At 39.9% G+C, this 222389-nt stretch carries 199 protein-coding genes, 1 tRNA gene and 4 pseudogenes; 130 read left to right on the plus strand and 74 right to left on the minus strand.

Annotation, left to right across the window (positions count from 1 at the left end):
• Window positions 1–204 precede the first annotated feature (204 nt).
• Window positions 205–1800, plus strand: coding sequence for a Na/Pi cotransporter family protein (locus F4W09_RS10210; RefSeq protein ID WP_151504735.1), 1596 nt, complete (start codon window positions 205–207; stop codon window positions 1798–1800).
• On the opposite strand, the gene F4W09_RS10215 is transcribed toward F4W09_RS10210, so the two are convergent.
• The gene (locus tag F4W09_RS10215; RefSeq protein WP_151504736.1) at window positions 1790–3172 is read right to left on the minus strand and encodes a dihydrolipoyl dehydrogenase; all 1383 of its coding nucleotides are present in this window, start codon (window positions 3170–3172) and stop codon (window positions 1790–1792) included. The two genes, F4W09_RS10210 and F4W09_RS10215, sit on opposite strands and share 11 nt — an antisense overlap.
• Before the next feature lie 150 nt (window positions 3173–3322).
• Between F4W09_RS10215 and F4W09_RS10220 the strand changes: the two genes are divergently transcribed.
• Complete coding sequence (locus F4W09_RS10220; RefSeq protein WP_151504737.1) at window positions 3323–5353, plus strand: Ig-like domain-containing protein; 2031 nt, start codon at window positions 3323–3325, stop codon at window positions 5351–5353.
• A gap of 151 nt (window positions 5354–5504) precedes the next feature.
• Here the strand turns inward: F4W09_RS10220 and F4W09_RS10225 are convergent, their stop codons facing one another.
• Together F4W09_RS10225 and F4W09_RS10230 are read right to left on the minus strand one after the other, a co-directional pair.
• Window positions 5505–5930, minus strand: a complete 426-nt coding sequence (locus tag F4W09_RS10225) for a protein tyrosine phosphatase family protein (RefSeq protein ID WP_044739062.1) — start codon at window positions 5928–5930, stop codon at window positions 5505–5507.
• On the minus strand, window positions 5923–6258 hold the full coding sequence (locus tag F4W09_RS10230) for a protein tyrosine phosphatase family protein (protein ID WP_044739061.1): 336 nt from the start codon (window positions 6256–6258) through the stop codon (window positions 5923–5925). Before F4W09_RS10230 ends, F4W09_RS10225 begins: the two co-directional genes overlap by 8 nt.
• A 124-nt stretch (window positions 6259–6382) precedes the next feature.
• Between F4W09_RS10230 and F4W09_RS10235 the strand changes: the two genes are divergently transcribed.
• The 3 genes from F4W09_RS10235 to F4W09_RS10245 all read left to right on the plus strand — a co-directional run bounded on the left by F4W09_RS10235 (window position 6383) and on the right by F4W09_RS10245 (window position 8161).
• Window positions 6383–7282 (plus strand): alpha/beta hydrolase, encoded by a 900-nt coding sequence (locus F4W09_RS10235; RefSeq protein WP_104441440.1) that lies wholly within the window; start codon window positions 6383–6385, stop codon window positions 7280–7282.
• Entirely contained in the window at window positions 7279–7704 is a 426-nt protein-coding gene (gene trxC / locus F4W09_RS10240) for a thioredoxin TrxC (protein ID WP_044739059.1), read from the plus strand. Before F4W09_RS10235 ends, trxC begins: the two co-directional genes overlap by 4 nt.
• A gap of 88 nt (window positions 7705–7792) precedes the next feature.
• The gene (locus F4W09_RS10245; protein WP_416333169.1) at window positions 7793–8161 is read left to right on the plus strand and encodes an acyl-CoA thioesterase; all 369 of its coding nucleotides are present in this window, start codon (window positions 7793–7795) and stop codon (window positions 8159–8161) included.
• Window positions 8162–8211: 50 nt separating this feature from the next.
• Here F4W09_RS10245 and F4W09_RS10250 read toward each other — a convergent pair whose 3' ends face one another.
• Both F4W09_RS10250 and F4W09_RS10255 read right to left on the minus strand, forming a co-directional pair.
• Window positions 8212–8709: a DUF4442 domain-containing protein gene (locus F4W09_RS10250; RefSeq protein ID WP_044739057.1), complete on the minus strand. Its 498-nt coding sequence runs from the start codon at window positions 8707–8709 to the stop codon at window positions 8212–8214.
• Between the two features lie 34 nt (window positions 8710–8743).
• Entirely contained in the window at window positions 8744–9232 is a 489-nt protein-coding gene (locus F4W09_RS10255) for a YajQ family cyclic di-GMP-binding protein (protein WP_044739056.1), read from the minus strand.
• Between the two features lie 91 nt (window positions 9233–9323).
• Between F4W09_RS10255 and F4W09_RS10260 the strand changes: the two genes are divergently transcribed.
• Window positions 9324–9638: a rhodanese-like domain-containing protein gene (locus F4W09_RS10260; protein WP_016166248.1), complete on the plus strand. Its 315-nt coding sequence runs from the start codon at window positions 9324–9326 to the stop codon at window positions 9636–9638.
• Between the two features lie 77 nt (window positions 9639–9715).
• Here the strand turns inward: F4W09_RS10260 and mnmC are convergent, their stop codons facing one another.
• Genes mnmC through F4W09_RS10280 form a run of 4 tightly spaced genes read right to left on the minus strand, consistent with a single transcriptional unit; the run spans window position 9716 to window position 13124 of the window.
• Window positions 9716–11626, minus strand: coding sequence for a bifunctional tRNA (5-methylaminomethyl-2-thiouridine)(34)-methyltransferase MnmC2/FAD-dependent 5-carboxymethylaminomethyl-2-thiouridine(34) oxidoreductase MnmC1 (mnmC, locus tag F4W09_RS10265; protein ID WP_151504738.1), 1911 nt, complete (start codon window positions 11624–11626; stop codon window positions 9716–9718).
• A gap of 32 nt (window positions 11627–11658) precedes the next feature.
• Complete coding sequence (locus tag F4W09_RS10270; protein WP_151504739.1) at window positions 11659–12174, minus strand: SH3 domain-containing protein; 516 nt, start codon at window positions 12172–12174, stop codon at window positions 11659–11661.
• A 5-nt stretch (window positions 12175–12179) separates the two neighbouring features.
• A complete protein-coding gene (locus F4W09_RS10275; protein WP_016166245.1) occupies window positions 12180–12482 on the minus strand; it encodes a YciI family protein in 303 nt (100 codons plus the stop codon).
• A 27-nt stretch (window positions 12483–12509) separates the two neighbouring features.
• Window positions 12510–13124, minus strand: coding sequence for a septation protein IspZ (locus F4W09_RS10280; protein ID WP_151504740.1), 615 nt, complete (start codon window positions 13122–13124; stop codon window positions 12510–12512).
• A gap of 45 nt (window positions 13125–13169) precedes the next feature.
• On the opposite strand from F4W09_RS10280, the gene F4W09_RS10285 reads away from it, so the two are divergent.
• The gene (locus tag F4W09_RS10285) at window positions 13170–14021 is read left to right on the plus strand and encodes a PHP domain-containing protein (protein WP_151504741.1); all 852 of its coding nucleotides are present in this window, start codon (window positions 13170–13172) and stop codon (window positions 14019–14021) included.
• 36 nt (window positions 14022–14057) lie between these two features.
• On the opposite strand, the gene F4W09_RS10290 is transcribed toward F4W09_RS10285, so the two are convergent.
• The 3 genes from F4W09_RS10290 to radC all read right to left on the minus strand — a co-directional run bounded on the left by F4W09_RS10290 (window position 14058) and on the right by radC (window position 16451).
• The gene (locus F4W09_RS10290) at window positions 14058–14681 is read right to left on the minus strand and encodes a glutathione S-transferase (protein WP_151504742.1); all 624 of its coding nucleotides are present in this window, start codon (window positions 14679–14681) and stop codon (window positions 14058–14060) included.
• Between the two features lie 90 nt (window positions 14682–14771).
• Window positions 14772–15683, minus strand: coding sequence for a bestrophin family protein (locus F4W09_RS10295; RefSeq protein ID WP_016166241.1), 912 nt, complete (start codon window positions 15681–15683; stop codon window positions 14772–14774).
• 75 nt (window positions 15684–15758) lie between these two features.
• Window positions 15759–16451: a RadC family protein gene (gene radC, locus F4W09_RS10300; RefSeq protein ID WP_044739051.1), complete on the minus strand. Its 693-nt coding sequence runs from the start codon at window positions 16449–16451 to the stop codon at window positions 15759–15761.
• A gap of 112 nt (window positions 16452–16563) precedes the next feature.
• Between radC and coaBC the strand changes: the two genes are divergently transcribed.
• From coaBC to F4W09_RS10320, 4 genes are all read left to right on the plus strand, one after another.
• Window positions 16564–17826 (plus strand): bifunctional phosphopantothenoylcysteine decarboxylase/phosphopantothenate--cysteine ligase CoaBC, encoded by a 1263-nt coding sequence (gene coaBC / locus F4W09_RS10305; RefSeq protein ID WP_151504743.1) that lies wholly within the window; start codon window positions 16564–16566, stop codon window positions 17824–17826.
• 150 nt (window positions 17827–17976) lie between these two features.
• Complete coding sequence (locus tag F4W09_RS10310) at window positions 17977–18357, plus strand: cytochrome b562 (RefSeq protein WP_016166238.1); 381 nt, start codon at window positions 17977–17979, stop codon at window positions 18355–18357.
• A 168-nt stretch (window positions 18358–18525) separates the two neighbouring features.
• Window positions 18526–19380 (plus strand): bifunctional transcriptional activator/DNA repair enzyme AdaA, encoded by an 855-nt coding sequence (locus F4W09_RS10315; protein WP_151504744.1) that lies wholly within the window; start codon window positions 18526–18528, stop codon window positions 19378–19380.
• On the plus strand, window positions 19381–19995 hold the full coding sequence (locus F4W09_RS10320; RefSeq protein WP_151504745.1) for an alpha-ketoglutarate-dependent dioxygenase AlkB family protein: 615 nt from the start codon (window positions 19381–19383) through the stop codon (window positions 19993–19995). It begins immediately after the preceding gene.
• 63 nt (window positions 19996–20058) lie between these two features.
• Here F4W09_RS10320 and secB read toward each other — a convergent pair whose 3' ends face one another.
• The 4 genes from secB to rsgA all read right to left on the minus strand — a co-directional run bounded on the left by secB (window position 20059) and on the right by rsgA (window position 22389).
• Window positions 20059–20517 (minus strand): protein-export chaperone SecB, encoded by a 459-nt coding sequence (gene secB, locus F4W09_RS10325; protein ID WP_016166235.1) that lies wholly within the window; start codon window positions 20515–20517, stop codon window positions 20059–20061.
• A 39-nt stretch (window positions 20518–20556) separates the two neighbouring features.
• On the minus strand, window positions 20557–20811 hold the full coding sequence (grxC, locus tag F4W09_RS10330) for a glutaredoxin 3 (protein WP_016166234.1): 255 nt from the start codon (window positions 20809–20811) through the stop codon (window positions 20557–20559).
• An 18-nt stretch (window positions 20812–20829) separates the two neighbouring features.
• Window positions 20830–21237: a rhodanese-like domain-containing protein gene (locus F4W09_RS10335; protein WP_016166233.1), complete on the minus strand. Its 408-nt coding sequence runs from the start codon at window positions 21235–21237 to the stop codon at window positions 20830–20832.
• A gap of 93 nt (window positions 21238–21330) precedes the next feature.
• Complete coding sequence (gene rsgA, locus F4W09_RS10340) at window positions 21331–22389, minus strand: ribosome small subunit-dependent GTPase A (protein ID WP_044739047.1); 1059 nt, start codon at window positions 22387–22389, stop codon at window positions 21331–21333.
• Window positions 22390–22513: 124 nt separating this feature from the next.
• Between rsgA and orn the strand changes: the two genes are divergently transcribed.
• The 3 genes from orn to F4W09_RS10355 all read left to right on the plus strand — a co-directional run bounded on the left by orn (window position 22514) and on the right by F4W09_RS10355 (window position 24943).
• Window positions 22514–23071, plus strand: a complete 558-nt coding sequence (gene orn, locus F4W09_RS10345) for an oligoribonuclease (protein ID WP_016166231.1) — start codon at window positions 22514–22516, stop codon at window positions 23069–23071.
• A gap of 170 nt (window positions 23072–23241) precedes the next feature.
• On the plus strand, window positions 23242–23976 hold the full coding sequence (locus tag F4W09_RS10350) for a Bax inhibitor-1/YccA family protein (RefSeq protein ID WP_151504746.1): 735 nt from the start codon (window positions 23242–23244) through the stop codon (window positions 23974–23976).
• Between the two features lie 163 nt (window positions 23977–24139).
• On the plus strand, window positions 24140–24943 hold the full coding sequence (locus tag F4W09_RS10355) for an enoyl-ACP reductase FabI (protein ID WP_151504747.1): 804 nt from the start codon (window positions 24140–24142) through the stop codon (window positions 24941–24943).
• A gap of 59 nt (window positions 24944–25002) precedes the next feature.
• On the opposite strand, the gene F4W09_RS10360 is transcribed toward F4W09_RS10355, so the two are convergent.
• From F4W09_RS10360 to F4W09_RS10390, 7 genes are all read right to left on the minus strand, one after another.
• Window positions 25003–26409, minus strand: a complete 1407-nt coding sequence (locus F4W09_RS10360; RefSeq protein WP_151504748.1) for an efflux transporter outer membrane subunit — start codon at window positions 26407–26409, stop codon at window positions 25003–25005.
• Between the two features lie 9 nt (window positions 26410–26418).
• Entirely contained in the window at window positions 26419–28410 is a 1992-nt protein-coding gene (locus tag F4W09_RS10365; protein ID WP_151504749.1) for a MacB family efflux pump subunit, read from the minus strand.
• A 2-nt stretch (window positions 28411–28412) separates the two neighbouring features.
• Entirely contained in the window at window positions 28413–29753 is a 1341-nt protein-coding gene (locus F4W09_RS10370; RefSeq protein ID WP_151504750.1) for a MacA family efflux pump subunit, read from the minus strand.
• A 203-nt stretch (window positions 29754–29956) separates the two neighbouring features.
• Entirely contained in the window at window positions 29957–30943 is a 987-nt protein-coding gene (holA, locus tag F4W09_RS10375; RefSeq protein ID WP_044739042.1) for a DNA polymerase III subunit delta, read from the minus strand.
• A 5-nt stretch (window positions 30944–30948) separates the two neighbouring features.
• Window positions 30949–31473, minus strand: coding sequence for an LPS-assembly lipoprotein LptE (locus F4W09_RS10380; RefSeq protein WP_016166224.1), 525 nt, complete (start codon window positions 31471–31473; stop codon window positions 30949–30951).
• 193 nt (window positions 31474–31666) lie between these two features.
• Window positions 31667–34288 carry a leucine--tRNA ligase gene (gene leuS / locus F4W09_RS10385; protein ID WP_151504751.1) on the minus strand — a complete coding sequence of 874 codons (2622 nt, stop codon included), beginning with the start codon at window positions 34286–34288 and terminating at the stop codon, window positions 31667–31669.
• Window positions 34289–34409: 121 nt separating this feature from the next.
• Window positions 34410–34811 (minus strand): DUF4124 domain-containing protein, encoded by a 402-nt coding sequence (locus F4W09_RS10390; RefSeq protein WP_151504752.1) that lies wholly within the window; start codon window positions 34809–34811, stop codon window positions 34410–34412.
• A 627-nt stretch (window positions 34812–35438) separates the two neighbouring features.
• On the opposite strand from F4W09_RS10390, the gene F4W09_RS10395 reads away from it, so the two are divergent.
• From F4W09_RS10395 to F4W09_RS10490, 20 genes are all read left to right on the plus strand, one after another.
• Window positions 35439–37166, plus strand: a complete 1728-nt coding sequence (locus F4W09_RS10395) for an acetolactate synthase 3 large subunit (RefSeq protein ID WP_044739040.1) — start codon at window positions 35439–35441, stop codon at window positions 37164–37166.
• The gene (gene ilvN, locus F4W09_RS10400; protein WP_004697653.1) at window positions 37163–37654 is read left to right on the plus strand and encodes an acetolactate synthase small subunit; all 492 of its coding nucleotides are present in this window, start codon (window positions 37163–37165) and stop codon (window positions 37652–37654) included. Before F4W09_RS10395 ends, ilvN begins: the two co-directional genes overlap by 4 nt.
• A gap of 105 nt (window positions 37655–37759) precedes the next feature.
• Entirely contained in the window at window positions 37760–38776 is a 1017-nt protein-coding gene (gene ilvC / locus F4W09_RS10405; protein WP_151504753.1) for a ketol-acid reductoisomerase, read from the plus strand.
• 910 nt (window positions 38777–39686) lie between these two features.
• A complete protein-coding gene (locus F4W09_RS10410; protein ID WP_016166219.1) occupies window positions 39687–40205 on the plus strand; it encodes a hypothetical protein in 519 nt (172 codons plus the stop codon).
• Window positions 40206–40274: 69 nt separating this feature from the next.
• The gene (locus F4W09_RS10415) at window positions 40275–40976 is read left to right on the plus strand and encodes a fimbrial biogenesis chaperone (RefSeq protein ID WP_171492424.1); all 702 of its coding nucleotides are present in this window, start codon (window positions 40275–40277) and stop codon (window positions 40974–40976) included.
• A gap of 18 nt (window positions 40977–40994) precedes the next feature.
• The gene (locus F4W09_RS10420; protein WP_151504755.1) at window positions 40995–43307 is read left to right on the plus strand and encodes a fimbria/pilus outer membrane usher protein; all 2313 of its coding nucleotides are present in this window, start codon (window positions 40995–40997) and stop codon (window positions 43305–43307) included.
• A gap of 12 nt (window positions 43308–43319) precedes the next feature.
• Window positions 43320–43730: a hypothetical protein gene (locus F4W09_RS10425; protein WP_016166216.1), complete on the plus strand. Its 411-nt coding sequence runs from the start codon at window positions 43320–43322 to the stop codon at window positions 43728–43730.
• Between the two features lie 152 nt (window positions 43731–43882).
• Complete coding sequence (locus F4W09_RS10430; protein WP_151504756.1) at window positions 43883–45166, plus strand: glycosyltransferase family 4 protein; 1284 nt, start codon at window positions 43883–43885, stop codon at window positions 45164–45166.
• 28 nt (window positions 45167–45194) lie between these two features.
• Window positions 45195–45746, plus strand: coding sequence for a phosphatase PAP2 family protein (locus tag F4W09_RS10435; protein WP_044739035.1), 552 nt, complete (start codon window positions 45195–45197; stop codon window positions 45744–45746).
• Window positions 45747–45825: 79 nt separating this feature from the next.
• Window positions 45826–46026, plus strand: a complete 201-nt coding sequence (gene iscX / locus F4W09_RS10440; RefSeq protein ID WP_016166213.1) for a Fe-S cluster assembly protein IscX — start codon at window positions 45826–45828, stop codon at window positions 46024–46026.
• A gap of 126 nt (window positions 46027–46152) precedes the next feature.
• On the plus strand, window positions 46153–46584 hold the full coding sequence (gene ndk, locus F4W09_RS10445; RefSeq protein ID WP_016166212.1) for a nucleoside-diphosphate kinase: 432 nt from the start codon (window positions 46153–46155) through the stop codon (window positions 46582–46584).
• Window positions 46585–46707: 123 nt separating this feature from the next.
• On the plus strand, window positions 46708–47943 hold the full coding sequence (rlmN, locus tag F4W09_RS10450) for a dual-specificity RNA methyltransferase RlmN (protein WP_044739034.1): 1236 nt from the start codon (window positions 46708–46710) through the stop codon (window positions 47941–47943).
• Window positions 47944–48009: 66 nt separating this feature from the next.
• Complete coding sequence (gene pilW, locus F4W09_RS10455) at window positions 48010–48774, plus strand: type IV pilus biogenesis/stability protein PilW (RefSeq protein ID WP_016166210.1); 765 nt, start codon at window positions 48010–48012, stop codon at window positions 48772–48774.
• Window positions 48765–49559 (plus strand): helix-turn-helix domain-containing protein, encoded by a 795-nt coding sequence (locus F4W09_RS10460; RefSeq protein WP_016166209.1) that lies wholly within the window; start codon window positions 48765–48767, stop codon window positions 49557–49559. Before pilW ends, F4W09_RS10460 begins: the two co-directional genes overlap by 10 nt.
• Before the next feature lie 20 nt (window positions 49560–49579).
• Window positions 49580–50695: a flavodoxin-dependent (E)-4-hydroxy-3-methylbut-2-enyl-diphosphate synthase gene (gene ispG / locus F4W09_RS10465; protein WP_044739032.1), complete on the plus strand. Its 1116-nt coding sequence runs from the start codon at window positions 49580–49582 to the stop codon at window positions 50693–50695.
• Window positions 50692–51987, plus strand: a complete 1296-nt coding sequence (gene hisS / locus F4W09_RS10470; RefSeq protein WP_151504757.1) for a histidine--tRNA ligase — start codon at window positions 50692–50694, stop codon at window positions 51985–51987. The genes ispG and hisS overlap by 4 nt, the downstream gene beginning before the upstream one ends.
• A 33-nt stretch (window positions 51988–52020) precedes the next feature.
• Window positions 52021–52725 carry a YfgM family protein gene (locus tag F4W09_RS10475; RefSeq protein WP_151504758.1) on the plus strand — a complete coding sequence of 235 codons (705 nt, stop codon included), beginning with the start codon at window positions 52021–52023 and terminating at the stop codon, window positions 52723–52725.
• Entirely contained in the window at window positions 52725–53873 is a 1149-nt protein-coding gene (bamB, locus tag F4W09_RS10480; RefSeq protein ID WP_151504759.1) for an outer membrane protein assembly factor BamB, read from the plus strand. The genes F4W09_RS10475 and bamB overlap by 1 nt, the downstream gene beginning before the upstream one ends.
• A 165-nt stretch (window positions 53874–54038) precedes the next feature.
• The gene (gene der, locus F4W09_RS10485) at window positions 54039–55448 is read left to right on the plus strand and encodes a ribosome biogenesis GTPase Der (protein WP_016166204.1); all 1410 of its coding nucleotides are present in this window, start codon (window positions 54039–54041) and stop codon (window positions 55446–55448) included.
• 105 nt (window positions 55449–55553) lie between these two features.
• A complete protein-coding gene (locus F4W09_RS10490; RefSeq protein WP_151504760.1) occupies window positions 55554–56198 on the plus strand; it encodes a 4'-phosphopantetheinyl transferase family protein in 645 nt (214 codons plus the stop codon).
• A 48-nt stretch (window positions 56199–56246) separates the two neighbouring features.
• Here F4W09_RS10490 and secF read toward each other — a convergent pair whose 3' ends face one another.
• From secF to tgt, 4 genes are all read right to left on the minus strand, one after another.
• Window positions 56247–57212 (minus strand): protein translocase subunit SecF, encoded by a 966-nt coding sequence (gene secF, locus F4W09_RS10495; protein ID WP_151504761.1) that lies wholly within the window; start codon window positions 57210–57212, stop codon window positions 56247–56249.
• 11 nt (window positions 57213–57223) lie between these two features.
• Window positions 57224–59125, minus strand: a complete 1902-nt coding sequence (secD, locus tag F4W09_RS10500; RefSeq protein ID WP_044739026.1) for a protein translocase subunit SecD — start codon at window positions 59123–59125, stop codon at window positions 57224–57226.
• Between the two features lie 51 nt (window positions 59126–59176).
• Window positions 59177–59506, minus strand: a complete 330-nt coding sequence (gene yajC / locus F4W09_RS10505; RefSeq protein ID WP_016166200.1) for a preprotein translocase subunit YajC — start codon at window positions 59504–59506, stop codon at window positions 59177–59179.
• Window positions 59507–59604: 98 nt separating this feature from the next.
• Window positions 59605–60735, minus strand: a complete 1131-nt coding sequence (gene tgt, locus F4W09_RS10510; RefSeq protein WP_151504762.1) for a tRNA guanosine(34) transglycosylase Tgt — start codon at window positions 60733–60735, stop codon at window positions 59605–59607.
• A 287-nt stretch (window positions 60736–61022) separates the two neighbouring features.
• Here tgt and F4W09_RS10515 point away from each other — a divergent pair, with 287 nt between their 5' ends.
• Complete coding sequence (locus tag F4W09_RS10515) at window positions 61023–61949, plus strand: sensor domain-containing diguanylate cyclase (protein WP_151504763.1); 927 nt, start codon at window positions 61023–61025, stop codon at window positions 61947–61949.
• A gap of 56 nt (window positions 61950–62005) precedes the next feature.
• On the opposite strand, the gene F4W09_RS10520 is transcribed toward F4W09_RS10515, so the two are convergent.
• From F4W09_RS10520 to queA, 3 genes are read right to left on the minus strand one after another with little or no spacing between them, the layout of a single operon-like run.
• Window positions 62006–62572 carry a LemA family protein gene (locus F4W09_RS10520; RefSeq protein WP_044739023.1) on the minus strand — a complete coding sequence of 189 codons (567 nt, stop codon included), beginning with the start codon at window positions 62570–62572 and terminating at the stop codon, window positions 62006–62008.
• 38 nt (window positions 62573–62610) lie between these two features.
• A complete protein-coding gene (locus tag F4W09_RS10525) occupies window positions 62611–63639 on the minus strand; it encodes a hypothetical protein (protein ID WP_151504764.1) in 1029 nt (342 codons plus the stop codon).
• A 40-nt stretch (window positions 63640–63679) separates the two neighbouring features.
• Window positions 63680–64717 carry a tRNA preQ1(34) S-adenosylmethionine ribosyltransferase-isomerase QueA gene (gene queA / locus F4W09_RS10530; RefSeq protein ID WP_151504765.1) on the minus strand — a complete coding sequence of 346 codons (1038 nt, stop codon included), beginning with the start codon at window positions 64715–64717 and terminating at the stop codon, window positions 63680–63682.
• A 168-nt stretch (window positions 64718–64885) separates the two neighbouring features.
• On the opposite strand from queA, the gene F4W09_RS10535 reads away from it, so the two are divergent.
• From F4W09_RS10535 to F4W09_RS10575, 9 genes are all read left to right on the plus strand, one after another.
• A tRNA-Leu gene (locus F4W09_RS10535) sits at window positions 64886–64972 on the plus strand.
• A 749-nt stretch (window positions 64973–65721) separates the two neighbouring features.
• Window positions 65722–66126, plus strand: a complete 405-nt coding sequence (locus F4W09_RS10540) for a WYL domain-containing protein (RefSeq protein ID WP_044739020.1) — start codon at window positions 65722–65724, stop codon at window positions 66124–66126.
• A gap of 344 nt (window positions 66127–66470) precedes the next feature.
• On the plus strand, window positions 66471–69182 hold the full coding sequence (locus F4W09_RS10545) for an isopeptide-forming domain-containing fimbrial protein (protein ID WP_151504766.1): 2712 nt from the start codon (window positions 66471–66473) through the stop codon (window positions 69180–69182).
• A 15-nt stretch (window positions 69183–69197) separates the two neighbouring features.
• The gene (locus tag F4W09_RS10550; RefSeq protein ID WP_151504767.1) at window positions 69198–71855 is read left to right on the plus strand and encodes a DUF11 domain-containing protein; all 2658 of its coding nucleotides are present in this window, start codon (window positions 69198–69200) and stop codon (window positions 71853–71855) included.
• A gap of 4 nt (window positions 71856–71859) precedes the next feature.
• Window positions 71860–75699 carry a prealbumin-like fold domain-containing protein gene (locus tag F4W09_RS10555; RefSeq protein WP_171492425.1) on the plus strand — a complete coding sequence of 1280 codons (3840 nt, stop codon included), beginning with the start codon at window positions 71860–71862 and terminating at the stop codon, window positions 75697–75699.
• Between the two features lie 455 nt (window positions 75700–76154).
• Window positions 76155–76646, plus strand: coding sequence for a hypothetical protein (locus F4W09_RS10560; RefSeq protein WP_104442325.1), 492 nt, complete (start codon window positions 76155–76157; stop codon window positions 76644–76646).
• A gap of 47 nt (window positions 76647–76693) precedes the next feature.
• On the plus strand, window positions 76694–79417 hold the full coding sequence (locus F4W09_RS10565; protein WP_104441457.1) for a CLIPPER-2 domain-containing protein: 2724 nt from the start codon (window positions 76694–76696) through the stop codon (window positions 79415–79417).
• 94 nt (window positions 79418–79511) lie between these two features.
• On the plus strand, window positions 79512–85529 hold the full coding sequence (locus F4W09_RS10570; protein WP_244948562.1) for an SdrD B-like domain-containing protein: 6018 nt from the start codon (window positions 79512–79514) through the stop codon (window positions 85527–85529).
• Window positions 85526–86188 (plus strand): hypothetical protein, encoded by a 663-nt coding sequence (locus tag F4W09_RS10575; RefSeq protein WP_151504769.1) that lies wholly within the window; start codon window positions 85526–85528, stop codon window positions 86186–86188. Before F4W09_RS10570 ends, F4W09_RS10575 begins: the two co-directional genes overlap by 4 nt.
• An 85-nt stretch (window positions 86189–86273) precedes the next feature.
• On the opposite strand, the pseudogene F4W09_RS10580 reads toward F4W09_RS10575, so the two are convergent.
• A pseudogene (locus F4W09_RS10580) lies at window positions 86274–86369 on the minus strand (L(+)-tartrate dehydratase subunit beta); the annotation flags it as partial.
• Here F4W09_RS10580 and F4W09_RS17130 point away from each other — a divergent pair.
• Window positions 86339–86518 carry a hypothetical protein gene (locus F4W09_RS17130; RefSeq protein WP_171492423.1) on the plus strand — a complete coding sequence of 60 codons (180 nt, stop codon included), beginning with the start codon at window positions 86339–86341 and terminating at the stop codon, window positions 86516–86518. The pseudogene F4W09_RS10580 and the gene F4W09_RS17130 sit on opposite strands and share 31 nt — an antisense overlap.
• 119 nt (window positions 86519–86637) lie before the next feature.
• On the opposite strand, the gene F4W09_RS10585 is transcribed toward F4W09_RS17130, so the two are convergent.
• Together F4W09_RS10585 and F4W09_RS10590 are read right to left on the minus strand one after the other, a co-directional pair.
• Window positions 86638–87852 (minus strand): amino acid aminotransferase, encoded by a 1215-nt coding sequence (locus tag F4W09_RS10585; RefSeq protein ID WP_151504770.1) that lies wholly within the window; start codon window positions 87850–87852, stop codon window positions 86638–86640.
• 166 nt (window positions 87853–88018) lie between these two features.
• Window positions 88019–89416, minus strand: coding sequence for an amino acid permease (locus F4W09_RS10590; protein ID WP_151504771.1), 1398 nt, complete (start codon window positions 89414–89416; stop codon window positions 88019–88021).
• Between the two features lie 493 nt (window positions 89417–89909).
• On the opposite strand from F4W09_RS10590, the gene fahA reads away from it, so the two are divergent.
• The 4 genes from fahA to F4W09_RS10610 all read left to right on the plus strand — a co-directional run bounded on the left by fahA (window position 89910) and on the right by F4W09_RS10610 (window position 93422).
• Complete coding sequence (fahA, locus tag F4W09_RS10595) at window positions 89910–91217, plus strand: fumarylacetoacetase (protein ID WP_151504772.1); 1308 nt, start codon at window positions 89910–89912, stop codon at window positions 91215–91217.
• Window positions 91204–91842 (plus strand): maleylacetoacetate isomerase, encoded by a 639-nt coding sequence (gene maiA, locus F4W09_RS10600; RefSeq protein ID WP_044739013.1) that lies wholly within the window; start codon window positions 91204–91206, stop codon window positions 91840–91842. The genes fahA and maiA overlap by 14 nt, the downstream gene beginning before the upstream one ends.
• Before the next feature lie 23 nt (window positions 91843–91865).
• Complete coding sequence (locus F4W09_RS10605; RefSeq protein WP_151504773.1) at window positions 91866–92414, plus strand: VOC family protein; 549 nt, start codon at window positions 91866–91868, stop codon at window positions 92412–92414.
• Window positions 92415–92642: 228 nt separating this feature from the next.
• Window positions 92643–93422 (plus strand): IclR family transcriptional regulator, encoded by a 780-nt coding sequence (locus tag F4W09_RS10610; RefSeq protein ID WP_151504774.1) that lies wholly within the window; start codon window positions 92643–92645, stop codon window positions 93420–93422.
• 118 nt (window positions 93423–93540) lie between these two features.
• On the opposite strand, the gene hppD is transcribed toward F4W09_RS10610, so the two are convergent.
• A complete protein-coding gene (hppD, locus tag F4W09_RS10615) occupies window positions 93541–94593 on the minus strand; it encodes a 4-hydroxyphenylpyruvate dioxygenase (RefSeq protein WP_016166176.1) in 1053 nt (350 codons plus the stop codon).
• Window positions 94594–95482: 889 nt separating this feature from the next.
• Between hppD and F4W09_RS10620 the strand changes: the two genes are divergently transcribed.
• The 10 genes from F4W09_RS10620 to F4W09_RS10665 all read left to right on the plus strand — a co-directional run bounded on the left by F4W09_RS10620 (window position 95483) and on the right by F4W09_RS10665 (window position 107162).
• Window positions 95483–96124 (plus strand): YitT family protein, encoded by a 642-nt coding sequence (locus F4W09_RS10620; protein ID WP_244948563.1) that lies wholly within the window; start codon window positions 95483–95485, stop codon window positions 96122–96124.
• A gap of 124 nt (window positions 96125–96248) precedes the next feature.
• On the plus strand, window positions 96249–96740 hold the full coding sequence (locus F4W09_RS10625; RefSeq protein ID WP_016166174.1) for an Lrp/AsnC family transcriptional regulator: 492 nt from the start codon (window positions 96249–96251) through the stop codon (window positions 96738–96740).
• A gap of 168 nt (window positions 96741–96908) precedes the next feature.
• Window positions 96909–98498, plus strand: a complete 1590-nt coding sequence (locus F4W09_RS10630) for a peptide chain release factor 3 (RefSeq protein WP_151504775.1) — start codon at window positions 96909–96911, stop codon at window positions 98496–98498.
• 96 nt (window positions 98499–98594) lie between these two features.
• On the plus strand, window positions 98595–99419 hold the full coding sequence (locus tag F4W09_RS10635) for a hypothetical protein (protein ID WP_151504776.1): 825 nt from the start codon (window positions 98595–98597) through the stop codon (window positions 99417–99419).
• A gap of 67 nt (window positions 99420–99486) precedes the next feature.
• Window positions 99487–100443: an RsiV family protein gene (locus F4W09_RS10640; RefSeq protein ID WP_104442328.1), complete on the plus strand. Its 957-nt coding sequence runs from the start codon at window positions 99487–99489 to the stop codon at window positions 100441–100443.
• Between the two features lie 11 nt (window positions 100444–100454).
• Window positions 100455–101276: a TatD family hydrolase gene (locus F4W09_RS10645; protein ID WP_151504777.1), complete on the plus strand. Its 822-nt coding sequence runs from the start codon at window positions 100455–100457 to the stop codon at window positions 101274–101276.
• A gap of 111 nt (window positions 101277–101387) precedes the next feature.
• Window positions 101388–104144: an aconitate hydratase AcnA gene (gene acnA / locus F4W09_RS10650; protein ID WP_151504778.1), complete on the plus strand. Its 2757-nt coding sequence runs from the start codon at window positions 101388–101390 to the stop codon at window positions 104142–104144.
• Window positions 104145–104236: 92 nt separating this feature from the next.
• A complete protein-coding gene (locus F4W09_RS10655; protein WP_151504779.1) occupies window positions 104237–105040 on the plus strand; it encodes a hypothetical protein in 804 nt (267 codons plus the stop codon).
• Between the two features lie 63 nt (window positions 105041–105103).
• Window positions 105104–105871 carry a tRNA threonylcarbamoyladenosine dehydratase gene (locus tag F4W09_RS10660; RefSeq protein ID WP_016166167.1) on the plus strand — a complete coding sequence of 256 codons (768 nt, stop codon included), beginning with the start codon at window positions 105104–105106 and terminating at the stop codon, window positions 105869–105871.
• Between the two features lie 400 nt (window positions 105872–106271).
• A complete protein-coding gene (locus tag F4W09_RS10665; RefSeq protein ID WP_151504780.1) occupies window positions 106272–107162 on the plus strand; it encodes a LysR family transcriptional regulator in 891 nt (296 codons plus the stop codon).
• Window positions 107163–107229: 67 nt separating this feature from the next.
• Here the strand turns inward: F4W09_RS10665 and dusA are convergent, their stop codons facing one another.
• Entirely contained in the window at window positions 107230–108246 is a 1017-nt protein-coding gene (gene dusA / locus F4W09_RS10670; RefSeq protein WP_151504781.1) for a tRNA dihydrouridine(20/20a) synthase DusA, read from the minus strand.
• Between the two features lie 133 nt (window positions 108247–108379).
• On the opposite strand from dusA, the gene F4W09_RS10675 reads away from it, so the two are divergent.
• The 6 genes from F4W09_RS10675 (at window position 108380) to F4W09_RS10700 (ending at window position 114947) form a co-directional block, all read left to right on the plus strand.
• Window positions 108380–109528, plus strand: coding sequence for a site-specific integrase (locus F4W09_RS10675; RefSeq protein ID WP_151504782.1), 1149 nt, complete (start codon window positions 108380–108382; stop codon window positions 109526–109528).
• 188 nt (window positions 109529–109716) lie between these two features.
• Window positions 109717–110028, plus strand: coding sequence for a hypothetical protein (locus F4W09_RS10680; RefSeq protein ID WP_151504783.1), 312 nt, complete (start codon window positions 109717–109719; stop codon window positions 110026–110028).
• Between the two features lie 10 nt (window positions 110029–110038).
• Complete coding sequence (locus F4W09_RS10685; protein WP_151504784.1) at window positions 110039–110323, plus strand: hypothetical protein; 285 nt, start codon at window positions 110039–110041, stop codon at window positions 110321–110323.
• 71 nt (window positions 110324–110394) lie between these two features.
• A complete protein-coding gene (locus F4W09_RS10690) occupies window positions 110395–111543 on the plus strand; it encodes a JmjC domain-containing protein (RefSeq protein WP_151504785.1) in 1149 nt (382 codons plus the stop codon).
• Between the two features lie 8 nt (window positions 111544–111551).
• A complete protein-coding gene (locus F4W09_RS10695) occupies window positions 111552–112817 on the plus strand; it encodes an HlyD family secretion protein (protein ID WP_151504786.1) in 1266 nt (421 codons plus the stop codon).
• A gap of 3 nt (window positions 112818–112820) precedes the next feature.
• Window positions 112821–114947 (plus strand): peptidase domain-containing ABC transporter, encoded by a 2127-nt coding sequence (locus tag F4W09_RS10700; protein ID WP_151504787.1) that lies wholly within the window; start codon window positions 112821–112823, stop codon window positions 114945–114947.
• A 70-nt stretch (window positions 114948–115017) separates the two neighbouring features.
• Here F4W09_RS10700 and F4W09_RS10705 read toward each other — a convergent pair whose 3' ends face one another.
• On the minus strand, window positions 115018–115290 hold the full coding sequence (locus F4W09_RS10705) for a pyocin activator PrtN family protein (protein ID WP_151504788.1): 273 nt from the start codon (window positions 115288–115290) through the stop codon (window positions 115018–115020).
• Between the two features lie 143 nt (window positions 115291–115433).
• Between F4W09_RS10705 and F4W09_RS10710 the strand changes: the two genes are divergently transcribed.
• The 4 genes from F4W09_RS10710 to F4W09_RS10725 all read left to right on the plus strand — a co-directional run bounded on the left by F4W09_RS10710 (window position 115434) and on the right by F4W09_RS10725 (window position 119802).
• A complete protein-coding gene (locus F4W09_RS10710; RefSeq protein WP_151504789.1) occupies window positions 115434–116258 on the plus strand; it encodes a hypothetical protein in 825 nt (274 codons plus the stop codon).
• Between the two features lie 146 nt (window positions 116259–116404).
• Window positions 116405–117682, plus strand: coding sequence for a hypothetical protein (locus F4W09_RS10715; protein WP_151504790.1), 1278 nt, complete (start codon window positions 116405–116407; stop codon window positions 117680–117682).
• A gap of 241 nt (window positions 117683–117923) precedes the next feature.
• Window positions 117924–118865, plus strand: a complete 942-nt coding sequence (locus F4W09_RS10720) for a YagK/YfjJ domain-containing protein (protein ID WP_151504791.1) — start codon at window positions 117924–117926, stop codon at window positions 118863–118865.
• A 70-nt stretch (window positions 118866–118935) separates the two neighbouring features.
• Window positions 118936–119802, plus strand: coding sequence for a hypothetical protein (locus F4W09_RS10725; protein WP_151504792.1), 867 nt, complete (start codon window positions 118936–118938; stop codon window positions 119800–119802).
• Window positions 119803–119937: 135 nt separating this feature from the next.
• Here F4W09_RS10725 and F4W09_RS10730 read toward each other — a convergent pair whose 3' ends face one another.
• From F4W09_RS10730 to F4W09_RS10750, 5 genes are read right to left on the minus strand one after another with little or no spacing between them, the layout of a single operon-like run.
• A complete protein-coding gene (locus tag F4W09_RS10730; protein WP_151504793.1) occupies window positions 119938–121128 on the minus strand; it encodes an MFS transporter in 1191 nt (396 codons plus the stop codon).
• A 41-nt stretch (window positions 121129–121169) separates the two neighbouring features.
• A complete protein-coding gene (locus F4W09_RS10735; protein ID WP_151504794.1) occupies window positions 121170–122195 on the minus strand; it encodes an alcohol dehydrogenase catalytic domain-containing protein in 1026 nt (341 codons plus the stop codon).
• Window positions 122192–123304, minus strand: coding sequence for a flavin monoamine oxidase family protein (locus F4W09_RS10740; protein WP_151504795.1), 1113 nt, complete (start codon window positions 123302–123304; stop codon window positions 122192–122194). The genes F4W09_RS10735 and F4W09_RS10740 overlap by 4 nt, the downstream gene beginning before the upstream one ends.
• Window positions 123297–123983: a cupin domain-containing protein gene (locus F4W09_RS10745; protein ID WP_151504796.1), complete on the minus strand. Its 687-nt coding sequence runs from the start codon at window positions 123981–123983 to the stop codon at window positions 123297–123299. The genes F4W09_RS10740 and F4W09_RS10745 overlap by 8 nt, the downstream gene beginning before the upstream one ends.
• 9 nt (window positions 123984–123992) lie before the next feature.
• A complete protein-coding gene (locus tag F4W09_RS10750; protein WP_151504797.1) occupies window positions 123993–124493 on the minus strand; it encodes a DUF2938 domain-containing protein in 501 nt (166 codons plus the stop codon).
• A 143-nt stretch (window positions 124494–124636) separates the two neighbouring features.
• On the opposite strand from F4W09_RS10750, the gene gcvA reads away from it, so the two are divergent.
• Entirely contained in the window at window positions 124637–125554 is a 918-nt protein-coding gene (gene gcvA / locus F4W09_RS10755; RefSeq protein WP_151504852.1) for a transcriptional regulator GcvA, read from the plus strand.
• Between the two features lie 68 nt (window positions 125555–125622).
• Here the strand turns inward: gcvA and rarD are convergent, their stop codons facing one another.
• Window positions 125623–126522: an EamA family transporter RarD gene (gene rarD / locus F4W09_RS10760; RefSeq protein WP_151504798.1), complete on the minus strand. Its 900-nt coding sequence runs from the start codon at window positions 126520–126522 to the stop codon at window positions 125623–125625.
• 271 nt (window positions 126523–126793) lie between these two features.
• A pseudogene (locus tag F4W09_RS10765) lies at window positions 126794–127123 on the minus strand (IS982 family transposase); the annotation flags it as partial.
• 96 nt (window positions 127124–127219) lie between these two features.
• Between F4W09_RS10765 and F4W09_RS10770 the strand changes: the two are divergent.
• Window positions 127220–127690, plus strand: coding sequence for an Lrp/AsnC family transcriptional regulator (locus F4W09_RS10770; RefSeq protein ID WP_151504799.1), 471 nt, complete (start codon window positions 127220–127222; stop codon window positions 127688–127690).
• A 24-nt stretch (window positions 127691–127714) separates the two neighbouring features.
• Here F4W09_RS10770 and F4W09_RS10775 read toward each other — a convergent pair whose 3' ends face one another.
• Both F4W09_RS10775 and F4W09_RS10780 read right to left on the minus strand, forming a co-directional pair.
• Window positions 127715–128188, minus strand: a complete 474-nt coding sequence (locus F4W09_RS10775; RefSeq protein ID WP_151504800.1) for a hotdog domain-containing protein — start codon at window positions 128186–128188, stop codon at window positions 127715–127717.
• A 24-nt stretch (window positions 128189–128212) separates the two neighbouring features.
• Window positions 128213–129397 carry a YbfB/YjiJ family MFS transporter gene (locus tag F4W09_RS10780; protein WP_151504801.1) on the minus strand — a complete coding sequence of 395 codons (1185 nt, stop codon included), beginning with the start codon at window positions 129395–129397 and terminating at the stop codon, window positions 128213–128215.
• Between the two features lie 99 nt (window positions 129398–129496).
• On the opposite strand from F4W09_RS10780, the gene F4W09_RS10785 reads away from it, so the two are divergent.
• From F4W09_RS10785 to F4W09_RS10815, 7 genes are all read left to right on the plus strand, one after another.
• The gene (locus F4W09_RS10785) at window positions 129497–130411 is read left to right on the plus strand and encodes a LysR substrate-binding domain-containing protein (RefSeq protein ID WP_151504802.1); all 915 of its coding nucleotides are present in this window, start codon (window positions 129497–129499) and stop codon (window positions 130409–130411) included.
• Between the two features lie 344 nt (window positions 130412–130755).
• A complete protein-coding gene (locus F4W09_RS10790) occupies window positions 130756–131457 on the plus strand; it encodes a helix-turn-helix transcriptional regulator (protein WP_151504803.1) in 702 nt (233 codons plus the stop codon).
• On the plus strand, window positions 131454–131837 hold the full coding sequence (locus F4W09_RS10795) for a RidA family protein (protein ID WP_151504804.1): 384 nt from the start codon (window positions 131454–131456) through the stop codon (window positions 131835–131837). Before F4W09_RS10790 ends, F4W09_RS10795 begins: the two co-directional genes overlap by 4 nt.
• Window positions 131838–131892: 55 nt before the next feature.
• Window positions 131893–133071, plus strand: a complete 1179-nt coding sequence (dpaL, locus tag F4W09_RS10800) for a diaminopropionate ammonia-lyase (protein WP_151504805.1) — start codon at window positions 131893–131895, stop codon at window positions 133069–133071.
• A gap of 48 nt (window positions 133072–133119) precedes the next feature.
• Window positions 133120–134283 carry a M20 aminoacylase family protein gene (locus F4W09_RS10805; RefSeq protein WP_151504806.1) on the plus strand — a complete coding sequence of 388 codons (1164 nt, stop codon included), beginning with the start codon at window positions 133120–133122 and terminating at the stop codon, window positions 134281–134283.
• Window positions 134284–134583: 300 nt separating this feature from the next.
• On the plus strand, window positions 134584–135864 hold the full coding sequence (locus F4W09_RS10810; RefSeq protein WP_151504807.1) for an SLC5/6 family protein: 1281 nt from the start codon (window positions 134584–134586) through the stop codon (window positions 135862–135864).
• Between the two features lie 22 nt (window positions 135865–135886).
• A complete protein-coding gene (locus tag F4W09_RS10815; RefSeq protein WP_151504808.1) occupies window positions 135887–137149 on the plus strand; it encodes a Zn-dependent hydrolase in 1263 nt (420 codons plus the stop codon).
• Window positions 137150–137405: 256 nt separating this feature from the next.
• Here the strand turns inward: F4W09_RS10815 and F4W09_RS10820 are convergent.
• From F4W09_RS10820 to F4W09_RS10835, 5 genes and pseudogenes are all read right to left on the minus strand, one after another.
• Window positions 137406–137953, minus strand: a pseudogene (locus tag F4W09_RS10820) (Fic family protein); the annotation flags it as partial.
• Between the two features lie 173 nt (window positions 137954–138126).
• Complete coding sequence (locus F4W09_RS10825) at window positions 138127–138660, minus strand: hypothetical protein (protein ID WP_151504809.1); 534 nt, start codon at window positions 138658–138660, stop codon at window positions 138127–138129.
• Window positions 138661–138723: 63 nt separating this feature from the next.
• Window positions 138724–139029 carry a hypothetical protein gene (locus F4W09_RS10830; RefSeq protein ID WP_151504810.1) on the minus strand — a complete coding sequence of 102 codons (306 nt, stop codon included), beginning with the start codon at window positions 139027–139029 and terminating at the stop codon, window positions 138724–138726.
• Between the two features lie 17 nt (window positions 139030–139046).
• Window positions 139047–139193, minus strand: a complete 147-nt coding sequence (locus tag F4W09_RS17135) for a hypothetical protein (protein WP_171253429.1) — start codon at window positions 139191–139193, stop codon at window positions 139047–139049.
• 22 nt (window positions 139194–139215) lie between these two features.
• Window positions 139216–139491: a hypothetical protein gene (locus tag F4W09_RS10835; RefSeq protein WP_151504811.1), complete on the minus strand. Its 276-nt coding sequence runs from the start codon at window positions 139489–139491 to the stop codon at window positions 139216–139218.
• 826 nt (window positions 139492–140317) lie between these two features.
• On the opposite strand from F4W09_RS10835, the gene F4W09_RS10840 reads away from it, so the two are divergent.
• The 11 genes and pseudogenes from F4W09_RS10840 (at window position 140318) to F4W09_RS10890 (ending at window position 153421) form a co-directional block, all read left to right on the plus strand.
• Window positions 140318–140635, plus strand: a complete 318-nt coding sequence (locus F4W09_RS10840; protein WP_151504812.1) for a hypothetical protein — start codon at window positions 140318–140320, stop codon at window positions 140633–140635.
• A 48-nt stretch (window positions 140636–140683) separates the two neighbouring features.
• Window positions 140684–141730, plus strand: a complete 1047-nt coding sequence (locus F4W09_RS10845; protein WP_151504813.1) for a DUF932 domain-containing protein — start codon at window positions 140684–140686, stop codon at window positions 141728–141730.
• Between the two features lie 156 nt (window positions 141731–141886).
• Window positions 141887–142930 (plus strand): YqaJ viral recombinase family nuclease, encoded by a 1044-nt coding sequence (locus tag F4W09_RS10850; protein WP_151504814.1) that lies wholly within the window; start codon window positions 141887–141889, stop codon window positions 142928–142930.
• A 120-nt stretch (window positions 142931–143050) separates the two neighbouring features.
• Window positions 143051–143980 carry a recombination directionality factor gene (locus tag F4W09_RS10855; RefSeq protein ID WP_151504815.1) on the plus strand — a complete coding sequence of 310 codons (930 nt, stop codon included), beginning with the start codon at window positions 143051–143053 and terminating at the stop codon, window positions 143978–143980.
• 134 nt (window positions 143981–144114) lie between these two features.
• Complete coding sequence (locus F4W09_RS10860; RefSeq protein ID WP_151504816.1) at window positions 144115–144477, plus strand: DUF2513 domain-containing protein; 363 nt, start codon at window positions 144115–144117, stop codon at window positions 144475–144477.
• Window positions 144478–144696: 219 nt separating this feature from the next.
• A complete protein-coding gene (locus F4W09_RS10865; RefSeq protein ID WP_151504817.1) occupies window positions 144697–145677 on the plus strand; it encodes an AAA family ATPase in 981 nt (326 codons plus the stop codon).
• A gap of 3 nt (window positions 145678–145680) precedes the next feature.
• Window positions 145681–148149, plus strand: a complete 2469-nt coding sequence (locus F4W09_RS10870; protein WP_151504818.1) for a S8 family peptidase — start codon at window positions 145681–145683, stop codon at window positions 148147–148149.
• 375 nt (window positions 148150–148524) lie between these two features.
• A pseudogene (locus tag F4W09_RS10875) lies at window positions 148525–148934 on the plus strand (integrase); the annotation flags it as partial.
• Between the two features lie 732 nt (window positions 148935–149666).
• Window positions 149667–150932 (plus strand): anaerobic sulfatase maturase, encoded by a 1266-nt coding sequence (locus F4W09_RS10880; protein WP_151504819.1) that lies wholly within the window; start codon window positions 149667–149669, stop codon window positions 150930–150932.
• A 121-nt stretch (window positions 150933–151053) separates the two neighbouring features.
• Complete coding sequence (locus tag F4W09_RS10885) at window positions 151054–152604, plus strand: arylsulfatase (protein WP_171492426.1); 1551 nt, start codon at window positions 151054–151056, stop codon at window positions 152602–152604.
• 172 nt (window positions 152605–152776) lie between these two features.
• Window positions 152777–153421 carry a HEPN domain-containing protein gene (locus tag F4W09_RS10890; RefSeq protein WP_151504820.1) on the plus strand — a complete coding sequence of 215 codons (645 nt, stop codon included), beginning with the start codon at window positions 152777–152779 and terminating at the stop codon, window positions 153419–153421.
• Window positions 153422–153482: 61 nt separating this feature from the next.
• On the opposite strand, the gene F4W09_RS10895 is transcribed toward F4W09_RS10890, so the two are convergent.
• Together F4W09_RS10895 and F4W09_RS10900 are read right to left on the minus strand one after the other, a co-directional pair.
• Window positions 153483–154691 carry an MFS transporter gene (locus tag F4W09_RS10895; protein ID WP_151504821.1) on the minus strand — a complete coding sequence of 403 codons (1209 nt, stop codon included), beginning with the start codon at window positions 154689–154691 and terminating at the stop codon, window positions 153483–153485.
• A gap of 21 nt (window positions 154692–154712) precedes the next feature.
• Window positions 154713–155135 carry a RidA family protein gene (locus tag F4W09_RS10900; protein ID WP_016166162.1) on the minus strand — a complete coding sequence of 141 codons (423 nt, stop codon included), beginning with the start codon at window positions 155133–155135 and terminating at the stop codon, window positions 154713–154715.
• A 67-nt stretch (window positions 155136–155202) separates the two neighbouring features.
• On the opposite strand from F4W09_RS10900, the gene soxR reads away from it, so the two are divergent.
• On the plus strand, window positions 155203–155730 hold the full coding sequence (soxR, locus tag F4W09_RS10905; RefSeq protein WP_244948564.1) for a redox-sensitive transcriptional activator SoxR: 528 nt from the start codon (window positions 155203–155205) through the stop codon (window positions 155728–155730).
• A 32-nt stretch (window positions 155731–155762) separates the two neighbouring features.
• On the opposite strand, the gene F4W09_RS10910 is transcribed toward soxR, so the two are convergent.
• On the minus strand, window positions 155763–156689 hold the full coding sequence (locus F4W09_RS10910) for a DMT family transporter (RefSeq protein ID WP_151504822.1): 927 nt from the start codon (window positions 156687–156689) through the stop codon (window positions 155763–155765).
• Window positions 156690–156983: 294 nt separating this feature from the next.
• Here F4W09_RS10910 and F4W09_RS17140 point away from each other — a divergent pair, with 294 nt between their 5' ends.
• From F4W09_RS17140 to F4W09_RS10950, 8 genes are all read left to right on the plus strand, one after another.
• On the plus strand, window positions 156984–157493 hold the full coding sequence (locus F4W09_RS17140) for a hypothetical protein (RefSeq protein WP_171492427.1): 510 nt from the start codon (window positions 156984–156986) through the stop codon (window positions 157491–157493).
• Window positions 157494–157614: 121 nt separating this feature from the next.
• The gene (locus tag F4W09_RS10920; protein ID WP_016166158.1) at window positions 157615–158742 is read left to right on the plus strand and encodes a Re/Si-specific NAD(P)(+) transhydrogenase subunit alpha; all 1128 of its coding nucleotides are present in this window, start codon (window positions 157615–157617) and stop codon (window positions 158740–158742) included.
• Window positions 158743–158753: 11 nt separating this feature from the next.
• Window positions 158754–159077: a proton-translocating transhydrogenase family protein gene (locus F4W09_RS10925; RefSeq protein ID WP_004692331.1), complete on the plus strand. Its 324-nt coding sequence runs from the start codon at window positions 158754–158756 to the stop codon at window positions 159075–159077.
• A 3-nt stretch (window positions 159078–159080) separates the two neighbouring features.
• Complete coding sequence (locus F4W09_RS10930) at window positions 159081–160535, plus strand: NAD(P)(+) transhydrogenase (Re/Si-specific) subunit beta (protein ID WP_151504823.1); 1455 nt, start codon at window positions 159081–159083, stop codon at window positions 160533–160535.
• 434 nt (window positions 160536–160969) lie between these two features.
• Entirely contained in the window at window positions 160970–161248 is a 279-nt protein-coding gene (locus F4W09_RS10935; protein WP_044738980.1) for a DUF3303 domain-containing protein, read from the plus strand.
• Between the two features lie 501 nt (window positions 161249–161749).
• Window positions 161750–163849 carry a TonB-dependent siderophore receptor gene (locus F4W09_RS10940; RefSeq protein ID WP_151504824.1) on the plus strand — a complete coding sequence of 700 codons (2100 nt, stop codon included), beginning with the start codon at window positions 161750–161752 and terminating at the stop codon, window positions 163847–163849.
• 227 nt (window positions 163850–164076) lie between these two features.
• Window positions 164077–165417: an ammonium transporter gene (locus F4W09_RS10945; protein ID WP_151504825.1), complete on the plus strand. Its 1341-nt coding sequence runs from the start codon at window positions 164077–164079 to the stop codon at window positions 165415–165417.
• A 12-nt stretch (window positions 165418–165429) separates the two neighbouring features.
• Complete coding sequence (locus F4W09_RS10950; protein ID WP_151504826.1) at window positions 165430–166038, plus strand: hypothetical protein; 609 nt, start codon at window positions 165430–165432, stop codon at window positions 166036–166038.
• 83 nt (window positions 166039–166121) lie between these two features.
• Here the strand turns inward: F4W09_RS10950 and rsfS are convergent, their stop codons facing one another.
• The 5 genes from rsfS to F4W09_RS10975 all read right to left on the minus strand — a co-directional run bounded on the left by rsfS (window position 166122) and on the right by F4W09_RS10975 (window position 172008).
• On the minus strand, window positions 166122–166523 hold the full coding sequence (gene rsfS / locus F4W09_RS10955; protein ID WP_016166152.1) for a ribosome silencing factor: 402 nt from the start codon (window positions 166521–166523) through the stop codon (window positions 166122–166124).
• Between the two features lie 75 nt (window positions 166524–166598).
• Entirely contained in the window at window positions 166599–167393 is a 795-nt protein-coding gene (locus F4W09_RS10960) for a hydroxypyruvate isomerase family protein (protein WP_044738977.1), read from the minus strand.
• A gap of 18 nt (window positions 167394–167411) precedes the next feature.
• The gene (locus F4W09_RS10965; RefSeq protein WP_151504827.1) at window positions 167412–168281 is read right to left on the minus strand and encodes an NAD(P)-dependent oxidoreductase; all 870 of its coding nucleotides are present in this window, start codon (window positions 168279–168281) and stop codon (window positions 167412–167414) included.
• 37 nt (window positions 168282–168318) lie between these two features.
• Window positions 168319–169107 carry a crotonase/enoyl-CoA hydratase family protein gene (locus F4W09_RS10970; protein WP_016166149.1) on the minus strand — a complete coding sequence of 263 codons (789 nt, stop codon included), beginning with the start codon at window positions 169105–169107 and terminating at the stop codon, window positions 168319–168321.
• Between the two features lie 90 nt (window positions 169108–169197).
• Complete coding sequence (locus tag F4W09_RS10975; protein ID WP_104441473.1) at window positions 169198–172008, minus strand: GacS-like sensor histidine kinase; 2811 nt, start codon at window positions 172006–172008, stop codon at window positions 169198–169200.
• 153 nt (window positions 172009–172161) lie between these two features.
• On the opposite strand from F4W09_RS10975, the gene cysM reads away from it, so the two are divergent.
• The 13 genes from cysM (at window position 172162) to yjgA (ending at window position 184375) form a co-directional block, all read left to right on the plus strand.
• Window positions 172162–173091, plus strand: coding sequence for a cysteine synthase CysM (gene cysM / locus F4W09_RS10980; RefSeq protein WP_151504828.1), 930 nt, complete (start codon window positions 172162–172164; stop codon window positions 173089–173091).
• Between the two features lie 26 nt (window positions 173092–173117).
• Window positions 173118–173936, plus strand: a complete 819-nt coding sequence (locus F4W09_RS10985) for a 3'-5' exonuclease (RefSeq protein ID WP_104441474.1) — start codon at window positions 173118–173120, stop codon at window positions 173934–173936.
• Between the two features lie 6 nt (window positions 173937–173942).
• Window positions 173943–175334 (plus strand): 23S rRNA (uracil(1939)-C(5))-methyltransferase RlmD, encoded by a 1392-nt coding sequence (gene rlmD, locus F4W09_RS10990; protein ID WP_151504829.1) that lies wholly within the window; start codon window positions 173943–173945, stop codon window positions 175332–175334.
• A 29-nt stretch (window positions 175335–175363) separates the two neighbouring features.
• On the plus strand, window positions 175364–177670 hold the full coding sequence (locus F4W09_RS10995; RefSeq protein ID WP_044738971.1) for a RelA/SpoT family protein: 2307 nt from the start codon (window positions 175364–175366) through the stop codon (window positions 177668–177670).
• A 76-nt stretch (window positions 177671–177746) separates the two neighbouring features.
• The gene (gene mazG, locus F4W09_RS11000; RefSeq protein WP_151504830.1) at window positions 177747–178502 is read left to right on the plus strand and encodes a nucleoside triphosphate pyrophosphohydrolase; all 756 of its coding nucleotides are present in this window, start codon (window positions 177747–177749) and stop codon (window positions 178500–178502) included.
• Window positions 178503–178532: 30 nt separating this feature from the next.
• Complete coding sequence (locus F4W09_RS11005; RefSeq protein WP_151504831.1) at window positions 178533–178931, plus strand: ComEA family DNA-binding protein; 399 nt, start codon at window positions 178533–178535, stop codon at window positions 178929–178931.
• Between the two features lie 133 nt (window positions 178932–179064).
• Window positions 179065–180513, plus strand: coding sequence for a polynucleotide adenylyltransferase PcnB (gene pcnB, locus F4W09_RS11010; RefSeq protein ID WP_151504832.1), 1449 nt, complete (start codon window positions 179065–179067; stop codon window positions 180511–180513).
• Window positions 180510–180998: a 2-amino-4-hydroxy-6-hydroxymethyldihydropteridine diphosphokinase gene (folK, locus tag F4W09_RS11015; RefSeq protein ID WP_151504833.1), complete on the plus strand. Its 489-nt coding sequence runs from the start codon at window positions 180510–180512 to the stop codon at window positions 180996–180998. The genes pcnB and folK overlap by 4 nt, the downstream gene beginning before the upstream one ends.
• Window positions 180999–181040: 42 nt before the next feature.
• Window positions 181041–181850, plus strand: a complete 810-nt coding sequence (gene panB, locus F4W09_RS11020; protein WP_016166139.1) for a 3-methyl-2-oxobutanoate hydroxymethyltransferase — start codon at window positions 181041–181043, stop codon at window positions 181848–181850.
• Between the two features lies 1 nt (window position 181851).
• On the plus strand, window positions 181852–182700 hold the full coding sequence (panC, locus tag F4W09_RS11025) for a pantoate--beta-alanine ligase (protein WP_104441475.1): 849 nt from the start codon (window positions 181852–181854) through the stop codon (window positions 182698–182700).
• A 21-nt stretch (window positions 182701–182721) separates the two neighbouring features.
• On the plus strand, window positions 182722–183573 hold the full coding sequence (gene rapZ, locus F4W09_RS11030; RefSeq protein WP_016166137.1) for an RNase adapter RapZ: 852 nt from the start codon (window positions 182722–182724) through the stop codon (window positions 183571–183573).
• Complete coding sequence (locus F4W09_RS11035; protein WP_016166136.1) at window positions 183570–183839, plus strand: HPr family phosphocarrier protein; 270 nt, start codon at window positions 183570–183572, stop codon at window positions 183837–183839. The genes rapZ and F4W09_RS11035 overlap by 4 nt, the downstream gene beginning before the upstream one ends.
• A gap of 2 nt (window positions 183840–183841) precedes the next feature.
• Entirely contained in the window at window positions 183842–184375 is a 534-nt protein-coding gene (gene yjgA, locus F4W09_RS11040) for a ribosome biogenesis factor YjgA (protein ID WP_044738963.1), read from the plus strand.
• A gap of 73 nt (window positions 184376–184448) precedes the next feature.
• Here yjgA and F4W09_RS11045 read toward each other — a convergent pair whose 3' ends face one another.
• Window positions 184449–186092, minus strand: coding sequence for an acyl-CoA synthetase (locus F4W09_RS11045; protein WP_016166134.1), 1644 nt, complete (start codon window positions 186090–186092; stop codon window positions 184449–184451).
• A 489-nt stretch (window positions 186093–186581) separates the two neighbouring features.
• Here F4W09_RS11045 and thrS point away from each other — a divergent pair, with 489 nt between their 5' ends.
• From thrS to F4W09_RS11060, 3 genes are all read left to right on the plus strand, one after another.
• Window positions 186582–188504 carry a threonine--tRNA ligase gene (gene thrS, locus F4W09_RS11050; RefSeq protein WP_151504834.1) on the plus strand — a complete coding sequence of 641 codons (1923 nt, stop codon included), beginning with the start codon at window positions 186582–186584 and terminating at the stop codon, window positions 188502–188504.
• Window positions 188505–188509: 5 nt separating this feature from the next.
• Complete coding sequence (gene infC / locus F4W09_RS11055; protein ID WP_081401218.1) at window positions 188510–189061, plus strand: translation initiation factor IF-3; 552 nt, start codon at window positions 188510–188512, stop codon at window positions 189059–189061.
• A 363-nt stretch (window positions 189062–189424) separates the two neighbouring features.
• Window positions 189425–190042 carry a glutathione S-transferase N-terminal domain-containing protein gene (locus tag F4W09_RS11060; RefSeq protein ID WP_151504835.1) on the plus strand — a complete coding sequence of 206 codons (618 nt, stop codon included), beginning with the start codon at window positions 189425–189427 and terminating at the stop codon, window positions 190040–190042.
• 377 nt (window positions 190043–190419) lie between these two features.
• On the opposite strand, the gene F4W09_RS11065 is transcribed toward F4W09_RS11060, so the two are convergent.
• Window positions 190420–190647, minus strand: a complete 228-nt coding sequence (locus F4W09_RS11065; RefSeq protein ID WP_151504836.1) for a hypothetical protein — start codon at window positions 190645–190647, stop codon at window positions 190420–190422.
• Window positions 190648–190749: 102 nt separating this feature from the next.
• Here F4W09_RS11065 and F4W09_RS11070 point away from each other — a divergent pair, with 102 nt between their 5' ends.
• Entirely contained in the window at window positions 190750–191043 is a 294-nt protein-coding gene (locus tag F4W09_RS11070) for a hypothetical protein (protein WP_026441025.1), read from the plus strand.
• A 4-nt stretch (window positions 191044–191047) separates the two neighbouring features.
• Window positions 191048–191476 (plus strand): YqaA family protein, encoded by a 429-nt coding sequence (locus tag F4W09_RS11075; protein WP_151504837.1) that lies wholly within the window; start codon window positions 191048–191050, stop codon window positions 191474–191476.
• Between the two features lie 63 nt (window positions 191477–191539).
• Here F4W09_RS11075 and F4W09_RS11080 read toward each other — a convergent pair whose 3' ends face one another.
• Both F4W09_RS11080 and F4W09_RS11085 read right to left on the minus strand, forming a co-directional pair.
• Window positions 191540–192277, minus strand: a complete 738-nt coding sequence (locus tag F4W09_RS11080; protein ID WP_151504838.1) for a TonB family protein — start codon at window positions 192275–192277, stop codon at window positions 191540–191542.
• 105 nt (window positions 192278–192382) lie between these two features.
• The gene (locus F4W09_RS11085) at window positions 192383–193636 is read right to left on the minus strand and encodes an MFS transporter (RefSeq protein ID WP_151504839.1); all 1254 of its coding nucleotides are present in this window, start codon (window positions 193634–193636) and stop codon (window positions 192383–192385) included.
• Window positions 193637–193872: 236 nt separating this feature from the next.
• Between F4W09_RS11085 and rpmI the strand changes: the two genes are divergently transcribed.
• The 3 genes from rpmI (at window position 193873) to F4W09_RS11100 (ending at window position 194802) form a co-directional block, all read left to right on the plus strand.
• Window positions 193873–194067: a 50S ribosomal protein L35 gene (rpmI, locus tag F4W09_RS11090; protein ID WP_001096359.1), complete on the plus strand. Its 195-nt coding sequence runs from the start codon at window positions 193873–193875 to the stop codon at window positions 194065–194067.
• Window positions 194068–194079: 12 nt separating this feature from the next.
• The gene (rplT, locus tag F4W09_RS11095) at window positions 194080–194439 is read left to right on the plus strand and encodes a 50S ribosomal protein L20 (protein ID WP_004675688.1); all 360 of its coding nucleotides are present in this window, start codon (window positions 194080–194082) and stop codon (window positions 194437–194439) included.
• A 150-nt stretch (window positions 194440–194589) separates the two neighbouring features.
• The gene (locus tag F4W09_RS11100; RefSeq protein ID WP_016166123.1) at window positions 194590–194802 is read left to right on the plus strand and encodes a hypothetical protein; all 213 of its coding nucleotides are present in this window, start codon (window positions 194590–194592) and stop codon (window positions 194800–194802) included.
• A 121-nt stretch (window positions 194803–194923) separates the two neighbouring features.
• Here F4W09_RS11100 and F4W09_RS11105 read toward each other — a convergent pair whose 3' ends face one another.
• Window positions 194924–195952 carry a hypothetical protein gene (locus F4W09_RS11105; protein ID WP_151504840.1) on the minus strand — a complete coding sequence of 343 codons (1029 nt, stop codon included), beginning with the start codon at window positions 195950–195952 and terminating at the stop codon, window positions 194924–194926.
• A gap of 155 nt (window positions 195953–196107) precedes the next feature.
• On the opposite strand from F4W09_RS11105, the gene pheS reads away from it, so the two are divergent.
• From pheS to F4W09_RS11120, 3 genes are all read left to right on the plus strand, one after another.
• Window positions 196108–197088 (plus strand): phenylalanine--tRNA ligase subunit alpha, encoded by a 981-nt coding sequence (gene pheS, locus F4W09_RS11110; RefSeq protein WP_151504841.1) that lies wholly within the window; start codon window positions 196108–196110, stop codon window positions 197086–197088.
• 138 nt (window positions 197089–197226) lie between these two features.
• Window positions 197227–199608 carry a phenylalanine--tRNA ligase subunit beta gene (pheT, locus tag F4W09_RS11115; protein ID WP_151504842.1) on the plus strand — a complete coding sequence of 794 codons (2382 nt, stop codon included), beginning with the start codon at window positions 197227–197229 and terminating at the stop codon, window positions 199606–199608.
• Window positions 199605–199901: an integration host factor subunit alpha gene (locus tag F4W09_RS11120; RefSeq protein ID WP_016166119.1), complete on the plus strand. Its 297-nt coding sequence runs from the start codon at window positions 199605–199607 to the stop codon at window positions 199899–199901. Before pheT ends, F4W09_RS11120 begins: the two co-directional genes overlap by 4 nt.
• A 133-nt stretch (window positions 199902–200034) precedes the next feature.
• Here F4W09_RS11120 and F4W09_RS11125 read toward each other — a convergent pair whose 3' ends face one another.
• The 3 genes from F4W09_RS11125 to trxA all read right to left on the minus strand — a co-directional run bounded on the left by F4W09_RS11125 (window position 200035) and on the right by trxA (window position 202618).
• Window positions 200035–200289 carry a hypothetical protein gene (locus F4W09_RS11125; RefSeq protein WP_044738951.1) on the minus strand — a complete coding sequence of 85 codons (255 nt, stop codon included), beginning with the start codon at window positions 200287–200289 and terminating at the stop codon, window positions 200035–200037.
• Window positions 200290–200699: 410 nt separating this feature from the next.
• A complete protein-coding gene (gene rho, locus F4W09_RS11130) occupies window positions 200700–201968 on the minus strand; it encodes a transcription termination factor Rho (protein ID WP_016166117.1) in 1269 nt (422 codons plus the stop codon).
• Between the two features lie 323 nt (window positions 201969–202291).
• Window positions 202292–202618 (minus strand): thioredoxin, encoded by a 327-nt coding sequence (gene trxA / locus F4W09_RS11135; protein ID WP_016166116.1) that lies wholly within the window; start codon window positions 202616–202618, stop codon window positions 202292–202294.
• Window positions 202619–202883: 265 nt separating this feature from the next.
• On the opposite strand from trxA, the gene ppx reads away from it, so the two are divergent.
• Genes ppx through F4W09_RS11160 form a run of 5 tightly spaced genes read left to right on the plus strand, consistent with a single transcriptional unit; the run spans window position 202884 to window position 208007 of the window.
• The gene (gene ppx / locus F4W09_RS11140) at window positions 202884–204404 is read left to right on the plus strand and encodes an exopolyphosphatase (protein WP_044738950.1); all 1521 of its coding nucleotides are present in this window, start codon (window positions 202884–202886) and stop codon (window positions 204402–204404) included.
• A 35-nt stretch (window positions 204405–204439) separates the two neighbouring features.
• A complete protein-coding gene (locus F4W09_RS11145) occupies window positions 204440–205264 on the plus strand; it encodes an acetyl-CoA carboxylase carboxyltransferase subunit alpha (protein ID WP_044738949.1) in 825 nt (274 codons plus the stop codon).
• Window positions 205201–206556, plus strand: a complete 1356-nt coding sequence (gene tilS, locus F4W09_RS11150) for a tRNA lysidine(34) synthetase TilS (RefSeq protein WP_151504843.1) — start codon at window positions 205201–205203, stop codon at window positions 206554–206556. The genes F4W09_RS11145 and tilS overlap by 64 nt, the downstream gene beginning before the upstream one ends.
• A gap of 24 nt (window positions 206557–206580) precedes the next feature.
• A complete protein-coding gene (gene proC / locus F4W09_RS11155) occupies window positions 206581–207411 on the plus strand; it encodes a pyrroline-5-carboxylate reductase (protein WP_151504844.1) in 831 nt (276 codons plus the stop codon).
• A gap of 26 nt (window positions 207412–207437) precedes the next feature.
• Window positions 207438–208007, plus strand: a complete 570-nt coding sequence (locus F4W09_RS11160) for a YggT family protein (RefSeq protein ID WP_044738946.1) — start codon at window positions 207438–207440, stop codon at window positions 208005–208007.
• A gap of 69 nt (window positions 208008–208076) precedes the next feature.
• Here the strand turns inward: F4W09_RS11160 and polA are convergent, their stop codons facing one another.
• Window positions 208077–210839: a DNA polymerase I gene (polA, locus tag F4W09_RS11165; RefSeq protein ID WP_151504845.1), complete on the minus strand. Its 2763-nt coding sequence runs from the start codon at window positions 210837–210839 to the stop codon at window positions 208077–208079.
• A 201-nt stretch (window positions 210840–211040) separates the two neighbouring features.
• Here polA and F4W09_RS11170 point away from each other — a divergent pair, with 201 nt between their 5' ends.
• On the plus strand, window positions 211041–213875 hold the full coding sequence (locus F4W09_RS11170) for a DUF2339 domain-containing protein (RefSeq protein WP_151504846.1): 2835 nt from the start codon (window positions 211041–211043) through the stop codon (window positions 213873–213875).
• A 2-nt stretch (window positions 213876–213877) separates the two neighbouring features.
• Here F4W09_RS11170 and F4W09_RS11175 read toward each other — a convergent pair whose 3' ends face one another.
• Both F4W09_RS11175 and F4W09_RS11180 read right to left on the minus strand, forming a co-directional pair.
• The gene (locus tag F4W09_RS11175) at window positions 213878–214795 is read right to left on the minus strand and encodes a mechanosensitive ion channel family protein (RefSeq protein WP_044738943.1); all 918 of its coding nucleotides are present in this window, start codon (window positions 214793–214795) and stop codon (window positions 213878–213880) included.
• A gap of 9 nt (window positions 214796–214804) precedes the next feature.
• Window positions 214805–215629, minus strand: coding sequence for a DUF432 domain-containing protein (locus F4W09_RS11180; protein ID WP_044738942.1), 825 nt, complete (start codon window positions 215627–215629; stop codon window positions 214805–214807).
• 101 nt (window positions 215630–215730) lie between these two features.
• Here F4W09_RS11180 and gspE point away from each other — a divergent pair, with 101 nt between their 5' ends.
• Window positions 215731–217221: a type II secretion system ATPase GspE gene (gene gspE, locus F4W09_RS11185; RefSeq protein WP_151504847.1), complete on the plus strand. Its 1491-nt coding sequence runs from the start codon at window positions 215731–215733 to the stop codon at window positions 217219–217221.
• 397 nt (window positions 217222–217618) lie between these two features.
• Window positions 217619–217948 carry a hypothetical protein gene (locus F4W09_RS17320; RefSeq protein WP_244948565.1) on the plus strand — a complete coding sequence of 110 codons (330 nt, stop codon included), beginning with the start codon at window positions 217619–217621 and terminating at the stop codon, window positions 217946–217948.
• 114 nt (window positions 217949–218062) lie between these two features.
• Here F4W09_RS17320 and F4W09_RS11195 read toward each other — a convergent pair whose 3' ends face one another.
• The 5 genes from F4W09_RS11195 to F4W09_RS11215 all read right to left on the minus strand — a co-directional run bounded on the left by F4W09_RS11195 (window position 218063) and on the right by F4W09_RS11215 (window position 222222).
• Complete coding sequence (locus F4W09_RS11195) at window positions 218063–218488, minus strand: organic hydroperoxide resistance protein (RefSeq protein WP_016166103.1); 426 nt, start codon at window positions 218486–218488, stop codon at window positions 218063–218065.
• A 248-nt stretch (window positions 218489–218736) separates the two neighbouring features.
• Window positions 218737–219564, minus strand: a complete 828-nt coding sequence (locus F4W09_RS11200) for a carbon-nitrogen hydrolase family protein (protein WP_151504848.1) — start codon at window positions 219562–219564, stop codon at window positions 218737–218739.
• A gap of 24 nt (window positions 219565–219588) precedes the next feature.
• Entirely contained in the window at window positions 219589–220110 is a 522-nt protein-coding gene (gigB, locus tag F4W09_RS11205) for an anti-anti-sigma factor GigB (protein ID WP_026441029.1), read from the minus strand.
• Window positions 220111–220223: 113 nt separating this feature from the next.
• Window positions 220224–221192 carry an RsbU family protein phosphatase GigA gene (gene gigA / locus F4W09_RS11210; protein ID WP_044738937.1) on the minus strand — a complete coding sequence of 323 codons (969 nt, stop codon included), beginning with the start codon at window positions 221190–221192 and terminating at the stop codon, window positions 220224–220226.
• 103 nt (window positions 221193–221295) lie between these two features.
• Window positions 221296–222222: an MlaA family lipoprotein gene (locus F4W09_RS11215; RefSeq protein ID WP_151504849.1), complete on the minus strand. Its 927-nt coding sequence runs from the start codon at window positions 222220–222222 to the stop codon at window positions 221296–221298.
• Window positions 222223–222389 lie beyond the last annotated feature (167 nt).

Below are 222389 nucleotides of genomic sequence, written 5' to 3' on the forward strand. Positions count from 1 at the left end.
ATAACTAGTTTAAAAAATACGTTCAAAATAGCTCAAGATTAGTATAGATAACCTTAAAGTCGCTGCTTCTAACTTTAAGGCTATTTCTTAATTAAGGATTAAAAGTCTGAAATACACAGAGTTATATTATAAGATCAAATTTTATTTCTCTCATATTCTATGATAAACCTGTGAAATGATAAGAACTATAAATCGAGAATGGTTGTGCTGAATAGTTTATTACAGTTGTGTGGAGGTATTGGCTTATTTCTATTAGGAATGAGTTTAATGACCGATAGCCTTAAAGCTATTGCGGGGGAAGCATTGAGACAATGGCTAGTGCGCTTCACGGACTCTCCCTTAAAAGCAATGTTTTCGGGTATTACCATCACGATTGCTGTGCAATCATCTACAGCAACGACTTTAGCAACTATTGGATTTGTTAGTGCTGGTATTCTGACGTTTAGTAATGCAATTGGTGTAATTATTGGTGCCAATATCGGTACCACCAGTACAGGTTGGATGGTTGCATTACTTGGTTTAAAATTTTCAATCTCAAAAATAGCCTTACCTTTGGTTGCTATTGGAGCAATCTTAAAACTACTTGCTAAAGATCGTCTGGCCTTAATGGGAATGACCATTGCTGGGTTCGGTTTATTATTTTTAGGAATAGATGTTTTACAGCAAGCCATGGCAGGGGGTGCTGCTTCAGTTGATTTAAGTCGTTGGCCAACAGAAAGTCTTTTAAGTAAATTACTTTTAGTACTGATTGGTTTTGTGATGACGATTTTGTTGCAATCATCGAGTGCAGCAATTACAGCAACTTTAGCGGCTTTGGCGAGCCAAGCGATTAACTTGGAGCAAACCTTAGCTTTGGTAATAGGTCAAAATGTTGGGACTGTTGTTACCGCAGTTTTGGCCGCAGTAGGGGCGACTACCAGTGCAAAACGTACTGCTGCTGTACATGTCATTTTTAATATTGTGACTGCAATTTTTGCTTTTTTATTGTTATTACCTGAATTCTTATGGGCTTATCAGTATATGGCCTTTATCCATCATTTGGACCCTATTCTTATCGTTGCTGCGTTTCATACATGCTTTAGCTTGCTCGGTGCCTTAATTTTTATGCCGTTTATTGGCCGATTTGAGCACCTACTATTAAGGTTATTACCTGAGCAAGAAAATTCATTAACACGCTACTTGGATGATAGTTTATACAGTGTACCTGCACTGGCTATAGCTGCAACAGAACGTGTTTTGCTGCAAACATTAACTGATATCTATTCTTTACTGATTAAATTTATTCGTGGTGAAATTATTTCTACAATGATTAATATCAATGAGATGGATGCAACCATAAAAACTGTAGAATCCTACTTAGAGCGCATGTCCGTTCCACAGTCTCACAGTGATCAGCAGCATCTAATTCTCTTGCTCAGATTAGTGGTATATATCAGAGTTTTGAGAAATGATTTACAAGATGTTGCGCAAGTTGAATTGCTTAAGAAGCAGCAAATATTACAAGAACTTCCCTTAGCATTGGTTACGCATTTGGAAGGACAAATTGAATATTTACAAACAACACCATTTCCAAAATTTCCGATAGATTTTGTGAATGATTTAATTCAGTTAGAGCAAGCGAGCAATGAGCAGCAAGAATTTCTTCGTCAGAAGATTATGCATGCTTCCGTAAATCATCAACTTACAGCTTCTCAGACCTTGGATTTATTGGCTGCACAACGTTGGATTGTTCATCTTATCGCCCATACACAAAGAGTTGCAGTATTGTTGCAACAACAAGATCAAGATGCTATTGAATAGCATTTAATTGACGTCGAGCATGCTTTAATGCAGTTCTAAGGCCTTCTTCTAAAGTTGGATGATAAAATGGTTTTTCCAGTAGCTGATCAAGTGTGCAGTCTTCAGAAATCATCCAGTTAAGTAAGTGCGCTAAATGTTCAGCGGAAGTCATTAGTAATTCTGCACCTAAAATTTTACGGCTCTTTGTATGGACATAGACTTCTAAGGCACCATAATTTTTCCTTAAGACTTGTGCTCGTCCTTGTCGGGCATAAGAAACATACCCTGTTACAAAAGGAACTTTACTGCTTTCAAGTTGCTTAAAACTTTGACCCACAATAGCCATTTCTGGTTCACAGAATACAATTCCTAGTGGAGTTAAATTTCGAATGCTTTTGATCTTATTTAAATTTAAGCAATTTAAAACAGCATTGCGACCTTCATGTGCAGCTTCATGCTGAATAGGTGTGTTGGTATGAGCGTCACCAATAACAAAAATAGGATAGTGTGCAAGCTGTTTGGTTACTGTATGAATAGGTAAGTTTTTCAAATCTGTAAATTCAACATTTATATTTTCTAATTTTAAATTATCTAATAATGTACGACGTCCTGTGGCAACCAATAAATAATCTGCGACTAGACAGTGTTCTTGGCCAAATTCCTGATAGGTGATTTGTATACCATCTTTGAAATTTTGAATGTGCGTAGGTAACACTTCGAATTTAATTTCAATTTCTTGACTTAACAGCTCTTGCGCCATTTTTTGTAGTAAAGGGCTGGTTAATGTTCCGACTTTTCGACTACGTGCAAATATCGTAGTTTTAACACCTAAACGCTGTAATGCTTGCGCAAGTTCAAGAGCAATAACACCACTTCCAATCACAGCGATAGATTCTGGCAGTTGCTCCAGTTCAAAGATTTCATCAGAAGTAATGAGTTTAGATCCTAATTCTTTTTTCCATTCAAGATCAAAACTTGGCGTTGATCCTACAGCTAGAATAAAACTCCGAGCTTGATAGTGCTTTTGATTAATTTCAATTGTCGAGGCATTAATAAAGTGAGCTTGACCAGTTATTTTATGGCTTGTTTCCCAGCGTTCGACATCTTTTAAAGCTGCTTGTGTAAATTGATTTCTTAAGTTCTGTACATGATGCATGATTTTTTGGGAATCAGGATGTAGATGTGTTGTTACACCAATTTGATCTAATGATTGAGCATCATGCAGTTGATTTGCTACAGAAATGAGTACTTTGCTTGGCATACAACCTACCCGTGCACAGGTAGTATCCCAAGGACCATGATTCACAATTAAAATATTTGATGTGTGTTTGATTGCTTCTTTATATGCAGCCTGCCCAGCTGTTCCAGCACCAATAATAATGATGTCGTACATAATAGATATTATTTGAATTAATGCTCTTGAGATTAACATAGTAAAACATTTGGTCTGACTTTATTTACATAAAGCTACTTATATGGTTACATACGACAAATTAAAAATTTAATTACCACTTAATGAAGAAAGGTTATTCGGGGAATTTTGATGAATAATAAACAGATTGGTCTAAAACTGTCGACTGTTGCATTGGCAGTATTATTGGCAAGTTGTGGTGGAGGGGGGAGTGATGGATATTTTCCAGATAAGAATTCTGGAGGAAATTCGAGTGGTGGAACAGTAACTTCACCAACAGCAGAGTTATTATCAATTGGACAAAGTAAAAGTAGTCTAAATGCAGGTGGTGAGGATAAATTAACTTTAACTATTCGTACTTTAGATAAAAGCGGTGGTGTCATTGCAAATGCGAATGTTAAAGTTGAAATTAAAGATGCACAAACTTCTGGTGCAAGCCTAAGCAAGTCTAGTAATCTCGTTAGTAATGAAAGTGGTATAACAACAATAGATGTAAGCTTAATTAATTCTACATTAAGTCAACGAATTAATAGAACAATTACGGTTATTGTTACTTCTGGGTCTGCAAAACAAGAAATTGAAATTCCAGTGACAGGTACGACTGTTTCGATTACTTCTGATGTTAATTTACTTGAAGTAGGAAATAGTGCCAATGTAACTCTCACAGCAGTAGATGCAGTAGGTAATCCTTTAGTTGGTGCAACAGCTAGTCTAATTGATAGTGTAGGTAATACGGTTGGATCGACCTTAGTTACTAATTCAGCTGGTAAAGCTGTATTCCAAGTACCATATAACACGGTATTAGCATTAGCCAATCATAAGTTAGAATTGACGGGTAAGATTACTGTTTCAGGCAGTAATCAGTCAATTAGTAATCTTTTAACTACAGATTCAGTCACTTTAATTGCGAATGTTTCTAATAATGTAATTCAACCTATTTCTAATACAGATCCTGTAGGTGTCGGTGAAAGTAAAACAATAACAGTACAAGTAAATGCTTCATCACAAGCGGAATTACTTGGTAAAACGGTGAATTTTGATACCACAAATGGAACAGTTACTCCAACTAAAGCTTCTATTACAAATGTGCATCAAGAAAATGGCAAATGGGTGGGTAATGCGAGTACAAACTTAATTGGTACGATTTCATCTGTTGCAACAGTTTCAGCGCAATTCGGGTCTAATGTCGTTTATATTGCTCAGAAAATTAGTGCGGGTGCTCCAGCAATTATCACACTTCAATCTGAAGCGAGTGTTCTAGCCCCAAGAGCTAATACCAAGGTGATTGCACTAGTCAAAGATAAAAATGGTTCACCTGTGCCAGGAGTCGTTGTTAAATTTACTACAATTAAAGATACATCTTCTGATGGTAGTCTGTCACAACCAACTGCAGTAACGGATAGTACAGGTCGAGCAACTGTAATTTATACAGCGGGTTCAGCACAAACATTAGGCGGTGGAGTTGAAATTCAAGCCTCAAGTGCAAGTGCAACATCTCCTCAGCCTGTATATTCACCAAATTTATTATTAACTGTTTCAACTCAGTCTGCTTTCATTACAGTGGCGCAAAATCATAATGTCATTAAAGAGGCGAATGACAATACCAATTATTATAAAGAATTTACAGCGTCTGTAGTAGATACAGCAGGGAATCCTATTGCCAATCAAGAAATTAGTATTTCTCTAGATTTAGTAAGTTTTTATAAGGGGCGTTTTAACTGGGTGCGTGATTATTCTTATTCACAAGGCAGTGATGGAATGTGGTCATGGTTGGCTTATTGGCGTTGGTCGCGTGATTACACTGTTTATGAAAATAGTGTAGCGAAAAGAGTAACCACATATATTGAATGTCCTTCAAATGAATTTCCAAATCCAATTGCGATTTTAGGTTTGGATAATAAAATTCTTGGGACTAATGCAACATTTAGAACGAATTCGGAAGGGAAATTTGATTTTAAAGTACGTTATGGACGTAATTATTCAAATTGGCTACGAGTTAATATTAATGCTTCCACAACGGTTTCTACTAAGGATAATTTAACAGCATTATCCTTCATGCCGCCTGTTGCTGATATTGATGTGGATGATGTTGATGGTAAATGGCGTCCAGATGATGTGAGTCCTTATGGTACAGATTATTCGACATGTACCAACTACAAATAAAAGAGTTTTAAATAAAAAAACAGCGCTTCGGCGCTGTTTTTTTTGAGCGAAAATTTAAATTGATGTTCCAACACTCACACCAACCGTAGGACGTACATCCATAGATGTACAAGCAGGTAGGATGGAAGTACAGAGTACAACGATCAATAATTTATTCATGTAATAAACCTTGCTTACGTGCTTCATTAAATAATTCGCTTGAGCGTTGACCACTTTTGCAAATCATTAAAATGGGTTTAGGAAGTTCGTTATAGTACTTTGAAAATTCAATGATATCTGTTTGCGTAATTTTACCGTTTTCAATAGGTTGGTAAATGACACTTACGTGAGATTGCTCAGCAATATTGCGTAACTGACTGACAGAAACATTATTTCCCATTTCCTGATCGGGCCGATTCACAATTACAGACTTAAATCCCTGTTTTAACAGTAGTTGAAACGTTTTGTTATCAAGCTGACCAGACACGGTAAGGTTTTCGCTCAGTGCTTGAAGCATTTGAGTTTTCTGAGCGAAAAGGGGTGTACTATTCAGCAAAACACTACACAAAATGCATGTAGTCAAGAGTTGCTTAATCATCCAGCAAATCCATTTGTTTTGCCAGTTGATATAAATTGTTTGAACGATTGCCTGTACGGCAAAACATTAAAACGGGTTTTGGAAGTTCATTAAAATGATTGGCAAAAGTACGTACATCAAGCTCGGTAATTTGACCTGCTACGACTGGTTGATAGACATAGTCGAGTCCTACAACACGTGCTGCTTCTTCAATTTGAGCACTTGTGGGTTGCTCTGGTCCACCTTCCATATCTGGGCGGTTGTTGATAATAGACTTGAATCCTTTTTCGACAACTTGTTCTACATGCTCAGGGCCGATTTGACCTGCGAAGCCTACATTTTCGCTCATTATGTCACTCCATCATCCAATTAAACAATATATGCTTTATGATAGCATTAAGCAGATTCTACTGTTGAATCTGTTGAAATTTTTATAAATGATTACAACCATAAAATAACGTACTGGAGCGCGTATGCACGCTTACACGGTCGAGCCTTTATATGTCAAAAGTGGTCAGGAAGTACTTGCGGCAGATTTTTATCGGCCCAAAACGGAACATAAACCAGCAGTTATATTGATGGCACATGGCTTGGCAGGCTTACGTCAGTTTAAACTGGTGCAATACGCGAAACAATTTGCACAAGCGGGTTACGCTGTGGTGTTGTTTGATTATCGCTACTGGGGGGGGAGTACAGGGCGACCACGTGAGTTGGTCTCTATTAGCTCTCAGTTAGACGACTGGCGAACGATGATTGCACATCTTCAGGAACGAAAGTCGATTGATTCACGACGGATTATTTTGTGGGGAACAGCACTGAGCGGTGGTTATGTCTTGACGTTAGCCAGTGAATTGAAAAATATTCAAGCGGTGATGGTGCAAGTGCCGATGGTTGATGGTAGTGAGCTGGCCAAACTTTACCCGATTCCTCAATTATCCAAAGCACTAAAAATTTCCAGTCAAGATTATATGGGGGGTAAAGTCGGGATGGCCTGTAAAACTTTACCTGTTGTAAGTCGTGATGATCTTAGTTTTATGCCGACAGAGGACAGTTATTCAGGTTATATGTCGATTGTTCACCCAGACTATTTTTGGAGTGGTGAAATTCCAGCACGGGTATTCTTTAATCTGATTCGTTATCGCCCCATTCAGGAGGTGCGTAAAATCAATATTCCTGTGCTATTTATTGCAGCCAAAGAAGACAGTTTAATGCCGATTGCTTCGAGTCGTGAAGCGGCTACTAATATCGCACCTTATGTGCAATATTATGAGTGGGAGATGAAACATTTCGATATTTATCATCATCCGTGGTTTGAAAAAGCCATTTCGACCCAATTAGAATTCTTACATCAACATATTGGAGTCAGCTCATGATTATTGTATGCCCATCCTGTTTGGCCAAGAATCGCGTGCCTGAAGAAAAAATTGAAGCCCAGCCTAGCTGTGGTCAGTGCCATCAATCCTTGATTCCACTAGCTCCCATTGATTTAAATGAACAAAATTTTAGTCAGTTCATCACGCACAGTGATTTACCTATTTTGATTGATTTATGGGCAGACTGGTGTGGACCGTGTAAAATGATGGCTCCTCATTTCGCAGCCGTGGCAAAACAGAACCCTCGTGTGATTTTTGCCAAGATTAATACGGAAGAGTCTCCTCGTTTAAGCAGTGCTTTTCATGTGCGCAGTATTCCAACCCTCGTGTTGATGAATAAAACCAATGAAATTGCTAGAATAAGCGGTGCGCTTAGATCGAGTGAACTACAACAGTGGCTAGATCAACATTTAAATGTCTAATGCCTAGTCAAAGCACAATAGGCTTGGAGAAATCGTGTCAGATATTCATGTGAAACCAGAAGGGACTTTATCTCTTCAAACCATTGCGATGCCAGCAGATACCAACTGGAGTGGCGATGTATTTGGTGGCTGGATTGTGTCACAAATGGACTTGGCTGGAGCAATCCATGCAGAACGCTTTAGTAAAGGGCGTTGTGCAACAATTTCAATTAATCAAATGACTTTTCTGGTGCCAGTAAAAGTTGGGGATGTGATTAGTTGTTATACCAAAATTTTAAAAGTCGGCAAGACTTCAATTCAAATGCAAATTGAAGTCTGGGATAGCCATGACAGCTCGCGTGAGGCAAAACGCGTCACAGAAGGTGTATTCACTTTTGTGGCTGTAGATGTGAAAGGCAACAAACGTCAAATTCCTGAAGAAGTGAAGCAGAAGTTTATGAACACTCAATCTGCCTAAGCTTAAATAAAAAAAACCAGCACATTGCTGGTTTTTTTTATGTCTCTATTTTAAGCCGACTTGCGCTTAGGTAACCAAGCCCAAAGCATTTGGCATTGAATCGGTTCATTGCCTGTATCATCAATTACAGTTACAGGAATCAGCAATTCACCTTTTTCCTGCTCTGCAATAAACGTTTGCTGTTCTGAGCTTAAGCTTGCCGTCGCAGTGAGTCCACCTTGCGCAACCTTCAAATAATCAACATGTAGGCTTTTAATCAATAAAATGCGATGATCTGGAACATGTAAACCCGTTAAAAAACCTGTTGCAGTTTCAGCCAATAACGCCATTGCTGCTGCATGCACGCCTTTAATATGGTTTTGCATATTACGTTGATTTTCAATGCGTACGACCACATGGTGCTGGTCAACTTCCAGATAACGAATATTGGCTGTACCGACCATCGGTACAATACGACCAAAGGCTTTGCTCCAAAGGGTAGTTCGAATCCCTTGCGGGAATTTCGATGTGGCGTTGACCAGTTTGGATAAACGATTGCTTTGAGTCATATCATACCTCTAGATGTTTAGGGGTGGCCTCACATTAGTCTTTAAAGTTATTAAATTGCAATGGAAGTCCGAATTGTTGTTCACGCAAGAAATTCATGACTTGCTGTAAAGTATCGCGCTTTTTATCAGTCACACGAATTTTGTCGCCTTGTATTGAAGATTGCGCTTTAATGCCACTTTCTTTAATGGCTTTATTAATTTTTTTTGCAGTATCAGAGTCAAGACCATCTTTCAGTTTGATCACTTGGATCACATTTTTACCAGAAGCAGTTGGTTTTTGTGGATCTAAAGCTTGAATATCCACTTTGCGCTTATAAAAATGGTTTTCCAACATGTTATACACTTGCTCGCATTGGAAATCACTTTCAGTACTAATTTTAATTTCTTTAGACTTTTCATTGAGTTCAATAGAAACATCTTGTCCGCGGAAGTCAAAACGCGTTGCAATTTCTTTTTGCGTGTTTTGAACTGCATGATTTACTTCAAAAATCTCTAATTCTGAAACAATATCGAACGATGGCATAGAATAGACCTTTACAAAGGGAAAGAATATCTGAGATGCTAGGGATGTTTTCTTCATTTGCCAAGTGTTGTTTACATCAAAGGAGTGCACAATGATCCGTAAACAAGAAATTACAACATTTGAGTTCCCAGACGATGCCATCATCTGGGATGTCCGTGACGCAAGTGCTTATGCTGAAGCCCATGTTAAAGGTGCGGTAAATCAGCCAATTGCAGACTTGTCAGCAGATTGTTTGACTCAGGTGTCTGCGGATCAGACCATTTACATTTTGTGTGGTGGTGGAAGTAAGGCGCCACGTGCGGCTGAACTTCTCGATAGTTTAGATCATTCACGTGAGTATGTAGTCCTGATGGGGGGTACACGAGCGGCACGTGACGCGGGTTTACCTTTAGAACAAGGAACCTGATTCAAAAAAAGCGCCTTCTGGCGCTTTTTTCGTAAATGAAGAAGAAAAAACAACAGAGATATAAAAAAGAATTAATTTTAAGTCGGCGTATGTGGATGAGCCTTAAAATAGGGTTTCTTCGGTTTAGTTTTTTTTACAAAACGTTGAATATCCAACTTTTTCAAAAGTGAACTTGGAACAGGGCACACTTCTGAAAGAATTTTTGCAGCCAAAATTTCACTACACAATGGTGCGAATAAAAAGCCTTTAGATCCCAATCCCGCTAGGCTATATATTTCAGTCGAATGATCCAAGCGACCTAAGACAGGGAAATAATCGCTAGTTTGTGCACGCACTGAAGCACGACCTTGCCAAGTTGAGGTTGGAGGCAGAGATTGTGCATAACTTGGAAATACACTGTGGATAAGATTGAAGTTATGCACATGGTCTTCTGTGAGAACTTCACAATCATCCCGATTCGGATAGAAAGATGCACCCAAAATTAAATGTTCAGCATCGAGTTGCATACAATAGCCACCATAGCTATAGGCTTGATTGGCAGCTAAAGTTTGCGTCCGATTGTTAACCCAACTGACCTGACCACGAATGGGTTTAAGGAGGGGATAATGTTCAAAAAGAGTTTGGCTTTCGCGTGCGCAGCACACAATCACATGATCAAAGTCACCCAGACACTGATCTTGAGTATTCATGATTTCTACAGTTTGTTTTGAAATAAAGCTCTTGATCGTGGCTTGCTGAAACTGAATGAGAGGATGTTGAAGAATCTGATCACGTAATGCATGCGGAGAAACTCCCCCTGCTTGCAGCAGATTTAAGCTCGGAAAATCAGTTGCAATAGCGCAGTCTTGTGCGGTTGAGGTATTCAATACATGTTCAGGATATTCGGTAGCTAAACCCAATAAATCATCGGCATTTTTCAAAGCCATTTGGTTGACTTGAATCGGGCGAAAGGCCTGAAATTGAGCATAGTGGCGAAGTGAGTGCTGCCATGCCAAAGTCATCAAGTGTTCATGGCTTTGCTCAATCGGGCACAATTTTGGATTGAGTAAAGCCAAGGGATTGCCCGAACCACCCGACAGTGGTGCGCTTTGATCATAGAGGGTGACTAAATGTCCGCGTTGGGCAAAAGCCCAAGCACAACTTAAACCTGCAATACCTGCACCAATAATGGCAATTTGACGTTGCTTGGTGCTGATGGGCTTAGATGCCTCAGTCGTTATTTGATGCGTTATAGTATCATTGTCGCTATCCAGCTCTGGCTTTATCCAACTGGCTTTCAGCATTTCCCGTTTATGCCCAAAGCCACGTGGGCGAGTAATCTGAATACCATGCTGTTTCAGCCCTCGTTTTAACACGCCAGCCACGCTGAATGAGGCAAAAGTTGTTCCGTAGTCGGACAGTCGCACGATATGATTCAACACTTGTTCTTGCCACATATCTGGATTGCATGAAGGTGCAAATCCATCTAAAAACCATGCATTGACAGGATGAAGTTTTTCCATTTGTGGGAAAACCTCATGCGCATCGCCTAACCACAGGTCAAGACTAAAACGCTCCTCAGGGAAATTCAGGCGATGACAACCGGCAAGAGGTAAAGGATATTGTTGAATCAGTTGATCGGCTAAAGGTTTGAGTTCAGGCCAGGCATTTAAAGCACGAATTAAGTCTAGCTTGGATAGTGGAAACTTTTCCACGCTTATGGCATGTAAATGACTCTGGTTATCGGGACGATATTGTTGCCACATTTGCCATAGCGCCAGAATATTTAAGCCTGTACCAAAACCTGTTTCGCCGATAGAAAAGTATTCATAGTCGCTTAAATTTGCCAAACGCAGGCTGAGATCATTGCCATGTAAAAAGACATGGCGAGTTTCTAATAAACCATTGTCTTTAGAAAAATAAACATCGCCAAATTGTTTAGAGACAGGCACCTCGATACCATCGACAAGATGCCAATCGAGCTCAGCCGTTTGTATTGCATGTGACAAAAGTAGAAACCTTTATATTGAAGCGCAGAAAATTACCATTGGCGGCGACGTTTAGATTGCGCATAACTGGCAATTAAAAAGCCCAAGAGTACGCCAACAGCAAGTGTGACCGCACCGTAAATAAACATTTGCGCACTACGTTCACTTTGTAGTACTTGAACTTGAACACCTAAACTATCGTTTTTTAATTGTAATTCTTGGTTTTGAGCCAATGCTTCTAAATTGGCTTTTTCCAATTGTTGCAGGCGTACGGATTGGTCTTTGACTAAAGCTTTGATTTTTAAATCTTGCAAGGCTTTATTTTTGGCAAGTTGTTCTGCTGTAAGGGGTTGAACCTCTTGCGGTTGTCCATTTGGATTCACCGTTGCTACTGCGGGAATCACGCGTGGTTTGTTCGCAGGAAGGGTTTGCGGTGGCGCTGTCGGTGCTGGTGCAGTAGGGGCAGCAGAGGCTACAGCAGGAGCTGGAGAAGTTGGTGCAGGTTCTACCGCCCAAGCTGTAGAACACAATAAAGAAAGACCTAGTAAACTAGGAACAACAGCGCGCATGAATTTTATCCTTTAGGAAACGCTTTGTTAAAAGGTTTAACCTCAATTTGAGCATAGACGCCTTCTTTTAAGAAAGGTTCATCTTGTAGCCAAGTATCGAGTGCTTCACGGCTGTCAAAATCGACAATAATGGTGCTGCCATAAAAACCTGCTTGTGGATTGCTCGGATCTTTAGGCATCGCACCTGCAACAATTAAGCGGCCTTCAGCATCTAATTGCTCTAAACGTGCGAGATGTTGAGGGCGTACCGCAAGGCGTTTTTCTACAGTACCGTCTTGATCGGTACAAGTCACAACAAATAATGGCATGATGATTCTCTGCGCGCGAAACGAATATTAATCTTCAGAAGATTTGAAGTGTTTACGTAATACAATAAACTGGATAATGATAAAGGAAAACATCACCAGCATGTCACCAAAAGCGGTAAATTCTCCCCAATATTTTCCGTTCATAAATAAGAAAGCAAAAAAGACATGTAAGCCAGACATGACGGCAAACATGCCTGCCCAAGCGTAATTGAGTCTTTTCCAGCCCAGTTCACCTAAATTGAAAATAGGGGCAAATAGGCGTTTGATGAGCGGACTACGGTCTTTACTAAAATACGGAGATAACAAGAAAGCACCAGCAAAGACCATATTTAGAATGGCTGCTTTTAGGCGGATATAGAAGTCATCACTGAGCATCAAGGTAATGCCACCAAAAATCACTGTCATAAACAAGACAATCCACTGTTGTTTGTCTAAACGGAATTTTTGCATGATAAACAATGCGCCATACACCAGCAGCATGGAAAGAATTAAGCCCGTTGTTGCCACTAAAATATTATTATTGTCTATACCACCTGCGGAACCGATTAATTGGAGTAACGGATGCTGGGTATCTTTCGGATCTACCGTCTTATATAAATAAAAGAAAATAATGAGTGGCACAAAGTCTAAAAGTGCTTTCATGTTAGAGTATCTGAATCTGTTTAATAAAGTGGCTTAGTATAAGTGATGCTTGGCGTAGATTTACATACACATAGTAATATTTCTGATGGAACTTTGTCACCAGAACAACTGGTGCATGCCGCGCATGAAAAAGGCATCCACACGCTGGCATTGACCGATCACGATACGATGGATGGTCTAGCTTTGGCAGCACAAATTGCAAATGGCTATGACATGAAGTTAATCTCTGGCGTTGAAATTTCCAGTCAATGGTCGCGTCCAGCCACCAAAAAAAGTTATAGCGTACATATTGTTGCACTGAACATGCAGCATCCTGAGCCTTTATTGGCGGTCTTGCAACAGCAAAAACAGATTCGAGCTGAGCGTGCAGAGCAGATTTGCCGTTTGCTTACACCGCTGATTGGTCAAGATATTTATGCCGATGTACTCAGTAAAGTTGATGGTGAAGCAGATCGTATCACACGTACACATATTGCTAAAACCTTGGTAGAAAAGGGAATCGTTAGTCGTGTACAACAAGCTTTTGATAAATATATTAAAGAAGGCAAGAAGGCTTATGTAAAGTTTGATGGATTGGGACTTGAAGAAACCATTCAAGTGATTCATGCCAGTGGTGGCTTTGCGGTTTTGGCCCATCCCACCCGATATGATTTATCGGCAACCAATGTTCGTTATTTAATTGAATTGTTTGCGCAGGCTGGTGGGGATGCTGTGGAATTACCACCGCAAATTGATCCACCTGCGACGCGTCAAATGGTGGATCGTATGATTGCGGAACAGGGTTTAAAAGTATCGGTTGGCAGTGATTTTCATGGTGAAAATATGCCGTGGATTCAACTAGGACGTGTTCCTGTCATGAAAGCAGGGCAAGTGGGGATTTGGGAACAGTTTCAATAACCTTGGTATTTTAATGACCAAGGAAAAAATACTGTCCTAGTTTTGACCATTATTGCCCCATTTTAAGTAAGGCTCTCTTTGACTGAGAAGGTCGTAGTAGCGTTTTACATGTGGACAGTCAGGTTTCTCAAATGGTGTTAGATACCAACGCTGTACAGAAAGCCCAATTGGAATATCTGCCAATGAAAACTGCTGACCCGCGACATACGCCTGAGTGTTTGCGAGTTGGTTTTCTAAAATGAGCATCATGCTATTCCACGCTTGAATACTTTTTTCAACTTCCTTCTGATCTTGATGTTCAGGAGAGTTTCGAATAATGTGCATCAGGGCATAGACCCAACTGTTATTAAGCTCAATCCCTTGCCAGTCAATCCATTGATCAATAAGTGCACGTGTTTTCGGCTCTGTCGGATAAAGTGCTGAGCCATCATAAGCATTGGCCAAATAACGAATAATCGAATTAGATTGCCATAGCGTCAGCTCCTCATCGATGAGTACAGGAATCGTGGCATTTGGATTTAATTGTATAAATTCCTGTTCTTTCGGGGAGCGAAAGCCACGGCCCCAATCTTCACGTTGGTAAGGTAAATGTAGCTCATCACATAACCAGAGGACTTTTCTGACATTGATAGAATCTGTTCGTCCTAAAATTTTAATCACAGCCTGACTCCTGTTTTTGATTTTTAAATATTTGTTTAATTTCGTCTTTCTTGTTCTACAAAGAGGACAGTTGATTTTGAATGGTTGGTTTTATAAGAGATTGTTATCCTGTGCTTGGATTGGCGGTGGAGTTGGCTTACCTAAGGTGCCAAGTAATTCAATTTCAATGGTACGTACCATTGCATCTAGGGGTAAATCATTACTTTGTGTGCCAAACGGTTCTTCAATTTCTGAACTTAAGGCATCTAAGCCCAAAAAGGTATAGGCCAAGATACCGACCAGTAATGGCGTAGCCAGTCCTAAAGTTGCCCCTAAACTAAACGGTAGCATGAAACAGAAAAAATACACGGTACGATTTAGCAATACAGAATAAGCAAAAGGTAATGGCGTTGTGGCAATTCGGTCACAGCCTGTTTGTACCAAGCTCATTTCCGCCACATGTTCATTCATTTGTGCATAAATAATGTCTGAGATTTCACCTTCTTTTAAGGCCTGCATCAGTTCCCATTGAATCAGACTGAGCGTGTACTGCGGAGCGTTGACCTGTTGATACAGTTGAGCCAACGCTTGCGGGCTTAAGCCTGTAGTTTCAGTCAGTTCGGTTGGGTTCTCAGTCTGATGGCGCAGTCGGTCACGCAATACGTTGGCAAAGACAATGACATGCTGAATGACTCGCTCGCGCCGTGCCTGCGTAAGAATACGACAGTTACGGTCAAAGTGGCGTGCATTGGCAATCAACATGCCCCAAAGTTTACGCGCTTCCCACCAGCGGTCATAACAAGCGGTATTTTTAAACCCAAGGAAAATAGACAGTACAACACCAATTAAGGTGAAGCCAACCAAGGGCAGTTCTGGAAAATGAAAATATCCCATGTGCGATACACCACCCACAATGGTGGAAATCAGCATAACCACGCCTAAAGGAGGTAAAACTTTTGGGAGGATTGTTCCGCGCCATGAAAATAATAGTTTAAAGACGTCGGGTTGTTCTCGCACGATCATGGGGTGGGATTCATCATTTATTTTTGCTTGATCTTCATCTGTCGTTTGGCTTTTGTCAATATTTGCTGAAAGGCTTTAAGTGGACTTGATTAAGCCCTGTTCAGCAAATGAAAAACTACCTGTCGCAGCAATCACACAATGATCCAACAATTGTATTTCAAGCAGTTTACAGGCCTGTGTAATTTGTTGGGTTAAGGCAATATCCGCTGCTGAAGGCAGGGCATGTCCCAAAGGGTGATTATGTGCAATAACAATCGAGCTGGCTTGCTGTTGCAAGGCATAACGCAGTAATTGATTTAGAGAGACCGTACAACTATTCAGTGAACCAAAGAACAGTTTTTTAAAATGTAGTTTGCGTAATTGACTGTCTAGGCACAGAACGGCAAACACTTCCTGTGTTTCTCCCAAGAGTTCAAAGCGTAGGTAGTCAAGTAATTGTGAAGAGTTTTGAATTTCTAAACTGTGTTGTTGTAATTGTTGTGCCACATAACGCCGTCCCAACTCTTTGACTGCCATGAGTTGTGAATATTTACTGGCACCAATCCCATGAAACTGACTGAGTTGGGGAAGTTCAGCATTTAGAATTGGGGCTAACCCACCAAAATGCTGTATCAACAGTCGAGCTAATTCTACGGCTGAGTGTTGTTGAGAACCAGAACGTAGGAAAATGGCCAATAGTTCTGCATCTGAAAGGCTATTCGCCCCTTGTTGTAATAAGCGTTCACGAGGACGCTCCTGTTCAGGCCAATGTTTGATCGATAGATTCATTTTTGTTGAGCTTTTTCATGTTTATTATCAAGTTTTACCCCAGTCAATCACTTGGGTATGCGGATATTTAATGCTATTGTGAGCGCCACTGCAACAGAAAGGTATACTGTTTGTGAGCTTTGACTTAAGTGTAATTCCAAATAAAAACATCATTTTGGCTGTTACAGGCGGAATTGCAGCCTATAAAAGTGCCATCTTAGTTCGTCGACTTAAAGATCAGGGATTTAATGTCCGTGTCGTGATGACGCATGGTGCACAGGCCTTTATTACACCACTGACGTTTCAAGCCTTGTCTGGTAATCCTGTACATACCGAATTACTCGATCCAGAAGCCGAAGCAGGCATGGGACATATCGAATTGGCGCGTTGGGCAGATTTATTGTTGGTGGCGCCAGCCAGTTGCGATACCTTAGCCAAGTTTGCCGCAGGTTTGGCAGATGATTTGCTCAGTACTTTATATCTTGCCACCAAAGCGCCAGTCTGGGTTGCGCCTGCTATGAATCAGCAGATGTGGGCAGCCAAAGCCACGCAGCGTAATTTAAATATGTTGATTGAGGATGGCGTGCATGTGATTATGCCAGAAGCTGGTTCACAAGCATGTGGTGATGTGGGTTTAGGCCGTATGCCTGAGCCAGAAGATTTGGCTTATCAAGTCACAGAATATTTCCATAAAGCACAACGTGCCATTGCCGAAAAATTTGGTCTATTGGCGAGTAAACATGTGGTGATTACCGCAGGTCCAACCCGTGAAGCAATAGACCCTGTGCGTTATATTTCTAATCACAGTACAGGCAAAATGGGCTTTGCGTTAGCAGCTGCCTGTTATGCGGCTGGGGCAAAAGTGACTTTAATTGCAGGTCCTGTCAGTTTAGATACTCCAAATGGGGTACGCCGTGTGAACGTGTCATCTGCGATTCAAATGTTGAATACCAGCATGCAAATGTTGGAAGAAGGCTGTGATATTTTCATAGCCACAGCAGCAGTCGCTGATTATCGTGTTGCTGAAGTCGCTGAACATAAAATTAAAAAATCGGGCGATGAGCTCAATGTCGCTTTAGTGAAAAACCCAGACATTGTGGCGACTATTGCACAGCAACAAAAGCGTCCGTTTATGGTCGGCTTTGCCGCAGAAACACGTAACGTGGAAGAATATGCAGCAGGCAAGCTGGTCGCTAAAAAGCTGGATATGATTGCCTGTAATGATGTGTCACGTGCTGATATCGGTTTTGCGTCGGATGAAAATGCCATGACCGTGTTTTTTGCCAATCAATATGACATGGACAAACGTGATTTAGAAAAAGCCTCAAAACAAGAGATCGCACAACAGTTGGTAGAAGCCATGCATGATGCATTACAGCATCATAAAGCCAAATAGACCTGTGAAATTTTTATCAAAATGCAACGAATCCGTTGCATTTTTTATGTATGCTACTTTAGTAGAATAAAGCAGCGTGTTTAAATAAACATTTTGTATATTTACCCCTGATAAATAAACCATAGCCACAGTTTTTGATAGGACATCATCATGATTAAAAAAACTTTAGCCACCGTTGTAATGTTGTCATCTTTGCTATTAAGCAATACCGTCATGGCAGCAGGTTTAGAAGATGATATGAAAACCCTTGGGAAAAATTATAAAGCCTTCAACCAAGCCTCAACCCCACAAGCTGCAACAGCTGCTTTAAACAATATGCGTGGTGCTGCTGTACATGCTAAGCAATATAAATTGACCGCACATACCGCTGAAAAAGTGCCAAGTTCAAGCGCTTTGTTCGACCAGATTATTGTCGAAATTGATAAATCAAAAGCACTCGCGCAAGCTGGGAAATTAGACGAAGCGAAAAAGCAAGGGAAAAAAATTGGCGAGTTACGTGATCAAGGACATAAGGCTTATATGCACCACTGATGTTGATTTAGAATCAGCATATTTATTCGCTGTTAAAACTGTACCTTCATCGGTGCAGTTTTTTATGTCTGATACATTAGGGTCGCTATTGGAATTGAGCATGATTCGGATTTTCAGCTACAGGAAGAATTGCTAAAGTGAAAAGGAAATCTGCAAGGGTGAATGAATATGTCTTCACAACAGCATTATCAGCGGGTGGCTCAAGCGATTGAGTATATTCAGCAAAATTTTCAGCATCAACCGACGCTGGAGGATGTGGCAGCACATGTGCATTTAAGTCCTGCATATTTTCAACGGTTATTTAGCGAATGGGCAGGTACCAGTCCGAAGAAATTTTTGCAATATATCAGCGTGGTACATGCAAAATCGATTTTAACCACAACACCATCTCACTCACTTTTAGACGCGACATTTGAAACAGGATTATCCAGTGGTAGTCGCTTACATGATTTATTTATTCAAATTGAAGGGATGACCCCCGCTGAATATAAACAGGGTGGGGCTGGATTAAAAATTTCTTATAGTTTTGCAGAAACGTTATTCGGACGCGTTTTGGTGGCCTCCACACAAAAAGGAGTTTGTGCACTGGCTTTTGTAGAACAGAATGAGCAAGCCCTCAAAGAATTAAAAGCCAAGTTTCCTCATGCTGAATATATTGAGCAGTCGGATGAAATGCAGCAGCGTGCAGTGGCTTTGTTGACAGCACAGCCAAACTCCATACAGCATGTAAAACTGCATTTAAAAGGCTCAGCCTTTCAATTAAAGGTCTGGGAAAGTTTGCTCAAAATTCCTGCGGGACAATTGGCGAGTTACCGTGATGTGGCAGCAAAAATTGACCAACCCAAAGCAGCACGTGCGGTGGGGAGTGCCGTGGCACATAATCCTGTGGCTTTTTTAATTCCGTGTCATCGGGTCATTCAAGCATCAGGTGTGCTCGGCAATTATCATTGGGGAGCAACTCGCAAGATGGCGATGATTGGTTGGGAAAGTGCCCAGCTTTATGCCGATGTAGAAGAGCTTTAAATGTCATTATTTCCAGTTGAATTTGATGCTAGCCTGAATTTACTGCCCTATCAGGGCTGTGTACATTACTACGGTCAAATTATGAATACTGTTTTGGCAGACCAGTATTTACATCGACTATTAGAATGCATTGCTTGGCAAAATGATCTGGCGGTGATTTTTGGCAAGACCATTGTGACCAAACGCAAAGTCGCGTGGTATGCCGATCAGGCTTTTTCCTATACCTACTCCAAAACCACCAAACAAGCGTTGCCGTGGACACCTGAGTTGTTGGCATTGAAAGCGTTGGTCGAAGCTAAAACGGGGGAGAAGTTTAATGCCTGTTTATTAAACTTATATCATTCTGGTGAAGAAGGGATGGCATGGCATAGCGATGCCGAACGGGAATTGAAACAGCATGCTGCAATTGCTTCTTTAAGTTTCGGTGCCGAGCGAAAGTTTGCTTTTAAGCATAAACATACTCAAGAAAAGGTCGAGTTGGTGTTGGCGCATGGTAGTTTATTGGTCATGAAAGATGAAACCCAAAGTTATTGGTTGCATCGGTTACCTCCGACCAAGAGGGTGCTTGATGTAAGGGTAAATCTAACCTTCAGAATGATGAATGAAGCGCAATAAAAAAGGCTGAATAGAATATTCAGCCTTTTATCATGCCATGATTTTGCTATGCAAAGTCTGGAATTATGCTTGACCTTCAGCCATAGCTGCTTGAGCACGTTGCATATTTGCTTCGAATTCAGCATCAAAGTTGATTGGTGTTAAGAGCAATTGAGGGAAGCTACCTTTGGTAACCATATCGTTCACCGCTTCACGTAAGAATGGGAACAAAATGTTCGGGCAATATGCACCTAAAATGTAAGGTAGACGCTCTTCTTCAACTGCATCAATCAGGAAGATCCCTGCTTGAGTAACATCAACGATAAATGCAGTATCGCCCGCATTATTTGCTTGAACAACAACTTTTAAAGACACTTCGAAATGGGTCGGATCAATCTTTTCTGCAGAAGAAGAAAGGTTGATATTGAGTTCAGGCTGCCATTCTTTAGTGAAAACTTGTGCACCAGGAACTTCAAAAGAAATGTCTTTAGTATAAATACGTTCGAGTGCCAATTGTGGTTGAACTTGTTGTTCTTCGCTCATTCTTAAATCCTTAATATAAATTTGAACTATGCTTTATGGTTAAGCCAATAATCCGTCAAGTTTCCCATCACGCTCTAAAGCATAAAGCTGGTCAAACCCACCAATAAATTGGTCACCAATAAAAATTTGTGGAACAGTACGGTGATTCGTGCGTTGCATGAGTTCTACACGTACTTCAGGCGCTTCATTGGATAAATTAATTTCTTTATATTCAACGCCTTTACGCTCAAGAAGTTGTTTCGCACGAACGCAGTAAGGACATACAGTTGTAGAATAAATCGTTACTTCAGCCATTAGAGTCTCCTTAAGCAATTATTTCGCTTTTACCAAAGGTAAGCCTTGCGCTTTCCAGTTGCTAATGCCGCCATCTAAACGATAGCTATCAGCATGACCGACTTGTTGCAAAGCGGTACCTGCGACTTGACCAAGGTTGCAAATAAACACCAATGGACGTTCCGCAGCTTTTAACTCTTCAACATGGCTTGCAATTTGGCTGTAGGGAATGTTACGGCTGCCACTGATATGACCTTCACGGAAGTCTTTTGCATCACGTAAATCAATCAACATGGCATTTTTTGCTTTCACTAAAATACCTAAAGATTGTGGAGAGATTTTGCGACCGTTGCGCTGACCTTCTAAAACGAAGAACAACACCACTAATGCCCCAAGTGTTCCAAATAAGAAGGGGTGATTCCCCATAAATTCCAACCAACGTTCCACAAATCACCTAATTACAATTCAAAATTGTCTAGAGTATAGCTCATAAATATGGTGATCAAAATCACCGCTTCAAGGGGAGGACAGACAGAAAGTCTAATTTTTTTGCTGAGCTTCAGCAATTTCATCCATTAAACGTAAAAAACTGTCTAAACGACGGGGTAAAATTTCACCGTTACTTGCAGCTAAACGCAACGCACACTGTTTTTCATGTTTATGGGTACAGTTACGGAACTGACAATAACCCAACTGATTTTGAATTTCAGGGAAGCCTTGTTGCACTTTTTCTGTGGTGAGATGCCATAAGCCAAATTCACGAATTCCAGGTGAATCGATCAGCGATGCATTTTGACCAAAAGGAATCAGACGAGTAGATGTCGTGGTATGCTGACCTAAAGCCGAGTTTTCAGAAATAATGTTGGTCTTTTGTGCCGCATCAGGAACAATGGCATTAATCAAGGAGCTTTTTCCTACCCCAGACTGTCCTACAAAAGCCACCGTTTCACCTTCAAGGCGTTGGGCCAATGCACTAAGATCACCAGTAGATTGGCATTGCATCACTTCATAACCCAAATTCTCATATTCTTTGAGCATGTCCAAAATAGGATCATTTTCTTTGAGTAAGTCGGTTTTATTCAATACCAGTAGGGCAGGAATATCGGCATCGGCACAAGCCACCAAATAACGGTCAATTAATGTGGGTGCAGGTTCTGGTAAAGGTGAAAACACAATCACAATTAAACTGATATTGGCCGCCACTGGTTTCACTTTATGGTAGCGGTCAGGACGAGTCAGTAATGATCGACGTGGATGAATAGCCGTAATAATCCCAAGTCCCGTATTCGGGTCAGCTTGCCATTTAACCCGATCACCCGTCACCAGCAACTCAAGATTGGTACGGGTATGGCAACGCCAAATACTGTCCAATTCAATCGGTTTCCAAAACGGTTCAGGCTCACCATCTAGCACATTTGGTTTTTCAGGATGCGTGTCTGGCACCGACAAGGCTTGTACCTCAAGCTGACGTCCGTAGTGTTGAACTACCAACCCTTCTAGATCATTTGAGGTGTCAATTTCTTCTTGACGTGTTTTCTGCTGTTTCTGAATACGACGCTGCTGCTGTTCAGTTAAGCGACGTTTACGAATTAAAGCCATTCATATCCTAAAAAACCATGAATTCAAGATGGCAAAAATAGCATGAAGCGGGGGATGAATTACAGCATTCAGGGTATTAATTTGCTACTATAAATGTTTTTACAGCCAATAAGATTGCACATTTATGAGCAGCACGCCTGATACTCGCCTCATTTGGATTGACCTTGAAATGACAGGTCTAGATACCGATAATGACCAAATTATTGAAGTTGCAACGATTGTGACAGATGACCATTTAAATATTTTGGCAGAAGGTCCAGTGTTGGCTGTACATCAGTCGGATTTAATCCTGAATGCTATGGATGAGTGGAATACCCGTCAACATGGCCAATCTGGTCTAATTGAACGCGTGCGTCGTAGTAAATTAACGGCACAAGATGCTGAGCAACAAACCATTGAATTCTTAAAAAAATGGGTTAACCCAAAGAGTTCACCGATGTGCGGAAACTCAATTTGTCAGGACCGCCGTTTCTTGCATCGTTTGATGCCTGAATTAGAGCAGTATTTCCATTATCGTAATTTGGACGTATCTTCAGTGAAAGAATTGGCGAAACGCTGGCGTCCAGAAATTATGAGTGGGTTGAAGAAAAATGCCTCGCATTTGGCCATGGATGATATTCGTGATTCGATTGCAGAATTGAAATATTACCGTGAATACTTCTTTATTATGAATAAAGACTAAATCAATATTGGCTGAAAATGGGGTGTTAAACCCCATTTTTATTTTAGTCTGTCATATTTTTAGGTTATATTTTCTACATCAAACTAGAGGGTGTACGGCTTTAAGTTGATCTAAAGCAAAGTACAAATTTTTGTTTTTATTCATTTTAAATTATAAAAAAGAGTTTAAATATGCAAAGTAATAATCCAATACTTAATCGCGTAGAAGTTTACGCAGATTATAGTAAACCAATGACCGTTCAAGGCGCGATTCAAAAGTCCGTATTGTTGACTTTAATTGCCGCAGTACTTGGTTTAGGCATTTTCTTCTACAGCTTTATGACCTTAAATATTTCTATTGCCTATAGCGCTGCAATTGTGGGGGCTATTGGTGGATTTATTTTGGCGCTCATTACGACTTTTAAACCAGATACCGCGAAAATTCTCGCCATTCCTTATGCATTTTTTGAAGGTGCCTTTTTAGGTGGCGTCTCAGTTATTTTCCAATTGAAATTTCCTGGTGTCCCGTTACAGGCATTATTGGCGACCTTTGTGACAACTTTGGTGATGTTTACCTTGTATCGTTTGCAGATTGTTCGCGCTACAGAAAAATTTAAATCGGTTGTTCTTTCTGCCAGCATTGCGATTGCAATTGTGTTTGTGGTGCAATTGATCATGCGTTTAGCGTTTGGTTCAAGTGTGCCGTATATTTTTGAAAGTAACTGGCTAGGTATTGGTTTCGCTGCCTTTGTTGCCGTGATTGCATCTTTGAACCTAATTCTGGATTTTGATCTGATTGAAAGTAGTGCAGCCCAACATGCACCAAAGTCAATGGAATGGTTATCTGCAATTGCCTTATTGGCCACTTTGGTGTGGATGTATTACTCATTCATGCGTTTATTGAGCCTGATTCAAGGCGATGACTGATTGATTTTTTTAAACAGATTTTCAGTTCAATTCATATTCACCCTGCTTTGGCAGGGTGAATTGTTATGAATCTGTGATTTACTGAAAAAAGGCGCATTTTGCAATTTTGTTCTGATGCCAGACTTGGCATTATTCATCCTAAATTATTTTAAGTGAGATTCACATGTCACAAGGACTACTAGCGGGAAAACGCTTTCTGATTGCGGGTATTGCAAGTAAGTTGTCGATTGCATTTGGTATTGCTCAAGCATTGCATCGTGAAGGTGCAGAATTGGCATTTACCTATCCAAATGAGAAACTCAAAAAACGTGTTGATGAATTTGCAGCGCAATTTGGCTCAACATTGGTGTTTCCTTGTGATGTTGCTGTGGATGCAGAAATTGACCAAGCATTTGTTGAATTGGCAAAACACTGGGATGGTCTAGATGGTGTAGTTCACTCTATCGGTTTTGCGCCAGCGCATACTTTAGATGGTGACTTTACTGATGTTACAGATCGTGAAGGTTTCCGCGTTGCGCATGACATCAGTGCGTATAGCTTTATTGCAATGGCGCGTGCAGCAAAACCATTGTTATTGGCTCGTCAAGGTTGTTTATTGACTCTGACTTACCAAGGTTCTGAGCGAGTTATGCCGAACTACAACGTGATGGGGATGGCAAAAGCGTCTTTAGAAGCGGGCGTACGCTACTTGGCGTCTAGCTTGGGTGCTGAAGGTATTCGCGTTAATGCAATTTCAGCGGGCCCAATCCGTACTTTAGCGGCTTCAGGCATTAAATCATTCCGTAAGATGTTAGACGCGAATGAAACAATTTCACCACTCAAACGCAATGTGACCATTGAAGATGTGGGTAATGCTGCATTGTTCCTTTGCTCACCTTGGGCAAATGGGATTACAGGCGAAATCATGTATGTAGATGCTGGTTTCAATACTGTCGGTATGAGCCCAGATATGATGGGTGATGACTGATTGCTTCGGCGATAAAAAACGGCACTTGAAGTGCCGTTTTTTACGTCTTTAAATTTCATTTATTTAGGTAATTGTTGAATAGGACTCCCACCTAAAGCCTGCATCAGCGTGACATAAGCATTGTATTGATTTTGTTTGGTGTTAACCAAGGTCAAACGAGCGCTACGCGTAGTTTCTTGTTGATCCAGCAAATTCTTCAAGGCGACCGCACCGTAACGATAACGTACATCGGTTAAGCGCTCTGCTTTTTCTGCCAGTTCTAAATTACGCTGTTGTAGCTTGACCTGCTGATCCAACTCACTGCGTGCTGACAAGGCATTTTCAACATCGCCAAATGCCTGATATAAGCTTTGACGATATTGCACAATGGCTTTTTCATAGTCTAATTGGCTAATCGCGATATCTTTTTTCATATCGTTATATTGCAAAAATGGCAGGCTTAAACTGGCACCCAAGGTCAGGGCAGGGTTACGTAGCAGTTGAGTTAAAGAGGTGCTGCTTGAGCCAAGATTTCCCGTCAAACTAATGGAAGGATAATAGCTTGCCGTAGTAGCATCTTTAGTGGCTAAACTCTCACGTAAACGCAGCTCAGCCGCTTTTAAATCTGGACGACGTGACAAAATATCGGCAGGTAAGCCTGCTGCAATAGTTGGCAAAGCCAGTTGTGGCAAACGTTGTGGTTCTTGAATATTCAATTGTTGGATAGGCATATGCAGCAGTACCGCAAGCGCAGTACGAGTTTCGACTAAGCTTTGCTGAATTTGACTGAGACTGGCTTTTTGACTTTGTACTGATTGTTCAGCTTGGGTCAATTCCAAACCAGAAACAGAACCCGCTTGATATTGTACTTTGACTAAATCATACAGCTTTTGCGACGTCGCAAGACTTTGCTGTGCGGTGCTGAGACTTTCATGATAATAAGCCAATTGCCAATACAGTTTGGCTGTGGTGCCAATCAGGCTTTGTGCTGTAGCTTGCAAATCCTGTTCAGTTGCCAGTGCCTCCCATTTTTTAGCTTCGGTTTGACGTGCCAATTTGCCAAATAAATCTAATTCATAACTCAACCCTGCACCTAAAGATAGTCCTTTGGAGCTGTCATCGCCTGAATTTAAGTCGAATTGATGTCCAGTAGATACTGTAGAATTTACGCGAGGTTTTTGCTGATTCGCGCTTAAGTCTGCTTGTAAGCGTGCTTGTTTTAATGTGATACCCGCAACAGCCAAGTCGGTATTTTTTGCTAAGACTTCATCAATTAATTGATTCAGTTGCGTATCACCAAATAAGGTCCACCATTGATCAGCATAGATGGCTTGCTGTCGTTGTTGTGTAGTTACATGACCATATTGGAACTGAGCAGGTGTTTGCACACTGGGTGCTTGATAAGGTGTTTTAACCACAGCAGCACAACCCACTAAAGTACTACCAAGTAGCATTGCCGTACACAGGCGTGTAAATGAAAACTGCATAATTTGTCCTTATTCTCTAGCAAGCGCTGCAACAGGGTCGAGTTTGGCGGCATTTTTTGCAGGTAAGAAACCAAACACCACACCAATTAACGTCGAGCACACAAATGCGGCAATAATCGAGGTGGTGGAATAGGCAACCCCAAAATTACCACCTGCAAATTTTTGAATGATTTGTCCTAGACCAAGAGACAGCAACACGCCTAAAACCCCACCAATCAGGCAGACCAAAATGGCTTCAATCAAGAATTGTTGCAAAATATCACTTTGCCGAGCACCCACCGCCATGCGTACGCCAATTTCTTGCGTCCGTTCGGTGACCGAAACCAACATGATATTCATTACCCCAATTCCACCAACCACCAATGAAATCACGGCAATTGCAGAGACCAACAAGGTCATGGTACTGGTAGTCTTTTCAATGGTTTGACGAATACTGTCACTGTTCATGGTAAAGATATCTTGTTGACCATGGCGCAAGGTCAATAAGTTCACAATTGCATTTTCAGCCGCACTGGTGGAGTATTGATCATTGATTTGTACAATGATATTACGCACATTTGTCTGACCTAGCATACGGCTCATGACAGTGGTGTAAGGCATATATACGTTTAGGGTGTCATCGGAACCCATTGCACTGGTTTGGGGCTCTACGACACCAATAATCCGTCCAGGTACACTGCCGAGTAAAATGACTTGTCCTATCGGACTAGTACCATCACTAAAAAATTGCTTTTGGGTATTGGTGTCAATGACGACATCTTGAGTACGATCACGGATACTACGTTGATCAAAGGTTTGTCCATTTTTGAAAGTAAGGCCTTTAACAGTGAAATAATCCCCCCCGACACCGTTAATGGTGGCATTGGCTTCATTTTGTTGGTAGCGAATGGTTTTCGATGAACTCACCATTGGACTGACGGCACTGACATACGGTTGGGTGGCAAGCGCTTCCGCATCAGCAGGAACCAGTGTTTTAAAGTTGGCCATTTTGGAGTTGTCACCGAAGCCACGCCCTTGGAAGACGGTAATGGTGTTTGTTCCTAAGCTGCTAATATTACTCAGGATCTGCTTTTGAGAGCCATTGCCTAATGCGACTACAGTCACAACCGAGGCAATCCCGATAATAATCCCGAGCATAGTCAAAAAAGTTCGCATACGATGCGCATTCATGGACAAGATAGCCATACGGAATGCTTCACCTAGGCGATCAAGTAGAGAGCGCCATGCAGAAACACTTTTATTTTTTTCTTGATGTGCCGAAATGGCAGTTTCTGCATCAGGGTCAGTATGTAGCTCAGAATCATGTTCTGGCTGATTGACACGATCTGCAATAATTTGTCCATCACTGATTTCAATAATGCGGCTGGCATTTTTAGCCACCTGCATGTCATGTGTCACTAGAATAATGGTATGTCCAGCAGCATTTAATTCACGCAAAATTCGCATGACTTCAACACCACTGTGTGAGTCCAAAGCACCTGTTGGTTCATCGGCAAGAATGACATCGCCACCATTCATCAGCGCACGTGCAATAGATACCCGCTGTTGCTGTCCGCCTGAAAGTTGACTTGGTCGGTTTTGGGTTTTATTGCCCAGTCCGAGTTCCGTGAGTAAAGCAGTGGCTCGTTGCTTGCGCGCATAGGGTGTAGTGCCTGCATAAATGGCAGGAACTTCAACATTCCCTTCAGCCGTTAAATCACCCAGTAAATGGTAACGCTGGAAAATGAATCCGAAATACTCTCGACGTAATTCAGCCAGTTGATCGGGTTCGAGTTGTCCAGTTTCTCTGCCTTTGACTAAATAGCTGCCAGAGGTAGGACGATCCAGACAACCGAGAATATTCATCAAGGTGGATTTACCCGAACCAGATTGACCAACAATCGCAACCAGTTCGCCTTCGTAAATGGTCAGATCAATCCCTTTGAGAATTTGAACAGTACTTTCACCAGCAGGAAACTCTCGCACCAAATTGCTGACTTCAAGCAAGGCTTTTTTTGTCATGCTTACATTCCCATTGGTGGACCATTACGACGTTTATTGCTGCTGTTGGCTGTGGCTGCGGAGGTATCTGAACTGTCTGCAATCACGACTTGATCACCTTCTTTTAGCCCCGCCAAAACTTGTGCATTCACACGGTTATTAATCCCAATCAGTACTTGTTTGGGTTGGGCTGAACCATCTGCCTGTAATACGCGGACCACACTTAAGTTTGCTTTACCATCTTTAATCAGTTGTTGTTGGGCAGCAGTTAAATTAAGGCGTTCAAGTCGAGGACTTTGTGGATGATCGGTCTTTGAGCTACTTTGAGCACTCGATGCCGCTTGTGCTTTTGTAGCGCTATTTTGCTTACTATTTACAGGGCGATTGGAGATTGCTGAAGAGGGAAGTAGCAGTGCATTCTGTGCAGAATCGAGCACGATATAGACTTGTGCCGTCATATCGATACGTAGTTTGCCATCATTATTGGGTACATCAAATAAAGCGTTGTAATAGATTGCGGTACTTGATGAACTTGAAGTGCTGGTACTGCTCTCGCTACTAATTGAATCGGGTGCAGGTTCAATCTGACGTAGGGTGGCATAACGTTTGCTGTCATCACCCAAAGTCGTGAAATAGACTTGTTGTCCTTTTTCGACTTTCATAATGTCCGCTTCACTGACCTGCGCTTTAATGGTCATATTTTGTAATTTTGCAATTTTGACAATGGTTGGTGCACTTTGATTTGCATTCACCGTTTGACCTTCTTCAGTCACAATCGCAACCACCGTTCCGTCAGTCGGCGCCACAATACGGGTATAACCGATATTGGTCTGTGCCGTAGACTTGGTGACTTTTGCAGATTCAATTTGTGCATTAATGGCTTTAATTTGCGCTTGTGCAGTTTTAAAGCTCGCTTCCGCAGATTCGAGTTCCGCTTTAGACGTTGCATCCTGTGCAAACATTTGTTGTTGACGCTTATAAGCTAGTTGCGCCTCATTGAGATTGGCTTCTTGTTGCAAGCGTTGAGCTTCTAAATTTTTGATGTTGGCTTCGGCTGTTTTAAAGCTATTTTCTTGTGTGGTGGAATCAATTTGTGCAATCAACTGCCCTTGTTTGACTTCATCACCTAGCTGTACATACATTTTTTGTACTTGACCTGACACCTGTGCACCGACACTCACCAATTTGGTGGCATCTAAAGTGCCTGTTGCCAATACCGTATTTTCAAGATCACCGCGTGTCACGCTTTCGGTAATATATTGCGGTTGTTCTTGTTTCGGTTTGAAATAACTCCAAGCCAAATACGCGAGTAAAGCGATACAGAGCAGGGCGATAATAATTCTAAAAAATTTTATTTTTGGCATAGGAGTGAGGGAGTAAAAAATAATCATGCATAGTATAAAAGTGAAATGCGGATAAATCGTGGATTTTCTATCAATTTGTAAATGATAATTATTCTTTTGTAATTTTTAAAATCAAAATTCGTCAACATACTCATCAGTATGCTGCAAAACATTCCAATTTTCTGACGTAATTGCTACAGGTTAACGCACTCAAAAAAGCAAGATCAATGAAATAGCTGACGTCCGCAAAGCAGCGCAATTGCTTGTAGAGTCAGTTGTTCAGGGTTTTCCTGACTCAAACCTTTAATTGATGCATCTATTCTTAATAAAAGTGTAGGCCAAGTGAGAAACTGTTTCGGATTGAGTCGGCGTAAGGCTTGTTGATAAAGGCTCACTTTGGTTTTCCAAATCCCGAGTTGTAGTGCATTTTGTGGTTGCTCAAAAAGCTGCATCAAAAGACGCATTTCCTTACTGATGCTCCACAGCAACAAGCTCATCGGTTCACCTGAAGCCAACAGATATTGGTAAATCTTCACGGCTTGAGCAAAATTACCTTCAAGTACTGCATCACTTAAGTCAAAGGTCGTATAACGTGACTGATCTTGTAGGCAGGCAAGCAGTTGTTCGATACCAATTTGCGCTAAATCAGGAAAGGTATCTCGCACCCGCATTAGACTGTTTTTTGCCGCCAGTAAATTATGCTCGTGATGCTGTTCAAGCCATTGCCATGCATTGCTGACCAATTGAATACCGAGTTTTTCAGCTTCAACAGCCAAAATTCGTTGTCGATCTTGTGGATAATGAGCAGTCAAGCTGACGTTCACGCCATTAGCATCAATCACTTTAAAAAAGCCAGATTTTAAGCTGCTGCTGTCCTGCTTTGGCATCACAATCAACAACAAATTTTGTTCATTATGTTGTAGATATTGGGTCAATAATTTAATGCCATTGGCATCGGGTTTGATATTGCCATGTACCTCAATCGCGAGTTGTGTCGAAAATAAAGACAGACTGTTCAAGGCATTGAACACCGTTTTCCAGTCACTCACATTCGACATGTCATAGCGCTGACGTTCAATATTTTGTTCTTGCCAACTTTTACGAAAAGCATCGAGTAGATTCTGTTCGAGGAGGGGTTCTTGACCATGCAGCACCCATGCACCACGTGCTTCAGGAATGCGTTTAAGGGCCTGCAAATAGTCGAGTTTCATAACAATTAAGGTTGTGTTGTTGTGCTAGTAACTTTAGGTAAACGGTTCGATGAAATTTGGCGCACAATTTGTTGAGCAACATCATCAACAAGGACATCTTTTAAGAATTTTTCTTCTTGATCATCGGTATTAACCGTTTCCAAGTTATATTGATAACTACGTGATGCCGTGACGGTACGCATTTCAGTCACAGGATTGCCTTGAGCATCTTCAATACGGAAGGTGACATTTAAACGCAGTAGGGTTTCGATCAGTTTACCGCGAAGCTCTTGGCGCACAGGTGTATAACTGTACACATGTAAACGGTAAGCATTGGGGCTATTACTGAGCTGAACATTGGCAGCCCCTAAATAAATTGATAATTTTTCTTCTAATTCCTCTGTATCTTTAGGCAAAGATAAACTCATTTGTGCATATGCTACTGGATTCGCAGAAGGTTGAGTTCCTTTTAAATGAAAACCACAGCCCACCAAACCTGCACCTAGACCGCAAGTTAAAATAAGAGTTGCGAAACGTTTGCCTAAATGCATGGGTTTTCCTCTGTTTACTCTTTTTAAGAAAAAGAAAAAATAATATGACGTGATTGTATGTGCAAAGCCCGTTGACTGGCAACGGGCTTTGTTTATTCCTTTCGTTTCCCCCTCTTTTTGAAAGAGGGGTTAGGGGAGATTTTCTAATAAAATTCCTCCAAACCTCCCTTTATAAAAGGGAGGCTTTAAGGCTTTAAACCACTAAATTTACTAATTTATTTGGAACTACAATTTCTTTCTTGGTTGGACCAGTTAAGAATTGTTGAACTTCTGGTAGAGCTTTTGCCAATGCCAATAATTCATCTTTAGAAATATCAACAGAAACTTCAAGTTTACCGCGAAGTTTACCATTCACCTGTACAACAATCGTTTGCGTATTACGTGTTAACGCAGAAGCATCAACTACAGGGAATGTTGCTGCCGTAACATCTGTACCAAATTGAGCCAATAAAGTTTGGCTTAAATGCGGTGCAAACGGTTCGAGTAAAGTTAACAGTGTTGTGATTGCTTCACGTTCTACAGCAATGTCATTGTCATCTTTTGCTTCAAACTTGTTGCTCGCATTTAATAACTCCATTAAAGCAGCAATGGCAGTATTAAATGCATGACGACGTTCAATATCATCACTTACTTTTTGAATAGTTTCGTGAGTTTTACGACGTAAATCTTGAGCATCTTTAGACAAGTTAGCAGCATCAATCGTAGAAGCTTGGTTGCCCTTTTCAAGGAAGCTCGCTACAAGGCGCCATACACGTTTCAAGAAACGGTTTGCACCTTCAACACCTGCATCAGACCATTCTAAAGATTGATCTGGTGGAGCAGCGAACATCATGAATACACGTGCTGTGTCTGCGCCGTATTGGTCAATAATTGCTTGTGGGTCAATACCGTTATTTTTCGACTTAGACATTTTTTCTTGTCCGCCGATAATTACTTCTTGGCCGTCACCTGAATATTTTGCAGAAAGAATACGACCTTTCTCGTCACGTTCTAGTTCAATATCAGCTGGGTTGAACCAAGTTTTCTTACCATTTTCTGCTTCACGATAGAAGGTATCTGCAAGCACCATGCCTTGAGTTAACAAGTTAGTAAATGGTTCATTACCTTGTACAACGCCTTCATCACGCATTAATTTGTGGAAGAAACGTGCATAAAGTAAGTGAAGAATCGCGTGTTCAACACCACCAATGTATTGGTTTACAGGAAGCCAGTTTTGAGCAGCTTCAGGTTTCACCATACCGCCAGTGAAGTCTGGAGACGCATAGCGTGCGTAGTACCAAGATGACTCTACGAATGTATCCAAGGTATCTGTTTCACGGCGTGCATCGCCACCACAGCAAGGACATTTCGTTTCATAGAACTCAGGCATTTTATTAAGCGGGTTACCTGAACCATCTGGAACAACGTCTGTTGGTAATACAACTGGAAGTTGATCTTCTGGAACTGTGACTTGACCACAAGTATCACAGTTAATCATTGGAATTGGACAACCCCAGTAACGTTGACGAGAAACACCCCAGTCACGTAAACGGAATTGAACTTTAGAGTTTGCTAAACCTTGTGGTTCTAATTTGGCAAGGAATGCGTCAAACGCAGCTTGGAATTCTAAACCGTCAAACTCGCCAGAGTTAACAAGTTTACCTTCTTTAGAACCGTACCATTCTTGCCACTCAGTTGCAGAGTAGTCTGCATCGTCAGCGCCTTTAGCATCAATCACTTGCTTGATTGACAAGTTAAACTTGTTAGCAAATTCAAAATCACGTTCGTCATGCGCTGGTACAGCCATTACTGCGCCAGAACCATAAGACATTAATACGTAGTTTGCGATCCAGACAGGAAGCTGTTCACCAGTTACAGGGTGTTTTACAAACAAGCCTGTTGCCATGCCTTTTTTCTCGGCTGTTGCCAAGTCTGCTTCTGCAACTGAACCCATGCGGCACTCTTCAATAAATGCAGCCAATTCAGGGGTGTTTTCAGCAGCTTTAAGCGCAAGAGGGTGTTCTGCTGCAACGGCAACATATGTCACGCCCATTAGCGTGTCAGCACGTGTTGTATAAACAGTTAAGCCATCAGCATAAATTTCGGTATTGGCAGATGGGAAAGTAATTTCCATGCCCGTAGAACGACCAATCCAGTTGCGCTGCATGGTTAATACTTGTTGTGGCCAACCATCTTTTAAGGTATCTAAATCGTCTAATAATTCTTGTGCATAGTCCGTAATACGGAAGTAGTACATTGGAATATCACGCTTTTCAACCAATGCACCTGAACGCCAGCCACGACCATTTTCAACCTGTTCATTGGCTAAAACAGTTTGATCAACCGGATCCCAGTTCACGGTAGAGAGCTTACGGTAAATGAGCCCTTTTTTATAAAGCTGAACAAATAACCATTGTTCCCAGTGATAATACTCTGGTGTACAAGTTGCGAATTCGCGATCCCAGTCTACAGATAGACCTAATTTTTTTAATTGGTCACGCATATAAGCGATGTTTTCAAATGTCCATTTTGCCGGAGCAACTTTATGGGCAATTGCTGCATTTTCAGCAGGTAAACCGAATGCATCCCAACCCATAGGTTGTAATACAGTTTCACCTTTTAAACGGTGGAAACGGCTAATGACGTCGCCAATGGTATAGTTACGCACATGACCCATATGCAGCTTGCCACTTGGGTAAGGGAACATCGACAGAATGTAACGACGAGGACCTTCTACAGTGTCGGCAACTTTAAAAACTTTACGATTTTCCCAGTCTTGTTGGACGGTGGGTTCAATCGCACTAGCTTGATATTCAGGGTCAATATGAGTAGTCATAAACGTATTAAAGAACAACGGTTAAAAGTTTGCTGCACAGCATAGCGCAAAATGCACCTAAATGTGAATTTTGCGCAGGCTGAACCGTAAGAAAAATTAAACTATTTCGTAAAAGCTGATTTTATTCAGCTGGGTATTTTTTTCCATTTGGTCTAGGTGCAGGAATTGCTTTTATTTCACTAGGAGCTGGCGCAGCAGAAACAGGTGCTCTGGTAGCATCATCATTCACGTTTGGTACAGGTTTGGATGCAGTTGCAGTATCTGCAGGCATCGTCGAGTTATTTTGCTGTGCTTCTAAAGGAAGATTATTGTTGCGGCTAGCTGTAGGAGTGGAATTGTTCCAGCCATAAGTCTGAATTTTCCCTTTTTTTTGTGCATTTTTCGGTGGAGGAGTGGTGGTGTAATGGGTCGAACCATTTGCATCCACCCATTTGTAATAATCTTTAGCCCAAAGGGATGTACTCGAATATAACAAGGCACAAGAGAGCGCTACACCGCTGATCAAATGAAATGGAAATGACATAAGATTTCGTCCTGTTTGATTTTTCTGCGAAAAGTTCTCTCTATGAAATTGCCATAAAAAAGTCAATTTATAGATTCTAGAACAGAATATGAAGTGTTCAAAATAGTATAGGTCGATTTTTCATTTGAACAAGCGTCTCCAGCACTAAATAGTTTAAAAATGTCCTCATTTAATCTCGAAAAATTATAGAGATAGATGAGATTTAATAAAGATTTTACATAATTTCTTGAATGCTTGATTGAGCGCACAAAAAAGCTTTTTTTGTCTAAAAAACACACGGTCTGTAAATAATCAAAAAAAAGCTGATTTTTCAACTTGACAATAAAGAGTTAAACAAGAAAAATGCTGTCTTTAGTTTTATATGCCTTCTCTCGATCACCCTTCGAAGAAGTGTCATGTCATGCAGTGGGCGTCATTTCTAGCCGAGATGGTGAACAAAGCAAATAAAAATATGTTTATCCCAACATGTTTTAGATCCCATATTGCTTAAACAGCAAACGGATCGGATTTTTTTCCTATTGCCATGAAAACTATGAAATATGTGTGCTATAACAGTGCAGACAATTAATGAATGAACACTGCTGATGTCTCCCATCAAGCGGTGATAAAAGATTAGGGTGAATCACGTTGGAACTTTTATCTGGTGGTGAAATGCTTGTTCGCGCATTAGCGGACGAAGGCGTTGAACATGTTTTTGGATACCCAGGCGGCGCAGTTTTACACATTTACGATGCGCTTTTTCAACAAGACAAAATCAATCATTATCTCGTGCGCCATGAACAAGCTGCTGGTCATATGGCAGATGCTTACTCACGCGTTACAGGTAAAACAGGTGTAGTGCTGGTTACTTCTGGTCCAGGCGCAACGAACACAGTCACTCCAATTGCAACTGCTTATATGGACTCAATCCCAATGGTGATTTTGTCTGGTCAGGTGGCTTCGCATTTAATTGGGGAAGATGCATTCCAAGAAACAGATATGGTTGGTATTTCACGTCCAATCGTGAAACATAGTTTCCAAGTGCGTCATGCGAGTGAAATTCCCGCAATTATTAAAAAAGCATTCTATATTGCAGCTTCTGGTCGTCCAGGCCCAGTTGTCGTTGATATTCCGAAAGATGCAACCAACCCAGCAGAAAAGTTTGCCTACGAATACCCAGAAAAAGTGAAGATGCGTTCTTATCAACCACCGCATCGTGGTCACTCTGGTCAAATTCGTAAAGCGATTGATGAGCTGATCAATGCAAAACGTCCTGTCATTTATACAGGTGGTGGTGTTGTTCAAGGTAATGCATCTGCTTTATTAACTGAATTGGCACATTTACTGGGCTATCCAGTGACCAATACTTTAATGGGCTTAGGCGCTTTCCCTGGGAATGATGAGCAATTCATCGGTATGTTGGGCATGCATGGTACGTATGAAGCCAATATGACCATGCACAATGCGGATGTGATTTTGTGTGTTGGTGCGCGCTTTGATGACCGCGTAACCAATAACCCTGCAAAATTCTGTCCGAATGCCAAAGTCATTCATATTGATATCGATCCTGCGACGATTTCAAAAACCATTATTGCGCATATTCCAATTGTGGGTGCGGTAGAACCAGTCCTGCAGGAAATGTTGGCACAGCTTAAACAAATGAATGTGTCTAAGCCAAACCCTGAAGCAATTGCAGCTTGGTGGTCGCAAATCAATGAGTGGCGCAAAGTACATGGTTTGAATTACGACAAACCAACTGACGGTTCAATGAAGCCACAACAAGTGGTTGAGGCTTTAGATAAAATTACCAATAGTCAGGCAATCATTACTTCAGACGTTGGTCAGCATCAAATGTTTGGTGCGCTTTATTATAAATACACCCGTCCACGTCAATGGATCAATTCGGGTGGTTTAGGCACCATGGGCGTAGGCTTGCCATATGCAATGGCAGCGAAGCTTGCCTTCCCAGACCAACAAGTGGTGTGTATTACGGGTGAAGCATCAATTCAGATGTGTATTCAAGAACTTTCTACCTGTAAGCAATATGGCTTAAATGTAAAAATTCTCTGCTTGAATAACCGTGCTTTAGGTATGGTAAAACAATGGCAAGACATGAACTATGAAGGCCGTCACTCAAGTTCTTATGTAGAGTCATTGCCTGACTTTGCCAAACTTATGGAAGCTTACGGTCACGTTGGTATTCAAATTGACCACGCAGATGAGCTTGAATCCAAGCTTGCAGAAGCGATGGCGATTAACGACAAATGTGTATTCATTAATGTCATGGTTGACCGTACCGAGCATGTTTATCCAATGCTTATTGCAGGCCAGTCGATGAAAGATATGTGGTTAGGTAAAGGGGAGCGCACGTCATGAGACATATTATCTCTGTACTCGTAGAAAATGAAGCTGGTGCGCTTTCTCGTTTGGTGGGTTTATTCTCTCAACGTGGTTATAACATTGAGACTTTAAACGTTGCACCAACTGAAGATCCGACTTTATCGCGTTTGACTTTAACGACTTATGGTGATGACCATAAAATTGAACAAATCACCAAGCAGCTCAACAAATTGGTTGAAGTGGTGAAAGTGGTTGATCTGTCTGAAGGTGCTCATATTGAACGTGAGTTGATGTTGATTAAAGTCAAATCACTCGGTTCTGCGCGTGCTGAAATCAAACGAACTGCGGATATTTTCCGTGCGCAAATCGTTGATGTCACCCCAACGACTTATACCATTCAAATCGCGGGTACAACTGAAAAAATTGATGGTTTTATTGATGCTCTAGCTGAGAACACCATTCTTGAAGTTGTACGCTCAGGTGTTTCAGGCATCGCGCGTGGCGAAAAAGTTTTAACCATTTAATTATTTAACACGATTCAACCTCCTTTTGAGAAAAGAGGAGGATTTCATCAAAAACAAATCTCTTGATGGAATTACAGAATATCAAGCATTTTAGCGGAGACAGCAATGCAAATTTTTTACGATAAAGACTGCGACTTATCTATCATCCAATCTAAGAAAGTAGCGATCATTGGTTACGGTTCACAAGGTCACGCGCATGCGCTTAACCTTAAAGACTCTGGCGTAGACGTAACTGTAGGTTTACGTGCAGGTTCTACTTCTTGGAAAAAAGCTGAAAATTCAGGTCTTAAAGTTGCTGAAGTTCCTGCTGCCGTAGCACAAGCTGATGTTGTGATGATTTTGACTCCAGATGAGTTCCAATCTCAACTTTATCGTGACGTGATTGAACCAAACATTAAACAAGGCGCGACTTTAGCATTTGCTCATGGTTTCTCTGTACTTTATAACCAAGTTGTTCCACGTGCTGACTTGGACGTAATCATGGTTGCTCCAAAGGCACCTGGTCACACTGTACGTTCAGAATACCAACGTGGTTCAGGTGTTCCAGATCTTATCGCGATTCATCAAGATGCTTCTGGTAACGCACGTAATGTAGCGCTTTCTTACGCTTCAGGCGTAGGTGGTGGCCGTACAGGTATTATCGAAACTTCATTCCGTGAAGAAACTGAAACTGACTTATTCGGTGAGCAAGCAGTTCTTTGTGGTGGTGCAGTTGAATTGGTTAAAATGGGCTTCGAAACTTTGGTTGAAGCAGGTTATGCTCCAGAAATGGCTTACTTCGAATGCTTGCATGAACTTAAGTTAATCGTTGACTTAATGTTTGAAGGCGGTATCGCGGACATGAACTATTCAGTGTCTAACAACGCTGAATATGGCGAATATGTAACTGGCGTTGAAATTATTAACGAACAGTCTCGTGAAGCAATGCGTAATGCACTTAAACGTATCCAATCTGGCGAATACGCGAAGATGTTCATTAATGAAGGTGCATTGAACTACCCATCAATGACTGCACGTCGTCGTCAAAATGCTGCACATGGTATCGAAGTAACAGGTGCTAAGTTGCGTGCCATGATGCCTTGGATTCAAGCAAACAAGATTGTTGATAAAGAGAAAAACTAAGATTTAGTTTAATCTTTTAAAAAACCCTTGTTTTTACAAGGGTTTTTTATTGTGGGTAGTTGTTGTTTACCTCGTAGTTTGTTTAAAGCAGAGCTTTTATCTCAAATTTAAATAGAAAAAACATAAAAAATAAAAAGCCAATGTTCTACCATCGAATGATCGATAGGTAATATAACCTGTATTTTGGCAGGCTTTTTTATCTGAATGCTTAGCTGAATTAAATTCATTCTAATAATTTAAACCAGAAGAACTATACAAGCTTATAAATAATGAAAATTACAAGTGATAGGTAAACAAATTGCATCTTTAAGGTGATGTTTAGTTTTTCATCTGATATTGGTAAAAATATCGAACATATTATGTGTAAATTCAATGTTAAAACTAATAATTTGATTTGTAAGATTAATTAAATAATTGGTGATTTTGCTTTGTTAGCATAAATATTGGAATTTGTGTAATTTATCTTTTTATTGGTATATTTTGCATCTTAATTATTGTTTCTTATAAAAAATGTGATTTGATTCATGAAAATGAATTATTTTGTAAGTATATGGTAGGGTTTTGTAATATTGTGTAAATTGTAAGATTATATAAAGTTTTTATTAATCAATAACTTGTTTTTTTATATTATAAAAGTTTACTTTAAATATTTTAGATAATAAGAAAAACTAATATCACCATTTTTTTATATTTAACTGAAAAACAGCCATGTTAATTTGTATTCTAAATTAGACCAAAAATAATAATATTCACGTGAACTTACACGATATAAGTTGCTCCTTTTGAAATTGAATATGATAACTATGCACTTACGGAAAAGGCTCAAGAATAACAAGTGATCCTGTGTAAGTTGCTATTTTTAAATAATTTATAATCTTTCCTAAAGAAAAAGGAACTGGGAGATAGGGCCATGAAATTACAAGTGCAAACTGCATTGGCAGCATTAATTTTAGGTATGTGTTCGACAGTAGTTTTAGCAGATGGAGAGGAGGGTGCAAAAGGTGGTGATGGTGGATATCATCATCCAGGTCGTGACGGATGTGGTACCAAATGTGATGGTAAAATTGATATAGAATTATTTGTTGAAAAACACTGCGACTTAGACATCGATAAATCAAAAATCGTAATGCAAAAAAATCTTGTAGGTGGTAAATGGAGTGGACAATCTGGTTTCGATGTCCGTGCAAATGCACCATACAGCCTCAACATCACTAAACCATCTACTTTAGATAATGAAATAGATGCTTCACAAAAAATTCCAGTGAATGTTGATACTAAACTTGGTTTATTCAATTACACTGGAGCAGTACTTCCTTATACCTCATCAACTAGAACATTTACAGTAAAAGCTGAAACTGTAAGTGCAGTGTCTGACATGGCACATTGGGGTACCTATAAAGGGACTTATAAAGTAGCTGTTGCATTCTAAATAAAAATAGGGAATAGTGGTGTATGTGCGTAACATGCACCACTATAATAATTTTAAAAGGGAATAAATATGAGAAAAATAATTTTATTCTTAATTTTAAGTAGCTTAAGTAATTTTTTATTTGCGGGCATTAAGTTTACACCAGTACAACTTTATTTAGGTGATAAAAATAAGCAACAGAGAAGTACCACAGTAATTGTGGAAAGTTCTGATTTTGATCGTTCTAAAATTTTTGAGTTGTCTGCTGTTAAATGGAGTCAAAATGAAAAAGGAGAGGATGTCCTTGAAGAAGAAAAGAACATTTTATTTAATCCTAAGATTTTTGAGTTAAAGCCAGAAAGTAAACAAATTGTTCGTGTTGGTTTTAGTCAACCATTTACAGCTAATGAACTAGACCGTGAAAAAACCTGGCGTGTTATTTTTAATGAAGTTACTCCCGTCGCAGATGATGAGGCGATAAATTTTCAGTTTAACTTTTCATTACCTTTATTTGTAGGTAAACAAGATAAAACTAATCTAGATGTGAAACTTAAAACGATAAATAATAATATGATGGTCGATATTAAAAATATTGCAAAATCACATGTACAAATTACAGATATTCGATTGGTAGATAGCCAGAATAAGGAATTATTACAGAAAAGTTTTAATCGATATTTGCTTGTTGGACAAAAATATACATTTGATTTAGGTGAATTATCAAAGAAACCAAATGATAAAATAAAAGTGAAAATTAAAACTGATAAAGATGGAGATTTATTAGAATATTAAATCTCTGAGGGTGATTCTATGAAATGTTTTAGAGTTGTTCTTGTTTTTTTTAGTGCAGTTGGGATTGCGCAAGCAAATGTTGATTCATTAGCAGAAACGGATGCAGGGGCACTAATTGTAAATGTTTGGTTAAATGGTGTAGATAGAAATATTGAAACAGTACTATTAGTCACTAAGGATGGTGAATATATAGAATGTAAAACATTAAATGAATTAGGTGTTGATCCTTCCAAATTTGTAAAGAACCATGATCAAGATGGTTTCTGTTTAATGCGTGGTTCCGATATAAAATTTCAAAATGATGATGCACTTCAGGCAATTAAAATTGACTTACCTGCATCTTATTTTAAAGATAATAATTATGAGAGCGTAGTTGTTACCCCAGCAAGAGCAAATTTTGGGGGGTTCATTAATTATGATTTCTTTTATTCTAAAGATGATTTTTCAAATGACTTTAATGCCTATTCAGAAATTGGTATTTTTAAAGACTACTGGTTATTGAATAATGCAATTTTGTATAAAGACTCTCCAGATGAGGGGCAAAAGCAGTTTTTACGTGTCAGTTCATTGTTTGAACTAGAGTTTCCTGAAAAATATTTAAAATTAAGAATCGGTGATAACACAAGTGTTTATAACTCATTAACAAACTCATTCCGATATGGAGGGATCAGTTTTGGTACAAACTATACAGATCGTCCAGATTTTGTATATTGGAATATGCCAACTTTACAAGGAAGTGCTGCATTACCCTCAACAGTAGATTTATATATTAATGGCGTAAACTTGTATAAACAGTCGATAACCCCAGGTAATTATTCTTTACAAACAGGAGCGACAATTGATCAAGCTGGTGAAGCGAGAGTTGTTGTACAAGATATTTTGGGAAATCAAACGGTACAGAGTTTTCCTATTTATATTAGTAGTCAATTATTGCGTGTGGGTTTAAATGAATATGATGTTTCTTTAGGTAAGCTAAGATATAACTACGATGAGGATGATAGTGATTATCGTGATTTTTTTTCAAAAGTATTTTTCCGTCGTGGGGTTGCTGCAAGTACAACCTTAGGATTTGATGCAACCTACTCAAAAGATGTAAGCAATATCAGCTTTATGTGGACTCAAGGTGTAAGTAAGTTTGCTTTACTTGATACTGCATATGCAGTGAGTGATTATAATGGAGACATTGGACATGCTGCTTCAGCCTCTGTGAGTAGAAATTTTGGAACGTGGTCTTTTGGTTTAAACACTCGTTATTACACTGAAAAGTTTCAACAGCTAGGTTTTGATGAGTATGATTTTAATACCAAGATATCTAACCTTGCATATATAAATTTCTCTAATCTCGGATTTGTTGATGGTTTTAATTTAAGTTATGTTGACAATAAAAACTATAAAGTTGAGGGCTTTGAGTCTGTAGACAGTAAAATTATAAACGTAGGTGTTCAAAAAATATTGACTAAAAATTTATACACAAGTTTGAATTATTTTAAAAACTTTGAAGATGGTGATGATAGTTTTAACATAGTTTTTAGTTATAATTGGGATACTCGAGGAAATATTGATTTAGAACATAGTACAGATAATGGTGAGACGGTATTAAGTTATTCTAAAAATAGCTTGTTGCAAAATGGTCTGGATTACTCAGTTGCTGTTTCAAATATTGATAGTGAATTTAATTATCATGGTTATGGTTTGTATAAAACTAATATTGGTGATTTTAGAGCATCTTATGATGAATATACAAATAATAAAGTAACTCAAGCTCAATATCGTGGAGCAACAGTTCTTTTAGGTAATAAGTTGTCAGCAACAAAATATGTGGATAATGCTTTTGCCTTGGTTAATATCGATGGTATGAAAGATGTAGATGTATTAAGGTCATTGTCAGTTGTTGGTAAAACAAATGACAAAGGATATCTTTTTGTACATGATATTATTCCTTATATTAATTATGATATTTCTTATGATCAAAATCAGTTACCTTTGGATTATACTTTTGAACAGCCAGTACAGAAATTAAGTGCATTAAATCAAAGGGGGTATATTCTAGATTTCAAAGTTGCAAAAACTAAGAAATTTGTAGTTAATTTAAAAGATTCAAATAATAAGAATTTTCCTGTTGGGACAGTTGTAAAGCTTAATGGTAATGAGGATGAAAGTTACTTTATTGATAGTAATGGTTTAGTTTATTTGTATCTTTCAAAACCAGTAAAATATGATCTAAAACTAGCAATGCAGGAGGGAAAAACTTGTAATACATCTTTCAGTATTTCGCAGACTCAAATTGATAATAGCAATGATGCACAAGTCATCAATTTAGTTTGTAAGTAATAGGAGGTTGGTATGAAACCAATTTTTTTAGCTTGCTTAATTTCTATGAGTTGTAGTGCGGTTTATGCGGCAGGATGTTCGGTCAGCGGTTTTTCTGCCCCTGAAATGAAATTAGCAAACTACTATCATAGTCAGACTGCCACATCTTTTAACGTTTCTTGTGATCGCAGTTATTCGATTTCATTCCGAAGTCAGAACTTATTAAATGCGAGTGGGTCAAGTTATGTATCGAATGGACCCTATAAAGTCAAAACCCAAATGAATATTCGAGGTGCGAGTGAAAATCTATGGGGGGTTCAAATGAGACAAAAAGCAGGAACTAATCAGAAGTATATAATTTCAGCTCAACTCGAAGAGAATCCTTTATATAGCGTTCCTGCAGGAGTTTATCGTGACCGAATCTATGTTAATGTGGATTTTTAATTTCGTTGTAAAGCCTTTAGGTTTTGTAAATGATCAACAAAAGGGAGGTAAATGTTACCTCCCTTTTGAATTTCACGGGAATGTCAAACAACAATCATCAAACTGTAAACAAAGACATCTAAGCTAGAAGAAAATCAAGCAATAGGTGTTATATGTCTTACATATCCACTGTGGGCCTGCTAAAACAACAAGATTTTCCAGACAGCTTTAAGTTTTATTTCAAATTACAAAAAAACAAAAACAGCGTAGAAGAAATAAGTGTTTTAAAAGATCTGGTTCGTCCACGGTTAAAAATTGCAATCGTCACAGAAACATGGCCTCCAGAAGTTAATGGAGTGGCTTTATCTCTGATGCAGCTTTGTAAAGGGTTGCAAAAGCAGGGGCATAAAATCTTGCTGATTCGTCCCAGCCAGACTCAAACATGTGCGGACTTTATCCCGAACAAAGAATGTTTGGTTACAGCACAAAGTATTCCTAAATACCCAAGCTTGCAATTTGGTTGGCCACAGTTTTTGAAGGTTGCTAATGCTCTGGATGAGTTCATGCCGAATGTGGTGCATGTCGTGACAGAAGGACCATTAGGGCTTACAGCCTTGCATGCTGCCAAAAGTCGAGATATTCCAGTATCGAGTGGTTTTCACTCGCCTTTTCAGGATTTTAGTCGCTTCTTTGATTTGGCATTTTTAATAAAACCGATACAGCATTATTTACGTTGGTTTCATAACAATACCCAACTGACTTGTGTTCCGAGCAAAGATACCGAGAAGGCATTAAAGCAATTTGGTATTAAATGTCCGTTGGTTGTTGTTGGACGAGGGGTAGATACTCAACAGTTTTCTCCGCTCTACCGCTCTGAAGCATATCGGTGCATTTGGGGGGCGGATAGCAATACAACTGTTATGCTTTACGTGGGACGGTTATCGCCAGAGAAAGAAATCGATGTATTGATTCGTAACTATATATGTATGCTGCAACGTGGTGAAAAACATTATAAATTGGTGATCACTGGCGATGGGCCGGACCGTCAACGCTTGGAAAATTTAGGTAAAGCACATGGTGTGATTTTTACAGGAAGCTTAACTGGTAAGAATCTTGCTAGTGTTTATGCAAGTGCAGATGTTTTTGTATTTGCCAGTCAAGTGGAAACTTTTGGTAACGTTGTTTTGGAAGCGATGGCTAGTGGTTTGCCTGTGGTGGCTTATAATTATGCATGTGCACATGCTCACATCGAGCATGGCAATACGGGATGGTTAAGCACTTTGGGTGATGTAAATAGTTTTTCATCGCAAATGCAGTGTTTACCCCGTCCAAACATACTCAACAGCATGGGACAAAGTGCCCGACTTAAAGTGATGGAAATGGGATGGAATCATCCTGTGAATCAACTAGAACAAGCCCTATATCACGTGGCAAAGGAAACCCGAATGATCGCATAAGCAAAATAAAAGCTTGAGGAGAGAAATTATGAATTTTAAGAATGCAAAAATAAAAATACTCGATCTCGACTTAAAAGGCTGTTTATATCTGAACCATTTTTCTCATTCAGAACGTGTAGCACATTTTTTTAAACTGATAAGCCGTTTAGGTGATGGTATTTTTTGGTACGCTATGTTGATGAGCCTTTGGATGTTGCAAGGTTTGTCTTACAGCTTACAAATGGTGTATCTGATTTTAGGTTCTTTATTGGGTACGGCTATTTATAAAATTCTCAAAACTAAAACAGTGCGCCCACGACCTTATCAGGTGCATCAAGTCATTCGCCTTTGTGAACGTCCTTTAGATCATTTTAGTTTTCCCTCAGGGCATACCTTACATGCAGTGATGGCGAGTGCGGTGATTGGTTATGTTCAGCCCATCTTATTGGTTTTGATGTTGCCCTTTACCGTATTGGTTGTATTGTCACGTATGGTACTTGGCCTGCACTATCCAAGTGATGTTGCTGTGGGGGCTGTCATTGGGGCTAGTGTTGCGGCAGTTATCATTGCCTGTGCACCAATGTTTAACGTGTTGTTGTAGATTGAATCGATTGAGTTGTTTTTCAGAAATCCTAAATTTTGTTAAAGTAGCACTGTCATAGCATAGATTAGGAACAGTCATGGGTTTACGTTGGACCGATACCATGGATATCGCGATTGAATTATATGAAGCACATCCAGATGTTGACCCGCAATGGATTCGTTTTACCGATTTACACGCGTGGGTATGCGCTTTGCCTGATTTTGAAGACGATCCGAATAAGTCGACTGAAGGTTTACTTGAAGCAATTCAAATGGCTTGGATTGACGAAGCTAGCTAATTCAGTACTTTTCCAACAGTGTATCGAAAAAATCCAGTTTTTTTACATTACAAAAGCTGATAATTGCACATTATTCGGTATAATGCGGCAAAATTTTCACGTCTAATTTGACTTAAGGAGCCGATCATGGCTATTGAACGTACTTTATCTATCGTTAAACCAGATGCAGTAGCTAAAAACCACATTGGTGACATCTTTGCTCGTTTCGAAAAAGCTGGTCTTAAAATCGTTGCGACTAAAATGAAACACCTTTCTCAAGCTGAAGCTGAAGGTTTCTACGCAGAACACAAAGAACGTGGTTTCTTTGCTGACTTAGTTGCGTTCATGACTTCTGGTCCAGTTGTTGTATCTGTTCTTGAAGGTGAAAATGCAGTTCTTGCTCACCGTGAAATCTTAGGCGCTACTAACCCTAAAGAAGCTGCTCCAGGTACAATCCGTGCTGACTTCGCTGTAAGCATCGACGAGAATGCTGCTCACGGTTCTGACTCTGTAGCATCTGCTGATCGTGAAGTGAACTACTTCTTCGCTCAAACTGAAGTTTGCCCACGCACTCGTTAATCGAGACACTTCAAACCAGATAAGTGTTATACTGCTTATCTGGTTTTTTTATTCCCTTTAAATTTATTTGCTTGAATATTGAGCAATCTCTTTCTATCTTCGACATGGTTTAGGTAATTACACATGAGTACTGAAGTGGTCGTTTCATCTGCAACGTCTGATGAATCGCAACAATCTTTGTCCACTCCAACACAGCAACCTTCTGTGGAAAAAGTGAATTTACTGGGCATGTCACGTGCTGAGCTGGAACAATTCTTTGAAGCGATGGGCGAAAAGAAATTCCGTGCAGGACAGGTAATGAAGTGGATCCATCAATATTTCGTGACCGATTTTGCTGAAATGACTAACATTTCAGGCAAGTTGCGTGAAAAATTAGAGCGCGTATGTGAAATTAAAGCGCCCGAAGTCGTACACCGTAATTATTCTAAAGATGGCACACGTAAATGGGTGTTTCGTGTGGGTGATGGTGCTGGCTCATTGGTTGAAACTGTACTTATTCCTGCTGAAGATAAAACAGGTGCGCGTAAAACTTTGTGTATTTCTTCACAAGTCGGCTGTGCGCTGGATTGCTCATTCTGTTCTACAGGTAAACAGGGTTTCCAGCGTGATTTAACACCTGCGGAAATTATCGGTCAATTGTGGATGGCAAACTATTCCTACATGGAAGAGGTGCCTGTTGCAGAGCGTGAGCGTACAGTGACTAACGTTGTCATGATGGGTATGGGCGAACCATTACTCAATTATGACGCGGTATTAAGTTCGATGCAGCTAATGCTCGACGATTTTGCTTATGGCATGTCGAAACGTCGCGTGACCTTGTCGACTTCAGGTGTCGTACCGAAAATTGACCAATTGGCACAAGACATTGATGTGGCTTTAGCAATTTCACTCCATGCCCCAAATGATGAATTACGTAATGAATTGGTACCAATTAATAAAAAATATCCGTTAGATCAACTAATTGCAGCATGTCAGCGCTATTTGGCGAAAGATGGTAATGAAAGTGCACGCCGTCATGTCACCATTGAATATGTGATGCTGGATGGGGTGAATGATCAACCTGAACATGCACAACAGCTATTGAAATTGTTAAAGAATTTACCAAGTAAAATTAATTTAATTCCCTTTAATCCATTTCCACACGCACCATACGGGCGCTCAAGTCGTAACCGTATTATTTCTTTCCAAAAAACTTTGTCTGACGCTGGATTTGTGTGTACGATTCGTCAGACACGTGGTGATGATATTGATGCTGCATGTGGACAGTTGGTTGGTCAGGTGGCCGACCGTACACGTCGTGCAGAGCAGTGGAAGAAAAAAGTGGCTGAGCGGAATGAGATTTTGCGCTCAAAAGGATAATAAAGGGGCTGTCAATTGAGTAAACCCACCTACAAATTTGCATGTATAACAATGTTTTGTCTTTCTATGTCGTTGGTGGGTTGTATTACCACAACCACCTCATCGGCACCGGGGTTTAAAAAAGACCCCGAGAAAGCAGTAGAAGTGCGGACTCAATTGGCAGCGGAATATATTCGTAAGGGCGACCTAGATGCGGCAAAACGCGCACTTGATCAAGCATTAGAAATGGAACCACGAGATTCCACGGCGAATATGATGATGGGCGTGTTGCTACAGCAAGAAGGTAGCCCTGCCAATATGGAAAAAGCGGAGACACACTTTAAACGTGCAATTTCTGCAGATCCAAATAATGCGCAAGCTCGTAACAACTATGGTACGTATTTATACGTCGTAGAACGTTATAATGAGGCGATTGAACAATTAGCAATTGCTGGTTCGACCTTGGGTTATGATCAGCGATTCAAGGCATTGGAAAATTTAGGACGTATTTACTTAAAATTGGATGATACAGCAAATGCTGAAAAATCATTCAAGCAAGCATTGCAAGTAAATCCAAATTCTTATGTTTCAATGTTAGAGTTGTCAGAAATATTTTATTTAAGACAACAAATTCCTGCTGCTACACAGCTATATGAACAATTTGTTCGTTTGGTTGGGCAGAAAAATCAGAGTGCGCGTGCATTATGGATTGGTATTCGTATTGCACGAGCCAATGGCGATCAGATGGGGATGCAAGTGTTAGTCAATCAAATGCGAGCATTGTTCCCCGATAGCCAAGAATACACACGTTATTTGCAATTACAGTACAGTACTGAGGCCGTATGGAAGTAAATCCTAATTCACCGCAATCGAATGGTTCAAGCGTAGTACCTAATGCATTAGGAAACGTCCAGCGTCCTGGAGAATACTTACGCCAAAAACGTATTGCTCAAAAACGTGAATTAAGTCAAGTTGCTGCAGATTTAAAAATTCCTGTAAAAACTTTAACTGCATTAGAGCAAGATGAATATAAGTCTTTGCCAGAAGCGACCTTCATTAAAGGTTACTATCGCACTTATGCAAAATATTTAAATGTTGATGCAACCTCACTGATTCAGCGTTTTGATGAAATCTATGCCAATGATACAGGCATGGTGCCTAATCATGCTTTGGATAATTCGCCAATCAAGATCATGGGCAAGTTGCCAGGCTCAAACAGTGAGCGTAACCGCAAGTGGTTAAAGCGATCTGTCATTATCATCATTATCTTGGTGATTTTGGCTGCAATTGTTGGCACGATTCAAAACTGGGGCTCATCGGGTTCGAATACAGAAAGCAGTGCAGCAGATGCAAATAAATCTGAAGTTGAAGTGTTGTCAGTGGGCGGTGCGACCGCAGTTTCAGGCGATCAATTGGTCTTGAATTTTAATCGTCCGACCTCAGTTCATATTGTGGATTCGACGGGTAAAGTTTTAGCCACAGGCCGTCAAGCCAGTACTTTAACTTTAAGTGGTGAGGCGCCATTCCAAATCCGTTTGGATGATGCAGCCGCAGTGTCATTAAGTTTGAACAATGAGCAGATTTCATTGTCACCATATACGGTAAATGGGAAAGCAGAATTCCGTTTATCTCGTTAATGGTGCCAGAGTAAATAATCATGATTGTAAACCCGATTCAACGCCGTACTACCCGCAAAATTCGTGTGGGTTCTGTTTACGTCGGAGGCGATGCTCCGATCAGCATTCAAAGCATGACCAATACTGAAACGTGTGATGTCGAAGCAACGGTTGCCCAGATTCAACGCTGTGCAGATGCGGGTGCTGATATTATGCGTGTTTCTGTGCCTTCGATGGAAGCTGCCGAAGCTTTCGGTGAAATTCGTAAACGCGTACAAGTGCCTTTAGTAGCAGATATTCACTTCGATTATAAAATCGCATTGAAAGTGGCAGATATGGGCGCGGATTGTTTGCGTATTAATCCGGGTAATATTGGCTCGGAAGCGAAAATTCGTGAAGTTGTTGCTGCGGCACGTCATCATGATATTTCTATGCGTATTGGCGTGAATGCGGGTTCATTGGAAAAAGACATTCAAAAGAAATATGGTGAGCCGACAGGCCAAGCTTTGCTTGAGTCAGCAATGCGCCATATTGATATCTTAGACCGTTTAAATTTCCATGAATTTAAAGTTTCTGTGAAAGCATCGAATGTGTTTTTGACCATGGATGCCTACCGTTTGCTGTCTCAACAAATTGATAACCCATTACATTTAGGCGTTACAGAAGCTGGGATTTATCGTACGGGTTCAGTAAAATCAGCCATTGCATTGGGTGGTTTGCTCATGGAAGGCATTGGTGACACCATGCGTATTTCATTGGCAGCCGAACCCGAAGAAGAAGTTAAAATTGGTTTTGATATTTTAAAATCACTCAGCCTTCGTTCAAATGGCATTAACTTTATTGCTTGCCCAAGCTGTTCACGACAAGAATTTAACGTGATTTCAGTGATGCAAGCTTTAGAAGAGCGTTTGGAAGACATTCGTACCCCGATGGACGTATCGGTCATTGGTTGTAAGGTGAATGGTCCAGGCGAAGCCAAAGAGGCTGATATTGGCGTGGTGGGGGCAAGTCCACGTTCGCTTGTGTATCGGAATGGCGAGAAAAGCCATCTGATTGATACCAACCAGTTAGTTGATGAAATCGAAACAATGGTTCGTCAGCGTGTTCAAGAGCTTGAAGAAGCTAAATCTAAAGAGATCATTCGTAGTTCATCATGAGTTCAATTGTCGCAATCAAAGGTTTTAATGACATTCTTCCAACGCAAACACCTGCATGGAGACGTCTAGAGCAACATTTAGCATCGTTAATGGATGCCTATGGCTATCAACAAATCCGTTTGCCTATTGTTGAACAAACTAATTTGTTCAAACGTTCGATTGGTGATGCGACGGATATCGTTGAAAAAGAAATGTATACGTTCTTAGATAAAGGCAATCCGCCTGAGTCTTTGACACTGCGTCCTGAAGGAACAGCAGGTTGTGTACGTGCCATGCTTGAGCATAATTTACTCCGTGGCGCAACACCGCGTGTGTGGTATGTCGGACCAATGTTCCGTTATGAAAAACCACAAAAAGGGCGTTACCGTCAGTTCCACCAGTTTGGTGTAGAAACCTTTGGTGTGGCAACTCCTGATATGGATGCTGAGCTCATTTTGATGACTGCACGTCTATGGAAACGCATGGGTGTGGCGGACAAAGTTCAGTTAGAGTTGAATACTCTCGGAGAGTCTGACGAGCGTGCGGCTTATCGTGCGGCATTGGTTGAGTTCTTGGAATTGCATAAAAGTGATTTGGATGAAGACTCACAGCGCCGTTTAACCACCAACCCGCTGCGTATCCTTGATTCTAAAGATGCAAAAACTCAAGCTATTTTAGAAAATGCACCGAAATTGCATGACTTTATGGGTGAAGAGACTTTACAGCACTTTGCGACTTTGCAGCAGTATTTAAGAGATGCAGGCGTTGAGTTTGTGATTAATCAGAAACTGGTTCGTGGTTTAGATTATTACAACAAAACTGTATTTGAATGGACGACTACACATTTAGGCTCACAAGGTACAGTGTGTGCAGGTGGTCGCTATGACGGTTTGGTTGGACAGCTTAAAGGAAAGGCGGATCAGTCTGTACCTGCGGTTGGTTTTGCTATGGGGATGGAACGTTTATTACTTTTACTTGAACAAGTTGAAGATGCGACTCCAATTCGTGATTGCGAAATTTTCTTGGTGGCAGATCCTGCTTCTCAAGGTAAAGCTTTGGTATTGGCAGAACAACTCCGCAACCAGTTAGATGCAGCGCAAAGTTCATTACGTTTAAAAGTTGGCTCACAAGGTTCAATGAAAAGCCAAATGAAAAAGGCCGACCAGTCAGGGGCATTGTATGCCTTGATTTTGGGTGAGCGCGAGTGGGAAGCACAGCAGTTATTGGTTAAAACTTTGGCGACAGCGGAACAGTGCGAAGTCGCAATTGCTGATGTCGTACCATTCTTCATCGAAAAATTTTCTTCAAAATAAGAGTTAAATAACATTTAGGAAAAGGGTAATCAAATGAGCGCATCATTGAGTGAAGAAGAACAACTTGAGAGTTTAAAGTCTTTCACTAAAAAGTATGGTTCGGCCATGATTAGTGGGATTTTAATTGCGTTGATTGCCTTTTTCGGTTGGGAATATTGGCAAAAGAAAAACCTTGCAGAATCGCAAATGCAAACTGCAAAAGTCCAACAATTGATGGATGATGCGCGTAATGTACAAGGCAATCCAAATGCAATGACTGAGTTGACAGAGGCTGCAGATAAAATTGTGAAGGATGCCCCTGATTCTGCACAAGCCATTCAAACTCAATTTGTGATGGCAAAGTTGGCTTATGACAAGGGTGACTATGCTGGTGCAGAAAAAGCTTTGAAAAAGGTGGAAAACTCTAAAGTTAAAGATGAGGGTTTAACACAAATCGTAAAATTACGTTTGGCCTATGCACAGCTTGCACAAAACAAATATGATGATGCACTGAAATCTTTAGCTTTAGTGACCAACCCTGCGTTTAAAGCAACGGCTGATGAAGTGCGTGGTGATGTATATGTTGCTAAAAATGATGTAGAAAATGCGAAAAAAGCTTATCAAAGTGCATGGGATGCATTAATTGAGCGTAAACAAGAGCGCCAAATTTTACAAATTAAACTCGAAAGTGTTGGCGTTTTAGTAGATGATCCTGAAATTGAACGCCCAATTTTAGAAACACACGTGGATGAGTCTTAATGGATAGAAAATATAAAATACCGTTTGCACTAACAATTTTGACGCTGGCTTTAGTTGGCTGTTCAAGTAATAAAATTAAAGTTGAAGATGCCAAACCAAGTCCATTACCTAAACTTGAACAATCGAAAAGTTTAGCGCCAGTTTTTTCTGAAAGTGTTTCTTCGACCTCAGAAGCAGATCCATTACGTTTGCAATTGGACATCGATAATGGCGTAATTTTCATTGCTAGCCCTAAAGGTGAAGTCACCGCCTATCGTGGCAAAGATAAAGTTTGGAGCAAAAAAGTCTCTAAACAAGGTCTAAGCTCAGGTGTGGAAGCCAAAGATGGTCTAGTGATTGTTGGAAATCATAAAGGTCAATTGTTTGCTCTAGATCAAGCCACAGGCGAACAAAAGTGGACTGCTCAATTAACAGGAGCAATTCTAGCACCTTCATTAGTGCAATCTGGTCGTGTGGTGACCGTCAGTAATGATGGAACTGTTTATGCGCATGATTTAGAATCTGGGCAGCAAGTTTGGAGCTATGATTTACCAAGCGTACAATTTAGCTTGCGTGGGACTTCAACGCCTGTAGCTCTCGATGCACGTACGGTATTGGTGTCTTCTGCAAATGCTTATGTCTATGCTTTAGATGTACTCAGTGGCGTACCTCGTATGCAACGTCGTGTGGCAGTGAGTGATGGTCGTTCTGACATTCAGCGTTTAAATGATGTTGATGGTGATCCAGTGGTAGCAGGTCAGCTTTTAGTGACCACCAGTTTCCAAGGGCAAGTGACTGCAACAGACTTGGCTTCACAACAAGTGATTTGGAGTGAAGATGCTAGCAGTACCAAACGTCCTGAAGTTGCAGACAATAAAGTTTTTGTAGCACAAGCAGACGGTAAGTTGACGGCTTATGATCTGGCGACAGGTCAACAATTGTGGCAAAATGAGCAACTTTTAAACCGTGAACTCAGTAATCCAGTACTGTTTGGTCAAGACCTTGTAGTAGGGGATTTAGATGGCGTATTACATCTGATTGACCCAAATTCAGGTCAGTTAATCGGTCGTGCCAAAACCAGTGGTGCTGTACGTACATTGCGTGTTATCGAAGGTCAACTCGCAGTCGCGACACGTAAGGGTAAATTTAGCGTTTGGCAGAATCGTTAATTTTCGTCTGCCTTATGTTAAACTAAGCCAAATCCGTATTTTTAAACACGGGGTATTTGAGAAATTTCAATGCCCCGTGTTTTATTTAGTATTATTCTTAAATATCTTCCATTTTTCTGATGTTCAGACCAGTCTCACTGGCTGATCTTGAATAAAGGTTAAACTATGAAACCCGTAATTGCGCTCATTGGTCGTCCGAACGTCGGAAAATCAACTCTATTTAACCAGATAACTAAAAGTCGTGATGCTTTGGTGGCTGACTTTGCGGGTCTGACACGCGACCGTAAATATGGTGATGCTGTTTATCAAAATAAATCTTTCATTGTGGTCGATACAGGTGGTATTGGCGAAAATGAAGGTGGTATTGACTCTTACATGGCAGAGCAGTCTAAAACTGCGATTCATGAGGCTGACATCATTGTATTTGTGGTAGATGCGCGTGCAGGTCTATTGGCTTCTGATGAACAAATTGCACGTGAGCTGCGTACTTTAGGTAAAAAAGTTTACCTTGTCGCAAATAAGGTGGATGGTGTACACGCAGAAGCCGCACTCGTCGAATTTTATAAACTTGGTATGGGTGAGCCACTGCAAGTAGCGGCAAGTCATGGTCGTGGCGTACAGCAAATGCTGGAAGACGTGTTGCAGGATGTGCCTGAAGACGAGAACCCAGAAGAGCATGACAAGAACACTGGCTTGCGTTTAGCGATTATTGGTCGTCCGAACGTGGGTAAATCAACGCTAGTCAACCGTTTGTTGGGTGAAGAGCGTGTGGTGGCATTTGACCAGCCAGGTACAACTCGTGACTCTATTTATATCCCTTTCGAGCGTGATGGTCGTCAATATACGCTGATTGATACTGCGGGTGTGCGTCGTAAAGGTAAGGTCGATGAAATGATCGAGAAATTCTCGATTGTAAAAACTTTACAAGCCATGAAAGATGCACATGTGGTTGTCGTGGTGGTGGATGCTCGTGAAGGCATTGTAGAGCAAGACTTACACTTGATTGGTTATGCCTTAGAAGCAGGGCGTGCCATGGTGATTGCGATCAATAAATGGGACAACATGTCTGAGTATGATCGTAAGCAATGTAAGCTAGATGTTGAACGTCGTTTTGATTTTATTCCTTGGGCAAAAATCCACTTAATTTCTGCACTGCATGGTACAGGTGTAGGGGATATGTACCCATCGATCCACCGTGCCTATGAATCTTCACATTTGAAAGTTTCACCTGCCAAAATCACGCAAATTTTGAGTGATGCTGTGGATGCACATCAACCACCAATGGTGGGCGGTCGTCGTATTAAAATGCGTTATGCGCATATGGGTGGGCAAAATCCACCAACGATTGTGATTCATGGTAACAAAGTTGATAAAACGCCAGCAGATTACCGTCGTTACCTTGAAAATGTTTTCCGTCGTGTGTACAAACTTGAAGGTACACCAGTGAAAATTGAATTTAAAACTTCAGAAAATCCATTTGAAGGGCGTAAGTCACAAGTGGATGAACGTACTGCTGCACGTAAACGTCGTTATGTTCAGAAGTTCAAAAAAGCTGAGAAGAAATTCAAACGTTAATTTTCAGTTCGTTTAAACGATGAAAAAGCCCAAAGATGACTTTGGGCTTTTTATTTTATGTACAGTTTCTTTTAGAATGAGGATGGATATAAAGAGGAGAGCTATGTGACGAAACTGATTCATATTGATGTCAGCCGCTTAGAGCAGATTATCAAACTACCTGCGGATTTGGAGCGTAAAGCCAAGATACAACAACAAAAACAGGCCATCTACCAATTTCGGAATCAGTTGCTCTCACAACATATGCAACGTGAGATCCAAAACGCAGATCTTTCTAAGACCGAATATGGCAAACCCTATTTGACTGAATTCCCTCAGGTTGCATTCAATCATAGTCATAGTCATAAACATTACGCCTTAGCACTTAGCCATACAGTGAGGCAGTTGGGTATTGATGTCGAAGATTTAGACCGACAAGTGCGTTTTGAGACATTGGCACAACATGCTTTTCATCCTGAAGAATTGCATGGTTGGGCAGAAGCAGAATATTCATCTGAATATTGGTTTAAGGTTTGGACCACCAAAGAAGCGGTATTAAAAGCATCGGGTTTAGGTATTCGTTTAAGCTTAAAAGAGTTAAATACGCATGTACATGCTATCAATCATGGGGGGATGTGTCAGCATCCTGAAATTGGTAGCTTTGCGTATCAGAATTATCATTTGGGTCAAATAATGTTAACGGTGGCTTGGCAGGCAGAGCCATCATGTCAGGGTTTCCAGTGGCCACTAATTCAAATCATTCAGCATTAAAAAAGCCCATCCGAGGATGAGCTTCAGTGTGAGCCTGTTGTTTAGGGATTAAGGAATTTCTTCCTCATCAAACTCAGGTTTAATCTGAACAATAAAGTCTTGACGGTTTAAACCGCGCCATAGGGCATAAGCAGTTGCAATATAGATCGAAGAATATGTTCCTGCAAAGACACCGATAAACATTGCCACCGAGAACCAGCGTAGACCTTCACCACCCATAATGAGCATCGCCACCACAACCAATAACAAGGTCATGGAGGTGTGGACAGTTCGGCGTAAAGTTTCAGTGAGGGCAATATCGATCACTTCACGAGGTGATGCACCTCGAATTTTACGGAAGTTCTCACGGATACGGTCTGATACTACGATGTTATCGTTGAGCGAGAAACCAATCACGGCAAGCACTGCAGCCAAAGTGGTCAGGTCAAATGGCCATTGCATGAATGCAAATACCCCTAAAATCACCAAAATATCGTGAAAGAGGGAGAGGATTGCACCCACAGCCAATTTGAACTCAAAGCGAATGGTTACGTAGATCAACATCAAGATCAATGCAAGTGCAACGGCACCCGCAGAACGAACATAGAGTTCATTTCCGACTTGACCACCGACAGCATCGACTTTATGTAGTGTAGCTGTGTTATTCGGTACTTGCACTGCTTGAGCCAAGGTGTTATTCAAATCTTCAACACTGGCTTTTTGCACAGGCATACGAATGAGTACGTCTGTGTTACTGCCCAGCGTTTGGACTACTGCATGTTCAAAGCCTGTAGCTTCAAGAGATTTAACAATTTGATCTTGGTCAACCGGTTTTGCGTAGGTGACTTCCGCAGAAATACCTCCAGTAAAGTCCAAACCTAAGTTAAGACCATTCACGGCAATGAAGAAGATACTGGCAATGGTAATTATAATTGACGCGAAGGCAGCAGGTTTGCTGATCTTCATGAAGCCAATTACACGCTCATTGTCAGGACGACCATATTGTTTTGATTTGGGTTGAGTCATGTCAGTCATCGTCGATCTCCTTAAATGCTCAACTTCTTCAAGTCACGTTTTTTGCCATAAATCAATTGTACGACTGCACGCGTCACCGTAATAGAGGTAAACATCGAGCAGACAATACCAATCATGTGGGTGACTGCAAAGCTTTTGATTGGACCAGAACCGATTGCAAATAAAATGAACGCGACAATAAAGGTGGTTAAGTTCGAGTCTAAAATGGTGTTATAGGCTCGATCATAACCCGCAATAATGGCTTGTTTCGGAGAAGCTCCCCATTTCATTTCCTCTCGTATTCGTTCACAGATGAGGACGTTGGCATCGACCGCCATACCAATGGTGATGATGATACCTGCAATACCTGGAAGCGATAGTGAGGCGCCAATCCAAGACATTACGGTCAGGATCATGGCAATATTGATCACTAAGGCTAAATTGGCAATTAAACCAAATAGACGGAAGAACACTACCATCCAGATCGCAACCAGTAAGAAACCGATTTGGGTGGATAAGACACCTTTATCAATGTTTTCTTGACCGAGGCTAGGACCAACCACACGTTCTTCAACAAAGTACATTGGAGCGGCTAATGCACCTGCACGCAACATCAGTGCCAGTTCGGCTGCTTCTTGTGGTGAGTCTAAACCTGTAATACGGAATTGTGAGCCGAGTACGGCTTGAATCGTGGCGGCATTAATGACCACAGATTCTGCATACGGTGTACGGACTTCAGTTTGAGCACCAGTTTTTGGGTCTGTGACATAGCTGATTTTTTGTTTATTTTCGATAAACAACACCGCCATACGTTTACCCACAGAATTCCGTGTCGCATCAGCCATGAGCTTACCACCCGCGCTATCGAGGGTAATATTTACTTCAGCACCGCCAGTGTCCTGACTAAAGCCAGAAGAGGCATTTTGAACACGCTCACCTGTAAGAATACGATTACGGTTAAGTAATAATTCACGGCCACTATCAAGTGACTGATAAGCAAATACTTCCGTACCTGGAGGTAATGGCTGACCATTATATTTACCTGTATATGGATCAATATATTGATCATTCTGGTCAGAAACCAGACGGAACTCTAAGTTTGCAGTACGGCCCAAAACACGCTTTGCTTCAGCGGTATCTTGTACACCTGGTAATTCAACCACAATACGGTTGCTACCTTGGGTTTGTACAAGTGCTTCTGCAACCCCTAACTCATTAATACGGTTACGCAGGGTGGTTAAGTTTTGGTTGACCGCATAAGATTGAATTTCTTGCTTACGTACATCGGTATAGGTTAAACGTAAGCTAGAGCCTGAATCTGATGCAATCGCTTGTTGTGCATATTCTTTGTTGTTGCTGCGCAAGAAATCCATCACTGCATCACGATCTGTATTGTTCGCAAATTGCAAAGTAATGGTATTGTTATTCAATGAAAGACTATTGAATTTCAATTTATTGTCACGCAATTGACGACGTAAATCGGTTGCAGAGGTTTCCATACGTTGGCTGATGGCTTTGTCCATATCCACTTCAAGCAAGAAGTGAACACCGCCACGTAAGTCCAAACCGAGCTTCATTGGTTTTGCACCAATTTTTTGCAACCATTCAGGTGTAGTTGGTGCAAGGTTCAGCGCAACAACGTAGTTATCTCCAAGACCACGACGCAAAGCATCTTTGGCTTTTAACTGAGCCTCAGATGAATCTAGACGGAGTAATGCAGCGTTATTGGTAAAGCTATTGTCATGCGTTGCAATATTTTCGCTTTTTAAAATTTGCTCTGCTTTTTGTATGATGCTTTGGTCAATTTGAGTACCAGCTTTGGCACCTGAAATTTGAACAGCAGGTTCATCAGGATACAAACTTGGCAGGGCATATAATGTACTGACTACGAGAACCACAAGAATCAGTAGATATTTCCATGCTGGGTAACGCATTTGTTTTCTTCTTAAAATGAAAAAGTCGTGCGGGTGCACGACTATTTTTGATTAAAGGTTATTTAATGTGCCTTCAGGAAGAACTGAAATCACACTTGCGCGTTGAATTTTTACTTCTACACCACGGTTTAATTCAACCACTGCAAAATCACCTTCAATTTTAGTAATTTTACCCATCAAACCACCAGCAAAAACAACTTCACTGCCAACACCTAAGCTTTCGACCAAAGAGCGGTGTTCTTTAGCACGTTTAGATTGAGGGCGCCAAATCAAGAAGTAGAAAATTGCGACAAAAACCGCAATCATAAGTAAGTTCGTTACGAGGCTTGGTTGCTGTGCAGCTTCACCTGCTGCGTGAGCAGTAGAAATAAAAAGGCTCATTTCAATTTCCTAAACAATAAACTGGTATCAATTTGATAATAAATAGACTTGTTCTGCAATTTACCTTGTCTTTTTCTTCAGCGCAAATGCTGAAAGAATTAATCTTGCGGACAAGGAGGTACTTCTAAACCACGACGTTGATAAAAGTCTTCAACAAAAGCATCAAACGTCCCGTTATCGAGTGCATCACGAATGTCTTGGGTGAAGCGCTGGTAGTAACGTAAGTTGTGGATGGTACCTAACATTGAACCCAACATTTCGCCGCATTTTTCTAAATGGAATAGATATGCGCGGGTAAAGTTGGTACAGGTGTAGCAATCGCAGTGTGGATCAAGTGGTTGTTGATCATGACGGTATTTACTGTTGCGGATACGAACTAAACCATCCGTCACAAAGTAATGACCATTTCGTGCATTTCGGGTTGGCATAACGCAGTCAAACATATCTACGCCACGACGAATACCTTCAACAATGTCTTCTGGCTTTCCGACACCCATTAAATAACGTGGTTTATCGGCAGGCATTTTAACTGGAAGATAATCCAACACCTTGATCATTTCTTCTTTCGGTTCGCCAACAGAAAGACCACCAATCGCATAACCGTCAAAACCAACTTCAAGTAAGCCTTTTAATGACTCATCACGAAGGTCTTCATACATGCCGCCTTGAATGATGCCAAATAAAGCGTTGCTATTGTTTAATTCATCATGGTGATGAGTTTTACAACGCTTGGCCCAACGTAATGAAAGTTGCAATGACTTTTGTGCTTCTTCATGTGTCGCTGGATATGGCGTACATTCATCAAAAATCATGACGATGTCAGAATTTAAAGTTTTTTGAATTTCCATCGAAATTTCAGGCGATAAGAAAACTTTAGAGCCATCAATCGGAGAGCGGAAAGTTACACCTTCTTCCTTAATTTTACGCATAGCACCAAGACTGAAGACTTGAAAGCCACCAGAGTCGGTTAAAATAGGTTTGTCCCACTTCATGAACTCGTGTAAACCACCATGCGCTTCAATGACATCTAGGCCAGGACGTAAGTATAGGTGGAAAGTATTACCTAAAATAATTTGTGCTTGAATATCTTCAATATCACGTGGCAACATGCCCTTGACTGTGCCATAAGTACCGACAGGCATAAATACAGGTGTTTCAACCACACCATGTTCAAGCGTTAAGCGACCACGACGGGCACGCCCCGATTGTGCAAGTTTTTCAAACTTCATACAAATTCCAAATCAAGGCGAAAAAACAGTTCGCTGATTGTTCGAGCTAAAAAGAGGGCTATTTTCCTCGATTCTGCACTTAAACGCCAGTTTTGTGATGTATTGAACTGTTAATTCCAATCCAGCCTTACTAAATGGAAGTAAAAAGCAAGTTTGGTCAGAATTTTGCTTTATTTTTATTTGTGTAATGTTTTGTTTCTCTTTTACCTGAAAATGGTGATTATATTGTAAAGAGAATTGGTATTTACTAGTTCTTCATGTGAACAGTGCATTCTTGGGGTGGGGTAATGAGTGAGTTAAAAGAATGGGAATTTTATAAAACATTATTGGAAACTACGAATGCCATTCCATGGCAAATTAATTGGGATACTAAAGAATTTAGTTATATTGGACCACAAATTGAGAGTTTATTGGGGTGGCCGCAAGACAGTTGGAAATCTGCACAAGACTGGATTGATCGTATTCATCCTGATGATCGAGACAAAACGGTCGGTATGTGTATCCAACTCTCTGATGATGGCACGGATCATGAGGCTGATTATCGTGCCTTAACCCAAGATGGCGGATACGTCTGGATACGTGATGTTGTTCATGTGATTCGTGAAAATGATAAAACCATTGCCATTATTGGCTTCATGTTTGATATTTCAGAACGTAAAAGTATGGAATTGGAACTTGAGGAGTTGAATAAAAAGAATCAAGCATTATTACTGCAAGATCCGTTGACGCAGGTGGCAAATCGCAAAGCCTTGAATGAACGGATCGAATTCGAGTTTAAGCGAGCAGAGCGCAATAAACGACCATTGTCGATATTGTTTATTGATATTGATCATTTTAAGAAATACAACGATGATTTTGGGCATTTGCAAGGTGATCAGTGTTTGATTGCAGTTGCACAGTTATTAAAAACTCAGTTTAGTCGAGCCTATGATTTTGTGGCGCGCTTTGGTGGGGAAGAGTTTGTAGTAATTTTGCCTGAAACTACACTTGAAGATGCTGTTTCATCTGCTGAGCGCTTCCGTAAGGCAGTGGCTCATTTGACCATCCCGAATCTGATGGCAAGTCAGCATGCTGATATCACGGTCAGCATTGGGGTAAATACGCATGGCGCAGGGCAAAACTATTTAAACGTGTCTAGTTTTTTACAGTCGGCAGACCAATTGCTCTATCAAGCAAAAGCTGAAGGGCGGAATCAGGTTCGTTTTCTGTCTTAATCGGAATTAGCAGCATTGTGAAATTTATTCACAATGCTGTCTTTTGTGCTAAATCATTAAAAATTCGGACGATAATCAAAATTTTGCATAGCTGCCGTATCACGAAATGGTCGAATGGCTTTTTTGCCAATGGTCATGGTATTGATGACGTTGTTGGGAAAAATCTGTATTTGGTTGTTAAACAGTTCAACATTGCGATTAAAAATCGTAATCGCAGCCCCTACATTTTCGTTTTGTTCTTCAATTTCATTCATCATTTTTAGATAAATTTCATTGGCTTTAAGTTCAGGGTAGTTTTCAACTACGACATTTAAACTGTGCATGAGTTCCTTGTTTAGGTTCTCAATCCGTTGTAGCTGAGATACATCGGCAGTGTTTGCATTCAAATTTAAAATGTTTTGACGCAATTCCGTCACTTTTTCTAAAGTGCCTTTTTCAAAACTTGAATATTGCTCTACCAAGGGTGCAAGCGCATCTAAAATTTTAATTTTTTGACGTTCGTAGCTGGTCACATCTGACCAAGCGCGAATAGTGGCATTATGATGGCGCACAATATTATTACGAATAAAAATAATGGCTACAATGCCAATAATAATGAGCAATAATAAAATAAAAAGTCCCATGTTGCCCCCTGTTTAATGGTTGTACATTCTAGTCGCTGTTATTTTAAAAGTTTCAATAAATCAGACTTTAAATGTTCTAGATAAGGTAGTTTAAATGTACGTAAGTGTCCACGTAAACTCGAAATATCTTGGATATTCTGAGCCTTGCTCGAAATTTTGAATAAATCATGTGGTCCTAGATAACACAAGACATCACTCTCGGGATGAAACAACAAATCCCCTGAACGGTATTCAAAAAAGTCGGATAGCCGAAGCACCATAGCAGGTGTTAGTGTTTTCGCCATCTGCATTTCATCGGTACCATAGAATTTGAGTCGCTGATTGGTCTGAATATCACTGGTATGCCATGCAAAAGAATAAGGGTGACCAAAGGATTTGCTCGCAGTACTGCTTGCTAAGCCTGGCATGTCTAGACCAAAAACAAATACGCCCCACAAATCGCGATGTATTTCTTGAACCTTGACCTGATTGCCATCTTTATCAGTCATGCGTACTTCATTCACAAAGTGATATTGAAATACCAGTACTTGATGGTCCTTGTTTTCTTCATCTGTCCAAACAGTGCTTGCATATAATGGAAAATCATTGGAAACCGAGCCTTGCTCAAATACTGGAAACAGGCGTTTTAAGTGGGCAATAAATAAAACTGGATTGAGTGGAACGGAAATATGTTGTGGTTGGCGGTGGTAAGCCAACTGATATTTTTGTGCAATGGTTTGTTGTTCGAGATAATCAATCACCTCTTCAATGGGGTCATCATCTTCATAGGAAATATAAGCCCAAAATACCATCAACACGCCACAAAACAGGCTAGTTTGAGCCCAAATACTACTGGGTTGAATCAAAATCGCAAGCATAAAAATACTGCCTGTAATTGCAAGCAACCACGGTAGGGTATTTTCAAACTTCAAGGTGACAGGAGCATTCCAAGGATGCAGGCCATCTAAAATTTGTTGATGGCTTTGCGCCTGACGCCCAATGTCCCAAAGCCGAGCAATATTGTGGAAGACCACCTGATTCTTTTTACGACGAATATGAATCGAATGTCGCACAGTATCAATCGGCATAAGGGCGGAAGTTCCTTGTTATTGTTATCTGGTAAAACAGTTATCCCGTAAAACGATCAATTAGCATGGCATCGCCATAACTAAAGAAACGATATTGCGTAGCTACAGCATGTTGGTAGGCATTGATAATATTGTCACGATTCGATAATGCAGAAACCAACATCAACAGCGTAGATTCGGGCAAATGGAAATTGGTAATTAAACGATCTACCACTTTAAAATCATAGCCAGGGTAAATGAAAATCTGGGTATCACCGACCCAAGCATTGAGTACACCGTTATGTGCTTGGGCAGCACTTTCCACAGCACGTGTTGCTGTTGTGCCAACCGCAATGACTTTATTCCCTCGTGCTTTGGTTTCACGAATTAATTCAACAGTATGTGCTGGTACATCGCACCATTCGCTGTGCATGACATGATTGGCAATATCATCGGTACGAACAGGTAGAAATGTTCCAGCACCTACATGTAAGGTCACGAAAGCTTTGTGAATTCCTTTAGCTTCGAGTTTCTCCAGTAAAGCTTGATCGAAGTGTAAACTTGCAGTGGGTGCGGCAACACTGGCTAATTTGCTTGGATCGTTGAATACAGTTTGGTAGCGTTCAGTATCTATCGCCTCTGCTTCACGGTTGAAGTAGGGTGGAATGGGTAACTGACCGCAACGGTCTAAGACATCCAGAATCGGTTGCGAAAATTCAACAATAAATAAATTCTCGTGGCGGCCTTGGACGGTGACTTTAATTTCTTCAGTGCCAATAAATAGTTCTGCACCCGCTTTAGGCGAGTTACTGGCTTTAATATGGCAATGTGCGATGTGCGCATCTTGCAAACGTTCGACTAAAACTTCAACTGCGCCGCCTGTTGCACGTTTACCTTTTAAACGGGCTTTCATCACTTTAGTATCGTTTAAAATCAAGAGATCGCCGTCATTCAGTAAATCCAGAATATCGGTAAACTGATGATCATGATATTGACCTTGTGCATCTAAATGGAGCAAGCGTGATGAACTGCGGGTGTCTAAGGGATATCGAGCAATAAGCTCATCAGGAAGATCAAAATTGAAGTCAGAAAGTTGCATGACACATTTCGCTAAAAAAACTGGCTGTAGTATATTCTTTTTTTCATTTTTTAGTCGAAATTGGTTAAATAAGAATCTAAAAAAACCATTCTGTTTTAAAAGTAACCAAATGTGCTAATCTTACGTTGACAAGTTTTTTAAACAGGTTAATATACGCATCAACACCTACCCGAGGTGGTGAAATTGGTAGACGCGGCGGACTCAAAATCCGCTGTCAGAGATGACGTGTCGGTTCGAGTCCGACCCTCGGGACCATATATTAAGAAGCCCTCAAGCATATTAAGACTTGGGGGCTTTTTTATTGCATAAAAATAAATGCTTGCATGAAATTCTGCATTTCATCTTTAAGGTTAAATAAGTCAAATTTTAAGTGGTTACTTCAGAAAATGAATACCTGAATTTGGTTTGGGTACTCATTATGGAATCTCAAGGCTAGAACAATTAAGCTTCTAACAGCTTCCTAAGTTGAAAAAGTGAAACCAATAGAAAAAGAAAACAACCTGTTTGATGGGGAAGGTTGTCCAAAGGCGGAGGCGAAAGAGATGTATTTGTTAGGCTTAAAAAGTAGTGTATAAATAAAAATTTTATAAAAATAAGCACTTGAATTTATGGTTGTTCAAATTTAATGGTTCTTTATTTAATTAAATTACATTGATCAATGAAGAAACTATAGGTTATGAGGTATTTGTATTTTAAATCAGATACTTTATAGGAGTATTTAAGTTTAAAGGTTATGTTTAAAAGGACAACATCTGTTTAAAATTTTTTATTAAAAAAAGTGAAATTTACTTTAATAATAATTTTATGAATATAATATAAATAAGTACTTATATGTGAAAATTATAGAATTTATCTTTATTTATAAATCTATCTTTTAAATGAATTAAAAATTAATGCGAAAATTAAATCAATAAAATGATATGGATTTGCTACAATTGGCCCGTCTTTAAGGTTGTTTAAAATAGATAAAGAATTTAAAAGAGATAACGAGGTGTGGTTTGAAGATGGAAATTGCGGGCGCTGTACTGGCGGCTATCTTCTTTGGTGGTTTCGTTTTGATAAGTAAGAGAATGCGGAAGCAATCTTGTGATGTGGATGATAGACCATGCCCACTGAGTGCACGAGAGCAAGATCAAGTTTCTTTAGAGTCTGAATGTGTTTGCGCACCCTGTAAAACGCTAGAAATTCTTTATCAAAATCAAAAAGGTCAAATGACTATTCGAGATATTGATGTTATTCGGGTATATCAAGAAAAGCAGCATTGGTATGTTGAAGCACTTTGTCATTTGTTAAATGAACAGCGTATTTTTGCTGTTGATCAAATTAAATGTTTAAAATGTCCTAAGCATTGTTCACGCTTAATTAACCAAACTGAAATCATAGAATATTTAACCAAGCACCTTGAGTGACCGTTGAAATATTTTTATTTCTTCAATATGAATGGTTTATTTCAATTCGGGATTTTTAATTTGTAAAAGTGAAAATAAATTTGCTTGATTTTTGCAGTTAATATTGGACGAAATGTTTGGTCTTCTGAAATTGTTTTAAGTTAGTTATTGATAAAAATTATTTATTTCGATTCCTTATGGGTGTATTCAGCATCTTATTTGTACTTCTACGCCTAATCGAGTGAAGTATCCATTCAATGTTTTGAGATGTTAGGCTAAAGCTGAGCAAGTGTATGCTTTGTCATCAAAATAATTATAAAAATTATCGAAAAGCGTGTGCAAAATAATCAACAAATGATACATTTATGTATAATATTGTGACTTATTTATCATTTATTGTAAATTTTGTGAGTGTTTGCTTTATGCAGGGGATGACAACAAGAATACATCGTGCGTTATTGGGGGGAGCATCACTATTATTGGTCGGTGTTTGTCACGCTTTTCCTCAACCAGGAAGCTATATTTCCAACGTTGCGTCTGGGGATTATACCGATGAGATGGGGAATGTCTTGTTGGTTAATTCCAATCCTGTGGCATTAGAGGTGCAAAAAACATATTCCCTAACACTCTTACAAAATCAAAATCAATATGGGGCTATCGGTGGGACAGTGAATCTTCCACATGTCCTCACCAACACAGGTAATACTACAGATCGATATACATTGTCTTTGGTACAAAGTAGCAATGATAATTTTGATTTAAGCAATGTTAAGGTTTATGCAGACCGCGATCAAAATGGTTTACCTGACAATACTGAAGATTTGTTGCTCGGTTCAATTGAGCTGAATGCAGGGCAATCTTTAGCCGTGGTGATTGTGGGGAGTATTCCTACCACGGTGGCTTTTAATCAGCTGAGCAGTTTAGACCTCAAAGCTGTAAGCCAGCAAAATGCTACGCTTTCTGCGCAGGTTACAGACACGATTCGCGTTGTAGATGATGCGGTGATTTCCCTGATCAAGGCGCAAAGTGCAAGTGAGGGAATTATCGGTGATCAGATTACCTATACCTTGACTTATCGAAATACAGGAACGGCAACACGTCGCGTCGTATTGCAAGATGTATTGGATGATTCTCTAGAGTATGTTTCGGGCTCAGCCATCTGGAATCAAAATACTACAGCACTCACTGATGCCAATGATACGGAAGCCTCAGCGAATACAGGAATTACTTATCAGCTCAAACCTGATGGTAAGAGTCTGGAAGCCAGTATTGCTGCTGTTGCCCCTCTAAGCTCAGGAACCTTGAGTTTTAAAGCCAAGGTGAAGCAAGGTGCCGCCAATAAAATTCCAAACACGGCAGGTTTTGTTCAATATGATACGGATAACATGACGGTAAAACTAAGCAGTTTCTCCAATACCGTGATCTATAATTTGGCTGCTGTTTATGGTGTGGTTTTAAATAATAAATCTAGTTCAGCAACCAACGTGGGGAACCCTAACAGTAGTCCCGATAACTTGGTTATTCAAGCCAGCTTGACCCCTGGGCAAGAAGTTTTTTTTAATAACTATGTTTGGAACGTCGGCAATACGACAGATGTTTATAACTTAAGTTATAGCTCAAGCAATCTACCGAGTTGTGCCAAAGTTAATTTTTATACCCAAGATGGAAAAACTTTACTAACAGATACCAATGGTGACGGTAAAGTCGATACAGGTTCGATTTCAAGCGCAGCGGTAAAACAAATTCAGGTTGGGGTATCGGCTTCTACAGGGTGTAACAGCAGTGTCAGTCATATCAATGTTGATGTGGTCGCAACCTCGATTGCTTCAAACTTAGTCTCGGACCCGATTCGTAACCAAATCACGGCCTTAACAGTCGTATCGAGCAGCAGTGACTTGTATAACGCGGATCAGTCGGGTTTAGGTGTAGGTGTTGTAGATAACTTAGGCCAAGCTTTACGTACGGTTAAAGTAGCTTCAGCTAAGGCCGTTTTTCCTTTGGTGGCAAAGAATAATTCCACCCAAGCCAACAACTATAATTTATACGCATCGTTTAGCGCGATTGATGTCGCCAATATTGTGCCTACCACTAAAACAGGCTTTAGTGTCAAATTTTATGAAGGCGATGCTAGCTGTCAGACCGTCGGTAAACAGATTACCAATACGGGAACCTTAGCCGCAGGCGCAAGCAAGGCATATTGTGCAGTGATCGATGTTGATGCCAGTCAACAGAATTTTTCAATCCCGATTTGGTTTGCAATTCAATCACCTGTCAATCAACAAGCGGACTCCATTAAGAACCAAATTGAAAGTAATGTTGCACGCTTACTCACCTTGACCAATGATCAGCAGGGGCAGGTGGGTGTTGGTGGTACGATTGTCTATGCGCATACATTAAAGAATTTGGGCAATATGGCAGAAGGGGCAAATGCAGGCTCTCAAGTGAACCTTAAAGTGGTTCCGCTGAAAAATGATGGCTTTGTTTATAGTCTTTATTATGATGCTAATAAAAATGGTCAAATTGATAGTACAGACCAAATTATTAGTGCCACAACCAGTCTAAATCAGCTCTTGGGTAGTGCAGGTTTACTCCCTCAAACTGACATCCAACTTTTACTCAAAGTTCAAGCAGCTCCTTCAGCGCCAGAAGGTGTAGTAAGCCAAGCTGATATTTGGATCGAGATTTCTGACTTTAATGGCATTCATTTAGATAACTTAAAAAATACCGATGTCACCACAGTGGCAACAGGGCATTTACAGTTACTTAAAACACAAGCAGCCAACAGTAGCTGTATCACCAGTAATCTAGCAGCTTTGAGCTATACCACTCAGTTGGTTTCAGTTAAACCAAATCAATGTGTGGCTTATAAACTCACACTGAAAAATGATGGTAGTTCAGTGGTGAAGAATGTTCAGTTTAATGATGTTGTTCCTGCCTATACCAGCCTTGTTGGGACACCTGTGATTGTGCCGACAGGAGTAGACCTTTCTTCAGGTGAGAAAGTTTCAGCTTTGGTGAGTAGTTTAGATCCAAATCAAGAAGCCAATTTCTACTTTGTTATTCGTGTTAACCCTTAAACGTAGGTTCGGAAAATGTTTATAGAAAAGAAAATGATTCGAAATTTACGTATGGCGATGCTGGGCTTATTGGGCGTAACAGCATCGGCTTGGGTTTTTGCTGATGCTTTGGTTATTAGTAACATGGCTGTGGGCGAATACAAAGAAGAAGGCTCTACAGTGGTTCAAGTGGCGCGTTCCAATTTGGTTCAAACCACCGTTATTCCTGTGTATAACCTGAGTTTAAAGGATAACCGTACTGAATATGTACGCCCAGGACAGGCGGTTTATTACCATCATGTTTTAACCAACACGGGGAACGAGCGCGATCTTTATAATTTGTTGGGCAGTCAAATTGCTGGGGGCAGTTTCACTCATAACAATATTGAAATTTATTTGGATGCCGATCGAAATGGTGTTGCAGACAGTAATACACCCATTACTCAATATAGCTTAAATGCTGGTGATTCGGTTGCACTGATTGTTAAAGCCATTATTCCTTCATCGGCAGCCGTAAATAGTTCTAGTCAGCTTCAATTGACAGCCACTTCGACACAGCAACCTAGTCTGACTCAAAATAATATTGATACTTCACGAATTACGGATCAGGCCGTTTTAAACTTAACCAAGAGTTTTGATAAAACAACTGTCGTAAATGGTGATATTGCAACCGTCCGTTTAACCTATTTCAATAATGGTAATAATAGTGGCGTGGTCAATATCAGTGACTTGTTGGATACGGCTCAGTTGACCTATGTGGCTGGTAATGAAAACTGGAATGGGCAGGCACTTAACGCAGCGACCGGCAGTAATGACCCGACGGGGATCAACTACTATCTCGATACCGATGGTAAAACCATTCGTGCGCAAATCACCAATGTACCTGCGAATGCTCAAGGCTATATTGAATTCCGTGTTCGCGTTGCACGTACTGCGCCCGGTGAAATTCCCAACTTGGCCAATATGGACTATGACCATGATGGTCTTTCCAGCACAGCAAATTTAACTACACAGTCGAACACCGCGGTATTAACGATTAAACCAGTATATGGTGTGGTGATTAATGCTGATGCAAATAGCATAAGTGGCGTGGATTTACTCACCAAGTCTGCGGTAAGTAGTGGAGCTACAGTTAGCTTTGAAAACTATGTTTGGAATACAGGAACAGTCGCTGACCGTTTTAATTTAAGTTTTAATAGCCATAATTTACCCGCAGGCAGTGTACTGGAATTCTATCGTGCAGATGGCGTTACCCCATTATTTGATACCAATAATGATGGCATTATTGATACAGGAACGCTTGAAGCAGGTGCTAAACTTCCGATTATCGTGAAGGTCACCTTCCCAGTAGATTATGTCGATACAGCCAACACAATTTACAATATCGTTCCTAAAGCACAATCGATCTTAGACAGTACCAAAACAGATACGGTGCAAGATCGGACCTCACTGATTCAAAGTACGGCCTCTCGTTTGGTGGACTTGATCAATAGCCCCGAAACTACAGCAAATGGTACGGGAAATGGCAATGTATCGAATGGTGGTTCGCCTTGGAAAACCTTAACTGCGGTCAACAATAAAACAGTGGTGTTTCCATTAACTGTGCGTCATACAGGTCAAGCGACAACCTATAACTTTAGCGCTGATGCCGATAATAATTTTGCGACGGTTGCATTACCTACAGAAATTAGTTCTGTTCGTTACTTTTCTACATCTACCACCGATTGTTCAGTACTTGGGGCAGAAATCTCTTCAACTCGTTTGTTAAATGACGATGAATCACAGCTTTACTGCGCCGTGGTAGAAATTCGTGCAGATGCTCAAAGCACAAGTCAGCCAATTCCGATTTATTTTAAAGTCACATCGTCTAATTTAGTTACCTCTGCACCAAGTAATGGTTATGACGTGATCCAGAACGCCATTACGATTAACTCAAATGCAAGTCAAGGTGGGGTGAGTTTAGAGCCTGATTTACGTGGGCAAATTGCACCGGGCGGTAGTATTGTTTATAGCCATATTTTAAAACCATGGGGAACGTCTGTATTGGCTGCAACGGATAGTTTAAGCGTTGCCAATAATCGAACAGGTTTTACCACGACACTTTACTACGATGCCAATAATGATGGGCAGTTAGATGCTACAGACCCGATGATTCAGAATTTATCTGTTGTCAATAGCATGATTTTAAGTAGCAAAGCACCTATTCGTATTTTTAATAAAGTTGAAAATACTGCATATAACACGGTTGGTGTAGTGAACACTTCTGTGATTAGTCTAAAAAATAGTGTGGGTACAGTGTTAGATACTGCAACTGATATTACAACTATTACTCGCGCACCTGTGCGTTTAACTAAATTGCAAGCCAAAGATAATAATTGTGATGGGGTCGCGGATAGTGCGTATACCTCAAATGTATTGCCGATTACACGCAATACAGATGGTTCAGGACAATGTGTTTTGTATCAATTAACCGTAAAAAATTTGGGGGCTTCTGCGATTAGTCGATTTAATTTCTATGATTATACGCCTGAAGCGATGGTGATGAGTAAAGCACCGACTTGTGCAACCTGTGAAACTGGTTCGCTTAGTGCGCCTGCATTGGGACAAACAGGTGCAATTAAAGCTTCTGTTGCAGCAATAAATAGTAATGAAAGCCATAGCTTAGAGTTTGGGGTGAAGTATGTGGGGAACTAAGTCTATGAAACGCATTATTGCGCTGTCAGCTAGCCTAGGTTTTGGATTAATGTTCAACTCCGTTGTAACTGCTGCTGTACCTACGTTAGAAATTGTTGGAGCCAGTGGAAATACCTCGACAACTGGTCCTAGTACCGTTGCACAAACTAATACGTATTTATTTAATGCTGATAACCCGACGGCAAATACTTTTAGTCAAAATTATTTCCCGAAGACGAACGTTACTTACTCTTTAGAAAATCAACAATATACAAATGGATTGGTTTTTGGGGGGACAAACTCATCAACTATTTTTATTCCTTTAAGTGGTCAGGGTAGTCCAATTAGTTCTGATTTCACCTCGAGTCGTTTAAATCCTAGTATGGGGACGGGTATTGATGCTGACCTCAACTATGGTTCACGTATTTTGCTTCAAGCGAGTGTTTTAGGAAGCTCAAATGGAAGTAATACATCATCAAGAAACGGTGGGTTAGGTTATTATTTCGGTGATGTTGTGGTGACATTTAACCGTGATGTAAAAAATCCAGTTATTAATCTCTCAGGTATTGGTGGGGTTGCTGTTAGTTCGGGTGGGAATACGGCATTTGGTATTAACACGAATTTTGTATTAACCAATCCTCCAAGCGGAACGACAATCAGGCGTTTATCGGGTCGTAATTTAAGTGTTAATGGATTTAACATCACCAACTCGGCTTCATTATACGGCGCGACTACTGGTGGAAATAATAATTCAAACCACAATGCTACTGGCGCAAATGGTGGGGCCAGTGGTAGTGTCCAAGTTGAAAATAGCAATAGTATAAGAACTTTAAGATTTAAAGTTTATATTGCGTCTGACTACACTGGGAATAGTACATTAGGCTGGAGTTCGGATTCTGGAGATGCCTTTGTATTTAGTGCAGCCAGCGTTGACTCTATGGTTGGTGATTTGGTAGTTTCAAAAACCAATAATACTACTCAAGTGTATTCGGGCAGTACAACTACTTATACAGTACGTGTCACTAATAATGGTCCAGATACTTATACAGGAACATTACTTAAGGATGTCGTTGGGACAGGATTAACCGCTACTGCCGTTGCTTGTAGTACGGCTGCAGGCAATAAATGTACCACAGCTCCAGCTTTAAATAGTTTAGCTTCTATTGATACAGGAAGCTTGGCTTCTGGCGAATTTTACGAAATTTTAGTCACAGCACGTGTAGATGCTGCGGCAGGCAGCACGGTAACGAATACTGCTACGGTAGATGTGCCAACTTTGGGCTCATCTACAGGGGCAAGTTGTACAACTTTAAATAGTGGTGGCATCACCCGTTCATTTAACTCAACCACAGGTGCATGTACGACAGCAGACCAAGATACTGTGCTTGCTTCTGCTGATCTAGAGGTCTCAAAAACATCAGATAAAACAAGCTATGATGTAGGCGATGTTGTGAAATACACCATTAAAGCTTGGAATAATGGTGACTTAGCTGTTACGGATGCAGTTTTAACAGATCCCGTTCCGATTAATCTTTCAGGTTTAAGCTGGTCATGTACTAAATATGGTACCGCAGTGTGTCCAATCGCGGCTAATATGTTAGTTTCGCAAAGTAGTAATAGTTTAACTGCGACGGGGCTAAATCTTCCTGCAAATGGAAAAGATGTCAATTATTTAGAGTTCACCATCACAGGTTTGGCTTATAAAGCAGGTTCAGTTGCCAATACAGTATCAATCACGACTAGCGCTTTTGATCGTAACACAGCTAATAATAATGCAACATCAAACATGACGATTACACAGAACACGCCAATTACCACTGGCAGTCCTCAAAATCAGTGTTTAGCTGGTCAGGCTGTAAATTTAGTGTCTGATACGACTTTTAGAAGGTATGATGCGGATAACACCTTAACAGCTTTTGATAATAATCTAAAAACAGCGGGCAGTAATCCCACAGTACTTCCCAATAGTATCATGTATGGTACAGGTGCAAATGGTGCCTTGCAGGTCAGAGGCCGATTGAGTTGGTCATATGGTTCACCGAGAAGTAATACAACAGCAGTGAATATGCGAATACTAGTAGATGGTGTTGTGTATGCTGTATTAACCACACCAGGAAAAAGTTCCAATTCAACAGCTTCTTTCAACGCCTTGAACGGTGCTCAAGTTTCGCAAGCAGATTATATTTTAACGTCTTATCAAACTGACCCTGGCTCAATTAACTTTATAATTACACTGCCAACTACAATAAGTAGTGTGAAAATTGTTCGTACAGAGTTCCAGAGTTACGCAGGTTCTGGTGTTGCAGGTGATGATATTGGAATTGGTTTTAATGAACTTAATGTTTGTCTTAAACCGACTTTTGAAATGAATAAAGTGTCTGAAAATGGCACAGACACCTTCAACTTTAGTACTTTTACAAACTTAAGTAATGCTAATGCTCAAACCATTACCAGTGGTGAGGTGGTTACGACTGTAATAGGAACAGCACAGTCTGTGCGTTTAAAAACCAGTACGTCGCCTGTCGAGCAAGGCTCATTATTGGCTTATGCAACACCAAACACGGCGATTAGTTTTACTGAGTCAGCATCAACTTTATATTCACTGAAGAGTATTGAATGTACAGATACGAATGCTGCAGTGTCAGGAAACAGTGCTGCAAATTTGGGAAGCATAAATGGTTTGACCCAAACCATACCTGCAGCGAATGTGAAATTTGCCGCTAAACTCGTTTGTCGCGTGACCAACAGTAAAAAAGCTGGCTATGTGTTTTCGGGGCGAGTGTTTAACGATAATAGTGGTACAACCTCGGATATTTCCAAGGCGTATAACGCAATTGTAGATGCTGGTGAATTGGGAATTGCGGGCAGTATGATTGAGCTGCAAGATTGTAGCACTAAGGCTGTTTTGGCCTCTACAACTAGCAATGCAAACGGTGATTTTAAAATACAAACTTTAGATGATGTGTTTGCTGGGCGCAGTAATGTTTGTTTGGTGCAACGGAATTTGACAGGTTTTGATTCGGTCAGTTCGGCGAAAGCCAGTGGTGTGACGGCGACAGCTGACACCAGTAATGACTTCTTTACCATTCCTAAAGCTGCAAATGTGACCAGCTATGATGGTTTCTTGTTTGGTGATGCCGAGTTACAGTTAGTCTTAACGCAAAATGGACAGAAAACCATTGTGGCAGGTGATGTGGTAGATTATCCACACGAGCTCAGTGCGAAAAGTGTGCTGAATGTGCTGAATTTAACTGAAACTAAAGAGCAACAGCCTGCAAACAATCAGCCTTGGCAAAGTTTGGTATATGTCGATAGCAACTGTAATGCGCAGTTGGATCAAGGTGAAAGTTTACTTTCGAGTCGTGTATTAAAAGCCAATGAAAAAATTTGTTTGATTCAGCGAGTAAATTCACCTACCACGGCACAAGGTGGTGATCGCTTTATTGCGAGCTTCAAGGTCAATGGCAAGGCGACTTATAGTACTGCGACGACCAAGGAAAGTAATAGTGTGAATGATATTACAATGATTGGTACAGCAGGTTTAAACATGAGCAAACTGGTGCGAAAAACATCTGCATGTCCTGCACCGAGTAATGATTCAACGCCGTTTACTGTAACCAACCAAGCGGCTAAAGGTGATTATTTGGAATATCAAATCACTTATACCAATAATTCAAATAAAAACTTGGTTGATATTGTGCTTAAAGATAGTGTTCCGGTTGGAACGGTTTATGGAACCATGTCGTGTAGCGTTTCAGGGTGTCAAACTCAAGAAAGTTCAGGACAATTAAAATGGACAATTCCCGGTGTACTGGCTCCTAAGCAAAAAGGGCAAGTGGGTTTCTGCGTAAGGATTCCAAACTAATTGTGATTTTAGAGAAATAAAAAAGGTCGGTCCTTTTATGGGATCGACCTTTTTTCATTAAATGTGCGAAGTACACCCTAGAGTCTATTGCTTGAGCCCGCCAGATGCGTTGATCTTAGGCCTAATATAAATAATGAAAACATATACTTAATATGAGCTGATTGCTTAATTTTGTCTTAAAAAGCGTTCAATAAAGAGTATGAGCTTTATATTGTTTCTTTGTGTAAATTCACAGTTTTTGTGAAAAGTAATGATAAACAGTCATTTATTTTAAGTATTGTAAACTTATATAACTAAATTAAAAAATCAAGAGTGAACCAGTTAACATTTTTTTTATAAAATGTATGGTTATGCGTTTGTTTTTTGTTTAATATTGCTTTGAGCTTTGCAGCATTAATTTCTTTAAATGTGATTAATGTCGCAAATATATGCATTGGTTTGCAGTGGATAAAATCATGTTAAACAAAAGAACTACGCTGAAAAAATTGATGATGGGTTTAATGCTTGCTGGGGGGGCTGCTCATGGGATGGCTGCCGCTACGACATCAAATGAACCTGTATCCATTCAGTTGAAAGCATTCAAAAAAGTTGTAGACAGTAAGGGGAATGCACAGTTTAAAGCTGCAGACTCAATCAAGCCTCAAGATGTTATTGAGTATCGTGCGACTTATACCAACAACACGACACACAGCATTAAAAGCCTAAAAGCAACTTTGCCAATTCCAGCAGACACTCAGTATTTAGGCAACAGCCTGCCTTCAGGTGCACTTGCCAGTACCGATGGCGTTAACTTTGCTGCGATGCCATTAAAGAAAAAAGTAGATGGAAAACTCGTCAATGTTCCACTCAAAGAGTACCGCGCTTTACAGTGGCAAATTATGGAATTACCAGCCAAGAAAACAGTAACTGTTAGTGCACAAACTAAAGTAAATGCATCAAACGATTAATTTCTAAATTTTTATACACGTCATTTTGATGGGGTCGGGGGACTCTTATGCCTATGAATTTAAAGACGACAAAGCGAAATAGCCTTTATGTGTCAATTGCGACAGTTTTAGGGGGCTTTGCTTTTTTCGCGACAGGTGCACATGCTGCTGCACCAGCAGCAGGGACAAACATTAGTAACATTGCAACAGCATCGTATGTAGATGGTACATCTACGACACGTACTGTAACGTCAAATGAAGTCAAAACGACTGTTTTACAAGTGGGTAGCTTCACACTCGAGCAAAACCGTACAGCAACTGCCAACCCGAATGGGGTAGTGACTTTATCGCACGTCTTGACCAATACGGGTAACGGAACGGATGAGTTCACATTGAATTTAGCCAATGTGGCTGGGGATAATTTTGATTTCTCCAACATTGCGGTTTACTTAGATGCGAATAAAGATGGTGTGCCAGATAACGGTACGAATTTAGCGGGTCAAAAAGTGACCTTAAATGCTGGTGAGTCAGTCGGCTTGGTTGTGGTGGGTACAACAGCCGCAACAGCAGCAGCGGGTAATTCTGGTCAATTAGAACTTTCTGCGGCAAGTAGTTACATTACAGTCCTAGCGGACAAAACCAAAGTGAATACTGACACCGTAACGATTGTTACTGGTGCAGTCATTCAAGTGACGAAGTCTGCCAATGTAACTGCAGTTGCTCGTGGCGATACAGTGACTTATGAATTAACTTATAAAAATACAGGTAATGCTGATGCAGCCAACCTAACCATTGAAGATCTTTTACCTTCAGGTGTAACTTATGTTGCAGGTTCAGCACGTTGGAGCGGTCAGACAGCGGCATTGACCGATGCGACGGGTGATGAAGCAGCGGCAGCAGCGAAATATGAGTTTACCAATGGTAAAGTGCAGTTAGTACTTGCATCAGTACCACGTAACAGTACGGGTAAATTGACCTTCCAAGTGACTGTCAATACAACTGCGCCAGCAGGTAAAATTACCAACATCGCGACATTTGACCCAGATGGTCCAGGTACAGAGACGTCTCAACCAACAAACCCATATGATGTGACAGTTCAGTCTACATATACGGGTACCATCAACGATAATGCAAGCGATACGTATTCGGATGCGCAAAAAGTTATTGGTAATACGGCTAAAGATGACTTAATTACCACAACTGCGGTACAAGGTTCACCAGTTTTATTTGGTGCGTCGAGCTCTACAGAAGATATCTGGATTCACAACCTTGGTAATGTCGCTGAAACTTATAACATTACCGTGAACAAATCTGCACTACCTGCAGGCTCTATTGTTGAGTTATTAAAATCGGATGGTAATACTCCATTAACGGATACCAATGGTGATGCAAGTGTAGACAGTGGTCCATTGGCTTCTGGTGGTCATCTTGAAATTTCAGCACGTATTACTTTGCCAAATGGTTATACAGGTCCAATTACTGCACCTGGATTAGATACGATCTTAACCATTACGCCTGTACATGCACCAGCATCTTCAGATACGGTGACATTACGTATTACGGATATTACGACATCAAAAGTCGATTTAAGTAACGGTAAAGGTAATAAAAACTATACGGAAGATGATACAGGTTTAACCGGTGAGGGTGCATACGTTTCTGGTAATGTCGTCACTACGGTAACAACTAAACCTGGCGTTGCAGCTACGTTCCCAATCGCTGTAACGAATTATGGTTCAACATCGGACAACTATAACTTTGGTACTGAACAAGCATTACCAGCGGGTTGGACAGTTGAATACTTCGTTGCTGATTCAAGTGGTGTATGTTCAGCGACTAAAGTGACCAATACAGGTGCAATTCAGCCAAATACCACAGCTTATTTCTGTGCCAAGGTAACTCCATCTACAGATGCGACACCTGCGAATAGCCAAGATATCGTCTTCACAATTAATTCGCCTGCAACAGGCTTAACAGACAAGATGAAAGATCACTTGACTGTAGAAGCAGTACGTGGACTTTCATTCTTGGCTGATCAACAAGGTCAGGTCGCACCTGGTGGTACGATTGTCTACAAGCACACTTTAACCAACAACGGTAACGTTGTAGAGGGTGTGGCTGGCGGTAGTACACTTCCATTCACCATTACTCATGACCCATCGAATACTGGATTTGTTACCTCTGTTTATGTAGATAAAAACAATGACGGTATTGCTGATGCAAACGAATTGGTGACAACGTCTGACTTGAACGCATGGTTAACTGCAACCAATGGTGCTGATGGTCTTTCTCCAAAAGAAAGTATCAACATCTTGGTTAAAGTTGAAGCACCAAGTAATGCAACAGCGGGTCAAGCCGATCTATCGATTGTGACGGTTACACCGACGGGTGCATTAAATGGTACGGCGGCTCCTGCTGCGATTACTGTAACGGACAAAACTACAGTAAACATTGGTCAAGTTCGTTTGGAAAAAATGCAAGCTCTTGATGCAGCATGTGATGGGACGCCAGACGGTAGCTTTGGAACATCTACACTTCAAGCTAAACCAGGTGCTTGTATCATTTACCAAATTAAAGCGGTCAATGATGGTAATCAGGCGGTAACGAAAGTTGAAATTACCGATGCGGTACCAAGTTACACCACTCTAGGTTCGTCGCCTGCGGCTGCACTAGATCCAGTATCAAAAGGTACTGTGACCAATACAGCAAACAACTTGAAGTCATCTCAATTTGATTTGGCACCGTCTGAAACGGTGACGATGAAGTTCAGCGTTAAAGTTGATGCTCAATAATTAAGTCAAAACATTAATAACTATTTATGTGGATAGGCATCACTTTAATGCCTATCCCTTTAAACCTGCTTTTGCTCGGTATTGGGGTATTTTCGTGATTAAACGAGTTCAGCCGCTACAGAATCATAAGATCAAGCTTATTTTTTCAAGCTTAGCTACGGCTATGGCATTGGTAAATCATGCTTATGCTGTGATGCCTGCTGCTGGGCAAAATATTACCAATACGGCTTATGCAAGTTTTGTACAAACCGATGGCCAGATTGGCCAATCGGTTTCAAATACTGTTCAAGTTACGATTACACCTAAATATGTGATTAGCCTCACTTCACCAACACGATTAGAAATTGATGCGGGTGCGAAAGTGATTTGGCTGAATACGTTGACCAATCATAGTAATGCGCCTGCTGATATTGTGATTAATAAAAGCACTGTTCCCGAATTATCGAATATTAAAATTTATGTCGATAGTAATCAAAATGGTGAATTTGATCGTTCAGATTTGCTGGTTACAGGACATTTAAGTTTACAGGCTGGGCAAAAAGTTGATTTATGGGTGGTCGCAGACTCTTCTATATCACTAAATGATAGCCAGCAAGTAGACTTGCCACTCCAAGCATATGTTGTGCAAGACCCCACTGCTATTGCAGATGCAGTGAATGCTTTAATTAGTTTCTTGCCGCAACTCACAGCAACAAAATCGGTTGATAAAACCAGTTTTGAACCACAAGTCGGTCAGTCTTATGACTTGACCTATAACTTGAGTGTAAAAAATAGTTCAACGCGTAATTCTGGTCTGCAAACCATTGAGGTTGATGGTGAGACCATGAAGGCTGTGGTTTTATTGGATGAAATACCTGCCAATACTATCTTTAAATCGGCTAAACCGACCAATTCTAAAGCGCTGGTTTTATATCCGTTAGGACAAGATAAATTTACCCGCCAGATTCCAGCGGATAAATCTTTAATCAATACGTTGGTGGTGGCATACCCGCAAGCTTTGGCTGCAAATAGCACTGAAGCGGTTGAGCTGGTTGTGACCATGAATCCAAATGTGAGTCATACCTCAATTTCAAACGTGTTCAGTGTAGAACACGGTGTGTTATCCAATCTGAAAAAAACAGTCTCTAATGAGGTGACGACAAGCGTTGGTGGTAGTGCTTCGATTACCAATAACAGCAAAAACTATTCGAATATTTTAGCAACGGGCAGTTTAAATCAACCGTTGTATATTGCTGCAAATAGTGCGATGTGTAATGCCTCACGTAGTAATGTCGACAAAGTAAAAATTAAAGTTCAGTCGACGTTGACTGGTGATGTTGAATATGTACAGGGTGTTGAAACAGGTTCAAATACTGGCATATTCCGCTTCACTCTAGCAACACAAGAAGCGGGTCCCATTCACCTGAATGACCAAATTTTACAGACCGTCAAACGTGATCAGGTGATTGTGTCTTTGACAGATTGTTTAGATCAAAGTGGTAATTCTTCCGCGACTGTTAAGGATATTGATACTACGGTATTGATCGATCCATACGGCGTTGTTTTTGATGCTAAGACCAATTTACCCGTTGCAGGTGCGACGGTAACTTTGTTGGATGACAAAGGTAATCCAGCTGAAAATGTAGCTTATAAATTGGATGAAACCACAGGTGAAAAGGTGGCAATTCCAGCAAAACAGCGAACCAATAGCAAAGGTGAATTTGTTTATCCTTTTGTTGAAAATGGAACTTATCGACTTGATATTGATACTTCAACGATTGAGAGTTCTACCAATTATAAATTTACCAGTGACAAGACTATTTATAATAATTTTGCTGATCGTATCGTTGATAGCTCTTGGTCTTATGGGGGGAACTTCACTTTAAAGACAGGTGACGCTGCGCTCAATATCGATATTCCGATTGACCCTGTTGATATTTCTGTTCCCAGCAATGACAAATTGATCATTAAAAAAGAAGTGGTCGGAACAAATACTGCTGAAATTGGTGATTTTAAAGATTACCAAATTACGGTGGCAAATATGGGAAATTCGACCCTCTATAATGTCAATATGAAAGATACTTTGCCTCGTGGTTTTATTTATGTATCTGGCAGTACTCGTGTTAATGGGCAAAAAAATGCAGATCCTGAAGGTGGAAAGGGACCTTATTTGACGCTCGGTTTGGGAACATTGACGCCTAAACAAGAAGCCAAAGTTCAATACCGTGTCTATATTGGTCCTAATGCATTGAATGGGGATGGTATTAACCGTGTTTATGCGCAGGACAATAAAAATACAGTTTCGAACGAAGCACAGGCTGCAGTAAAAGTTACACCCGGCGTATTTAGTCCAGATGGCTTTATTGTTGGTAAAGTCTTTAGTGATTGTAACCGTAATGGCGTTCAAGATGTCGGAGAACGCGGTGTACCGGGCGTCCGTATCTATATGGAAGATGGTAGCTTTGTGGTGACGGATCGTGAAGGGAAATACAACTTCTACGGCATTCGACCAATGACCCATGTGCTTAAAATCGATAATACAACTTTACCGAATAATGCAGAATTGGTGCTGATTAATAACCGTCAAGCCGGTGACCCAGCCAGCCGTTTTGTAGATTTAAAACGTGGCGAGTTACATCGTGCAGACTTCGCGATTACCGATTCTTCAGGGGAATGCACTCAAGCCTTGGCAGAACAAATTGAAGACCGCCGTAGTAAAATTGATGCACAACTGGATGCATTAGAGCAAACCTTACGTCAAGATTTAACAGTTGACCCACTTAGCAATTCAGTTTCAGATGTACAAGGTCAACCTGCAAGTGGATGTATTAGTGCAGCAGGCGCTTCAGCCAATTGTAATATTGAATATAAAAAAGATCAGATTAAAGACGTCAAAACAGTTCAAATTGAACCAGTAAAAGCTCCTGTAGTTTTAGATTTAGAGCAAGAGCTTGAGCGTTCTGAATCGAATCAACTGGCAATTTTAAATTTGAAAGAGCAGCAAATTTTGCCTACACCTCAAGCCACAATTCAGGTTAAAGGTGGTTTAGGCACAGACATTCGTTTATTTGTAAATGATGAGCAAGTATCAGAAAAGCGCATTGGTAAAAAAGCAGCCTATCAAGAGCACGGAACAGCGGGTTTAGATTTTATTGGGGTGCCACTCGCTGCGGGGAAAAATACCATTGCAGTTCGTCAGTACGATAGCTTTGGTAATTTACGTGATCAGCAACAAGTCACAGTGATTGCACCAGATGCGATGAGTCAACTGACCATGCAGCCTGTTGAACAAGCCGTTTATGCCAATGGTAAAGATATTTATCAGGTGGTGGTTAAGGCACTGGATCAGCATGGGACACCTGTTGCGACTCGTACTCCTATTACACTCGAATCATCTATAGGCATGATTCAACTCAAAGACCTTGATCCAGATAAACCAGGCGTACAGGTTTTTGCAGAAGGTGGGTCTTTGGTGGTGCCAGTACTTGCACCTTTGGAAGCTGGGTCGGGTGTATTACGTGTCCGTAGTGGCATATACGAACAAACTGTGCCTGTGCGCTTTTTGGCAGAACTTCGTCCAATGTTGGTTGCGGGGATTATTGAAGGTTCTTTTGCGCTCAATAAGTTTGATCCGAAAAATCTGTCTCAAACCTCGACTCAAGATGGTTTTGAAGAAGAGCTGAATGATTTGTCGAGTTCAGGTGATGGTGAAACTGCCATTCGTGGTCGTGCAGCTTTATTCTTAAAAGGCAAAGTGCGTGGCGATTATTTACTGACTTTGGCATATGACTCAAGCAAAGAAAATAATCAACGTCTATTCCGTGATATTCGTCCAGATGAATATTACCCAGTGTATGGCGATGCCTCTGCCAAAGGTTTCGATGCACAATCGACCAGTAAACTTTATGTACGTGTCGATAAAGGTCGTTCTTATGCCATGTATGGAGACTATGTTACGCGGACTGAAAATGATGAAGGACTTTCTTTAGGTCAGTATAGCCGTTCGTTAACAGGTTTAAAGTCAGTGGTTGAAGGTGATCGCTTTCAAGTCGCGAGCTTTGCTGCACGTACCAATACCACTCAAGTGGTGAATGAACTCCGTGCAATGGGTGTTTCAGGTCCTTATGCCTTAGGCCTGGACAGCAATGACATGCTTGAAAATAGTGAAAAAGTGGAAGTGATTGTACGTGACCGTAACAATCCTGGTTTAATTATTTCACAACGCACCTTAACCCGCTTTAGCGACTATGAAATTGATACCTATACCAACAGTATTTATTTAACTTCACCGTTAAGTAGCATTGATGAAAATCTAAATCCAGTCTACTTAAGAATCACCATTGAAACCGATCAAGGTGGCAAAGAATATATCGTGGCGGGGGTCAATGGTCGTTACAAATTGAATGATAAAGTGACCGTCGGCGGTTCTTATATTCAAAATGATGATCCGATTGATCAGGAAAAAATTGCCAGTGCCAATACGGTCATTCGTTGGAATGATCAAGCCAAGCTGGTTGCAGAATACGCTTATTCTGATCACGACTTAATGACTTTGGATCAGCTAACCGATGTTAATGCCTCGACGACTGCTACTACCTCGGGGAATGGTTCCGCAGCACGTGTAGAACTGGACTATAAAAAAGGTGATGTTGATGTACGTGCCTATCATCAGCAGGCGGATGTGGGTTTCCGTAATGCAGCATCTTCAATCAGTTCGGGACGTAAAGAAACGGCTGTAAAACTGAATGCACGCTTAGATGAGTTGGGGGTATTACGTATTGAAGCTGTGCGTACAGAAGATATTGCCAATGCAGGGGTACGTAACGGGATCAGTGCTTCAATTGAAAAAGCCATTAACCGTATCGTCAGCTTGGAACTGGGTGTTCGTTATTACAATGAGTCATTGAATGCTGCCAGTGCATCCACGCAAAGCGTTGAAACACCTTATGATGGAACCACAGTTCGTGCCAAATTGAAAACGGCATTACCATTTGATGGTTCAAGTGCATTTATTGAATATGAACAAGATGTCGCGGACAGTGATCGCCGTGTCTTTGCTGTCGGTGGTGACGCTCAGGTCTATAAAAATATCCATGCTTATGCACGTCATGAATTTATCTCAAGTATTGGTGGTTTATACGAACTCAATGACACGCAAAAACGTAATACCACGGTATTTGGCGTAGACAGTCAATATATGCGAGATGGTTCAGTCTTTAGTGAATATCGTGTACGTGATGGTTTGAGCGCACGTGAAGCTGAAGCGGCGATGGGGGTACGTAATCGTTGGCAATTAAAAGAAGGTTTATTCTTTAATACCAGTTTTGAGAAAGTGAAAGTTTTTGAAGGTGAAAACAAAGACTCATTAGAATCTACCGCCGCGACTTTAGGTTTTGAGCATTTATCTAACCCTCGTTGGAAGAATGTAGCACGTATTGAAGGGCGTTGGTCAAATCAAAGCGATAGTTATTTAAATACGTTGGGAACGGCCTATAAGTATTCTGATGAAGTCACCTTCTTGGCAAAAAACGTTTTAAATTTAACTGATAATAAATCAGCCGATTCAGGCGATCGTTTAATTAACCGCTTCCAGATTGGTGCAGCTTATCGTGATTTAGAAACCAACAAATTTGATTCACTCAGTAAAATTGAGTACCGCTACGAAAAGAATAAGACCACCTTAAGTGATCCGTACGAGCGTAATGCTTACATTATGTCGCATCATTTAAATTATCATCCGACGCGCGATGTGCATGTGTCGGGTCAGTATGCCGTGAAATATTTAGAAGAAACCTACGACCTATTGCAAAGCAGTGGTATGACGCAAATGCTGAATACGCGCTTCATGTATGACATTAATGAGCGTTGGGATGCTGGGGTAAATGCTGGCGTCATGTGGAACAGCGTTTCAGATGGCACCAAGCTGATGGCAGGGGTCGAAGTGGGCTATCTTTTGGCGGCTAACCTTTGGGTTTCTGGTGGATATAACTTTGTTGGTTATGAAGATAAAGATTTAACCGATGGTGATACCACAATGGATGGCGCTTATTTCCGTTTCCGCTTTAAATTTGATGAGAACCTTTTTAATCAAAACAAGGCAAGCGTGAATAAAGCTTTGGAGCCTAAATTATGAAATTTTTAGGATTAAAAGCCTTCCTGTTGGCTGGGCTGCTTAGCCCTGCGCTTTATGCTAACCCCGAGACCCATCAATTCGCATATATATCGTCGCATCAACAGATTCAGTCGAAAATACGTGAGACACTTGGGCAAAGTTCTGATGTAAAAGAAAAATACCAACTGGAAAAAGCGCAAACATGGCTTAGTTACGCAGATCAGTTATATAGTGAAAAGAGTAAGCCTAAAAACTTAGAAATGATTTATCAGCAGGTGCTGAAGATCACCAATACCGACAACAGAGTGCAGCTTACAACTCAAACGCCAATTTTACCTTTTGCTCAGGTGATGCGCCGAGATTTGTGGGCTCGTATAGAAAGCATTAAAGTTCATGCGGGTTTTCAGTGTGCTTATAAAGAACTTGCTCAGGCAGAGGTTAAACTGGTTTGGGCCGCAGCCGAATATTGCCAATTAGGCTGGCATCATTCGCGCGAGATTTTTGCTTCGGCAGAGCGTTTGGTTGATCAGGCGGGATATCTAGCACAGCATTGTGAAAATGACCGCTATCTAGATCAGGCTTTTAGTCCTGTAAAAATGGCTACAGTAGAACAATTAAATGGTTCAACAGGTTGTCAGGGAGTCAATCTAGCCTATTGGCCTTTTACTCCGAATCAATAGTTTAAGCATTATTTACTTTTATTGAGATTTAAAAAATAACCCTGAATGTAAATATTTCAGGGTTATTCTTATTGCACCTTTAAGTTTATTTAATAAAGCTTAATTCCTTACTGATGCGATCTAGCACAGGTTTTTTCTTGGCTTGAAACTGTGTTTTATTTTGCTGAATTAAATTGTTGCCGTGTTTATAGTACCCCACCTGCGGATGTCTATGCCGTGTATTTATCCCGTTTGCAAGATTCGCCACGCGTGGCGTATTTTTTAAATCACCTCAAAGACTATCTGGCAAAACACGTGGATAATTTGGTACAACACCGAACGCTTAATTGAGCGCTGAAATGCTGATTGGTCTTTTAAAAATTAGTGCATGATAAGGGTTTAAGGCAATTTCTAAACGTAAAAAAACCAAGACTGTTCATTTGAGCAATCTTGGTTTTTGAAACTAAAGATTAAGCTTGAGCAGGCGCTTTTGCTAAAACTTCAGCCATTGCTTTGGCAACGATATAAACATTGTTCATGTTTAAGCCCGCAACACAAATACGACCACTACGTACCAAGTAAATCGCATAGTCTTCACGTAAGGTATCTACTTGTTCGCCTGTTAAGCCTGTGTAGCTAAACATGCCTTTTTGTTCAACTAAGTAGTTGAAGTCAAGGTCTGGAAGTGCTTTGGTTAATTCGTCTTTCAAAATACGACGCATTTTAATAATACGTTCACGCATTTCTTTAACTTCATTTTGCCACTGTTGATTTAACGCTTGGTCATTCAAGACTTGGTCAACCAACCATGCACCTGTTGTAGGAGGGCTAGAGTAGATACGACGTACAGTTGCTTTCAATTGACCGAAGGTACATTGAGCAGTTGCTGCATCATCACACACGAATGTCAGACCACCGACACGCTCACCGTAGAGTGAGAAAATTTTAGAGAATGAATTGCTGACAATAAAGTTTAAGCCCGCTTGGTCAAGTGCGCGAATTGCATAAGCATCTTGTTCCATGCCTTCACCAAAACCTTGGTATGCAATGTCCAAGAATGGAATAAGTTGACGCGCTTTTAATACAGCAATCACTTGATCCCATTGAGCAGGAGTTAAATCTGCACCTGTCGGGTTGTGGCAGCAAGGATGAAGCAATACGACGCTTTGTTCTGGTAATTGTTGTAAGCAAGACAACATACCGTCAAAGTCTACACCACGTGTTTCTGCATCAAAGTATGGGTAGAAATGAGTCTTTAAGCCTGCACCATTAAAGATGGCAACATGGTTGTCCCAAGTTGGTTGGCTTACCCAAACTTCAGAATTTGGGAAGTAATTTTTTAAAAAGTCTGCACCAACTTTCAGTGCACCAGAACCACCTAAAGTTTGAATTGTTACGGCACGACCACTTTGCACTGCTGGGCTATTTTCACCAAATAACAACGCTTGAATTGCATCACGGTAAGGTTTGAAACCTTCCATTGGCAAATACAATTTGGTTTTACTTTGCTGTGGTTCAAGACGCTTTTGCGCTTCCATGATTGTTTCAAGCTGAGGAACAATACTGTCTTCGTTATAGTAGAGACCAATACTTAAATTGACTTTACCTTCACGAGGGTCGGTATTGAACTGTTCCATAAGCGACAAAATTGGGTCGCCCGCATAAGGAGGGATATGTTGAAACATTAAAAAATCCTTGTTTGTTGCAGCTAGGGTCAAACTGTTCGCGCTTCGCATCGTCCAGTTAAAGTTGGTGATAACTTAAGCCGATTCGCATGAGTTTTGCAAGACCAGTTTCATCCAATATGATTCTGGTCTTACATGGGGGAGGCATTACCTTTATTCAATAGATTTATTTAAAAGAACGATCTGGGTTTAATATTAAGGTTGTCTCTGCAAGTTTGCTTTTACGTTGCTTCATCCAATAAGCCACACTTAAACAGCCGACCCAAGCAGGAATCATATATACCGCGATACGCATATCAGGGGTTAGGCTCATAATCACTAAAATACCCAACATAAATACAATGCACAGATAATTGGTGAATGGATAAGCCAAACTTGGGAACAACGAGGTTTTTTGCTGTTGTTGCATGCTTTGACGGAATTTTAAATGCGTGATTGAAATGACAACCCAGTTAATCACAATAGCAGCCACAACTAACATCATCAGCAAACCAAAGGCTTTTTCAGGGAAGATGTAATTCAGTAAAACGCAGAGTGCAGTCACCAATGCAGAAATGAGAACTGCATTGACAGGAATCCCACGAGAATTAATTTTTTTAAAGAATTCTGGTGCATTGCCTTGTTCCGCCAAGCCAAGCAACATGCGACTACTACAATAACTGGTGCCGTTATATACAGAAACTGCGGCAGTTAAAATGACAAAGTTTAATGCGGTGGCAACGCCTTGGCTGTCGAGCGAAGCAAATACCATCACAAATGGACTGCCGCCTTGTGCCATTTGGTTCCAAGGGAATAGGGCTAATAGCACCACCAAAGTTAAGATATAGAAAATCAAAATGCGGTAGATAATCTGATTGACTGCTTTTGGCAAGGTTTGCTGCGGGTCACGTGCTTCTGCGGCGGTAATACCGAACAGTTCAATACCACCAAAGGCAAAAATAATAGCTGCCATAGCCATGACTAAACCACTAACCCCATTTGGGAAGAAACCACCAAGGGCCCAAAGGTTACTGATCGCAGCTTGTGAGCCTGCGCTACCCGTTGCCAGCAAGTAAGAGCCAAAACCAATCATGGCGACAATGGCGAGAATTTTAATAATGGAAAACCAGAACTCCATTTCGCCAAAGAGTTTCACGTGGAGCAAGTTAATGACATTAATTAAAATAAAGAAGCCAAGGGCAGACATCCAGGTTGGAATTTCAGGCCACCAGTATTGAACATAGAGTCCAACCGCGCTGAGTTCTGCCATACACACCAGAACATTCAGAACCCAATAGTTCCAGCCCGACATAAAGCCTGCAAAACGGCCCCAATATTTGTTGGCAAAGTAGCTGAAAGAACCACTCACAGGCTCTTGGACTACCATTTCCCCGAGTTGACGCATCATTAAAAATGCAATGAGTCCAGCAATGGCATAGCCCAGAATAACAGAGGGACCTGCTAGTTTGATAGATTGAGAGATTCCAAGGAATAGACCCGTACCGATTGCACCACCTAGGGCAATCAGCTGGATATGACGGTTGGATAAACCGTGCTTGAGCTTACCGTGATCATTGTGTGACATATGATTATTCTCATCCTTGTCGTGTAATTATTTCCTAATAAATTACGTATATCATAAATTGATTAAAAAATAATATACAAGTGAAACACCTAATTATTTTTTATTTCTCTTAAAAATAAGAAACTTAGGTGCTTATTTCTATCTGATGATCCCTATAAAACAGCCTTGTTTTTATAGTTATGCACCAAATATGAGCATTTATTGTAGCGAGTTCATCGGGGTTTTCTAGCCAAAAGTGTTGTTTAAAACAGCAGTTGAATGCAGTGTTTAACTGAACAAGAGACAACAAGAAATAATTAAATTATGAATAAAGTAATTAAATTATATATTGCGTAATTTTATAAATTCAGTATGATGAAATGAAATTGATACAGTTGTCGTAGTGGATTGGATGTTTACTTTTATTTAATTTGTTGATTTTTATAAAAGTAATAAATTTTCATCAATACGATCAAGTGAAGAGTGTAGAGAAAATAACAAGGATGACATCATCATGAACTCACAATTGAGCTGTTTTATTCCTGTTTCAGCCCATTCAGATTTCACCATTCATAATTTGCCTTATGGTATTTTTAGTCGTTGCAAGGAAGGCGAACGACGTGTTGGTGTTGCGATTGGCGAATGGATTTTAGATTTAGCTGCTTTAGAGCAGGCAGGCATTCTGCGTTTGAGCGAGCATGAGTGCTATTTTAATCAGCCAAGTTTGAATAAATTTATCGAATCAGGTTCAAGCAACTGGCAAAAAGTACGTCGTGAATTACAAGCATTACTGGCACTGGATAATCCACGCTTGCAGCATGATGCAGAATTACAGCAACAGGTACTCTATAAACAGCAAGATGCCATCATGCATTTGCCTGTACAAATTTCAGGTTATACCGATTTTTATTCTTCTAAAGAACATGCCACCAATGTGGGCTGCATGTTCCGCGATCCTAAAAATGCGTTATTACCGAATTGGAGCGAATTGCCTGTTGGCTATAATGGACGTGCCAGTTCGGTGGTAGTGAGTGGAACAGAGATTGTTCGTCCGTCGGGGCAAATCAAATTACCAGAACAAGAGCGACCAGTTTTTTCAGCGACACGTAAGCTGGATTTTGAATTAGAAACGGCTTTTATTGTAGGTAAACCGAGTCGTTTAGGTCAGCCGATTCATATTGAAGATGCTGAAGCTCATATCTTTGGTATGGTGCTCCTCAATGACTGGTCGGCACGAGATATCCAACAATGGGAGTATGTCCCTTTAGGTCCATTCAATGCCAAGACCTTCGCGAGTGCTATTTCGCCGTGGGTTGTCACCATGCAAGCTTTACAGCCATTTAAAGTGCAAGGTCCTGTACAAGAGCCACGCCCATTGGCGTATTTGCAAGAAAGTGTCGAAAGTAGTTATGACATTCAGCTTTCGGTAGAAATCCAAACACCACAAAGTGACAGTGCGGATGTAATTTGCCAAACCAACTTTAAATATATGTACTGGTCAATGGCACAGCAGTTAACACATCACACCATTGCAGGCTGTAATGTCAATGTCGGCGATTTGATGGGCTCAGGCACGATTTCGGGTACAACCAAAGACTCTTATGGTAGCTTGCTTGAACTCACTTGGAATACAACGTCACCTTTGACTTTGACCAATGGTGAACAGCGTGGTTTCTTGCAAGATGGTGATACTGTCATCATGAAAGGTCATGCAGAAAAAGATGGCATACGCGTGGGCTTTGGTGAAGTGCGAAATACCATTTTGCCTGCCTTAAGTTTTGATTTTGCTGAAACAGTGCAGGTACAGCATGAAACTGTATAGCTATTTTCGCAGCTCAGCAGCCTTTCGTGTGCGGATTGCCTTAAATTTAAAAGGCTTGAGTTATGACACACAAGCGGTGCATTTGCTGAAGCAAGGTGGCGAACAACACTCGGCTGAGTACGCGGCAATCAATCCGAGTGAGTTGGTGCCGACTTTGCTGGATCAGCAGTATGTCTTGACGCAATCACTGAGCATTCTTGAGTATCTGGAAGAAGCCTATCCAAAGACGGCTTTATTGCCTCAGAATTTACAACAGCGCGCGCAGATTCGTGCTTTTGCTCAGTACATTGCTTGTGAAATTCATCCTCTGAATAACTTAAGAGTGTTGCAGTACTTAGAACAGACGCTTGCCGTGAGTAATAGTGAAAAGACTGCATGGTATCAACACTGGATTAAGCTTGGTTTTCATAGCCTAGAGCAACAATTACAGCATTCTAATGGTAAATACTGTTTTGGCGAACAGGCGAGTTTTGCAGATTGCTGCTTAATTCCACAAGTCTATAACGCCAAACGCTTCCAAATTGATTTAACGGAATATCCAAAAATCCAGTCGATTTATACGCACTGTATGCAGTTGGCTGCTTTTCAGCAGGCTGCACCAGAACAACAAGCCGATTGGGAATAAAAAACAGAAAAAGGAGTTTGATTATGAGTTTTGCAATTAAAAAAATTCACCACGTTGCTTACCGTTGTAAAGATGCTAAAGAAACGGTGCAGTGGTACAAGACCATGTTGAACATGGACTTTATTTTAGCCTTTGCTGAAGACCATGTGCCGTCCACCAAAGCGTTTGATCCCTATATGCATTTATTTTTAGATGCAGGTCAGGGCAATGTGTTGGCATTCTTTGAGTTGCCAACGCAACCTGAAATGGGGCGTGATGAAAACACCCCAGCTTGGGTGCAGCATATTGCCTTTGAAGTTGAAGACCTAAATGCATTATTGGCAGCCAAAGAACATTTAGAACAACAGGGTGTGAAAGTCCTTGGCATTACTAACCACGGTATTTTCCATTCGATTTATTTCTTTGATCCGAATGGGCACCGTTTAGAGCTGACTTATAATGATGCGCATGCTGATGAAAAAATCTCGCGCATCACCGAAGAAATGAAACTGGAAATGCTAGATGAATGGAGCAAGACGAAACGTGCACCGCATCATACCCACTTTTTACATGAAGAAGAATTAGGTGCTTAAACCAATCTTCTGACCCTTTAATTTTTACCCTTGACTGCATTTTTGACCGAATGCAGTTTTTTTTTGCTGTGAGTGATCGTCTGATGTGCTGCAAGATTTAATGTCATTCAAAAAGATGATTTCAGTTTTTTGTAAATCTCAGGCATGATGTCACGGACCAATGTGTCCTTGTGTAGTCACACAAAACTAAATAAATGATTGAAAAAATGACCTTTAAAGAGCGCGTCAATGGTTGAAGAAAAGTTATCGGGTGGAGTGCAATCGCTTGAAGTGGGTTTGGCCGTGTTAAATGCACTGGTCGAGCATAATCAACCGATTATTCTCAAAGATCTATCGCACAAGCTGAGTATGCATCCAGCCAAAGTTCACCGCTATTTGGTGAGTTTAATTCGTATGAATTACGCCAAACAACTAGACGATGGTCAATACGCACTGGGTGATCAGGCTTGGCGTTTAGGATTGAACTGTATTCAACATACCGATGCCTTACAACAAGTCCAATCGATGATTTATGCCTTGCAGGCCAAGATTGGTTGTAGCATTCAAATCAGCAAATGGTCACCACGAGGTCCTTTGGTGGTGCAGTCGATAGAGTCGAATCATCCGATTGCGATTGTAACCAAAGTTGGCTCAATTATGCCATTGGTCAACTCGGCATCGGGGCGGGTCTTTGCTTCATATTTGCCTGAAAGTGTTATTCGTCCTTTGATGCAGGAAGAATGGGACAAAGCGGCCTCTTTAGGCCTAGCACTCAAACCTGCAAATTGGGATGAATTTACCCAATTGAAGCAGCAGATTTGCACCGAACAGATGGCTTTGGCGAAAGGGGACTTATTGGTCGGCATTAATGCAGTGGGGTTACCTGTATTTAATGCACAAGGTCAGATTGAGTTTAGCGTTGTCGCAATTGATAGTGAAACATTCCTACCGTTGCATATAGGCAGTGAAAAAGTTCAGTTATTGCAGCAAGAAGTGGCTGCGATTAATCGGTTTATTCAAGCCCGTTAAGATGACTTATGCTACATGCTAAAAAGGCGACTGAATTCAGTCGCCTTTTTTGTGAGTGAAACATGCTTAAATGGGTTCGCATGTTTCGCCCGCCTGTATTGGGGGGTAAATACGTTGCTTAAACTTGGAGTACCCCACGACGGATTTGATCACGTTCAATCGATTCAAATAGCGCTTTAAAGTTTCCTTCACCAAAACCATCATCGGCTTTACGTTGAATAAACTCGAAGAATACAGGTCCAAGCATATTTTCTGAGAAAATTTGCAAGAGTAGTTTCTTCTCGCCATTTTGAGTTGAGCCATCCAATAAAATGCCACGTTGCTGTAGCTCATCTGTTGGCTCGCCATGATTTGGCAAACGCTCTGGTAGCATTTCATAATAAGTATTTGGTGGAGGGGTCATAAATTTCATGCCAAGGGCTTTCAGTTTGTCCCAAGTACCAATCAAATCATCAGTAATAAATGCAATGTGTTGAATGCCTTCGCCATTAAAGTCGGCAAGGAACTCAGCAATTTGCCCATTGCCTTTATCTGAATCTTCATTCAATGGAATACGGATTTTACCATCAGGTGCAGTCAGGGCTTTCGAGGTTAAACCAGTGTATTCACCTTTAATGTCGAAGTAGCGAATTTCTTGGAAATTAAAGATTTTTTCATAGAAGTTTGCCCAATATTCCATACGGCCTTTGTAGACATTATGGGTTAAATGGTCAATTTCATTGAGACCCGTTCCAATTGGGTTTCGTTCTACACCTTCAATAAACTCAAAGTCATTTTCATAAATGTCACGGTCAATCAGGAAAATGGGCATACCACCAATGCCTTTGATGGCTGGAATGTTGAGTTCCATTGGACCTGCTTGGCTGTAAATAGGTTCTGCACCTAATTCAATTGCTTTTTTAAAGGCTTTAGCTGCATCGCGTGTTTTAAATCCCATGGCACAAGCTGAAGGACCATGTTCTTTATAAAAAAAAGAGGCATAGGATTCAGGCTGATAATTCAAAATAATGTTGATATTTCCTTGACGCCATAAGTACGCATTTTTGGATTTATGCTTTGCGACTTTGCTAAAACCAATGGTTTCAAAAATTGGATCGAGATCATTTTCCTTTGATACGAATTCAATAAATGCAAATCCACATAATTCTAATGGGTTTTCTAAAATATCCATCTTATTTCCCTCTTGTCATGCAAGGACGAGTCCAATGTTCAGGCGGTTTGGGATGTGAGGAACGGCGTAGAAAAACCCGTGGGTTTCTCAATCTTTAGCTAGGTACATGCTGTGGCATGACCAAGTTCAAACGTTCAATGACACATCCGGTGTGACTTCTATGATGGTGCTGGAATACCGCATCTTCACTCACTGTAGGGCTATTTTAGTTTTACAGTGGTTTTCTCTGATGTTTGTGATATTCCCTTCACCGATCATCTATTTAACTGTGCTATTTGTGCATCAAAAAGGTGCACATTGGCTACTTTATGTTGAGAACAGCTTACTAAATCTAATTTAATTATGCAATACATAATTAAATTATGTTATTTGTAATTTTATTGATGTTTAATCTCACTCAAATTCTTGGGGCATTTAAGGTTTGAAAAACCTTTTTATTGCGCATAAAAATAAATGAATTTGAATAAAATTTTTATAAATCAAAAAACTAAAAAAACTTTTAGTGATAAGTTCCTTAAAAAAGTGCTGTTCGATTGCGCTTCTTTTCAAATCCTGAATATTAAAGCTGCAATGTCATTACTTGATTAAAGCATGTTTATCGAATGTGTATAATGCATAATTATAAAAAAATGCAACAAAATTGTGCATTATTGTAGGTAAATGCACCATGATGTGCACGTAAAATTAAATAATGCATGATTTGTGCTTGTTCTGCTTTGTCGAAAATATATAGATGTGATACTAGGTTTTAAAAAAAATTTGCCACATGAGGATGTAAATAGCTGGATTTAATGAAATAAAAATGCTTATAAAATTAAATGACGCATATTTATTTCGTATTGGTACATAATTTGCATTAAATTTGTAAATTGTATGTCTTGGATTTTTTATGGACAACCAACCTTTATCAAATTCTGCCGTTTTGGCAACTCTCCCAGCACCGATGTCGCATTCAAAAGTAGAAGATATTGTGGCGCTCTTTATTGGCACCTTTTTATTATCGTTTGCAATTAATATCATCCAACAGGGGGGTATTATGACAGGTGGAACCGCAGGTTTAGCACTACTGCTACATTATGTATTTAATGTGTCTTTCGGTACTTTATTCTTCAGCATTAATATTCCATTTTTCTATTTAGCCTATAAAAAGATGGGCTTGCAATTGGTACTGAAAACCGTTGCCGCGATTGGTCTAGTTTCATTTTTTTCTGAACTCAATCCAAGCTTTTTTAGTCTGAAAAATATCAATCCCATTTATGCATCCTTGATTGCCAATATTATTTTGGGTGTCAGCTTTTTAATTCTGTTCCGTCATAAATCGAGTATGGGAGGCATCAATTTATTGGCGATGTTCCTGAACGAGAAATACAATATTTCTGTGGGTAAGTTCCAGATGTTTGTAGATATTAGTATTTTGATTGCATCGGCATTTTTTGTTGATTTTAGCTTACTGATGATCTCGATTATGGGAGCCGTGGTATTGAATTTGATTATTGCAATGAACCATCGTAAAGATCGTTATGTTGCTTAATTAAAGTACTTAACAGGGGAGTAGAGCAAATCGAATTTGTTTTTCTCGCCCTGTTTCTATAAAGTAGTTTGCAGACAAAAACGCGCTTTTTCAGCAGTTTGATAACAAAATTCTAGGATAGATGATGAGCGATGAACTGGACGATTACGATCGTAAAATTATTCAGCAATTACAGCAAAATGGTCGTTTAACCAATCAAGAGCTGGCAGAGTTGATCGGTCTTTCGGCGTCACAATGCTCACGTCGTCGTGCCACGCTGGAACAAAAAAAGATTATCACAGGCTACTATGCGCAAATTGCGCTGAAAGCAGATCCATCACCCATTACAGGTATGATCGAAGTTAGTATTCGTAATCATTATGATGATGGTTTTGAAAAGTTTCTGGAATTTATTTTGGATGAGCCGCGTATCCGTGATGCCTATAAGCTCACAGGTACATCAGACTTTTTACTTAAAGTGGCAGTGAAGAATCTGGATGAAATGTCGCAATTGATCAGTAAAATTTCATCGCATCAATTTCAGATTAATGATATTACGACTTCTATTGTGCTGGAAAAACTCAAAGAAAACTCGATTGTATTGTCCAATCCTGCAACAAATACAGAAGCGCTTTAAATCTCTCGTTGGGTTTTGTCTGATGTCAGGCAAAACCATTCAGTATGAAATCAATAGAAGAAAAACGATTCTTACGCTACAATTGAGCCTATTTTTGTCTCACCTGACAGTGGTATGCGGCGCGTAATTTGCGTGGGCATCGCTGTGTACAAATTGCAGATTTCCCTAATGTTCAAAGATCAATTATTGAAAGAAGTTCAGGCACGCCGAACCTTCGCGATTATTTCCCACCCCGATGCGGGTAAAACCACCATGACAGAAAAACTGCTGTTATGGGGTAAGGCCATTCAGGTGGCGGGTATGGTAAAAAGCCGTAAATCGGACCGTGCTGCAACCTCGGACTGGATGGAAATGGAAAAAGAACGTGGTATTTCGATTACCACGTCGGTGATGCAGTTCCCTTATAAAGACAAGATGATCAACCTACTGGATACTCCAGGACACGAAGATTTCTCGGAAGATACGTACCGTACCTTAACAGCGGTTGACTCTGCACTCATGGTGATTGACGGTGCAAAAGGGGTCGAGGACCGTACCATCAAATTGATGGAAGTCTGTCGTATGCGTGACACGCCAATCATTTCATTTGTCAACAAAATGGACCGTGAAATCCGTGAGCCTTTAGAGCTGTTGGATGAAATTGAAAACGTTTTAAAAATTAAATGTGTTCCGCTCACTTGGCCACTGGGTACAGGGCGTGACTTCGCTGGGGTATTTAACCTGATCGAAGAAAAATTCTATGTTTATAAAGCAGGTTTCGGTTCAACCATTACCCAAATTGAAGTACGTGATGGTTATGACCATGCTGACCTGCGTGAAAAAGTCGGTGAGTTGGCTTGGGCCGCATTTGAAGAGTCTTTAGAGCTGGTACAAATGGCCAATGAGCCTTTAGACCGTGAAGAGTTCTTGGCGGGTCGTCAAACGCCTGTGTTGTTTGGAACTGCACTGGGTAACTTTGGTGTTGACCATGTGTTAGATGCATTTAGTAACTATGCTCCTGAACCGAAAGCACACCCAACGCAGAACCGTAAAGTAGAAGCGACTGAAGAAGGTTTCACTGGTTTTGTCTTTAAAATTCAAGCCAATATGGACCCGAAACACCGTGACCGTATTGCCTTTATGCGTATTTGTTCAGGCAAATATGAAAAAGGTTTAAAAATGAAGCACGTGCGTATTGATAAAGATGTACGCATTAGCGATGCTTTGACCTTCCTTGCGGGTGAGCGTGAGCATTTGGAAGAAGCATGGCCGGGCGACATTATTGGTTTACATAACCACGGTACTATTCAAATTGGTGATACTTTTACTTCGGGTGAAAAACTGCAATTTACAGGTATTCCGCACTTTGCACCTGAAATGTTCCGCCGTGTACGCTTGAAAGATCCGTTAAAGTCGAAGCAGTTGCAAAAAGGCTTAAAAGAGTTGTCTGAAGAAGGCGCAACGCAAGTGTTTATGCCACAAAACAGTAATGACTTGATTGTGGGTGCTGTGGGTGTGCTTCAGTTTGAAGTGGTTGCATACCGTTTGAAAGAAGAATACAAAGTTGATTGTGTTTATGAGCCTGTAAGTATTAATACGGTTCGTTGGGTGTCTTGTGATGATGATAAGAAATTCAATGAATTTAAGAAAAAAGCACACGATCAACTTTCTGTCGATGGCGGTGGACACTTAACTTATCTTGCGCCAAGCCGTGTAAACTTGCAGCTGATGCAAGAGCGCTATCCAGACATCGTGTTCCGCAATACGCGCGAACACTAAAGCAAATAAAACAGCCTCTTTCTGGAGGCTGTTTTTACATGGTATTTCTTTTTATTGGGTAAAGTTGCTGTAAAGGCAGTTTAGTGTGTGGTCGAAATGAAGAACAACAAAATCATTCAAATGACTTTTTTGCTGTGTACAGCACTTTTTTTGTCCGCGTGTGATTCATCGAAGCAGCCACAAGATGAACAACAAAAATCAGCAGCCTCGATTTTTCAGCAAGATAAAGCTGAAGTATTGCCTTATCTACATATCAAACAGCAGCCTGCCAAAATTGCTTTGCCTTTTTGTGAAACGAAAAATTGTATTGATATTGATATTCAAACGCTGGAAACCCAAGATCAGTGGTTGAACAGTTGGATTGCGAAGACCCAAGCTACAGTTATTCAAGATCAAATTGGCTTAAAACAAAACATGAGTTTGCAACAAGCCATTAATGCTTATGTGAAAAAGTCCGATGAGTGGCAAGCAAAATACTCGAAGAATCCTGCCTACCAATTGGCACTGTACACTCGTATTGCTTACCAACGAAATCAATATGTGTTATTGCAAGTGGGTGTGAACAGCAAACAAGAAGAAATCAAAATCGATGAGCGCTATTACTTTGCTGTTGCAGATCGAAAATTGCAGAAAGGTGTGTCCTTACTTGACATTGTTGAGCCAAAGCAGCAAGTTTATATGAATGAGATTGTGCAAAAAGCCTATCAGGATTGGTTAAAGCAACAAACGCCAGAAGCACGACAAAAGGCACCGAAAAAATTGTATTGGGGGCAGGCCGACTGGTTTTTTGACAGTGAGGGTATTGGCTTGCATTACCGTAGTTTGCAAATTGTGGAAGAAGGTAAGCAACTGGATATTTACTTAAGCAAAGCACAAACGCAACAGGTTTTAAAAGCAGATATTTATAAAAATATGTTTTAGTTAACGTGATTGAAGCCCTGATGGGCGTGAGATGACGAGTGAAAACATGAATAAAGGTTTGAGTCAAATGACAATAAAGAAAGTAAGTTGGACTTTAAGTATATTGACGGTGGCCATACTGATGACTGCATGTCAGCCTAAAAAAGTTGAAAATGAGCAAGCAGAGACGGCGGCATCTTCAACACAGGCACAAGAGCAAGCGAGTCAATTGATTGGAGATTCGGAAAAATTACAACTCAATTTACCTGAGTGTGATGATAAGAATTGCCCAGAAATGACTATTGAGCGACTCAACAGCAATCAGCCATTTATTGATGCATATATCGATGCTGAGATTTTGAAAAAAGTTCAGCAAACTTTGTCTGTTTCTCCAGAGTTACCGACCGATCAAGCTGCCTCTACCGCTCAAGCGGCAGAAGTTGCAGCATCACAAGCAGTGGTGCAAGCCAAGACAGTAAAACAACAGCTTGAACAACAATTGCAACCTTATACCCAAGCATTTTTAAAATTAGATCAAGAGATTAAAGCACTAAGTTCGAGTCATAAAATTAGTGTGATGATTAAGCCGACCATTCTCAACGCCAAAGGACCATTGGTTACGGTAGTTTTAAACAGTAGCAGCTACCTGGGCGGAGCACATGGATCTTCTTCGCAGCAATACTATAATTTTGATTTAGAAAAGAAAAAACTGGTCAAATTGAATGAGGTATTGGCACCGAATCAATTGGCAGCACTTGAAAATCAAGCACATGAAGCTTTTAAAACATGGGTGATTGAGTCCAAACTGGCGAATGATGTTTCAGAATACGAGCAGGCGTGGAAATTTAAGCTGAGCGATAATTACTATTTGAGTAAGCAAGGCTTAATTTTGCAATATGGCGAATATGAAATTGGACCGTATGTGGTTGGATTACCCCGCTTAACTATTCCGTATGAGCAATTGCAGACGATTCTAAAAAAGCAGTACTTACCTGAGTTTGCCAGTGAAGCAGTTGCCAGTGCTGCCAGCGAGCCAAGTAAGTAACGGGCTTGAACATGCTGCCACGTTTATTTGATACCCATACCCATTTTGATGTTCCCGATTTTGATATAGATCGGGAACTATTGGCGTATCAAGCCAAAGCAGCAGGGGTTGAGGCTTTAGTCCTGATTGGTTTTGTAGCATCACGATTTTCGGACTTGCTGAATACCCAACAATTTCTAACTCATTTATCAGAAGTACCGCAGGTTTATTTAGCACCAGGTTTACATCCTTTTTATATTGAACAACATCGACCAGAACATTTACAGCAACTTGAATCATTCTTACAGCAACATAATTGCATTGCTGTTGGGGAAATTGGGTTAGACACTTTTCTAGCCGAGCATAAGCAGCCTGAATTATTTGCCCAACAGCAGGATTATTTTCAACAGCAACTCGAACTGGCAATGCATTACCAAAAACCAGTGTTGTTACATATCCGTAAAGCGCATGCAGAAACACTGGCCTTACTGAAAAAGCAAAAATTTCAATTCGGTGGCATTGCACATGCTTTTAGTGGTGGTGTGGAAGAAGCCAAAGCCTTCATTAAACTGGGATTTAAAATTGGTGTGACAGGGCAAATCACCAATCCGAATGCGAAAAAACTGCATCGAGTAGTACAGGAAATTGGTTCTGAACATTTGGTATTGGAAACTGATTGTCCAGATATGACACCGCTTTGCTGTCAAATTTCAACTCAACAACGAACCCGCAATACTCCCGCCAATTTACCTTATGTATTAAAGGGTTTAGCACAGACTTTGCAGTGCGATGAAACTGACTTGGCAGAGCAAGTGTGGCGAAATACTCAACAAAGTTTGCGACTGCACAATTAAAATAAAGTTATGGGGAAATTACTAATCCACAACATTAAACAGGATGATTTGACCTACATTATAAAAGAACAATGGAATAAAAAATAATCATGCACGCCGGAGGACCCACCTATGGCAAAGTATAGTCAAATCAATAGTTTTAATGCCTTACAATCCTTTACAGTTGGTTCTAAAACTTATCAGATTTTTAGTTTGGCACAAGCCCAGTCACAACTGGGAGAACTGTCAAAACTCCCCAAATCACTCAAAGTCTTATTAGAAAATTTATTGCGCTTTGAAGATGGTGTAACGGTCAAAGCAGATGATGTTTTGGCGATTGTGGAATGGCAGCAAACCCGAAGCTCAGAACAAGAAATTCAATATCGCCCTGCGCGAGTCCTGATGCAAGATTTTACGGGCGTGCCTGCGGTGGTCGATTTAGCTGCCATGCGGGCAGCAGTCGCACAAGCTGGCCGTGATCCTAATCTAATTAATCCCTTATCTCCAGTCGATTTGGTGATTGACCACTCCGTCATGGTCGATCATTTTGCCAGTGGTCGTGCATTTGCTGAAAATGTTGAAATTGAAATGCAGCGTAACGGTGAGCGTTATCAGTTCCTACGTTGGGGGCAGTCTGCCTTTAATAACTTTAGTGTGGTCCCTCCTGGTACGGGAATTTGCCATCAGGTGAATCTGGAATATTTAGCGCAAGCTGTCTGGTTGGGTGAATCAGATGGGGAAACCTTTGCCTTTCCAGATACCTTAGTCGGTACAGATTCGCATACCACCATGATTAATGGTTTAGGCGTTTTGGGTTGGGGTGTGGGTGGGATTGAGGCTGAAGCGGCCATGTTAGGACAACCCATTTCTATGCTCATTCCTGAAGTAATTGGTTTTAAACTCACGGGAAAATTGCGTGAGGGCATAACGGCAACGGATTTAGTTCTTACCATTACACAAATGCTACGTCAAAAAGGGGTAGTGGGTAAATTTGTTGAATTTTATGGTGATGGTCTGGCGGATTTGCCTTTGGCTGACCGTGCAACGATTGCTAATATGGCACCTGAATATGGTGCAACGTGTGGTTTTTTCCCAGTTGATGAAATAACGCTGGCGTATATGCGCTTAACAGGACGCAGCGATGAACGTATTGCCTTGGTTGAAGCGTATTGTAAAGAACAGGGCTTATGGCGCAATGCAGGTGATGAGCCTGTGTTCACCGATACCCTCAGTTTGGACATGTCGACGGTTGTGGCGAGTGTTGCGGGTCCTAAACGCCCACAAGATCGGGTTTTACTGGCAGATGTACCACAAACTTTTGATGCCTTAATGGAGCTGAGTTTAAAACCTGCCAAAGAAGATAAAGCACGTTTAGAAAATGAAGGGGGCGGTGGTACGGCGGTCGATGCGCAAAAATCCAATATCACACATGAAAGTGCATTCTGTGAAATCGATGGTAAACAGTACCCATTGGTACATGGTGATGTGGTGATTTCAGCGATTACCTCCTGTACCAATACATCTAATCCAAGTGTAATGTTGGCGGCAGGTCTGCTTGCTAAAAAAGCCATTGAAAAAGGTCTACAGCGCAAACCTTGGGTAAAAAGCTCCTTGGCTCCTGGTTCTAAAGTGGTAACGGACTATTTGAATGCCGCAGGGCTAACGCCTTATCTCGATCAGTTGGGTTATAACTTGGTTGGTTATGGTTGTACTACCTGTATTGGTAATTCAGGACCTTTACCTGAACCCATTGAAGAAGCTATCAATTGTTATGATTTAAATGTCGCTTCGGTGTTATCGGGCAATCGTAATTTTGAAGGGCGAGTACATCCTTTGGTGAAAACCAACTGGTTGGCTTCACCCCCTTTGGTGATTGCTTTTGGTTTGGCAGGGAATATTCGTTTAGATTTAACCACCCAACCGATTGGATTGGGTATACATGGCGAAGCGGTCTATTTAAAAGACATTTGGCCAAGTCAGGCAGAAATAGACGAAGTGTTGCAGAAAGTGAATACTGACATGTTTCATAAAGAATATGCTGCGGTATTTGAAGGCGATGCCAGTTGGAAGGCGATTAAAATTCCACAAAGTCAGACTTATGCATGGGACGAGCATTCTACCTATATCCGCCATCCGCCATTTTTCGCAGATATTGGGCAACCTCTGAATTCATTACATAATATTGAACATGCGCGAATACTGGCAGTACTTGGAGATTCGGTCACCACGGACCATATTTCCCCAGCAGGAAATATTAAAAAAGACAGTCCCGCAGGTCGCTATCTCCAAGAGCATGGGGTTGAGCCGAAAGATTTTAACTCCTATGGTTCACGTCGTGGGAATCATGAAGTGATGATGCGCGGCACATTTGCCAATATTCGCATTAAAAATGAAATGTTAGGCGGAGAAGAGGGTGGTAACACTCTGCATATTCCAAGTGGTGAGAAACTGGCAATTTATGATGCTGCCATGCTCTATCAACAACAAGGGACACCTTTGGTGATTATTGCAGGCAAAGAATATGGTACGGGGTCTTCGCGCGACTGGGCAGCAAAAGGTACCAATTTACTTGGGGTAAAAGCCGTCATTGCAGAAAGTTTTGAGCGGATTCACCGTTCAAATCTGGTTGGCATGGGTGTGTTGCCATTGCAGTTTATGTCTGATCAGAATCGACATAGTTTAAATCTGACAGGGCATGAAAGTATTTCGATTCTAGGTTTATCGGATGATTTGGCACCGCATCAAACCTTTGAAGTGGAAGTCACCCGAACTGATGGCTCTCGCGATTCGTTCCCTGTGCTATGCCGTATTGATACGCTCAACGAAGTTGAATATTTCAAAGCAGGTGGAATCTTGCATTATGTGCTGCGTCATTTAATTGCAAGTTAGAGTTACTCTTATTCAATCATCATCTGCCAGAGTCTTTATAGCTAAGGCTCTGGTATGATTCACATATAAAACAAAATTTTAAGATCATTTGTATGTTGAAATTATTATTGGCTGGATGTGTATGCCTATTTCCTGTTTGGAGCCATGCAAATCCGCAGGCCCAGATATTAAAAGCACAAAAAATTACGCAGGCGCAGCGAGAAAGTATTTGTTCTCAGCTCAAGATTTCCTGTGAGACTGCTGCCACATGGCAACTTTATCAGGTTCCGAATCAGCCTAAACATCATTATGTAATTGCCAAATTGAAACTATTTGAGCTAGAAGAAAATGCGCAAAGTTATCAATTACGTAATTATTGGGATTTTTCAAATTATCAACCACTTACGCAGAATCCACATTGGACTGTGGATGGCCCTGTCGCACCAGAAGATTTACTCGATGAAAATGGTAAATTTGTTCGCACTGATGCTTTACATCTTTATCCCGTCTTATTTCCCATCAATGATAAAGATTACAGTATTGCTTTGATTCAACGTTGGGATGAGATGTACTCGGGTGGGGGCATGACGGAAGAAGTGGCGGACTTTTTACAGCTCAATCCTCAGGGTAAATATCAACAGATTTTTCAGAATATTCCATTTTCTGTCTCAAGAATGATTAGAGCTTGTTTTTCGGAACAAGATTATGCCCAGTCAGGGGAACATTGTCATGACTTAGAAAAATTGGTACTGAATATTGAATATCAACAAGCGAATACATGGCGTATGAAATATCACTATGTTCGTACATTGTCGCCATCTTCAGATCAACTGCCCATGAATCAACGTAAGACTTATGTATTGAATGCAAATAAAGCTGATGCAATCCAGTTCCCAAGTGCCTGGACTGAATATTAATCCGCAACTTTTAAATTGAATTTGATAAAATGCTCGCGATTCTTTTTCTGATTTGATCTCCCTATGACTGATTTACTCCTAGATGATGAATATGACCGCCGTTTTGCTGGCGTAGCTAAAATTTATGGAGAACCAGCATTTCAAGGGTATGAACAAAGTCATGTCATGGTGATTGGAATTGGTGGCGTTGGTTCTTGGGCAGTGGAAGCCTTGGCGCGTACAGGTATTGGTGAGCTGACCTTGGTCGATATGGATGTGGTTGCAGCCTCAAATATTAATCGTCAATTACCTGCGATGACATCAACACTGGGCTGTGAAAAAATTGAAGTCATGGCAGAACGTTGCCGCTCAATTAATCCGAAAATTAAAATTAATCTGATTGATGATTATTTAACGCCAGACAATGTCAAAGAGTTGCTCAGCAATGCCCCTGATTTAATTTTAGACTGCATTGATGATGTCAAAGCCAAATTGGCGCTGATGTTACATTGCCGTTTTAATAAAATTCCGTTAATTGTTTCGGGAGGAGCTGGCGGTAAGCTTGATCCACTAAAAATTCGAGTCGCAGATTTATCCAAAACTGAACAAGATCCGATGTTAGCCAAATTGCGTGCGCAATTGCGTTCGAAAGGGATTTGTAAAAAACCTAAAGAAAAATTTGGAATTACTTGTGTGTATTCGATTGATAATCCATTTTCGAGTGCCGATGTTTGTCCAAGCGCGGGTTTGCGCTGTGGCGGTTATGGTTCAGCAGTCGTGGTCACGTCTAGTTTTGCCATGATTGCAGTCGCAGAAGTACTAAAAAAATTAGATCACATCAAAGCGAAGTAACAAGGCTGATTTTAGGTTTAATTGGGCGACATAGATCAATATATTTATGTCACCCATAGCTGATAAAAAATTTAAATGAATAGAAAAAAGAAAAGAGTTTTTAAACTTATCAAGTTCTTAAAAGACGCCTACGAATGAATATAGTTGAAGCATCGATAGAAATTAGTCTTGTAAAAAAGACCACTCGATTGGCTGTGTGCTTTTTCCCGTTTGTTTCGAAATAAAACCATCGTAAAAATTGAGCAATAGAAGCGCACCGATGATGCCAATTAGCACCAATATTTGTTTGGATAAACCCATTTTCTTTCTCTTATCTAAGCTACTTAAGCCCAGTCTAGTTAAATTAATTGATCTAATCTAATATAGAAAAAATAACTGTTAATCTAATTTTGAGATGATAATGGCAACACTTAAGCAATTTAATTATCTGATTAGCATTGTTGAGGAAGGCGGTTTTATCGCGGCTTCTGAAAAGTTATTCATTGCCCAATCTGCTTTGAGCCGACAGATCAAGCTTTTGGAAGAAGAAGTTGGATTTGAAATTTTTAATCGGGCTGATAAAAAAATAAAGCTGACCAAAGCGGGGCAATTTTTTTATGCTCAGCTTAAAAATAATGTATTGAACTTAGAACATATTATTGAAAAATCTAAAGATATTGCAGATGGTAAAAATCGACTCATTAAAATTGCACACTCAAGTACCGTTACAATGAGTTTCGAAAAAGTCAAAGTATTTAATCAAGCTTCAAGGCATCTCAATGTGCATTTTGAGCTGAATACTTTATCTTCAGAAGATCAGGTTCTAGCGCTCAAGACGGGTCATATTGATGTCGGTTTTATTCGTCCCCCTGTTTTAAATCACCTAGATGAGTTACATGTAGAAAAGCTTTACCATGAGCCCTTGTATGTTGCCCTGTATCCAAGCCATATTTTGGCGATGGAGAAAAGCATCAAAATTCAGCAGTTAAGACACGAAAAGTTTGTCTCGACACCGCATGCTGAACGGGGTGGGCTCAGTTATTTAGTCTCAAACCTTTGTCTCGGTGCGGGTTTTACACCTCAAAAAGCACCGATTCAGTCTCGTAAAGTGTCCCAACTTCAGTTGGTTGCCGCCGAGATTGGAATTTGTATTGTTCCAGAAGAATTTACTGATATTTTGCCTGAACAAGTGAGGCTCATTCCTTTAGAGGCTGCAAATAGTTTGTCCGATGTCGTAATGATTTGGAATAAAAATGCAGATGAAGTGATACAGAAAAGTGCTGAATATTTACGACATCATTTGCAACGATGATCTCTAAAGATCATCGTTAGATTCACCAGATACCGAGTTTTTTAACAGAGTAAATCTTGAATTGTGATTAGACGGATTGTTCTCGTAAATAATCCTCAGTTCGTTTCATCGCTTCTTTAATGTTGATGATTGCATTTTCTACATCAGCAAATGTTTTGGCATTGCCACCGCTGAGTGCCTGACGCCACTTGCGTGCACCTGGCAAGTTCTGGAATAAACCGAGAATATGACGAGTCAAAATTGACAAAGGTGCACCTTCAGCCATGCGTTTCGAAATATAAGGCAGCATTTGCTCCATAATTTCAAAACGGTCTGGTGCATCCAGTTGCCAAAGTTGTCCAAGTTCTGCCAATAAATATGGGTTGTGATAGGCTTCACGACCAATCATGACACCATCTACATGCTGTAAATGTTGTTCTGTTTCGGCAAAGGTTTTAATTCCGCCGTTAATTTCGATAAGTAATTCTGGGCGTTCCTGCTTGAGGCGATAGACATCTTCATAACGCAGCGGAGGAACTTCCCGGTTTTCTTTTGGAGATAAACCCTGTAATAACGCAATACGCGCATGCACGATAAAATTATCACAACCTGTTTTAGCGACTGTATCGACAAAATGCAGCATTTCTTCATATGAGTGCATGTCATCAATGCCGATACGATGTTTTACGGTGACAGGAATATCCACTGCATTGCGCATTTCGGCAATACATTCTGCGACTAAGTCAGGCTCTGCCATTAAACATGCGCCAATCTTATTATTTTGTACGCGGTCGCTTGGGCAGCCAACATTCAAGTTAATTTCATCATAGCCCCAGTCTTGCGCCATTTTGCTACAGGTTGCAAGGTCTTTGGGGTTTGAGCCACCGAGCTGCAAAACGATAGGGTATTCTTCATGGTTAAAGTCAAGATGGCGTTTGGCATCACCAAAAAGAATGGCACCAGTAGTGACCATTTCGGTATATAAAATCACATTAGGGTTAAATAAACGCGCAAAAAAACGGTAGTCTTTGGTTGTCCAATCCATCATCGGTGCAACACTGATTCGCGGAGATTGAGTGTTTTCAATGTTTTTGTTAATAGTCATTAAAAATCATACCTTTAATCTATATTTCGCAACCTGCGCGAATCTGTTCTAACCTGTGTTTAAGTGGGTTAATCGGTTTGCATTTACACCAAATTTTACACCATAATCAAAAAAACAGGTTGTGGTGTAAATTATGGGGTCAATTACAGCAAGGAAAGGTGCAGATGGTAAAGTTAACTATCGTGCTGCGATTCGAATCAATCGAAAGGGCTTTCCTACGTTCTCTGAAAGTAAAACATTTCACTCAAAGAAGTTAGCTGAAAACTGGGTTAAGAAACGAGAAGTCGAAATTCAAGAAAATCCTGATATTTTGCTTGGCAAAGAAAAGCTGATTGATTTGACTCTATCAGATGCCATAGATAAATATTTGGATGAAGTCGGGAGCGAGTACGGAAGGACGAAACGCTATTCTCTGCTCTTAATTAAGAAGCTACCAATTGCGCGCAATATTATCACAAAAATAAAATCAGTACATTTGGCCGAGCATGTTGCTTTAAGGAAGGGAGGAGTGCCTCATTTGGAACTTGAGCCTATTGCGACTAGTACGCAGCAACATGAGCTTTTACATATCCGTGGTGTACTTTCTCATGCTGCTGTTATGTGGGAAATGGATATTGATTTAAATGGTTTTGATAAGGCTACGGCTCAGTTAAGAAAAACACGCCAAATATCATCTAGTCAAAAAAGAGACAGACTTCCTTCAACGGATGAGCTGATTGCATTGACGAAGTATTTTACAGAGCGATGGAAGCTAAACCGTTATGGTTCTAAGTATCCAATGCATTTGATTATGTGGTTTGCTATTTTCTCATGCAGACGTGAAGCTGAATTAACACGATTATTTCTTCGAGATTATGATTCACATCACTCAACATGGAAAGTGCATGATCTAAAAAATCCAAATGGCTCTAAAGGTAATCATAAATCATTTGATGTCCTTGATCCTTGTAAGGAAATGATTAAAAGATTAAAGCAGTCAGAAGTTCGTGAACGGATGTTGAAGCTTGGGCATGATGAAAATTTACTATTACCCTTGAATCCTAAAAGTTTGGGTAAAGAGTTCAGAGAAGCTTGTAAAATATTGGGTATTGAAGATTTACGCTTTCATGACTTAAGGCATGAAGGTTGCACTCGACTAGCAGAACAGAGTTTTACCATCCCAGAAATTCAGAAAGTAAGCTTGCATGATTCTTGGAGTAGTTTACAGCGCTATGTATCTGTGAAGCCGAGAAGAAATATTATACATTGGGATGATGTGCAACAACTTATTGCTGAATTTTAATATTGTAGAAATTGATGGATAAAAAACAGTATTTTTTTAGATTTCCTTAAGTATTGTTTCTTGATATTAAGAAAATAAAAAAAAGTAAAAGAAAATAATAATAATTCTCAATGTCAATACTTTAAATGGGTTTTATTCTCGTTTAGAATGCATGAAATTCTAAAGATAAGACTCATAAGGAGTATTTTTTGTCAGAAAAATATTTTAAGTATATTTCCTTCCTCTTGGCTTTTATATCACTTGCTTTTGCTTTTCAATTAGTATTTTTAAAAAATGAACTTGATATAGTTAGTATTATAAGTCTAATAGGGTTGTTTTTAATATTCATTGAACTAGGTGTTCTAATGACTTATGAAAATTTAAATATGAAAGTGACTTTAAATAATATTTTTAAACTTGAAATTAATTATCTATCACCGATAGGGGTATTCGCACATGTTTTAGGTAGAATTGGATTCTTTTTAATAATATTAAGCATAATTTTAGACTTTTTTGTATAGGAATTTTCTGTTGAGAAATTTAACGTTAAAAGAATTAGATTTAGTGTCAGGAGCTGTAGGTCCTGATGATTTTAAAAATTATAAGCCACCAGTGAGTGCACATGTTATTAATGCTGCAACTAGAGTTATACCTTTAGCAAGAGCATTTTCAGCTGGTTATGCTGTCGGAAATTTAATTAATAAACATACACCTGTCCAATCTTGGATAGCTACAGGTATTGATAAATTAACATCTGATGGCAACGACTATTGTAATGATGGTACTAATTACGGAAAGGATGGTGGAAATTACTAATAAATAGTTTTTATCATTGTTAATTTTTGCCTGACATTCTGGTCAGGCAGCTTTTATTTTTTGGGGTAAATATGTTAATTGAGTTTAATATTAATAAAGATGTGTTTAAGCGCGAATTTCTATATAAAAAACCATTGATTTTTAAACAAGTATTTGATTATAAGGGTTTTTCTTGGTCTGATGTAAATGAGATTTATAGTAGAGCAGATATTTCCCATCGGGATTTGAAGCTTATGAATGGCTATGAGGTATCTAAAGAGGAATATATTGAAGCTTATGATAATTTAGGCGTAAAAGAATATAGATATATTACATCTAATTTGTATGATTACTTAAGAAAAGGTGCAACATTAGTTTACAATAGAATTAAAAATGAACCGATTATAGATAATTTTAGTCGACAAATTTCTAGTTTCGCTGAGGCTCATACGATTACAGGTGGTTATGCTGCATTTAGCTCTAAGTCATCTTATAAAAGTCATTGGGATACACGAGATGTTTATGCTGTGCAGTTATTGGGAAGAAAGCGTTGGATTCTTAAAAAACCAAATTTTGAATTGCCTCTATATATGCAACAAACCAAATACTTTTCTGATATTCAAGAGCCAGAAGAGGTTTATATGGATGTTGTTCTTGAAGCAGGTGATATATTATATATTCCACGTGGTTGGTGGCATGATCCATTACCACTTGACGAAGAAACATTCCATTTGGCTATTGCATCGTTTGCTCCTACAGGCTTTGAATATATGCAATGGTTACAGAATTTTATTCCTGCCATATTAGAATCCAGAAATAACTTTACTAATTTTGAATGTGATAAAGCTTTACTTGATGGAATCAATGAAAAGTTTTCTGAAATTTTAAAAGAAAAAGAATATTATCAGAGTTTTATGGCGCATCATCTACAGAATCATCATGTAGCTTCTACTTTATCCTTGGATGTACTTGGAAATTGTAAAGTCCAAGAGTTAAATATAAATCAAAAAATTTGTCTAAATGCAAATTTAATTTATTTTTTTGAAGAAGGATTTGTGATTATTAATGGTAATAAAGTAAATGTAGATACTATAAGTTTAGAGCTCATACAATATTTATTTGATAATCCTTACTCGTCTGTTGCAGAAGTATCCTCTAAGTTTGATTCTTATTCTTCAGAAAAAGTAAATAAACTCCTATTTAAGCTTGCATTAGAAAATGTTATTGGACTTGTGAAGTAATCAATTAAATGAGTTCAAATTTATTTCGTAAAGAAGCATTAGACTCCCAAAAAATTAAATGGACTGGAAGTATTGTTCTCTCTCGTCCATTTAGTTTTACGTTTTTGACTGGTTGTGCAATGTGTGCAGGTTTCGTAATTATTTTATTTTCAATATTTGGTACTTACACCAAGCGAAGCACTGTGAAAGGTCAACTCACCCCTCAGTCGGGATTGATTCAAGTTTATCCTACCCATCAAGGAGTTGTAGTTAAAAAAAATATTTATGAAGGGAAGGCGGTAAAGAAAGGGGATATTCTCTTTGTTATTTCAATCACAAGCTATGGCGAGCATGGTGATACAGCAGCCGCATTATCAGCGCAGACGAAATTAAAAGAGCTTTCGATTCAAAATGAAATTTTGAGGTTACATCAACTTCATCAAAATGAAAGAGAAGTTACTCTCAATCAAATAAATTTATCTAAAGAAAACTTAATGAAAATAGAAAATTTAATTATTAACCAAATAAGTCGTGTCGATTTGGCGAAAATAAATCAACGACGCTATGCGAATGCACTTAGCCAGAATGCGGTGTCTTTTGAAGAATATGAAGCTAAAAAAACAGACTTATTAAGTGAGATTACTCAATATGAGTCATTAGAGCGTGAAAAAATTACATTTCAAAAACAATTGAACGAGCTCCAAATAAACCTAGCGGGATTAAAAAACAAACAAAATAACGAAATAGAAGAGTTAGAGCGTTTGTTGTCGACTAATACACAAGAGTTAATTGAAATGCAATCAAAACAACGTATCGCTGTATATGCCCATACGTCAGGAATTATCGGCAATGTTAACGCAGAGGTTGGCCAATTTATTGATTTATCGAAACCATTAAGTACAATTCTTCCTGAAAATACATCTTTGATAGCACAACTTTATGTACCCAGTCATGCAATTGGTTTCATCAAAGCGGGTGATCTTGTTTTACTTAGATACAAAGCCTATCCGTATCAAAAATTTGGGCATGCTAAAGCAAAAATTCTGTCAGTAGCAAAGACTGCTGTGGCAAGTCAAGATTTAAAAACTATAGGCACAATTTCAGCACAAGAACAACTAAGTAATGAGCCTGTCTACCTAGTAAGAGTAGAATTAGAACAACAGACTGTAAAGGCTTACGGTCATGATATGCCATTACAAGCAGGTATGGTGCTTGAAGGAGATATCATGCATGAAACTCGCCAATTATATGAGTGGGTATTAGAGCCGTTGTTTAGTATTACAGGAAAACTTTAATTTATGCGTTATCTTGACCGCCTTTCTTTTGGTTTAGGAAGAAAAGTCCCTGTAATATTGCAAACGGAATCCTCTGAATGTGGCTTAGCTTGTTTAGCAATCATTGCAGGTTATTACGGTTATGACTCGGATTTATTTACTTTAAGACAAAAGTATCCAATTTCACAAAAGGGGATAACACTTACAACCTTAATTAGAATTGCAAACCAATTACACTTAGTTGCACGTCCGTTAAAGTTGGAACTTGATGAGCTAAATAAGCTGAGATTACCTTGTATTCTCCATTGGGACATGAATCATTTTGTTGTATTAAAAAGTGTATCAAGAACAAAAGTTACAATTATAGACCCTGCATCTGGTGAGAGGCAGCTTAGTCACTCAGAAGTATCGTTACATTTTACAGGAATTGCTTTGGAATTATGGCCTGATTCCAATTTTGAGGAAAAAAAAGATAAAACTAGTATCAAGATATTTAATCTCTTTGGTGAAATTCGTGGATTATGGAAATCATTGGGTCAAATTTTAATCTTAGCATTAGTTCTAGAAGTGTTTGCCATAATTAGCCCATTCTTTATGCAGTGGGTAATTGACCATGCAATTGTCTCTGCAGATTTGAACCTTCTAACTACTTTAGCAATTGGTTTTGGTTTATTGATGGCTCTAAGTAGTTTGATTAGCCTTTTACAGTCTTGGGTTATTATGCATATGTCAACCACATTGAATGTACAATGGAAAGCAAATATTTTTCATCATTTAATAAATTTACCAACTAGTTTTTTTCAGAAACGCCACCTTGGTGATATTATTTCTCGATTTGGTTCTATAGATGCAATTCAAAGAACATTAACTACATCGTTTATTACAGCTATTCTTGATGGTCTAATGACCATTTTGACACTTGTTCTGATGTTTGTTTATAGTCCCAAATTAGCAATGATCGCTGTGATAAGTATGGTTTTATATGCAATCATCCGCTGGATTTGGTATGCACCACTAAGAAAAGCTACAGAAAATCAAATTGTTCATGCAGCAAAGCAAAATACACATTTCATGGAAACCATGCGAGGTATAAAAACAATAAAACAATTTGAAAAACAGGACATGAGACAGGCAACATGGTTAAGTCTATTTGTGGAGCAAATTAATGCTGGACTAATTACTCAAAAGCTTAACTTAATGTTTGAGTTTGTGAATACATTATTATTTGGCTTACAGAATATTATTATTATATGGGTAGGAGCAAACCTTGTAATAAATGGTGAATTTACAGTTGGTATTTTAATGGCATTCCTTGCCTATAAAAATCAATTCGGAAGTAGAGTTAGTTCACTGATAGATAAATTTGTTGAAGTTAAAATGCTTACTCTACATGGAGAGCGCTTAGCTGACATAGTTCTATCTGATCCAGAAAAAGCAGATAGCATCTTGTTAGATTCTGATTTTAATGAAGGGAATATTACGACAGAAATTAAAGTAAGATCATTGAAGTTCAGATATTCTGATGATGAGCCTTGGATAATTAATGGTCTAAATTTTTATGTTCCTGAAGCCCAATCTTTAGCTATTATCGGACCTACCGGTTGTGGTAAAACAACTCTTATGAATTTGCTATTAGGTAACTTAAAACCAGTTCACGGTGACATTAAGGTTTGTGGGCAAAGTATAAAAAGTATCGCGAAAAATAGGCTTAGGGCTCAAGTTGCTTATGTTGCTCAAGATGATGTTTTATTCGCAGGATCAATATTAGAAAATATTAGTTTTTTTGATCAGAATGTGCAACAAAATTGGGTTGAAGAGTGTTCTCGAATGGCTGCAATTCATGATGAGATTATATCTATGCCAATGGGATATCAAACTTTAGTGGGGGATATGGGAAATGTACTTTCTGGAGGACAAAAGCAAAGAATATTATTGGCGCGGGCACTTTATAAGAAGCCTAAAATCCTTTTCTTGGATGAAGCGACTAGCCACTTAGATATAATTAAAGAAAAAGAAATTAACAAGATGATTAAGTCATTAAATATTACCCGAATAATAATTGCGCATCGACCAGAAACAATCACATCAGTTGATAGGGTGATTACGATGCAAAACGGGAATATTGTTAATGATCAAATAATTGATTCTTAGCTTTTAATTATATTTGACTAATTGTGGAGTGCTCAGTTAATGGGATAGTAAATAGATGAGGTGTTTAGCCTCATCGATGAAATGTAGTGTAATCTTTGGAAGCCTCAAAATATTGCTTATCTAAAACATCGGCGAAATCTTTAATGTGCACCAGAAATGGTGCGCGTTTACTTTTATCGATTTTGAATACTGAGAAAGGAAATTCTTGATTATTTGCCTTTCTCAATGCTTCAGCTTTACTAAGGTGAGGATAATAGTCTGTAACTATTGTCATCAGCTCGACCGTCATTGATCTATATTTGATAAATAAATAGTCAATAGTGTTAAGTTTGAGTGCATCCATTTTGTATCAGCTTGTATGAAGTGCGATATATGGATGCAGTGTATTGTTGTATAAGTACATAGGTCAGTAATGCTAGACAGGTATTATTTTACTCTATTAGAATTGTTATTTAAGTGTATGAAAAATATAAGTATGGTGGTTGTATGGAGAATAATCAATTAGCCGTTGAAATCGGTGAAATGCTAGAAGAGGTTTTTCATAATTATTTATGCTACTTCAATGTAGAGGGGTGTATGCCTTACCGGTCTGAGTATAGTAATCAAGAAAAAAAGAAAATTTTTGCACATATGGATTTGAACCAAGAATGTACTTGTAATTCTATTATTTTAAAAGGATCTGATTTTCAGGCGCTTTTGAGCGACTTGGTGCACATAATCAAAAACTACAACGACGAATGCATAAAAGAAACGCAAGTCGCTTTTAAGCAATTTATGCGTGATTATGAGCGAATGGGAATTGACTATGCTGCGATTATGCGGCCAAAAATTAAAAATAAGGTTAAAGGTATTCGTAATATGCGGATGCGCTATGAAAAAACCGTGTACCCCAAATTAGCAATTTTTTATGATTTATTGAAAGAAAGAGCCGCAATTCAGGGTAAATGGTCGAGTGTGAATGCAGCAGTACGAGACATATTGCCTGAGTTGAAAAATAGGTTTCTTGAGTATGATCGCCAGCAAATTATAAGCAAAATTGAAGAAAATAAAAAATATATTGAGACAAATGATCAGTTGCTTATTCATGGTACTGATACGGATTTTAAATATTACAAACGTCACCATGTGCAAAAACAGCAAAGTGAATTGGTTGAAGAAAACCGCCAGTTAGAACATATGCTTCAGTCAAATGATTTGTCTTATGCCTTAAAGAATAAAAGCCCATTCAATACAATTTATTTAGATGAAGTATTGATGAACAATTTAAGAAAAAATGAAAAATTGTTAAAGTTGGTTATTGCTATAAAATAAAATTTATAACTTTTTATTATTATATTTAATTTAATGTTAAATTTTTTTTTAAACAAAGTTGTGCTCTAGTTGAACAAAATCACTTATATGATATACAAAAACATGTTATTTATTGGATCTAAGTAATTGTTTTAGTGGGATCTAATTTGAATTTTTCCGCAAAAGAAAGGGTTATTAATAATACTTTTGATGAAATGATCGCTCGTTGGCGTGTAAGTGGTTTTTATCATCCAAAACTTATTGAAGAGCAATGGATGACTAATCTAGAAAAATTGAGAAATGTTGAAGTTTTTCTAAATAAAATTGAAGGGTTAAAATCGGACTTATTTGTGTCTGGTCCTTTATTTGTTCGAACTAAAGAAGGAGCAACACTGAAAAATTTTGAACAACCAGAAAAGGTTTTTTACCCAACACAATATGCAAAAGACGAATTAATGCTAAGTTCTGTTTTTGGCAATTTAACCTATTTGGCACAGTTCGAAATTTATTCGGTGAATGAATTAAGCCCAAGAATTGGTCTTTTTTTTGATAAGAATGATGCTAATTTTAGGGAATTGAGAAAGTTAAACAATTCCTATGTCTTGGTGAGTCCAGATGAAAGAAATATGAATTTGAAGTTAAGGATGTTTTATAAACGAGTTGAGCAAGCAGAAGGGCGAAAATTAGATACGATGCCAGAGTTACACACTGAAGTTATCGAGTTTTTAAACAAAAAAGTGTCAACCTATAAGGAAAAATTAGCAGCTGTTCGACATACCCAAAACTTAGATAGCTCTTTTCAAGAAAAGAAAAGGAAGTTTGATAAGTACTTTATTGATTTGCTTTGTACTTATAAAAAACTATACCTTTTTTCTTTAAATTTCTTTATTAAAGGGCCAAGCGATGGGAAGTTTAATTTTGCTGAAATAAAAAAGGATTTTTTCAACTCATTTAGATCAAATTCAAATCTTAAGTCTATTGTTGGCTACATGGGAACCTGGGAATATGATGGCAAGAATGATTTTTATTTCCGAGTAGTTTTTTTTGTGGAAGACAAACTTGCCGAGGAGCAACTAAGCATTGTACATACAATGATTCATTCCTGGGAGAGTTTCAATTTTACGCGAAGAACAAAGAAGTACAGTCATCTATTCTTCACTGCGGAAATGAGCAATATCAGTGAGTCCAAAAAAAGCTTACGAGTGCCGATATGTAGAATTGGTAAGAACAATAATCAACTTATTTCAGATTTCAGTGATCGAGTGATTAACTATATAACACTTTCAGAGAAGTTTTTCTTTCCAGCAGAGTTGCAGATTTTTATCTTTGAACATCTACCAGAAGACAAAAAGAAAAAGAGTGAACGAGGCATTTATCGTATTGAAAATTTACAATATAGTTTCTCACGTTCGTTTAGAGGGCATTTGAAGAAACCATTAAATTAACTTTAGCTTTAATCTGTTAGGTTAAGTCATGTGTTTTATGCTCAGTCCGTCTAACCAATTCATTGTTAAGCCATAGATAGAGCTTAGCGGGTTATTAAAGTTATTATATTTAATACTAATTATATACTTATCAATATCTTATTTTATTATTACTTGATTCTTTACTCATATATATGGGTAAGCAAGTAAAAGATTACAGACATGGTTGTGATATGAATCCTAACATGATGAGTATCACAACATGAATTTGACTACACCGATTTGGAATGAATCTAATCTTTGTACTGCGATAGAAGACTTTGTTTATAAGGTCTGTTTTGAACAGATGAATGAGCAACAATTCAAACAGTCCCTCAGCACATTATATGAAGCCTTTCAGCACTTCTATTCAGTACAGCTTCACTACACTGAATCTATCCAATATTTTATTCAGTGTAAGTACTGGATTGATCATTTTCTCAATGGTCAACCTATATCACACAGTTTAAATTTCAATACTCAGCAAGTTCAAACCCTATGTTGTGTACTCTATCAATATCGAAATAATTATTGGAATGAGCTGAATCGTTTCATTCAGCAAGAACAGCAGAATCGAAATTCACTGTATCAGTACCTGACTAAACTCATTACACACTATTCTGAGCTGTTATTTGTGCGTGTTGATTTGGGTTATCTCGAAGGGCAACAGGTCTATATAGGTATTCAAGATGTTCAACAGCATATGAATATTTTAAGAAATCGTATAGCCAATCAAGATGGATGTTTCATGGGTTTACAGGGCTATGCATGGGCATTAGAGCAGGGGGTAGATAAAGGCTATCATTGCCACTTATTGCTAATTTATGATCCATCTAAACGTCAGAATGACTGGTATCTCGCTGATCAGGTTTGGCAAATGTGGAACAGTATTACGGGTAATATCGGCGTGCACTTTAATTGTAATACTACGGAGCATAAGCAGAAGTTTATGCGGAATGATCGCTTAGGGGTAGGTCCTATTCGATGCAATCATCCCGTGGAAGTCAGTAATGCATTGAATGCTGCCATGTATCTGGTCAATCCTGAAAAGTATGCACAGCATTTACGTGTAAAGATTCCATATATGCGCAGCTTTGGTACGGGCCAATTTGAAGTGCATTGGCGTAGAGGTGTAGCACAAACCTTACAGCAATGTGGATACTAGGTTAGATCACCATTAAAAAGTTACGGCACTCCTAAGTCTATGAAGTAAATAACTTAGGATGTGTTTTACCATGACGACTTACAATGAATCTCAAACATTTTGTGAAATTGAAAACTTTATTCAAGCAATCTTAGCCAATCAAATCAGTATTGAACAATTCAAACAGCAGATCATTCCATTGATTAAGAAATCCAGACGATTCTTTGTGGACGGGAATAATTACATTGCTGCCATTATTGTGTTTAAGTATCTTGAGCAGATCATCTTTAAAGCCAATGCGTTTAAGTTCTATGATTCTATTCAAGACTTACCTGATCATGTAGTGGAAGGTTTTATCAAATACGTACATGATCAAGCTGGGTTGATTGAAGCGGATTATCAAGATGATCAGAAGCAGCATAAGGCAGAGGTGAAAAAGGCTGAACGCTTCTTATCAGAATGTATACAACAACAAGATCAATTGACCATCTTTCCCATTTATTTAGGTATTCAACCTGAAGTGCTATCAGTGATTCGCTTATATGATCTAGATCTTTACCTCAGTGCTTTCCTAAAGTTAATTCGCTCCAGAGATACTGAGCTGTTTCGTTCCATTCATTCGGTGCTGTGGCAAATCAAACATGATCCAGAGCAGGGCTACTATGTTCAGTTATTCTGTATCTATGCTGGACGGGCACAAACTGTCACTCTAGCGGATCATGCGCGCAGAATTGGTGAACAATGGTTGGACGTAACCAATGGTTATGGAGCAGTTTCATTTGAAGAACACGATTTGAAAGGTATCCCAGTAAATTGTTTGGATGACAAGCAGATTCAACGTGCTTTGCAAGCTGTAAAAACTCGCATGAACAACCATTCTCGAAATCATTATTTAAGAGTGACAAGGCATCGTAGAAAGACCTTTGATTGTCAGCGTATCGGTCTGAGTTTAGATTAATTGTGAGCAAATAAGAAATTGATTAAAGAGAGTTATCCATAATTCAAAAGTATTTTTTAATATGTGTTTTTAAGGTGGTAAAAGCTGTTCTTAGGTTTTTGCTAAGAACAGCAGCATATCAAAGCATTTGGAGAATTAACTTAATAATGTCTTTTGTGATTTTAAATTTAACCAAATTAAAGAAATTGCAGTAATTGCCAACCAAGGAAGCAAAGCTAAATTCATCGCCTTCCAGCCAAAGATATCTAGTACAGCACCAGCACTAAAAGAACAAATTAGCCCAACCACAAAAACTGTCATATCGTTGATGGCTTGTGCCTTGGCTTTCTCCTCTAAAGTGTATGTCCCTGTTAACAGAGAAGTGCTGCCAATAAATAAGAAATTCCAGCCTACACCTAAAAGAATTAATGATGTTGCAAAAGAGAAGAAGTGGAAGCCTGATAAAGCCATCGCTATATAGCAAAGGAACAGCATTACTCCCATCAGCATAATTTTTAGCGTACCAAAACGTGCTATCAAATTACCTGTAATAAACGAGGGCAAGAACATACCTAAAACATGCAGTTGAATAACAGTGGTAATTGCACTGAGTTCATGATGGGAATGACGCATGGCAATAGGTGTAGCTGTCATACCTAAAATCATGATCCCATACCCCGTAATGGAACCAAATAAAGCGACTAAATAAGTAGGCTGCGATACGATCTGATACCACGGTCTACCAGCGCTAAAATCCGTTTTTACTTCTACTTGATCTGGAATTTTCAGACCAGACAAAATTCCGATTGCTAATAGTGATACCACCGTAATAATGAGGAATGAACCTACATATTCCAAATGATTAAATATTGGACCACCAAACCGCGCGAGTGTAGGGCCAATAATTGCAGCAACCACACCACCAGCCATTACGAAAGAAATGGCACGAGAACGGAAAGCATCATCTGCAACTTCGCTGGCTGCAAAGCGATAAAACTGAGCAAAAGATTGATAAGAACCAACACAAAAAGTCCCTACAGCGAGCAGCGTCAGTGAACTATACATAATTCCTAGAGCTGCAATAATCCCTCCGATTACCCCTAATAATGCCCCCAAAATAAAGCCTTTTCTTCTACCAATATGAGCCATGAGGATAGATGCAGGAAACATCATGGTTGCTGTACCGAGAAACATCGCTGCAATTGGTAACGTTGCAAGGAGAGGTGTATTGGCAATGTTGGCGCCAGCCAAACCACCAATCGTCATGACCATTACGGATACAGTTTGAAAAAGAGACTGAGAACTCGCCAAGATAAGAACTTGGCGATGCATATTATTTTGAAGCATAGGAAACCTTTTTAAATGAGGCTTTTATCATAAAAGTTGAGCTAAATATCTTGAGTCATTGTGAGCACAACACGGAATTGAGCATTTCCAGTTTTCATTCTTTGGTAGGCTTGCTGAGCCTGATGTAATGGAAAGACTTCTGTTTTGGCACGAACATCTGCAAGCACACTAAAATTCAGTGTTTTACCCACCTCAAAAGGGGTACCCGTAATACTGCCTTGCACAGCTCGTTCCCCTCCAACAAGTAAGGGAGATGAAATTACAAGAGGTTCTTTCCCAACTCCAACTACAATCAATTTCCCTTGCGTTGTTAGACCTGCAAAAAGCTCTGAAGAAGCTTCACCATTAGTAATGGTGGTCAGAATGGCTTGAGCTTTTCCTAATTCCTTAAGACGAGCCATAGCATTTTCTAATTGGGTATCAATATAAATATGTGCCCCTAAAGCATGTGTTAGTTCAGCAATATCTTGTCCACGACCTATAGCAATCACTCTAAATCCCATTCGTCGTGCATACTGAATTGCAAGATGTCCTAAGCCACCTATACCAAGGATTGCAACCGTATCTCCCGCTTGGGCACCTGATTTCTTTAGAGCATTAAAAGTTGCTATTCCTGCACAAAGTAAGGGGGCTGCTTCTACCGAACTCAGTTCATCAGGAATTGAAACTAGGCCAGTTCCTTTTGCAATCATCATTTCTGCATAGCCACCATCATGTGTACTTCCCATAACAGGTTGATGACTGCATAAATTGAATAAGCCTTGACGACATTCATCACACTGGTTGCAATGTCCACCTAGACGGCCAACCCCAACACGTTGTCCAATTTTCCAATAGTTAGAATCTGGATCTCCAAGTGCAACAATGCGTCCAACCACTTCATGACCAGGAATACGAGGAAATGCTTTTGGATTTTGATTTTCAATGGTCATGGCATCTGCTCCACAGATTCCACAAGCCTCGACAGCGATTAAGACTTCATCTTTGTTTGGAGTGGGTACAATACGTTCAACTAGTTCGAATTCTCCAGTTTGACTGGCTTGCATAGCCTGAAATGTATTTTTCATGGTTCTATCTCACTGATTTTTTCATATTTCACAGGGCTTAAAACTTGTTCAATACCTATTTCAGCAGCATCAATAGCACCCGCTAAATATCCTGAATATTTTTTAGACCATTCACTAGAGATACCGATGATCCTATGCTGCCAAATGCATTGGTTAGGTGTATTTTCAGGTGCAATACCATGAAATTGAGCTGGGTTTTTCCAATCCGACTCTACGGCAGTACATTCATCTTCAGACCAATCTTTGAGATATTCTGACTGGGGTATCGCTGCTAAAGAGCCAAATAGGCGGACCAGTTGTGCTCGACAATGAGCCATTAAAGTTGTTGCTTCCATTTCTTTACGTATAGCGTAAGGAATACTGAAGAATCCGAAAAGTGCAGCATGCTTACTGGACGTTGATGCATCATGAATTTCACCCAATGGACCTGCATAACTTCGAGCTTGACCTGAAAGGCCTTGTTGCTTCCAGAAGGCTTCAGAATAAACAGCAACATATTTAGCGTGTGGTGCCATCCAAGTAGGTGTATTTGTCCAATGTTTTAAGGTTGTCGTTGATAATGGGGGATCAAATATAAATTGGTTTGCAGATAATCTTGGAGGAGTAGCCAATAGTAGTTGATTACAACCGAATCGTGTTTCTGTTCCCAAATGATCTTTTACTTTCACACTTAAAGTGCGATCGTCTAAATAGGTAATTTCTTTCACTTGATGCCCAAATAGAATCCGGTCAACTGAAATACCTTTGGTTAAAGCTAGAATTAAACTTTCCATACCACCTTCCAGTCGAATAGAGGGTGTTTCCAATGAGCTACTAGAAATACGTATGGCAGGTTGATTACGTTGTTTTTCAAACATAATTTCCCCAGAAGATTGCTGGTAGAAATATGGAAGATTTAATTTGTGTACCAGTTTCATTAATTCAGGGTTTAGGTCTGGCCAAATCCATGTTGCACCAAGATCAATCTCATCTTTTGACTGGATTCGACCTCCAAGATGATCTTTTGCTTCAATGAGTAGATAATCTTTAAATCCTGCTTGTTCTAATAAATAAGCCGCGTATAGCCCACTTAGACCACCGCCAATGATGATTATGGAAGTCTTAATCATTTTTAATATTCCAAATTTGCTGAGCATGGAGTAGATGTTTAGTTTTTACATACAACGTGGTATTTCTTTCACAAACCTGAAAATCTGCATGTCGTTTGGGCGGCAAACGAATCCATGAGCCTGTAGGATAGATTTGATTGCTTTGCTGGAGTTGACCTGAAACGATGAAAATCTCGATACCTTGATCAGATATATTGGTAAAAATTTGGTCAGGATTCAGTCTTTCTAGATAGGTATATTCGAATTCAGATTCAAACAATGGGCAAATTACTTTACGGTCTATAAGAGTCCAATTTGCAGGATCGTTAGTATTGATTCGTGTTTCTTGAGTTTCATTTTTAGACATTTGCATCAGTTTGACAAAAATTAAGGCTCCATCTTTGCTTGAAACTTGATGATGAGAATTGTGAGGGTTTCTTAAATACCATCCAGCTGGAAAATCATTTGTATCATTTTCTGTAAATATACCCGATAGAACAAGAACCTCTTCACCTAGCGGATGCTGATGGGCAGGAAAGCGAGAGTTCTTATCAAATTTTACAAGACTTGTTGCACGGGCTTGCTCTGTCCCAATACGATCAAACATGACTCGTTTTACTTCGCCATGGGGAGAGTGAATCCAACAGTAATCTTCGGGTTTGATGACAGCAATTTTGGAGAAATCTGCATGAATGAGCATAATTTTTTCTCAACTCATTAATATATTTAGAATAACTGCACTGATGTAAATACCCAGACCAAAAACGGTATGACCCACAATACTCATTAGTCTTGTTTTTTGGGGGTGAGGGGTGTTTGAACCAGCAATACCTGCACCCATACTTGGCATCATGATGAAAAAAGGAGCTATTAATAAAACCCATGATATGAGTAGTGGCGAAGATATCGTGGGTTGTGAAACCCATACGCTCCCTTCATAAAGTACAAGAATGATGATATAGCTAATACCAATGAGATAGTGTGTAAGCCAACCTAGTGCCAACTCATGCTTGATCTGTGTGGTTTTACCAAGGTTTTTGTGAACCCATTTCCCTGAAGGGATATGACCAATCCAACGACCAACCATAGCCCAATTGGTGATGGGCGTTTTGAATAGTTGATTGCTGAGAATAGCCCATAAGTCAAGAATTGCTGTGGCACCAATACCAGTGAGGATGATTTTACAAATAACGTATAAAGTTTCGGACATTTTGTAACTTTCTCGGTACGCTCGACATGCCAAAATAATTTGGTCAACTTTGATGATTTGAAGAATGACCATAGTGTTGAAGGATTTTTAAGTTTGAGCAAATCAGATAAAATATCTTGAATAGAAAGAAAATCTTTATCGCTATGAATTCACCAATACATCTAAATGCTTTGAGAGCATTTGAAGCAAGTGCACGACATAAAAGTTTTTCTGCTGCGTCTAAAGAGCTTAATGTCACCCCTGCTGCGGTGGGGCAGCTCGTTCGCACTTTGGAAGAGTATTTGGGTTTTTCATTATTTCATCGGCAGATCAGTGGTAACACACGTCTTATACCAACAGAACAAGCTGAAATGGCTTTAACTGATATCCGTGCTGGGTTTGATAAATTAAAGCAAGGATTTGATAAGTTAAAGCAAGGAGGGACTTCTAGAATCTTAACTGTTACGGTGAGTCCTGCTTTTGCTGCCAAATGGTTGTTACCGAGAATTGATAAATTTCAAGAACTATATCCAGATACCGATGTGCGTTTAGATACCAATTTAAAAGCTGTAGATTTTATCGAAAATGGAATTGATATTGGCGTCAGATATGGTCGGGGTATTTGGACTGGTTTAGTTGCTGAAAAGTTAATGGATGAAGAAGTTTTTCCCGTGTGTTCTCCAGCATTTTATCAAGAACACCATGACAAATTAGAGAGTCCAGTTCAGCTTTTAGAACTTCCGCTTATCCATGATCTATCAATGGAGCAACACGTTGATTTTGCAACATGGGATAAATGGTTGCATTGCAATAAAATTACAAAAGAAAATACAAAGCGCGGATTAAAAATTAATAATTCTGCTGCTGTTTTACAAGCTGCAATTGATGGTCAAGGAGTCGCGCTTGCACGTAGTGTTATGACTCATGATGACTTAAAGGCTGGGCGTTTAATTCGGCTTTATCCTGAATTACAATGTGCATCTGTGCTTGCTTACTATGTTGTATATCGTGAGGAAAGCCAATCACTTGCCAAATTAAGCGCATTTAGAGATTGGCTTAAACAAGAGGCAAAAAATCATTAATTTGACTTGGCCCTTTAAGCTAAATCAACACATTCACCTTTTAATGAGAAAACCATCAGTTTTGACAATTAAGTAATACGCTTTTTATTTAAGCTGATAATGCCTTCAAGCATGAGGGTACACACCGCTAACCAAATCGCAATATAAGTTGGCCATTCTGCTGGCTTAATTGTTTCGCCAAGCAAGATCGAAACCGCCAATAATAATACTGGTTCAACGTATACCAGAAGACCAAATAGACTGAGATTGAGATGCGGAGCTGAGAGCGATTGGAATCCTAATGCTAGTGCACTAATGAGTCCTAATCCTAGGATAAGCCATGTAGCTTCGAAAGGAGTGCCTAATTGCCCTGATAAAACACTACCTCCAAGAATAAAATAGAGACTAACTGGAAGACTAAGCATCATATCAAACCAAAGCCCACCAATATTATTGGTATTAGTTTTTTGTCTTACCCAGAAGTACATAGGGTATCCAAGACAAATTAGCAAAGTAGGCCAAGTCAGTGTCCTTGATAGAACCAACATGTTGATAATACCCAGTATTGCGAAGACACAAGATAGCTTTTGAAAGCGAGTCATCTGCTCTTTGAATGCAATACGACCTAGAATTACCATGGTAATGGGCATCATGAAATAACCCAAAGATACATCTAATCCATAGCCATTACTGGGTGCCCACATGAATAACCACAGTTGTAAGCCAATAAGAAATGAAGACAAAAGCCGAGAAAGAAAGAAATAGCGTTCTTTAAAAACTCGTTGGTAAATACTAGTGACTTGTGTCCAATTTCCTTGAAGAATAATGAATAGCGTTAAGCAAGGAAAAGTTAAGAAAATTCGCCAGCCATATACTTCATTTCCTTCTAGTGATTGCAGTAAAGACGTATACGCAAACAATAATGCAAACAAAAATGAAGCTATTACATTAAGAGAAATGCCAAGAGATGTATTTGGTTGAGTGCGCATATGAAATCACTGAACTAGAGTTTGATTAATATTTTATTTCAGCTTGATTGATAATTATGCTTGTTTTACATATGATTAATGAGAAAATTTATCACGATATTTGTAATTAACCCGAATCCTGCTTAAGCCGCTATTTCCATAATACGAATCATCGGCTTATTTTGATGACATATTTGATAAAAATATAAAGATACATAAATACTAGCTAGATAGCCTGCAACACTTCTAGCTCTGGTTGTCACTAGATTGTATAAGGTCGTTGAATCAATCTATAAGAACTTTGCTGATCTTTCATTAAAGCGAAACGGAATGTATATAAAGCCAGTTGATAGACATTGATCAGATGAATCATGCGTTTATAACAAGGTAGCTGTTTAAATAAATGGTTTTTGTCCAGTTATAATGATGTAAAGAATGCTTTGAAATTATTGAAATGAGAGCACTTGTACCAAACAGCAATAAATATAATTTCAGAAATACCGATCTGAGCGTGTCGACATCTTAGGCGTTGAAAGTTCTGTTTTAGAAATTTCTAATAGATTGATTCAAATTTCAGAAAAAAATCATTAATGTCGCAAAATAATTGGGTACTATCGAACATAAGGATTAGAGCTGTGAATTTGGTGTGGTAACTCAACTGATAGCTCTAGTCTTTCTCTTTTTCAAGTTAATTGCTTATCCACGATTCAGGTTAATTATGGTGCTAGATAAATTTGATAATGCATTACTGAAGCTTTTGCAAAAGGATTGTTTAACTCCATTACGAGAGCTTGCTGATACAGTGCATTTGTCAACGGCTTCTGTACAACGTCGCATTCAGAAACTACGTGAAAATGGATATATTCTCGAGAATGTTGCTGTTCTAGACCCAGAAAAAATGAATCAGGTTATTACAGTAATCATTGAAGTTAGAGTTAAACAAACTCACATAACGGATCTTGAAGCTCTTAAAGAAAGCTTCTCCTGTCCAGAAATTCAGCAATGTTATTATGTTACTGGAGAAGCTGATTTTATGTTAGTTCTCTTGGTTCCTAATATGAGTAGTTTGCAAGAAATTTGTGATAAACTTTTTCATAATAATCAGAATATACAATGGTTTAAAACTACTGTTGTGTTAGATCGAGTTAAAGCCACACTAAATATTCCAATTAGTGAGTATATTTTTTAGATATTTAAACTTGTAAAATATTTACTATTTATTATGATTCAACTCAATGGCTAACATTTCTGCTGTTGCACATATTTCATTATTCACGATTAATAATAAACCTACTTTTATCTTCCTACCTTCGATCGAAATCAGCTTACCTTGTATCAGTATTTCAGATTCAATAGGAGTAGGTTTTATGAAATTAACTAATAAGGAACCTGTTACACATCTTGCTAAATATACTGATCCATCAAATGGAATATGCAATGATTTACTTTTAAATGCAGCAGCGGAAGCTGCCCCATGGCAATCCAATAATGATGCGATCATTCCACCATATAAATGGTCTGGAACACCACCAGTATATACATTTGATGGCGTGATCTTAGCGATAGTTTTATTCATTCCATCATTCCAATAGCTCTTTAAATGATGACCATATTTATTGTTCCGACCACAACCAAAACAATGACTAAAATCTTCAGCATATAAATCCTGAAATGCAATTTTGGTCATATAATCCTCCTTGATTTGAGATGTTTACTTGGTAACACTTAATTCAGACACAGAATTTTCTGATTTTAGAAATATGAAAAGCTGAACTGTGCCAATCATCAAGACAAATGTTCCAATAAAAAACTGTTGATGATAGGTAAAACCGATTTTTTGTAAATAACTAAAGCTGAGTCCACCTATAAGCTGAATTGAAGCAAAACTTAAGGTTGTAATGCTCCATAACTTTTTATATGAAATACCATAAAGCTGTAAGATAGTATAAGAAGTTAAAAAAACTACGGCAGGATTAAGTAAACCTGTTAGAAATGAAGATGCAAAAATAAATAGTTGATTAAAGCTAAAAGTAGCAATCAGGATTGCTAGAATATAAGTTGAATACAAGGTTTTAAGAGCTTTGAAATTCCCTATTTTCTTTGCAAATAAGTATCCAACAAAAGCCCCTAATGCACTTCCAACTCCATATAGAATCCAATTGAGATTAACTAAGGGCAATCGAAGCTTTAAATCATGGCTTAGGTAATCGATCCAAAAGAGTGAATGCGGGATATAAGCAAAAGCGCTAGAACTATAAGCAATAAGCAAACTATAGAATAAAATATTTACTTTAACGGTTGAAGTATAGCTGTTTAAGGTACTTGGCAGATCCTTTTTAAATTCACGAAGTGCATAAGCGATATAAATGCAAATAAGAAATGCTGTCGTACACAGGATTAACCAAGCAGCTTGAATTGATATTTGATCTATGTAGGATAAGAAACAGGTAGAGATTAATACTCCAAAGCCAATACCACTAAATCCTATAAAATTAATTTTTAGACGATCATTAAGTCCAGCGCATAAAGCAATAATACTTGGGGCTAGAATCATAATTAACCCTCCACTCATACCTGAGACAATACGCCAGAAGATGTACCAAGTAGATGGAAATCCAGAAAATGCACAACATAGAAGGCTAATCATTCCGAAAATTGCAGCAATTTGGATAAAAGCCGACATAATTTTAGTTTGAGGTAAGCGCATTGCAGTAAATGCACCTATTAAATAACCTAGTAAATTGGCACTACTTAGGATACTGGCAAAATCATTTGACCATCCAAATGCATCTCGAGTGTATGGCAAGAGAGCAGTATATGAAAAACGTAGAATTCCTATTCCCAGAGACATACTGAGACATAGAAATAGGCTAAGTTTTATTAATGAGGGTTTCATATTTTAAACATGTATTGAAATTATTGACATTTTTCACATATTTAATTTTATGAGCAAATGATATAAAGTTTGTTGCTCTTAAAGAAAATCTTTAATGATATGGATACCCCAAAACATTTAAATGCCCTAAGAGCTTTTGAAGCTACCGCACGACATCTAAGTTTCTCAGATGCAGCAAAAGAACTAAATGTAACTTCTGCTGCAGTTGGTCAGTTGGTCAGATCTTTAGAGGATTTTTTAGGTGTCACATTATTCCATAGGCAAACAAGTGGTAGGCATAGACTAAAATTAACAGTCCTCGGAGAAACAATGCTGCCTGATATTCAGGTTGGTTTTGAATATTTGAGTAATGGTATCAAGAAAGTTAAAGTAAAGAATATTAGTAAAAAATTAACTGTAGCAATTAGTCCAACATTTGCTACAAAATGGTTACTACCAAGGATAGAGAATTTTCAAAAAGCCTATCCTGATATAGAAATATGCTTCGATACAGATTTAAAACCTGTTGATTTTCAAAGTCATGGTGTAGATATCGCTGTACGCTATGGAGCAGGAGTGTGGGCGGGCTTGGTGGCCGAAAAATTAATGGGAGAGGATATCTTTCCTGTTTGCTCCCCTAGCTTTTATGATTTGAATCAAGATAAGTTATTAAATTTAAAAAAACTTGTAGAACTCCCATTGATCCATTGTCTAGCATTAGATAGTCATTCAGGTTTCACAACTTGGGACAAGTGGTTGAATGAAAATCAGATTAGATATACAAGTCATAGTGGATTTAAAATTAATAACTCAGCTGCTGTTCTTCAATTAGCTAAGGATGGACTTGGGATCGCACTTGCTCGAAGTGTAATTGCTCAAGATGACATTAGAGCTGGGAATTTGATCCGTTTATTTCCTGAAATAGAATGTAGATCTAAACTTGACTACTATGTTGTATATCGTGAAGAGTGTCGCAGTGAACCTAAGCTAGTGGCATTTCGAAATTGGTTAATTCAAGAAATAGAAACGGAGTAATGGATAAAATGAACTTTTTTAAACTTTATGATTGAAAAATAAAAATAATTAAAACAATAGTATAAATATATTCTCTATCAATTAATTTAATTTTAATGAAAAATTTCATCTGATCCGTATAAAAATGATGACTAAAGTTCAAATATTTTAAGAAAAATACTCGTTTCACTTACTTTTTATTAAAAATAATTAACTATAAATATTATTTCATATTAAAAAATAATTAGTTAAATAATAATGGTTAAAAATATTTAACTTTTATAGTTAAAATTTGTTGACTTTTAAGTTAACTCAATCCATTCTAAACTACACAGCAATAGAGAAAAATTTGCTGTGGTAACAATATGAATGCATTTGATGAAAAGTCATTTAAGGTTGAATTTACAGAGAAAGATCGAGAATTTATGCATGCTTATTTTAGGTTAGCGGAGATGGTTGCTGACCTAATTGGACCTCACTGTGAAGTGGTATTGCATTCCTTTGAAAATCTTGAACATTCTGTAGTCAAAATTGTAAATGGTCATCATACAGGTCGTGTGATCGGTTCTCCAATTACCGATATGGGACTTAAAATGCTGAAACTTTTTCAACAAACAGGTGAAGTCAATTCTAAAAGTTACTTCACACGTAACAAGCAAGGTGAAATGCTGAAGTCATCTACATGCGTGATTGCAGGTGAATATGGTAAGCCGATTGGAATGTTCTGTGTAAATATGAATTTATCAGCACCATTCCCAGAGATTATCCAGACTTTAGTCCCTGATTTTTCGAATAGTTTATTCAAAAATGAGAACTTTAGCTCGAACGTGAATGATGTGATTTCTCAAGCTTTGGAATCAACTGTTAGAGAAGTTGAAGCAGACTCAAAAGTTAGTCAAAAGTTAAAAAACAAGACCATAGTTTTTCAGCTTTACGAAAATGGAATATTTGAGTTTAAAGATGCCACGATTATTGTTGCTGAACACTTGAACATTACGAAGTATGCCATCTACAAGTTCTTAAGAGAATTTAAAGCAACGGCAGAACCTCATCAGGAAGTAACATGAAACAGATTATTTCAACCGAGAATGCACCAGCAGCAATTGGACCTTATTCACAAGGGATTGCTTTTCAAAAGCTTATTTTTACTTCAGGTCAACTCCCTTTGATCCCTGAAACGATGACTTTCCCTGAGGGTGGTATTCGTGAACAAACTCGCCAATCTTTACTCAATGTTAAGAGTATTTTAGAAGCGCAGGGTGGTTCATTAGAAACCGTGATTAAAACCACCTGTTTTTTAGCTGATTTAGCAGACTTTGTTGAATTTAATGCAGTTTATACCGAGTTCTTTGGTGAGGAAAATCCACCAGCTCGTGCATGTGTTGAGGCGGCTCGCTTACCTAAAGATGCGTTAGTTGAAATCGAAGTAATTGCATTTAAAAATTAATTTAAGTGGATTGAAATTAATACTTCAACTTTAATTAGCATCAAAGGAAACAACCATGTTTAGCATCATTCAAAATGAACAATATACAGGTCAAAGTAGTCCATTATTTACCAAAACGATTGCTCAAGATGTCGGTCTTTTGCACCAAAAAATTGATGGATATAAGCCAACCCCACTGGTATCACTTAAAAATCTAGCAGCTAAATTGGGCATTAAAAATATCTTTATAAAAGATGAGTCTAATCGTTTTGGCTTAAATGCTTTTAAAGTGTTAGGTGGCTCTTATGCCCTAGCTAAACTATTGGCTGACAAGTTAAATATTGAAATAGATCAATTTGATCTTCAACAAGTTCAGACTCTATTGAAAGAACCTTTAACATTTACGACAGCAACCGCTGGAAATCATGGTACTGGTGTGGCGTGGGCTGCACGCCAAATGGGGCAAAAGGCAATCGTATTTATGCCAAAAGGTGCTGCTGAATCTAGTGTGAATCGAATCAAAGCCTTAGGTGCTGAGTGCATTGTCACTGATGTTAACTATGATGATACTGTACGTTTGGCAAACCAAACTGCTCAATCTAATGGTTGGTTATTGGTACAAGATACTGCTTGGGATGGATATGAAGAAATTCCGACTTGGATTTCGCAAGGTTATATGACTATGGCAGCTGAAGCCGTAGAGCAACTTTCGGCAGAAAGCGAAAAGCCTACACATGTAATGCTTCAAGCAGGTGTTGGCGCTATGGCGGGTGGAGTCTTAGGATATCTAGTAGATGCTTTAGGAACAAACACATTCAATGCGATTGTTTCAGAACCAGTTGTAGCAGATTGCGTCTATCGTTCAGCCCAAGACCAAAATGGCAACCTAGTTGCAGTAGAGGGTGAGTTAGATTCAATTATGGCTGGGCTTGCATGCGGTGAAGTCAATCCAGTGACTTGGCCAATTCTAAGAGATAGCACTTCATTCTTTGCCCGTGTTACTGATTCAATTTCTGCAACTGGTATGCGTATTCTGGGTAATCCGTTAAAGGGAGACCAGAGCGTGGTGAGTGGCCCTTCAGGTGCAATTAATCTTGGTTTACTGTACACCATCTCAATTCATCCTAATAGTCAGATGTTAAAAACACAGCTTGGATTGGATGAGAATTCTTCAGTACTTATTTTCAGTACAGAAGGGGATACGAATCCTGAACTTTATCGGAAAATTGTGTGGGAAGGCATGTACTCCCTTTAATTTATTTTCCATATAAATCGAATTTTCATGCTGTTAAAAGGAATTGATATGAGTACTGCAGAATTTGAAAGCCAATTACATCAATGGCGTCATAGCTTACATAAACACCCCGAAACAGGGTTTGAAGAGGTTTCAACTTCTGAATATGTTGCACAGCAACTTGAAGCAATGGGGTTAGAAGTCCACAGAGGTTTAGGTGGAACTGGTTTAGTCGCAAGTCTGACAGTTGGTGATAACCCTACAGTAATCGGTTTACGTGCTGATATGGATGCATTAAATATTACTGAAACTACTGGTAAATCTTATTGTTCTCAAAACCATGGAAAAATGCATGCTTGTGGACATGATGGTCATATGACCATGCTCCTAGGTGCTGCTAAACTTCTGACTGAGAAAAAGGATTTCAATGGAACCGTTCGCTTTGTCTTTCAACCTGCCGAAGAACATGGGCGTGGTGCAAAGGCAATGATGGCTGATGGACTATTTGATCAATTCCCGATTGATGAGTTCTATGGTGTTCATAATTGGCCGGGTCTTCCTGCAGGCACAATTTCTACCCGAGTAGGTGGAATTATGGCCAGTGAAGATAACTTTGAAATTAAAATCAAAGGTAAAGGTACACATGCTGCACGACCACATATGGGGAAAGATCCACTAGTGATTGCTGCAGAAATCATTTTAGCTCTACAAACCATTATTTCGCGTAATCTTGATCCAAGTATTCCAGCCGTCATTTCATGTACTGAAATTCATACAGATGGAATTCGGAATGCAATTCCAACACATGTTGTGATTACAGGTGATACCCGTAGTTATTCACCTGATGTTCAAAAGATGCTTGAAGAGCGTATGCGTAAAATTTGCGAAGGAATTTGCCACATGCATGATGCTGAATGCGAGTTTTCATATACGCATGAATTTTCTCCTACAGTAAATCATGAAAAATGTGTTCAGACAGCTGTATTAGCAGCTAGGAATATTGTTGGCGATTCAAAAGTAGATGCGAATGTTCCAGCAATGATGGCTTCAGAAGATTTTGGAGCATTTATTGAAAAAGTCCCAGGCTGTTTTGCATTCATTGGAAACGGTGTAGAAGCTGATGGAAAAGGATTCACTCCATTACACAACTCAAATTACGACATCAATGACGATATTCTCGCTGTAGGTGCGAATTACTTTGCAGAGATTATTCGTACAAGAATGCCTATTTAATCAAAATCAGGAGAATCGAGGAAGTCATCGATTCTCCTCAAACTTACTATGTTGAGAAATTATCTAAAAATCTTTGATGAGTAAGTAGCAGAGGCAAGGATAACCGCACTCTGAATTAATCCCACAGAAGGAACTGGTCGCTCAAGCTCATATAGTTAACTAAATTAATCAACCCTAAGGTTGATAGGTTTAATATACTTAAAATTTGGATTAAATCGATTTTAAGTTAAAAAAGATTAACTATAAGATTGGCGTTCATCACTTCCTCTTCTTTTTAAATATGTTTTAGAGGTCAGTGCAATGTCTATACAGTTTGATAAAAGCCAAAAAGCTTTAGACGTTAACAAATGGAATAGCCAAGATACAACATGGATGCTTGGTTTGTTTGGTACTGCTATTGGTGCAGGTGTTCTTTTTTTACCGATCAATGCTGGTCTTGGTGGACTAATACCATTACTGATAGTTACCCTACTTGCTTTCCCAATTACGTACTATGCACATAGAGCATTTGCACGTTTTATTATGTCTTCAAGTCGACCAGAAGCTGGTATCACTGGGGTGATATTAGAATATTGGGGGGAGACTGCCAGTCGAATTTTTAATCTAATCTATTTTTGGGCAATTTATACGATTCTATTGCTTTATGCAGTAGCAGTGACCAATACAGTTGAATCTTTCATTCAGCATCAATTGCATCTAACTCCACCACCAAGAGCACTACTTGCATTCTTGCTCATTACCTCCTTACTGCTGATTGTTCGATTGGGACAGGATTTAACCGTAAAAGTAATGAGTATTCTGGTTTATCCATTTATTGCATCATTAATTTTTATGGCATGTTGGTTGATTCCTCATTGGAATGGTTCAGTCTTTGATACGCTGACAATTACAAGTAATACTAAATCCAATATTTGGATGACATTATGGATGACTTTCCCAGTATTGGTTTTATCCTTCAATCATTATCCGATTATTTCTCCATTTGTTGTAAAACAAAGACAAACGTATGGAGAGCTTTGTGCAGATAAAAAATGTGCTCAAATTCAAAAATATGGCTATATCTTAATGGTTGTCGTTGTCATGTTCTTTGTTTATAGCTGTGTTTTAAGTCTTTCTCCACAAGATTTGGCATTAGCAAAAGAGCAAAATATCTCGATTCTTTCTTATCTTGCCAATCACTTTCAAACACCTGTGATTGCTTGGTTTGCACCACTGATCGCGTTTATTGCAATCATGAAATCTTTTCTCGGGCACTATATTGGTGCTCATGAAACCATGACACAGATCATTATTGATGAAGCCAAAAAACGTAATCATGCACTTAAACATCAGTCGGTAAATAAAATCATCTTTATTTTTATGATCTTAACATGCTGGTTCGTTGCCTATAAGAACCCGAGCATTTTAGATATTATTGTGAGTATCAGTGGACCAACAGGCGCGATTCTGGTTCTTTTGTTACCTATGTATGCAATTCGAAAAATACCAGCACTCAGTCCTTATCGTAATAAAGCAAGCAATATATTTGTAACGGTAATAGGCATTATTACAGTATCAGCAATTTTCTATTCTTTGGTTTAATTTTAATACAATAGGTGTACTTATGAATGTTATCTCTGAACAAGTATCAGCTCAGTTAGAACTGGATGGAAAAACACTGCTAGATCAAATTGATGAGCTAGGTAAAATAGGAATTGATATTGAAATTGGAGGTCGTACTCGAATCGCATTAACTGATGATGAAAAGGCGGGTCGAGACCAAGTTGTTCGATGGATGCAAGAGTTGGATCTAATCATCGAGATTGATGAGGTTGGTAATATATTTGGCACATTGCCTTCTAGTTCCCCAGATCATCATCAGAATGTCTTAATGATGGGTTCGCATATTGATACAGTTAAAAATGCTGGCGCACTTGACGGATGCTATGGGGTTCTAGCTGGCTTAGCTGTTATACGTGCTTATCGTACGGCAGACGTAATCCCTGAACGCCCGATTACTGTTGTAGCATTTACGAATGAAGAAGGTGTGCGTTATCAGCCAGATATGATGGGGTCACTCGTTTATGCTGGTGGAATGTCAGCTGAAGATGCATTAAATGTAATCGGAACAGATGGAACAAGGTTAGGTGATGAGCTACAGCGTATAGGATTTTCTGGTTCTATGAAGGTAGGCTCAATTGTTCCTCGTGAATATATTGAATTACATATTGAACAAGGACCAATTCTAGAACAAGAAAATATAGAAATAGGGGCAGTTGAAAGTTTACAAGGTATTTCTTGGCAACAACTTACTATTAAAGGAAAAGCAAATCATGCAGGAACAACACCCACTAATTTAAGGCATGATGCTGGTTTAGTAGCCGCATTGATTATGACATTCTTAAGAGATATTTCAAATCAGACAGGAACAACACTTTCAACAATTGGTAGCATTCAATTTCACCCCAATTTGATTAATGTTATTCCGCGAATGGCTGAAATCACAGTCGATTTGAGAGATCCAGATGAAAATCGATTAAAAGATGCAGAGCAAAAACTGAATGAATACATTCGACTTTTAGAAGTTCAACATGGTGTACAGATTGAGCAGAAGCAATTGGTTCGTTTTGAACCAGTATTGTTTGATCAAGGAATAGTAAAACTTATCGAGGACTCTGCAGATCAGCATGGGCTAAGCCATAGACGGATGACATCGGGTGCAGGACATGATGCACAGATGATTGCAAGAATTGCTCCGACTGCAATGATATTTGTACCAAGTAAAGATGGAGTAAGCCATAATCCTAGAGAATACACTGATCCAACTCAACTAGTCCAAGGTGCAATAATTTTATTAGATGTTGTAAATAAAATTATGAATAAATAAAAAACATTTCATTCAAGAGATGGTATTCAAACCATCTTTTGAATGTAAATGATTTATAGAGTTTGTTATACGAATGGCTTTGCTGCACAAATATTTATAAGTTGAAATATTTTTATAAAAAAAGAAAAGATGATATCTGACTAGTAGAATAGTGGCAGTCCCAAAGATGGTTACATATGTCTAGAATTTTGATAGTTATTCAAATGGGGCTTTTCCTTCTTTATCATTTGATGCGTTTTTATCAGTCAATCTAATTTTAAATGCCTAAAACAACTTGATATGGTTTAAATCCATCTAGTACAGCATTTGCAACCAATTGAACGAAAGCTTCGGTCTTGTTATAAGCCATCCATTGATCAAGAGCTTCGTAGTAAGCTAAACGATTTTCGAAGGTGGATAGCCAGCTTTCATTAGTAGACGTGATGTACGGTAATTGCCATCAATAAAGGGATGGATACCAACGAGATCAGCATGTGCTCTGGCTGCACGTTCAATAAGCTATAATGTATGAGCTACATTATTATACTAATCAACTAAGTGAGCCATTTTGTCATTTAATTGAATATCATCAGTTGGCATGGTTGTAGCACCAGAGATCAAGACATTCTGTTGGCTATATTAACCTGTATTGTCATCGTCAATATTTTTTAAAATGAGTTGATGAATATTTCTAATTTGCCATTCAGAAAATGCTTCTTCTTTTCGAATGATATGTTCAACGTAAAAAATAGCATTTCTATGATTAGTGGCTTCGAAATGTTCTTTAAATGCTTTTCCTCCAACAGTAATGCCAAAGATCATTATTTAAGAGTGACAAGGCTTCGTAGAAAAACCTTTGATTGTCAGCATATTGGCCTAAGTTTGATTTAAAGACAAAGGAACATGTTGTTCTTACATGTATTGATCAACAGTCTAATGGGAATAAATTTATTCCCATTAACACAGGAGCGGAAATAAAGCCGTTTTATTATTCATGCCTAAAAATTATAGGTATAGGTCAATCCGCTGTTGGTGGTGAGGGTCACCTCACGCACATTTTCTGCAGCACAGCCTAAGTACACCTGTGCTACTGAGCCATAACGCATATTTTGATAATCATAAAAACCTTTGGTTCTACAATTGCCACGATTGATTGATACGTTGGTCAGGGTGGTGGGGTCATTATTCAGGGACATGATATTGAGCTTATCTACATAGCCTGTCATGGAGTATTGCGATTCATCACGGCGAACACGAACTTCAAATTCTTCTTGTAATGGCGGTTCTTGTGACAGTTCTGTCATTTGCTCAGCATCAGCACCATTTTCTAAAAATGATTTATCAACCACAAAATCATCCTCGGATTGATTGGATGTCTCAGACGTATCAGAAGCGCCATTTGCGGTAGAGGCCGTATTTTGCTCTGCTGTTGCTTTGGGTTCTACTGTGGCTTGAGATTCTTTGGCTGGACTACATGCGGTTAAGCCCAGTATTAATACACTGGATAAAAGAATCGGTTGAATCAGTTTCATGGCTGAATTCCTAAAAAATTGCTTATTTCATCTATGAATAAAGTCGTTGTTCGTTCTTAGGTGTTATTTGCACTTACCTTTGTGAACCGATTGCACTAAACGCGGTTCAGCTTTATCTGCATCTAGACGTAGGCAAATGGCTTTCTTGCTTTTGATTGAACTGGAAATCAGTTCTTCACCCTGAATCGGATTGCTACCACCTGCGTTATAAACTTGATAGCGTTTACCAGAGGTGGTTTTAAAACTAAAGGCATCACCTGATTCACTAAAGCCTTCGATCTTTTTGACGATGACGGTTGCTGAATTCGATTGTGCAAACAGTGAGGTGCAGATCAGACTGAGGCCACAGGCCAAGATGAGTTTTTTCATTTTGTTATTTCTCTGGCTTAGTTCTTAAAAATCGTGACAGGCCAAACTGCGGCTTTACCAAGGTTGTAGGCATAGCTGTAATGTGCGGTACTGCTGCAATTCTTAAAATATACGGAGCAAATCAGTGCGATCAGCACATAGCCGATAATTAAATAGTTTTTCATGTGTTTTCCCAGATGCTTGAATTTATGACTGACATTGCTGAACAGCATGTGCCATCACCACGTTGAAATCTTCAGGTGGTTGCATCGTTTCTCGAACCGTGACATCCGCCATTTTTTCCATAAATTCAGGCGAGTAATGCGCTTCGACTTTGTCGTAAATACAGCCACAGGTAGATCGGTCTAAACCACCTGCCTGACAGCCTGCTTTAAAATCACGTTTGACTTTGCTGTCACATGCAGTCAAAAGGATGCTACTGAGGACAATAGCTGTTACCCCAAACCAAGTTTGATATTTCATTTCTGTTCCAAATCATTGTTATCTATTGTTCTAAAGTCACACGGATGGGTTTATTTATGCCAGCCTGCCAGATAAATCAGCAGCCATAGCCCGCCAAGCACAAAAACAAAAGGGCCTAGCATCGCCACCACGACGACAATTAAAATCAGCTGCGCGATCAATTTCATAAGGTTTTTCCAGCACAAACAGCCCCTGAATTAAAAAACTCAGTGGTTGATCAGTGCGGTGAAATGAATCAGTGCACAGGGCAAGACAATAAGGTTGGAATCGGTATGAAATGCCAAAGTCGGCAAGTAGGTATAAATGAAGCGAGTGTAGGGGAAGCACAGAAATTGAATAGCGTCATAATAGATGACTCCTAGATGTATAGAAGTTCTACCAAATTACTGCTAAATAATGGTGGCAGAACGAAAAGGGGTTAGCAGACTGGACATCTAGAACCAGCACGCGCGAACGCGTCCCCCTCCCGTTCTACCGCAAAGGGGGACGAGAAGGTTTTACGCACGTAGAGAATACTCAGAAGAATAAACCCTGATGCGCTAGATGAACGGTCTGCTAAAACCGACTGGCAATGTAGGCCAGCTCTTGCATCATAATCGCTGATAAAAATCAGGTCAATTGATCGCTATACCGAGTTGTTAAAATTGATCTAAAAAAACATCGATTAAAATTACATTCTAAAAAAATACAGATACATATCATCTGAATGAGAAGCATACGGCTCCTTCAAAACAGCCCTATGTAATAACCCGATTTACGTTTTGCCTGCTTTCCCCCAAAGCAGGCTTTTTTTATTTCACTCATTTTTATTACAGGAATTATTCAGATGAGTTTGCCATGTCCTTATTGTCAGTCCCGAGATACGGTACTGCTGGAATCTCCACAACACTTCGTCAGCAGCAGTCATTCACCTTCAATGCAAAACAATGTGATGTCACCTCTAGCATTGGCAACTTTAGGCATCAGTGTTTCTAAAAGTTTAAACATTCCACCGATTGCAGGCGCCCTAGTCGGGGTGCTGATCGGTGGTATTTGGATGCTGGTGACGGAGGATGAAGCTCAAAACAGCTCCCATCCTGTTTATACCCGACATTATTACTGCAATGACTGTGACCGCGATTTTAGTCCGAGCCTACGCAATTAAGCTTTTTCACCTTTTATAGTAATTCAACTTTTTATAGGAATTAAAACCATGGCACATCAACTTGAACAAATGGCCTATGTCGGTGAAACCCCTTGGCACGGCTTAGGTAATCAACTCTCGCAAAACCAACCGATTGAAGTCTGGGCACAGCAGGCGGGTATGGACTGGCGCATTGAATCTTCAGATGTCAGTTATATGGCTAAAAATGATCGTGGACAAAGTATCATCATGCCCTATGAAGAACAACGGGTTTTATATCGTTCGGATACTCATGCACCATTGTCTGTGGTCAGTCAGCGTTATCAGGAAGTCCAACCAATCGAAATCCTAAATTTCTACAAAGACCTGACCGAACAATCGGGCTTTGAACTGGAAACCGCGGGTGTACTGAAAGGTGGGAAGAAGTTCTGGGCATTGGCACGGACAGGGCAGACTTCAGCACTCAAGGGTAAAGATGTCAGTAATGGCTACATTCTCTTAGCGACTGCTTGCGATGGAACCTTAGCCACCACCGCACAATTCACCAGTATTCGTGTAGTGTGTAACAACACCTTAGCGATTGCCTTAAAAGGACAAAACTCAAGTGCAGGTGTAGTCAAGGTGCCGCACAGTACCAAGTTTGATGCAGAGAAAATTAAGCAACAACTGGGTATATCCGTGCGTGCATGGGATGAACACATGTATGAAATGAAACAGCTCAGCCAACGTAAAGTTACACAAACTGAAGCGGCTGCTTATTTTGATGCAGTGTTTAATAATATCAGCTTAAGTCCAATTGAACAGGACGAAGGCATTATTCAGTTCTACCGCAATGTCGCCACTCAAGCTAACTCAGCCACGAAAGCTGAAAACAAAACTGAACCGAATGGACGTGCCATGTCGAAAGTCATGACCATGTTTAATGGACAAGGACGAGGGGCAGAACTTAGTTCAGCCAAAGATACCGCTTATGGTTTGCTATGCAGTATCACCGAGTTCGCCGATCACGAGCGTCGGGCCATGAGTCAAGATCACCGACTGGATTCTGCTTGGTTCGGTGCAGGCGCAGGTCTCAAACAACGTGGGCTTGAACAAGCTTTACGCATGTTGGCCTAACTTTAAGCGATCTATTGATAGCCTAAGCAGACTTATTGCCATATCACCATACTTAAACGCTCAACCTTACAAATGACTTAACTCTTTTTATTCAAAGCTGTGTCTACGGACACAGCTTTTTTTATGCCCCAAATTTAACAATGACAGGAAATCGCTATGAACTCAGCCGTAATTCATCCAAACAACGCAACACTAAATATACATGCCAATCGTCCGAAACTGTTTACTGCAAAACGCTTTGTTGAGACTAAAAATATGACGCAAGCCGAATGGCTAGAAGTCCGTAGACAAGGCATCGGCAGCAGTGACTGTGCTGCTGCTTGTGGTCTCAATCCCTACATATCGATGCTCGAACTGTGGATGATCAAGACGGGACGGATTCAACAAAGCATTGAAGAGGATAGTGAAGGCCATGCACCCTTGTACTGGGGGAAAAGGTTGGAGCCTTTAGTTGCGGAATACTACAGTATGCATACCAACTATAAAGTCCGTCGGGTCAATGCCGTGTTACAACATCCTGATCCAGACAAGCATTTTATGTTAGCCAACTTGGATTACTCAGTTGTTGGAGATGCCGATGTACAAATTCTAGAATGCAAAACCGCAGGGGAATATGGCGCCAAGCTTTGGCGAGATGGTGTGCCTTTATACGTGTTGTGTCAGGTACAACACCAATTGGCAGTCACGGGCAAACAAGCAGCGCACATTTGTGTCTTACTCTGTGGGCATGAAACCAAAATCTTTAAAGTGACGCGTTCTGAATCGGTGATTCAACATATCATCAATGCGGAACGTTACTTCTGGGATTGTGTGGAAAAGGATACCCCTCCTGAAGCCGATGCCAGTGAATCGGCAGCCAAAGCTTTACAGCTACTTTATCCAGAACATGTACCCCTTAGTACCACAGACTTATCTGAAGATGAACAGGCCAATCAACAGTTTGAAAAACTGATCCGAGTACGCAATCAAGTTGAAAAGCACCAAGAGCAATTTGACCTACTTAAACATCAACTGCAAGCCAAAATGCAAGAGGCTGAACGCGCCACCTTTAAAACAGGTTCAGTGACGTGGAAAAAGGCTAAAGACTCGGTCAGCTTGGATAGTAAGGCTTTACTCAAATCACATCCTGAGTATTTAAATCAGTTTCCACAAGCTAAGCAAGGGACACGGCGTTTTCAGATTTATGCCAATGCTGGATAAGTCCATTTTTATCCACATCAGCGTCAAACCAGTAATTCAATCACACAAGCTCATATCAGCCCATGCCCACAGCATGGGCTTTTTTTATGCCTATTCAATTTACACAAAGAGGAAATCAACATGATTAAAGGTTTAGCAATTACACCACCAATACTCGGACGGATCAGTATCGGTAAAATGGTGGAAAAGAACGGAAAACGCGTTCCTGAAAAGGATGATCAGTTTACCTTGACCTCCCAAATCCAAAATAAAGAGGGTTGGGTAAAACATCCCTTAGATGAGCAGCTTCGAGCCAAAGCACCCAGTCAAAAACTCCGTAGTATTCCAGTCCGAATGATCTTCAATGATCCTGAACTTAACCTCCGAGCAGAGTACAGCTTATTTGACCGACAAACAGGCCGTCCTGTATGTGTGGGTAATGGTGAAACATGTCAACGACTCACCAATCAAGGTGTAGAACAACATTCCTGCCCATCACCTGATCTATGTTCATTGGCACAAGGAGGACTGTGCAAACCATATGGTCGACTGTACGTGAATTTAGATGAATCAGATGAACTTGGCACCTTCATCTTTAGAACCACGGGTTTCAATAGTATTCGGACTTTGGCAGCAAGACTCAGTTATTACCACGCAGCATCCAATGGTTTGTTGTCATGTTTGCCATTGCAACTCACTTTAAGAGGTAAAAGCACCACACAAAGCTATCGTACGCCTGTGTATTACGTGGATTTAACGCTCAGGGATGGTATGCATTTACAGGATGCGATTCAAACAGCACAGCAGATAGACCAACAGAGTAAGGCAATAGGATTTAACCAACAAGCATTGGATCAGATGGCACGGCAGGGTTATGGCAATGCACAGTTTGAGGTGAATGCTGAAGAGGGATTGGATTTGGTGGAAGAGTTTTATACGGATGAGGTTGTGGAAACTGAGCAAATACAGGTTGACTCAAAAGTCAAAGCAAAGCCTAAGCTTCATCAAGGGCAAGACTTTGTGCAGGATATTCAGAAGGGATTGCAGGGGAGTGTGAGGGCTGTGAATTAAAAATAGCTAAATATTTGAATAAAGTTATAACTAGAATTAAAGCGACATCAAATGTCGCTAAATCTTAATTACGAAGACATTATTGATGAGTTTGGTGATAGTGTTAAGTAATAAATCACCGTGAGTTAAATACAATGAAAAGAGATTGGGATGTAATACGTAATTTGTTAATAAGTATAGAGACATTAACTTATTCAGATAGTTTTGATCTCGATACTCATGAACTTGATGATCCACAAGAAAAAATAAAATTGGAGATGGCGGACTTATTACTCGCTAAAGGTTTCTTTACTGGAGAACGGGTACCATATCTTGATGGTGGATTAGGTTTATATAATTTAAAGCTTACTTGGGATGGACATGAATTATTAGATACGCTTAGAGATCAGAATGTTTGGAACCGGATTAAAGAAATTTCTAAAGAAAAGGGTGTCGATCTAACTTTCGAATCTATTAAGGTTATGCTTAGTTTAGCACTCAGTAGCTTATTGGTTTAAGTTATATTAGATTATGAAAAATATTAAATTTGTATAAATCTAAATGTGTTGTATGTATAATTATTAAGCTTTTTTTTGGATTTGGTATTGCTTTTTTAAATTCATTTAACTAACAGTGATTTAAGTAAAGTGTGTTCTTTAAAAATAAGAAAAATAGTAGAATACTACGTGGATAAATAATTATCTAAATTTTGTCAATATCACATGGAGGAATTAAGCATGGCTATCTCAGCTTCGCAAGTGCTTGCATTAGTCGAAAGTCATGCAGAGGGTGATGATCATCGTTTTTATACTACAGTTCTGCAAATGGCAGCAAAAGAAGCAAGAGCAGGGCATAATAAAATAGCTCAGGATTTATCAGATAAAGTAAAAAAATATCAATTTAAGAAAAAAGTACATACAAATCGCTATGAGCAGGGCCTATCTACTGATAAGGACTTGCAGGGGCTTATTGAATTATATTTACCTCATCATCGTATGAGTGAACTCTTTTTAAATAACCAAACTAAGACTAGATTGAATTTGATTATAAAAGAGCATAGACAAAAAGATAATTTAAAAAAATATGAGCTTTCTCCTAGAAAAAAATTGTTATTTGTTGGACCACCAGGTACAGGGAAAACATTATCAGCATCCGTTTTAGCATCTGAGTTGAGATTACCACTATATAAAATTGTATTAGAATCTGTAATTTCAAAATATATGGGTGATACAGCGACACACCTCAAAACTATCTTTAATTTCATAAATCATAATCATGGTGTTTATCTTTTTGATGAGTTCGATGCGATTGGTTCTAATAGAACAGCAAAAAATGATGTAGGTGAGAGTCGTAGAATATTAAACTCTTTTTTAATCTTGTTAGAGCAACTTCAATCTGAAAGTATAGTTGTGGCAGCAACAAATCATCCTCAACTTTTAGATAGTGCATTAAATAGACGGTTTGATGATATAATATCCTTCGAATTACCAACTTTTGATGAAGTGAAAAGTTATTTAGAAAATAGAATCTCAATATTTCCTGATACTAAACTTGATTGGAAAACAGTAGTGGGTTTTACTTCGAATTTAAGTTTAGGGGACATAGAGAAAGCATTCGATGATGGCGCTAAAGATGCAATTTTTAATAATCAGGGGATCATTACTACTGAATATATTTGTAATTCATTAAGGCGGCGGAAAGAAAACAAAATGGAATAATTAATGAGTTTAGAGCATATTTACCTAGAATACTTTACTACAAATCAGGCATATAAGACAAAAGTAGGAGGAGGTAGCAGTAGAAAGTTGCGTAGTCGGAACCATACAACCCATGGTGTGTTTCTTCTAGAAAGTATAAGTTCTGCTTTTCAACGCTTTAGTGAGGTACGAAGTGCTTCAACAATAAGCCCTTTGTTAAATCAAGATGATGGAGTCTATTTAGAAATTTATGGTGATAAGAATTCACCATTTCCAATTGAATCTTTAGATAATACCCAAATTCACTTCAGGAATATTCGTGAATCTGAAAGTGATAATAATTTAATGGCTACAGTCTTTATTCCAATGGATCAAAGACAAAAATTTATAAAAAAAATAGAAAAGTATATTGAAACAGCTGATACTGATAGGCCTAAAAACTATATTTTAATAAATTCAATTGATCATATACGTTTAGCAACTTTAAAATCATTTTGGACAGATAAAAGAGATTTCCCAGAAAATATTGTTGAACCTATTTGGTTTGAATTATGGCTTCAGAATGATCTAATTGATGATGAAATAATAGGAAGGTTCTGTCGTGCAACAAATGCAGAGTTTAAGGGGCAGAAAATTGATTTGCCAAATACCAGTATTATTTTAGTAAAAGCATCAGTTCAAGGTTTAGAAAAATCACTATTTCTAATTTCAAGTTTATTAGAAATGAAGTATCCGACGACCACTGCAAATGATTTTTTAGATTTAGAACCTGCTGAGCATAATGATTGGATCGATGATTTAGAATCAAGGGTATCAAGTTCAAACTCTTATGATATTCGAATCACTATACTTGATACTGGAATTAATTTTAATCATAAATTGCTAAGTCCATTTATCTCAAAAAATAGTAGTTCTTCTTATGGCGATGATATTGTGGGCACTTGGCCACTGTATTCTATTTTAGGGAATCACCATCATCATGGTTCATTACAGGCTGGTCTAGCTATATATGGAAATTTGGTGGGCTGTTTAGAAAGTACTGATCCTATATGTGTAAACTATTCTCTGGAATCAGGGCGAATATTGCCAGAATATGGTAATAATGACCCGTTACTATATGGATATGTGACGAAGAGTGTTTGTTTGGATTTAGAGATTAGGCAGCCTAACGCTAAAAGAATCTATAGTCTAGCCGTCACAGCAGAACCTACGGAGGGAAAACCGTCTTCATGGTCTGCTTCAATTGATAATTTTGCTTATGAAGAATCTAAAAGATTATTTGTAATTTCTGCTGGAAATAATCCTGAAATTTCATCAAGTTTAGACGCGTGGGATAATGCAAATCTTAGTAAAATACAAGATCCAGCTCAGGCATGGAATGCCATTACAGTTGGGGCTTACACTGAATTATATAGTCTAAAAAATACTACTTATGCTGGATGGAGAGTATTTAGTGATATTGGAGAGGTGAGTCCAGCAACTTCAAGTTCGGTAAGATGGATATGGGGAAAAAATAGTCCTATTAAACCAGAAGTAGTATTCGAGGGTGGAAATTATGCGATCTCACCTTGTGGAACAGATTATGATTATCCAGAGGATCTTTTGTTATTAACAACTTCTGGAGTAAGAAATGATTTGACTGTTCATAAAGATACTAGTGCTGCAACTGCGTTAGCAAGTAAATTCTTAGCAGAGATAACTCAAAAATATTCAGATTACTGGCCCGAAACACTAAGAGGTTTATTGATTCATTCAGCAGAATGGAATGATAAAATGAGAGACTATGCTGCTAGGACAAATGTTATGGTAGCTTTACGGACATTTGGTTATGGTGTTCCTCATTTACAGAAAGCATTGAATAGCCAAACTAATTCAGCAACCATAATTATTGAGCGTGAGATAAATATACTCAAAATTGACGAAGATGGGGAAATTAGATTTGATGAGTTACATCACCATAAAGTGCCTTTACCAAAAGAGTTGATTTTGAGGGCTGCAGTAGAAAATCCAAATTCATTAGGGCGTTTGAAAGTTACTCTTTCGTATTTCATTGAGCCTAATCCAACAAGTAATAAATATGCTACTAAGTATGCATATAGATCATTTGGTTTAGGTTTTAATGTAAAAAGCCCTTCACAAAGTGAAGAAAACTTTTTAGCAACTATTAATAGTCTAGCAGTTGATGAAAATTATACAGGTTCTCAGAACTCTTATGATGGGTGGTCATTTAAAGATGATCTTCGACGATTAGGTTCAATTCATTCTGACTCTTGGGAGGGGACTATTGCAGATCTTGTTTCAATGGATACTATAGTAGTGTTTCCTATTTACGGGTGGTGGAAGAACACCAAGTTTGTAAGAGAAGATTATAAAGTAAGATATAGTTTAATAATAAGTGTGGAAAGTGATTCTGATATTGATATCTATAATGGTATACAGAGCCTTATTGCTGTCGAGCAGCAAGCATCAACTTTAATTTCTATTGAAGCCTAAGATTTCTTAAATGATAAAGTAAAGGTATTATGGGACTTTACTTTATCATCTTATTAGTAATTAAAAATAATTGAACATTTTATATAGTTTTTTATTTTAAATTATATAAAATTACGCCAAATTTACACCTGAATAATTTTTATTCATTTTATTCTATTGATTTTTATTAATATTTTTTATTTTTAGGTCCAATCCATCATCGGGGCAACACTGATTCGCGGAGATTGAGTGTTTTCAATGTTTTTGTTAATAGTCATTAAAAATCATACCTTTAATCTGTATTTCGCAACCTGCGAGAATCTATGTAAACCTATATTTAGGTGGGTGAGTCAGTTTGGATTTACACCATAATCAAAACAAGCTGTGGTGTAAATTATAGGATCAATGACAGCAAGGAAAGGCACGGATAATAAATTGAACTATCGTGCTACGATCCGAATCAATATCGGAAGAGCTTTCCTACTTTTTTGAAAATGATAGATTTCATTCAAAAACATGGGTTGAAAACTTCGTTAAGAAACGAGAGGTCGAAATTTAAAAACATCCTGATATTTTGCTTGGCAAAGAAAAGCTGATTGATTTGACTTGATCAGATGCCATAGGTAAATATTGGGATGAAGTCAGGAGCGATTACGAAGAACGAAACGCTATTCTTTGCTCTTAATCAAGAAGCTGCCAATCGCGCGCAATATTATCACAAAAATAAAATCTGTACATTTCGTTGAGTAGGTTGCTTTAAGAAAGGGAGACATTCTTAAATGGAACCTATTGCGACTAGTACTCAGTAATATGAGCTTTTATATGTTCGTACTGTACTTTCTTATGTCGTTATTATGTGGGAGCGTAGAACGCTATTTCTGAGAATGAAAATGCGAGTCAACAATTTGAATAACTGATTCAAGCCAAGAAGTAGATGGCAGAACGGACAATATGTAAAGTGGGTTCAGTAATGTTGAAAAGTATGAGACTTCTCGCAGTTTAAATAGCAAGGCTTTAGTCAAATCATACCCTGAATATTTCAGTCAAGTTTCACGTCAAAACAGGATTCAAGGTATTTGAATATCTATATTGATCTTGATTAAAACAGATTTAGCCTAAGTAGAATACAAAATTCCACATCAAAAATTCCATGCCTGTGTATGAGATTTTTGACATCTATTTAATTTTATTCAATCGATTACCATTCTTTTGGGTGGTTTTTATCTGTTTAAAATTTGATATTTTCTAAAAAACCATGTCCCGTGCCAGATAGGTCAATATTCTAAAATGTCACTCAAATGGAATGAGTATATTCAGGATATCTTGCATCAATATGGGCTAGGCAACATCACATCTGGATGATGAATATGGCAATAAGTTGATAATGCGTTTTTTGTGTAGTCAAAATCTCGATCAGTTTTTATCGCAAAGCAGAATTCTTGATGAATTCAACGTTATACGCTAGCCAGCTTTATCGACTACGTCGATTTAATTCATTTCAGTACCTTTAAGATTATCGCAGGTTTAGGGATGACAAGATGCGCATAATACCGATACAGGCAGCTTCCCCGCGGCTAAGAACAATACAAGTACAGGGGCAAACCTACCGTTACCATGTGATGGTTAAACCCTCAGGTGCACAGTGTAATTTGGACTGCAGTTATTGCTTTTATTTGCATAAGCAAGACATGTTACATCAACCAAAAACTCCACGTATGGCAGAGTCCATGCTTGAGTTACACATTAAGCAATACATAGAAGCTCAAACAGGCAACGAAGTAGTCTTTAGCTGGCAGGGTGGCGAACCAACCTTAATGGGCTTAGGCTTCTTCCAACGTATGGTCGAATTACAAAAAAAATATGCTAAACCCCATCAAACGATCGAAAATGACTTACAAACCAATGGCATCCTACTAGACGAAAACTGGTGTGTTTTTCTGAAGAAAAACAATTTTCTGGTGGGATTATCCATAGATGGCCCCGCAGACCTGCATGACATCCATCGCTACAACAAAGGGGGCAAACCAACACATGCCAAAGTCATGCACGCAGCGCAATTACTCCATCAACACCATGTACTGTTTAATGCCTTGTGTGTGGTGAATCGAGACAACAGTAAAAAACCGCTAGAGGTTTACCATTTCCTACGAGACCAAGTACAACCCCACATGATCCAGTTCATTCCGGGTATGGAAAGCGCGCAATTCCAACAAACAGCCCCCGGACACTGGAACCCGAAAGCCCTACCGAAACTCGGTAGTTCGGCAGCACAGCCAGGTACAACCGATTCCGTAGTAACGGATTGGTCGATTGCCGCGGACGACTGGGGCATATTTCTTTCCACCGTATGGCAAGATTGGTTAGCGCATGATTTTGGACAAGTATTTATCGACCAGTTCGAAAATGTGATTTCCATGATGTTCGGCTATGGTGCACAGAAATGCGTGTCTGGACAAATCTGTGGCAAATCCTTGGCGATAGAACACAATGGTGACCTATTTTCCTGTGACCACTTTGTTTATCCAGAATACAAGCTGGGCAATATCCAAGAGATTCATCAAGGTGATTTAGTCTTTTCAGAACGACAAAAGAAATTCGCCTATGCGAAGTCAAATAGCTTACCTGAATACTGCAAAAAATGTCCGTATCTTCAACTATGTTGGGGAGATTGTCCGAAAGACCGTTTCTTAAAAACGCCAGAAGGAGAAGTGGGCCTTCATTACCTATGTTCAGGCTTAAAGAAATTTTTTCATATCGCAACGACATCGAAGCATGACATTACGCAACGTTTACAACCACATTAAAAAAACTGTTGTAACTCATGGGGCAGGATTTAGCCCTTATATGCTGAATCATCAAATCGTTGTCTGCACAAAACGGTTTGAAAATATGTTTTTAGTTCCAAAAAACTGTTAAGGAAAACACATGCGTAAAAATATTATTTCACGTTGTATCGCTTTGGCTGGTGGAGCTTTGCTTTCCACAGCTCTTATGGCAAAACCACCCAATATTTTGGTGATTATGTCGGATGATGTCGGCTTTACCAACGTCAGTGCTTATAGTCATGGTGTCATGGGTTATAACACGCCAAATATTGATCGAATTGCCAAAGAAGGCATTATGTTTACCGATCATTATGCTCAACCCAGTTCAACTGCAGGCCGTGCAGCATTTATTACAGGACAATATCCAATTCGTTCAGGATTGACCACTGTGGGGCGTCCGGGCTCACCTTTAGGCATTAAACCAGAAACCCCGACGCTGGCAGAAGTACTTAAGCCATTAGGTTATATGAATGGTCAGTTTGGTAAAAATCACTTAGGTGATCGCAATGAACATTTACCAACTGTGCATGGTTTTGATGAGTTCTACGGTAATTTGTACCACCTCAATACAGAAGAGACTTTTGAGCAATTTGACTATCCTAAAGATCCTGAATTTCGTAAAAAGTTTGGCACACGTGGCGTACTCCATTGTTATGCAACAAGCACAGAGGATGAAACGACCGATCCACGTTTTGGCAAAATGGGTAAGCAAAAATGTGAAGATACAGGGGAGCTTTCACGTAAGCGGATGGAAACCGTGGACGATGAATTCATTGCAGCCAGTGTTGACTTCATGAAGCGGAGTAAGAAAGCAGACAAACCATTTTTTGTGTGGTTAAACCCAAGTCGTATGCATATGTTTACCCATTTACGTGAGTCCCATCGTCTTTTGGCTGCGAAAGCAACATCTGAAGAAGATATGTATGGCAGCGGCATGATTGAACATGACATGCAAGTTGGTCAACTCTTGGATGATATGAAGAAGATGGGTGTGCTAGATAACACCATCATTATCTATACCACCGATAATGGTCCTGAGCATAGTGCCAAAAATCATGGTGGGACTACACCATTCCGTGGAGAAAAAATGACCACTTATGAGGGTGGTGTACGTGTACCGATGATGATTCGTTGGCCTGGGCATATTCCTGCAGGACAGGTGAAAACGGGTATTCAAGCCAATATGGATTTGTTCACCACTTTGGCAACGATTGCGGGTGATTCAAATGTTGTAGAGGAAATGAAAACCAATCGTAAACAATATATTGATGGTTTAAATAACCTCGATTACTGGACTGGTAAGTCTGCCGAAAGTAAGCGTAATAATTTCCTGTATTACCATGAGTCAACGCTGCGTGCTGTTCGAATTAATCAGTGGAAGATTCATTTAGAAACCAGTGAAACTTATTATGATGGTTATCAAAAACAAAAGATTCCATTGGTTTTCAACCTGCGTCAGGACCCGTATGAGTCGTTTGACAGCACGACTGACCGCTCTGAAATCGCTCAGAAAAAATTATGGCTGGGTGAACCTGTAGAGGCATTGATTGGTGAACATATTAAATCTTTGATAGATTATCCACCTGTGCAAAAAGCCACAACACTTGAGTTCAGTAAATTGGTTGAAAATTTACTGTCACAGAAAAAATAAACACCATTGATTGAGATCAAAACAGTCCAGTTTTCTGGGCTGTTTTTTTTTGGGATGTTGCATCCTTTTAAATCCATTTTTTTGAACGCATCAATACTCGTTTTTTGATTGAGCACTGTCTTCAAATTGGTTATGTTAAATAGAAGATAACAATAAAGAAATGGAGACGGACATGTTAGTACTCGAAGAGATATTTAAGAATAAAAAAGCAGAGCATTCCGAAGCCTTTAATTTACGACTACATCGTGGGATAAGTTGGTTTAAAAAAGCAATGCTGCTTGATGATGATTTGGATTTAAAATTTATCAGTTTATGGATTTCGTTTAATGCCATTTATGCACGTGAAGGTACTGCATTACAACCGCAACAAAGTGTGAAGCAATTTTTAACCACGGTGAGTCAGTTAGACCATGAGCGTAAGGTTGAATATGTATTTGAGCATAAAGCTAAGCAAACTCTTCATTTAATCTTAGATAATCCTTATATTTATCAAGGATTCTGGGATTATCATAATCATAAAATCAGCCAAGTATCTTGGAAAACTGAATTTGAAGCTGAGCAGCGTGTCGTGCATCAAGCCCTACATAGTAGAAAAACTGCCGAGATTTTATCCTTTCTTTTTGCTCGCCTAAATACCTTACGTAATCAAGTTTTGCAGGGTGGAGTCAGTTATAACAGTGTAGTAAATCGACGTTATATTGCTGATGGTTGTAGTATTTTGTCGATACTGATTCCGATCTTTATGTATATCTTACTGGAAAATGCAGAACAGTTAGATACAGAGAAACCCTTCTATCCTGTTATGCAGGTCTCCTAATGAGATTGTATCGCGTGAGTTGACATTATCTATAACGATATGGCCAACTCATGCAAATGGCTTAAGGCTGAAAGGTTTCATGTGGACTGAGTGGTTTGTTATAGCTAAGCAAGTCAATCAGTGCAAAGATAGCAGCGGCGATCACCAACAAGATGCCGACCAGACAACTCATGCTCCAGCCTCCATGATGCCAAGCATAAACGCCTAATGCTGAACCACAGGCCCCGCCAATAAAATACATGGTCATATAAATGGAGTTAATGCGAGATTTAGCATCTGGACGAATGCGGAAAATAATATTCTGATTACTACTATGCACCACAGCTAAGCCTAAATTAATTAAGCCATAACCTAAAATATAACTGACGAGGCTATGTCCACCTACATACAGAAAGTACCAACTGACAGCCATAATCGCACAACCTGACCAAGTGAGCACAGTGGTATAGCCCTGATCTGCTAATTTGCCAACATATTGTGTGGACAATGCTCCAAATACGCCAATCAGTGGAATGACCCCAACCAGTACATCGGGGAGTTGATAGGTTTTAGAGGTCAGCAACAACGCGATGGTTGAAAATAAAATGCTCATGGCGGCAAAGACAAAGCCACCAATTAAAGAGCGTAAGATAAGACGACGTTCTTGCTTTAATAATAGCCCCATCGACTTAAAGACTTGTGGGTAGCTCATTTTAAAAGACATCACATAAGGTAAACGTGACTTCAGTAAAAAAGCCAAGATTAAGGTAAAAATACCGCTTAGTGCATAAATCAGTTTCCAGTGAAATAGGTTGGACACGAGCCCCGCTAAACTGGTTGAAAGTAATAAGCCGACCAATAAACCACTCATAAGGAAACCAATGACTTCACCTGTTTTTTCAGGTTTTACCGCCATGGTTGCTAAAGGGATCAATACTTGGGCGGCAACGGAAAATAATCCGACGATACTGGTACCTAACCACAGCATTGGTAGGTTGATGGCAAAGGCACAAATAAATAAACCGATTGCCGCGAAGAACATGAGCAACGGAATAAATTTGGTTTTATTGACCATGTCGCCAATCGGAACAATCAGCAATAACCCCAGCGCATAAGACACTTGGGCAAAAGTAACGGTTAAGGCCACTTGTGACTCAGGCACATTAAAATATTGTTGAATTGAATGGATGAGGGGTTGGCAATAATAGTTTGCGCCTGCACAAAGACCACAAGCAACTGCCATGAGCCACAGTAGCGGTTTGTCTTGGCTAATATCACGTGGAGAAGTCATAAAGTTCCTTGGCTTGTTCGGTTAATTGCAATAAGCGGTTGCTTCAATTTCAATCAGCATTCCTGGTATGGCAAGACACGGAACAGGAATCAGTGTGCAAGCGGGAAAGTTATGTTCTTTCCAGCGCTTTTGTATTTCCTGAATTAAAAACTGATGTTTCTTGGGGCTATGGTCAACCACTAGAACTCTTAAAACAGCAATATCTAAAAATGAAGCATCGGCATGTGCAAGTGCATGCTCTAAATTGGTCATGGCTTGACACAATTGCTCTGCAAAATCTTGAGATAAATGTCCTCGTTGGTTTTCACCACCTTGTCCTGAAATGTGAAGTATACGTGAAAAGTGTCTAACTTCAGCCATGTGACTATAGGCAAAAGGGCGCGGATTATAAAGTTTTTTGGGGTTACTTAATTCAAATGGTGCAGGAGATGCGGCATGTTGCATAAAAAATTCTACCTATGATTGATTTTTGTTAGTATCAAAGCTCAAGTTAACTTGAGGTCAAGCGTTTATGGAAGAAAATCAGCAAATAATGCCATCGGCACAGCAGTGGTTGAGTATTGGTGATTTGGCAAAACGCAGTGATGTTAGTGTTGCTGCTTTACGTTTTTATGAAGAAAAAGAACTGATTTGGAGTGCGCGAACTTCGGGCAATCAACGCCGTTATCAGCGTTCTATGTTAAGACGTATTGCCATTATTAAAGCAGCACAGCAAGTCGGCATTTCATTGCAACAAGTGAAAGTTGCCTTTTCAGCATTACCGAAACAAGGAAATGCCACCAAGCAAGATTGGCAGCAAATGTCACAGCAATGGCAAACCCAGTTAGATCAGCAGATTGTGCATTTATTACAACTGCGACAACAATTGGATTGGTGTATTGGGTGTGGTTGTTTATCCTTAGAGCAATGTCCGCTGCGTAACCCGAATGATGTGCTGGCGGAAACCTCAGCAGGGGCGCACTTTCACGAGCTATTATTGAAGATGAATAGTGAAAATACAGAATGCTCCCTTTCTCCAAAAGACGAAGCTTTTCAGTGAAAACCTTGCACGATTACTGATGTTAGCAGGTATTAGTTGGCAAGCTTTTTCTTGGATAAGGTAATCATCATAATTCCGACAATATTGAGTAAACAACCGATCCATTGCCAAAAATTCAAATGTTCATTTAAAAAAGCGACTGCCAATAAAATGGTCAGGATAGGGCCAACCGATGCAATCATGGCGGATTGAGCTGCCCCAAGCCGTGCAATACTTTGCATCAGGAGTACAGTCGGAACGACGGTGACAAAGAAGCCCAGTGCCAGACCATACCAAAGTACCCCAACAGGAAGTTGTTGCACCAATAATAGAGGATGAGGAGTGACCCAAAAAAATTGTACCAGTGTGCCAAGGCAAGCGGTTGTTAAAGCCAGACCTGTAAAATTCCATGAGCCAAATTTTTGAATCAGCGGGGGCGTTAGTAATAGATAGGCAGCAAAGGCGATTGCACTGGCAAACACAAGGCTTGCACCCAGCCAGAAATGTTCTTGAACAGGCGCATGTTGTTGCTCCTGAAGCATCACCAAAACAGTCCCTCCGTAACTAAGCACAATGGCGAGCATACTTTTGACCGAAAGTTTTTGGCGATACAGCACACAAGAAGCCAATACAGTTAAAGTAGGGTAGAGGAATAAGATAATGCGTTCTAAAGACGCACTGATATACATTAAACCTAAAAAGTCCAACCAACTGGCAAAGTAGTACCCCATCAGGCCTGCCACCATGAGCAGCCCCCAATCTTTTGCCTGTAAGCTTTTGCTCTTTTCTCGATTGAACCAACAGATCAGTAGAAAAAACGGTAAGGCACAAGCCATTCGAAGCGCCATCAAGAGTGTGGCATCTACCAAAGGTGATAAGGCATAAGCTTGTTTAATAAAAATCGCTTTGCTACTGAATAAAAATGCCGCACCAATCGCAAACAAACTGCCAAGTTGGGTGCGAGATAAAGAGAGATTCATGAAATATAACTTTTTAAAAAGATAGGATGGCTACCGATATGCAGTATAGGCTTTTGGGCTGAAAGTGAAAAATGCAAAAAAATGATCAATCCTCATACTCTTTGGAATGAAAAGACAAAAATACATAGGATAAAGTTATATAAATACATGGCTGTTTTTGCTTCAGAATTGCATAAATATCCAAATACTTTTGCTTTAGTGAGAACTTTCTATGGATACATTTGGATTTTGATTGAGCTGAAAAGAAGATTTTAACGCAATGTGAATAATAAATGACCTAAAACAGTGCAAAATATGTCGAATGAAACATATTGCATCATCAGATTAAATGATTTGAAAAGTTTTTTTGAATTAAATTTTCTGCATTATCCGACTTTGGTCATATTTCATATTTATATTAAGAATGAGAAAGCACGAAGGGAAAGCTGCATTTATAAAGAGTCTAATGAAGAGACAAAATTTGAAAATTTCTGCTTAGAATTTATGCCATTAAAAAGGTTCGAGATTGACCAAATTGTCATCTCAGTCAATTTTGCAGAGAAAAACTTAAAAATACCTGAAATTTGTATAGTCTCAGGACGATTTTCTTCACAGGGGATGAACAGGAAATTTTGTCAGAAAAACCACTTGTTGTGGTCTAACGCTTATGCTTTTAAAAAAACAAACAAGATTCTGACCCATGAAATAAAACACGAGCCAATTGAACACAGACTCGGTTTTGCAATGTGCTGGGCAAAACCGACGAATGATATATCGAATAATTATTTTTATGAATCATCAGTTCAAAATGAGGGTATTTATTAAATAAATATTGGGTGGTAATTTAAAAAAGTTCAATTAGAATCCAAAATTCAACAAGAACACATCCAGAGGGAACATCGTTTCTAACGGTGTTTACTAGAGAAATTTAGCTTGAGGAACGCTCATGCAGATCGGAATCCCTACCGAAACTGTCGTCGGTGAAAATCGTGTAGCTGCTACGCCAGAGACAGTAAAGAAATTGATCAACGCTGGTCATAGTGTGGTCATTCAACGTGGCGCTGGTGTAAAGGCGGCTTATATTGACAGTGCTTATGAACAAGTCGGTGCTAAGATTACAGATGATGCCTATGTGGGCAGTCAGATGATTTTGAAAGTTCGCGCTCCTAAAGGTGAGGAAATTCAAAAGTTAGAGCCAAACACCACTGTAGTTGCAATGTTTGACCCTTACCGCAATACCGAACTAGATCAATTTGCATCGCAAAACGTGTCTGCATTTGCATTGGAATTATTGCCTCGTACTTTATCTCGTGCGCAAAACATGGATGTATTGTCTTCTCAAGCTAACCTTGCAGGTTATAAATCTGTACTTTTGGCGGCGGCAGAATATCAACGTATGTTCCCAATGTTAATGACCGCTGCGGGTACGGTTAAACCAGCTCGTATCGTGATCATGGGTGTAGGGGTTGCGGGTTTACAAGCGATTGCGACTGCAAAACGCTTAGGTGCGGTTGTGGAAGCGACCGATTTGCGCCCAACTGCAAAAGACCAAGTAGAGTCTTTAGGCGGTAAATGGTTAGACGTACCAATGTCTGATGAAGAAAAGCAAAAAGCTGCAGATGCTGCCAAGAATGGTTATGGCTGGATGCCGGGTGAGCAATACATTAAAGACCAAGCTGCGATTGTCGATAAAGCGGTTTCTAATGCCGATATTGTGATTACAACTGCACTCTTACCAGGTCGTGATGCACCGCGTCTTATCCGTGCCGAAACTGTTGCCAAAATGAAACCAGGCTCTGTCATTTTAGATATGGCAGTTGAAACTGGTGGTAACGTTGAAGGTTCTAAAGTTGGTGAGACAGTGATGACTGAAAATGGTGTGAAAATTTTGGGTGTCCCAAATATTCCATCTACAGTGTCGACTGAAGCTTCAGCACTTTATGCACGTAACGTTTTCAATTTTGTCGAAACATTGTTTGATAAAGACAAAAATTTTGTCTTAAATCAAGAAGATGAAATTCAAAAAGCCCTATTGGTCACTCATGGCAGCCAAGTGCTGTTGAAGCGTGCGTAAGGAGATTTTTCATGGTTGAAACAATTACTATTTTTGTCCTTGCCATCTTCGTAGGTTATTACGTGGTGTGGGGCGTAACACCAGCATTACATACCCCGCTTATGGCAGTAACCAATGCGTTGTCATCGATCATCGTGGTGGGTGCAATGATTCAAACTGTGGGGATTCCTGCAATTGGTGTTGATGCGAATGTTGCATTCCAAAGTGTAAATGTTGTGAGCATTCTTGGTGCAATTGCCGTGTTCTTGGCAAGTATCAATATTTTCGGTGGCTTCGCAGTAACCGCACGTATGCTTGAAATGTTTAAGCCAAAGCAAAAGAAAAAAGAGGGCTAATATATGGAATTTATTCGAGACTATGCGGATTGGTTCTACCTGATTGGTGCTGTCCTCTTTATTTTAACGTTACGTGGTTTGTCTGGTCCAAAAACAGCGATTCAAGGTAACCGTTATGGCATGATCGCAATGGCGATTGCTGTTGTGACCACCTTCTTTGTGGCCGACCATCCTGTGATTTGGATGATTGGTGGTGCGATGGTACTCGGTGCAGTCGTAGGTATTGCTCGTGCACGTACCGTTCCAATGACACAAATGCCAGAAACAGTGGCATTAATGCACTCATTGGTGGGTCTGGCGGCGGTATTGATTGCGATTGCTGCAATCTTGCATAACAACCAATTAACAGCATTGTTTGCTGAAAATGAAGCTGCTTTAACGGCTGCGGGTGTACAGCATGCTCACATGAGCAAAGTTCATTTATTTGAATTGTTCGTGGGTTGTTTTGTGGGTGCGATCACATTTACCGCATCAGTATTTGCATATGGTAAGTTGGCTGCGAAAAAGTGGGCAAAAACCATTTCTGGTACATGGGTTAAACCTGTACAGGCTCTCATTTTCATTGCAATGTTGGCGTGTGGTATCTACTTCTTTACAACGGGTAACATGGCTGCATTCTGGGCGATGACAGCACTTGCACTTGCATTCGGTTGGGTGTGGATTGCACCAGTCGGTGGTGGCGATATGCCAGTTGTGGTTTCGCTATTGAACTCATTCTCTGGTTGGGCTGCGGCAGGTATTGGTTTTACGCTTGAAAACAATATGTTGATCGTTGCAGGTTCATTGGTTGGTTCTTCTGGTGCGATTCTGTCTTACATCATGTGTAAAGCGATGAACCGTTCAATCATCAACGTATTGTTTGGTGGTGCGATGGGTGGTGCAGCAGTTGTATCAGCAGACAAAGGTGAACAAGTTCAACGTAACCATCGTTCTGGTTCGGCAGATGACGCAGGCTTCTTAATGTCAAATGCGGACAGCGTGGTGATTGTACCGGGTTATGGTATGGCGCAAGGTCGTGCGCAGAATGCGGTAAAAGAGTTGTGTGAAATCTTGAAAGAACAGGGTGTAAAAGTTCGCTTTGCGATTCACCCAGTTGCAGGTCGTATGCCTGGTCACATGAACGTACTGTTGGCAGAAGCAGATGTGGCGTATGAAGATATCTTGGAGATGGATGAAATCAACTCTGACTTCCCTGCAACTGATGTGGTATTAGTAATCGGTGCGAACGACGTTGTAAACCCTGCGGCAAAAGATGATCCAAGCTCGCCGATTTATGGTATGCCGATTCTTGAAGCTCATAAAGCACGTACGATTATGGTGATCAAACGCTCTATGGCGACAGGTTACGCGGGCTTAGACAATGATTTGTTCTACAATGAAAAAACCATGATGGTCTTCGGTGATGCGAAGAAAGTGGTTGAAGATATGACCAAAGCCATTAATGGTGGCGGACACTAAATGAAAGTCTCAAGTCCCTCTTTTATAAAGAGGGATTTAGGGAGATTAAAACCATCCTTCGGGGTGGTTTTTTTATGCCTGAAATTTAGTCTTCATAGGGTAAGCCTATGATTTATTTTTTATATTAAGTTTTTTGGTAGGAAGGAATGAGGGAGTATTGAGTGCATCATCTACTACTTCTATGGACTAAGTGAAATGTTTAAAACCTTTTGTTTGTAATATTTGTTTGAATAATTTTAGGTACTGGTGTTCTTTGAAATCGATTAAAAAGCGATCAAAATGTAAAGGTAAGTGATTTAAATGACGAAGAGGTTTGATGGTCAGATGTAACTGCGTAGAGATTTATCGGCAGTATAACGCATGTGAATTTATCTGTTTGTATATTCTCTCATGTGATCAAGTTAGGTGCGCCAATCAAGTGCGAGAGGTGACTTATGTTATTTATAGTGAATTATAGTATTCGCCCTGAAAATCGTAATGCCGCAATGGAGCGATTTTTGAAAACAGGAGGAACAGCACCTGCGGGCATAAAAATGTTGGGTCGATGGCATGCCATTGCACAGCTCTCTGGTGTTGCAATTATTGAGGCAAATGATGCTGAGTTGATCCAGCAATGGGTGTTAGAATGGAATGACCTGCTTTGTATGCAGATAGTGCCTGCTTTAGTGGATGAACAAGCAGCACCATTGATGATTGCTGCACTCTCCAAGTAGGGTGTATTGTTATCCTTGATTGATCTGATGAGAACAGTATAGCTTCAAAATTCTCAGTGCGTTTGGATCCGTCTAGGTAGATCTCATTGAGAGTTATCTCGGCATGGGATAGCTCTCAATGCGGGATTCATTGCTCTACGAGGTGGGAGTTGTTTTTGGTATTTTTAACAGTTTAAACATAATAGATACTCAATTTTTCGAATTGTCCTTTTTTAGGAATAAAAGAATAAGCTGCATTTTAGTCGTGCTGCATTTAATTAAAATTATTAATTTTTACTACATGATTTATTTAAATCATTAATTTTAATTCTGTTTTATGAAAGATGTTAGTTGAGCAGTTTTGATAATTGCTATCTGGATTTTACTTTTCAAATAGAACTTTCATTAATATTTTCATAAAGTTATTGCTGAGTTGTTATTTTTTCTAATTTTTATTGAGAAAGATTATTAATAAGTTTAATATTTTTGAATATTCTTTTACTCTTCTATTTTTAAGATTTTATGAAAAAAAATACTCTTTTGGGGTTTATGCCAAGCAGTTTGGCATTGGCAATTTTATCTGTAATTCAACCCGCTTTTGCAGAAGATAATGTACTCCCGACGATTACTTTAACTGCTGCAAATTCACAATCCGATGGTGATGTGCCTACCACTACGCAAAGTTTAAAGTCGGAGCAGCCTTTATTTAAAACAGCAAAATCGGTTTCGGTGGTTACCAAAGAACAAATTGAAAAAAAACAAGCCATGAACTTGACCGATGCCATTCAAGGTGTGGCTGGGGTCATTTCAGCTCCATTGGGTCGCCGTGGTGCAGATGATTTTATTATTCGTGGGCAATTGTCATCCGATGCAATTTATGTCGATGGTTTACGTCAGGCACAAGCCTCGGATTCACCAAGCAATATTACAGGTCTAGAGCGGATTGAGGTGGTGAAAGGTCCAGATTCAATGGATTTTGGGCAAACCGCGCCAGGTGGGATTGTGAATTTGGTGACTAAACGTCCTGTACAGGATGATTTTAATCAGTTGGACTTGCGCTACGGCAGTCATAATTTGCGCCAAATTGGGGTAGATACCAACCATACCATTGAAGGTTCGGATAAAGCGGCATGGCGTTTAAATGCGAATTATTCAGATCAAGATGATGCAACGGATCATGTGTATTTTAAAAACTTTTATATCTCGCCTTCGTATAATTTCGACTTGGGCGATAAGACTGATTTGTCGGTGATTGCGAGTTACAACCATAAAGAATATGTTCGCCAACAGGGTTTACCTGTCTACGGCAGTATTTTGCCAAATAGCAACGGGCAGGTGAGCCGGCATTTATTTATTGGTGAGCCAAGTGTCGATCCATATCTTTCTGACAGCATGCGTATTGGTTATAACCTGAAACATATCTTTGATGATGGTTGGACGTTTAAACAGAATTTTGCGGTACAAAATTCTCGTTTAGATGGGCAAGCAGTGTTTATTAATAAATCTACAGCGAACAGTAGCACCATCACCCGTCAGGGGCGTGATCAGCATTATGATGATATAAATTTCAGTATTGATAATAATATTGCCAAAACAGTCGAACTGGGCAATATGCAGCATCACATTATGTTGGGTTTAGATGGCATGCATGATACCCGTGATATCTGGAACTATAATTGTACGATCACGGCTTTAAATATTTATGCACCTCGTTATACCAATCAGGACTGGTGTGCCACCAAGACCTTACGCAGTGACAGCGTCGAAACAACGTTAAAAACCATGGGGGTATATTTAAAAGACCAAGTGGATATGACGGATCGGTTGAATATCAATCTCGGTTTGCGTCATGATTGGGCATCCATCGATGCTAAAAGTAATTACAATGACAATGAGAGCAGTAAAAGTAGTCAGGCATTTTCGGGCAGTATTGCAGGTTTATATACCTATAATGACTGGATTTCGCCATATGTGAGCTATTCTACTTCATTTTTACCCGTGACTGATGTAGATGTGAATGGGAATGTATTTGACCCTGAAAAAGCCAAACAATATGAAGTGGGCCTTAAGTTTCAGACTTTAGATCAGCGCTTACAAGCCAGTTTGGCATGGTTTGATTTGACCCGTTTTAATGTGGTGTCGAGCGATGCTAATGGAGATAAATATCAGACGGGTGAAGAGAATACTCAGGGTATTGAGACTGAGCTCGCTGTACGGATCTTACCAAATTGGGTGGTGAATGCTAACTATAGCTATTTACCGACTGCGCGTATTGTTGATAACGAAATCAGTAGTTATGAAGGGAAACGCTTAAACAATGTTTCTGAGCAAATGTTTAACCTAAATACACGATATGAATTTAATCAAGGTGCATTACAAGGTTGGTTTGTCGGAGCTGGGGTACGTAGCGAATCGAAAAAGAGCAGTTATAAATACGATTATACTCTTCCAGGCTATGCTTTATTTGATACGGAGATGGGCTATGATGCTGGAACGTGGCAAGCCAGTGTGAATGCGAAAAATATCTTTGATAAGGAATATTATGCTGGTGGTCTAAGTAACAATGTTGTGACCGTGGGGGATGAACGTCAGGTCAATTTTAATGTGCGCTATAAATTTTAATCGTCCACGCTGGTTATCTTAAATAAAAACCACCCTTTGGGGTGGTTTTTTTATGCCTGTTTCCCGTATCGATTTGAACAGTAACCAGGATAGAGAATAAAGCTGTATATGGCTAAGTAAGATAAAAGCACGGTTATGCAGTTCGGTTGGTTCAGCACTTGATAAAAAATATGTGTTGTATTTGGCACTGATTTTGCATTTTTGTGAACAGACTTCGGGGGATGTTCATGAAAAAAATAATTTATCTACTTTTACTAAGTTTATGGGGTGTTACAACAACAGGCTTTGCTGCTGATGCTGTAGCCACGCCAGCACAAAATATCCAAGAAATTCGACTTTCACTGGACAGTGTTTGGGTAGTGATGGGCGGGATCTTGGTATTTTTTATGCAAGCTGGTTTTGCTTTGGTGGAAAGTGGTTCTGTACGTGGCAAAAATACGGTTAATGTCCTGATGAAAAACTACATGGATACATGCTTAGGAGGCTTGATTTTCTGGTTACTTGGCTTTGGCTTAATGTTTGGCATAAATCCTACAGGATGGTTTGGTACCAGTCATTTTGCTCCCAATCATTTGGATGATTGGCATTGGAACTTATTGTTCTTCCAAATGATGTTTGCGGCAACCGCAACCACCATTGCTAGCGGTGCCATGGCAGAACGAATTCACTTTGTTGCCTATGTAGTGAGTGCAGCATTTGTAAGTGGGCTAATTTACCCAGTGTTTGGTAGTTGGGCATGGGGCAGTCTGTTTGAAGGTGAGGGCTGGTTAAAGTCATTGGGTTTTATCGACTTCGCAGGTTCAACCGTGGTGCATTCGATTGGCGGTTGGGTGGCTTTGGCTGGGATTGTCGTTTTAGGTCCACGCTTAGGACGCTTTGGTCGTAATGGACAGTCACATTATTTGGCGGGACATAATGTTCCGTTAGTGGCATTGGGCGGTTTTATTTTATGGTTGGCATGGTTTGGCTTTAATGCAGCTTCGACGATCAATGCGACAGTGAGTATTGGGCGGATTGCCTTGAATACGCACTTGGCCGCTTGTGCAGCCGCCGTTGCTTATATGTTTTATGCATTGCTGCGTGGAAAAGCGATTCTTATCCGTACCACCATTAATGCATCTTTGGGGGGCTTGGTTGCGATTACAGCAGGTTGCGCAACAATGACGCCATTGTTTGCAATTGTGACGGGTTTGGCTGCAGGTCTGGTGGTGAGTGTTGTGCCAGTTTTGATTGAAAAGTTGAAGTTGGATGATGTGGTAGATGCCGTGACGGTACATGGCTTTTGTGGAGCATGGGGAACTATCGCAGCAGGTTTGTTTTATGAAGCCAGTCCATTCAATTCGCAAATTATTTCAATTCAATTTTTAGGTGTGATTGCTGGTTTTGTTTGGGGTTTTGGGGTGGCATTTGTGGTGTTTAAAGTACTTGAAAAAGTATTGGGTAGCTTGCGCGTCAGTAAGCAGCATGAGCAGCGTGGCCTAGACTATACCGAACACGCAGAATTATCTTATCCAGAGTTTCAACGCGATGTAACTTTTGAAACTGATGGTATGACTAAACGTCATTAAGGAGTGCTGAGCATGCCAAATGAATTACTCACCATAGGACAAAAAAGAACAGCGATTGAGCGTGGTTTAAGCCAATATTTGAAGGGAATCGCTTTGGAACGCGTTCTGAGCTATTGGGAGCAGGAATATGGAGATAAGCCTTCTTTTGTACTCAATCGCTTTTTAAGCGAAGTGTGTAATACGGACGAACTGCGTTTTTACCGTAAAGATATGTTGCGTCAGGTTTTATTCGAAATTGCCGAAGTCGAAAAACAGGTTTTACTTCAAGTCAAACCTCCGGAAAAACAAGAGGCTTTGGTTTCAGGACAATTGAGTGATGCCTTTGCGCAATTTGTGGGATATGTGGTCAAAGGTGTAGTACAAGTAGATTTTGCAGACTTTGATCAGGATGTGAAACAGCGACTAACTGATCTTGGGTATGCTGTAGTAGAACAAGCCGCAATACATGATGTTGAGTTTATCAGCGACTTGCCGATTATGAGTTATTCGCAGGTGATTACTGCAATTTACGAAGTTTATTGTGAGTTTTATGGACCGACCAAAGCTGACTTTGTTTTTGCACGTGCAAAAGAACAAATTAAACAACAATTTATGGATGTTGATTTACATCAACTAATTTAAGCAGTTGACTTAAATTTAGATAACAAAAAAGCCAGTTAATTCCAAGATTAACTGGCTTTTGTAGACCAAGTTGGTCATTTTTCTTATGCTACAGATTCTGGAGCTGTACGCCATAAACTTTCTAAGTCGTAAAATTTACGCGCAGTCGGCAACATGACATGAACTACGACAAGTCCAAGGTCAATTAAAATCCATTCTGCATCACGCTCGCCTTCGACACCGATAGGGCGGAAGCCAGCTTTACGTGCTTCTTCAGCCACATTATCTGCGAGCGCTTTCACATGACGAGTTGATGTACCACTTGCAATCACAATCGCATCGGCGACATTGCTAATGCTACTAACATCAAGTTCGATAATATCTTTTGCTTTTACATCTAATAGAGCTTCATGTACAACTTTTAAGCAAGCTTGTACATCTTGAGCTTGAGAATTCATTGCGAGATCGAGAGAATTAGAAGCGCTGGGCGATGGTTCTAAATTCATAAAGGGTCATAATTCCTGACAATAACTCATCATCTAATATAGCGGTTTTATCACCAAATTTCAATTGTCTGTTTTTTAACTTTGTGGATGCTCAGCAAAGTACTTGTTTTTCCACGCAAATGAATGGTTCGAGTGGGCTTGTGGTCGATATTCTGCCGCGATAAAACCTGCATAATCACTGTGACTTAACCAGTCAAAAATTTCTTTAAAGTGAATTTGTGCGGTGTCAGGTTCATGTCGCCCAGGACAATCTGCAAATTGAATATGCCCAATTTCTAAAATATTTTCTTTCAATTCAGCCAGTACATCTTCGCCCATCATTGCCATGTGATAACAATCGTATTGCATTTTGAGTGCGGGATGCTGAACAGCTTCCAAAATTTCCTGAGCTTGCGCAACATTTTGAATGAGGAAGCGTGGCATATCTGTGCCATTAATCATTTCAAACACAGGTTGAATATGATGTTCTGCCAGCATAAAGCAAGCGAGTTTTAAGTTTTTGGCTAAAGTATTTAGGCAGGGTAATAAGTCACAATCGAGCGGTTGTTTACCCGCTAAAATGTTGACACTTGGTACTTTTAACGCAACGGCATATTGAATTGCTAATTCTAAGGCTTGATGAAATTCTTGTTCTCTGCCTGGAATACCAGCCAAACCATTACCGCCTTGCATAAGGTCTCCAGCAGGCACATTAATGAGGCATAAACTTAAATCATGCTGGGTCAGTTGATTTTGAATTTCAGCAATACTGAGCTCATAAGGGAATTGAATTTCAATATGCTTAAAGCCATGAGCATAAGCCAGTGCAAAACGTTCGATGAGTGGCACTTCAGTAAAGATCATGGAAAGATTCACTGCGAGTTTAGTCATGAGCTTGCTCCTGCATTATTATTCTGTTTCAACATGTTGAATTACAGTGGCTAAATCTGATTCAGCATAGCCTTTATTTTGGTGTGCCTGCAATTCCCATAATGCTTTTTTTGCAACTGGAATATCTAATTGAAATTTTTCAGCCAACTGCACAGCATTATTTAAATCTTTTGATAAAGTCTTCACCTTCCATTGTACAGGTTCAAACTGATGATTGGCCATTCTTGGTGTTAAAATTTGAAAAGGTTTTGAGTCGGCAAATCCACCTGCCAATGCTGGAGCAAGTAGAGTGGTATCGACACCCGCTTGACGTGCTAAGGCAACTGCTTCTGCTATTAAGGTGCTGCTGGCGGCTACAATTAATTGGTTGCAAATTTTGGTGGCTTGTCCTGTTCCTGTTTCTCCCATACGTGTGACGCGTTGTGAAAGTACATTATAAATCAGACTTAAGTTTTGAATGATTTCGGCATCGCCCCCTGCAAAAATAACCAGTGTGCCTTGTTCGGCACCCGCTGTTCCGCCAGAAACAGGTGAGTCAATCCAATGTACGTTATCTTGTTGTGCTAATAACGCCAGTGTTTTGGTTTTATCCACAGATAAGCTAGAGAAATCCACAACCACTTGATTGGCAGTCCAGAAGGGCTGAATTTTTTCAATCACCTGTTGTGCAGCCGAATCATCCGAAAGACAGGTTAAGATGACGGGATAGTCTGCAATGTTTTCTAGTTTTAGCGCAGTTGCACCTAAATCAATGAGCACATCGCAGGCAGCAGCAGTTCTGTTCCATACAGCCACTTCAAATCCAGCTTGAAGCAATCGGGTGGCCATACGGCTCCCCATGAGTCCCATACCTAGAAATGCAATTTTTGTATTACGATCAAAACTCATAGGAATCTCTCTATAGCTTATGTATGTTGCCTAAACTTTATTGAAACTGACGTGGAACAAATTGAACTTCAGGTTGTTTATCTTTTTTACGCGCCAGTTGACTGTTTTTACCTAATAAAAGTTTCAGTTGCCAAATTTTTTCTAAACGTAAAGATTTACGTGGTTGATGCTCCATTGCATCCAATACTTGCTTGGCTGCAGCCAAGGCATCTGGGGAGCGTTGCAGCATTTCTTCTGCAAGGGCTTGCGCTTGTTGTAACGGAGTTTCAGACAAATGCGTGACTAAACCAATAGTTTTGGCATAGTTAGCATCGAAAATACGAGCAGTGAGGGTCAACTCTTTGGCTAAATCTAAGCCAATTACCCCTTTGAGTGAACGGCTTAAGCCCATGTCAGGCACCAACCCCCAACGGCTTTCCATAATTGACATTTGCGTGTCAGGATGAGCAATACGAATATCCGCAGCCAAAGCCAATTGCATACCCGCCCCAAAGCAAAAACCTTCTAATGCTGCAATGACAGGCACAGGCAGTTCTTGCCAAATGAGAAAGGCTTTCTGAAAGAGGCTTTGTCCAGGTTTGACCAATTCCCATGCGGCATAAGCACGGTTCTTGGGATTATTTAAATCGGCAAGATCAATTCCTGCGCTAAATACATGAGCTTCACCTGTTAAAATAACACAACGAATGCTGCGGTCTTTTTTGAGTTGATTGGCAACTTTGACCAGTTCATTCAGTAAGGCAAAGCTCATGGCATTGCGCTTCTCTGGGCGGTTTAAACTGACTGTCGCGATTCCGTTTTGTTTTTCTACACGTAATAAAGCCATGTTGGATACTCTAATTTTGCTTTGTTTCGGAGCATAACATGCACCTAACGCAGTTGCATGACAGCTCAGTCACATCTTTTTTTCCGAACATTATTGCACGTGTTTATTTAAAATCGACTGTGCTGCTTGTTTCACTTGTTGCATGATGAGTTTTAGATCATCAAAGCGTTGAAGTGTTTCTTGAATGAACTGTTCATCGGCACGTCGCTTTTCTTTACGTAGTGTCGATATAAATTGTTCAAAGGCCCCTGATGATTCTTGTAAATTAGGCGTGCCCACGTAGCGTGTAGCGCCGTACAAGCGATGTAAAACATGCTCAAGCTGAGGGAAATCTTCTAACTCAATCAGTTGCTGCATTTCATCGAGTTCGGTCTGGAAACTGTCGACTAACATTTTTAAAAGATCGATTGCTAGATCTTCTTTATTGGCTGCCAGTTGTAAGCTTTGTTGCCAGTTTAGAATTTGCGGATCGAGTGCTTCAATGACGATATTTTTTTCCACGATAGCTGCTTTGTCGAAGCTTTTACTGGTCCAATGCGTCAAAATTTGAATGATTTGTTCAATTTGAATCGGCTTGGTTACATAGTCATCCATACCGACTTTTAATAGTTTTTGTTTTTCGTCTGCCAAAGCATGTGCAGTCAGTGCAATGATGGGCAGATGTGTTTCTTCTTCTAAAGTAGACTCCAGTGCACGAATGGCTCGTGTGGTATCAATGCCAGACATAACAGGCATTTGAATGTCCATAAAGACCAAATCAAAGGGTTTTAGTTTTTGTTCCAGACGCGATTGAATAATATCAATGGCTTCCTGACCGCTTTGCGCTTTGGTGGTGGTGACGTTTAGTTCGGCCAGTAAGGCTTCTAGGACAATTAAGTTGGGTAAATGGTCATCGACAGCTAAAATATGCAAGCCTTGACCATCAAAGTTTTCATGTTGTTCAGATTGGAACATGGACTGATTGCTCAGTAATTGAATCAGCGCATTTCGACTTAGAGGTTGATACAGTGGACGTGCGCGATATTCATTCAGCATATTCGGATCGAGTGCCATTTGGTAACCATAAACGGCAAGGCTACCCGTATAGCGACTGCGGATTTCTTTAAGCATGGCTTGAGTGTCGCCACTATGATCCACAATCAGCCAAGTATTTTCTTGTTGCGACTGAAGTTGATTCAAGCGACTAAATAAATCCAGAATCGATGCGGTTTCAATATGCTCGACTTGATAGTTTTCGAGATAGTGGCGCAGCACATGTGCAGCGGCAGGATGCGCCAAATAAGACACCACTTTCATATGTTCGAATTGTGGATGAACAATTTCATATTCTTCATCGACAGCAAACATGGCGGTAAACCAGAAGGTTGAACCTTTTTCGGTTGGTGCTCGTTCTTGGTTGTCTTCAAAACCAATTTGACCTTGCATCAAATGCACCAACTGTTTGGAAATGGCAAGTCCTAATCCTGTTCCGCCAAATTGACGTGTGACTGAAGCATCACCTTGTGAGAACGATTCAAATAAACGTTTGCGGTCTGTACCACTTAAGCCAATACCACTGTCTTGGACACTAAAGTGTAGTAAGCATTGCCCGATATCATCATGTTTCATGCGTACTCGAACAATGATTTCGCCATCAGGGGTAAACTTAATGGCATTCGAAATCAGATTGGTCAGAATTTGTTTAAAGCGTAAGGTATCACCAATCACTTGTTTAGGTACGTCATCGCCATAGTAGAAAGCCATATCAATATGCTTTTGCGCTGCCAATGGCGATAACATGTCCATGACATCAAAAATAGCTTCTTCAAGATCAAATGGCGCTGTTTCCAGTTCCAGTTTACCTGCATCAATTTTAGAAAAATCTAAAACATCATTAATTAATGCCAACAAATGAGCAGAAGATTTGCGAATCGTCTGTAGGTATAAATTTTGCTCGTTACTTAAATTGCCCTGACGCAACAGCAAATGAATAAAACCATCAATACTGTTTAAAGGCGTTCTTAATTCATGACTGATATTGGCTAAGAAAACCGACTTGGCTTGGTTCGCTGAAATCGCTTGGTCACGCGCTTGACGGTAAGTAATGTTTTGTACTTCTAAGGTGTCGAGGGTACGTCTTAAGTCATCTTCAGTCTGTTCAGTATGTTCTTTTAATTCGAGAAAGCTGAAATGGAGTCGTTTTACCACATTGGCAATATCACGTTGGAGGAGACGAAGTTCGCCTGTGCTATTAATGATCATATGTTGATCGAGTGTGTCGGCATTCAAACGTTGTAACTGCATCCGAATTTCATACATCGGCGCAATCCAACGACGTGAATAGAAGTTTAAACACAACAGCAGCAGTAATAGGGTTAAAAGCCCTGTTGCGACCAACACAATCAAGACACGATAGCGTGCAATTTGTAAGGGTTGATTGTCCAGTTCAATCAATAGCCAACCTTTTTGATTGGAAGATTCATTAATTTGCATGCCATAGACATGATTGCCATTTAGTTTAATTGGTCCAAAAAAGTTTTTATCTTTTGGGTATTTGGGCCAAGTTGAATGTGCATCACCACCAATATTGAGTCGCGCAGCACCAGTATGGTCAATAATAGTGGCTTGATTCAGCAGTTTTTCATTGAACATATATTGCATCGCATTTTGCGCTTGGTCATAGTGCCAAGGGTAGCGATTGAGCAAGTCGAGTGCTGATTCTGCGGTGCTTTGGTAACGGGTTAAAATCGCAATCGCCATTTGGCGCTGTTGCGCTTTTGCTGCATTCGATGTTTCAGATAAAACCAATGCCGTGCCTACACAAGCCAAAATCATAATTGGGACAAAAATCATGGCAATTAGCTGCCCATAGGCATGATTTAAGTGTAAGCGTTTAAATAACTTTTTGTTGATATTCGGCATGGCAAATGTAGTAAATTCCCTATGCCCAGCATATTAACATGCTTTAATTGAAACTGACTGAGCTTTAATCACTTTCATGAAAAACCCTGCGAAATGAGTGCAGGCCCCCCTATTTTTTCATACAATACCCGCACCTCGATCAAGGTGCACATAATGAGTAACATAATCCCCGATTTCCAAGCTGATGAATTTTTGTTAGACCACTATGTAGGAAAAACACCATTGGTGCGTTTACAGCGTCTGGCAAGTCACACGCAAGCCACGGTTTTAGCAAAATTAGAAGGCAACAACCCTGCGGGTTCAGTCAAAGACCGTCCAGCCTATAACATGATTATGCAGGCAGAAAAGCGTGGGCAAATTCGACCGGGGGATACCTTGATTGAAGCGACCAGTGGCAATACCGGTATTGCGCTTGCCATGGTTGCAGCGATGCGTGGCTATCATATGAAATTGATTATGCCTAATAACATGAGTCAAGAACGTAAAGATGCTATGCGTGCCTATGGTGCAGAGTTGATTGAAGTGACTCAGCAGCAAGGGATGGAAGGTGCGCGCGACTTGGCGTTACAAATGCAAGCTGAAGGTAAGGGCTTGGTGCTGAATCAGTTTGGTAATCCAGACAATGTGGAAGCACATTACCTGACCACGGGTCCAGAAATCTGGCAGCAAACCGGTGGGAAAATTACCCATTTTGTTAGCTCAATGGGTACGACAGGCACCATTATGGGCGTGTCGAAATACCTGAAAGAACAAAATCCTGAGATTCAAATTGTGGGTTTACAGCCTGAAGATGGTTCGAGCATTGCGGGAATTCGTCGTTGGCCACAAGAATATTTACCGACTATTTTTGACCGTAGCCGCGTTGATCGTATTATGGATATTCCGCAAATTGAAGCGGAAAAAACCATGCGTAAACTGGCACAAAAAGAAGGCATCAGTGCGGGTACATCATCTGGTGGTGCGGTGTGGGCATCATTACGTATTGCAGAAGAAAACCCAGATGCAGTGATTGTCTGCATTATTTGTGATCGTGGCGACCGTTATTTATCGACAGGTCTGTTCTCGGTACAAGATCCTGAATAATTTTAAATTGACCATTGAGAGTTGACATGCGCTTACCTGTTCTTGTTTTTGATATTGAAACCATGACGGACTTGAAGTCAGGCGCACATCTTTATGGTCTGAATTTACCCGAAGCGGACTTGGAACAAGCGCTGACCAAGCTGCGTCGTCAAGAAACAGGCATGGATTTTCAGCGTTTACCTTTACATGAAATTGTCTGTATTTCGGGTTTATGGATCGATGAATTAGGTGCAATGAAACTGTTTTCATTTAGTCGAGAACAGTATTCTGAAGCCGAAATTTTAAAGAAGTTTCTCTCTATTTTTGATAAGAAGCATCCAACCTTGGTCAGTTGGAATGGTTCGCAGTTTGATCTTCCTGTGATTTTGTTCCGTGCCATGTATCATGGTTTGTCGGCATCAAGTTTGTTCGATCAGGGTGAGATTGATCATCAGAAGAAGTATAATAACTACCAGAACCGTTACCATCATCGTCATGTCGATTTAATGGATGTTATGGCGATGTTTAATTTGCGCCATTTCCAGAAACTGGATGATGTCGCACATTTATTTGGCTTTCCTGGAAAGCGTGGTGATGGTGGTTATCATGTGCCCGAATATGTTCGGTTACAACAATGGCAGGATTTAACTGGCTATTGTGAGGGCGATGTATTAAATACATGGCTGATTTATTTACGTTGGTTGTTATTGAAAGGTCAATTACAGCTACAAGAGCATCAAGCTTGGATACAGGCGAGTATTCAGTTATTACAGGCTCATCCACAACATACTGATTTTCTGAAAATTTGGCGAGAAACGTCACAGCAGACAGAATTTACAGCATCCGATTTTCACCATTTAAACTAGGTTTTCATGAAGCATCGCAAGCATACCCGTCCAAGTCAGCAACCAATTTATACTTTTCAGGTTGAGACGCTTTCGCATGAGGGACGAGGGATTGCCCATTATGGTACGGATGCCATACACCCTGTAGAAAAGCATGGCAAGAAAGTCTTTATTGCTCAGGCATTACCTGGCGAAACGGTACGCGCCAGAATTACCCATAGTAATAAACGCTTAGAAGAAGCCGATTGTGTGGAGGTGTTGGGTACGCCATCAACGTTAAGAGTGAAGCCAGCCTGCCCACATTTTCATGTCTGTGGGGGATGTAGCTTGCAGCATATTGAAAAAGATGAGCAGATTCGCTTTAAACAAGATGTGTTGAAATCACATTTACAGCATTTTGCAGGCTTGCAACCAGAACAATGGTTAGCACCTATTCGCTCTTTACGAGAAGATTACCGCCGTAAAGCCCGTATCGGTGTACGATATTTCCCGCAACGTGATCAACTGATTGTCGGGTTTCGTGAAAAGCAAAGTAATAAATTAACGTCAATTGATCGTTGTCTAGTGCTTGATCAGGCTTTTGGTTCAATCACGCGCTTAAAACAGTTACTCCAAAGTCTAACTACTAAAGCCGCGATTGGGCATATAGAATTGGCGATGGGGGATCAGGATATTGCCTTACTGATCCGCCATACAGAAAAATTATCGGACCATGATGTCAACCAATTAAAACAGTTTACGTTACAGAAACAATGGCAGTTGTATTTGCAGCCCGCAGGCCCAGAAAGTTTACAGCGTGTGGATCAAGCACAGGCTGAAATGCGTTTACATTATGCTTTAACTGACCTTGATGTGAATTTTAGCTTTAGTCCACTAGATTTTACTCAGGTGAACTCAACTGTTAATCCACAAATGGTCAAGCTGGCATGTGAATTGCTTCAACTGCAACAAGGTGATCGTGTTTTAGATCTCTTTTGTGGACTTGGCAACTTTTCTTTACCCCTTGCACGTTGTGTTGGACCAACAGGACAGGTAATTGCGGTTGAAGGAAGTGATGAAATGGTACAACGAGGTCAGGACAACGCACGTCGTAATGCCATGACCAATATTGAATTCTTTTCACAAGATTTAACAAAAGATTTTTCGCATCATTCTTGGGCAAAACAGGGATTTGATGCATTATTGATAGACCCTCCACGTTCAGGCGCGGAAGAGGTAATGCATTATGTTCCTAAATTTAATGCAAAAAAAATCGTTTATGTATCATGTAATCCAGCAACATTGGCAAGGGATGCAGGTGTTTTGGCACAACATGGCTATCGATTAAAAAAGGCGGGTGTGATGGATATGTTTACGCATACTGAACATGTCGAATCAATTGCCTTATTTGAGCAAGAAAAAGAGATAAACGATTTATAATATGAATGATCATTTCGTAGGAGAAGGGTATGGTCACAGTACGTGAGCAATTGCCTGGACGACTCAATGAGTTGTCTGAGGAAGCGACTGTAGAGCATGCCGAACAAGCTCAACTTGATTTAGCTGAATGGTTAGATCGAGTACGCAGCATTTTAGACGGGGCAGCGCTCAAACAACTCGAAGAAGTTGCAAAAGAGACTCTGCAAAAAGAGTTGGAATCCACAGTTAATCATCGATCGAACACCTTTTCCACAGGGATCGAAATGGCCGATATTTTGGCACATTTACACGTCGATGAAGATACCTTATCCGCTGCAATGTTGTACCGTAGTGTTCGTGAAGGACTCATGAGCATTGATTTTGTCCGTCAGCATTTTGGTGAGCAGGTATATAGCTTGGTGAAAGGTACCTTGTCCATGGGTAAACTTTCTGAGCTAATTGAACAAAATAAACGCTTAGAAGACCATTTTAATAATGATCAGCGTGAACATTTGACGGGCATCTACAAGATGTTAATTTCCGTCACTGAAGATGTTCGTGTTGTACTGATTAAACTGGCAGAACGTACTTATGCTTTACGTGAACTGGCAAAATCCTCACGTGAGCGTCAGGAACGTGTCGCACGAGAAATTTTGACCATTTATTCTCCACTGGCACACCGTTTGGGTATTGCACAGTTAAAGTGGGAACTGGAAGATTTAGCCTTTCGTTATTTAGCACCAGAACGTTATAAAGAAATTGCTTCCTTACTGAATGAAAAGCGTTTAGAACGAGAACACTATATTCAGTTTGTGATTGATAAACTCAAAAATGAGTTAGCTGATCATGGTATTGAAGCTGAAATTAATGGGCGGGTGAAACACATCTATTCGATTTATCGGAAGATGAAAAGTAAGAACCTAAGCTTTGATCAGTTGTATGATATTCGCGCTGTACGGGTGTTGGTAAAATCTGTGCCTGAATGTTATCACTCGTTGGGCATTGTGCATCAAATTTGGCGACATATTCCGCATCAATTTGATGACTATATTACCAATCCAAAAGCCAATGGATATCGTTCTTTACACACGGCAGTGATTGCTGAAAACAAATCACTGGAAGTACAAATCCGTACCCGTGATATGCACGAAGAAGCTGAGTTGGGTGTGTGTTCGCACTTTAATTATAAAGAAGGCGCAAAAACTACCGATCATTCCTTTAACCATCGTTTGCACTCTTTGCGTGCCGTGCTGGAGCATTACCAAGAGCGTAATGATGCGAGTGCACATAAAGAAGATGAAGATTCTGAAAACTTTGAGCAAATTCAAGAATTTGAAGATTTTGAGAAAATTTACGTGTTCAGTCGTGATGGTGATATTAAGGAATTGCCACGTGGTTCGACAGTGCTGGATTTTGCTTATCATGTACACACTGAAGTCGGCAATAAGTGTTATGCCGCACGTGTTAACCAACGTTACGTACCGCTCACTTACACCTTAAAAACAGGTGAACAAGTTGAGATTTTAACCAAGAAAGATCGTGAACCTAACCGTGACTGGTTGGTGAATTCTTTGGGGTATATCCGAACTGCACGTGCCCGCGATAAATTGCGTCATTGGTTCCGTCAGCAAGATCGCAGTAAGAATCTGGAAATTGGTCGTGACATTCTGAACAAAGAATTATCACGATTGGCGATTCATCCTAAAAGTATCGATTTAAGTGACTACTGTAATCACTTTAATGTGAAAACAGGGGATGACATCCTGATTAACTTGGTGAGTGGTGATATTAGCCTGCATGCCTTGATGAATCAGGTCAATCGTCATATGCATCTGGATCAGGATGAACCTGAGCTGGTGCTCAAGCCTGCTTTGAATCCGCGTGCCAGCCATACCTTGTCGGCACACGGCATTCTGATTGATGGCTTGGACAATGTGGAATTGCATGTTGCACAATGCTGTCAGCCAGTCCATGGTGAATCGATTGGCGGCTATATCACTCTGAATCGTGGCGTCAGTATCCATAAAGTGGCGTGTCCTGACTACGTACGTATGATTGGTCAAGAACCTGAGCGTGCTGTAGAAGCAGATTGGGAAATGCAGCCTACACGCGGTCAAAGTGTACAGATTGTCGTGGAAGCTTATGACCGCCGTGGTTTGTTGAAAGATTTAACTCAAGTGATCTTCTCGGATCAAATCAATATTCGTCAGGTAAACACCATTTCTGAAGCTGATGGTATTGCCAATATGAAATTGTTGATTGAAGTGAAAGGTTTGGCACAATTATCGCGTTTGCTGGCACGATTGGAGCAGCAACCAGGTATTATTAGTGCGCGTCGCTTAATTCAAGGCAATTAAGTAAATAAAAAAGCCTGCCTAGAGCAGGCTTTTTTATATATGTGGTTCATCAGAAAGGTTGAATAGAGAGTAAGCAATGGAACAACTATTGGCGGTCATGCAAGAATTACGTGAAAAATGTCCTTGGGATCAAAAGCAAACGCCTAATAGTTTAACGCCTTATGCGATTGAAGAAGCTTATGAAGTTGAGGCTGCAATTCGTTCTGGTGATATTCAACATATTAAAGAAGAACTGGGTGATTTGTTGCTGCAAGTAGTGTTTCAATCTCAAATGTACAGCGAGCAAGGTGCTTTTAATTTTCAGGATGTAGTGCAGGGGATTACTGAAAAACTGATTCGCCGTCATCCACATGTTTTTCAGGCTGAACAGTTTAATCAGTTGACCGCAGAAGAAGTATCAACTCTGTGGAAGCAAATTAAACAACAAGAAAAACAAGGTAAGCCACAATCTCGTTTAGATCAAATTAAGCATGGCCCAACTTTACAACAAGCAGAGCAGATCCAAAAAAATGCGGCGCAGATTGGCTTCGATTTTGCCAATGTGGCAGATGCTTATGCCAAATTAGAAGAAGAACTCGCTGAATTACAACAAGCAATCAAGCAACAAAATTCAAACGAAATACAAGCTGAATTGGGTGACTGTTTATTTTCTTTGATTAATGTTGGACGTAAACTAGGCGTCAATAATGAAATCGCCCTGTTGGGAACGATTGATAAATTTAGAACACGCTTTGCTTACATTGAAAATCAAGCGCAATTGCAAAACAAAAGCGTAGAGCAATTATCCTTGATGGAAATGGACCGATTATGGGAGCAGGCGAAAAACATATGACTTTATAATAAATACAGGCAACTTATGCAGATGAATTTTAACGCTATTCGATTATTGCGAATGGTGGTGTTGTTGACATTGACGATTTTTGGATTCGATCATGTAAATGCACAAAACTTTGATCAAGAATACTTGAACTGGAAAGCAAAACAGCAAGCACAGGATGCTCGGCTTGGTTCATCACGCGCGGATGGAAACTATTATCTTTCAAAACCCAGTTTAAATACGGTATCAGGCAATAAAATACGCTTGAACAGTGCAACATCAGAACAATTACAGCAACTTTCTGGTATCGGTGAGAAAAAAGCTGAAGCGATTTTACAATATCGACAACAGCACGGAAAGTTCAAAACTGTGGATGAATTACAGCAGATTAAAGGGATTGGACCGAAGCTCTTACAGAAAAACAAAGATCGATTAACTCTCTAGCCTTTGGTTTTGCAGAATTGCTATGCAATATTCAGTAATGCGTTGAGATAATCAAATTGCCCTTTGATTGTGTTAGAGATATGATTAGCACCATCTTAGATATTTTACGTTCAGGCGTAGGAGACAGCGTCTTTTGCAAACTTTGCGCGCGTCAAAATGTGGTTTATCCACCGCTCAACTTCCTGCTTCAATTCTTGATGTAATTGATGCCCTAACCAAAGCGGGCTACGAAGCTTATATCGTAGGGGGCGGTGTTCGCGACTTAATGTTGGGTCTTAATCCGAAGGATTATGATGCCGTGACCAATGCCACACCCTCACAAATTAAAGAAGTGTTCGGCCGTCGTTGCCGTATTATTGGCCGTCGTTTTGAATTGGCTCATGTCTATTCTGGACGTGAACTGATCGAAGTCGCCACGTTTCGAGCACCACCAAAAAAAGCAGTGACTTCTGCTGCGGGTATGATTCTGCGTGATAATAATTGGGGATCGATAGAGCAAGATTTCTCGCGTCGAGATTTTTCAATCAACGCACTTTATTATCAACCACGTAAAGGTATTGTGCTCGATTTTTGTCATGCAGTAGAAGACGTTCAAAGTCGTACTTTACGCTTACTGGGTGATCCTCAATTGCGTTTTGAGGAAGATCCTGTACGAATGCTGCGTGCATTACGTTTCTCAGCAAAATTAAAATTCAGTATCGATCCAAAGATTTTAGAGATTTTTACGCCTGAGCGTACACAACTTTTGCGTGATGTCTCACCACATCGTCTTTATGATGAATCACAAAAATTATTTACCATGGGGCACTTGTACCAAGTATTGCCAATGTTGATTGATTTTGGCATTTGGCGTCAGCTATTTGCAGAGATTCGTCCTGAAATTACACCATTTATTGAGCGTGCGGCCAAAAATACTGATCAGCGCATTCAAATTGGCAAAACCATTAACCCTGCATTTTTTTATGCGGTGTTGTTATGGAAACCTTTTTTAGAGCGTTGCGATTTTTATTTGCAAAAAGGTGTAGTTCCTGCAGAAGCACGTGCTCAAGCGGGACTAGATGTGCTCAAGCGTCAAGCGACACGTACCGTGATTCCGCGTTTTGCTGAAACTTTCATTCGTGAAGTGTGGGAAATGCAAACACGTTTGTTAAACCCAAAACCACAGCAAATTGAAGCACTGTCTAACCATGCACGTTTCCGTGCAGGTTTTGACTTTTTATTGTTGCGTGAGAAATCAGGCGACAACACGACTCAATCTATGGGTAGTTGGTGGGATGCTTATCAACTGATGTCTAGCGACGAAAAAGAACGTGCGATTGGTCAGTATAATCGTCAACGTGCCAAAACGCGTCGTAAGGCAGCACAAGAAGAACCTGCTGAAACTAAGGTTGCTATTGAGATTGAACCTTTGGTACAAGAGCAAGAGCCACGCAGTCGTCGAAGCCGAAAAGCCAAAACTACAGAAACCACTTCTAGAACCTCAACTCAAGATACGTCTGAATTGAGTCACGATCATCCTATTTTAAAGAGAAAACGGGTGAAACGTGATTTAAGCCAAGTTGTATTTGGGCCAACCCAATGAAGATTGTGAGCTATATCGGTTTAGGCAGTAATTTGGGTGATTCACGCCAAATTTTGACTGAAGCTGTTCAGAAGTTAGCAACATTGGGTGCTGTGAGTACATCTAAATTGTATCAAAGCCCGCCCATGGGTCCTCAAGATCAACCGCATTACTTTAATGCGGTAGCACGTTTGGAAACGGATTTGGCTGCTTTGGCTTTGCTAGATCAATTGCAGCAATTTGAGCAAGATGCAGGGCGAGTCCGTCTGCGTCGTTGGGGGGAGCGGACTTTAGATCTAGACTTATTGCTGTATGGCGATGAGCAGATTCAACATGAGCGTTTGACCGTCCCACATGTTGGAATTTTAGAACGTGATTTTGTGGTTATTCCATTAATGGATTTAAATCCAAATTTACAGATTCAGGGACACCGATTAGATCGCCTCGATTTATTACAGCACACAACATTAACTGAAGTGGCTGATCAGCATTGGGCCAATATTTAATAACAAAGGTATGTTCTAGGAACTTCTAGAGAGGAACATCTCATGATTAGTCTGAGTGACTTAAGACAATTTAAACAAGATGGACGTAAGTTTTCATGCCTCACTTGCTACGATGCGAGCATGGCAAAAGCAATGGAGCTTGCTGAAGTCGATACGATTTTAATTGGTGACTCTTTAGGGATGGCAATACAAGGTCGTGATTCAACTTTACCAGTAACTGTTGAAGACATGGCTTATCACACCGCGGCTGTGCGCCGTGGTAATCAACATGCGTTGATTATGACTGACTTACCATTTATGTCTTATGCGACGTTGAATGATGCATTGGTGAATGCGAAAACCGTGATGCAAGCGGGTGCGCAGATGGTCAAAATTGAAGGTGGTGCTTGGTTAAGTGAAACTGTAGAAGTATTGACCCGAAATGGTATTCCAGTCTGTGTGCATTTGGGCTTGACCCCTCAATCGGTCCATGTTTTAGGTGGTTATAAACTTCAAGCACGTTCACGCGAAGCCGCAGATAAGCTGCTTGCAGATTGTCAAGCAGTTGTCGATGCTGGTGCTGCGATATTGCTACTCGAATGTGTGCCTGCACAGTTGGGTCAGGAAGTTACTGCACGCTTTCCAAATGTTCCCGTGATTGGTATTGGTGCAGGCGTCGAAACAGATGGACAAGTTTTAGTTGTACAAGATATGCTCGGTTTGACATTTGGACGCGTAGCCAAATTCGTGCGTAATTTTATGAAAGAGCAAGCCGGGGAAACTGCAATTTTAGATGCATTTAAGGCTTATCATGCCGCTGTGCTCGATCAATCATTCCCAGCAAAAGAACATACTTTTCAAGTAGAACTGTAATATGAAAACTGAAACGACGATACAAGGCTTAGCGGCATCACTGCAACCCGCTCGTACTGCGCGAAAAATTATCGGCTTTGTTCCGACCATGGGGAATTTACACCAAGGACATTTGAACCTTGTACGCGAAGCTCGCAAACTCTGTGATGTGGTTGTGGTCAGTATCTTTGTCAATCCGATTCAATTTGGCCCGAATGAAGATTTTGATAATTACCCGCGTACTTTAGATCAAGACAGTCAGCTTTTGGCAGATGTCGGTTGTGACATTATTTTTGCACCTTCAGTCGAGCAAATGTATGGTAAGCAGCCACGTTTAACTAATATCAGTGTCTCAGAAATTACCAATGATTTGTGTGGTAAACAACGTCCTGGTCATTTTGATGGCGTGGCCGTTGTTGTGACCAAATTATTTAATATTGTACAACCGAATTATGCCTTCTTTGGACAGAAAGACTTTCAGCAGTTGGCGGTTATTCGTCAATTGGTGCGAGATTTGAATATTCCACTGGAAGTGATTGGCGTGCCGATTGCCCGTGCTGAAGACGGTTTGGCATTAAGTTCTCGCAATGGCTATTTAAGTGAAGAACAACGTAAAGTTGCGCCAAGCATTTTCAAAAGTTTAAAACATGCCGAAGCTGAATTGCAGCAAGGCACTGATTTAACAGAAGTGTTAGAGAATATTAAAACCACGTTGACAACAGCAGGTCTGGTTGTTGACTATGTGGAAGCACGTACACCACAATTACACGTGATTGATCAATTCAATCAAGATATTGTTTTGTTTGTGGCGGCAAAATTGGGCACAACCCGACTCATCGATAATTTGCAGGTTAAGCATACTGCAGCATAGAAACCAAGGAATAGCTTTGCCATGAAGCGCATTTTGATTGTGACAGGACAATCTGGTTCAGGTAAGTCATCTGCATTGCAGGTACTGGAAGATTTAGGTTATTACTGCATTGATAATTTGCCTTTGGCATTGCTGCCAGAGATTGTGGCAAAACTGGATCGTGAAAATAATCTCGAACAATTGGCCTTAGGGGTGGATGTTCGGAGTACGCGTGCAGATTTGCAGGAGTTTGATCATGTTTTTGAACAATTATTAAGACATGGTGCGGTCGATATTATTTATTTGACCACGCGGGATCAGGAGTTAATCGCACGATTTAGTGCTTCACGTCGCCCGCATCCATTGTCGAGTCGTTTTAAAAGTTTGAATGAGTGTATACAGGAAGAAAAAACCTTATTACTTCCGATACAATTACGCTCTACAGTACATATTGATACAACTGATAAAAGTGTGCATGATTTAAAGCATACTTTATTGTCTAAACTTGGACAGTCCGATAACTTAATTGTAATTTTGCAGTCATTTGGCTATAAACATGGCATCCCTTTAGATGCTGACTATGTCTTTGATGTGCGTCATTTACCAAATCCGCATTGGGATTTAGAGTTGCGGAAATATTCTGGTTTAGATGTGCCAGTACAAAATTTTTTGGAACAAAGTCCACAGACCAATGAAATGTTTAAAGACATTTATCATTTTTTGGACAAGTGGTTGCCTGCATTTGCTGAAGGGCATCGTCACTATATGACGATCTCCATTGGTTGTACAGGTGGACAGCATCGTTCTGTTTATATTGTGGATAGACTCAAAAAAGCGCTTGAAGCGAACTGGTCTATTCAAGTCCTACATCGAGAAATGAAGCACTGGTCATGATTGACACAACTGTTGACGTAATTAATAAACTAGGGTTACATGCGCGTGCATCTGGCAAACTCATTGAAGTAACCACCAAATTCAAATCATCTATTCAAATTGGAAAAGGTGATAAATTAGTCGATGCAAAGAACATTATGTCTTTACTGATGCTTGGCGCAGGTAAAGGCACCACTTTACGTTTAGTGATTGAAGGCGCAGATGAGGAAAAAGCCTTGTCTGAAGTTCAAGCACTATTTGCAGCAAAATTTTACGAGGCAGATTAATCGTGGCACGTCGACCGAACCGTTTTACTGACGAAGACTTCGAAACTTTAGAAGGACGCGCAAGTAAAACTGAACAAAAGAAAGCAGTTCAGCGTATGGCTGCTTTAGGTGAGCAGTTGGCGCAACTGAATCCAAAACAAATCCAGCAACTTCCTGTGGATGAGCGTTTAATTGATGCCATTTTGGATGCGCAGACCATTACCTCACATGAAGCACGTCGTCGCCAATTTCAGCGTGTAGGTAAGTTGTTGCGCAATGAAGACGAGACCGTCATTTTGTCGTATTTAACCCCACAGCAGGGTGCAAAGAAAACTGCACAGTTGCAGCGTTGGGTAGATCGAATTATTAAAGATGGTGATCCGATCATCAATGAATTCTGTAAAGTTCATAATGCTGCAGAACGTCATACATTACGTCAACATGCTTTGCGTATTCACCGTGATATGGCTAAAAATTTGACGGAAGCTGAATTGGCAGAATCAAGACTGAAGTTATTTAACTATGTGCAGCAAGTGGCACTGTTGTCTGATAACTGATTTAAGTAAGTTATAAAAAAGCACTTCAAATGAAGTGCTTTTTTATTGGGTAGAGCTTTTGTTTAGGTCTTGCTTAGCCAAACTCACCGATAGAGCGCTCTTTAGCCCAATCCCGCAGTACAAATTTTTGTAGTTTACCTGTTGAGGTTTTTGGAATTTCCGTAATCACGACATCCTTAGGTACTTTAAAGCGTGCTAGATGTTCTTGGCAAAAGCTGATGATTTCTTCAGGAGTCACAGATTTCCCTTCTTTAAGTTCAATAAAGGCACAAGGGACTTCTTGCCAGCGTGGATCGGGTTTGGCTACCACAGCAGCAGTAAGAATGGCTGGGTGTCGATATAGCACTTCTTCGACTTCTAAAGACGAGATATTTTCGCCGCCTGAAATAATGACATCTTTGGAGCGGTCGGTAATTTTGGCATAACCATCAGGTTGGCAAACCGCCAAATCACCTGTATGAAACCATCCACCTTTAAACGCTTCTGCTGTAGCTTCTGGGTTTTTTAGATAGCCTTTCATGACAATATTGCCACGGAACATGATTTCCCCCATGGTTGTGCCATCTTTAGGCACGGGTTCTAAGGTCTCTGGATCAAGAACTTTCATACCATCTTGTAGCGGATAAGGAACCCCTTGACGCGAGTGAAGTTGAGCCTGTTCTTGAATACTTAATTCACTCCAACCTGCTTGAGAAGCACAAAGTGCTGAAGGTCCATAAGTTTCCGTGAGGCCATAGACATGGGTGACATTAATGCCAATATTACGCATCCCTTCAATAATCGCAGCAGGCGGCGCTGCACCTGCCACCATGACTTCAACGCGATGTTCAAATTTAATCTGTTTCTGTTCTGGGGTGTTAATCAGCATAGATAAGACAATTGGAGCACCACAGAAATAATCGACCTGATGTTCAGCAATCAGTTTAAAAATGAGTTCAGAATCTACCTTGCGCAAACAAATATTAGTACCACCATTGGCTGCCATGGTCCAAGCAAAACACCATCCATTGCAATGGAATAAAGGAAGGGTCCATAAATAAGTCGCTCGAGGTGTCATACCGCAAGCGATAATGTTGCTCGCTGCATTAATATATGCTCCGCGATGGTGATAAACCACGCCTTTAGGATTACCTGTGGTACCTGAGGTGTAATTTAAGCTAATCGCATCCCACTCATCATTTGGTAAATGCCATTCAAATTCTGCATCGCCTTCTGCTAGCCAATCTTCGTATTCAATTTGCCCAATTGGGGTAGAAAAGCATTGCTCATATTCTTCATCATCCACATCAATCACGTAAATTGAATGGGAAACCAAGCTTAAAGCTTCTTTCGCCAGAACAGCAAATTCAGGATCAACCAAGAGGACTTTAGTTTCGGCATGCTCTAGCATGAACGCAATGGTCTTGGCATCTAAACGGGTATTGAGGGTATTCAATACCGCACCAATCATTGGTACAGCAAAATGAGCTTCAATCATCGCAGGAATATTGGGTAACAACACTGAAACCGTATCGTTTTTACCAATCCCTAATTTTTGCAACTGATGTGCAAACTGACGGCAACGATTATAGGTTTCTCGCCAACTAATATGTCGCTTGCCATGAATAATTGCATCTTGATGCGGATAAATATAAGCCGCACGCTCTAAATAGCGCAGTGGGGATAATGCAACAAAATTCGCAGGGGTGCGCGGTAGTTCATCATAGGCAGCGACCATCTAATAACTCCATGTATATTTATTATCATCGATGATTTAAAGATAAGCCTTTCATAATCGACATGCATTTATGCTTTAGTCGAGTGGTTGTTTATTTATAAGGTAATGAATTTTATGTAAAAATAATTAAAAAATACTATTTAGTGAATGTGAATTCATAAATATGATTAAATTCAATCATATATGAAAAAGTTAAATATGTGTTTATTTTTTAATCTTGTTTGTCAATATAGAAAACTCTTGCGGATAAAAATGTACATGCATGACATCAAGATTAAAAATCATTCCAATGGGTTCAAATGTATCAAAAATGACAATTTTCTGATTCGGATAAGATTTATAGAGCGAAAAGGTTTTATCCAACCCTGAACCCGTGTAAAATTCTTAGCAGTTTTTATCCACCGTTTTTATCTTTTGAGGTTTTACCTCGATCATAATCTCGCGGTGACATGCTCCATTGTACGGGGCATCACTCCTTAAGGATTTTCTATGCCTATTATTACTTTGCCAAATGGCGATCAAAAACAATTTGATCAAGCTGTTTCTGTAATGGACGTTGCTTTAAGCATTGGTCCAGGTCTTGCTAAAAATACTGTTGCAGGAAAAGTCGATGGTCGTTTAGTCGATGCATCAGACTTGATCACCACGGATGCAAGCCTTCAAATTATTACACCAAAAGATGATGAAGGCGTTGAAATCATTCGTCACTCTTGTGCGCACTTGGTAGGTCACGCAGTTAAGCAGCTTTTCCCAGAAGCAAAGATGGTGATTGGTCCTGTCATTGAAGAAGGTTTCTACTATGACATCTGGATGCCACGTCCATTTACATTAGATGACATGGCAGCGATCGAAGAGCGCATGAAAAAGCTCATCGACCAAGATTATGATGTCATCAAAAAAATGACCCCACGTGATGAAGTGATTGCAGAATTCACTGCACGTGGTGAAGAATACAAATTACGCTTGATTGCGGACATGCCGAATGAAACTCAAATGGGCTTGTACTACCATCAAGACTATTTGGACATGTGCCGTGGTCCGCACGTGCCAAATACAAAATTCTTAAAATCATTCAAGCTCACTAAAATCTCTGGTGCTTACTGGCGCGGTGATGCGAAAAATGAACAGTTGCAACGTATCTACGGTACAGCATGGGCAGACAAGAAACAGCTTGCTGCTTATATTAAACGTATTGAAGAAGCTGAAAAGCGTGACCATCGTAAAATTGGTAAAGCTTTAGACTTGTTCCATATGCAAGAAGAAGCACCGGGTATGGTGTTCTGGCATCCAAACGGTTGGACTATTTACCAAGTGCTTGAACAATACATGCGTAAAGTTCAGCAAGACAATGGTTACCTCGAGATTAAAACACCACAAATCGTAGATTTCACTTTGTGGGAAAAATCAGGTCATGCGGCAAACTATGCAGACAACATGTTTACGACTCATTCTGAAAGTCGCAACTATGCTGTGAAGCCAATGAACTGTCCTTGTCATGTGCAAGTATTTAACCAAGGTTTGAAATCTTACCGTGATTTGCCAATTCGCTTAGCTGAATTTGGTTCGTGTCACCGTAATGAACCATCAGGTTCATTGCATGGCATTATGCGTGTACGTGGTTTTACCCAAGATGATGCTCATATCTTCTGTACTAAAGAGCAGATTGGGCAAGAGGTTGCAGACTTTATTAAGCTCACTTTAGAGGTTTATAAAGACTTCGGCTTTGAAGAAGTGCAAATGAAGTTGTCTACACGCCCAGAAAAACGTGTGGGTGATGATGCACTTTGGGATATGGCGGAAAAATCTTTAGCAGATGCTTTAGATGCGGCAGGTCTTGCTTGGGACTTACAACCAGGTGAAGGGGCATTCTACGGTCCGAAAATTGAATTCTCGTTGAAAGACTGCTTAGGTCGTGTATGGCAATGTGGTACAATTCAATGTGACTTCAACTTGCCAGAGCGTTTAGACGCGTCATATGTCACAGAAGACAATGACCGTGATCAACCTGTAATGTTGCATCGTGCAATTCTTGGCAGTTTTGAACGTTTTATTGGTATACTTATTGAACACTATGCTGGCTTTATGCCACCTTGGTTAACACCAATTCAAGCATGTGTTATGAATATTACTGATTCTCAAGCGGAAGCTTGTGAGTCTGTAGTAGCGAAACTTAAAGAAAACGGTCTCCGTGCGATTTCAGACTTGAGAAATGAGAAAATCGGCTTTAAGATTCGTGAACGTACATTAGAGCGTATTCCTTACTTACTGGTTCTTGGAGATCGAGAAGTAGAGGAAGGTACTGTAAACGTCCGTACCCGCTCAGGAAAAAATTTGGGTACTATGTCAATCGACGCTTTCGTTGACTTAGTAAAAGCAGCCGTTGCCGAACGCGGCCGGTACATTGTGGAGTAACAGCGATTAAACAGCCTGACCGTAATCAACAGGGCGGTAACAAATCAAACCGTCCTGCTTTGAATGATGAAATTCGTGCGAAAGAAGTTCGTCTTGTAGACGAAAATGGTGAGCAAAAAGGTATTGTTAGCTTGGCAGATGCATTACGCGCTGCTGAAAGTGTTGAGCTTGATCTTGTTGAGATCGTAGCAAATGCTGAACCACCAGTTTGTAAAATCATGGACTTCAATAAGCATTTGTTTGATCTGAAGCAAAAGCAGAAAGAAGCGAAGAAAAAACAGCATCAAGTACAGGTGAAAGAAATCAAACTCCGCCCAGGTACTGATGTTGGTGATTACAACGTAAAATTACGTGCAATTATCAAGTTCCTTGAAGAAGGCAATAAGGTAAAAATCACATTACGCTTCCGTGGTCGTGAAATGGCTCACCAACAGTTAGGTTTGGCTCAATTACAAAAAATTGAAGCAGATGTGGCTGAAGTTGGTATTGTAGAGCAAGCACCAAAAATGGAAGGTCGTCAAATGGGTATGTTACTTGGTCCTAAAAAGAAAAAGTAATGATCCTTTGATCTTAAAAAGCACTGCCTATGCAGTGCTTTTTTATTGCCTGAAGATTGGTTTGGTTCTAACGGTGGAGGAGAGCTTATAATCTTGCCTGAAACACACATAAACCATCTATTTCCAGATGAATCTGAATATTATTGAACTGAGCTTGTTTTAGACTAAGAATATGCTCGGTTTGTGTTGTACAAAGTGGCTCTTATAGCTTGATTAGATTGGGAATATTCATGGTTTTATGCATTTGTGTAGCGTATTTTTATATGAATAAGTGTTAAACAGTTTATAAAATTACATCAAAATAATCATGTCTAATTATGCTATGGTGTATCCCAAAGAAGTGAATAAACAAAGGAAATAACAATGATCGACTTGTATTATTGGGGCACGCCCAACGGTCATAAAATTACGATTGCTTTAGAAGAAATGGGCTTGGAATATCAAATCTTCCCAGTCAATATTTTAGAAAATGATCAATTTCAGCCTGATTTTTTACGTATCTCGCCTAATAATAAAATTCCTGCCATTGTTGATCAAAATGGACCGAAAGGTGAGCCGATATCGGTATTTGAATCAGGCGCGATCTTGCAATATTTAGGTCGAAAAACAGGCTTGTATTATCCAACAGATGAACAAGAGCGAGTGGAAGTTGAACAGTGGTTAATGTGGCAGATGGGCGGTTTAGGGCCAATGTTAGGGCAAAATCATCATTTTAGTCGCTTTGCACCTGAACGAATTCCCTATGCGACAGAACGTTACGTGAATGAAACTAAACGTTTATACGGCGTATTGAATAAGCAGTTGATTGGTCAAAAATATGTAGCTGGAGAATATTCGATTGCAGACATGGCAATATTACCGTGGATTTTGCGCTACGAGTGGCAGCAGATTCAATTAGAAGATTATCCTTATGTTAAGGAATATGTCGAGCGTTTGACCGCACGTCCAGCCGTTCAGAAGGCTTTAGCAATTAAAGTTTAAAGTTTTGGGTAGATAGTTTAAAAGCTATCTACCTCCAGTTATATTCCTAACAGGCTTAAATTTATATATTTTGGATTTACGTTTCTCTGTTAATACTTCTTTTGCACGATAAAGTAAATCGCCATTTAGAGTGATGAACCAGTTATAAAATAGTGCACGTATATTGATACTTAGATGTCTGATTTTCTTAAGATTGCCATGAATTAGATCCTTAATTTGCTGTGTATTGAAATTGATATTCTCGAAACTATGTGCAAACTTATTTCTAATCTTTCTTAAGCCTTCAAGTTGTTAGTATTCATTCTCCTCAATTAATCCTAATGCGTGACATAAATGGATTTTTGACGAAAATTGACCTATGGGAGCATTGAATCCATCTAAAAGTTTTTTGCAGATTTTGAATCACTTAAGAATGAATACAGAATTTGCGTTAACTGCTCTTCGAGTATAGCGGCAGCAATTAAAGTTGCTCCTCGATCTGTTTCTGGATAAAACGATTGGATTTTTGAAGCATTTTCAAAAATTTCAGGGTGTTTTAATTTCATTTCGTCCTGATATTTGTTCCATTCATCCATGTGTTCTTCCTGTATTTGTGTTCGCATCATTGATAGGCGGTATCCTTTCTCAGGTTGAGTCCCTCAGTATGTTAATATCTGTTTCTTACCCAGCATTTTTTTGTGATTTTCAAACCTGAAAATCAGTAGGTTGTGATGAAAGCATTTTTTTTAAATTTAACTCGAATTATTGAAGCAAATCCTAAAATTTATATCAGTATTATTGTCGGAATTGCAGGGTGTTGTATGCTATTCGTCGCAGAAGCAGTGCATGTTCAAAAAATTGTTGAGTTGCTCAATACTCGGGATCAAGCCATATTGCGGACTGCCATTGAGCCGATTGCAAATAAATATACTGTGGCGCGTAGTTTATTATTGGTGTTCTCATTTATTTGGTCAGGTTATGAATACTTAGTGACAAAGAAAAAGCTGGGTCTATCTTCATAACATTATGTGGACTTTAGGGCTTTTATTTCTTTCGGCCTTTGGTGCAGCCACTTTACTGCCTTTGCAGTCTGAGGCGGTGTTATTGGGATTGTTGGCAAATGGAAGTTATTCTGCGGGATTACTCATAGCGGTAGCCAGTATCGGTAATATTTTAGGCTCATGTGTCAATTGGTATTTGGGCTTTAAGATTGAACACTATAAGCATAAAAAATGGTTTCCCGTCTCTGAGCAGAAAATGCTGCAAGCACAAAAAATTTATCAGAAATATGGTTTTTGGTCGTTATTGTTGAGCTGGATGCCAATTATTGGAGATCCCATTACTCTGATTGCGGGGCTGCTCAAAGAAAATTTTCTACGGTTTTTGTTGATGGTGTGTGTAGCAAAAACAGGCCGATATTTTGTACTTTACCTTGTTTTTGTTGGATGGTTTTAACTGGAAAAGCTGTTTTAGCTATTAAAAAGATAGGGAGGAAAACACATCCTCCCTAGAGCTTACTTATGAGCATTGATTGAGTTTGAATTGAATTTCATCCTTAAAGCTCGATTTTTTATAGAGCCATAAGGTGCTAGCAGTACGCTTCACTGTAATCTGGCTTTTGGAAACTGCTTGTACAATATTTTGGTCAATTGCATAAACACCAGAACCTTGATTGATTTTCACTTTCTTGACTGTACCGTGTTTATCTACTTTAAAGCTAAACTTTATTTTACGGTCATGTTGATTAAGCTCATCACGACTCAGTTCAAGTTGGGGTTGATTTTTGTAGGCAAATTTAACTTTTTGTTGCTGTTGTTGCGCCATCCAATTTTTCGAATTAAAGCTGTAGTTACAGTCTGATTGATCGTGTTCCAGATTTAAACTAAAGGTTTGATAACCAATAATTGGCAGCACGGTATCTTCAATTTTGTAAGGTTGAACATGTGCCTGACGTACAGCTTGAACTAAAATTTCGTCTAAGTTTTTTAAACCTGTACTTTCTTGAACACTGGCTTGGGTAATTTTTCCTGTTTCATCAGCATAAATACGTAAGATTGCCGCACGATTCTGCCCTTTTAAATCATCATTGTTATATTGTGGCTGTGGGAAAGTCGTCCATTGAATACGTGTGGTTAAATGAGCGGGTAGTGCAGTAGTTTTTTGTACTACCAACTGTGAAGTTTTGGATGTTTCTGCACTGTGGCTCTGTACAAAAGGGAAACTGAGAATCAGGGAAAAACAAAGCAGTTGTTTCATAAGGTTAGATAGGACATTCGTTCAAGAATGCTCATGCATAATGGTGGCTGAATTATCGCCCAGTATTTCCTGATTTGAAAATACTGGCAAGTCTAAATTCATGTTTTATTGGTCTTTTCCTTGGGTAATATCTACACCAAATAAATCGGAAGTTTTTAACCAACTCAGTCCCACCACAAGCATGGTCATACATCCGCCAAACACTGTTGCCATAATGGTGCCCATATATTTGGCTGCAAGCCCAGATTCGAAAGCACCTAATTCATTGCTACTGGACACAAACATACCGTTTACCGCTGCCACACGCCCACGCATATTTTCTGGTGGGTAAATTTGCAAAATGGTTTGTCGAACGACTACGGAAATGCTGTCACAGGCCCCCGTCATGGCTAAAGCAAATAAGGAAAGCCAGACATGATTGGAAAAGGCAAAGACGAGTGTGAAAAGCCCAAATCCAGCCACAGCCAGTAGCATATTGCGCCAAGCATGACGTGTCGGTGGAAATCGGGTCAGGGCAATCATGGTGATCAGTGCGCCAATTGATGGAGCTGCGCGTAAATAGCCCAAGCCTTCAGGACCTATTTTTAAGATATCTTCAGCGAAAATAGGGAGGAGGGCAATTACACCACCAAATAAAACAGAGACGAGATCAAGTGAAATCGCCCATAAGACAATTTTGGTTTTCCGGATAAAACGGAATCCATCGCCTAAGCTGGCCCATAGATTTTCAGTTTCAATACTGGGAAAGCTGCGTTTTTGTAATAGGTTAATCAGGATAAAACAGAGGCTCAGCAATACAGCAACGCTGAGTAAACTGATTTCTCGACCAAGAAATGCCAACATAAAACCACCCAGCATTGGACCTAAAATTACACCACTTTGCCAGCCAATGGTGGTCCATGTAGCACCATTGGCATACAATTCACGTGGAATTAAAAAGGGTTTTAATGAAGTGGCAGATGGGTTGTAAAATCCACGAATGGTACCTAAAGCAAAAATAACAGCATAAATGCCCCAAGATAAGCTTGTTACACCAAGATACCCTAAGCCAAAAGCATGAAATAAGCCCCATAAAACGAGGGGCAGTGGTACTGCGAAGAACAGGCAGATTTTCATGATGTTTTGTTTGTTAAAACGATCAGCAAAATAACCACCCCATAGCGAAAGAGCAATAAAGGGAATGGCTTCGGCGAGTCCAATTAAACCAAGCGTTAGCGGATCTTTGGTAATTTTATAGAGTGAATATGCCACGATAATTTCTTGAATCAGAATGGCGAGGGTTAGGCAAAATTGATTTAAGGTTACAATTGAGAAATCGCGATAGCGTAATGCAGCAAAAGCATCAGGTGTTGGCTTCATAATATTTGGATTTTATCGTCATATGATTATTATAGAGGTAATTTTTTATGGTTAAACTAAATAATTGTCATATTTAAGACTAAACAAGTATTCAATTCTGAGAATGGATTTATTCCCTAATTAATACGGTTTTTGCTTTTGTTTTGTACAAAGATGATTTAGAATAGCGCCTTCCTTACCTGCAGGTCGTTTTGCAATGGTGCATACGTGCCGAACAGGTGTTTAAAGAGGTTGTTATGGCTAAGTTAAAAACTCGCCGTGGTGCAGCTAAACGTTTCAAAGCGACTGCAAACGGTTTCAAGCGTAAACAAGCGTTCAAACGCCACATTTTGACCAAAAAATCTGCTAAGCGTATTCGTCAATTACGCGGCTGTGTAATGGTTCACGTAAGTGACGTTGCTTCAGTTCGCCGTATGTGCCCATACATCTAAGGAGATTTATAAATGGCTCGTGTAAAACGTGGTGTACAGGCTCATCGCCGTCATAAAAAAATTCTTGCTCGTGCTAAAGGTTACTACGGTGCTCGTTCACGCGTTTATCGCGTAGCGTTCCAAGCAGTAATCAAAGCGGGTCAATACGCTTACCGTGACCGTCGTCAGAAGAAACGTCAATTCCGTGCTCTATGGATTGCGCGTATCAATGCTGGTGCTCGTCTAAACGGTTTGTCTTACAGCCGCATGATCGATGGCTTGAAAAAAGCTCAAGTGATCATCGACCGTCGCGTACTTGCTGACATCGCTATGCATGATGCAGTTGCATTTGCTGCTTTAGCTGAAAAAGCTAAAGGCGCATTAGCTGCTTAATCATCTTCCGATGATTTAAAAAGACCGCTTTATGCGGTCTTTTTTATTGTGTAATTTCTATAGAAAGGACAAGTGTTACATAATTTGTCTTTAAATGAACAGGACTTAGTTGCCTAATAAAAACAAGTCATTATAAAAAGGAATAGGGCGATGCTTGCAGAAATTGTTGGTGTGGATCAGGCGCGGATCACTGTAAAGCTAGAAATGATTCCAAGAATTGGTGAATCTGTCAAAATTATGTATGGACCGGATGCACAGTTAGAAGGAGAGGTGGTCGCGGTACAGCATTATATCAATCAGCATGCCGATGAGCATAAAGTGCGTATTGAGATACGCCCCTTTAATTTGTTGATTACCTCCTGATCTAATTTGTTTTTACTGTACTTTAATAAATTTTTAGAAAAATAGGTTTCTGATTCAATTGAGTGATTTAATTATTTATTATGAATTAATCAAAGGCCACATGATGTGGCCTTTGATGTTTTTATAAACCAAAATAATAAGCCGCAATACAAATAATGACGGTAATCAGGATGAGCTTGAATACGGCAGAAGAACCAATTTTATGAGGATGATGCGGCGTGGATGATGTTGACGTTGTAGTCGTAGCAGAGGCACCTTCTAAGGGATTATTAATCGCAATCGAAGTTAGTTGCGCTGTTTGATAGTGGTTGGCAACTTTCACAATAAATTTGGCTTGAAGATCTTCGAGTTTTTGCGAAAAATGGCGTAGGTTAAGTTGCTCATCAGCACTGAGAAGCGAGCCATCTTCGTGTTGAGGGTGTTGTAATTTATTTTGGATGTAATGATTGAGTGCTTCGAGTCGGTAAAGAGATTTATGTGCAAAATCAGCAGGATAATCCGTCGGGATTAAAGCGAGTTTCTGTGAATCAAATGCACTTTCAGCTTCAGTATTTATTTTTCTAACATAGCCATAATACGGAAGATTTGATTGTGCAGGCTCGATAAAACCTTCTGTTAAAGGACTATTGAATAATTCAGTTTGTGTATAGCTTTGAATATCATCCCAATTTGGGCGTTGCAAATCTGCATCAATACGTTTAGCAAGTTTAGAATTCAGTTCAAAGCGCCAGAAAGTTTCCTGACGTAAAGGATTTTGCTGTGCGATTGGTGCTTCAAAATCATTGTCTGCGTTATACCATTCCGCTAATTCTTTACCCAAAATCCAAGCTGTTTTCTTGTTGGCTTCATGGCTGACAATGAAATGGGCAAAAGGGAGTAGCTCAACATTGGCATTTGGATTTTGTTCATCATTTAATAGGCTTGAACTGTGTAAGCTTAGGTGTTTGGTGCCCTGTTTTTTGAGACCTTCTAGCCAAATTTGAAAATGCTGTGCCAGTAAATGCTGTGAGATAAGATCTCGAAAGGCGAGGAGGTGTTGATCAAAAATAGGATGCTGTTTCCAACGATTAAAACTCAGCTCTTTATTGAGGAATTCATTGCCATAAGTAACGAGGGTGAGCTGTTGTTTCCAAATTTGATCGAGGGCCATAGATATTGATCTCTTTGCAAGTGGGTTTATCTTATACTTTTTCTAATTTCGGATGTTAATCAAATTTTCCTTAATTGGAAACGCATCAATCTTGTTAAAAACTGATAGAATATCTGGTTTTATCTTATTATTAAACTGTTGCTTTGAGAGTTACTATGTCACTGGAAGCCCTGACCACCGAAGCGCTTGCTGCCATTGCAGCAGCTCAAGACCTTGCCGCCCTCGATTTGGTTCGTGTGCAATTTACAGGGAAAAAGAGCCAGCTTGCAGAACAATCGAAAGCCTTGGGTAAAATGGACCCTGAGGAGCGTAAAGTTCAGGGTGCTGCAATTCATGCTGTGCGTGAAGCGATCAATGCGGCATTGACTGAACGTCAAACACAATTACAAAAAGCGGCGTTAGAACAAAAGCTTGCAAGTGAAACGATTGATATTACTTTGCCTGGACGTGGTCAAACCATCGGAAGTATTCATCCAGTTACCCAAGTTCAGGAACGTATTTGCCAGTTCTTTACGAAAGCAGGATTTACTGTTGCGACAGGCCCAGAAGTTGAAGATGACTATCATAACTTTGAAGCATTAAATATTCCGGGGCATCACCCTGCTCGTGCGATGCACGATACATTCTATTTTGATGCAAATCATTTGTTGCGTACGCATACTTCAGGCGTTCAAATCCGTACCATGGAAACTACGCAACCGCCAATTCGTATTGTATGTCCAGGTCGTGTATATCGCTGTGACTCAGATCAAACGCATTCGCCAATGTTCCATCAAATTGAAGGTTTATACGTTGCGGAAAATACCAGCTTTGCGGAACTGAAAGGTTTATTGGTCAATTTGCTGAACGAATTCTTTGAAAAAGATTTGAAAGTTCGTTTCCGTCCATCTTACTTCCCATTTACAGAGCCGAGTGCAGAAGTGGATATTATGGATGAGCGTGGCAAATGGTTAGAGGTTTTGGGTTGCGGTATGGTGCACCCAAATGTCTTGCAAGCTGCGGGTATTGATCCTGAAAAATATAAAGGCTTTGCATTTGGTCTGGGTGTAGAACGTTTTGCTATGTTGCGTTATGGTATCAACGACTTGCGTATGTTCTATCAAAATGATGTGCGTTTCCTACGCCAATTTGCTTAATAGTTTAAACAGTTATTTGAGATTTATTGAAATCCCCCCTAAATCCCCCTTTATAAAGGGGGACTAGTCTACCTAAAACGGTAGTGTGTTTTTCCCTCTTTTAAAAGAGGGTTAGGGGAGATTAAGGACATTGAATTTATGAAAATTAGCGAAAATTGGTTGCGCACATGGGTCAACCCAGCTATTGATGGCGAAACGTTATCTGATCAATTGACCATGCTAGGTCTAGAAGTTGATGATTTATCTCCTGCAGCAAAACCATTTACAGGTGTTGTAGTAGGTGAAGTGCTTACCGTGGAACAACATCCTGATGCAGACCGTTTACGTGTCACTACCGTAAATATTGGTTCAGGTGAGCCTTTGCAAATTGTATGTGGTGCACCGAATGTTCGCGTGGGAATGAAAGCTCCTGTAGCGACAATTGGTGCAGTGCTACCAGGCGATTTTAAAATTAAAAAAGGCAAATTGCGTGGTATTGAGTCACAAGGGATGTTGTGTGGTGCTTCGGAAATTGATCTAGAAGATAAAATTGATGGTCTTTTAGAGCTTCCAGCGGATGCACCTGTTGGTGGAAATATCCGCGAATATCTAGACTTAGATGATCATGTGATTGATATCAGCATTACGCCAAACCGTGGCGACTGCTTCAGTATTCGTGGTATTGCACGTGAAATTGCAGTCATTAACCAAATGACTGCGGTTGCGCCAGAGATTAAAGAAGTAGTTGCGACTATTGCAGATGAGAAAAAAGTTGTTGTCACTACTGAAGGTTGCCCGCGTTATTTAGGTCGCGTAATCAAAAACGTAAATACCAAAGCACCAACACCAGAATGGATGGAGCGTGCGCTTGCGCGTTCGGGTATTCGTCAGCACAGTATTTTGGTTGATATTACCAACTATGTGTTGATGGAGTTGGGTCAACCATTACATGCATTTGATGGCGGAAAAGTTCAAGGTGCAGTTCACGTGCGTCAAGCAACAGCAGCGGAAAAATTGGTGCTGTTAAATGAACAAGAAGTTGAACTTAATGAAAAAGTAATGATTATTGCTGATGATGAAAAAGCATTGGCAATAGCGGGTATCATGGGTGGTTTATCATCTTCGGTAACCGATGAAACGACTGAAATTTTCTTGGAATCTGCATTCTTCGCGCCGTTACATATTGCTGGTCGTGCGCGTAGTTTTGGTTTGCATACTGATGCGTCGCAGCGTTATGAACGTGGCGTAGACTTTGAATTACCAATGATAGCAATGCATCGTGCATCACAATTGATTGCTGAGCTTGCCGGTGGTGAATTTGGTCCGATTACTGTTGCAGAACAAGCAGAAGTTTTGCCTAAGCGTGAAGCGATTGAGCTTAAGCAGGCACAAGTCGATCAACTGTTGGGTTATCGTGTAGAAGGTGAATTTATTGCTGATGCATTAACCCGTTTAGGTTGTATTGTGACGGTTAAAGCGGAAGGTCAGTGGTCTGTTGTTCCGCCATCACACCGTTATGATATGGCCATTTATCAAGACTTAATTGAAGAAGTTGCTCGTATCCACGGTTATGACAATATTCAAATCAGCTTACCTGTAATTGATGCACAACTTGCCAAGTATCAAGATCAATTTGAAATCGCACAATTACGTCAGACTTTAGTGACTTTGGGTTATCAAGAGGCGATTAGTTTTAGCTTTGCTGATTTGAAACTTGAAAAACAGCTCAATCCAGCGGTTAATCCATTGGCCTTGGCAAACCCAATTTCAAGTGATTTGGCTGTTATGCGCTCAACATTGCTTTCAAGTTTAATTCCTTGTGTGCAATACAATATTAACCGTCAACAAAGTCGTGTGCGTTTCTTTGAGTTGGGTTTGCGTTTTGACTATCAAGATGCCAGTAACATCCATGATTTAAAACAGATTCCAACATTAGCCATGATTGCTGTAGGTGCGAAGCAAGCAGAATCTTGGCATGCTAAACCACAAGCAATGGATTTCTTTGACTTTAAAGGTGAAGTGGAAGAACTATTAGCAGCAGGCCGCATCAAAGTAGAATATACTCGTTCTGAGCGAGTGTGGTTACATCCAGGCCAGTCAGCGGAAATTATAGTGGATGGTCAATCAATTGGTTATTTAGGTCGTTTACACCCAACGCTAGAAGCAGAATTAGATTTGGGTACAACTTGGGTGGCTGAACTTGATCAAAAGGCCCTTTTGCAAACTTATGTATCTAATTTTACAGAATTATCACGTTTTCCATCGGTTAGACGTGATATTGCGCTTTTAATTAGTGATAAGATTAATATTGGTGAAATTCAGCAACTTATCACTAAAACTGGTGGGGAGCTGTTAAACTCGAATTGGCTCTTCGATGTATATACAGGACAAGGGGTTGAAGCAGGTAAACGCTCATTGGCATTTGCACTGTTATGGCAACATCCTTCACGAACATTAGAAGATGCCGAAATCAAATCGGGTATGGATACAATCATTGAAGTGTTGCAAAACACTTATCAGGCGACATTGAGGGCTTCATGACAGCATTAACTAAAGCAGAAATGGCTGATCATTTAAGTGAGCTCACGAGTTTAAACCGTCGTGAAGCAAAACAAATGGTCGAATTATTCTTTGATGAAATAAGCCAAGCGCTTATTTCTGGAGAACAAGTTAAACTTTCGGGTTTCGGGAACTTTGAGTTGCGTGATAAGCGTCAACGACCAGGTAGAAATCCTAAAACGGGTGAAGAAATTCCGATTTCTGCCCGCCGTGTTGTAACATTTCGCGCAGGTCAGAAGTTTAGACAGCGTGTTGGGAAAGAGCAGATCGATTGATCTGCTTTTTTTATTATTGTGAGATTAATCTGATTTGTTGAAATTATTGATATTCTGCCGTGTGCAGTAAATTTCAGACATAAAAAAAAGAGAGAACGTAAGTTCTCTCTTTTTTGCTACGTAATCGTAAAGATTAGTGAGCAGCAGAAGCAGCAGCGTCAGCAGCAGAAGCAGCAACTTCAGCAGCAGAAGCAGCAACTTCAGCAGCAGAAGCAGCTTCAACAGCAGCAGCATCTACAGCAGCAGAAGCTTCAGAAGCAGCAGCAGTAGCTTCAGACGCAGCAGAAGCAGCAGCTTCAGCAGCAGGAGCTTCTTCTTTTTTAGCACAGCCAACGAAAGCTAAAGTAGTAGCAACTGCAGCAGCAATAGCGATTTTTTTGAATAACATGGCATCACTCTCTAAAAATATGAGATTAAAAAAAACCAAGGTCAGCTGTTATGTGCTTTTATTATTCCTAAATTTGTTAGGTAGTAACAATGCAGGAGCAGCTTAACTGGTCTGCGAATATGCTATCACTGCCTATTTTGAATTACTACTAGTTTGTGTGAAAAAAAACCAAAAAATGAGCAAATAAATGCTGTTTTTTAACAGAAAATAACAATTAAACATGTGCTTTATATTGGAGAAGTACTTATTAAGTTTATAAAATTAAAGAGGTTTTTAATGCCATTTATTTAACAATCAAATATTTGCAACTGTTGTTACATAGCTTAAAGTGAATTGTGTATTTATGTTAATAAAGTCAACCAAATAAAAAGGCCACTTATAAAAGTGGCCTTTTTATTTCATGTGTCAAATTAATTGGTTGCTTTACGTTTCATTTGATCAAAGAAATCATCATTGGTTTTAGTTTCTTTCATACGATCCAATAAGAATTCCATTGCCGCCAATTCATCTTGGGTATGAAGTAACTTACGTAAAATCCATACCTTACGTAAATTATCTTCAGACATTAGACGCTCTTCACGACGCGTGCCTGACTTTTTAATGTTCATAGCAGGGAATACACGCTTTTCAGCAATACGGCGATCAAGGGTGATCTCTTGGTTACCAGTACCTTTGAATTCTTCGTAAATGACTTCATCCATCTTACTGCCTGTTTCAATTAAGGCAGTTGAGATAATGGTTAGCGAGCCACCTTCTTCGATATTACGTGCAGCACCAAAGAAACGCTTCGGACGTTCAAGCGCATGAGCATCTACACCCCCTGTTAATACTTTACCAGATGAAGGTACCACAGTGTTGTAAGCACGAGCCAAACGGGTAATTGAGTCAAGTAGAATCACGACATCTTTTTTGTGTTCAACCAAACGTTTTGCTTTTTCAATCACCATTTCAGCAACTTGAACGTGGCGCGCTGGAGATTCATCAAAAGTAGAAGCAATAACTTCACCGCGTACCGTGCGTTCCATTTCAGTCACTTCCTCAGGACGTTCATCAATGAGAAGAACGATCAAGAAGCATTCAGGGTTGTTACGTACAATCGATTGCGCGATGTTTTGTAGCAACATGGTTTTACCCGCTTTAGGTGGAGCAACGATAATTGAACGTTGACCTTTACCAATTGGAGCAACCAAATCTACAACACGGGCAGTTAAATCTTCAGTGGTACCGTTACCTAACTCCATCACCAATTGTTCAGTTGGAAATAATGGTGTTAAGTTTTCGAATAAAATCTTATTGCGCGAGTTTTCTGGTGTGTCGAAGTTAATTTGATTCACTTTTAACAGGGCAAAATAACGTTCACCTTCTTTTGGTGGGCGAATCGTTCCCGTAATGGTGTCGCCCGTGCGCAAGTTAAAGCGACGAATTTGCGAAGGGCTCACATAAATGTCATCTGGTCCAGCAAGATAAGAACCTGCGGCAGAGCGTAAGAAACCAAAACCATCTGACAGAATTTCGAGAACGCCATCACCAAAGATCTCTTCGCCATTCATCGCATGACGCTTTAAGATGGCAAAGATAATATCTTGCTTACGGTTACGCGCCATTCCTTCTAGGCCCATAAACTCTGCAATTTTGATGAGTTCGCCAATTGGTTTTTTCTTGAGTTCGGTTAAATTCATAGGTGGTCAGATAGAATCAAAAATTCTAGAAACAGGTTGGAAAGGGAGCAACATTCGGTCGCATACAGTAATAAAATGACGGCATTGTATTAATACAATAACAACGCGGTGGTCTGATAAATTGTTGCGAAGAGAAAATGTGTGAAACAATTTCTGTTGCCGAACGGCGATCTTATGTGTTGTGTCTTGTAAGAAAAAGACGGACTTGAAATCCTTTCTTTCTTGAGCATGAAATATAAGAGAGATTCTTGACTTTGTCAATTTATAGACGAAAAAAATGCGCTATTGGGTATAGCGCATTTGGTCTAATTGCAAAGTTTGAATTAGATGTGGTCTTCAATGAAGGCTGTTAATTTTGATTTTGGTGCTGCGCCAACTTGTTGTGCAACAACTTCACCATTTTTAAACATTAATAATGCCGGAATGTTGCGAATGTTGTAATTCACGGCTGTTGCTTCACAAGAAGTCACATCAACTTTTACAATTTTCACTTTTCCTTCGTATTCGTTAGCAAGAACTTCTAATACAGGGGCAATCGCTTTACATGGTGCACACCAGCCTGCCCAGAAATCAACAAGAACGGGAGTATCTGAATTTAAAACATCTGCTTCAAAGTTTGCATCTGTAGTGTTGATGATATTGCCTGACATGGAATATGCTCCAAAAATTTTATTAAAAGATAGCTAATGGCTCTAAGTATTACATAGCCATCTTTAACAATGTAGTGTTAGATGCAAATTTTCAGCCTTTCGATCAAATTTGTCTAATTGGTGCTCACGATGATGCTGATCGTGTAACACAATTGTCATATATGCTCAAAAATAAAAAGCTCAATATTTAAAAGAGATAAATGGCTTTTAAATTGCATGTATGTGCATTACTCTAGGCTCAATTCTGTACAGGTTTATTTGAAGAATGTCTGATTTTTTAATTGATGAAGAATTACTTGCTGCCATCGATATGGGGTCGAACAGCTTTCACCTTGCGATTGCGCGTGTAGACCATGGTGAAGTCAAAAAAGTTGCATCAATGTCAGAAAAAGTTCAGTTAGCAGCTGGACTTGATGAAAATAAAAACTTAACTGAAGCTGCGCAACAACGTGGTTTGGCATGTTTAGCCCGTTTTGTGGGGCGCTTAAGTTCAGTTCAGCCCAATCGTTTGAGAATTGTGGCAACCAATGCATTACGTCAAGCCAAAAATGGTCATGAATTTATTCAAAAAGCCGCAGAAATCTTACCTAAACCGATTGAAATTATTGCAGGTCGTGAAGAGGCGCGTCTGATTTATTTGGGTGTTTCTCACACTATGGCAAACAGTGGTCGTCGTTTGGTGATTGATATTGGTGGTGGTTCGACTGAGCTGATCATTGGTGAAGAATTTGAACCGATACACACTGAATCTTTACAAATGGGCTGTGTCGCGTTCACTAAAGCATATTTTCCCGATGGTGAAATTAATCAAAAAAGCTTTGACAAAGCTGTGGTTGCAGCACGTAAAGAGTTATCTGCAATTGCCAATACTTATAAAGAAGCAGGTTGGGATACTGTTGTTGGATCGAGTGGTACCATTAAGGCGTGTCGCCAAATTGCGGTTAATATGGGTTGGAGTAATGAGCAAGAAAATCTGACGCGTGAAGGGCTAGAAAAACTTAAAGAAAAATTACTTAAATACAAACATATTTCAGAAATGGAGTTTGATGGTCTTAAGGAAGACCGTCGAGCAGTTTTGCCAGCTGGAATTGCAATTTTGTGTGCAGTATTCGAGTTGTTAGAAATTGAAGTTTTGGTTTATTCGGATGGCGCATTAAGAGAAGGCGTCATGTACGACTTATTGGGTCGTTTCCAACATGAAGATATTCGTGACCGTAGTGTGCAAGCCCTAATGGGACGCTATGGTGCAGATCCGAAACAAGCTGAGCGAGTTGTTAAAACTGTACAGCATTTATTTGATGGTGTAGCAAAACCATTGAATTTAACCAGCGATGACAGTGACTTACTGCGTCGTGCGGCATATTTGCATGAGATTGGATTGGCGATTAGTCACGGTGGTTATCATCGTCATGGGGCCTATTTATTACAACATTCGGACATTGCAGGCTTTTCACAGATTGACCAAAATCAGATCTCACATTTGGTTGCAAATCACCGTCGCAAGTTGCGTAGTGATGGAAAAATTGATGTTATGAAGGTCGGTGGTAGCAAACTTGTGCATCTATGTCTATTGCTTCGATTAGCAGTTTTACTAAATCATAGTCGTAGCGATGCGATGCTTCCTGCCATTGAATTAAGTATCGGCAATGCGCAACAATGGCAACTCTGCGTTTCTGGTGATGCCAAACAATGGCCTTTGCTTGTTGCAGATTTGCATGATGAACAAATGCAATTCAAGCATTGGGATATTGAATTGAATATTCAGTCGGAACAATTTATCGATTAACACTGTTTGGTTAATTTAGGGATAATGGTCGACCTATGAAAAATAAAGCTGCTCAATCTAAAGCATGGACAACAGTCCAAATTGCGCGTCATCCAGACCGTCCGCAATTTTTGGACTATGTTGGTGAAATCTTCACTGAATTCGATGCTTTACATGGAGATCGTTTGTTTGGTGATGATGGTGCGATGGTCGGTGGCTTAGCGCGTTTTGACGGCAAACCAGTTATGGTAGTCGGTCAACACCGTGGTCGTAGCACTCGCGAAAAATTAAAACATAACTTTGGGATGAGTAATCCTGAAGGTTATCGTAAAGCACAACGTTTGCTCGATATGGCAGAGCGTTTTAATTTACCTGTATTCACTTTTATTGATACTATGGGCGCTTACCCAGGTGTTGGTGCTGAAGAACGTGGTCAAGCAGAAGCGATTGCGACTAGCCTCGCACAACTTTCAAATTTGAAAGTCCCAGTTATTGCAACTGTTTTGGGTGAAGGGGGTTCAGGCGGTGCTTTAGGTATTGGTGTTGCTGACCGTGTGGTTATGCTGTCACACAGTATTTATTCAGTAATTTCACCTGAAGGCTGTGCATCGATTTTGTGGAAAACTGCTGAAAAAGCAGAGCAGGCCAGTGAAGCATTGGCTTTAACTGCTGATCGTTTACAACAACTAGGTATCGTTGAATACGTGGTTGATGAAGGCCAAGGTGCGCATTTAAACCCTGAACAAGTCATGGAAAATTTAAAGCTCGTACTCAAACAAGCATTGGATGAGTTACAGCCAATGGATGCCCAAGAACGATGCGAAGCACGTTACCAACGTTTAATGAAGTTTGGCAGCGACAATTTAGGTCTAACGTCTTAATACAGGCGCAGACCTTTACAGAACAAAGTTCTTATCTCATAGGATGTAGTGGTGGTGTGGATTCCATGCTGCTACTGCATCTTATGTCGTTTTTATTCCCACAAAAAACCAGAGCCATTTATGTTGATCATCAACTGCAAAGTATGAGTTCAGCTTGGGGGGAGTTTGTCCTGAATGCCTGTCAGCAATTGCAGGTTCCATGCAGTATTGTTCCTGTTCATGTGGCTGAAGGTAATTTAGAAAACCAAGCACGTAATGCTCGATATCAAGCCTTTGCAGAACATTTAAAAAATAATGAGGTTCTGGTTTTAGCCCATCATCAGCAAGATCAAGCTGAAACTTTGATGTTGCGACTGCTTTCTGGCGCTGGAGTACAAGGCTTATCGGCGATGTCTGTGGTCGATGTACGTCCACAAATGACACTTTGGCGACCCATGCTAGAACTGTCACGTGAGCAGATTTGCCAATGGGCGGTTCAGTTGGATGTGCAAAATATTGAAGATCCAACCAATGCCAATCCAGATTATGATCGCGCTTGGTGTCGTGAAATTTTATGGCCTGTTTTACAACAACGCTTCCCCAAAATGCAGCAAGCGCTGAGTCGTACCAGTATTTTAATGCAAGATGCAGATGAAATATTGGCTGAGGTATTAGCCTTTGATTTGGAAAAATGTGGCAATCCATCTTTGCTGAATATTGAACCGTTAAAGATGTTGTCGGTGGCTAGACAACGCCAACTCCTTTCGCATTGGATGCAAGGTGAAGCGACTTATCGCCCAAATTTTGCCATGGTGCAACGTCTGCAAGCAGAAGTGATTGAGGCAAAACAGGATGCTCAGGCGGCATTACATTGGCTGGGCTATTACTATGTTCGCTATCAACAACAAATCTTTCGTTTGACTGAAGATACATATTTGGCTGAGCAGCGTTCTTCTGTTTTGGCCACACAAATGCAAATTTTCGAACTTAATCAGACCGTATCTTTATTCTCAGGACAGTATTTGATTCAAGAGCAAGCCCTTGGATTATCAAAAGAACTGTTAGGTAAACAACTGATTTTCTCTCCACGAGTCGGTGGTGAAAAAATTCATCTGCATGGGCGGGTGGGGAGTTGGCCTTTGAAAAAAGCGCTACAACAAGCACAAATTTTTCCTTGGTTGCGTCATACAATTCAAATATTAAGCATAGATAATGTTATGCTAGGGGTTTTTACACCCAAAGGTTTTTGGTTAGCACAGTCTGAATATCTTGTAGTGGATGGATGGCAGCCGAAATTAGTTTCAGGGCAATAGAATACTCAATAACGAGCGTAAATCATGAGTGCAGTTTTAAATTGTAATATTACTTTTATTGGTGGCGGCAATATGGCGCAGGCCTTAATTGGTGGATTAATTGCGCGAGGCATGCCGACAACTCGTATTACAGTTGCTGATCCCTTTGAAAATGTACGTCAACTTTTACAAGAAAAAGATGTGCATGTGACGGATGATAATATCGCGGCGATTGAGAAAGCAGATATTGTTGTTTTGGCTGTTAAACCTCAGGTACTTGCCAATGTATTGAAGCAATTGCATGGTTTACTGGATGGTAAACTGGTGATTTCAATTGTTGCGGGTGCGGAAATTGCAACCATGGCAACCTTATCGGGTACAGATCGTATTGTCCGTGTCATGCCTAACACGCCAGCATTGGTCCAGACAGGTGCGCATGGTTTATATGCGACAGATGTTGTCGATGCGAAAGACCGCGAGTTAGCTAGCCAAGTGCTTGCTGCAACAGGTTTAACCATTTGGGTAAATTCTGAAGCACAAATTGATGCTGTAACTGCTGTTTCAGGTTCAGGCCCTGCATACTTTTTCTATATGATGGAAAGCATGATTCGTGCAGGTAAAAACTTAGGCCTAGATGAAAAGGTTGCAACGGCTTTAACTTTGCAAACTGCTTTAGGTGCTGCACAAATGGCCATTACCAGTGCAAACTCACCAGCAGAATTACGTAAGAATGTCACCTCTCCAAATGGTACGACTCAAGCTGCTTTAGAAGTGTTTGACCGTGCACAAATTTCACAAAATATTCAGTCTGCGTTGGCTGCTGCGAAAAAACGTAGTCAAGAGTTGGCGCAAGAATTAAGTGAAAGCAGCAAATAATTAGTTTTAATTAGGAAAATTTTAATATGGGTGCAAACTCTGCGCTAATTTTCGGCCTTATTATTAACGTAGCGATTTTGCTCGTATTCTCCCGCTTTTTAATGCAATTGGCAGCGGTTAATCCTTACAACCCTGTGGTGATGTCTACAGTTAAAGCCACCAAGATTGTGGATATTTTTAGTCGTATTTTCCCGACATTGGGTAAAAATCGAATAAATACTGCGGCTTTAGCTTTGGTTGTGGTGCTTTACCTGATTAAAATATTTGGCATCATGTACTTATCGGGGGCCATGCCGAATAGTCCAATTCATTTGGTTATTTTGACTTTTGTCACCATGGTTCAGGACTTGATTCGCTTCTGTCGTTATTTGATTTTTGCAGCTATTCTTTTAAGTTGGGTGGTAATGTTTACCCAGTCACGCTCACCTTATATTGAAGTGATTCAGGAATTGGCAGAACCTTTGTTTGCACCATTTCGTCGTTTGTTACCGAATATGGGGATGATTGATTTATCTCCGATTGCTGCATTCTTTGCATTTTTAATTGCTGAAAGGATTATGAATGAAGTCGCAATTGTGATGTTGACAGGGTTATAAGATTTTTTAATTCATCATAAAAAAGGACTCTTATATAGAGTCCTTTTTTATTGTGTTGAGAAATGTCCCTTAGTGGGCTTCATCCCAGTTGTTGCCTTTACCGACTTCAACCAGTAACGGAACTGAAATTTCCAGTACAGATTGCATCACTTCAGCCAGTTTTGGTGCCAATTCATCCGCAATGTCGGCATCGACTTCAAACACCAATTCATCGTGGACTTGTAAAAGCATTTTGGCTTGATCTTTCGGTAGCATTTTATCCACTTCAATCATCGCCATTTTAATAATGTCCGCTGCACTACCTTGCAGTGGTGCATTAATCGCAGCACGTTCAGCCGCTTTACGGATCATCATGTTACGTGCATCAATTTCAGGTGTATATAAACGTCGGCCTAAAATAGTTTCTACAAAACCTTGTTCCAAAGCAACTTGGCGAGTGCGTTGCATATACTCATAAATACCAGGGTAGCGATGGAAATATTGTTTGATATAGTTTTGTGATTCTTCACGGGTAAAGCCCAGTTGACGAATCAAACCAAATTCCGACATGCCGTATAACAGACCAAAGTTGACCGCTTTAGCTTGGCGACGCTGATCGTTAGTCACCTGATCCAGTGGAATATTCAGGACTTCTGAAGCAGTACGTCGGTGAACGTCTTGACCATGGCGGAAGGCATCCAACAAGGCATCATCTTGAGAGAAATGTGCCATTAACCGCAATTCAATTTGTGAATAGTCGGCTGCCAACAAGACTCGTCCTTCCGGAGCAATAAATGCTTTACGAATTTGACGTCCAATTTCTTCACGAACAGGAATATTTTGTAAGTTTGGATCGGTCGAAGATAGACGACCAGTTGCAGTCAAAGCTTGGTGATAACTGGTATGGACACGATGGCTATCATTGTTGGCTTGTTTTAATAATCCATCGGTATAGGTGCTTTTCAGTTTGGATAAACCGCGATAATCCAGAATCAGCGCGCTAATTGGATGATCCAATTTTTCTAAAATACTTTCGCTGGTGCTGTATTGTCCTGTTGAAGTTTTTTTGCCACCTTTTAAGCCCAGTTTTTCAAACAAGATTTCACCAACTTGCTTTGGTGAACTGACATTAAATGGCTGACCTGCCAATTCGATGATCTGATTTTCTAAATCTTGCATGGTTTTGGAAAAATCTTCACCCAATTGATCCAAGAACTGAAGATCGAGTTGGATGCCATTTTCTTCCATTGACGTTAATACACGTGCTACAGGTACTTCAATATTATGCAAAATATTGATCAGTTCTGGATGTACTTTGAGTTTTTTATCTAGCACTTCATACAAACGGAAGGTGACATGGGCATCTTCGGCTGCATAGTGTGCGGCAGTCTCAATCTCAATTTGATTGAAGGTCTTTTGTTTCGCGCCTTTACCCGCCACTTCTTCATAGGTCGTGGTAAGGTGGCTTAAATATAAACGTGCAACATCATCCATTCCATGACGAGTAGCGACAGAATTCAGCACATACGATGCCAGCATGGTGTCAAAATACCAACCTTGTAGCTCAATTCCATGATTGGCAAAAATATGCGCATCATATTTTAGGTGATGCCCAATTTTTTTAATCGCGGGATTTTCTAGAATTGGTTTGATTTGTGCAAGCACGCTTTCACGGTCTAATTGTTCTGGTGCACCCTCATAATCATGCGCGAGAGGGATGTAGTAGGCATCTTGTGCATCAAAGGCAATTGAAAAGCCGACCATTTCCGCAATTCGATAATCTAAGCTGGTGGTTTCAGTATCAATTGCGAACTTACTCGCATTCTGCATACGTTGTAATAAGTTTTCCCAAGCCTCAGCAGATAATACGGTATGGTAGTTGGCTTGTCCGAGTTGATCATCAACACTGGTTAAAGTGGCTTGATCTTCAGTTTCAATTGGTGTTGGTGCAGGCGCCTGCTGAAGGCTGGCATTACTTTGCTTGTTATTGGTATTGTTTGGGTTGTTGGGATGATCTAAGGATTGTAATTGATTACGGAACTCTAGCTCAGTGTAGAGACGACGTAATTCATTCACATTTGGGTCTTGGATAGCAAGATCTTCGTAGCAAATGCCAATGTCCAAATCACAGACAATACTGGCAAGCTGATGGTCAATTGCAATCCCTTCGACATTGTCTTTGATGTTTTGACCGACTTTACCCTTAATCTGGTCGACATTTTCTAAAATACCGCCAATTGAGCCGTATTCAGTGAGTAGTTTAGCGGCTGTTTTCGCACCTACGCCTGGTACGCCCATAATGCCGTCAGAGGCATCGCCCATTAAGGTCAGATAATCAATAATTTGATTTGGCCAAACGCCAAACTTTTCAAAGACGCCATTCACGTCCATCGGCTTTTCTTTAAAGCTGTCTTCGAGTGTGACTTTTTCAGTGACGAGTTGCGCCATGTCTTTATCGCCAGTCGAAATGAGGACTTGTTGTCCTTTGGCTTCAGCGCGTTTTGCCAATGTCCCGATAATGTCATCAGCCTCTGCACCTGGCAGCATATGTACTGGAATACCTAGGGCACGAATGAGTGCGTGTAAGTAAGGAATTTGTTGTCCTAACTCATCGGGCATGCTTGGACGATCACCTTTATAAATCGGTGACAGCTCATGACGGAAAGTCGGTTCTGGTGTATCGAAAATGACGGCCATATGTGTTGGTTGAGTGCGACGCATCAGTTTCTGAATCGCAGAAATTGCGCCACGTACAGCATTGGTATGCAACCCCGTAGAAGTTGTTAGAGGTGGGACCGCATGGAAGGCGCGAAATAAAAAATATGACCCATCGACCAATACAAATGGTGGCATGCTGCAAATCCTGATTATGAACTAGGGCTTATATTACGTGAAAAAGGTAAAGCTGTCTTATTTGTAATGTCAGTATGCGCTAAGTAACATTCTAGTCCTCAGCTTCAAGTATATAAATTTGCAGTATTTTGTATGTGAAACTGCTTGTATGAAGGGTGATCAAGTAAGATAAACCTATTCAAGCTGCATAAGCATAAACCCATGTATAAAAACGACAAACAGGGAATGGTCCTGCTCTTAATCGCATTAACCGTATTGTTGGCTGTTGCAATCGTCATGCAATGGCAATCGACATTAGTTGCTGCTGCCCTTGGTTTAACTGTTGTGATTGTGCAGTCAATCTCGAATATCCATCAGCGTTTAGTGCAATTAGAACACGTATCATCACAACCCTTGATTCAATCTGCAGGAATCGGGACACAAAAGATTGTGATTTATGGGGCTGCCTTGGTAGCGTTGTGGGCCTATGCCAATACGTGGATGCTGGTGGTTGGTGGGGCATTGTTGGTTTTATTGCTATGTTTGATTCAATTGATCAGTTCATTTCAGCGGCGATTGGCTTTGCTAGAGCAACCACAGCAACAACCTTCGGTTATGTCTAGAACCTCCACATTCGTGATGTCAGAGCAACCGCTTCCTCCTGCAATGCCAACATCGGGACAGTTGACCCTGACGCAACAACAGGATGTTACGGTCCAACAGCCGAAACAAACCTCAGTTGACTCAAATACAGCGTCATCAGAATCGACTCGCACATGGTGGCAACCTGCTGTGGATTGGATGCAGCATGGCAATCCAATTTTAAGAGTGGCCGTGGCTGTCCTCATGGTGGGGGTTGTATTGTTGTTGCGTTTTGCCAGTGAACATTGGCAATTAAGTTTAGGGGTGAAACTGGGCTTTATTGCAGTTGCGGGTGGAGTGACTACATTTGCGGGTTATCTGCTACAACGTAAAAATACTTTGTTTGCCATAGCACTTCAGGGCTTAGGCTTGGCGGTCGTCTTCCTTACGCTGATTTTTGCCCATCATTTTGAAGTGCTGCAAAGCTTAATGACTGCCAGCATTTTATTTGTGATGTTGTTGGGTATTACCGTGGTGCTGAGTCTGAAGCAGCAAGCACTGTATTTGGCTATTCTTGCTTTGAGTATGGCCTATCTAGCACCTCTGCTTATTCCACACACTCATCCTGATGTGGTGTTCTTATTTGGGTATTATTTTGTGATTAATTTGGCTGTGGTCGTGGTCAATTATTTGCAGCCATGGAAAATACTGCATCAGATCGCTTTTTTTGCGACGATGTTTATTGGTGGATCAGTGATTGGGATTTACGCGGAAAATTCGCAACTGAATACCCTTGATATCATTTTATGGTTGCATATTGCATTATTTATTTGGCTCAGTATTCGTTATAGCCAGTTGATGGTGGCAGAGCAACAGCAACAACGAGAATTTGAAACCGGCTCAAATAATAAAAAGCTTCAACCGATTTTAGATGTGGGACTTATTTTTAGTGTTCCTGTACTAGGGTTTTCCCTACATGCTTTTTTAATGCATGACTCAACCGTTGCTCTCACATCGGGAGCTGCTGCTTTGGCAGTAACGTATGGGCTATTGAATTTTTGGATTAAGCGTCAGCATCCGCAATTATCTATTCTGGCCAAAAGTTTCTTTATTCTCGCCGTCGTATTTACCGCGTTGATCTTTCCGTTGGCAAAAGGGGCACATTGGACCTCTACAGGTTGGGTGATTCAAGGTACTGCTTTAATTGTTTGGGGCATTACCGAGCGCTATCGTCTCAGTCGTTATGTGGGGGTGGCATTGGTACTACTCAGTACCATTGCATTGATGTACCAGATTTGGTCGAATGATGATTTTCCTATTTTAACCACGGTCATTTATGCTATTGCGCAGTTTATTTCGGCATTTTATTTATTGCATTATCCAGAAGTGGAAAAATATTTCAGCGCTCGTATTTTGAGTGGGGTTTTCCTTGTTTCAGGCATGTATGCAGGCGCTATCGCTGGTGTAGAACTGATGCACTGGCAGTCGTGGGCATTTGCTTGCTCAATAGCGATTGCTACGGTTTTGCTGGCCACTTTTAGCGTAGTCGTACAGTTGAAAACCAAATTGGAGTGGCAAAGTTTGCAGCTCACTTTGCTGGGGAGTTTATTGCTGTTGCTGTATGGTCTGACTGTATTTGAAGAGGTGTTTATAACGCAACGATGGACCAGTCAAACTACGCAGTTCAGTTTTGCCATCAGCGCGGTAGTGTTAAGTTTGATCTTGATATTCATGCAGCGTTCATCAGTACGTGTTGCGAATCAGTGGTGGGCTGCAATGTTGTGTCTTGCACTTGCCAGTATCGGGCTTGCCATTTTCCCACAAATGCCAATTGTAGCTTTAGGTATTGTGCCAGTTTTATACGCGTTCTATGGATATTTCACAGCGAAGCGTGACTTTATTGATCAAATATCTGTATGGGGACTGGGACTATTGTGGTTGCTGGTCTTAAATTTAGACTCGTATTCTGCCGTACATTACTATCTAGCTCCGTTATTGAACTTCACCGATTTACTATCTTTACTCATGTTTACAGGCTTGTTAAGGATCATCTATCGACATAATTTTGAGACGCAGTCTACGCTAGAATGGGGCATTAAAATTAGTACTATTCTGATTGGGCTGTTGGTGTTCAGTAGTGTTGTGGTTCGAGCCATGCATCATTATCTGGCAACGCCGTTATGGGGGAGTGCAATTTGGCATGATGGTTCAGTACAACTCAGTTTGACCTTGTTATGGGTAGTACTGGCTTTTGTATTAATGACTTTTTCGAGCCAACGTCATATTCGTCAAATCTGGTTTGTAGGTACTGCTTTATTGGGAATTGTCGTTGCGAAGTTATTATTATTGGATCTCTCTCAAAGTGGCACCTTAACACGAGTGATTTCCTTTATTGGCTCAGGTGTGGTGATGTTGGTGATTGCCTATATTGCTCCATTACCTCCGAGCCTGAATGAACAAAAAAAAGAGCGATAATTTTATCGCTCTTTGGGTCCTTTTTTGAGTTCTTTCTCATGGGCATATTGATCAATCTCATCATGAGCTTTGGGATGAGGGCGGTCAATAATCCCCATTTTAGGTACTGGAATCTCAATTTGATTTTTTAAGAAATCATTACGCACACGTTCTTGCAGTTCATCTCGTGCTTTTAAGAAAAGTTCTTGTCGACACCAAACTGCAAACAGAATTTCGATAGTTGATTCACGAAAAGCAGTTACTGTAACCTCAGGTTTTGGATCATCTAAAGCTAGGGGATAGCGAGCTGCAACATCGAGCAGCACTTCACGAACTTTAATGATGTCTTCCTGAAAGTTAATTGCTAAGGTAATTGGAATTCGCCGAATGGGGAATTTGGATAAGTTCAGTACTGGTGCGCGAATCAGTTGTTCATTGGGTAGACGGACATAAATATTGTCTAAAGTCAGTAACTTTACTGAGAGTAAGTCAATCGAAATAACTTCTCCTTCGATGGTATGTCCACGAATCAAGGTAATTTGAATGGTGTCTCCCACTTCAAAGGAACCTTCACCAATGAGGAATAGACCACTAATTAAGTTACTGGCAGAAGTTTGTGAGGCGAAACCAAGCGCGACGGTAAAAATACCCGCAGCACCAATAAAGACACTGAGTTTAAAACCAGCTTCTTTCAGGCTTGCCATTATAAACAGCACGAAAATAAAGTAAAAAATTCCGCGACGCCAAACCATACTTTGGTGGGCATTAAAGTTTTGCCCAATCGTTCGTATAAAGGTATTCGAGATCAGACGTGCAAAGATAAAACCAATCAGACACAGTACCAGTGCAACTAAAATCTCACTGATTCGTTCTAAATTAATATTGGTAAATATTTCCTTCAAACTGACTGCAACATCTTTAGGAATATTGGTCTCTGGCATATCAGTATCCTAAAAAAATGAGTCAAACATATTAAATAATGCACCACCTGGTGAGCGAGGTGCGTGTACATAAGTGACTTCACCCGCCAACGGTGGGGTGCGGTTTTCAATTTTAATTCGTGGTGGACGAGTCAAATCTTCATGGATGACTTTAATTTGTGAAGTCCATAAACGATTGGTACTTTCACTATAAAAAAGCGGTAGTGCTGAAACAGGAATATTCATTCGATCAAAACGGAGTTGCTGACCACTGGTATTGTGGAACTCAATTGGTGTAACTGCCCGAAATGGACTTGGTTTAAGTAAATTTAACTCCGTACGTCCATCTACTGAAGTAGCATAGCAGACTTCACCTGTGCGGCGGTCGGGACCAAACCATGTATCCTTCGGTTGCATCATTGGAAGGTCAAATAATGGTTCGCGTTGACTTTCAACAAAACCTGCAATCCAGAGTGGCGTACTAATGTAGAGGGTTCCGCGTTGCCCCGCAGGAATATAAATGGGGTCGACAGGTTTAATTACGACAGATCGATCTGCCAAACGTGGCATCAAATGAAATGTTTCATGCGTTTGACGAAACATATAACGCTCAATTTTGATGGGATGTGGAAAGGCAAATTCAGGATCTCTAATAATATTCCATTCACGCTCAGAATCTTTTTGATATTGTGGGCGATGATATTCTAGGCGCCATTCATTGATGCTCCGCGCCAGACGAAATAATAAAGAGCCAAACTGCCATGTTTTAGCTTGATTTAATTCGAATTTTTGTTCGCCCCACCATTTGAGTGAGGGGTGTTCAGCTTGATGATGCTCGAAATCGGATGATGCCAAAATAAAAAAATCCTCTAGTCAGTTCAGTCAAAAACAGACTTCACGCTGTCATAAGCTTAGAGTACACTCAAAAGCCTCTTTTTCATCATTATAATTTTGTGATGCAAATACTTAAACAAATACAAATTCCTTATAGTTTTGCCAAGCGACATGGCATTTTACTTCGATATGATGGGGATCAGGTTTTTATTGTACGCCGTGAAAATACTGCATGGATTGCATTACAAGAAGCGCGTCGTTTACTCAATGTACCTGCACACTATGAAATATTAGATGATCAACGTTTTAATGCCTTACTCAGTTCTAGTTATGCAGGGGATACAGGCGAGTCACAGCAAGTGGCTGCGGGGCTGGAAGATCACCCTGATTTACTTAGTTTGGCAGATCAAGTACCAGAAGCTGAAGATCTGATGGATCAAGAAGATGATGCGCCGATTGTGCGTTTAATTAACGCTTTGCTTTCAGAAGCGATTCGTGTTGGTGCATCGGATATTCATATTGAAGCCTTTGAAAAGAAACTCTCGGTGCGGTTACGAGTGGATGGTCAATTGCGTGAAATTGTGCAGCCCCGTCGTGAGTTGGCGCCACTTTTGGTGTCACGAATTAAAGTCATGGCGAAATTGGATATTGCTGAAAAAAGGATTCCTCAGGATGGACGTATTTCATTGCGCCTAGCAGGGCGTGAAGTTGATGTGCGTGTTTCGACTTTGCCCTCATCACATGGCGAGCGTGTGGTAATGCGTTTGTTAGATAAACAAGCAGGGCGTTTGAATATGACCCATTTGGGCTTGTTGAAACCTGACTATGAGCGTTTAACTCAATTGGTGCATCGTCCACATGGCATTATTTTGGTAACTGGACCGACGGGTTCAGGTAAGACCACGACCTTATATGCAGCCTTATCAGACCTAAATGACAACACCCGCAATATTTTGACTGCCGAAGATCCAATTGAGTATCAGTTGGAAGGGATTGGTCAGACGCAGGTGAATACCAAGGTAGATATGACCTTTGCGCGAGCGCTTAAGGCTATGCTGCGTCAAGACCCTGATGTGGTGATGGTCGGCGAAATCCGCGATTTAGAAACGGCCGAAATTGCAGTGCAAGCCTCCTTAACGGGGCATTTAGTCTTATCGACTCTACATACCAATACTGCAATTGGTGCGGTGACTCGATTAAAAGATATGGGGATTGAACCCTTCTTGCTTTCGAGTTCTTTAATTGGGGTGATTGCCCAGCGCTTAGTTCGTACACTTTGCCCACATTGTACCACGTGGCATGAAGCTGACTTGTTTGAACAACAGATTTTTAAGCCGATTGTTTCTTCTATGGAAGGCTTAAAATTACCAGAACCACAAGGCTGTGAGCAATGTTCACATACGGGTTTCAGTGGACGAACTGCAATTTATGAAATCGTGCCTGTAGATGAATCTATGCGCCGTTTAATACATGGCAACGCGGCTGAATTTGAATTAGAAAGTTATGCGCGGCAGCATTCAGGTTCTATTCGAGATGACGGTTTGAGAAAAGTTTTGGCAGGTAAAACGACTTTGGATGAAGTTTTGCGTGTGACCAATGAAGCGGCTGAATAACTGAAACTGATCAGACTATTTCGTTAATTTTCTCTTTCGCTTTGGAAGAAAGGACTGCGAAAGAGAAATAAAGCAATACTTTTTAAAAAGTTTAAAAAGCATTGCTTTAAGGGGCGATTGTCTAGTTGAAATATTAGCCTTTAGTAATTGATAGTAATGATTTTGTGTTGCTAAAAAATGATGCAAGTCGCTATTAAACTTAACGTAAGAACAAATAGATTTTAATAATGAATCAACTTTTAATTTCCTTTTTTTAATAAGTGGGGCATTTATTGCCCAGCACGGTTTTGCTGATACTGAATTGTTTAAGGTGTATAAGTAATGTCATGATGAGATGGAGTAGTCTTGTGATGTCATTAGACGCACCAATGACAAGAAAGAAAAAGTTTATGATGGTATGAAGTCACCACAGATTGAGCGTCTAAATCAAAATTATTACCATGTTCAAATGTCATGTGGTAGCCCATGCCAGATCCATCATTTTCTAGCGAAAGATAAGCAAACAGATGATGCGACTCAAGAATTCATCGCGATTGATGCTCAACGTAATTGCTTAATTGAAACTGATTCTGAACAGAATAAAATTACTGCACGCCAATTAAATTCGCAAAAAAGACATACCTTAATCAGTACTCAGCACCCTATTTTTCAAAAGGTTCCTATTTTTGATATCGCTCAATATACCGTGTTCAAGGTTCTTCTTATTTTGATCAAAATGGTAATTTAATTTTGGTGGCAGATGAAATCGATGATCAAAAGAAATTTAAAAAGATATTTCCAAATCCTTGTAAGTTATGAAGTCTCTATCCCGAAGTGATGACTTCGGGATAGAACGTGTGACTTAAACAATCACATTTAATGTCACATCAATATTGCCACGTGTTGCATTTGAGTAAGGGCAAACAATATGTGCTGCATCTACTAATTTTTGGGCCTCAGCTTGCTCTAAGCCTTCTAAATGAATATTTAAAGTCACTTGAATACCAAAGCCTGTTGGAATTGGACCAATACCGACATCACCTTCGATATAAACGTCAGGCGTAATTTTTAAATGATCACGGTTAGCAACGAATTTCATTGCACCAAGAAAACAGGCTGAATAACCTGCAGCGAATAATTGTTCGGGGTTTGTTCCACCACCAGCACCACCCATTTCTTTTGGGAGAGCAAGTTTGACATCTAAAATACCATCAGATGAGATTGCGCGACCATCACGTCCACCTGTGGCTTTGGCATGTGCGGTATAAACTACTTGTTCTAGAGACATTTTATTCACCTGTATTTATGTCGAATACAAATATATCGTACACGATTTAATTTGCAGTGCAAGTATTAAACAACGAAATTTACATATAGCCACACTCAATTTTTTAGATCAATTCTGTTTTGTGAAGATTCGTCAAAAATGCCGGTGTGATACAGATGGGGGAATATCTTAAAGCTATGTCAATTAATGAATTGAATACAGGGTTTTTCTACTCTAATTATTGAAATTCATTAGGAAATAATAGCCTTTTAACCGAACTGAACCAATCGGCGATGTTGCATTAAGGGCATCGACTCACGAATTTGTTGTTGTTCTTGTAAGTCAAAAGGAACGGTAATGAGTTGTGTTCCTTCAGTTGTAATCAGGTCCAGCACTTGTCCGCGACTATTGGTGGCAGCAGTATGCCCCCAAGTTTGACGTTTTTCACCATGCCAACCTTGTTGAGCAGCCCCGAGCACTTGGCATTGACTGTCCATGGCACGTGCTTGTAAAAGTAATTGCCAGTGCATTTGACCAGTGGTGTAAGTAAAGGCGGAAGGAGCCGTTAAGATATTGGCACCGTGGGCACGCAAATGTAAAGCCAATTCGGGGAAACGCAGGTCGTAGCAAACCATCATCCCAATGTTGCCAAAAGGAGTTTGTGCAACAACAATATCTGAGCCTGGTTCAAAAAACTTGGATTCTTGATAGCCACCTACAGCATCGCCGACTTGTACATCAAACAAATGAATTTTGTCATAACGAGCCTCAGTTCGTTCAGGGCTAATACACAAACTTACTGTGCGAACACGACCATCTTCAATCACAGAACCATCTGGACGGAAGGGGCAAGGTAAAGTCCCAGCAATCAGCCAAATTTGATACTGGTGAGCTAAGGCTTCGAGTCGTTTTTGAATGCTTTCAAACTGTTCTGCTGTTTCGCGTTGTTTGCCAGCAGCGAAACATACGAAATTTTCTGGAAATACGACTAATGAAGAACCCTGTGCTTTACTCTGTTGAATCAATGATTCAATGACCTTGAAGTTTTCTTCAATGTCATTTTGGGAATTCATTTGAGCAACAGAAAGTAAAGACATGAGTTTATCCTTGTAGCAAGTACATTAAGCGTTTTGTTGATGAGACGCTTGTTCCAAGTTATCTTGTTCTTTTTGGAGTTGTTTGACTAGTGGTTCAAACATATTTTGATTATTTTCGTTCAATTTCATTAAGGTTTTGTGTGCATCAAGTACGGTTGTCAACATACTTGAATTCGTCACGTGTTCTTCCATTAACTCACGTGTGCATACGCTTGGATCACCGCAGTAATTCAAGATCACAAAAACCTGACCTAAGCCCATACTGTTGGCTAAAGTCGTAATATCTGGATTGGTGGATAACATGACAGCCTGAATGTTATGCACTTGTTTTAGCTTCAAACCAAGTTTCGCTAAAATGCCTAACACTGTGCTATCGATGAACGTAGTTTGGGTTAAATCTACGATTGCCCCAACGACATTCGACTGTTGTTCAATACGGTTTAAAAGTTTGTCTAGACTGATACAAGATTGGGCTCGCACTTCGCCAATAAGCTTAAAAATATGCGTTCCGTCCAAACTTGCATATTCAACATGACCTGTTGACATATAAATGCCATTTGCAGAGAAGGATTGTAAAATTATCACATAGGGCAAGTGTAGACTCAAGTATTCTTGAGTCGTAGATACCTATTAAAATGTTTAAATTATTGAAAATTAAACTAATTCATTCTACATAAACTTAAGATGGCAATATCATCCGCCACGTGTTCAGGTGCTTGGAATGATTGATTTTGCAAATGGAAGACCAATTGTTCGAATTGTTCGTTCAATCCACCATCAAATGGTTCAAGGGCGCCATCAGAACAAATAATGAAACGAGAGTGTTTATTTAATACACATTCAAATTCTTCTACTTCTAAATCTTCAGTTAAACCAAGTGGAAAACTGCTGGTATTTAAAATTTTAGGTGGATGATTGGGTTCAAACATAATTGCTGGAGGGTAATGTCCTGCACTTGACCATTTCAATACATGGGTTTCTAAATTGAGCGTGCCCGCAATCATGGTGATGTGCTTTTCAATATTTTCTTGTACCAACATCCCATTCAGTTTCTTAATCAGCTCTCTTGGGGTTTTCGAGCGGCCATGAAAAGCAGCCATCCATGAGGTGAGTAAGCTACTGGTAACCCCATGGCCAGAAACATCGGCTAAATAGAAAATTATTTCTTTGTCGCTGAGTTTCCAATAATCGTACCAATCACCAGAAAGATAAGCTGAGGGTTGAAAAAGTGTTTCAACTCGATAGTTCGTTAATTCGATAGGATTGGGAAGTAGACGTTTTTGTAGTTCAGCTGCTGAGGGAAGATCACGACTATCTTGATTACGCTTGTACTGGGCATCAATTTTTAATAATGAATGTTCTGGATTCGCAGGTAAGCGATTCCAGATCCACCCCGCAAGTGCACCGAGTTCCCAAGCTTGGGCTAAAGCTGTACCTTCATTTTCAAAAGCCATCACTATAGTGGGTAAATTCCACTGATGGATCAGATAATCTTGTACATCGGCAATCGCAATAATCGTAGGATCATACAAGTCAATATCATCTATTTGAATCATTTGTACGCTTGGAAGTGTATTAATGACTTGATCTAAATAAGGAATATTGCGCGTTGGTTGAATGAAATACATATATATATTGTATGATCCTTTAGCTGTACTCGTTAGATGTACTATATCAATCAAGTAATTGCTAGAAAAAATAATGCTTTTCAGTGCAAATAAGTTTTACAAATTATTCAGAAGGCTTTGAAGTATCTTCATCTGGAGTGTCATCAATACCATCATCCGATTCCTCATCCACAAATGAAATAGTATCGGCATCTAGTCCTTGCTTTTGTGCAATCTCAAAATTCTTACGTTGTAAGTAAATATCACGAATCGCGGCATAGCGGTCACCTTGTAGTACATCTTCTACATCCAGAATTTGTGCACGTGCATCAATCCCACGTAAGAGTTGATCCGACCAATAAACACCATCGTTATTGTCAAACATATACTTTTGTGGTCGTGCTTGACCATCAACAAAGAAACCAATGCCATCTCGGAAAGTACTTGGGCCAATAATAGGTAAAACTAAATACGGACCAGATGGCACGCTGTAATAACCAAGCGTCGTACCAAAGCCTTCTTCTTCCATATCCAAACCCAAACGTCGTGCAGGGTCTGCAAAACCTAAAGTTGTTACGGTGTTAATAGTAAAACGTCCTAAAGATTTCGCAGCACGTGATGGACGGCCTTGTACTAATTGATTGACGGCATTCCAAGGTTCATTTAAGTTTTTACGAAATGAACGATAAGCACCACGGACGCTATCAGGCACTTTAGTTTTATATTGTACTGCTATTGGTCGCGCAAAATTGCGATCTAAGAAATCATTAAACGCAAATGTTTCACGATTTAATGCTTCTAGAGGATCTTTGATGCTATCAGGTTGAGCTGCATTTGCATTCACTTTTAAATCATTTGCTTTTACATTTTTGAGTTCTTTTAATGACTCAAGTCTAGACGTTTGAGTACTCGATGATGATGCATCAGGTGTAACTTCATTTATAGGAGTGTCACTAGAAGCTGTCGTAGATAGATCGTCATTTGCTTGAACGGTAGAAGCAAAACTAACAGCTAAAAGTGTCGCACATAAATAATAGTGAGTATGTTGCATAATAGATCCAAGACAGCTCTTAATGTCATGAGTAACACAAGAAGTCTAAAATAATTAGAGTATAGAATGTATTGTAACAGTTGTTTTCTTCAGAGTATTAAAACAAATTTGATCAAAATATGTAATAAAAAGGATTTTTTGCTGCTTAAATAGCCAAATAAACCGAT

Source organism: Acinetobacter tandoii, from assembly GCF_008867985.1.
GTDB classification, from domain to species: domain Bacteria; phylum Pseudomonadota; class Gammaproteobacteria; order Pseudomonadales; family Moraxellaceae; genus Acinetobacter; species Acinetobacter tandoii.

Excerpts from the sequence above, each read along its gene's own strand:
- F4W09_RS10920 (WP_016166158.1), top strand. The coding sequence starts at position 157,615 with ATGCAGATCGGAATCCCTACCGAAACTGTCGTCGGTGAAAATCGTGTA.
- F4W09_RS11060 (WP_151504835.1), top strand. The coding sequence starts at position 189,425 with ATGATCGACTTGTATTATTGGGGCACGCCCAACGGTCATAAAATTACG.
- yajC (WP_016166200.1), bottom strand. The coding sequence starts at position 59,506 with ATGAGCCTTTTTATTTCTACTGCTCACGCAGCAGGTGAAGCTGCACAG.
- der (WP_016166204.1), top strand. The coding sequence starts at position 54,039 with ATGAAACCCGTAATTGCGCTCATTGGTCGTCCGAACGTCGGAAAATCA.
- F4W09_RS10995 (WP_044738971.1), top strand. The coding sequence starts at position 175,364 with ATGGTCACAGTACGTGAGCAATTGCCTGGACGACTCAATGAGTTGTCT.
- F4W09_RS10550 (WP_151504767.1), top strand. The coding sequence starts at position 69,198 with ATGTTTATAGAAAAGAAAATGATTCGAAATTTACGTATGGCGATGCTG.
- F4W09_RS17135 (WP_171253429.1), bottom strand. The coding sequence starts at position 139,193 with ATGAAAAACTATTTAATTATCGGCTATGTGCTGATCGCACTGATTTGC.
- F4W09_RS11080 (WP_151504838.1), bottom strand. The coding sequence starts at position 192,277 with ATGAAACAACTGCTTTGTTTTTCCCTGATTCTCAGTTTCCCTTTTGTA.
- F4W09_RS10795 (WP_151504804.1), top strand. The coding sequence starts at position 131,454 with ATGAAACAGATTATTTCAACCGAGAATGCACCAGCAGCAATTGGACCT.
- rarD (WP_151504798.1), bottom strand. The coding sequence starts at position 126,522 with ATGCGCACTCAACCAAATACATCTCTTGGCATTTCTCTTAATGTAATA.
- polA (WP_151504845.1), bottom strand. The coding sequence starts at position 210,839 with ATGCCACCATTTGTATTGGTCGATGGGTCATATTTTTTATTTCGCGCC.
- F4W09_RS10785 (WP_151504802.1), top strand. The coding sequence starts at position 129,497 with ATGGATACCCCAAAACATTTAAATGCCCTAAGAGCTTTTGAAGCTACC.
- F4W09_RS10630 (WP_151504775.1), top strand. The coding sequence starts at position 96,909 with ATGTTCAAAGATCAATTATTGAAAGAAGTTCAGGCACGCCGAACCTTC.
- F4W09_RS10910 (WP_151504822.1), bottom strand. The coding sequence starts at position 156,689 with ATGAATCTCTCTTTATCTCGCACCCAACTTGGCAGTTTGTTTGCGATT.
- F4W09_RS10285 (WP_151504741.1), top strand. The coding sequence starts at position 13,170 with ATGCTTGGCGTAGATTTACATACACATAGTAATATTTCTGATGGAACT.
- rapZ (WP_016166137.1), top strand. The coding sequence starts at position 182,722 with ATGAAGCGCATTTTGATTGTGACAGGACAATCTGGTTCAGGTAAGTCA.
- F4W09_RS10835 (WP_151504811.1), bottom strand. The coding sequence starts at position 139,491 with ATGAAATATCAAACTTGGTTTGGGGTAACAGCTATTGTCCTCAGTAGC.
- F4W09_RS10805 (WP_151504806.1), top strand. The coding sequence starts at position 133,120 with ATGAGTACTGCAGAATTTGAAAGCCAATTACATCAATGGCGTCATAGC.
- hppD (WP_016166176.1), bottom strand. The coding sequence starts at position 94,593 with ATGGATATTTTAGAAAACCCATTAGAATTATGTGGATTTGCATTTATT.
- F4W09_RS10815 (WP_151504808.1), top strand. The coding sequence starts at position 135,887 with ATGAATGTTATCTCTGAACAAGTATCAGCTCAGTTAGAACTGGATGGA.
- F4W09_RS10645 (WP_151504777.1), top strand. The coding sequence starts at position 100,455 with ATGCTGCCACGTTTATTTGATACCCATACCCATTTTGATGTTCCCGAT.
- F4W09_RS10380 (WP_016166224.1), bottom strand. The coding sequence starts at position 31,473 with ATGCATTTAGGCAAACGTTTCGCAACTCTTATTTTAACTTGCGGTCTA.
- rpmI (WP_001096359.1), top strand. The coding sequence starts at position 193,873 with ATGGCTAAGTTAAAAACTCGCCGTGGTGCAGCTAAACGTTTCAAAGCG.
- secD (WP_044739026.1), bottom strand. The coding sequence starts at position 59,125 with ATGCGTTACCCAGCATGGAAATATCTACTGATTCTTGTGGTTCTCGTA.
- F4W09_RS10425 (WP_016166216.1), top strand. The coding sequence starts at position 43,320 with ATGAAACCAATTTTTTTAGCTTGCTTAATTTCTATGAGTTGTAGTGCG.
- F4W09_RS10860 (WP_151504816.1), top strand. The coding sequence starts at position 144,115 with ATGAAAAGAGATTGGGATGTAATACGTAATTTGTTAATAAGTATAGAG.
- F4W09_RS10540 (WP_044739020.1), top strand. The coding sequence starts at position 65,722 with ATGGAAATTGCGGGCGCTGTACTGGCGGCTATCTTCTTTGGTGGTTTC.
- soxR (WP_244948564.1), top strand. The coding sequence starts at position 155,203 with ATGGAAGAAAATCAGCAAATAATGCCATCGGCACAGCAGTGGTTGAGT.
- F4W09_RS10415 (WP_171492424.1), top strand. The coding sequence starts at position 40,275 with ATGAGAAAAATAATTTTATTCTTAATTTTAAGTAGCTTAAGTAATTTT.
- F4W09_RS10730 (WP_151504793.1), bottom strand. The coding sequence starts at position 121,128 with ATGCTTCAAAATAATATGCATCGCCAAGTTCTTATCTTGGCGAGTTCT.
- rlmN (WP_044739034.1), top strand. The coding sequence starts at position 46,708 with ATGAGTACTGAAGTGGTCGTTTCATCTGCAACGTCTGATGAATCGCAA.
- F4W09_RS10435 (WP_044739035.1), top strand. The coding sequence starts at position 45,195 with ATGAATTTTAAGAATGCAAAAATAAAAATACTCGATCTCGACTTAAAA.
- acnA (WP_151504778.1), top strand. The coding sequence starts at position 101,388 with ATGGCAAAGTATAGTCAAATCAATAGTTTTAATGCCTTACAATCCTTT.
- F4W09_RS11120 (WP_016166119.1), top strand. The coding sequence starts at position 199,605 with ATGACAGCATTAACTAAAGCAGAAATGGCTGATCATTTAAGTGAGCTC.
- F4W09_RS10360 (WP_151504748.1), bottom strand. The coding sequence starts at position 26,409 with ATGCAGTTTTCATTTACACGCCTGTGTACGGCAATGCTACTTGGTAGT.
- F4W09_RS10830 (WP_151504810.1), bottom strand. The coding sequence starts at position 139,029 with ATGAAAAAACTCATCTTGGCCTGTGGCCTCAGTCTGATCTGCACCTCA.
- bamB (WP_151504759.1), top strand. The coding sequence starts at position 52,725 with ATGGATAGAAAATATAAAATACCGTTTGCACTAACAATTTTGACGCTG.
- F4W09_RS10720 (WP_151504791.1), top strand. The coding sequence starts at position 117,924 with ATGAATTTGACTACACCGATTTGGAATGAATCTAATCTTTGTACTGCG.
- F4W09_RS10430 (WP_151504756.1), top strand. The coding sequence starts at position 43,883 with ATGTCTTACATATCCACTGTGGGCCTGCTAAAACAACAAGATTTTCCA.
- F4W09_RS10885 (WP_171492426.1), top strand. The coding sequence starts at position 151,054 with ATGCGTAAAAATATTATTTCACGTTGTATCGCTTTGGCTGGTGGAGCT.
- F4W09_RS11195 (WP_016166103.1), bottom strand. The coding sequence starts at position 218,488 with ATGTCTCTAGAACAAGTAGTTTATACCGCACATGCCAAAGCCACAGGT.
- F4W09_RS10310 (WP_016166238.1), top strand. The coding sequence starts at position 17,977 with ATGATTAAAAAAACTTTAGCCACCGTTGTAATGTTGTCATCTTTGCTA.
- ilvN (WP_004697653.1), top strand. The coding sequence starts at position 37,163 with ATGAGACATATTATCTCTGTACTCGTAGAAAATGAAGCTGGTGCGCTT.
- F4W09_RS10970 (WP_016166149.1), bottom strand. The coding sequence starts at position 169,107 with ATGGCTTTATTACGTGTAGAAAAACAAAACGGAATCGCGACAGTCAGT.
- F4W09_RS10940 (WP_151504824.1), top strand. The coding sequence starts at position 161,750 with ATGAAAAAAAATACTCTTTTGGGGTTTATGCCAAGCAGTTTGGCATTG.
- F4W09_RS10845 (WP_151504813.1), top strand. The coding sequence starts at position 140,684 with ATGGCACATCAACTTGAACAAATGGCCTATGTCGGTGAAACCCCTTGG.
- F4W09_RS11075 (WP_151504837.1), top strand. The coding sequence starts at position 191,048 with ATGTGGACTTTAGGGCTTTTATTTCTTTCGGCCTTTGGTGCAGCCACT.
- fahA (WP_151504772.1), top strand. The coding sequence starts at position 89,910 with ATGAACTCACAATTGAGCTGTTTTATTCCTGTTTCAGCCCATTCAGAT.
- F4W09_RS11105 (WP_151504840.1), bottom strand. The coding sequence starts at position 195,952 with ATGGCCCTCGATCAAATTTGGAAACAACAGCTCACCCTCGTTACTTAT.
- F4W09_RS11035 (WP_016166136.1), top strand. The coding sequence starts at position 183,570 with ATGATTGACACAACTGTTGACGTAATTAATAAACTAGGGTTACATGCG.
- F4W09_RS10460 (WP_016166209.1), top strand. The coding sequence starts at position 48,765 with ATGGAAGTAAATCCTAATTCACCGCAATCGAATGGTTCAAGCGTAGTA.
- leuS (WP_151504751.1), bottom strand. The coding sequence starts at position 34,288 with ATGACTACTCATATTGACCCTGAATATCAAGCTAGTGCGATTGAACCC.
- F4W09_RS10625 (WP_016166174.1), top strand. The coding sequence starts at position 96,249 with ATGAGCGATGAACTGGACGATTACGATCGTAAAATTATTCAGCAATTA.
- F4W09_RS10810 (WP_151504807.1), top strand. The coding sequence starts at position 134,584 with ATGTCTATACAGTTTGATAAAAGCCAAAAAGCTTTAGACGTTAACAAA.
- maiA (WP_044739013.1), top strand. The coding sequence starts at position 91,204 with ATGAAACTGTATAGCTATTTTCGCAGCTCAGCAGCCTTTCGTGTGCGG.
- F4W09_RS10735 (WP_151504794.1), bottom strand. The coding sequence starts at position 122,195 with ATGAAAAATACATTTCAGGCTATGCAAGCCAGTCAAACTGGAGAATTC.
- F4W09_RS10790 (WP_151504803.1), top strand. The coding sequence starts at position 130,756 with ATGAATGCATTTGATGAAAAGTCATTTAAGGTTGAATTTACAGAGAAA.
- F4W09_RS10275 (WP_016166245.1), bottom strand. The coding sequence starts at position 12,482 with ATGCCATTATTTGTTGTGACTTGTACCGATCAAGACGGTACTGTAGAA.
- proC (WP_151504844.1), top strand. The coding sequence starts at position 206,581 with ATGAGTGCAGTTTTAAATTGTAATATTACTTTTATTGGTGGCGGCAAT.
- F4W09_RS10590 (WP_151504771.1), bottom strand. The coding sequence starts at position 89,416 with ATGTCACACAATGATCACGGTAAGCTCAAGCACGGTTTATCCAACCGT.
- F4W09_RS10960 (WP_044738977.1), bottom strand. The coding sequence starts at position 167,393 with ATGACTAAACTCGCAGTGAATCTTTCCATGATCTTTACTGAAGTGCCA.
- F4W09_RS10750 (WP_151504797.1), bottom strand. The coding sequence starts at position 124,493 with ATGTCCGAAACTTTATACGTTATTTGTAAAATCATCCTCACTGGTATT.
- F4W09_RS10880 (WP_151504819.1), top strand. The coding sequence starts at position 149,667 with ATGCGCATAATACCGATACAGGCAGCTTCCCCGCGGCTAAGAACAATA.
- F4W09_RS10895 (WP_151504821.1), bottom strand. The coding sequence starts at position 154,691 with ATGACTTCTCCACGTGATATTAGCCAAGACAAACCGCTACTGTGGCTC.
- grxC (WP_016166234.1), bottom strand. The coding sequence starts at position 20,811 with ATGGCTGAAGTAACGATTTATTCTACAACTGTATGTCCTTACTGCGTT.
- F4W09_RS10355 (WP_151504747.1), top strand. The coding sequence starts at position 24,140 with ATGTCACAAGGACTACTAGCGGGAAAACGCTTTCTGATTGCGGGTATT.
- F4W09_RS11005 (WP_151504831.1), top strand. The coding sequence starts at position 178,533 with ATGAATTTTAACGCTATTCGATTATTGCGAATGGTGGTGTTGTTGACA.
- panC (WP_104441475.1), top strand. The coding sequence starts at position 181,852 with ATGAAAACTGAAACGACGATACAAGGCTTAGCGGCATCACTGCAACCC.
- pheT (WP_151504842.1), top strand. The coding sequence starts at position 197,227 with ATGAAAATTAGCGAAAATTGGTTGCGCACATGGGTCAACCCAGCTATT.
- F4W09_RS10585 (WP_151504770.1), bottom strand. The coding sequence starts at position 87,852 with ATGTTTCAACATATCCCTCCTTATGCGGGCGACCCAATTTTGTCGCTT.
- F4W09_RS11215 (WP_151504849.1), bottom strand. The coding sequence starts at position 222,222 with ATGCAACATACTCACTATTATTTATGTGCGACACTTTTAGCTGTTAGT.
- F4W09_RS10890 (WP_151504820.1), top strand. The coding sequence starts at position 152,777 with ATGTTAGTACTCGAAGAGATATTTAAGAATAAAAAAGCAGAGCATTCC.
- F4W09_RS10610 (WP_151504774.1), top strand. The coding sequence starts at position 92,643 with ATGGTTGAAGAAAAGTTATCGGGTGGAGTGCAATCGCTTGAAGTGGGT.
- F4W09_RS10900 (WP_016166162.1), bottom strand. The coding sequence starts at position 155,135 with ATGCAACATGCCGCATCTCCTGCACCATTTGAATTAAGTAACCCCAAA.
- F4W09_RS10220 (WP_151504737.1), top strand. The coding sequence starts at position 3,323 with ATGAATAATAAACAGATTGGTCTAAAACTGTCGACTGTTGCATTGGCA.
- mazG (WP_151504830.1), top strand. The coding sequence starts at position 177,747 with ATGGAACAACTATTGGCGGTCATGCAAGAATTACGTGAAAAATGTCCT.
- ndk (WP_016166212.1), top strand. The coding sequence starts at position 46,153 with ATGGCTATTGAACGTACTTTATCTATCGTTAAACCAGATGCAGTAGCT.
- F4W09_RS10825 (WP_151504809.1), bottom strand. The coding sequence starts at position 138,660 with ATGAAACTGATTCAACCGATTCTTTTATCCAGTGTATTAATACTGGGC.
- F4W09_RS10660 (WP_016166167.1), top strand. The coding sequence starts at position 105,104 with ATGACTGATTTACTCCTAGATGATGAATATGACCGCCGTTTTGCTGGC.
- gigA (WP_044738937.1), bottom strand. The coding sequence starts at position 221,192 with ATGTATTTCATTCAACCAACGCGCAATATTCCTTATTTAGATCAAGTC.
- panB (WP_016166139.1), top strand. The coding sequence starts at position 181,041 with ATGATTAGTCTGAGTGACTTAAGACAATTTAAACAAGATGGACGTAAG.
- rho (WP_016166117.1), bottom strand. The coding sequence starts at position 201,968 with ATGAATTTAACCGAACTCAAGAAAAAACCAATTGGCGAACTCATCAAA.
- F4W09_RS10225 (WP_044739062.1), bottom strand. The coding sequence starts at position 5,930 with ATGATTAAGCAACTCTTGACTACATGCATTTTGTGTAGTGTTTTGCTG.
- F4W09_RS10850 (WP_151504814.1), top strand. The coding sequence starts at position 141,887 with ATGAACTCAGCCGTAATTCATCCAAACAACGCAACACTAAATATACAT.
- F4W09_RS11160 (WP_044738946.1), top strand. The coding sequence starts at position 207,438 with ATGGGTGCAAACTCTGCGCTAATTTTCGGCCTTATTATTAACGTAGCG.
- F4W09_RS11085 (WP_151504839.1), bottom strand. The coding sequence starts at position 193,636 with ATGAAGCCAACACCTGATGCTTTTGCTGCATTACGCTATCGCGATTTC.
- radC (WP_044739051.1), bottom strand. The coding sequence starts at position 16,451 with ATGAATCTATCGATCAAACATTGGCCTGAACAGGAGCGTCCTCGTGAA.
- cysM (WP_151504828.1), top strand. The coding sequence starts at position 172,162 with ATGAGTAACATAATCCCCGATTTCCAAGCTGATGAATTTTTGTTAGAC.
- F4W09_RS10270 (WP_151504739.1), bottom strand. The coding sequence starts at position 12,174 with ATGCGCGCTGTTGTTCCTAGTTTACTAGGTCTTTCTTTATTGTGTTCT.
- gcvA (WP_151504852.1), top strand. The coding sequence starts at position 124,637 with ATGAATTCACCAATACATCTAAATGCTTTGAGAGCATTTGAAGCAAGT.
- F4W09_RS10410 (WP_016166219.1), top strand. The coding sequence starts at position 39,687 with ATGAAATTACAAGTGCAAACTGCATTGGCAGCATTAATTTTAGGTATG.
- F4W09_RS10620 (WP_244948563.1), top strand. The coding sequence starts at position 95,483 with ATGGACAACCAACCTTTATCAAATTCTGCCGTTTTGGCAACTCTCCCA.
- F4W09_RS11125 (WP_044738951.1), bottom strand. The coding sequence starts at position 200,289 with ATGTTATTCAAAAAAATCGCTATTGCTGCTGCAGTTGCTACTACTTTA.
- F4W09_RS10965 (WP_151504827.1), bottom strand. The coding sequence starts at position 168,281 with ATGAGTTTTGATCGTAATACAAAAATTGCATTTCTAGGTATGGGACTC.
- rsfS (WP_016166152.1), bottom strand. The coding sequence starts at position 166,523 with ATGAATTTAGAACCATCGCCCAGCGCTTCTAATTCTCTCGATCTCGCA.
- F4W09_RS10700 (WP_151504787.1), top strand. The coding sequence starts at position 112,821 with ATGCGTTATCTTGACCGCCTTTCTTTTGGTTTAGGAAGAAAAGTCCCT.
- F4W09_RS10605 (WP_151504773.1), top strand. The coding sequence starts at position 91,866 with ATGAGTTTTGCAATTAAAAAAATTCACCACGTTGCTTACCGTTGTAAA.
- F4W09_RS11100 (WP_016166123.1), top strand. The coding sequence starts at position 194,590 with ATGCTTGCAGAAATTGTTGGTGTGGATCAGGCGCGGATCACTGTAAAG.
- F4W09_RS10215 (WP_151504736.1), bottom strand. The coding sequence starts at position 3,172 with ATGTACGACATCATTATTATTGGTGCTGGAACAGCTGGGCAGGCTGCA.
- F4W09_RS10675 (WP_151504782.1), top strand. The coding sequence starts at position 108,380 with ATGGGGTCAATTACAGCAAGGAAAGGTGCAGATGGTAAAGTTAACTAT.
- F4W09_RS10635 (WP_151504776.1), top strand. The coding sequence starts at position 98,595 with ATGAAGAACAACAAAATCATTCAAATGACTTTTTTGCTGTGTACAGCA.
- F4W09_RS10870 (WP_151504818.1), top strand. The coding sequence starts at position 145,681 with ATGAGTTTAGAGCATATTTACCTAGAATACTTTACTACAAATCAGGCA.
- trxA (WP_016166116.1), bottom strand. The coding sequence starts at position 202,618 with ATGTCAGGCAATATCATCAACACTACAGATGCAAACTTTGAAGCAGAT.
- F4W09_RS10865 (WP_151504817.1), top strand. The coding sequence starts at position 144,697 with ATGGCTATCTCAGCTTCGCAAGTGCTTGCATTAGTCGAAAGTCATGCA.
- F4W09_RS10350 (WP_151504746.1), top strand. The coding sequence starts at position 23,242 with ATGCAAAGTAATAATCCAATACTTAATCGCGTAGAAGTTTACGCAGAT.
- F4W09_RS10935 (WP_044738980.1), top strand. The coding sequence starts at position 160,970 with ATGTTATTTATAGTGAATTATAGTATTCGCCCTGAAAATCGTAATGCC.
- pheS (WP_151504841.1), top strand. The coding sequence starts at position 196,108 with ATGTCACTGGAAGCCCTGACCACCGAAGCGCTTGCTGCCATTGCAGCA.
- F4W09_RS10665 (WP_151504780.1), top strand. The coding sequence starts at position 106,272 with ATGGCAACACTTAAGCAATTTAATTATCTGATTAGCATTGTTGAGGAA.
- F4W09_RS10655 (WP_151504779.1), top strand. The coding sequence starts at position 104,237 with ATGTTGAAATTATTATTGGCTGGATGTGTATGCCTATTTCCTGTTTGG.
- F4W09_RS10925 (WP_004692331.1), top strand. The coding sequence starts at position 158,754 with ATGGTTGAAACAATTACTATTTTTGTCCTTGCCATCTTCGTAGGTTAT.
- queA (WP_151504765.1), bottom strand. The coding sequence starts at position 64,717 with ATGCAACTTTCTGACTTCAATTTTGATCTTCCTGATGAGCTTATTGCT.
- F4W09_RS10390 (WP_151504752.1), bottom strand. The coding sequence starts at position 34,811 with ATGTCATTTCCATTTCATTTGATCAGCGGTGTAGCGCTCTCTTGTGCC.
- F4W09_RS10640 (WP_104442328.1), top strand. The coding sequence starts at position 99,487 with ATGACAATAAAGAAAGTAAGTTGGACTTTAAGTATATTGACGGTGGCC.
- secB (WP_016166235.1), bottom strand. The coding sequence starts at position 20,517 with ATGAGCGAAGAACAACAAGTTCAACCACAATTGGCACTCGAACGTATT.
- F4W09_RS11145 (WP_044738949.1), top strand. The coding sequence starts at position 204,440 with ATGAAAAATAAAGCTGCTCAATCTAAAGCATGGACAACAGTCCAAATT.
- F4W09_RS10545 (WP_151504766.1), top strand. The coding sequence starts at position 66,471 with ATGTATAATATTGTGACTTATTTATCATTTATTGTAAATTTTGTGAGT.
- F4W09_RS11175 (WP_044738943.1), bottom strand. The coding sequence starts at position 214,795 with ATGCCAGAGACCAATATTCCTAAAGATGTTGCAGTCAGTTTGAAGGAA.
- gspE (WP_151504847.1), top strand. The coding sequence starts at position 215,731 with ATGCAAATACTTAAACAAATACAAATTCCTTATAGTTTTGCCAAGCGA.
- F4W09_RS10575 (WP_151504769.1), top strand. The coding sequence starts at position 85,526 with ATGAAATTTTTAGGATTAAAAGCCTTCCTGTTGGCTGGGCTGCTTAGC.
- F4W09_RS17140 (WP_171492427.1), top strand. The coding sequence starts at position 156,984 with ATGTCGAATGAAACATATTGCATCATCAGATTAAATGATTTGAAAAGT.
- F4W09_RS10255 (WP_044739056.1), bottom strand. The coding sequence starts at position 9,232 with ATGCCATCGTTCGATATTGTTTCAGAATTAGAGATTTTTGAAGTAAAT.
- rlmD (WP_151504829.1), top strand. The coding sequence starts at position 173,943 with ATGAAGCATCGCAAGCATACCCGTCCAAGTCAGCAACCAATTTATACT.
- F4W09_RS17320 (WP_244948565.1), top strand. The coding sequence starts at position 217,619 with ATGAAGTCACCACAGATTGAGCGTCTAAATCAAAATTATTACCATGTT.
- F4W09_RS10295 (WP_016166241.1), bottom strand. The coding sequence starts at position 15,683 with ATGATCGTGCGAGAACAACCCGACGTCTTTAAACTATTATTTTCATGG.
- F4W09_RS10695 (WP_151504786.1), top strand. The coding sequence starts at position 111,552 with ATGAGTTCAAATTTATTTCGTAAAGAAGCATTAGACTCCCAAAAAATT.
- tilS (WP_151504843.1), top strand. The coding sequence starts at position 205,201 with ATGCGAAGCACGTTACCAACGTTTAATGAAGTTTGGCAGCGACAATTT.
- pilW (WP_016166210.1), top strand. The coding sequence starts at position 48,010 with ATGTCGTTGGTGGGTTGTATTACCACAACCACCTCATCGGCACCGGGG.
- folK (WP_151504833.1), top strand. The coding sequence starts at position 180,510 with ATGAAGATTGTGAGCTATATCGGTTTAGGCAGTAATTTGGGTGATTCA.
- F4W09_RS10230 (WP_044739061.1), bottom strand. The coding sequence starts at position 6,258 with ATGAGCGAAAATGTAGGCTTCGCAGGTCAAATCGGCCCTGAGCATGTA.
- ilvC (WP_151504753.1), top strand. The coding sequence starts at position 37,760 with ATGCAAATTTTTTACGATAAAGACTGCGACTTATCTATCATCCAATCT.
- F4W09_RS10705 (WP_151504788.1), bottom strand. The coding sequence starts at position 115,290 with ATGGATGCACTCAAACTTAACACTATTGACTATTTATTTATCAAATAT.
- holA (WP_044739042.1), bottom strand. The coding sequence starts at position 30,943 with ATGAAACTCGACTATTTGCAGGCCCTTAAACGCATTCCTGAAGCACGT.
- F4W09_RS10740 (WP_151504795.1), bottom strand. The coding sequence starts at position 123,304 with ATGATTAAGACTTCCATAATCATCATTGGCGGTGGTCTAAGTGGGCTA.
- F4W09_RS11045 (WP_016166134.1), bottom strand. The coding sequence starts at position 186,092 with ATGGTCGCTGCCTATGATGAACTACCGCGCACCCCTGCGAATTTTGTT.
- F4W09_RS10780 (WP_151504801.1), bottom strand. The coding sequence starts at position 129,397 with ATGAAACCCTCATTAATAAAACTTAGCCTATTTCTATGTCTCAGTATG.
- F4W09_RS10365 (WP_151504749.1), bottom strand. The coding sequence starts at position 28,410 with ATGACAAAAAAAGCCTTGCTTGAAGTCAGCAATTTGGTGCGAGAGTTT.
- tgt (WP_151504762.1), bottom strand. The coding sequence starts at position 60,735 with ATGAAGTTTGAAAAACTTGCACAATCGGGGCGTGCCCGTCGTGGTCGC.
- trxC (WP_044739059.1), top strand. The coding sequence starts at position 7,279 with ATGATTATTGTATGCCCATCCTGTTTGGCCAAGAATCGCGTGCCTGAA.
- ispG (WP_044739032.1), top strand. The coding sequence starts at position 49,580 with ATGATTGTAAACCCGATTCAACGCCGTACTACCCGCAAAATTCGTGTG.
- F4W09_RS10370 (WP_151504750.1), bottom strand. The coding sequence starts at position 29,753 with ATGCCAAAAATAAAATTTTTTAGAATTATTATCGCCCTGCTCTGTATC.
- F4W09_RS10840 (WP_151504812.1), top strand. The coding sequence starts at position 140,318 with ATGAGTTTGCCATGTCCTTATTGTCAGTCCCGAGATACGGTACTGCTG.
- F4W09_RS10565 (WP_104441457.1), top strand. The coding sequence starts at position 76,694 with ATGCCTATGAATTTAAAGACGACAAAGCGAAATAGCCTTTATGTGTCA.
- F4W09_RS10950 (WP_151504826.1), top strand. The coding sequence starts at position 165,430 with ATGCCAAATGAATTACTCACCATAGGACAAAAAAGAACAGCGATTGAG.
- F4W09_RS10745 (WP_151504796.1), bottom strand. The coding sequence starts at position 123,983 with ATGCTCATTCATGCAGATTTCTCCAAAATTGCTGTCATCAAACCCGAA.
- F4W09_RS10945 (WP_151504825.1), top strand. The coding sequence starts at position 164,077 with ATGAAAAAAATAATTTATCTACTTTTACTAAGTTTATGGGGTGTTACA.
- rsgA (WP_044739047.1), bottom strand. The coding sequence starts at position 22,389 with ATGGCTTTAATTCGTAAACGTCGCTTAACTGAACAGCAGCAGCGTCGT.
- ppx (WP_044738950.1), top strand. The coding sequence starts at position 202,884 with ATGTCTGATTTTTTAATTGATGAAGAATTACTTGCTGCCATCGATATG.
- F4W09_RS10725 (WP_151504792.1), top strand. The coding sequence starts at position 118,936 with ATGACGACTTACAATGAATCTCAAACATTTTGTGAAATTGAAAACTTT.
- F4W09_RS10320 (WP_151504745.1), top strand. The coding sequence starts at position 19,381 with ATGTCATTATTTCCAGTTGAATTTGATGCTAGCCTGAATTTACTGCCC.
- F4W09_RS11065 (WP_151504836.1), bottom strand. The coding sequence starts at position 190,647 with ATGATGCGAACACAAATACAGGAAGAACACATGGATGAATGGAACAAA.
- F4W09_RS10710 (WP_151504789.1), top strand. The coding sequence starts at position 115,434 with ATGGAGAATAATCAATTAGCCGTTGAAATCGGTGAAATGCTAGAAGAG.
- gigB (WP_026441029.1), bottom strand. The coding sequence starts at position 220,110 with ATGTCAACAGGTCATGTTGAATATGCAAGTTTGGACGGAACGCATATT.
- rplT (WP_004675688.1), top strand. The coding sequence starts at position 194,080 with ATGGCTCGTGTAAAACGTGGTGTACAGGCTCATCGCCGTCATAAAAAA.
- secF (WP_151504761.1), bottom strand. The coding sequence starts at position 57,212 with ATGACTGACATGACTCAACCCAAATCAAAACAATATGGTCGTCCTGAC.
- F4W09_RS10975 (WP_104441473.1), bottom strand. The coding sequence starts at position 172,008 with ATGCCGAATATCAACAAAAAGTTATTTAAACGCTTACACTTAAATCAT.
- F4W09_RS10555 (WP_171492425.1), top strand. The coding sequence starts at position 71,860 with ATGAAACGCATTATTGCGCTGTCAGCTAGCCTAGGTTTTGGATTAATG.
- F4W09_RS10930 (WP_151504823.1), top strand. The coding sequence starts at position 159,081 with ATGGAATTTATTCGAGACTATGCGGATTGGTTCTACCTGATTGGTGCT.
- F4W09_RS10855 (WP_151504815.1), top strand. The coding sequence starts at position 143,051 with ATGATTAAAGGTTTAGCAATTACACCACCAATACTCGGACGGATCAGT.
- F4W09_RS10775 (WP_151504800.1), bottom strand. The coding sequence starts at position 128,188 with ATGACCAAAATTGCATTTCAGGATTTATATGCTGAAGATTTTAGTCAT.
- F4W09_RS10475 (WP_151504758.1), top strand. The coding sequence starts at position 52,021 with ATGAGCGCATCATTGAGTGAAGAAGAACAACTTGAGAGTTTAAAGTCT.
- dusA (WP_151504781.1), bottom strand. The coding sequence starts at position 108,246 with ATGACTATTAACAAAAACATTGAAAACACTCAATCTCCGCGAATCAGT.
- hisS (WP_151504757.1), top strand. The coding sequence starts at position 50,692 with ATGAGTTCAATTGTCGCAATCAAAGGTTTTAATGACATTCTTCCAACG.
- F4W09_RS10235 (WP_104441440.1), top strand. The coding sequence starts at position 6,383 with ATGCACGCTTACACGGTCGAGCCTTTATATGTCAAAAGTGGTCAGGAA.
- F4W09_RS10280 (WP_151504740.1), bottom strand. The coding sequence starts at position 13,124 with ATGAAAGCACTTTTAGACTTTGTGCCACTCATTATTTTCTTTTATTTA.
- F4W09_RS10560 (WP_104442325.1), top strand. The coding sequence starts at position 76,155 with ATGTTAAACAAAAGAACTACGCTGAAAAAATTGATGATGGGTTTAATG.
- F4W09_RS10985 (WP_104441474.1), top strand. The coding sequence starts at position 173,118 with ATGCGCTTACCTGTTCTTGTTTTTGATATTGAAACCATGACGGACTTG.
- thrS (WP_151504834.1), top strand. The coding sequence starts at position 186,582 with ATGCCTATTATTACTTTGCCAAATGGCGATCAAAAACAATTTGATCAA.
- F4W09_RS10420 (WP_151504755.1), top strand. The coding sequence starts at position 40,995 with ATGAAATGTTTTAGAGTTGTTCTTGTTTTTTTTAGTGCAGTTGGGATT.
- F4W09_RS10260 (WP_016166248.1), top strand. The coding sequence starts at position 9,324 with ATGATCCGTAAACAAGAAATTACAACATTTGAGTTCCCAGACGATGCC.
- F4W09_RS10245 (WP_416333169.1), top strand. The coding sequence starts at position 7,793 with ATGCCAGCAGATACCAACTGGAGTGGCGATGTATTTGGTGGCTGGATT.
- F4W09_RS10515 (WP_151504763.1), top strand. The coding sequence starts at position 61,023 with ATGAGTGAGTTAAAAGAATGGGAATTTTATAAAACATTATTGGAAACT.
- orn (WP_016166231.1), top strand. The coding sequence starts at position 22,514 with ATGAGCAGCACGCCTGATACTCGCCTCATTTGGATTGACCTTGAAATG.
- F4W09_RS11200 (WP_151504848.1), bottom strand. The coding sequence starts at position 219,564 with ATGTCTTTACTTTCTGTTGCTCAAATGAATTCCCAAAATGACATTGAA.
- F4W09_RS11170 (WP_151504846.1), top strand. The coding sequence starts at position 211,041 with ATGTATAAAAACGACAAACAGGGAATGGTCCTGCTCTTAATCGCATTA.
- F4W09_RS10250 (WP_044739057.1), bottom strand. The coding sequence starts at position 8,709 with ATGACTCAAAGCAATCGTTTATCCAAACTGGTCAACGCCACATCGAAA.
- F4W09_RS10520 (WP_044739023.1), bottom strand. The coding sequence starts at position 62,572 with ATGGGACTTTTTATTTTATTATTGCTCATTATTATTGGCATTGTAGCC.
- F4W09_RS10525 (WP_151504764.1), bottom strand. The coding sequence starts at position 63,639 with ATGCCGATTGATACTGTGCGACATTCGATTCATATTCGTCGTAAAAAG.
- dpaL (WP_151504805.1), top strand. The coding sequence starts at position 131,893 with ATGTTTAGCATCATTCAAAATGAACAATATACAGGTCAAAGTAGTCCA.
- F4W09_RS10690 (WP_151504785.1), top strand. The coding sequence starts at position 110,395 with ATGTTAATTGAGTTTAATATTAATAAAGATGTGTTTAAGCGCGAATTT.
- F4W09_RS10315 (WP_151504744.1), top strand. The coding sequence starts at position 18,526 with ATGTCTTCACAACAGCATTATCAGCGGGTGGCTCAAGCGATTGAGTAT.
- F4W09_RS10770 (WP_151504799.1), top strand. The coding sequence starts at position 127,220 with ATGGTGCTAGATAAATTTGATAATGCATTACTGAAGCTTTTGCAAAAG.
- iscX (WP_016166213.1), top strand. The coding sequence starts at position 45,826 with ATGGGTTTACGTTGGACCGATACCATGGATATCGCGATTGAATTATAT.